At 72.7% G+C, this 226,056-nt stretch carries 207 protein-coding genes, 2 tRNA genes, 2 pseudogenes and 2 riboswitches (2 of these 213 cut by a window edge); of the genes and pseudogenes, 87 read left to right on the forward strand and 124 right to left on the reverse strand.

The window, feature by feature from the left end; genetic code table 11:
• Both NLX94_RS39560 and NLX94_RS01610 read left to right on the forward strand, forming a co-directional pair.
• Positions 1-69, forward strand: partial view of a putative leader peptide gene (locus NLX94_RS39560; protein ID WP_374683882.1) — the 3' portion only. It extends 30 nt beyond the left edge of the window; the window shows 69 of its 99 coding nt (coding positions 31-99); its start codon lies off the left edge, out of view; the stop codon is at positions 67-69.
• 222 nt (positions 70-291) lie between these two features.
• Positions 292-1,407 carry an aliphatic sulfonate ABC transporter substrate-binding protein gene (locus NLX94_RS01610; protein ID WP_254380707.1) on the forward strand — a complete coding sequence of 372 codons (1,116 nt, stop codon included), beginning with the start codon at positions 292-294 and terminating at the stop codon, positions 1,405-1,407.
• Positions 1,408-1,474: 67 nt separating this feature from the next.
• Here NLX94_RS01610 and NLX94_RS01615 read toward each other — a convergent pair whose 3' ends face one another.
• From NLX94_RS01615 to NLX94_RS01635, 5 genes are read right to left on the reverse strand one after another with little or no spacing between them, the layout of a single operon-like run.
• Positions 1,475-2,230 carry a nucleoside phosphorylase gene (locus NLX94_RS01615; RefSeq protein ID WP_254380708.1) on the reverse strand — a complete coding sequence of 252 codons (756 nt, stop codon included), beginning with the start codon at positions 2,228-2,230 and terminating at the stop codon, positions 1,475-1,477.
• Complete coding sequence (locus tag NLX94_RS01620) at positions 2,227-3,096, reverse strand: ABC transporter permease (RefSeq protein ID WP_254380709.1); 870 nt, start codon at positions 3,094-3,096, stop codon at positions 2,227-2,229. Before NLX94_RS01620 ends, NLX94_RS01615 begins: the two co-directional genes overlap by 4 nt.
• A complete protein-coding gene (locus tag NLX94_RS01625; RefSeq protein ID WP_254380710.1) occupies positions 3,096-4,112 on the reverse strand; it encodes an ABC transporter permease in 1,017 nt (338 codons plus the stop codon). Before NLX94_RS01625 ends, NLX94_RS01620 begins: the two co-directional genes overlap by 1 nt.
• Before the next feature lies 1 nt (position 4,113).
• A complete protein-coding gene (locus tag NLX94_RS01630) occupies positions 4,114-5,625 on the reverse strand; it encodes an ABC transporter ATP-binding protein (RefSeq protein WP_254380711.1) in 1,512 nt (503 codons plus the stop codon).
• Positions 5,606-6,655 (reverse strand): BMP family ABC transporter substrate-binding protein, encoded by a 1,050-nt coding sequence (locus NLX94_RS01635; protein WP_254381204.1) that lies wholly within the window; start codon positions 6,653-6,655, stop codon positions 5,606-5,608. The genes NLX94_RS01630 and NLX94_RS01635 overlap by 20 nt, the downstream gene beginning before the upstream one ends.
• A gap of 419 nt (positions 6,656-7,074) precedes the next feature.
• Here NLX94_RS01635 and mtnA point away from each other — a divergent pair, with 419 nt between their 5' ends.
• Entirely contained in the window at positions 7,075-8,106 is a 1,032-nt protein-coding gene (gene mtnA, locus NLX94_RS01640) for an S-methyl-5-thioribose-1-phosphate isomerase (protein ID WP_254380712.1), read from the forward strand.
• A gap of 64 nt (positions 8,107-8,170) precedes the next feature.
• Here mtnA and mtnB read toward each other — a convergent pair whose 3' ends face one another.
• From mtnB to NLX94_RS01655, 3 genes are read right to left on the reverse strand one after another with little or no spacing between them, the layout of a single operon-like run.
• A complete protein-coding gene (gene mtnB, locus NLX94_RS01645; protein ID WP_254380713.1) occupies positions 8,171-8,770 on the reverse strand; it encodes a methylthioribulose 1-phosphate dehydratase in 600 nt (199 codons plus the stop codon).
• Positions 8,767-9,480: an acireductone synthase gene (gene mtnC / locus NLX94_RS01650; protein ID WP_254380714.1), complete on the reverse strand. Its 714-nt coding sequence runs from the start codon at positions 9,478-9,480 to the stop codon at positions 8,767-8,769. Before mtnC ends, mtnB begins: the two co-directional genes overlap by 4 nt.
• A complete protein-coding gene (locus NLX94_RS01655; protein ID WP_254380715.1) occupies positions 9,477-10,064 on the reverse strand; it encodes a cupin in 588 nt (195 codons plus the stop codon). Before NLX94_RS01655 ends, mtnC begins: the two co-directional genes overlap by 4 nt.
• 188 nt (positions 10,065-10,252) lie before the next feature.
• Between NLX94_RS01655 and NLX94_RS01660 the strand changes: the two genes are divergently transcribed.
• From NLX94_RS01660 to NLX94_RS01675, 4 genes are all read left to right on the forward strand, one after another.
• On the forward strand, positions 10,253-12,592 hold the full coding sequence (locus NLX94_RS01660) for an arylsulfatase (RefSeq protein ID WP_254380716.1): 2,340 nt from the start codon (positions 10,253-10,255) through the stop codon (positions 12,590-12,592).
• A gap of 134 nt (positions 12,593-12,726) precedes the next feature.
• Positions 12,727-13,305 (forward strand): TetR/AcrR family transcriptional regulator, encoded by a 579-nt coding sequence (locus NLX94_RS01665; protein ID WP_254380717.1) that lies wholly within the window; start codon positions 12,727-12,729, stop codon positions 13,303-13,305.
• Positions 13,306-13,386: 81 nt separating this feature from the next.
• Positions 13,387-13,830, forward strand: coding sequence for a PaaI family thioesterase (locus NLX94_RS01670; protein ID WP_254380718.1), 444 nt, complete (start codon positions 13,387-13,389; stop codon positions 13,828-13,830).
• Between the two features lie 122 nt (positions 13,831-13,952).
• A complete protein-coding gene (locus NLX94_RS01675) occupies positions 13,953-14,780 on the forward strand; it encodes a class I SAM-dependent methyltransferase (RefSeq protein WP_254380719.1) in 828 nt (275 codons plus the stop codon).
• 58 nt (positions 14,781-14,838) lie between these two features.
• Here NLX94_RS01675 and NLX94_RS01680 read toward each other — a convergent pair whose 3' ends face one another.
• The 8 genes from NLX94_RS01680 to NLX94_RS01715 form a co-directional block, all read right to left on the reverse strand.
• Complete coding sequence (locus NLX94_RS01680; protein ID WP_254380720.1) at positions 14,839-15,348, reverse strand: GNAT family N-acetyltransferase; 510 nt, start codon at positions 15,346-15,348, stop codon at positions 14,839-14,841.
• Between the two features lie 69 nt (positions 15,349-15,417).
• The gene (locus NLX94_RS01685) at positions 15,418-16,881 is read right to left on the reverse strand and encodes an oxygenase MpaB family protein (RefSeq protein WP_254380721.1); all 1,464 of its coding nucleotides are present in this window, start codon (positions 16,879-16,881) and stop codon (positions 15,418-15,420) included.
• On the reverse strand, positions 16,878-17,564 hold the full coding sequence (gene uppS / locus NLX94_RS01690) for a polyprenyl diphosphate synthase (RefSeq protein ID WP_254381205.1): 687 nt from the start codon (positions 17,562-17,564) through the stop codon (positions 16,878-16,880). Before uppS ends, NLX94_RS01685 begins: the two co-directional genes overlap by 4 nt.
• Positions 17,565-17,900: 336 nt before the next feature.
• Positions 17,901-19,331, reverse strand: coding sequence for an NAD(P)/FAD-dependent oxidoreductase (locus tag NLX94_RS01695; protein ID WP_254380722.1), 1,431 nt, complete (start codon positions 19,329-19,331; stop codon positions 17,901-17,903).
• Positions 19,332-19,391: 60 nt separating this feature from the next.
• Entirely contained in the window at positions 19,392-19,811 is a 420-nt protein-coding gene (locus tag NLX94_RS01700; protein WP_374683883.1) for a thioredoxin family protein, read from the reverse strand.
• A gap of 97 nt (positions 19,812-19,908) precedes the next feature.
• Complete coding sequence (locus NLX94_RS01705) at positions 19,909-21,348, reverse strand: aldehyde dehydrogenase family protein (protein ID WP_254380724.1); 1,440 nt, start codon at positions 21,346-21,348, stop codon at positions 19,909-19,911.
• A gap of 167 nt (positions 21,349-21,515) precedes the next feature.
• Positions 21,516-22,715 carry a thiolase family protein gene (locus tag NLX94_RS01710; protein WP_254380725.1) on the reverse strand — a complete coding sequence of 400 codons (1,200 nt, stop codon included), beginning with the start codon at positions 22,713-22,715 and terminating at the stop codon, positions 21,516-21,518.
• A gap of 328 nt (positions 22,716-23,043) precedes the next feature.
• Positions 23,044-24,066: a LacI family DNA-binding transcriptional regulator gene (locus tag NLX94_RS01715; protein ID WP_254380726.1), complete on the reverse strand. Its 1,023-nt coding sequence runs from the start codon at positions 24,064-24,066 to the stop codon at positions 23,044-23,046.
• Between the two features lie 285 nt (positions 24,067-24,351).
• On the opposite strand from NLX94_RS01715, the gene NLX94_RS01720 reads away from it, so the two are divergent.
• The 3 genes from NLX94_RS01720 (at position 24,352) to NLX94_RS01730 (ending at position 27,179) form a co-directional block, all read left to right on the forward strand.
• The gene (locus NLX94_RS01720) at positions 24,352-25,599 is read left to right on the forward strand and encodes an MFS transporter (protein ID WP_254380727.1); all 1,248 of its coding nucleotides are present in this window, start codon (positions 24,352-24,354) and stop codon (positions 25,597-25,599) included.
• A 48-nt stretch (positions 25,600-25,647) separates the two neighbouring features.
• Positions 25,648-26,343, forward strand: coding sequence for an alpha/beta hydrolase (locus NLX94_RS01725; RefSeq protein WP_254380728.1), 696 nt, complete (start codon positions 25,648-25,650; stop codon positions 26,341-26,343).
• A gap of 365 nt (positions 26,344-26,708) precedes the next feature.
• Complete coding sequence (locus tag NLX94_RS01730; protein WP_254380729.1) at positions 26,709-27,179, forward strand: type II toxin-antitoxin system PemK/MazF family toxin; 471 nt, start codon at positions 26,709-26,711, stop codon at positions 27,177-27,179.
• 77 nt (positions 27,180-27,256) lie between these two features.
• On the opposite strand, the gene NLX94_RS01735 is transcribed toward NLX94_RS01730, so the two are convergent.
• A complete protein-coding gene (locus tag NLX94_RS01735; RefSeq protein WP_254380730.1) occupies positions 27,257-29,287 on the reverse strand; it encodes a hypothetical protein in 2,031 nt (676 codons plus the stop codon).
• A gap of 227 nt (positions 29,288-29,514) precedes the next feature.
• On the opposite strand from NLX94_RS01735, the gene NLX94_RS01740 reads away from it, so the two are divergent.
• Together NLX94_RS01740 and NLX94_RS01745 are read left to right on the forward strand one after the other, a co-directional pair.
• Complete coding sequence (locus NLX94_RS01740; RefSeq protein ID WP_254380731.1) at positions 29,515-30,249, forward strand: RICIN domain-containing protein; 735 nt, start codon at positions 29,515-29,517, stop codon at positions 30,247-30,249.
• 158 nt (positions 30,250-30,407) lie between these two features.
• A complete protein-coding gene (locus NLX94_RS01745) occupies positions 30,408-31,235 on the forward strand; it encodes a dienelactone hydrolase family protein (RefSeq protein WP_254380732.1) in 828 nt (275 codons plus the stop codon).
• A 15-nt stretch (positions 31,236-31,250) separates the two neighbouring features.
• On the opposite strand, the gene NLX94_RS01750 is transcribed toward NLX94_RS01745, so the two are convergent.
• Positions 31,251-32,096, reverse strand: a complete 846-nt coding sequence (locus tag NLX94_RS01750; RefSeq protein WP_254380733.1) for a TIGR02452 family protein — start codon at positions 32,094-32,096, stop codon at positions 31,251-31,253.
• Between the two features lie 84 nt (positions 32,097-32,180).
• Between NLX94_RS01750 and egtA the strand changes: the two genes are divergently transcribed.
• Genes egtA through egtD form a run of 4 tightly spaced genes read left to right on the forward strand, consistent with a single transcriptional unit; the run spans position 32,181 to position 36,818 of the window.
• The gene (gene egtA, locus NLX94_RS01755; RefSeq protein WP_374683884.1) at positions 32,181-33,566 is read left to right on the forward strand and encodes an ergothioneine biosynthesis glutamate--cysteine ligase EgtA; all 1,386 of its coding nucleotides are present in this window, start codon (positions 32,181-32,183) and stop codon (positions 33,564-33,566) included.
• Entirely contained in the window at positions 33,563-34,921 is a 1,359-nt protein-coding gene (egtB, locus tag NLX94_RS01760) for an ergothioneine biosynthesis protein EgtB (RefSeq protein WP_254380735.1), read from the forward strand. The genes egtA and egtB overlap by 4 nt, the downstream gene beginning before the upstream one ends.
• A complete protein-coding gene (gene egtC, locus NLX94_RS01765; RefSeq protein WP_254380736.1) occupies positions 34,921-35,769 on the forward strand; it encodes an ergothioneine biosynthesis protein EgtC in 849 nt (282 codons plus the stop codon). Before egtB ends, egtC begins: the two co-directional genes overlap by 1 nt.
• Positions 35,766-36,818 (forward strand): L-histidine N(alpha)-methyltransferase, encoded by a 1,053-nt coding sequence (egtD, locus tag NLX94_RS01770; protein ID WP_254380737.1) that lies wholly within the window; start codon positions 35,766-35,768, stop codon positions 36,816-36,818. The genes egtC and egtD overlap by 4 nt, the downstream gene beginning before the upstream one ends.
• A 233-nt stretch (positions 36,819-37,051) precedes the next feature.
• On the opposite strand, the pseudogene NLX94_RS01775 reads toward egtD, so the two are convergent.
• The 3 genes and pseudogenes from NLX94_RS01775 to NLX94_RS01785 all read right to left on the reverse strand — a co-directional run.
• Positions 37,052-37,603: pseudogene (locus tag NLX94_RS01775) on the reverse strand (lysophospholipid acyltransferase family protein); the annotation flags it as partial.
• Positions 37,600-38,493 (reverse strand): GNAT family N-acetyltransferase, encoded by an 894-nt coding sequence (locus tag NLX94_RS01780; RefSeq protein ID WP_254380738.1) that lies wholly within the window; start codon positions 38,491-38,493, stop codon positions 37,600-37,602. The gene NLX94_RS01780 and the pseudogene NLX94_RS01775, both read right to left, overlap by 4 nt.
• A 187-nt stretch (positions 38,494-38,680) precedes the next feature.
• Positions 38,681-39,940, reverse strand: a complete 1,260-nt coding sequence (locus NLX94_RS01785) for an extracellular solute-binding protein (RefSeq protein WP_254380739.1) — start codon at positions 39,938-39,940, stop codon at positions 38,681-38,683.
• A 166-nt stretch (positions 39,941-40,106) separates the two neighbouring features.
• On the opposite strand from NLX94_RS01785, the gene NLX94_RS01790 reads away from it, so the two are divergent.
• Positions 40,107-40,322 (forward strand): dodecin, encoded by a 216-nt coding sequence (locus NLX94_RS01790; protein ID WP_254380740.1) that lies wholly within the window; start codon positions 40,107-40,109, stop codon positions 40,320-40,322.
• A gap of 79 nt (positions 40,323-40,401) precedes the next feature.
• Here NLX94_RS01790 and NLX94_RS01795 read toward each other — a convergent pair whose 3' ends face one another.
• Positions 40,402-40,896, reverse strand: a complete 495-nt coding sequence (locus NLX94_RS01795; RefSeq protein WP_254380741.1) for a hypothetical protein — start codon at positions 40,894-40,896, stop codon at positions 40,402-40,404.
• Between the two features lie 88 nt (positions 40,897-40,984).
• Between NLX94_RS01795 and NLX94_RS01800 the strand changes: the two genes are divergently transcribed.
• Positions 40,985-42,040 carry an LLM class flavin-dependent oxidoreductase gene (locus tag NLX94_RS01800; protein WP_254380742.1) on the forward strand — a complete coding sequence of 352 codons (1,056 nt, stop codon included), beginning with the start codon at positions 40,985-40,987 and terminating at the stop codon, positions 42,038-42,040.
• A 10-nt stretch (positions 42,041-42,050) separates the two neighbouring features.
• On the forward strand, positions 42,051-44,468 hold the full coding sequence (locus NLX94_RS01805) for an excinuclease ABC subunit UvrA (RefSeq protein ID WP_254380743.1): 2,418 nt from the start codon (positions 42,051-42,053) through the stop codon (positions 44,466-44,468).
• A 65-nt stretch (positions 44,469-44,533) separates the two neighbouring features.
• On the opposite strand, the gene NLX94_RS01810 is transcribed toward NLX94_RS01805, so the two are convergent.
• The 5 genes from NLX94_RS01810 to NLX94_RS01830 all read right to left on the reverse strand — a co-directional run bounded on the left by NLX94_RS01810 (position 44,534) and on the right by NLX94_RS01830 (position 49,174).
• On the reverse strand, positions 44,534-44,905 hold the full coding sequence (locus NLX94_RS01810) for a cupin domain-containing protein (protein ID WP_254380744.1): 372 nt from the start codon (positions 44,903-44,905) through the stop codon (positions 44,534-44,536).
• A gap of 113 nt (positions 44,906-45,018) precedes the next feature.
• A complete protein-coding gene (locus tag NLX94_RS01815) occupies positions 45,019-45,666 on the reverse strand; it encodes a hypothetical protein (protein WP_254380745.1) in 648 nt (215 codons plus the stop codon).
• Between the two features lie 106 nt (positions 45,667-45,772).
• Positions 45,773-46,519, reverse strand: coding sequence for a succinate dehydrogenase/fumarate reductase iron-sulfur subunit (locus tag NLX94_RS01820; protein WP_254380746.1), 747 nt, complete (start codon positions 46,517-46,519; stop codon positions 45,773-45,775).
• Complete coding sequence (locus NLX94_RS01825) at positions 46,516-48,468, reverse strand: fumarate reductase/succinate dehydrogenase flavoprotein subunit (protein ID WP_254380747.1); 1,953 nt, start codon at positions 48,466-48,468, stop codon at positions 46,516-46,518. The genes NLX94_RS01820 and NLX94_RS01825 overlap by 4 nt, the downstream gene beginning before the upstream one ends.
• 1 nt (position 48,469) lies before the next feature.
• Positions 48,470-49,174 carry a succinate dehydrogenase cytochrome b subunit gene (locus tag NLX94_RS01830; RefSeq protein WP_254380748.1) on the reverse strand — a complete coding sequence of 235 codons (705 nt, stop codon included), beginning with the start codon at positions 49,172-49,174 and terminating at the stop codon, positions 48,470-48,472.
• Between the two features lie 95 nt (positions 49,175-49,269).
• On the opposite strand from NLX94_RS01830, the gene NLX94_RS01835 reads away from it, so the two are divergent.
• Entirely contained in the window at positions 49,270-50,148 is an 879-nt protein-coding gene (locus NLX94_RS01835) for a LysR family transcriptional regulator (RefSeq protein ID WP_254380749.1), read from the forward strand.
• 198 nt (positions 50,149-50,346) lie between these two features.
• Here the strand turns inward: NLX94_RS01835 and NLX94_RS01840 are convergent, their stop codons facing one another.
• Positions 50,347-50,991 (reverse strand): TetR/AcrR family transcriptional regulator, encoded by a 645-nt coding sequence (locus tag NLX94_RS01840; protein ID WP_254380750.1) that lies wholly within the window; start codon positions 50,989-50,991, stop codon positions 50,347-50,349.
• A gap of 131 nt (positions 50,992-51,122) precedes the next feature.
• Here NLX94_RS01840 and NLX94_RS01845 point away from each other — a divergent pair, with 131 nt between their 5' ends.
• Positions 51,123-52,247, forward strand: coding sequence for an FAD-dependent monooxygenase (locus tag NLX94_RS01845; RefSeq protein ID WP_254380751.1), 1,125 nt, complete (start codon positions 51,123-51,125; stop codon positions 52,245-52,247).
• Between the two features lie 52 nt (positions 52,248-52,299).
• Here the strand turns inward: NLX94_RS01845 and NLX94_RS01850 are convergent, their stop codons facing one another.
• Both NLX94_RS01850 and NLX94_RS01855 read right to left on the reverse strand, forming a co-directional pair.
• The gene (locus NLX94_RS01850) at positions 52,300-54,489 is read right to left on the reverse strand and encodes an EAL domain-containing protein (RefSeq protein ID WP_254380752.1); all 2,190 of its coding nucleotides are present in this window, start codon (positions 54,487-54,489) and stop codon (positions 52,300-52,302) included.
• Positions 54,486-55,316, reverse strand: coding sequence for an SAM-dependent methyltransferase (locus NLX94_RS01855; RefSeq protein WP_254380753.1), 831 nt, complete (start codon positions 55,314-55,316; stop codon positions 54,486-54,488). The genes NLX94_RS01850 and NLX94_RS01855 overlap by 4 nt, the downstream gene beginning before the upstream one ends.
• A gap of 1,006 nt (positions 55,317-56,322) precedes the next feature.
• On the opposite strand from NLX94_RS01855, the gene NLX94_RS01860 reads away from it, so the two are divergent.
• From NLX94_RS01860 to NLX94_RS01870, 3 genes are all read left to right on the forward strand, one after another.
• Positions 56,323-56,463 (forward strand): hypothetical protein, encoded by a 141-nt coding sequence (locus NLX94_RS01860; RefSeq protein WP_254380754.1) that lies wholly within the window; start codon positions 56,323-56,325, stop codon positions 56,461-56,463.
• A gap of 40 nt (positions 56,464-56,503) precedes the next feature.
• The gene (locus NLX94_RS01865; RefSeq protein WP_254380755.1) at positions 56,504-57,277 is read left to right on the forward strand and encodes a DUF4239 domain-containing protein; all 774 of its coding nucleotides are present in this window, start codon (positions 56,504-56,506) and stop codon (positions 57,275-57,277) included.
• 186 nt (positions 57,278-57,463) lie between these two features.
• Positions 57,464-58,096: a hypothetical protein gene (locus NLX94_RS01870; RefSeq protein WP_254380756.1), complete on the forward strand. Its 633-nt coding sequence runs from the start codon at positions 57,464-57,466 to the stop codon at positions 58,094-58,096.
• 113 nt (positions 58,097-58,209) lie between these two features.
• On the opposite strand, the gene NLX94_RS01875 is transcribed toward NLX94_RS01870, so the two are convergent.
• Positions 58,210-58,725: a hypothetical protein gene (locus NLX94_RS01875; protein WP_254380757.1), complete on the reverse strand. Its 516-nt coding sequence runs from the start codon at positions 58,723-58,725 to the stop codon at positions 58,210-58,212.
• Positions 58,726-59,077: 352 nt separating this feature from the next.
• Between NLX94_RS01875 and NLX94_RS01880 the strand changes: the two genes are divergently transcribed.
• Positions 59,078-59,767, forward strand: a complete 690-nt coding sequence (locus tag NLX94_RS01880) for a class F sortase (protein WP_254380758.1) — start codon at positions 59,078-59,080, stop codon at positions 59,765-59,767.
• Between the two features lie 102 nt (positions 59,768-59,869).
• Here NLX94_RS01880 and NLX94_RS01885 read toward each other — a convergent pair whose 3' ends face one another.
• Together NLX94_RS01885 and lysX are read right to left on the reverse strand one after the other, a co-directional pair.
• Entirely contained in the window at positions 59,870-60,781 is a 912-nt protein-coding gene (locus NLX94_RS01885) for a polysaccharide deacetylase family protein (RefSeq protein WP_254380759.1), read from the reverse strand.
• 88 nt (positions 60,782-60,869) lie between these two features.
• Positions 60,870-64,181 carry a bifunctional lysylphosphatidylglycerol synthetase/lysine--tRNA ligase LysX gene (gene lysX / locus NLX94_RS01890; protein WP_254380760.1) on the reverse strand — a complete coding sequence of 1,104 codons (3,312 nt, stop codon included), beginning with the start codon at positions 64,179-64,181 and terminating at the stop codon, positions 60,870-60,872.
• Positions 64,182-64,242: 61 nt separating this feature from the next.
• On the opposite strand from lysX, the gene NLX94_RS01895 reads away from it, so the two are divergent.
• Together NLX94_RS01895 and NLX94_RS01900 are read left to right on the forward strand one after the other, a co-directional pair.
• Positions 64,243-64,704, forward strand: a complete 462-nt coding sequence (locus NLX94_RS01895) for a universal stress protein (RefSeq protein WP_254380761.1) — start codon at positions 64,243-64,245, stop codon at positions 64,702-64,704.
• A 180-nt stretch (positions 64,705-64,884) separates the two neighbouring features.
• Positions 64,885-65,610: a DUF4328 domain-containing protein gene (locus NLX94_RS01900; protein WP_254380762.1), complete on the forward strand. Its 726-nt coding sequence runs from the start codon at positions 64,885-64,887 to the stop codon at positions 65,608-65,610.
• Between the two features lie 18 nt (positions 65,611-65,628).
• Here the strand turns inward: NLX94_RS01900 and NLX94_RS01905 are convergent, their stop codons facing one another.
• The gene (locus NLX94_RS01905; RefSeq protein ID WP_254380763.1) at positions 65,629-66,834 is read right to left on the reverse strand and encodes a CapA family protein; all 1,206 of its coding nucleotides are present in this window, start codon (positions 66,832-66,834) and stop codon (positions 65,629-65,631) included.
• 293 nt (positions 66,835-67,127) lie between these two features.
• Here NLX94_RS01905 and NLX94_RS01910 point away from each other — a divergent pair, with 293 nt between their 5' ends.
• Both NLX94_RS01910 and NLX94_RS01915 read left to right on the forward strand, forming a co-directional pair.
• A complete protein-coding gene (locus NLX94_RS01910; RefSeq protein ID WP_254380764.1) occupies positions 67,128-67,667 on the forward strand; it encodes a sigma-70 family RNA polymerase sigma factor in 540 nt (179 codons plus the stop codon).
• 244 nt (positions 67,668-67,911) lie between these two features.
• Positions 67,912-68,376, forward strand: coding sequence for a hypothetical protein (locus NLX94_RS01915; protein ID WP_243341408.1), 465 nt, complete (start codon positions 67,912-67,914; stop codon positions 68,374-68,376).
• A 33-nt stretch (positions 68,377-68,409) separates the two neighbouring features.
• Here NLX94_RS01915 and NLX94_RS01920 read toward each other — a convergent pair whose 3' ends face one another.
• The 4 genes from NLX94_RS01920 to NLX94_RS01935 all read right to left on the reverse strand — a co-directional run bounded on the left by NLX94_RS01920 (position 68,410) and on the right by NLX94_RS01935 (position 73,208).
• Positions 68,410-68,826 (reverse strand): hypothetical protein, encoded by a 417-nt coding sequence (locus NLX94_RS01920; protein ID WP_254380765.1) that lies wholly within the window; start codon positions 68,824-68,826, stop codon positions 68,410-68,412.
• A gap of 45 nt (positions 68,827-68,871) precedes the next feature.
• Positions 68,872-69,732: an Fpg/Nei family DNA glycosylase gene (locus NLX94_RS01925; protein ID WP_254380766.1), complete on the reverse strand. Its 861-nt coding sequence runs from the start codon at positions 69,730-69,732 to the stop codon at positions 68,872-68,874.
• A 106-nt stretch (positions 69,733-69,838) separates the two neighbouring features.
• Positions 69,839-71,902 (reverse strand): SpoIIE family protein phosphatase, encoded by a 2,064-nt coding sequence (locus NLX94_RS01930; protein WP_254380767.1) that lies wholly within the window; start codon positions 71,900-71,902, stop codon positions 69,839-69,841.
• Positions 71,903-71,909: 7 nt separating this feature from the next.
• Positions 71,910-73,208, reverse strand: a complete 1,299-nt coding sequence (locus tag NLX94_RS01935) for a DUF6777 domain-containing protein (protein WP_254380768.1) — start codon at positions 73,206-73,208, stop codon at positions 71,910-71,912.
• A 175-nt stretch (positions 73,209-73,383) separates the two neighbouring features.
• Between NLX94_RS01935 and NLX94_RS01940 the strand changes: the two genes are divergently transcribed.
• From NLX94_RS01940 to NLX94_RS01950, 3 genes are read left to right on the forward strand one after another with little or no spacing between them, the layout of a single operon-like run.
• A complete protein-coding gene (locus NLX94_RS01940; protein WP_254380769.1) occupies positions 73,384-74,229 on the forward strand; it encodes a YndJ family protein in 846 nt (281 codons plus the stop codon).
• Entirely contained in the window at positions 74,226-74,822 is a 597-nt protein-coding gene (locus NLX94_RS01945) for a DUF1990 family protein (RefSeq protein WP_254380770.1), read from the forward strand. The genes NLX94_RS01940 and NLX94_RS01945 overlap by 4 nt, the downstream gene beginning before the upstream one ends.
• Entirely contained in the window at positions 74,780-76,222 is a 1,443-nt protein-coding gene (locus tag NLX94_RS01950; RefSeq protein WP_254380771.1) for a lipase maturation factor family protein, read from the forward strand. Before NLX94_RS01945 ends, NLX94_RS01950 begins: the two co-directional genes overlap by 43 nt.
• Here NLX94_RS01950 and NLX94_RS01955 read toward each other — a convergent pair.
• Both NLX94_RS01955 and NLX94_RS01960 read right to left on the reverse strand, forming a co-directional pair.
• Positions 76,208-77,191, reverse strand: coding sequence for an NAD-dependent epimerase/dehydratase family protein (locus tag NLX94_RS01955; protein ID WP_254380772.1), 984 nt, complete (start codon positions 77,189-77,191; stop codon positions 76,208-76,210). The two genes, NLX94_RS01950 and NLX94_RS01955, sit on opposite strands and share 15 nt — an antisense overlap.
• Positions 77,192-77,389: 198 nt before the next feature.
• On the reverse strand, positions 77,390-77,566 hold the full coding sequence (locus NLX94_RS01960; RefSeq protein WP_254380773.1) for a hypothetical protein: 177 nt from the start codon (positions 77,564-77,566) through the stop codon (positions 77,390-77,392).
• A 312-nt stretch (positions 77,567-77,878) separates the two neighbouring features.
• Between NLX94_RS01960 and NLX94_RS01965 the strand changes: the two genes are divergently transcribed.
• Positions 77,879-78,250: a hypothetical protein gene (locus NLX94_RS01965; RefSeq protein ID WP_374683894.1), complete on the forward strand. Its 372-nt coding sequence runs from the start codon at positions 77,879-77,881 to the stop codon at positions 78,248-78,250.
• 107 nt (positions 78,251-78,357) lie between these two features.
• Here the strand turns inward: NLX94_RS01965 and NLX94_RS01970 are convergent, their stop codons facing one another.
• The gene (locus NLX94_RS01970) at positions 78,358-79,845 is read right to left on the reverse strand and encodes an SDR family NAD(P)-dependent oxidoreductase (RefSeq protein ID WP_254380774.1); all 1,488 of its coding nucleotides are present in this window, start codon (positions 79,843-79,845) and stop codon (positions 78,358-78,360) included.
• Between the two features lie 201 nt (positions 79,846-80,046).
• Here NLX94_RS01970 and NLX94_RS01975 point away from each other — a divergent pair.
• Positions 80,047-80,823 (forward strand): annotated as a pseudogene (locus tag NLX94_RS01975) (DMT family transporter); the annotation flags it as partial.
• 147 nt (positions 80,824-80,970) lie between these two features.
• Here the strand turns inward: NLX94_RS01975 and NLX94_RS01980 are convergent.
• The gene (locus NLX94_RS01980; protein ID WP_254380775.1) at positions 80,971-82,224 is read right to left on the reverse strand and encodes a transglycosylase family protein; all 1,254 of its coding nucleotides are present in this window, start codon (positions 82,222-82,224) and stop codon (positions 80,971-80,973) included.
• Positions 82,225-82,431: 207 nt separating this feature from the next.
• On the opposite strand from NLX94_RS01980, the gene gndA reads away from it, so the two are divergent.
• Positions 82,432-83,877 carry an NADP-dependent phosphogluconate dehydrogenase gene (gndA, locus tag NLX94_RS01985; protein ID WP_254380776.1) on the forward strand — a complete coding sequence of 482 codons (1,446 nt, stop codon included), beginning with the start codon at positions 82,432-82,434 and terminating at the stop codon, positions 83,875-83,877.
• A gap of 235 nt (positions 83,878-84,112) precedes the next feature.
• On the opposite strand, the gene NLX94_RS01990 is transcribed toward gndA, so the two are convergent.
• The 3 genes from NLX94_RS01990 to panD are packed head-to-tail and all read right to left on the reverse strand — an operon-like array spanning position 84,113 to position 85,550.
• Positions 84,113-84,739, reverse strand: coding sequence for an aspartate/glutamate racemase family protein (locus NLX94_RS01990; protein WP_374683885.1), 627 nt, complete (start codon positions 84,737-84,739; stop codon positions 84,113-84,115).
• A complete protein-coding gene (locus tag NLX94_RS01995; protein ID WP_254380778.1) occupies positions 84,736-85,098 on the reverse strand; it encodes a GNAT family N-acetyltransferase in 363 nt (120 codons plus the stop codon). Before NLX94_RS01995 ends, NLX94_RS01990 begins: the two co-directional genes overlap by 4 nt.
• A 32-nt stretch (positions 85,099-85,130) precedes the next feature.
• Positions 85,131-85,550 carry an aspartate 1-decarboxylase gene (gene panD / locus NLX94_RS02000; protein WP_254380779.1) on the reverse strand — a complete coding sequence of 140 codons (420 nt, stop codon included), beginning with the start codon at positions 85,548-85,550 and terminating at the stop codon, positions 85,131-85,133.
• 425 nt (positions 85,551-85,975) lie between these two features.
• Here panD and NLX94_RS02005 point away from each other — a divergent pair, with 425 nt between their 5' ends.
• The 10 genes from NLX94_RS02005 (at position 85,976) to NLX94_RS02050 (ending at position 96,637) form a co-directional block, all read left to right on the forward strand.
• Positions 85,976-86,941, forward strand: a complete 966-nt coding sequence (locus NLX94_RS02005) for a UbiA family prenyltransferase (RefSeq protein WP_254380780.1) — start codon at positions 85,976-85,978, stop codon at positions 86,939-86,941.
• A 78-nt stretch (positions 86,942-87,019) separates the two neighbouring features.
• Positions 87,020-87,682 (forward strand): DUF6875 domain-containing protein, encoded by a 663-nt coding sequence (locus NLX94_RS02010; RefSeq protein WP_254380781.1) that lies wholly within the window; start codon positions 87,020-87,022, stop codon positions 87,680-87,682.
• A complete protein-coding gene (gene kynU / locus NLX94_RS02015; RefSeq protein ID WP_254380782.1) occupies positions 87,679-89,007 on the forward strand; it encodes a kynureninase in 1,329 nt (442 codons plus the stop codon). The genes NLX94_RS02010 and kynU overlap by 4 nt, the downstream gene beginning before the upstream one ends.
• A 79-nt stretch (positions 89,008-89,086) precedes the next feature.
• Positions 89,087-90,715: an MFS transporter gene (locus NLX94_RS02020; RefSeq protein WP_254380783.1), complete on the forward strand. Its 1,629-nt coding sequence runs from the start codon at positions 89,087-89,089 to the stop codon at positions 90,713-90,715.
• Positions 90,716-90,721: 6 nt separating this feature from the next.
• Entirely contained in the window at positions 90,722-92,287 is a 1,566-nt protein-coding gene (locus NLX94_RS02025) for a bifunctional 3-(3-hydroxy-phenyl)propionate/3-hydroxycinnamic acid hydroxylase (RefSeq protein ID WP_254380784.1), read from the forward strand.
• Positions 92,288-92,301: 14 nt separating this feature from the next.
• A complete protein-coding gene (locus NLX94_RS02030) occupies positions 92,302-93,129 on the forward strand; it encodes a tryptophan 2,3-dioxygenase (protein WP_254380785.1) in 828 nt (275 codons plus the stop codon).
• Between the two features lie 73 nt (positions 93,130-93,202).
• Complete coding sequence (locus NLX94_RS02035; RefSeq protein WP_254380786.1) at positions 93,203-94,120, forward strand: oxidoreductase; 918 nt, start codon at positions 93,203-93,205, stop codon at positions 94,118-94,120.
• A 78-nt stretch (positions 94,121-94,198) separates the two neighbouring features.
• A complete protein-coding gene (locus NLX94_RS02040) occupies positions 94,199-94,528 on the forward strand; it encodes a hypothetical protein (protein WP_254380787.1) in 330 nt (109 codons plus the stop codon).
• Positions 94,529-94,755: 227 nt separating this feature from the next.
• Complete coding sequence (locus tag NLX94_RS02045) at positions 94,756-95,463, forward strand: tRNA-dependent cyclodipeptide synthase (protein WP_254380788.1); 708 nt, start codon at positions 94,756-94,758, stop codon at positions 95,461-95,463.
• The gene (locus NLX94_RS02050; protein WP_254380789.1) at positions 95,453-96,637 is read left to right on the forward strand and encodes a cytochrome P450; all 1,185 of its coding nucleotides are present in this window, start codon (positions 95,453-95,455) and stop codon (positions 96,635-96,637) included. The genes NLX94_RS02045 and NLX94_RS02050 overlap by 11 nt, the downstream gene beginning before the upstream one ends.
• Positions 96,638-96,709: 72 nt before the next feature.
• Here NLX94_RS02050 and NLX94_RS02055 read toward each other — a convergent pair whose 3' ends face one another.
• The 3 genes from NLX94_RS02055 to galT form a co-directional block, all read right to left on the reverse strand.
• Entirely contained in the window at positions 96,710-97,552 is an 843-nt protein-coding gene (locus NLX94_RS02055) for an alkaline phosphatase family protein (RefSeq protein WP_308402355.1), read from the reverse strand.
• A 63-nt stretch (positions 97,553-97,615) separates the two neighbouring features.
• A complete protein-coding gene (galK, locus tag NLX94_RS02060; protein ID WP_254380790.1) occupies positions 97,616-98,782 on the reverse strand; it encodes a galactokinase in 1,167 nt (388 codons plus the stop codon).
• Entirely contained in the window at positions 98,779-99,825 is a 1,047-nt protein-coding gene (gene galT, locus NLX94_RS02065; protein ID WP_254380791.1) for a galactose-1-phosphate uridylyltransferase, read from the reverse strand. The genes galK and galT overlap by 4 nt, the downstream gene beginning before the upstream one ends.
• A gap of 127 nt (positions 99,826-99,952) precedes the next feature.
• On the opposite strand from galT, the gene NLX94_RS02070 reads away from it, so the two are divergent.
• Positions 99,953-100,765: a DeoR/GlpR family DNA-binding transcription regulator gene (locus tag NLX94_RS02070; RefSeq protein WP_254380792.1), complete on the forward strand. Its 813-nt coding sequence runs from the start codon at positions 99,953-99,955 to the stop codon at positions 100,763-100,765.
• A gap of 47 nt (positions 100,766-100,812) precedes the next feature.
• Here the strand turns inward: NLX94_RS02070 and NLX94_RS02075 are convergent, their stop codons facing one another.
• From NLX94_RS02075 to NLX94_RS02095, 5 genes are read right to left on the reverse strand one after another with little or no spacing between them, the layout of a single operon-like run.
• Positions 100,813-101,820, reverse strand: a complete 1,008-nt coding sequence (locus tag NLX94_RS02075) for a LacI family DNA-binding transcriptional regulator (RefSeq protein WP_254380793.1) — start codon at positions 101,818-101,820, stop codon at positions 100,813-100,815.
• A complete protein-coding gene (locus tag NLX94_RS02080) occupies positions 101,817-103,625 on the reverse strand; it encodes a glycoside hydrolase family 36 protein (protein WP_254380794.1) in 1,809 nt (602 codons plus the stop codon). The genes NLX94_RS02075 and NLX94_RS02080 overlap by 4 nt, the downstream gene beginning before the upstream one ends.
• A 2-nt stretch (positions 103,626-103,627) precedes the next feature.
• Complete coding sequence (locus tag NLX94_RS02085; RefSeq protein ID WP_254380795.1) at positions 103,628-104,458, reverse strand: carbohydrate ABC transporter permease; 831 nt, start codon at positions 104,456-104,458, stop codon at positions 103,628-103,630.
• Positions 104,455-105,378 (reverse strand): carbohydrate ABC transporter permease, encoded by a 924-nt coding sequence (locus NLX94_RS02090; protein ID WP_254380796.1) that lies wholly within the window; start codon positions 105,376-105,378, stop codon positions 104,455-104,457. Before NLX94_RS02090 ends, NLX94_RS02085 begins: the two co-directional genes overlap by 4 nt.
• Positions 105,375-106,730, reverse strand: a complete 1,356-nt coding sequence (locus NLX94_RS02095; protein ID WP_254380797.1) for a sugar ABC transporter substrate-binding protein — start codon at positions 106,728-106,730, stop codon at positions 105,375-105,377. The genes NLX94_RS02090 and NLX94_RS02095 overlap by 4 nt, the downstream gene beginning before the upstream one ends.
• Before the next feature lie 229 nt (positions 106,731-106,959).
• On the opposite strand from NLX94_RS02095, the gene NLX94_RS02100 reads away from it, so the two are divergent.
• On the forward strand, positions 106,960-108,963 hold the full coding sequence (locus NLX94_RS02100; RefSeq protein ID WP_254380798.1) for a hypothetical protein: 2,004 nt from the start codon (positions 106,960-106,962) through the stop codon (positions 108,961-108,963).
• Between the two features lies 1 nt (position 108,964).
• Here the strand turns inward: NLX94_RS02100 and NLX94_RS02105 are convergent, their stop codons facing one another.
• The gene (locus NLX94_RS02105) at positions 108,965-109,657 is read right to left on the reverse strand and encodes a TetR/AcrR family transcriptional regulator (RefSeq protein ID WP_254380799.1); all 693 of its coding nucleotides are present in this window, start codon (positions 109,655-109,657) and stop codon (positions 108,965-108,967) included.
• 155 nt (positions 109,658-109,812) lie between these two features.
• Between NLX94_RS02105 and NLX94_RS02110 the strand changes: the two genes are divergently transcribed.
• Positions 109,813-110,754, forward strand: a complete 942-nt coding sequence (locus NLX94_RS02110) for an SDR family oxidoreductase (protein WP_254380800.1) — start codon at positions 109,813-109,815, stop codon at positions 110,752-110,754.
• Between the two features lie 3 nt (positions 110,755-110,757).
• Here NLX94_RS02110 and NLX94_RS02115 read toward each other — a convergent pair whose 3' ends face one another.
• Both NLX94_RS02115 and NLX94_RS38775 read right to left on the reverse strand, forming a co-directional pair.
• Positions 110,758-111,174 (reverse strand): PaaI family thioesterase, encoded by a 417-nt coding sequence (locus NLX94_RS02115; protein ID WP_243340155.1) that lies wholly within the window; start codon positions 111,172-111,174, stop codon positions 110,758-110,760.
• A 64-nt stretch (positions 111,175-111,238) separates the two neighbouring features.
• A complete protein-coding gene (locus tag NLX94_RS38775) occupies positions 111,239-113,260 on the reverse strand; it encodes an NADPH-dependent 2,4-dienoyl-CoA reductase (RefSeq protein ID WP_302168631.1) in 2,022 nt (673 codons plus the stop codon).
• A 187-nt stretch (positions 113,261-113,447) separates the two neighbouring features.
• Here NLX94_RS38775 and NLX94_RS02130 point away from each other — a divergent pair, with 187 nt between their 5' ends.
• A complete protein-coding gene (locus NLX94_RS02130) occupies positions 113,448-114,533 on the forward strand; it encodes an Ig-like domain-containing protein (protein ID WP_302168632.1) in 1,086 nt (361 codons plus the stop codon).
• 41 nt (positions 114,534-114,574) lie between these two features.
• Here NLX94_RS02130 and NLX94_RS02135 read toward each other — a convergent pair whose 3' ends face one another.
• Entirely contained in the window at positions 114,575-115,243 is a 669-nt protein-coding gene (locus NLX94_RS02135) for a DUF4328 domain-containing protein (RefSeq protein WP_254380802.1), read from the reverse strand.
• A 350-nt stretch (positions 115,244-115,593) separates the two neighbouring features.
• Between NLX94_RS02135 and NLX94_RS02140 the strand changes: the two genes are divergently transcribed.
• Positions 115,594-116,685 carry an ABC transporter ATP-binding protein gene (locus NLX94_RS02140; RefSeq protein WP_254380803.1) on the forward strand — a complete coding sequence of 364 codons (1,092 nt, stop codon included), beginning with the start codon at positions 115,594-115,596 and terminating at the stop codon, positions 116,683-116,685.
• Between the two features lie 92 nt (positions 116,686-116,777).
• Here NLX94_RS02140 and NLX94_RS02145 read toward each other — a convergent pair whose 3' ends face one another.
• Entirely contained in the window at positions 116,778-117,752 is a 975-nt protein-coding gene (locus tag NLX94_RS02145) for a universal stress protein (RefSeq protein WP_254380804.1), read from the reverse strand.
• Positions 117,753-117,801: 49 nt separating this feature from the next.
• The gene (locus tag NLX94_RS02150) at positions 117,802-118,158 is read right to left on the reverse strand and encodes a hypothetical protein (protein ID WP_254380805.1); all 357 of its coding nucleotides are present in this window, start codon (positions 118,156-118,158) and stop codon (positions 117,802-117,804) included.
• 191 nt (positions 118,159-118,349) lie between these two features.
• Here NLX94_RS02150 and NLX94_RS02155 point away from each other — a divergent pair, with 191 nt between their 5' ends.
• Positions 118,350-118,799: a universal stress protein gene (locus NLX94_RS02155; RefSeq protein ID WP_254380806.1), complete on the forward strand. Its 450-nt coding sequence runs from the start codon at positions 118,350-118,352 to the stop codon at positions 118,797-118,799.
• An 8-nt stretch (positions 118,800-118,807) separates the two neighbouring features.
• Here NLX94_RS02155 and NLX94_RS02160 read toward each other — a convergent pair whose 3' ends face one another.
• Both NLX94_RS02160 and NLX94_RS02165 read right to left on the reverse strand, forming a co-directional pair.
• The gene (locus tag NLX94_RS02160) at positions 118,808-119,788 is read right to left on the reverse strand and encodes a serine/threonine dehydratase (RefSeq protein ID WP_254380807.1); all 981 of its coding nucleotides are present in this window, start codon (positions 119,786-119,788) and stop codon (positions 118,808-118,810) included.
• Between the two features lie 31 nt (positions 119,789-119,819).
• Positions 119,820-120,464, reverse strand: coding sequence for a TetR family transcriptional regulator (locus NLX94_RS02165; protein ID WP_254380808.1), 645 nt, complete (start codon positions 120,462-120,464; stop codon positions 119,820-119,822).
• Between the two features lie 192 nt (positions 120,465-120,656).
• Here NLX94_RS02165 and NLX94_RS02170 point away from each other — a divergent pair, with 192 nt between their 5' ends.
• The 4 genes from NLX94_RS02170 (at position 120,657) to NLX94_RS02185 (ending at position 126,926) form a co-directional block, all read left to right on the forward strand.
• Entirely contained in the window at positions 120,657-122,372 is a 1,716-nt protein-coding gene (locus NLX94_RS02170; protein WP_254380809.1) for an alpha-galactosidase, read from the forward strand.
• Between the two features lie 119 nt (positions 122,373-122,491).
• On the forward strand, positions 122,492-124,819 hold the full coding sequence (locus NLX94_RS02175) for an alpha-N-acetylglucosaminidase (protein ID WP_254380810.1): 2,328 nt from the start codon (positions 122,492-122,494) through the stop codon (positions 124,817-124,819).
• A 179-nt stretch (positions 124,820-124,998) separates the two neighbouring features.
• Positions 124,999-125,256 carry a hypothetical protein gene (locus NLX94_RS02180; protein ID WP_254380811.1) on the forward strand — a complete coding sequence of 86 codons (258 nt, stop codon included), beginning with the start codon at positions 124,999-125,001 and terminating at the stop codon, positions 125,254-125,256.
• Positions 125,257-125,336: 80 nt separating this feature from the next.
• The gene (locus tag NLX94_RS02185) at positions 125,337-126,926 is read left to right on the forward strand and encodes a molybdopterin-dependent oxidoreductase (RefSeq protein WP_254380812.1); all 1,590 of its coding nucleotides are present in this window, start codon (positions 125,337-125,339) and stop codon (positions 126,924-126,926) included.
• 27 nt (positions 126,927-126,953) lie between these two features.
• Here the strand turns inward: NLX94_RS02185 and NLX94_RS02190 are convergent, their stop codons facing one another.
• Together NLX94_RS02190 and NLX94_RS02195 are read right to left on the reverse strand one after the other, a co-directional pair.
• Positions 126,954-127,928, reverse strand: coding sequence for a DNA repair exonuclease (locus NLX94_RS02190; protein ID WP_254380813.1), 975 nt, complete (start codon positions 127,926-127,928; stop codon positions 126,954-126,956).
• Positions 127,925-128,827: a hypothetical protein gene (locus tag NLX94_RS02195; protein ID WP_254380814.1), complete on the reverse strand. Its 903-nt coding sequence runs from the start codon at positions 128,825-128,827 to the stop codon at positions 127,925-127,927. Before NLX94_RS02195 ends, NLX94_RS02190 begins: the two co-directional genes overlap by 4 nt.
• A 253-nt stretch (positions 128,828-129,080) precedes the next feature.
• Here NLX94_RS02195 and NLX94_RS02200 point away from each other — a divergent pair, with 253 nt between their 5' ends.
• Complete coding sequence (locus NLX94_RS02200) at positions 129,081-130,151, forward strand: alpha/beta hydrolase-fold protein (RefSeq protein WP_254380815.1); 1,071 nt, start codon at positions 129,081-129,083, stop codon at positions 130,149-130,151.
• Here NLX94_RS02200 and NLX94_RS02205 read toward each other — a convergent pair.
• Complete coding sequence (locus tag NLX94_RS02205; protein WP_254380816.1) at positions 130,128-131,429, reverse strand: cytochrome P450; 1,302 nt, start codon at positions 131,427-131,429, stop codon at positions 130,128-130,130. The genes NLX94_RS02200 and NLX94_RS02205 overlap by 24 nt on opposite strands.
• Positions 131,430-131,573: 144 nt before the next feature.
• On the opposite strand from NLX94_RS02205, the gene NLX94_RS02210 reads away from it, so the two are divergent.
• Positions 131,574-132,497, forward strand: a complete 924-nt coding sequence (locus tag NLX94_RS02210; protein WP_254380817.1) for an SDR family oxidoreductase — start codon at positions 131,574-131,576, stop codon at positions 132,495-132,497.
• Positions 132,498-132,518: 21 nt separating this feature from the next.
• Here NLX94_RS02210 and NLX94_RS02215 read toward each other — a convergent pair whose 3' ends face one another.
• Positions 132,519-133,295: a TetR/AcrR family transcriptional regulator gene (locus NLX94_RS02215; RefSeq protein WP_254380818.1), complete on the reverse strand. Its 777-nt coding sequence runs from the start codon at positions 133,293-133,295 to the stop codon at positions 132,519-132,521.
• A 142-nt stretch (positions 133,296-133,437) separates the two neighbouring features.
• Here NLX94_RS02215 and NLX94_RS02220 point away from each other — a divergent pair, with 142 nt between their 5' ends.
• The gene (locus NLX94_RS02220) at positions 133,438-133,830 is read left to right on the forward strand and encodes a VOC family protein (protein ID WP_254380819.1); all 393 of its coding nucleotides are present in this window, start codon (positions 133,438-133,440) and stop codon (positions 133,828-133,830) included.
• Positions 133,831-133,857: 27 nt separating this feature from the next.
• On the opposite strand, the gene NLX94_RS02225 is transcribed toward NLX94_RS02220, so the two are convergent.
• On the reverse strand, positions 133,858-134,916 hold the full coding sequence (locus NLX94_RS02225) for an enoyl-CoA hydratase/isomerase family protein (RefSeq protein WP_254380820.1): 1,059 nt from the start codon (positions 134,914-134,916) through the stop codon (positions 133,858-133,860).
• Between the two features lie 36 nt (positions 134,917-134,952).
• Between NLX94_RS02225 and NLX94_RS02230 the strand changes: the two genes are divergently transcribed.
• Positions 134,953-135,519 carry a dihydrofolate reductase family protein gene (locus tag NLX94_RS02230; protein WP_254380821.1) on the forward strand — a complete coding sequence of 189 codons (567 nt, stop codon included), beginning with the start codon at positions 134,953-134,955 and terminating at the stop codon, positions 135,517-135,519.
• On the opposite strand, the gene NLX94_RS02235 is transcribed toward NLX94_RS02230, so the two are convergent.
• A complete protein-coding gene (locus tag NLX94_RS02235; protein ID WP_254380822.1) occupies positions 135,516-137,252 on the reverse strand; it encodes an FAD-dependent monooxygenase in 1,737 nt (578 codons plus the stop codon). The two genes, NLX94_RS02230 and NLX94_RS02235, sit on opposite strands and share 4 nt — an antisense overlap.
• 104 nt (positions 137,253-137,356) lie before the next feature.
• Positions 137,357-138,109, reverse strand: a complete 753-nt coding sequence (locus tag NLX94_RS02240) for a helix-turn-helix transcriptional regulator (protein WP_254380823.1) — start codon at positions 138,107-138,109, stop codon at positions 137,357-137,359.
• Positions 138,110-138,172: 63 nt separating this feature from the next.
• On the opposite strand from NLX94_RS02240, the gene NLX94_RS02245 reads away from it, so the two are divergent.
• Positions 138,173-139,402, forward strand: coding sequence for an MFS transporter (locus tag NLX94_RS02245; RefSeq protein ID WP_302168725.1), 1,230 nt, complete (start codon positions 138,173-138,175; stop codon positions 139,400-139,402).
• Here the strand turns inward: NLX94_RS02245 and NLX94_RS02250 are convergent.
• Genes NLX94_RS02250 through NLX94_RS02270 form a run of 5 tightly spaced genes read right to left on the reverse strand, consistent with a single transcriptional unit; the run spans position 139,383 to position 144,353 of the window.
• Positions 139,383-139,967: a DUF6434 domain-containing protein gene (locus tag NLX94_RS02250; protein WP_254380825.1), complete on the reverse strand. Its 585-nt coding sequence runs from the start codon at positions 139,965-139,967 to the stop codon at positions 139,383-139,385. The genes NLX94_RS02245 and NLX94_RS02250 overlap by 20 nt on opposite strands.
• Before the next feature lie 52 nt (positions 139,968-140,019).
• The gene (locus NLX94_RS02255; RefSeq protein WP_254380826.1) at positions 140,020-141,381 is read right to left on the reverse strand and encodes a TfuA domain-containing protein; all 1,362 of its coding nucleotides are present in this window, start codon (positions 141,379-141,381) and stop codon (positions 140,020-140,022) included.
• Positions 141,382-142,578: a YcaO-like family protein gene (locus NLX94_RS02260; RefSeq protein WP_254380827.1), complete on the reverse strand. Its 1,197-nt coding sequence runs from the start codon at positions 142,576-142,578 to the stop codon at positions 141,382-141,384.
• A gap of 19 nt (positions 142,579-142,597) precedes the next feature.
• On the reverse strand, positions 142,598-143,407 hold the full coding sequence (locus NLX94_RS02265) for an ABC transporter permease (RefSeq protein ID WP_254380828.1): 810 nt from the start codon (positions 143,405-143,407) through the stop codon (positions 142,598-142,600).
• Between the two features lie 4 nt (positions 143,408-143,411).
• Complete coding sequence (locus NLX94_RS02270) at positions 143,412-144,353, reverse strand: ABC transporter ATP-binding protein (protein ID WP_254380829.1); 942 nt, start codon at positions 144,351-144,353, stop codon at positions 143,412-143,414.
• Positions 144,354-144,554: 201 nt separating this feature from the next.
• Here NLX94_RS02270 and NLX94_RS02275 point away from each other — a divergent pair, with 201 nt between their 5' ends.
• From NLX94_RS02275 to NLX94_RS02300, 6 genes are all read left to right on the forward strand, one after another.
• Positions 144,555-145,538, forward strand: coding sequence for a hypothetical protein (locus NLX94_RS02275; protein WP_254380830.1), 984 nt, complete (start codon positions 144,555-144,557; stop codon positions 145,536-145,538).
• A gap of 71 nt (positions 145,539-145,609) precedes the next feature.
• Positions 145,610-146,059 carry a helix-turn-helix transcriptional regulator gene (locus NLX94_RS02280; protein ID WP_254380831.1) on the forward strand — a complete coding sequence of 150 codons (450 nt, stop codon included), beginning with the start codon at positions 145,610-145,612 and terminating at the stop codon, positions 146,057-146,059.
• Between the two features lie 6 nt (positions 146,060-146,065).
• Complete coding sequence (locus NLX94_RS02285; RefSeq protein ID WP_254380832.1) at positions 146,066-149,029, forward strand: adenylate/guanylate cyclase domain-containing protein; 2,964 nt, start codon at positions 146,066-146,068, stop codon at positions 149,027-149,029.
• A 44-nt stretch (positions 149,030-149,073) separates the two neighbouring features.
• On the forward strand, positions 149,074-149,940 hold the full coding sequence (locus NLX94_RS02290; RefSeq protein WP_254380833.1) for a S8 family serine peptidase: 867 nt from the start codon (positions 149,074-149,076) through the stop codon (positions 149,938-149,940).
• Positions 149,937-150,575, forward strand: a complete 639-nt coding sequence (locus NLX94_RS02295) for a GAF domain-containing protein (RefSeq protein WP_254380834.1) — start codon at positions 149,937-149,939, stop codon at positions 150,573-150,575. The genes NLX94_RS02290 and NLX94_RS02295 overlap by 4 nt, the downstream gene beginning before the upstream one ends.
• Before the next feature lie 81 nt (positions 150,576-150,656).
• Entirely contained in the window at positions 150,657-152,003 is a 1,347-nt protein-coding gene (locus NLX94_RS02300) for a helix-turn-helix domain-containing protein (protein ID WP_254380835.1), read from the forward strand.
• 5 nt (positions 152,004-152,008) lie between these two features.
• On the opposite strand, the gene NLX94_RS39245 is transcribed toward NLX94_RS02300, so the two are convergent.
• The 5 genes from NLX94_RS39245 to NLX94_RS02325 all read right to left on the reverse strand — a co-directional run bounded on the left by NLX94_RS39245 (position 152,009) and on the right by NLX94_RS02325 (position 157,453).
• Positions 152,009-153,889, reverse strand: a complete 1,881-nt coding sequence (locus NLX94_RS39245; protein ID WP_254380836.1) for a S9 family peptidase — start codon at positions 153,887-153,889, stop codon at positions 152,009-152,011.
• Complete coding sequence (locus NLX94_RS02310; protein WP_254380837.1) at positions 153,886-155,304, reverse strand: NAD(P)/FAD-dependent oxidoreductase; 1,419 nt, start codon at positions 155,302-155,304, stop codon at positions 153,886-153,888. The genes NLX94_RS39245 and NLX94_RS02310 overlap by 4 nt, the downstream gene beginning before the upstream one ends.
• A complete protein-coding gene (locus NLX94_RS02315; RefSeq protein ID WP_254380838.1) occupies positions 155,301-155,633 on the reverse strand; it encodes a PqqD family protein in 333 nt (110 codons plus the stop codon). Before NLX94_RS02315 ends, NLX94_RS02310 begins: the two co-directional genes overlap by 4 nt.
• Positions 155,614-157,113 carry a StsB family radical SAM/SPASM domain sactipeptide maturase gene (gene stsB, locus NLX94_RS02320; protein ID WP_254380839.1) on the reverse strand — a complete coding sequence of 500 codons (1,500 nt, stop codon included), beginning with the start codon at positions 157,111-157,113 and terminating at the stop codon, positions 155,614-155,616. The genes NLX94_RS02315 and stsB overlap by 20 nt, the downstream gene beginning before the upstream one ends.
• A 73-nt stretch (positions 157,114-157,186) precedes the next feature.
• Positions 157,187-157,453: a StsA-related sactipeptide RiPP gene (locus NLX94_RS02325; protein WP_254380840.1), complete on the reverse strand. Its 267-nt coding sequence runs from the start codon at positions 157,451-157,453 to the stop codon at positions 157,187-157,189.
• Positions 157,454-157,789: 336 nt separating this feature from the next.
• Between NLX94_RS02325 and NLX94_RS02330 the strand changes: the two genes are divergently transcribed.
• Complete coding sequence (locus tag NLX94_RS02330) at positions 157,790-158,551, forward strand: BTAD domain-containing putative transcriptional regulator (RefSeq protein WP_254380841.1); 762 nt, start codon at positions 157,790-157,792, stop codon at positions 158,549-158,551.
• Between the two features lie 89 nt (positions 158,552-158,640).
• Here the strand turns inward: NLX94_RS02330 and NLX94_RS02335 are convergent, their stop codons facing one another.
• Positions 158,641-160,506 (reverse strand): ABC transporter ATP-binding protein, encoded by a 1,866-nt coding sequence (locus tag NLX94_RS02335; protein WP_254380842.1) that lies wholly within the window; start codon positions 160,504-160,506, stop codon positions 158,641-158,643.
• Positions 160,507-160,717: 211 nt separating this feature from the next.
• Between NLX94_RS02335 and NLX94_RS02340 the strand changes: the two genes are divergently transcribed.
• A complete protein-coding gene (locus tag NLX94_RS02340; RefSeq protein ID WP_254380843.1) occupies positions 160,718-161,908 on the forward strand; it encodes a PP2C family protein-serine/threonine phosphatase in 1,191 nt (396 codons plus the stop codon).
• 96 nt (positions 161,909-162,004) lie between these two features.
• Positions 162,005-163,576 carry a fused MFS/spermidine synthase gene (locus NLX94_RS02345; RefSeq protein ID WP_254380844.1) on the forward strand — a complete coding sequence of 524 codons (1,572 nt, stop codon included), beginning with the start codon at positions 162,005-162,007 and terminating at the stop codon, positions 163,574-163,576.
• 85 nt (positions 163,577-163,661) lie between these two features.
• Here NLX94_RS02345 and NLX94_RS02350 read toward each other — a convergent pair.
• A tRNA-Pro gene (locus tag NLX94_RS02350) sits at positions 163,662-163,735 on the reverse strand.
• Positions 163,736-163,853: 118 nt separating this feature from the next.
• On the opposite strand from NLX94_RS02350, the gene NLX94_RS02355 reads away from it, so the two are divergent.
• The gene (locus NLX94_RS02355) at positions 163,854-164,369 is read left to right on the forward strand and encodes a DUF309 domain-containing protein (protein ID WP_254380845.1); all 516 of its coding nucleotides are present in this window, start codon (positions 163,854-163,856) and stop codon (positions 164,367-164,369) included.
• Between the two features lie 80 nt (positions 164,370-164,449).
• On the opposite strand, the gene NLX94_RS02360 is transcribed toward NLX94_RS02355, so the two are convergent.
• From NLX94_RS02360 to NLX94_RS02375, 4 genes are read right to left on the reverse strand one after another with little or no spacing between them, the layout of a single operon-like run.
• On the reverse strand, positions 164,450-164,839 hold the full coding sequence (locus NLX94_RS02360) for a VOC family protein (RefSeq protein ID WP_254380846.1): 390 nt from the start codon (positions 164,837-164,839) through the stop codon (positions 164,450-164,452).
• Between the two features lie 4 nt (positions 164,840-164,843).
• Positions 164,844-165,476 carry an LUD domain-containing protein gene (locus NLX94_RS02365; RefSeq protein WP_254380847.1) on the reverse strand — a complete coding sequence of 211 codons (633 nt, stop codon included), beginning with the start codon at positions 165,474-165,476 and terminating at the stop codon, positions 164,844-164,846.
• Positions 165,473-166,945 carry a lactate utilization protein B gene (locus tag NLX94_RS02370; protein WP_254380848.1) on the reverse strand — a complete coding sequence of 491 codons (1,473 nt, stop codon included), beginning with the start codon at positions 166,943-166,945 and terminating at the stop codon, positions 165,473-165,475. Before NLX94_RS02370 ends, NLX94_RS02365 begins: the two co-directional genes overlap by 4 nt.
• Complete coding sequence (locus NLX94_RS02375; RefSeq protein WP_254380849.1) at positions 166,942-167,697, reverse strand: (Fe-S)-binding protein; 756 nt, start codon at positions 167,695-167,697, stop codon at positions 166,942-166,944. The genes NLX94_RS02370 and NLX94_RS02375 overlap by 4 nt, the downstream gene beginning before the upstream one ends.
• Before the next feature lie 18 nt (positions 167,698-167,715).
• Between NLX94_RS02375 and cobF the strand changes: the two genes are divergently transcribed.
• Positions 167,716-168,468: a precorrin-6A synthase (deacetylating) gene (gene cobF / locus NLX94_RS02380; RefSeq protein ID WP_254380850.1), complete on the forward strand. Its 753-nt coding sequence runs from the start codon at positions 167,716-167,718 to the stop codon at positions 168,466-168,468.
• A gap of 19 nt (positions 168,469-168,487) precedes the next feature.
• On the opposite strand, the gene NLX94_RS02385 is transcribed toward cobF, so the two are convergent.
• The 4 genes from NLX94_RS02385 to NLX94_RS02400 all read right to left on the reverse strand — a co-directional run bounded on the left by NLX94_RS02385 (position 168,488) and on the right by NLX94_RS02400 (position 174,215).
• Positions 168,488-169,702 (reverse strand): aminotransferase class V-fold PLP-dependent enzyme, encoded by a 1,215-nt coding sequence (locus NLX94_RS02385; protein WP_254380851.1) that lies wholly within the window; start codon positions 169,700-169,702, stop codon positions 168,488-168,490.
• Between the two features lie 120 nt (positions 169,703-169,822).
• Positions 169,823-170,458: an anaerobic ribonucleoside-triphosphate reductase activating protein gene (locus NLX94_RS02390; protein ID WP_254380852.1), complete on the reverse strand. Its 636-nt coding sequence runs from the start codon at positions 170,456-170,458 to the stop codon at positions 169,823-169,825.
• Positions 170,455-172,233, reverse strand: a complete 1,779-nt coding sequence (locus tag NLX94_RS02395) for a ribonucleoside triphosphate reductase (RefSeq protein ID WP_254380853.1) — start codon at positions 172,231-172,233, stop codon at positions 170,455-170,457. Before NLX94_RS02395 ends, NLX94_RS02390 begins: the two co-directional genes overlap by 4 nt.
• Positions 172,234-172,273: 40 nt before the next feature.
• Positions 172,274-172,413: riboswitch (cobalamin riboswitch) on the reverse strand.
• An 80-nt stretch (positions 172,414-172,493) separates the two neighbouring features.
• Positions 172,494-174,215, reverse strand: coding sequence for an endo-1,3-alpha-glucanase family glycosylhydrolase (locus NLX94_RS02400; protein WP_254380854.1), 1,722 nt, complete (start codon positions 174,213-174,215; stop codon positions 172,494-172,496).
• 372 nt (positions 174,216-174,587) lie between these two features.
• Here NLX94_RS02400 and NLX94_RS02405 point away from each other — a divergent pair, with 372 nt between their 5' ends.
• Positions 174,588-174,971, forward strand: coding sequence for a hypothetical protein (locus NLX94_RS02405; RefSeq protein WP_254380855.1), 384 nt, complete (start codon positions 174,588-174,590; stop codon positions 174,969-174,971).
• Between the two features lie 88 nt (positions 174,972-175,059).
• Here NLX94_RS02405 and NLX94_RS02410 read toward each other — a convergent pair whose 3' ends face one another.
• The 5 genes from NLX94_RS02410 to NLX94_RS02430 form a co-directional block, all read right to left on the reverse strand.
• Positions 175,060-177,279: an NADP-dependent isocitrate dehydrogenase gene (locus NLX94_RS02410; protein WP_254380856.1), complete on the reverse strand. Its 2,220-nt coding sequence runs from the start codon at positions 177,277-177,279 to the stop codon at positions 175,060-175,062.
• 254 nt (positions 177,280-177,533) lie between these two features.
• Positions 177,534-177,887 (reverse strand): DUF805 domain-containing protein, encoded by a 354-nt coding sequence (locus NLX94_RS02415; protein WP_254380857.1) that lies wholly within the window; start codon positions 177,885-177,887, stop codon positions 177,534-177,536.
• Positions 177,888-178,149: 262 nt separating this feature from the next.
• On the reverse strand, positions 178,150-179,265 hold the full coding sequence (locus NLX94_RS02420; protein WP_254380858.1) for a sensor histidine kinase KdpD: 1,116 nt from the start codon (positions 179,263-179,265) through the stop codon (positions 178,150-178,152).
• Positions 179,262-179,987, reverse strand: a complete 726-nt coding sequence (locus NLX94_RS02425; RefSeq protein ID WP_308402368.1) for a response regulator transcription factor — start codon at positions 179,985-179,987, stop codon at positions 179,262-179,264. Before NLX94_RS02425 ends, NLX94_RS02420 begins: the two co-directional genes overlap by 4 nt.
• Positions 179,988-180,116: 129 nt before the next feature.
• Positions 180,117-181,232, reverse strand: a complete 1,116-nt coding sequence (locus tag NLX94_RS02430) for a serine hydrolase domain-containing protein (RefSeq protein ID WP_254380860.1) — start codon at positions 181,230-181,232, stop codon at positions 180,117-180,119.
• Between the two features lie 113 nt (positions 181,233-181,345).
• Between NLX94_RS02430 and NLX94_RS02435 the strand changes: the two genes are divergently transcribed.
• Positions 181,346-182,215 carry an AraC family transcriptional regulator gene (locus NLX94_RS02435; RefSeq protein ID WP_254380861.1) on the forward strand — a complete coding sequence of 290 codons (870 nt, stop codon included), beginning with the start codon at positions 181,346-181,348 and terminating at the stop codon, positions 182,213-182,215.
• Positions 182,216-182,345: 130 nt separating this feature from the next.
• Here NLX94_RS02435 and NLX94_RS02440 read toward each other — a convergent pair whose 3' ends face one another.
• The gene (locus NLX94_RS02440) at positions 182,346-183,128 is read right to left on the reverse strand and encodes a chitosanase (RefSeq protein WP_254381207.1); all 783 of its coding nucleotides are present in this window, start codon (positions 183,126-183,128) and stop codon (positions 182,346-182,348) included.
• A gap of 339 nt (positions 183,129-183,467) precedes the next feature.
• On the opposite strand from NLX94_RS02440, the gene NLX94_RS39250 reads away from it, so the two are divergent.
• The gene (locus NLX94_RS39250; protein WP_308402357.1) at positions 183,468-184,454 is read left to right on the forward strand and encodes a class I SAM-dependent methyltransferase; all 987 of its coding nucleotides are present in this window, start codon (positions 183,468-183,470) and stop codon (positions 184,452-184,454) included.
• A gap of 22 nt (positions 184,455-184,476) precedes the next feature.
• On the opposite strand, the gene NLX94_RS02450 is transcribed toward NLX94_RS39250, so the two are convergent.
• The 4 genes from NLX94_RS02450 to NLX94_RS02465 form a co-directional block, all read right to left on the reverse strand.
• Positions 184,477-185,106, reverse strand: a complete 630-nt coding sequence (locus NLX94_RS02450) for a GNAT family N-acetyltransferase (RefSeq protein WP_254380862.1) — start codon at positions 185,104-185,106, stop codon at positions 184,477-184,479.
• 102 nt (positions 185,107-185,208) lie between these two features.
• Complete coding sequence (locus tag NLX94_RS02455; RefSeq protein ID WP_254380863.1) at positions 185,209-186,297, reverse strand: magnesium and cobalt transport protein CorA; 1,089 nt, start codon at positions 186,295-186,297, stop codon at positions 185,209-185,211.
• Positions 186,298-186,967: 670 nt separating this feature from the next.
• On the reverse strand, positions 186,968-187,360 hold the full coding sequence (locus NLX94_RS02460; RefSeq protein ID WP_254380864.1) for a molybdopterin-binding protein: 393 nt from the start codon (positions 187,358-187,360) through the stop codon (positions 186,968-186,970).
• Between the two features lie 181 nt (positions 187,361-187,541).
• Positions 187,542-188,438 (reverse strand): LysR family transcriptional regulator ArgP, encoded by an 897-nt coding sequence (locus tag NLX94_RS02465; protein WP_254380865.1) that lies wholly within the window; start codon positions 188,436-188,438, stop codon positions 187,542-187,544.
• Between the two features lie 70 nt (positions 188,439-188,508).
• Between NLX94_RS02465 and NLX94_RS02470 the strand changes: the two genes are divergently transcribed.
• The 4 genes from NLX94_RS02470 to NLX94_RS02485 all read left to right on the forward strand — a co-directional run bounded on the left by NLX94_RS02470 (position 188,509) and on the right by NLX94_RS02485 (position 191,506).
• Positions 188,509-189,156, forward strand: a complete 648-nt coding sequence (locus tag NLX94_RS02470) for a LysE/ArgO family amino acid transporter (RefSeq protein WP_254380866.1) — start codon at positions 188,509-188,511, stop codon at positions 189,154-189,156.
• Positions 189,157-189,281: 125 nt separating this feature from the next.
• Positions 189,282-190,343 carry an NUDIX hydrolase gene (locus tag NLX94_RS02475; RefSeq protein ID WP_254380867.1) on the forward strand — a complete coding sequence of 354 codons (1,062 nt, stop codon included), beginning with the start codon at positions 189,282-189,284 and terminating at the stop codon, positions 190,341-190,343.
• A gap of 258 nt (positions 190,344-190,601) precedes the next feature.
• Positions 190,602-191,204 carry an RNA polymerase sigma factor gene (locus NLX94_RS02480; RefSeq protein ID WP_254380868.1) on the forward strand — a complete coding sequence of 201 codons (603 nt, stop codon included), beginning with the start codon at positions 190,602-190,604 and terminating at the stop codon, positions 191,202-191,204.
• Positions 191,201-191,506 (forward strand): hypothetical protein, encoded by a 306-nt coding sequence (locus NLX94_RS02485; protein WP_254380869.1) that lies wholly within the window; start codon positions 191,201-191,203, stop codon positions 191,504-191,506. The genes NLX94_RS02480 and NLX94_RS02485 overlap by 4 nt, the downstream gene beginning before the upstream one ends.
• A 90-nt stretch (positions 191,507-191,596) precedes the next feature.
• On the opposite strand, the gene NLX94_RS02490 is transcribed toward NLX94_RS02485, so the two are convergent.
• Positions 191,597-191,673: transfer RNA gene (locus NLX94_RS02490), tRNA-Pro, on the reverse strand.
• A gap of 175 nt (positions 191,674-191,848) precedes the next feature.
• Between NLX94_RS02490 and NLX94_RS02495 the strand changes: the two genes are divergently transcribed.
• Both NLX94_RS02495 and NLX94_RS02500 read left to right on the forward strand, forming a co-directional pair.
• Positions 191,849-192,553 carry a transketolase gene (locus NLX94_RS02495; RefSeq protein WP_254380870.1) on the forward strand — a complete coding sequence of 235 codons (705 nt, stop codon included), beginning with the start codon at positions 191,849-191,851 and terminating at the stop codon, positions 192,551-192,553.
• Between the two features lie 43 nt (positions 192,554-192,596).
• Positions 192,597-193,496 (forward strand): transketolase family protein, encoded by a 900-nt coding sequence (locus tag NLX94_RS02500; RefSeq protein ID WP_254380871.1) that lies wholly within the window; start codon positions 192,597-192,599, stop codon positions 193,494-193,496.
• Here NLX94_RS02500 and NLX94_RS02505 read toward each other — a convergent pair.
• The 6 genes from NLX94_RS02505 to NLX94_RS02530 all read right to left on the reverse strand — a co-directional run bounded on the left by NLX94_RS02505 (position 193,483) and on the right by NLX94_RS02530 (position 197,689).
• Entirely contained in the window at positions 193,483-193,914 is a 432-nt protein-coding gene (locus NLX94_RS02505) for an MmcQ/YjbR family DNA-binding protein (RefSeq protein WP_254380872.1), read from the reverse strand. The genes NLX94_RS02500 and NLX94_RS02505 overlap by 14 nt on opposite strands.
• A gap of 65 nt (positions 193,915-193,979) precedes the next feature.
• Complete coding sequence (locus NLX94_RS02510; RefSeq protein WP_254380873.1) at positions 193,980-194,531, reverse strand: GAF domain-containing protein; 552 nt, start codon at positions 194,529-194,531, stop codon at positions 193,980-193,982.
• A gap of 15 nt (positions 194,532-194,546) precedes the next feature.
• Complete coding sequence (locus NLX94_RS02515; RefSeq protein WP_254380874.1) at positions 194,547-195,134, reverse strand: ATP/GTP-binding protein; 588 nt, start codon at positions 195,132-195,134, stop codon at positions 194,547-194,549.
• Positions 195,112-195,531, reverse strand: a complete 420-nt coding sequence (locus NLX94_RS02520) for a DUF742 domain-containing protein (protein ID WP_254380875.1) — start codon at positions 195,529-195,531, stop codon at positions 195,112-195,114. Before NLX94_RS02520 ends, NLX94_RS02515 begins: the two co-directional genes overlap by 23 nt.
• Positions 195,528-195,971 carry a roadblock/LC7 domain-containing protein gene (locus NLX94_RS02525; protein ID WP_254380876.1) on the reverse strand — a complete coding sequence of 148 codons (444 nt, stop codon included), beginning with the start codon at positions 195,969-195,971 and terminating at the stop codon, positions 195,528-195,530. Before NLX94_RS02525 ends, NLX94_RS02520 begins: the two co-directional genes overlap by 4 nt.
• Positions 195,972-196,024: 53 nt before the next feature.
• A complete protein-coding gene (locus NLX94_RS02530; protein ID WP_254380877.1) occupies positions 196,025-197,689 on the reverse strand; it encodes an ATP-binding protein in 1,665 nt (554 codons plus the stop codon).
• A gap of 575 nt (positions 197,690-198,264) precedes the next feature.
• Between NLX94_RS02530 and NLX94_RS02535 the strand changes: the two genes are divergently transcribed.
• Together NLX94_RS02535 and NLX94_RS02540 are read left to right on the forward strand one after the other, a co-directional pair.
• Positions 198,265-199,338 carry a hypothetical protein gene (locus NLX94_RS02535; protein WP_254380878.1) on the forward strand — a complete coding sequence of 358 codons (1,074 nt, stop codon included), beginning with the start codon at positions 198,265-198,267 and terminating at the stop codon, positions 199,336-199,338.
• 114 nt (positions 199,339-199,452) lie between these two features.
• Entirely contained in the window at positions 199,453-200,592 is a 1,140-nt protein-coding gene (locus NLX94_RS02540; protein WP_254380879.1) for a hypothetical protein, read from the forward strand.
• 79 nt (positions 200,593-200,671) lie between these two features.
• On the opposite strand, the gene NLX94_RS02545 is transcribed toward NLX94_RS02540, so the two are convergent.
• The 3 genes from NLX94_RS02545 to NLX94_RS02555 form a co-directional block, all read right to left on the reverse strand.
• The gene (locus NLX94_RS02545) at positions 200,672-201,883 is read right to left on the reverse strand and encodes an MBL fold metallo-hydrolase (protein ID WP_254380880.1); all 1,212 of its coding nucleotides are present in this window, start codon (positions 201,881-201,883) and stop codon (positions 200,672-200,674) included.
• A gap of 155 nt (positions 201,884-202,038) precedes the next feature.
• The gene (locus tag NLX94_RS02550) at positions 202,039-202,914 is read right to left on the reverse strand and encodes an SGNH/GDSL hydrolase family protein (RefSeq protein ID WP_374683886.1); all 876 of its coding nucleotides are present in this window, start codon (positions 202,912-202,914) and stop codon (positions 202,039-202,041) included.
• Between the two features lie 93 nt (positions 202,915-203,007).
• The gene (locus NLX94_RS02555; protein WP_254380882.1) at positions 203,008-203,415 is read right to left on the reverse strand and encodes a RidA family protein; all 408 of its coding nucleotides are present in this window, start codon (positions 203,413-203,415) and stop codon (positions 203,008-203,010) included.
• A gap of 102 nt (positions 203,416-203,517) precedes the next feature.
• Here NLX94_RS02555 and NLX94_RS02560 point away from each other — a divergent pair, with 102 nt between their 5' ends.
• Positions 203,518-203,898 carry a helix-turn-helix domain-containing protein gene (locus NLX94_RS02560; RefSeq protein ID WP_254380883.1) on the forward strand — a complete coding sequence of 127 codons (381 nt, stop codon included), beginning with the start codon at positions 203,518-203,520 and terminating at the stop codon, positions 203,896-203,898.
• A gap of 31 nt (positions 203,899-203,929) precedes the next feature.
• Here NLX94_RS02560 and NLX94_RS02565 read toward each other — a convergent pair whose 3' ends face one another.
• Complete coding sequence (locus tag NLX94_RS02565) at positions 203,930-204,643, reverse strand: alpha/beta fold hydrolase (RefSeq protein ID WP_254380884.1); 714 nt, start codon at positions 204,641-204,643, stop codon at positions 203,930-203,932.
• A 255-nt stretch (positions 204,644-204,898) separates the two neighbouring features.
• Here NLX94_RS02565 and NLX94_RS02570 point away from each other — a divergent pair, with 255 nt between their 5' ends.
• The 3 genes from NLX94_RS02570 to NLX94_RS02580 all read left to right on the forward strand — a co-directional run bounded on the left by NLX94_RS02570 (position 204,899) and on the right by NLX94_RS02580 (position 207,258).
• Positions 204,899-206,053, forward strand: a complete 1,155-nt coding sequence (locus NLX94_RS02570) for a S8 family serine peptidase (protein WP_254380885.1) — start codon at positions 204,899-204,901, stop codon at positions 206,051-206,053.
• A gap of 160 nt (positions 206,054-206,213) precedes the next feature.
• The gene (locus NLX94_RS02575) at positions 206,214-206,387 is read left to right on the forward strand and encodes a hypothetical protein (RefSeq protein WP_254380886.1); all 174 of its coding nucleotides are present in this window, start codon (positions 206,214-206,216) and stop codon (positions 206,385-206,387) included.
• Between the two features lie 559 nt (positions 206,388-206,946).
• Positions 206,947-207,258 carry a hypothetical protein gene (locus NLX94_RS02580; protein ID WP_254380887.1) on the forward strand — a complete coding sequence of 104 codons (312 nt, stop codon included), beginning with the start codon at positions 206,947-206,949 and terminating at the stop codon, positions 207,256-207,258.
• 477 nt (positions 207,259-207,735) lie between these two features.
• On the opposite strand, the gene NLX94_RS02585 is transcribed toward NLX94_RS02580, so the two are convergent.
• Together NLX94_RS02585 and NLX94_RS02590 are read right to left on the reverse strand one after the other, a co-directional pair.
• Complete coding sequence (locus NLX94_RS02585) at positions 207,736-208,884, reverse strand: winged helix DNA-binding domain-containing protein (RefSeq protein ID WP_254380888.1); 1,149 nt, start codon at positions 208,882-208,884, stop codon at positions 207,736-207,738.
• A gap of 66 nt (positions 208,885-208,950) precedes the next feature.
• Complete coding sequence (locus NLX94_RS02590; RefSeq protein WP_254380889.1) at positions 208,951-209,949, reverse strand: LysM peptidoglycan-binding domain-containing M23 family metallopeptidase; 999 nt, start codon at positions 209,947-209,949, stop codon at positions 208,951-208,953.
• A 4-nt stretch (positions 209,950-209,953) separates the two neighbouring features.
• Positions 209,954-210,149: riboswitch (cyclic di-AMP (ydaO/yuaA leader) on the reverse strand.
• A 318-nt stretch (positions 210,150-210,467) separates the two neighbouring features.
• Here NLX94_RS02590 and NLX94_RS02595 point away from each other — a divergent pair.
• Positions 210,468-211,292: a tyrosine-protein phosphatase gene (locus NLX94_RS02595; RefSeq protein ID WP_254380890.1), complete on the forward strand. Its 825-nt coding sequence runs from the start codon at positions 210,468-210,470 to the stop codon at positions 211,290-211,292.
• Between the two features lie 19 nt (positions 211,293-211,311).
• Here the strand turns inward: NLX94_RS02595 and NLX94_RS02600 are convergent, their stop codons facing one another.
• From NLX94_RS02600 to NLX94_RS02660, 13 genes are all read right to left on the reverse strand, one after another.
• Positions 211,312-212,715, reverse strand: coding sequence for an aspartate aminotransferase family protein (locus NLX94_RS02600; protein ID WP_254380891.1), 1,404 nt, complete (start codon positions 212,713-212,715; stop codon positions 211,312-211,314).
• Positions 212,712-213,743, reverse strand: coding sequence for an adenosyl-hopene transferase HpnH (gene hpnH / locus NLX94_RS02605; protein WP_254380892.1), 1,032 nt, complete (start codon positions 213,741-213,743; stop codon positions 212,712-212,714). The genes NLX94_RS02600 and hpnH overlap by 4 nt, the downstream gene beginning before the upstream one ends.
• Positions 213,744-213,748: 5 nt before the next feature.
• Positions 213,749-214,405: a 1-hydroxy-2-methyl-2-butenyl 4-diphosphate reductase gene (locus tag NLX94_RS02610; RefSeq protein WP_254380893.1), complete on the reverse strand. Its 657-nt coding sequence runs from the start codon at positions 214,403-214,405 to the stop codon at positions 213,749-213,751.
• On the reverse strand, positions 214,402-216,399 hold the full coding sequence (gene shc / locus NLX94_RS02615; protein WP_254380894.1) for a squalene--hopene cyclase: 1,998 nt from the start codon (positions 216,397-216,399) through the stop codon (positions 214,402-214,404). Before shc ends, NLX94_RS02610 begins: the two co-directional genes overlap by 4 nt.
• Before the next feature lie 125 nt (positions 216,400-216,524).
• A complete protein-coding gene (locus tag NLX94_RS02620) occupies positions 216,525-217,619 on the reverse strand; it encodes a polyprenyl synthetase family protein (RefSeq protein ID WP_374683887.1) in 1,095 nt (364 codons plus the stop codon).
• A gap of 83 nt (positions 217,620-217,702) precedes the next feature.
• Positions 217,703-219,076, reverse strand: coding sequence for a hydroxysqualene dehydroxylase HpnE (gene hpnE, locus NLX94_RS02625; protein ID WP_254380895.1), 1,374 nt, complete (start codon positions 219,074-219,076; stop codon positions 217,703-217,705).
• 145 nt (positions 219,077-219,221) lie between these two features.
• Positions 219,222-220,181 carry a presqualene diphosphate synthase HpnD gene (gene hpnD / locus NLX94_RS02630; RefSeq protein WP_254381210.1) on the reverse strand — a complete coding sequence of 320 codons (960 nt, stop codon included), beginning with the start codon at positions 220,179-220,181 and terminating at the stop codon, positions 219,222-219,224.
• 71 nt (positions 220,182-220,252) lie between these two features.
• Positions 220,253-221,236, reverse strand: coding sequence for a squalene synthase HpnC (hpnC, locus tag NLX94_RS02635; RefSeq protein WP_254380896.1), 984 nt, complete (start codon positions 221,234-221,236; stop codon positions 220,253-220,255).
• Between the two features lie 339 nt (positions 221,237-221,575).
• A complete protein-coding gene (locus tag NLX94_RS02640; protein WP_254380897.1) occupies positions 221,576-222,352 on the reverse strand; it encodes an ABC transporter ATP-binding protein in 777 nt (258 codons plus the stop codon).
• The gene (locus NLX94_RS02645) at positions 222,345-223,274 is read right to left on the reverse strand and encodes an ABC transporter permease (RefSeq protein ID WP_254380898.1); all 930 of its coding nucleotides are present in this window, start codon (positions 223,272-223,274) and stop codon (positions 222,345-222,347) included. Before NLX94_RS02645 ends, NLX94_RS02640 begins: the two co-directional genes overlap by 8 nt.
• A 96-nt stretch (positions 223,275-223,370) precedes the next feature.
• Positions 223,371-224,243, reverse strand: coding sequence for a glycosyltransferase family 2 protein (locus NLX94_RS02650; RefSeq protein WP_374683895.1), 873 nt, complete (start codon positions 224,241-224,243; stop codon positions 223,371-223,373).
• Positions 224,244-224,278: 35 nt separating this feature from the next.
• Entirely contained in the window at positions 224,279-225,058 is a 780-nt protein-coding gene (locus NLX94_RS02655; protein WP_254380900.1) for a CDP-alcohol phosphatidyltransferase family protein, read from the reverse strand.
• Positions 225,036-226,056, reverse strand: partial view of an iron-containing alcohol dehydrogenase family protein gene (locus tag NLX94_RS02660; RefSeq protein ID WP_254380901.1) — the 3' portion only. It continues 41 nt past the right edge of the window; only the last 1,021 of its 1,062 coding nucleotides appear in the window; its start codon lies beyond the right edge, outside the window — the gene reads right to left on this strand; its stop codon occupies positions 225,036-225,038. The genes NLX94_RS02655 and NLX94_RS02660 overlap by 23 nt, the downstream gene beginning before the upstream one ends.

Consider the following 226,056-nt stretch of genomic DNA (forward strand, 5'->3'; position numbering starts at 1 on the left):
CCGCCCCTGACCTCCCGCCGCCACATCGACTTGGTCCGTACGTCCAGCGCCATCTGTCAGCCTTCCTGACACCGGCCGGCCACAGGGCCCCGTACCCCCGCAAGCCGATGCCGGGGCGCCGAGCAGCCCCCGCCACCGGCCGGCCCGGCGACCGGCCGGCACCACCACCCGCACGCTCCAGCGATCCCGCCGCACACGGCCGGGACCAGCTGCCGTGCGCGCCGACGGCTCCACACCGCCGCCCCAGCACTTCCGTACCTTCCTGACCACCACCCGTGAAAGGACACCTCCGTGTCTGCCGCAAGACCGCTCAACACCCTGCGTGCCATCGCCGTGACCGCCACGCTCCCCCTGCTGCTCACCGCTTGCGGCTACGGCTCCGAGGCGAAGAAGGACGACGCCCCGAAGGCGAACGTCGCCGACAGCTCCGCGAAGAAGCTCTCGGCCTCCGAGGTCCGCATCGGCTACTTCCCGAACCTGACCCACGCCACCGCGCTGGTCGGTCTCCAGGAAGGCCTGATCGCCAAGGAACTCGGCGCCACCGCCATCAAGCCGCAGGCCTTCAACGCCGGCCCGTCCGAGATCGAAGCCCTCAACGGCGGCTCTCTCGACATCGGCTTCATCGGCCCCTCGCCGTCGATCAACGCCTACGTCAAGTCCAAGGGCTCCAACCTGCGGATCATCTCCGGCTCCGCCTCCGGCGGCGTGAAGCTGGTCGTGAACCCGGCGAAGATCAAGACCCTGGACGACCTCAAGGGCAAGAACATCGCCACCCCGCAGAAGGGGAACACGCAGGACGTCGCGTTCCTCAACTGGATCGCCGAGAAGGGCTGGAAGGTCGACCCCGAGTCCGGCAAGGGCGACGTCTCCGTCGTCCGCACCGACAACAAGGTCACCCCCGACGCCTTCAAGTCCGGCTCCATCGACGGCGCCTGGGTCCCCGAGCCCACCGCCTCCAAGCTCGTCTCCGACGGCGGCGCCGTCCTCCTCGACGAGACCGCCCTGTGGCCCGACAAGAAGTTCGTCATCACGAACATCATCGTGTCGCAGAAGTTCCTCAAGGAGCACCCCGACGTCGTCGAGGCCGTCCTGACCGGCACCGTCAAGACCAACGCCTGGATCAACGCCAACCCCGAGAAGGCCAAGGCCTCCGCCAACGCCAAGCTCGCCGCCGAAGGCGGCAAGCCCCTCGACGCCAAGGTCATCGACCCGGCCTGGCCCAGCATCCTGATCACCGACGACCCGCTCGCCTCCACCCTCAAGACCCAGGCCGAATGGGCCGTCAAGGCCAAGCTCATCGAGCAGCCCGACCTGAACGGCATCTACGACCTGACGCTCCTGAACAAGGTCCTCAAGGCCGCGGGCAAGCCCGAAGTCTCCGACGCCGGCCTCGGCGCCACCAAGTAGCAGCACGCCCTGCCGGTGCGGCGGCGGTCCTCCCGGACCGCCGCCGCACCGGCGTTCGCGTCCCCTCTCACCCGGCGGCCGAAGCCGCGGCCAGCAGCCGCAGGGCCTCCAGGGCGACGGCGCTGCCCCGGGTGACCCCGTCCGCGACCACCCGGCGGTGCGGGTCGTAGCCGCCGGTCGCCTCCTCGTCCACGAGGTCGTCGGCGTTCGCCCCGTCCACCACCAGCACCCCGCCCGCGGTCAGTCCGCGCAGGGAAGCCGTCACCAGCAGCGCGGAGAGTTCCATCTCGATGGCCGCGACACCGGCCTTCTCGTAGGCCGGGAAGGGGAGCAGGCCCGGCTGGAAGGCGGCGCGCGTCCAGACGATGCCCCGGTGGTGGGGGACTCCCGCCTCGCGGGCCGCCCGCTGCAGCGCCAGGACCGCCTCGGGCGCGGACACCGCGGGATACTCCGGCGGCAGCAGCTGCCGGGTCACCCCGTCATCGCGTACCGCCGCCTCGGCGATCACCAGGTCGCCGTCGGCGATTCCGGGCCGGATCGCCCCCGCCGTACCGAATCTGATCAGGGTGCGCACACCCGCGTCGGCCAGCTCCTGGAAGAGCAGGACGGCGCCCGGCCCGCCGACCCCGTGCGAGGCGACCGTCACCGGGAGGCCGTGCCAACTCCCGCTGAAGACACGGTACTCGCGGTGATGGGACACCTCCTTGGCGCCTTCGAGCAGTCCCGCGACGGCTTCGGCCCGCGCCGGGTCGCCGACGACGACCGCGGAGGCCGGCAGACCCGTGCGGGGGATGCGGGTGAGGGGCAGCAGGTCCTGGGTCATGCGACGGCTCCGGTTCTCGTACGGGCGGCACGGCGGCGGCCCGCCGTGGTCAGGAAGAGGGCGGCGAGGGTGACGGCGTACGGCGCCGCGTCCGTGGCCTGCTGCGGGAGGCCGAGGCCCTGCAGACGGAAGCCGACCGCCTCGGCGACGGCGAACAGCAGGGCGGCGAGCAGGACGCCGACGGGTGCGGCGCGGCCGAGCATGACCGCCACCACCGCGATCCAACCGCGTCCTGCGGTCATGTTCTCGGAGAACAAGGTGACGTTGCTCAGAGCCAGTTGGGCCCCGGCCAGACCGCACAGCGTTCCGGAGGCCAGCACCGCTCCGTACTGGTACTTCGCGGGGTTCACCCCCAGTGCCGCCGCGGCTCCGGGCGCTTCGCCGACCCCGCGCAACCGCAGGCCCCACGTATGGCGGGACAGCGTGAAGGCGATGAGCGCGACGGCCGCCCAGGAGAAGTAGGCGAGCGGTGACTGCCCGCCGATCAGCGGGAGTCCGGACAGCGCGGGATCGTCGAAGGTGCCCCGCACCCCGAAGACCGTCCGCAGCAGGAAGCCCGTGAGTCCGAGGGCGAGGAGGTTCATGGCCACGCCCAGCACCACCGCGTCGCCGCGCAGCGTCACCGCGCCCACGGCCAGGATCAGTGAGTACGCGGCGGCGGCAAGCGCCGCCGCGATCACCCCGAGCCACGGACTGCCGGTGAACCAGCTCGTGGCGACCGCGCTGAAGCAGCCGATCAGCATCATGCCCTCGAGGCCGATGTTGAAGACTCCGGCGCGCTCGCAGATCGCCGCGCCGAGCGCGGCGAGCAGGATCGGGGTGAGCGCGCGCAGCACCGAGAGGAAGAGGTCGGATTCCAGGGACATCAGGCCACCTTCCTGATCCGCGCCGTGGAGGCGAGCAGGACGATGACCAGCGCCTGCAGCACCTGGGTCAGCTCGCGCGGTACCTCGGTGGCCCGCTCCATGCTCAGTCCCCCGACCTGCAGCACCGTGAACCAGAGCGCCGCGAGCACGGTTCCGGCCGGGGCCGCGGCGGCGAGCAGCGCCGCCGTGAGCCCGGTCCAGGTGTAGCCGGGGGCGGTGAGCGCTCCGTCGATGAAGCGGTTCGGGAAGCTCAGCACCCCGATCGCTCCGACCAGCCCCGAGAGGGCGCCGGAGGCCCCCATCAGACGCAGGGTCAGGCGGGTCCGGTCCACTCCGGCGTACGCCGCGAAGCGCGGGCCCAGGCCGGTCATCCGGACCTCGTACCCGACGCTGGTGCGCGCATCGACGAAGAAGTGGACGGCCGCCGCGGCCACGACGAGGAGCAGTCCGGCGGTGACCGTGGTCGACCCGAGCGCGGGCAGTTCCACGCCCTCGGGCAGCCGCCGTGTCTGCGGCAGGCTGGAGCCGGGCTCCTTCAGCGGATGCCGCGCCGCATAGGAGGCGAAGGAGACCGCCGGATAGGACAGGAGCAGGCTGCTCACCAGGAGCGGGACCCCGAGGCGCGTCTCGCACACGGCGGCGAGTGCGGCGTACGCGGCTCCGGCCGCCGTCCCGGCGAGGAGGGAGAGCACGACGGTGAGCGGCGCGGGCAGTGGGGCGTAGAGGCCGGTGACGGCGGCGGCCAGGCCACCGAGCACCAACTGGCCGTCGCCGCCCAGGTTGATCAGTCCGGCACGGAGCGGAACGGCCAGCGCGAGGGCCATGCCCAGGACGCTGGTGCCGGTGGTCAGCGTGGCGCCGATCCCGTCGGGGCCGAGGGAGCCGCTCAGCACGGCCCCGTACGCGGTGAACGGGTCGGCCCCGGTCGCGGCGAGGAGGAGCACGCCGATCAGGAGGGTGGCCGCCACGGAGAGCAGGACGGGCGAGCGCGGTGCGGCCTTGAGGGTGGATCTCATGTCAGGCCTCCGCTCCGGCCAGGGCCAGGCCCAGGGTGTGTTCGTCGGCGTCGTCCCGGTCGTAGGAGGCCGAGATCCGGCCCTCGTACATGACCAGGATCCGGTCCGAGAGGCCCCGGATCTCGCTGAGTTCGGCCGAGACCAGGAGGACGGCGTGGCCGGCGTCCCGGTAGGCGATCAGCTGTTCGTGGATCTGCTGGATGGCGCCGATGTCCACGCCGCGGGTGGGTTGCTCGACCAGCAGCAGGGGTGCGTCATGGGCGAGTTCGCGGCCGACCAGCAGTTTCTGGAGGTTGCCGCCGGACAGGGCGCCCGCCGGGGTCCCGGGGGACGGCGCCTTGATTCCGAAGCGTTCGATCAGGGAGCGGGCGTGCGCGCGCAGGGCCGCGGGATGCAGCAGTCCCCGCCGGGTGGCGAGCGAGCGCCGGTGGTGCCCCATCGCCAGGTTCTCCGCGACGGAGGCGGCGGGCGCGGAGCCCACCGCCGCACGGTCCTCCGGTACGTAGGCGAGGCCTGCCGCCCGGCGTCCGGCCGGCGACTCGTGGGTGATGTCGCGCCCGGCCAGCTCGACGCGGCCGGCGGATACGGGGCGCAGTCCGGCCAGTGCTTCGATCAGCTCGCTCTGCCCGTTGCCCGCGACGCCGGCGATGCCGACGATCTCCCCGGCCCGTACGGTGAGGTCCACTCCGCGCACGCCCGAGACGGACAGCACCACCTCTCCGGGGGTGCCCGGTGGGTGGATCCGGTCCAGCGCCACCCGGCGGCCGGTCATCGCCTCGGCGATCTCGGCCGCCGTGGTGTCGGCGGTCCGCAGCCGGGCGGTGACCCGTCCGTCGCGCAGCACCGTGACGCGGTCGCTCCCTCCCAGCACCTCGTTCAGCTTGTGGGTGACGAGGATCACCGAACACCCTTGTTGGGCAAGGGACTTCAGGACAGTGAACAGCCGGCTCGCCTCGTCGGGCGTGAGCACGGCCGTCGGTTCGTCGAGGATCAGGACGCGGGCCCCGCGGTGCAGCAGCTTGAGGATCTCCACCCGCTGGCGCACCCCGACGGGCAGAGCGCCGACCCGGGCATCGGGGTCGACCGGCAGCCCGTGCTCCTCGGCGAGTTCGCGGACCCTTCGGCGCGCGGCCGCGCCATCGAGGAAGCCGAAGCGGCGCGGCTCGGCCCGGAAGACGACGTTCTCGGCGACGGTGAGCGAGTCGAAGAGCCGGAAGCCCTGGTGGACCATGCCGAGTCCGGCGGCGATCGCGTCCGCCGGGTCGGAGAAGCTCACCTCGCGGCCGTCCACGCGGATCGTGCCGGCGTCCGGTCGCACCATCCCGTACAGGATCGACATCAGGGTCGATTTTCCGGCGCCGTTCTCTCCCATCAGGGCGTGGATCTCGCCGCGCCCCACCCGGAGGTCGACTGCGTCGTTCGCGAGCGTGCCGGTGAACCGCTTGCTGATTCCCGTGAGTTCGACGACCGTCTCCGTCTCCGTCTCGGCAGGGCTACTTCGCTGCGGGGTCATCGACCTTCAGCTCCCCGGAGACGATCTGGTCGCGCAGCCGCTTCACCTGGTCGAGGACCGGGGCGTGCTGGGCGATGACGCACTGGGACTCGGCGACCCCCGGCTCCAGGCCGGTCAGGCTGATGCCGCCCTCCTTGAGTCCGTACGAGACGGTCTGGCCTCCGGCGCCGCCGAGCACCTGCTCGATGCCCTTCTGGACGGCGACGTCGGTCTTCTTGATCACGTTGTCGACGACGGTGCCGGGCGCCGAGACGCACTGGTTGACGTCCACCCCGTACGCGAAGGCACCCTTGGCCTTCGCCGCCTCGAAGACTCCGTAATTGCCCGCGGCGGCCGCCGCCATCAGCTGGTCGGTGCCCGCCGAGATCAGCGAACCGGCCTGCTCCTTGGCGCGGGCCGAGTCGTTGAAGGGCGACTGGCCGCCGACGAAGCGGGTGGTCGACTCGCTCGCGGGCGCCGTCCTCTTCGCCCCGGCGGCGAACGGATCGCTGTAGCGCCGGAACTGGGGCGTGTCGAGCACGTCCACCGCCCCGACCTTGCCGCTCTTGGTGAGCAGCCCGGCCTCGGCTCCGGCCAGGAAGACCCCTTCGTGCTCCCGGAACACTGCGCAACTCACGTTCGGGTACGCCTGCTTGGTGCAGGCGTCGACCACCAGGAACTGCTGCTCCGGGTGGGCCTCGGCCTGCTGGGCGACCAGGTCGGCGAACTCGAAGCCGACCAGGACGATCGCCTTCGGCTCGGCGTCGACCGCGGCCTGGACGTTCTGCTGCCGGGAGGCCACATCAGTGGACTCGTAGACCTTCGAACTGCCCGAGTGCGCCTTCGCCGCCGCCTTCAGGCCGTCCACGGAGAGCTTGAGGAACTCGTTCTGCCCCACCGCGTCCGGGGTGACGAGCGTGAACACCGGGCCGGCGCTCTTGCCGCCCTCCTCCTTCTTCGCGGCGGCGGCGTTGCAGCCGGTGGCGAGCAGCACCCCTCCCGCCACGGTGGCGGTGAGCCGAAGGGCTCGGCTACGGGATCTCCGGTACAGGGACAGGGACATGGAGGTGACCTTCCAGGGCGGTACGGGCGTACGGAGGTACGGGCGCACAGCGGTGCGCGGTACGGGGTACGCGGGGTGGGCGGGCGTTCAGATGTGAACGCCGCGCGAAATCGATGAACTCGATGTGAAATCAGACGAGTCGGAAAAGGGCTCGTCGGGGGTCGGGCGGGGGAGCGCTCAGCCGCGACAGGCGTCGCTGGCGCACCGGCCGTAGTCGAGGTAGCGCCGCAGCGTCAACAGCATCGCGCTCTCCCCTCGGACTGCCGTGCAACAGATCGTTGAAGCCAGGAGAGTAGCACCGGGGTGCGAAGGGGCGGCCCGCCGTCTCGAACTCTGGTTCCCGCAGCTCCTGTACGGTGACGCGCACCCCTCCCCCTTCCTCCCCCGAGCCTTTGGAGTGCACTGTCATGACCAGGGAACTGCGTGCCGTCGAGTGGGCCGGAGACGGTCTCGATCTGATCGACCAGACCGCTCTGCCGCACCGCAAGGAGGTGCTGCGCGTCGCCGACGTGGACGCTTTGGTGGACGCGATCCGACGGCTCGTGGTGCGCGGGGCGCCGGCGATCGGAGCGGCCGGCGCGTACGGCGTGGCCATCGCGCTGCTGCAGGGCGAGCGCGAGGGCTGGGACCGTACGCGGATACGCGAGGAGGTCGCCCGGATCCGGGCGGCCCGGCCGACCGCGGTCAACCTGGCCGTGTCCGTGGACCGGGTCCTGGTGAAGCTGGACGAGGGCGTGCCGGCGGTCCTGGCCGAGGCCGCCGCCGTGCAGCGCGAGGACGTGGAGGCCAACCACGCACTGGGCTCGCACGGCGCGGACTGGCTGCTGAAGCGGCTCGGCACGGACCGTCCCCTGCGGGTCCTGACCCACTGCAACACCGGGGCCCTCGCCACGGCCGGCTGGGGCACCGCGCTCGGCGTGATCCGCGAACTGCACGCCCGCGGACGGCTGGAGACGGTGTACGCCGACGAGACCCGGCCGCTCCTGCAGGGAGCCCGGCTGACCGCCTGGGAGCTGGCCGAGGAGGGCATCGCGCACTACGTCCAGGCCGACGGCGCGGCAGCCGGAACCATCCTGCGGGGAGAGGTGGACGTGGCGGTGGTGGGCGCGGACCGGATCGCGGGGAACGGCGACACCGCGAACAAGGTCGGCACGGTCGGCATCGCCCTGGCGTGCGCTCACGCGGGCATCCCCTTCATCGTGGCAGCGCCCACCACGACGGTGGACCTGGCGACCGCGGGCGGGGAGGACATCACCATCGAACTGCGCGGTGAGGAGGAGGTGTTGGAGTGGGCAGGCATCCGCACCGCGCCGGCCGCCTCCCGCGGCCACAACCCGGCCTTCGACGTGACCCCGGGCAGCCTGGTGACGGCGCTGGTCACCGAGCGCGGCGTACTGGAGGTGTCGGCGGGCGAACTCCCCTCGGAGCACCTGGCCTGAGTCGGCACGGCCTCGAGGGCGCTCCCCCGCGCGGGGAGCGCCCTCGGCGCGGGTCCTCGCCCCATCAGCCCGTCGCCAGCTCCAATTCCAGCAGCCATTCCACGACTTCGGTGTGGTGCCGGGCCTGGCGGGGCGAGTCGCCCCACGCGTACAGCCCGTGGCCCGCCACGACCACCGCCGGCATCCGCGGGTCGCGGGCCGCCTCCAGCCGGTCTCCGAGCACCCGAATGTCCTGGCTGTTGGCGATCACGGGCAGGGTGATCTCCTCGCCCTCCGCCGGGTGGCCGACGCCCTTGAGCATCTCCAGGTCCTTCAGGACGATGCCGCCCGGCTGCCTGCGCCCCATGAGCACGGAGGCGACCGTGTGCACGTGCACGACCGCGTTCGCGCCCGTCAGGCGGGCCACGCGCGCGTGCAGCTCCGCTTCGGCGGACGGCCTGCCGCCGCTCACCGCCGCGCCCCGCTCGTCCACCACCACCACGTCTCCCGGGGCGAGTTCGCCCTTGTCGTGGCCGCTCGCCGTCACGGCGAGCCGGAACGGCTCGCGGGTAAGGAGCACCGAGAGGTTCCCCGAGGTCCCGCGCATCCAGCCGAAGGAGGCGAAGCGCGCCGCCTCCGCCGCCAGTACCGCCCCCGCCTGTTCCAGGTCGGTCACCGTCGTCACGCTCCGCTCCCCGCCACGTCGATCTCCTCGAAGGTCCGGGCCTCCGCGTGCCCCCGCAGACCCTGCTCGTAGTACGGCTCCCCCGGCCGCCGCACGCCGACGGCCCGCCAGCCCGCCGCCAGGGCTGCGTCCAGCTCGCCCGCGCGGTCTGAGAGGAACAGCAGCCGGTCCGGGGGGATCCCGGTGTCCGCGGCGATCGCGCGGAAGGACCCCGCTTCCTGTTTGGGGCCCGCGTTCTCCGTGTCGTACCAGCCGCTGACGAGGTCCCGCAGGTCCCCCTCGGGACTGTGCCCGAACCACGCCCGCTGGGCGGCGACCGATCCGGAGGAGTACACGTACAGCCGCACGCCCGCCGCGTGCCAGCGTCTCAGCGCGGGCACCGCGTCCGCGTAGAAGTGCGAGACGAGCTCTCCGCGCGCGAACCCCTGGGCCCACAGCAGTCCCTGAAGGGTCTTCAGCGGCGTCGCCTTCCGGTCCTCGTCGAGCCAGGCGTTCAGCGCCTGCTCGATCCGGGCCGGGCCGGCCTCCGGCTCGCCCAGCTCGGTCCGCACCCCGGCGAGGGCGCGGGCCACCTCCGGTTCGCCGGAACGTCCGGCGATCAGGGCGCCGAACCGCTCACGCGCGTACGGGTAGAGCACCTCGACGACGAAATCTGTGGCGCTCGTGGTGCCCTCGATGTCCAGGACCACGGCGTCCACGGTGTGGCTCACGCCGCCGCCTGCGCCGTGATCGTGTCGAAGTCGGGGAAGCGCCCCGCGATCCCGCTGCCGGTGAACGTGCCGATCCAGCCGTCCTCCTCGTGGAAGAAGCGGATCGCGGTGAAGGCCGGCCGGGTGCCCATGTCGAACCAGTGCGTGGTCCCCTTCGGCACGCCGAGGAGGTCGCCCCGCTCGCACAGCACCGCGTGGACCTCGCCGCCCACGTGCAGGTAGAAGATCCCGGACCCCGCGACGAAGAAGCGCACCTCGTCGTCATCGTCGTGCGTGTGTTCCTGGAGGAACTTCTCCCGCGCGGCCTTCGCCTTGGCGGCGAATCCGGGGTCCGCGTCGTCGGGGTGCAGGGCGACCACGTCGACGGTCGCGAACCCCTCCTCCTCGGTGAGCCGGTCGATCTCGGCCCGGTAGGCGGTGAGGACGGCATCGCCGCCGGCGTCCGCCGGAACGTCCTCGCGCACCGGCCACCGCTCGTAGCGGACCCCCAGCGGCGCCAGTGCGGCGGCGATCTCCGCGGGCTCGGATGTACGGCGTACGACGGACTCGGGGCCGCTCTCCGGCCAGGTCGTCAGCAGTGTCACGGGATGCTCCAGGGTGGACGGGGCGGGGTGCGGGGGTGCGGATCCCTGGCCCCGGGCCGATTCTCGCCCCCCGTTGTTGCCGCAGCGTGGCGGCAGCATGGCAGGTGCGCCCGGGGAGGTTTTTTCCGCTCAGGTTGCAATTAGCGTGGCTCCTCCCCCCTCCCCTCCCTTCCGAAGGAGCTCCGTCCGTGACCAGCCCGAGCGCTTCCGGCACCCCGAACCACCCCGATCCCTACGAAGGCTTCGCCGGACGGGTCGGCCGCACCTTCGCCGAGTCCGTGCCCTCCTGGCAGCCGCCACGCCGGCCCGGTGACCCTGCCCCGAACATCGTCGTGGTCCTCGTCGACGACATGGGCTACAGCGACATCGGGCCCTTCGGATCGGAGGTCCCCACTCCCGTACTCGACGAACTGGCCGAGGGCGGCCTCCGCCTGGCCAACTACCACACCATGCCCCTGTGCTCCCCCGCCCGCGCGGCGCTGCTCACGGGCCTCAACCCGCACCGCGTCGGGTACTCGACGGTCGCCAACTTCGACCCGGGCTTTCCCGGTTACGGCATGGAGATCGGCGCGGACGTCCCGACCCTGGCCGAGGTCCTGCACGACGCGGGCTACGCCACGTACGCCGTCGGCAAGTGGCACCTGACCCGGGACTCGGCGTCCAACGCCGCCGACGACCGGCGCAACTGGCCGCTGCAGAAGGGATTCGACCGGTACTACGGCGTGCTGGAGGGGCTGACCAGCCTCTTCCACCCGCACCAACTGGTCAGCGACAACAGCCCGCTGGACATCGACGAACTGCCGGACGACTACTACTACACCGACGACATCACCGACCGGGCCATCTCGATGGTGAAGTCGCTGCGCGCGCACGACCCCGACAAGCCGTTCTTCCTCTACGTGGCGCACAACGCCGTCCACGGCCCCCTCCAGGCCAAGCCTGCCGACATCGAACGCCGACGCGGACGGTACGACGGCGGCTGGGACTCCCTCCGCCGGACCCGCTTCGCCCGCCAGATCGCCGACGGCCTCTTCCCCGAGGGGACCGCCCTGCCGGAGCGCAACTCCGAGACGGGTTTCGACGTAGGCCCCTGGGACGAGCTGACGCCCGAGCAACAGCAGCGCTACGCCCGCTACATGGAGGTGTACGCGGCGATGGTCGACAACATCGACCAGAACCTCGGGCGCCTCACGGACACCCTGCGCGCACTCGGTGAACTCGACAACACCATCATCGTCTTCACTTCCGACAACGGCGGAACGGGCGAGGGCGGCGCCGAGGGCACGCGCAGCTACTTCAGCCGCTTCGTGCACCAGCCCGTGCCGGACGACTGGAACGAGGACGTCGAGCGGGACACCGACCTCATCGGCGGCCCGCGGAGCCTGGTGCACTACCCGCGCGGCTGGGGCATGGCCTCCAACACCCCCTTCCGGCTCTACAAGGGGCAGACCTACGCGGGCGGGGTGCGCGTGCCGTTCGTCATCTCCTGGCCCCGGGGGCTGCGGCGCACCGAAGGTGACTCCGGGATCCGGCAGCAGTACCAGTACGTCACGGACATCACCCCCACCCTGCTCGACCTGGCGGGGGTGCACCGTCCGGAGGTGTGGCGCTCACGGCCGGCCCAGGAACTCGACGGAGTCAGCTTCGCCGCCGTCCTCGGCGACGGGCGCGCGCCCAGCGCGCACACCGAGCAGTACTGCGAGATGTCCGGGAACCGGAGCTACTACCGCGACGGCTGGAAGCTGGTCACCCTCCACCGCCCCGGCGCGCCGTACGACGACGGCGAATGGGCGCTGTACGACCTGCGCACCGACCCGACCGAGACCACCGACGTCGCCCGGGACCATCCGGAGGTGGTCAAGGAGCTGGCGGCGGCCTGGGAGAGCGCCGCCTGGCGCAACGGCGTCTTCCCCCTCGCCGACGGCAGCGGCGCACTCGCCCTGCGCAACCCCGCCGAGGAGCGCTTCATCCGCCCCGTCACCCTGCTCGCCGGCACGCCCGAGCTGGAGCGCTACCGCTCCTCCCGGCTCATCTCCTTCCGCTCCTTCGACGTCACCGTCGCCCTCGACGACCATGCCGCCACCGACCAGGGCGTGCTGGTCTCCCACGGGGACCAGGGCGGCGGCTACAGCCTGTACGTGGAGGACCGGCGACTGTGGTTCGCCTACAACGAGTACGGAGAGCTGCACGAGACGGACGCGGGCCCCCTGCCCGCCGGGCGGCGGACGGTGACGCTCTCGGCCGACGCCGTGGAGGGCCTGCGCTGGGAGTTCCGCATCCTGATCGACGGCGTGGAGACCGGCCGCTCGCCCAGCGTGCACCAGCTCATCGGCATGGCTCCGCTGCAAGGCATCAGCGTGGGCGTGGACCGCAGGTCCCCGGTCTCCTGGCCGGTCCACGAACGCCACCGGAGCTTCCGCTACTCCGGCCGGCTGCGCTCGGTGACCTACACCCCCGGTGCGCAGGCGCCCTACGACCCTGCGCTCGTGGCGCGCGCACTGCGGGAGGCGGCCGCCGCTTTCGAGTGAGGGCGCGCGAACCCTTGCATGTTCTATGCCATACACCATAAGTTACTGAGAGGTAGCCCAGCCGGGCGGACCATACTGACGGTGCGAAGGCGGTGGAGCGGGTGAGTCCGCGCAGGAGTGACAGCCGCGACCGGATGATCCTCAGCGCCGCCGCCCTCCTGCCCGAGTACGGGGCGAGCGGTACGAGCATCGACCGGGTCCTCGCCCACAGCGGAGCGCCCCGGGGCTCGGTGTACCACCACTTCCCCGGCGGTCGGACGCAGCTCATCGACGAGGCGGTGGCCCTGGCCGGGGACTTCATCGCGGGCCTGATCGACGCCATGACGCGGGCCGGTGATCCGGTGGCCGCCATCGACGCGTTCTTCGTCCTGTGGCGGGACCGGCTCACAGAGAGCGATTTCCGGGCCGGCTGTCCGATCGTGGCGGTGGCCGTGGAGACCAACGACGACGCACCCCAGCTCGTCCGTTCCGCGGCCGCCGTCTTCGCCCGCTGGCGGGACGCCCTCGCGGCCCTCTTCGTCCGGCACGGCCTGACGGAGGAACGCAGCAGGAGGCTGGGCTCCTTCGTCATCGCCGCGGCCGAGGGCGCCGTCATCATGTCCCGGGCCGAGCGGAGCACCGCTCCGATCGAGGCGGCCGCCGCCGAGATCCACGACCTGCTCCTGCACGCCCTGCGCGACCGCGGCGAAGCCGAACCCCCGCCCCGCCCGTAGCCCGCACGCGCCCGCCCCACGCACCCACCGCCGCCGTCGCCGCGACGGCACCCCGCCCCACCCCACCCGAGGAGACCGCACGTGACCACCACCGACTTCGCCGCCATGACCGGCCTGGAACTGATGCAGTGGGTGCAGACGGAACGCCCCACCGACATTCCCTCCATCGGCCGGCTGCTGGGCATGCGCTTCGACGAGGTCGAGCACGGCCGCATCGTCGTCTCCCTCGACACCCGCCCCGACTTCGCCAACCCCCTCGGCACCGTCCACGGCGGCATCGCCGCCACCCTCCTCGACTCCGCCATGGGCTGCGCGGTCCACACCACGCTCCCCGCCGGGACCGGCTACACCACCCTCGAACTCAAGGTCAACTACATCCGCGCCGCCCGCACCGACGGACAGGTACTGACCGCCGAGGGCAGCGTCATCCACGCCGGCCGCCGCACCGCCACCGCCGAGGGCAAGGTGAGGGACGAGCAGGGCAAGCTGATCGCCCACGCCACCACCACGTGCATGATCTTCTAGCCCTCGCACCCCGTGCAGTCCTCGTACCCCGTGCGGTCCTTGTCCCCCGTGTGGGCGGAGCACGGGACCACCCCCGCGGCGTCGCCATCCCCGGGACCCGCACAGGCGCTAGTCATGGGGGCATGAACAACGAGAGCGCGCCCCCGCCCCCCGATGCCCTCAAGGCGAAGCACCGCGCGATGTGGGCGCTCGGCGACTACCCCTCCGTGGCCTCGAACGTCGTCAACGAGCTGGGTGGCGAGCTGGTACGGGCCTGCGGCATCGGGCCCGGCGACCGCGTCCTCGACGTCGCGGCGGGCTCCGGGAACGCCTCCATCCCCGCGGCCCTGCTCGGCGCCGAGGTCACCGCCTCCGACCTCACGCCCGAGCTCCTCGAGGCCGGCCGCCGGCTCGCGCAGGCGCAGGGCGCCCGGCTGGACTGGCGGGAGGCGGACGCGGAAGCCCTGCCCTTCGCGGACGGCGACTTCGACACGGTGATGTCCTGCGTCGGCGTCATGTTCGCCCCGCACCACCAGGAGACGGCCGACGAACTGGTCCGCGTCTGCCGGCCGGGCGGCACCATCGGACTGCTCAACTGGACCCCGGAGGGGTTCATCGGGCAGATGTTCGCCACGATGCGCCCCTACGCCCCACCGCCGCCGCCCGGAGTCCAGCCGCCGCCCCTGTGGGGCGACCCGGAACACGTGCGCTCCCTGCTCGGGGACCGGGTGACCGGCTTCGACGCCCGGCGACAGTCGCTGCACGTGGACCGCTTCGCCCGGCCGGAGGAGTTCCGGGAGTACTTCAAGGCCTGCTACGGGCCCACCATCGCCACGTACCGCTTCGTCTCCGAGGACCCCGAGCGGGTGGCCGCCCTCGACGCCGCCCTCGACGACCTGGTCGCCCGGCACCTCGTCGACGGAGCCATGGACTGGGAGTACCTCCTGGTCACGGCCCGGCGGGCCGGCTAGGCCGTCGCCGTCCCTTTCACCGTGCGTCTCGTCGTCACACCCTGCACGCCGCGCGTGCCTACGCGGGTGGGGCGACGGGCCAGGTGTATTCGAACTCGGGCAACTCGAAGCCCTGCTCGAACCGGCAGACACGCTCGTCGGTGCGGAGGGCACCATGCCGCTCGTAAAAGGCGATGGCGCGCGTATTGGCGCGCAGCACTTCCAGGTAGACCGAGCTGCCCGGGTGTTCATCGGCTGCCCATGCCAAGGCGTGCGCCAGCAGTCGACCTCCGATCCCGGACCCGGTGCGGCCCGGCCTGGCGTGCAGGTTGTCCAGCAGGAGTCGGCCGTCGGATTGGGGGATCAGATACGCGAACCCTTCTACGTCAGCCGCTCCCGCCATCACGAACAGCGCCGCCCCCGGGTGCGGCTCGTCAAGTCGGCCGAGCCAGAGCTCCAGGCGGTCTTCGAGGAGAGGGCCGGCAAGGAAGCTGCCGGGCATGATTCCCGCATAGGCCGTACGCCAACTCTCGGCATGCAGGGCCGCAACCTCGGCCGCGTCGCTCCTGCGGCCCGTCCTGATCTCCATGGGTTCCAGCCTCGCCCACGAGCAAGGACGATGCCACATCAAGGGAGGTGAAACGGCTAACAGTGTCCGTCAGGCGTCGGCGAGGATCGGGTCGTACGGCGTACCTGTGCGGCGGCCGGCCATGAAGGAGAGGAAGTCACCGACGAAGGCGCTCTTGCCGTACGCGCCGTCGGCGGTGGTGAGGTCCCGGTGGAAGGCGGTACGGAAGAGGGTCCGGTACTCGTCCGCGTCGATCCTCCCGTTGCCGTCCTTGTCGGTGGCGTCGAAGAGGACCTCGGCAACGCGGATGAGTGCGGGTCCGGCGAGGGAGGGGACAGCGGTCGCGTACTCTTCGGCGCTGACTCGGCCGTCGCCGTCCGTGTCCAGGGCGGCCTGGAGTTCGCGCCACCAGGCGGCGAAGGCATCGTAGAGCCGGGTCTCCTCGGGTTCGTCCAGGTCGAGGCGGGTGGAGAGTTCGCGTGCCATGGCAGCGAGGTCGGGCCAGTCGAGGTGGCCGTCGCCTGTCTGGTCCAGCACCCGGCGGAAGAACTCCTCCGCCGGGCGTCGGTTCTCGTCCGTTCCCCTCGACGGTGCCGGTTCGAAGTCGGCGTCGCCGCTGAGCGGTGTGAGGAGGCGGAGCAGGGCCGATGCCCGCTTCATGCGGGCGCGCAGGGCGGTTACGGTGCGGGCGCGGGGGTCGTCGCTGTCGGGCGAGAGCGAGAGGGTTTCGATGATGGTCTCGGCGTTGATCCAGCCCTCGGGCAGGAATCGGGTCAGCCCGGCAGCGAGGTAGGCGCCCTGCATGAGGGTCGCGGCGCCCGGCATCTCGGGCAGGCCGGCCCGGCGGCGGTAGGGCTCGGGGAGCGAGGCGACGGTGATCGCGCCGAGGAGCGGACCGACCACGGCGCGGCCGGCTGCCCATAGCGTCGGCGCGCCGTCGAGCAGCGCGGGAGCGGGCAGGTGGTCGAAGAGCCGGTAGAGGATGACGCGGGCCGCCTCGGTGTTCTCCAGCTCGTTCTCGACGACGCGGTCGAAGTACGGCCAGAAGTCGTGCAGGTCCTCGGGGAGTTCCGCGGCGTCGCCGTCGAGCGCGGCGAGGTACGCACGGTACTCGGCGTACATCCGCTCCATCGTGTCCTGGTCCAGCGGCTGGCCGCTCAGCCGGCACATGGTGACGGCGCTCTCGAAGAGGGTGGCGACCACCCAGGCGCGGGTCGCCCGGTCCATCGCGTCGTAGGCGCGTCCGCGTGAGTCCGATCCGCTCATGCGCGCGTGCAGCCGGTTGAGCCGGGCGGCCTCCCGTTCGCGTTCTGCCTGGTCGGCGCCGAACATGCGCCGCATGCTGAGGAAGGTGTTGCGCAGTCGGCGCCAGGGGTGGGTGACGAAGGTGGAGTTGTCGGCGAGGGCGGCGCCGATCTGAGGGTGAGCGGCCTCCAGGACGGTGGCGCGGATGATGGCTAAGGCCCAGCGCGGGTCGTCGAAGAAGGTGGCGAACTGCGAATGCGGCCCGAACAGGGTTGCCCCGTCTGCCGTTCCCGTGGTTTCGGTGGTCATGATGGGTCTCCGTTCGTCCGGGCGGCCACGCCGCCGAAGCGGCGGTCGCGGTGCCGGTAAGCGTGCAGGCAGGCCAGGAAGTCGGGGGCCCGGAAGTCCGGCCACAGCACCTCGGGGAAAACCCACTCGGCGTAGGCGACCTGCCAGAGCATGAAGTTGGAGATGCGCTGCTCACCCGAGGTACGGACGACCAGGTCCACGTCGGGGGTGTCGGGGAAGGGCAGGTGGTCCGCGAAGAGTCGCTCGGTCACTTCGTCTGCGGGCGTCCCGCTGAGGATCAGCGACCTCGCGGCCTCGACGATGTCCCGGCGCCCCCCGTGGTCGAAGGCCACGGTCAGCGTCATCCCCCGGTTCTCGGCGGTCAGTACCGCCACGTCCTCGAAGTCCTGGGCCAGTGCACGGGGGATCCGCGGGTCGCTGACGCCGAGGAAACGGCAGCGGATACCGCGCGCGAGCAACAGCGGCGCGTGCTTGCGCACGACCCGCCGCACCAGACGCATCAGGAATTCGACCTCGGTACCGGGGCGGTTCCAGTTCTCGGTGGAGAACGCGTACAGGCTGAGCCACTCCACGCCGGCGGTCCGGGCCGCCTCGATGACATCGATGACCGCGGCCTCCGCCGCCCGGTGACCCGCCGTACGGGGAAGCGAACGCCGTTGCGCCCAGCGCCCGTTGCCATCCATCACGCAGGCCACATGCCGCGGCCCCGCACTGGACGGCGGCCCGCCCGGCGGATCGTCCGTCACCACACGTGCGCGCGGGACTCCGCGGTCCGTCACGCCCGGCCCTGCGCCTCCCGGCGCGGCGCGACCAGCCGTCCCCTGCTCTTTCACTTCCACCCCGCCCTGCCCAAGCTCCAACGGCGCATGCCCTCTTCGGAGTCTGACAGTGCGAGAGGACCATGATCGGCCGAACGAGCGGCCATCACCTTTGACTCGTACGTTCGATTCCATCCGAGTGGTGAAGCGAGGAACCCACGCACACCGCAGGTCTCCGGCATCCGTCCTGAGAGGCGGTGGCTATCCTCTGTACGCCTCCAGCAGCCGGAGCCAGATCTCGCTGATCGTCGGGAACGCCGGGACCGCGTGCCACAGTCGCCCGATGGGCACCTCTCCCGCGACCGCGACGGTCGCCGCGTGCAGGAGCTCGGCCGCGCCCGGGCCGACGAAGGTGACGCCGAGCAGCACCTCGCGGTCCAGGTCCACCACCATGCGGGCCCGGCCCCGGTACCCGTCGGCGTACAGGCCCGCTCCGGACACCTTGCCCAGGTCGTAGTCCACGGCCCGGACCCGGTGCCCGGCACGCTCCGCCTCCGCGAGGGTGAGGCCCACCGAGGCGGCCTCCGGGTCGGTGAACACCGCCTGCGGGAGGGCGTGCGTATCGGCGGTGGCCGCGTGCGCGCCCCAACGGCCGCTGTCCAGTGTTCCGTTGCCCGCCGCCCGGGCGGCGATGACGGCGCCGGCGATCCGGGCCTGGTACTTCCCCTGGTGGGTGAGGAGCGCCCGGTGGTTGACGTCGCCGACCGCGTACAGCCAGTCGGTCCCCGGGACCCGGCAGCTGTCGTCCACCGCGATCCACCCGCCCGGGGTGAGGCCGACGGTGTCGAGCCCGATGTCCTCGGTGCGCGGGGAGCGCCCCGTCGCCATCAGCAGCTCGTCGCCCTCCAGCGTCTCGCCTCCTTCGAGCACCACCGTGACGGGCCCGGTCGAGCCGTCCCGTACGACGGACTCGACGGCCACGCCCGTACGGACCACCGCGCCCGCCTCGCGCAGCGCCTCGGCGACCAGTTCCCCCGCGAAGGGCTCCATGCGCGGCAGCAGCCCGGAGCCCCGTACGAGCACGGTCACCTCGGAGCCGAGGGCCTGCCAGGCCGTCGCCATCTCCGCGGCCACCACCGACCCGCCGACGATCAGCAGCCGGCCCGGCGCCGCCTGCGCCGAGGTGGCCTCGCGGCTGGTCCACGGCCGGGCCTCCCCCATGCCCGGAAGGTCCGGGATCACGGCCCGGGTGCCGGTCGCGACGACGACCGCGTGCCGGGCGGCGAGCACGTGGTGCTCCCCCTCCGGGCTGGTGACGGCGACCTTGCGGATCCCGTACAGGCGCCCGTGCCCCCGGTACACGTGGGCGCCGACCGACTCCAGCCAGTCGATCTGGCCGTCGTCCTTCCAGCTCCCGGTCCAGTAGTCCCGGTGTGCGAAGACCGCCTCCGCGTCCAGCGGACCGGTCACCGCCCCCGCGAGACCGGGCACCCGGCGCGCGTCGGCCCGGGCCAGCGCCGGGCGCAGCAGCGCCTTGCTGGGAATGCAGGCCCAGTACGAGCACTCACCGCCCACCAGCTCGCTCTCGACCAGCGCCGTGCTCAGCCCGGCGGCGCGGGTCCGGTCCACGACGTTCTCGCCGGCCGGACCCCCGCCCAGGACCACTACGTCGTACTCCACCGCTTCGCTCATCGGCCCAGTCTCACCGCACGGCGGGGGGCCGTCACGTAATCGGGCGTCCGGCGTGCCGGATCAGGCGTCCGGCGTGCCGGGCTCCCCGGCCGTGGCGCCGCCGGCCTGCTCCGCGGCGATCTGCGTCCGCACCTCGTCCATGTCCAGCGCCCGGGCCTGGGCGATGAGGTCCGTCAGCGCCGCCTCGGGCAGCGCGCCCGGCTGCGAGAAGATCGCGACCTGGTCCCGGACGATCATGAGCGTCGGGATCGAGCTGATCTGGAAGGCCGCGGCGAGCTCCTGCTGCGCCTCGGTGTCCACCTTGGCGAAGAGCAGGTCGGGGTTGGCCTCGGCGGCCTTCTCGTAGACCGGGGCGAACTGCAGGCAGGGACGGCACCAGCCCGCCCAGAAGTCGATCAGGACGAACGAGTTCTCGCTCACCGTCCGGTCGAAGTTCTCCTTGGTGAGTTCGACAGTAGCCACGGTTTTCCAGACCTCCACAGTGCGGTGCCGCTCGTTTCCCTGAGCTGCTTGTTCTCCCTGAACGAACGGCCGGCGCGAAGCATTCCTGACCGCGCCCGCGGACTGGATCCGCGGACTAGAACGGATGCCCGCCCGGGGTGGCGCGGAGCGTGGTCCAGCGCAGCTCGGTGAAGGCGTCGAGGTTCGCCTCGCCGCCGAACCGGGCGCCGGTGCCGGACGCGCCGACGCCGCCGAAGGGGGCCACGGCCTCGTCGTTCACCGTCTGGTCGTTGACGTGCGCGATCCCGACCGGGATCCGCCCCGCCAGGTCCAGCCCGCGCGCCGCGTCCCCGGTCACGATCCCGAGGGAGAGCCCGTAGGGGCCGGCGGAGGCCAGCTCCACGGCCTCGTCCTCCGTCGCGAAGGACCGTACGGGTGCCACGGGGCCGAAGACCTCCTCCGTGTAGGCCGGGCTGTCGTCCCCGGCGCCCGCCAGCACCGTCGGCCGGTAGAAGAGCTCCTCGTGGGCGCCGCCCGTGACGAGTTTGGCGCCCTGAGCGGTGCTGGCCTCGACCAGGCCGTGCACCCGGTCCAGCTGGGACCGGTCGATGAGCGGCCCCAGGTGCACCCGCTCGCGGTACGGGTCCCCGACCGCGAGTTCCTCCGCGCGCGCGGCGAGCCGCTCCACGTACTCGTCGTAGAGCGAGGCGTGCACGAGGTGCCGGCCGGCCGTCATGCAGATCTGGCCCTGGTGGAAGAAGGAGCCCCAGGAGGCCTGTGCGACGGCCGCCGCCACGTCGGCGTCGCGGAGCACGACGAGCGCCGAGTTCCCGCCCAACTCCAGGTGCGCCCGCTTGAGGTGACGGCCCGCCAGCTCACCGACCATGCGGCCGCTCGCGGTGGAGCCGGTGAACGACACGACCCTGACCAGGGGATCGGCGACCACCGCCGCGCCCGTCCCGGCGCCGCCGGGCAGGACGTGCAGCAGTCCGCCCGGCAGGCCGGCCGCGGCGAAGACGGCGGCGAGCGCGAGCCCGCCGCTGACCGCGGTACGGCGGTCCGGCTTGAGGAGCACCGCGTTGCCGAGGGCGAGCGCGGGCGCGACCGAGCGGATCGAGAGGATCAGCGGCGCATTGAAGGGGGCCACCACCCCCACGACACCGACCGGTTCGCGGCGGGTGAAGGACAGCCGCGGCGCCTCGCTCGGCAGCACCTGCCCGGCCGGGCGCGAGGCCAGGGCCGTGGCCTCGTAGCACTCCTGCGCGGCGACGTGCAGCTCGAAGTCGGCCTTGCCGGGGATCGATCCGGACTCCCGGACCAGCCAGTCCCGCAGCTCGCCGGCGTGGGCGGTGAACAGGTCACCGGCCCGGCGCAGCACGGCCGCCCGCTCCAGGTGGGTGGCCCGGGCCCAGTCCCGCTGGGCCGCGTGGGCCCGTACGGCCACCTCCGCCACATCGGCCGGGGCGGCCAGGTCGATGGTCGCGAGGGTCTGGCCCGTGGCCGGTTCGAGGACCGGGGCGGTGCCTCCGGTGAGGGTGGGTCCGTCCTGCCAGAGCGTCGGATCGAGGAGCGGCATGGCGCAGGGCCTCCGGATGCGGGGAGCGTGGCGCGGGGGGTGGCGGCAGCACGCGCCATCGTGCCACCCCACCGCACCGGGGGCATCAATTCTCTTCGCTTGCGGAACAGTTGGCGCCCGACTATGACCGGAAACGATCGCCATCCCGGAGTCGGGTCAGCACAGACTCAGCGCTCCAGAACGAGGGCGATCCCCTGCCCCACACCGATGCACAGGGCGGCGACCCCGGTCCCGGATCCGGCCGCCGCGAGCTGGTGCGCCACCGAACCGGCCAGCCGGGCGCCCGACGCACCGAGCGGGTGCCCGATCGCGATGGCCCCGCCGCGCGGGTTGACCACGGCCGGATCCAGCTCGGGCCAGGCGGCCAGGCATCCCAACGCCTGTGCGGCAAAAGCCTCGTTGAGCTCGAAGGCGGCCAGATCCGCGAAACCGCGGCCCGCCTTGGCGAGCGCGCGCTCGACGGCCTCCACCGGCCCCAGCCCGAAGAGCTGGGGCTCGATCCCGGTGACGGCCGACGCACTGATCCGGGCCAACGGCTCCCGGCCGGTGGCGGCGAGGCCCTCCTCGTCCGTCAACAGCAGTGCGGCGGCACCGTCGTTGAGCGGCGAGGCGTTGCCGGCCGTGACCGTGCCGGTGCCGTCGCTCCGGAAGGCGGGCTTCAGCCGGGCGAGCGCCTCGGGCGTGGAGCCCTCGCGGATGCACTCGTCGCGCACGAGGTCCACACCCGCGTACGGCACGACCTCGGCGTCGTACTGCCCGGCCGCCCAGGCGGCCGCCGCCTTGCGGTGGCTCTCCAGCGCGAAGGCGTCCTGCGCCTCGCGGGTGATGCCGTGCTTGTCGGCGACGAGCTCGGCTCCCTCGCCGAGGGAACCCGTCCACTCCGCCGGCATGCGGGGGTTGGTCATCCGCCAGCCGAGCGTGGTGGACCACATCTGCTGGTGCCCGGCGGGGAAGGCACGCTCCGGCTTCTGCACCACCCAGGGGGCCCGGCTCATGGACTCGACTCCCCCGGCGATGGCGACGGAGGCGTCGCCGAGCGCGATGGCGCGGGCCGCCTGGACGACGGCTTCGAGCCCGGAGCCGCACAGGCGGTTGACGGTCACCCCGGGCACGGTGACGGGGAGCCCGGCGAGCAGCACCGCCATGCGGGCCACGTCGCGGTTGTCCTCGCCCGCGCCGTTGGCGTCCCCGAAGACGACGTCGTCGATGCGGGCCGGATCCAGTGCGGGCGTACGGTCCACGAGCGCGCGCACCACGTGGGCGGCCAGGTCGTCGGGGCGGACCCCGGCGAGGGCGCCGCCGAACTTCCCGATCGGGGTGCGGACGGCGTCGACGACGTAGACGTCGCGGACGGTACGGATGCTCATGGAGTCCCTCCGGGGCGAACGGGAGGCGGCGCGGCACACCGACACCACTGTCCGGCCCGGCGCACGCTCCGCCCGCGCCCGGTGGGGCGCGCCCGAAGTCTCCGCCCCTCTGCCCCCGCTGTCAACGGCCCCCTGACCTCACCGGGCCCCCGACCTGCACCGACCGCGGCACCACTACCGGGGGCCGGCCAAATCCAGCCCCGCCGGCGTTTGAGGCGCGGGGTCTGGGGCGGAGCCCCAGGGGTCCGGCCGCAGCCCCCGGCCCTCGGGCGCTACCGGCCCGCCGCCGGGGTCCGGGCCGCAGCCCCGCGGAAACAGACCGGCCGGCTCACGTCGAGTCGCGCGGCACCGCCACCGCAGCCATCAGGTCACGCCTGCGCACCGCCGCCGCGGGCTCCCGTACCGCCTGGTCCACCAGCGCCGCCAGCTGCTCCCCCGTCGGCATCTCGATCTGCACCGTGCTGAGCCTCGGCCGCAGCAGCCGCCCGATCAGCAGGTCGTCCGCGCCCATGACGGCCACGTCCTGCGGCACCCGCAGCCCGACGTCCTGGAAGGCCCGCATCAGCAGCATCGCGTACTCGTCGTTGTACGCGAAGGCCGCCTCCAGGCCCAGCGACCCCCACCGCTCCGCCAGCTCCGCCGCCGATTCCTCCGAGTAGGCCATCCGCAGGGGGACGACCTCCGCCCCCGCCACGGACCGCGCCCCCGCCAGCCGGGGCGTGGAGAACAGGCCGAGCCCCTCCTCCTCCGGAACGACCACACCGATCCGCCGTCGGCCCCGCTCCACCAGGTGCTCCGCCGCCCGCGCGCCGACCTCCGCCTGGTCCATGACCAGCGCGTGCGCCCCGGGCACGGCCTCCGGCCCCATCGTCAGCACCGCGCGCGCCCCGGCCCGCTTCAGCGTCGCCACGTTGTGCGCCGACAGGGTGATCTCCCCGAGGGAGAGCACCGCGACCGGCCGCAGTTCTGCCCAGGCCCGTGCGGCCTCGTCACCGGTGAGGCCGAGGCTGCCGTACTGGACCACCGTGTAGTCCAGGGCGCGCAGCGCCCACTGCAACTCGTTGAGGAAGGTGCTGTACAGCGGCCCGATCGGCACGTGCGAGGTGGGCAGCAGCACGATGCGCGTGTGCCCGGCGCGCAGGCTGCGTGCGGCCGCGTGGGGGACGTAACCGAGCTCCTCGGCGGCCTCGCGCACCTTGCGGCGGGTCGGCTCGCTGATGCGTACGGCCTCCGCGTTGTTCAGGACGTACGAGACCGTCGCGCGCGACACTCCGGCGAGACGGGCGACGTCGGCGCTGGTCGGAACGGGCGGCTGCGACGGCGGTGTGGGGGGCTTCGATGACTGAGACATTGCCGTGGCATCTTTCCAGACCGTTTGTGCCCGGGGGCTAGCGGATGGCCGGAAACCAATGCTACACAGTGGTTACACGATTCACTGACACGTGTAACCAAGGCGTCACCCGGGCTTCACCAAGGGTGTCTCCCCACGTGCCGGTGACGTGCCCCGCCGTGCCGCCGCCCTGCCGCGTTCCGTCGCACCCCCGCCGTCGCGACAGGGCGGCGCGCACTCCTCCCCGCACCCCTCAGCACCCTCCCCAACCCCTCGTTCCTTCCCTCAACTGCCCAGGAGGGCACCGTGGCCCTTTCCTCCCCCGGCACCGGCACCACCGCCGCCACCGACACCTCCGCCCCCGCCTCCCGGCGCGGCCTGCTCCCCTTGCTGCTCGTCGGCAACGGCGCCATGTACGCCCTCTACATCGGCGTCGCCGGCGTGCTCCTCGCCCTCCAGGTCGAAGACATCGACGCGGCGAACAAGGTCTCCAACTTCGGCCTGATCGCGGGGGTCTCGGCGATCTTCGCGACGGTCTTCAACCCCGTCGCGGGCGCCCTGTCCGACCGCAGCGGACGGCGCAACCCCTGGATCCTGGGCGGCGGACTCGCCGCGATACCGGCGATGTTCCTGCTCGGCGTCGCGGACACGATCCTGCTCATCACCATCGCCTGGTGCCTCGGCCAGGCAGTGATGAACATCTACCAGGCCGCCATCACCTCCGTGGTCCCCGACCGGGTACCGATGAGCGCCCGCGGCAAGGCCTCCGCCGCCGTCGGCCTCGGCCTTCCGCTGGGCTCCACCATCGGCGCCCTGATCGGCGCGGCCTTCTCGGACGACTACCGCACCGGCTACCTGATCTTCGGCGCGCTCGTCGCCGGCGCCGCCGTCCTGTTCACCGCCTGCACCCGCGAGGAGCGCCGCCCGGCCAAGCCCTCCCTGCCGGTCAAGGCCCAACTGGCCGCCTTCGCGAGCGCACTCAACGACCACGACTTCCGCTGGGCATTCATCGGCCGGGCCCTGCTGGTCCTCGGCTACTTCGCGGTGAGCGGCTACCAGCTGTACATCCTCCAGGACCACACCGCGCTGCCCGCCGGTATGAAGCCGGAGGCGGCCGTAGCGATCATGATGCCGCTGACGAGCGTGGCGATGGTCGTCTCCACCGTCCTCGGCGGATGGCTCTCGGACAAGTACGACCGCCGCAAGCTCTTCGTCGGCGCCTCCGCCCTGCTGTCCGCCATCGCTCTGGTGATCCCCGCCCTGTCGACCAGCTGGACGGCCATGCTGGCCTTCGCCGTGATCAACGGCCTCGCGTTCGGCTGCTACATGGCCGTGGACACCGCCCTGGTCACGATGGTCCTCCCCAAGGCCGAGGACGCCGCCCGCGACATGGGCGTACTGAACATCGCCAACGCCGGCCCCCAGATCGTCGCCCCCTTCATCGCCTCGGTGATCGTGTCCCTGAGCGGCGGCTACACGGCCCTGTTCATCACGGCCGCCGCCCTGGCGGTGGCCGGCGCCCTGGCCGTCAAGCCGATCCGCAGCGTCCGCTAGGACCGCCGCGCTCCCCCACCACTCACCCTTGCTTCGAAAGGCACCACAGTGCAGCTCCACACCCACACCTGGGGCGAAGGCGACCGCATCGCCCTCCTGATCCACGGCATCATGGCCGACCACCGCACCTGGCGCCGGGTCGGCCCCGCCCTGGCCGATCGCGGTTACCGCGTCATCGCCGTGGACCTGCGCGGCCACGGCGCCAGCGGCCGGGGCGAGTACAGCCCGGAGGCCTTCGCCGACGACGTGGCCGAAACGCTCCCGACCGGCGCCGAACTCGCCATCGGCCACTCCCTCGGCGGCCTCACCCTCGCCAAGGCGGTCGACCGCCTGAAGCCGCAGCGCGCCGTGTTCTCCGACCCCGCCTGGCACCTGGCGGAGCTCGGCGAGGGCTTCGGCCCCGAGATGTTCGCCCAGTTCAAGTCCGCCCCCAAGGAGCAGATCCAGGCGATGAACCCGCGCTGGGAGGAGGCCGACGTGGACATCGAACTGGCCACCCTGGCCGTCTGGGACGAGGCGACCGCCCTGAGCCTGGCTCCGCTGATGGGCGCGGACCTGCTGCCGGCCGCGCCGGTGGTCCCGTCCCTCGTCCAGCTGGCGGACCCGAGCTTCCTGATCTCCCCGGAGCGCGCGGCGGTCCTCAGGGAACGCGGCTTCGAGGTCCGCTCGGTCACCGGCGCCGGCCACACGATCCACCGCGACGACTTCGACGGCTTCATGGCATCACTGGAGGGCTGGATCTAGAGCCGCACGCCCGTGTACACGGGGTCCCCGGGGATGGCCGCCGCTCCCCGGCGGCTCCGCACCGGGGAGAACCCGCCGAAGCAGGCACGGGCATCCCCGACAAGGCCGCCCCTCCCCCCACTTCCCCCCGGCCATTCCCCGGGGGGATCCCGGAAGTCTTGTGTTGTTCCGTGGTGGGACGGTCCGTCAAGGGTGGCCGAAGGCCATCGCGGAGCGACGCGACGCAGGAGCGCCCTTGACGGACCGTCCCACCACGGAAGGACGCTCGACTGCCGGGACGCCGCCCGGCACCCCTCGCAGCCACCGACCCGCCCGCAGCACGGCCCACCCCCGTCACCACCCGCCCACCCGGTAACCTCGCCCGAATGACGGCACTTTCGCACCAGAGCAACCCCAGCAACGGTCAAGTCGAGCAGCCCGGACGCGACGGCGTCACCGCGACGGCCGAGGCCGATCCGAACGCCATCGGGCCGGTGCAGACCTCGTACGCTCCCGATCGCGACGGGGATCCCGATCCCGGTGAAATCGTGTGGACCTGGGTCCCGTTCGAAGAAAACGACGGGCGGGGCAAGGACCGGCCGGTGCTCGTCGTCGCCCGGGAAGCGAGCGGCACGCTCCTGGCCGTACAGCTGTCCAGCAAGCGGCACGACCACGACCGCGAGTGGGTCCCCATCGGCACCGGGCCGTGGGACAGCGCGGGACGGGAGTCCTGGGTGGACGTGGACCGGGTGCTGCGCGTACACGAGGACGGCATGCGCCGCGAAGCGTGCGCGCTGGACCGGACCCGATTCCAGCTGGTCGTCGACCGACTCCGCGAGCGCTACGGCTGGCGCTAGGGGGTGTCCGCAAAGTCCCGCCTGCCCCGCGGGCGGCCGGCGGGACTTTGCGGACACCCCCTAGCCGTCAACGGCGGCTACGCCACCGGAAGCCGGTCCACCACGGGAAGCCGGTCCACCACGGGAAGCCGCTCCGCCACCGGAAGCCGCTCCGCCAGCACCGCCAGCCCCCGCCTCAGCCGGCGGAAGTAGGTGGCACGGCTGAGGTGCACCTCCCGGGCGGCCTGCGGATGGGTACGGGGCCGCCCGCTCAGGTAGTACGCGCGCAGGATGGCCCCCGCCTCGGCGTCGGCGGGGGCGTCGGCCAGCGCCAGTTCCAGTACGGCGTTGTCCAGCCAGTCGCGCAGGGCCTGCGCGCTGCCCAGCCCCGTGCGGCCCAGCAGCGGGCTGCGGGCCAGGGCCCGCGGGTCGCGGACACGCGCCAACGCCCAGGCAACGGCGTCCGAGGCCCCCACACCGGAGCCATCCGCCCCCGACGCACCCGCACCACCCCCACCCCCACCCGGCGCAAGCGTCCGCATCCAGGCCGAGAGCCCATCCGGGGTGAAGTCGTGGCTGTAGACCTCGGGCCGCCGCCCGCAGCGGTAGAAGTCGTCGCGGATGCCGCCGTGCGGGCGGAAGCTCAGCGCGCGCAGCAGCGTCTGGTAGTCGGGGCTGGCCGTCGACACCACCAGGTGTCCGGCGCGCACCGCCTGCCCCAGGATGTCCCGCAGGATCTGCGCGTGGGCGACCGGGTCCGCCGCGTACGCGGCTCCGAGGAACAGCCCGCCAGAGTCGCCGCGGGCGCCGTCCAGGAGGCCGGTGGCGTGCTGCTGGAGAAGGGGTTCGATACCGGCCTGCGTGCCCCGCGCGACGGGCAGCAGCGCGGCCAGCCCCACGGGCCGGCCGTCGCGGTCGCGGGCCAGCCGGAAGGCGGCGGGGCCGGCCGCGTCCAGCCACTGGCCGGTGATCCGCTCGCAGCGCCGTACGTCGAACCCCCCGCGCACCGCCCATCCGCGCATCAGCCGGCCGATGTCCTCGGTCTCCCCTGTACGGGCGGGTCCGATCGCGGCGGAGTCCTCGGCGGGCGGGAACAGCGAGCCGCGCAGGGTCGGGTCGCCGGACAGGAACAGGCCCTGTTCCACCAGCCGGGCCCGCTCCCGCGGGTCGTGGCGTTCGGTCAGCAGGGCCCGCCGGTAGTCGGCGGCGCGGCCGCGGAGCCCTTCGTGGTGCTGCGGGCGCCGCCACTGGTAGGCGAGTTCGAACAGGGTGCGGAAGGGCTCGCGGACCGCCAGCCCGAGCCGTTCCCGGCGTACGAGGCTCAGCCCGGCCAGCGCCGAGAACAGTTCCGGGCCGCCGCTCAGCAGCCGCTCGTCCCCGGCCCGTACGGTCGCCAGCAGGCGCAGCGCGTGCCGCCAGCGCCCGCCCCCTCCGGCAGGGCCGGCCGCCGGGCGTTCGCGGTCCAGCCGGAGCAGCACCTCCTCGGTCATGGCGTCGGCGACGGCCCCGGGTGCGTCGGCCGGGGTGCCCGCGAGCAGCGTCCGGGCGGCCAGCTGGGCCAGCAGCGGGTTCCCGCCGGCCAGCCGGACCGCCAGAGCCACCGCCTCGGGGTCCTCCAGACCGTTCGCACGCACCTGGGTCTCGACGGCCGCCGCCCGCGCAGGTCCGAGGGTCAGGGTGGTCAGGGGCCGGTCCGTCCAGCCCGCGGCGGCCCGCAGGGGCCGCCGGCCGACCAGCAGCAGCGGCCTGACCGGTCCGGGCGTCCCGGCCAGGTGGTCCTCGAGGGCGGCGGCGACGGCCTCGGGATGCCCCGGACCGTCCACGCTGTCGACGAGCAGCGGCCCCGCACCGGGCCCGGCCGCCAGCGCGGCGCGGACGTGGGAGGCCGCCTGCCCGGCCCGTAGCCCGGCCAGGTCCACGGCATCCGCGACGGGCAGCCGCCGGGCCAGCCGGGACTTGCCGCTGCCGAGCGCCCCGCCGAGGTGAACGGGCGGCCCGGCCTCCAGGGCGGCCCGCAGCGCCGCGAGCTCCTCGCCCCTCTCCCCCGGTCTCTCCCCGGACCTCTCTCCGGGCCCCTCCCCGGGCCCCTCCCCAGGCCCCTCCCCGGACCTCTCCTCGGATCTCTCCACGCTCTTCCGACTCTCCACGTTCTCCCGGCCCTCCACGCTCGCCCGGGACGATACCGACCCGGCGTTCGACCTGGTCAGCAGCTAACCGGCCGTTCGCTGGCCGGAGTTGAGACCACGGTGAGACTGTCCGGCCGCGCCGCGCGGCTACTGTCGAGCCGACCGCGGGCCCGGCGGCACCCTCCTTCCCGGTTCAACCAACCGAACCCCTCTTCCGAAAGGAGCCACGCGTGAAGCTGGCTCGATGGCTCTCCGCCGCTGCCGCCGCCGTGTTCACCGTCACGGCACTCTTCGCCTCCCCGGCGGCCGCCTCCCCGGCCGCCGCCACGTCCACCTCGGCCGCAACCTCGGCCCCGACCGCCCCCAAGTACTTCACCGGCACCGGCTACGGCCCGTACAACATCGCCGTCGACGGCGCCTGGAACAGCGCCTACGGCCAGGCCGTGGGCGAGGGCTACGAGACGTTCCGCTGCTCCAGGACCAACGGTCCACGGGCGATGCCGATCGGCGGCAACGGCTACTACCAGGTGCTCGTGGAGATCTACTGCAACCCGGCGCCGCCGGCCGGATCCGGGCAGATCGTCGGCGTGCATTCCGGCAAGTGCCTGGACGTCAAGGCCGCGGGCACCAAGGACGGCACCCCGATCCAGATCTACGACTGCAACGGCACGGACGCCCAGGCCTGGAAGCTGGAGAGCGACGGTACGGTCCGCGCGCTCGGCCGGTGCATGGACGTCCAGTTCGCCAAGACCGAGAACGGTGCGCTGATCGGGCTCAACTCCTGCCACCAGGGCCTGAACCAGAAGTGGGAGGCGATCCCGGGCGGTCTGCTGCGCAGCGTCCACTCGGGCAAGTGTCTCGACGCACTGGGCTGGGCCACCGGCAACGGCGCCCGTGTCGGCCTGTGGGACTGCAGCCCGACGCACACCAACCAGCAGTGGCGGGGCAGCGCGCTCGGCACCTGATCCGGGCGGGGGCCGGGGGCTCCGGCCCCCGGCCCCGGCATGCGCTCCCGACTGGTTACTCACTGGTAGCCAAGCTCCCACCGGGTGCTGTACGTTCCCTCCCGTCACCGGAACGTCAACGTCAACGTCAACGTCATCGACGAGTGAGGCGGCCGTCCATGGCGGACCACGATCTGTCGGGCTTCGAGCACGGCGCGTTCACCCACGAGGGCAGCACGCGTCCCGTCCTGCGCCGCGGCAGCGGGCCCGCGGTGATCGTGATGGCGGAGATTCCCGGGATCACCCCGAAGGTGCTGGAGTTCGCCGAGCGGGTGGCCGCGCTGGGCTGCACCGCCGTGCTCCCGGTGCTGTTCGGCACGCCCGGCCACGACCCCCACCCCACGGCCCACGGCCTGGCGCGGGGTGCGCTGTACACCGCATCCAGCCTGTGGAACGTATGCGTGAGCCGGGAGTTCAGCATCCTGGCCACCGGCCGGAGCTCGCCCGTCGTGAACTGGCTGCGCGCGCTGTCCGCGTACGAGCACCAGCGCTGCGGCGGCCCGGGGGTGGGCGCCGTCGGCATGTGCCTGACCGGCGGCTTCGCCCTCGCCATGGCCGTCGACGAGCACCTCCTCGTGCCCGTCCTGTCGCAGCCGTCCCTCCCCCTGGGGATCACCGCCCGCCGGCGCGACGGCATCGACATCTCCCCGGAGGACCTCGCCACCGTCCGGGGACGCTGCGAGCGCGAGGGCCTGCAGGTGGTGGGGCTGCGCTTCAGGAGCGACCGGCTCACGCCCGGCGCCCGTTTCGCGTTCCTGCGCCGCGAGCTCGGTGACGCCTTCGTCGCCGTCGAGCTGGAGGACGAGGACGCCAACCCCGAAGCCGTGCTGCCGCCGCACTCCGTCCTCACCGAGCATCTCGTCGACCGGCCCGGTGAGGCCACCCGAGCGGCGCTGGACCAGGTGCTCGACCTCCTGCGGACCCGCCTGCTCCCGGGCCCGGCCTAGACCTGTCCCTGCCCCCTACTCCTCCCCCACCCCGGCCAGCACCCGCTCGAAGGCCTCCCGCGTCTCAGGCTTGCGGTCCAGCACCCCGAACACCACCCGCTCGAACACACCGGCGAACGGTCCCGCCAGCAGGCCGCGGAAGGCCTCCGCCACCTGGGCGGGTTCGTTCTGGAAGACCCCGCACCCCCAGGCCCCCAGCACCAGCCCCCGGTACCCGTGCAGCGCCGCCACCTCCAGGACCAGCCGGGCGCGGCGCTCGAGGGCGCCGGGGATCTCGGGCACCCGGTCCGGCTCCTGGCGGCGGATGGTGCCCGCATTCGGGGCCGGAGAGGTGAGGAATCCCGCCCGGAAGGGGGTGTCCAGCAGCTCGCCCCGGTCGTCGCGGAAGACGGGGACCCCGGGCGAGTGAATCACCCGGTCGGTGTAGAAGGTGCTGACCTCGGCGCGGTGGACCGCGTAGTACTCCGGGGCCTCCAGGAGGGTCTCGTACAGCGCCGATGCGCGGCAGAGGGCCTCCTCCTGGGCCTTGGCCCCGCGTACGTAGCCGCCCCCGGGATTCCGGGCCGAAGCGAAGTTCAGGACGGCCACCGAAACGGTCCCGGAGTCCTCCGGATACTCCCCGGCGAGCCTGCGGGCGGCGACCGTGCTGCTCTCGCCGGTGACCTCGACGACGGTCCGGCGGGCGTCCCGCGCGTCCGGCTCGCCTGGAATCACCCGCTTTGGCCCATATATCCTGGTTCCTGCCTTGGCCTCCGCCACGGCGGCGGCGAGCGACACCCGCCGTCCCGCCCGCGTCCGGTAACCGCCGGCCGCCACGATGTCCGCATTCTCCCGCGCGATCTCGCGCAATCTGCCGCTCATACGGCGATCCTCGGCGCTCCGGCAGGGCGCCCGCAAAGGATTTGTGCCCCAAGGGACGGGTAGGCACGGGTGATGTCACAGCCGATGTCACAGTCGACGACACGAGACGAGGGCCCCGTCGTGCCCATGGACTCACTCACCCCACTGACCGAAGCCACAGCCGAAGAGTTGATACACGGCATCTGCTTCAAGACCGGCCCGCCCCGCCTGCTGGGCGCGGAGCTCGAATGGCTGGTGTTCGACGCCGAACGACCCGGCCGGCCCGTTCCCCAGGACCGCCTGGCCGCCGCGCACGACGCGGCCCGCGCCCTGCCCCTCGGTTCCCGCGTCACCGTCGAGCCCGGCGGTCAGCTGGAGCTCAGCTCGGCCCCCGCCACCTCCCTCACCGGCTGCATCGACGGACTCCAGTCCGATCTGGCCGCCGTCCGGGAGGCCCTGCGCCCCCAGGGGCTGGAGCTGCGCGGACTCGGCCAGGACCCGCGGCGGCCGCTGCGGCGGATGCTGGCCAGCCCGCGGTACGAGGCCATGGAGACCTACTTCGACCGCACCGGCCCGGCCGGGCGGGCCATGATGCGCGCCTCGGCCTCCGTGCAGGTCTGCGTGGACGCCGGTCACGAGGAGCCCGGCCCGCTGGGTCACGGCAGGCGCTGGCGCCTCGCCCACCTCCTCGGTGCGGTGCTGGTCGCCGCCTTCGCCAACTCCCCCGCGCACGAAGGACCGTACGCCGGCTGGCGGTGTGCCCGCCAAGGGGTCTGGAGCGACCTCGACACCCGGCGCTCGCTCGCCCCGCCGCTGGAGGCGGAGCCGCGCGGCGCGTGGACCCGGCAGGCGCTGGACACCGAGGTGATGTGCGTGCGGGCGCCCGAGGAGGGCGCACCGTGGGTGGTGCCGCGCGGGCTGACCTTCCGCGACTGGGTGCGCTCCGGCGGCGGACACCGGCCGCCGACCGCCGCCGACCTCGACTACCACCTGACCACGCTCTTCCCGCCGGTACGGCCCCGGGGCCACCTGGAGCTGCGGATGATCGACGCACAGCCGGGCGAGGACGGCTGGCTGGTCCCGGTGGCCGTCGTGCACGCGCTGTTCGACGACCCGGAGGCCGCGGAGACCGCCTACCGGGTGGCGAAGGGACTGGCCGACTCCTACGGCGCCCGGCCCGCGCCGCGCAATCCGCTCTGGCGGTCCGCCGCCCGTGACGCCCTGTCCGACCCGGAGCTGCGGTCCGCGGCCCGCACCTGCTTCCGGGCCGCGCTCTCGGCGCTGCCCCGGCTGGGAGCCGGCGGCCAGGTCGTCGACACCGTCGGCGAGTTCACCGAGCGCTACGTGTCCCGCGGCCGCTGTCCGGCCGACGACCGGACCGGACCGCAGCACCCGCAGGCACCGGAACACGGGCACCCACAGGCCCGCCCGTCGGTGCGTCCGCACCCGCGAACCCGACCGCAGCCGGCCGGCGAGGAGGCCCGCTCATGACCGCCGAACCGGAGCTCCTGCGCGAGCGGGCCGCCGCCGCCCTGACCGCGGCGCGCGTCCGCACGGCCGGACTCACCGACGCCGTCAGCGAGGCGGAACTGACCGCCCAGCACTCCCCCTTGATGTCCCCGCTGGTCTGGGACCTCGCGCACATCGGGAACATGGAGGAGCTCTGGCTGCTGCGGAACGTCGCGGGCCGCGAGTCCATGCACCCCGAGATGGACCCGCTCTACGATGCGTTCGAGCATCCCCGTGCGGAGCGCCCGAAGTTGCCCCTGCTGAGCCCCGACGAGGCCCGTCGGTACGCCGCCGAGGTGCGCGGCCGGGTCTTCGACCTCCTCGACCGCACCCCCCTGGAGGGAACGGCCCTGCTGGACGGCGGCTACGCCTTCGGGATGATCGCCCAGCACGAACAGCAGCACGACGAGACGATGCTGATCACCCATCAACTGCGGCAGGGCGCTCCGGTGCTCGCGGCGCCCGACCCGGATCCCCCGCAGGGACCGCCGCCGGCGGCGGCCGAAGTGCTCGTACCCGCGGGCCCGTTCACGATGGGCACCTCAGCCGAGCCCTGGTCCCTGGACAACGAGCGGCCCGCGCACGTGCGCGAGGTCGAGGCGTTCTGGATCGACACCGTCCCGGTGACCAACGCCGCGTACCAGGAGTTCATCGCGGACGGCGGCTACCGCGAGGAGCGGTGGTGGGAGGCGCCCGGCTGGGCGGAGATCCGCCGGCACGGGATCGAGGCCCCGCTGTTCTGGCACCGCGAGGGCGGCGGCTGGCTGCGCCGCCGCTTCGGGGTCACGGAGCCGGTGCCGGGGGACGAGCCGGTGCTGCACGTGAGCTGGTACGAGGCCGACGCGTACGCCCGCTGGGCGGGGCGGCGGCTGCCGACCGAGGCGGAGTGGGAGAAGGCGGCCCGCCACGATCCGGCGGCCGGGCGTTCCACCCGCTACCCGTGGGGCGACGCGGACCCCACTCCCGCGCACGCCAACCTCGGCCAGCGCCACCTGCGGCCGGCCGCGGCGGGCTCCTATCCGGCCGGGGCCTCCCCGCTCGGGGTGCGCCAGCTCATCGGCGACGTGTGGGAGTGGACGGCTTCGGACTTCCTCCCCTACCCCGGTTTCCGGGCGTTCCCCTACCGCGAGTACTCGGAGGTGTTCTTCGGCCCGGAGCACAAGGTGCTGCGCGGCGGCTCCTTCGCCGTGGACCCCGTGGCCTGCCGGGGCACCTTCCGCAACTGGGACCTGCCGGTGCGCCGGCAGATCTTCTCCGGGTTCCGGACCGCGCGCGGCGCCGCCCCCGCGGGCTCCACAGGTTCCGCAGGCCCCGCGGGCTCCGCCGGGCAGGCCTGATGTGCCGTCATCTCGCCTACCTCGGGGCCCCCGTGAGCCTCGGCCGGGTCCTGAGCGACCCCGAGCACTCGCTGGTCCGGCAGTCGTGGGAGCCGCGCCGCCAGCGCCACGGCACGGTCAACGCCGACGGCTTCGGCGTCGGCTGGTACGCGGAGGGGGACCCGGTGCCCGCCCGCTACCGCCGGGCCGGGCCGATCTGGGGCGACCTGACCTTCAGCGACCTCGCCCGGGTGGTCCGCAGCGGGGCCGTGCTGGCCGCCGTACGGGACGCCACGCGGCCCGGGGCGGACGGGGAGGCGGCGGCCGCGCCCTTCGCGGAGGGGCGGTGGCTGTTCAGCCACAACGGCATGCTGCGGGACTGGCCGGACTCCGTGGCCCCGGTCGCCGCCGGGCTGCCGCCACAGGAACTGCTGTCGCTGGCCGCCCGTACGGACTCGGCGCTGATCTGGGCGCTGGTCCTGCACCGGCTCCGATCGGACCCGGGCCCGGAGCCGGACCTCGGCGCGGCGCTGGCCGGCGCGGTGGGGGAGCTGGCCGGGGCCTCACCCGGATCCCGGCTGAACCTGCTGCTGACCGACGGCCGGGCCGTCGCGGCGACGGCCTGGGGGGATTCCCTGTGGTACCTGGCCGACGCGGCGGCGCGGCGCACGGTGGTCGCCTCGGAGCCCTACGACGACGACCCGCGCTGGTGCGAGGTACCCGACCGGACCCTGCTGACCGCCACCCGCACCCAGGTCGACCTCACGCCGCTGAAGGCGACCCCGGCCGGGCCACCGCCCGCACCGGAGAACGCACCGCATGCACCGCACGCACGGCCCGCACCGCACCAAGGAGACGAAGGCCAGTGAACGACTTCCAGCTGACCCGCACCCTCGACGAGCACGCCGCCGAGACGGCGCTGAGCGCGGACGTCCGCGACGGGCTGACCCGGTCCCCCAAGTCGCTGCCGCCGAAGTGGTTCTACGACGCACGGGGCAGTGAACTCTTCGAGGAGATCACCCGGTTGCCCGAGTACTACCCGACGCGCGCCGAGCGGGAGATCCTGCTCGAACGGGCCCGGGAGATCGCCTCGGTGAGCGGGGCCCGCACCCTGGTGGAGCTCGGTTCCGGCTCCTCGGAGAAGACCCGGCACCTGATCGAGGCGCTGCCCGCGCTGGACACGTACGTACCGGTGGACGTGAGCGAGAGCGCGCTGGCCGGGGCAGCGAAGACCCTGCTGGAGGAGCATCCGGGGCTGCGCGTGCACGCGTTGCTGGCCGACTTCACCCGCGCGCTGCGGCTGCCGGACTCCCCCGGGCCCCGGCTGGTGGTGTTCCTGGGCGGCACGATCGGGAACCTGCTGCCGGCGGAGCGGGCCGTGTTCCTGGCGGACGTACGGGCGATGCTGTCGCCCGGGGACGCGCTGCTGATGGGGACGGACCTGGTGAAGGACCCGGCCGTGCTGGTGGCGGCGTACGACGACGCCCAGGGGGTGACGGCCGAGTTCAACAGGAACGTGCTGTCCGTGGTGAACCGGGAGTTGGGCGCGGACTTCCACACCGCCGACTTCGCGCACGTAGCGGTGTGGAACCGGGAGCACGAGTGGATCGAGATGCGGCTGCGGGCCCGGAGGCAGGTGGTGGTGAAGGTCCGGTCGCTGGATCTGGAGGTGCCCTTCGAGGAGGGCGAGGAGATCCTGACGGAGATCTCGGCGAAGTTCCGTCAGGAAGGCATCCGCAGAGAACTCGCCTCTGCCGGGCTGGAGTTGACCCATTGGTGGACGGACGCGGCGGGCCGCTTCGCCCTGTCGCTGTCGGTGGCGGACGGCATCGGCGCGGACGGCTGGGAGGGCACGCCGGACAGCAGTGGCGCCACCGCCGGTGACACGGACACCGGTTCGGCGAGCACGGCCGCCTGAGCCGCGGCCGCGAGGTCCCGCCGGTGCGCGTACCGGCCCGGCGGGATCCGCGGCAGCAGCCGCACCTCGGCGCGCACCCCGCGGGCCCGCGCGATCCGCCACAGCGAGGCGGTCAGCGGATCGTCCCCGACGAAGGCGGGCGCCCCGGCCGGCCCCCCGTCGTCGAGCAGGTAGCTGATCCGTACGGGCTGTACGGGCACCCGCGCGTCCAGCGCCGCCTGGAACGCGGCGCGGCGGAAGGGGCCCTGCGCGCGCCCGCACCAGGTGGAGCCCTCGGGGTAGACGGTGACGCGGTCCCCGTCGAGCAGGGCCCGGGTGAGCAGGCCGACGGTGGCGGGCAGGCCGCGGAGCCGGTCGCGTTCGATGAAGAGGGTGCCGGCCTGCCGGGACAGCGGTCCGAGGACCGGCCAGCTGCGGATGTCGCTCTTGGCCAGCATCCGGGAGGGCAGGACGGCGGCGACGAGCGGGATGTCCAGCCAGGAGATGTGGTTGGCGACGATCAGCCGGCCGCCACCGGGGCCGGGGCCCGGTGGCGGGCCTGGGGCCCCGTGCACGGTGATCCGCAGGCCGAAGGCGCCCAGCAGGGCGGCCGCCCAGGCCCGTACCAGCACGTGCCGGGCCCGCTCCGGCAGCAGCCGCAGCGGCGGGGCGCCCAGGATCCCGAGCAGGATCAGGGCGACGGCGACGGCGAGCCGCAGGACCGCGCGCGGCACGCTCGCGGTGCGCCCCTGGTGGCCGGCGCAGTCCGCGGGGGTGCAGGGCGAGGTGGGGAGCCAGGCGCTCATGCGGACGGGGCGAGCGAGAGGAAGTGCTTGAGGTAGCGGGGGTTGGTCCGCCGCAGGGAGAGCAGGACGTACAGGTCGGCGCAGCCGAACTCGGCGTCCAGGGCGGGCTCGCCGCAGACCCAGGCGCCGAGGCGCAGGTAGCCGCGCAGCAGCGGGGGCAGCTCCATCCGGTCGGGGAACTCGATGCCCTCGGGGCTCCAGGGGAGGTGCGGGGTGACCCGGTACTCGACGGGGGCGAGGCTGCGGGTGAGGACGTTCTCCCGGGTGGCGGCGGCCAGCACCCCGCCGTCGGAGAGCGGTATGGAGCAGCAGCCGGCGAGCCAGTTGTGCCCGGAGCGGTCCATGTAGCGGGCGAGGCCGGCCCAGATGAGGGCGATGACGGCGCCGTTGCGGTGGTCGGGGTGGACGCAGGAGCGGCCCACCTCGACCAGGTCGGGGCGGATGGCTGCGAGCGCGGAGAGGTCGAACTCGCCCTCGGAGTAGAGGCGTCCGGCGACGGCGGCGCGCTCGGGGGGCAGCAGCCGGTAGGTGCCGACGACCTGCCCGGTCTCCTCGTCCAGGACGAGGAGGTGGTCGCAGTAGGCGTCGAAGGCGTCGGAGTCCAGGCCCGGCTCGGGGCCGTCGAGGCGGGCGCCGAGCTCCCCGGCGAAGACCTGGTGGCGCAGCCGCTGGGCGGCGCGCACCTCGTCCTCGTTGCGGGCGAGGCGGACGGCGTAGTGGGGTGCGGGGGCGTCCGCCGCCTGCGGGGCGGGCCCCGGGTCGGAGGAGAGGACAGAGGCGGAGGAGAGGACCGGGGCGGGGGCAACGGCGGAGGCGGGGGGAGCGACCGAAGCGGCGGGAGCGACCGAAGCGACGGGAAGGACGGACGGGGACAGGGGGGCGATGGTCATGACGGCTCCTGGTCCGGCACGGGAAGCCAGGCCGGCAGGTGTGTGGCCTGGCTTCTTTACTTCTTCCGTGACCGGCTGGATTCGACATGGCCGCTTCGCGGCCCTCGGATGTGCGGAGGCTGAACTCGGCGGGCGGCCCCTCCGGGGCGCTGTCCCGCCCGCCCCGTCCTCCCCTCGGGCCCCGGGGTCAGCGGTCGGAGCTGAGGACCTTGCTGATGGTGTCGGAGGCCGCCTTCGCGGCCTGCTGGGGGTTCTGGCCGGTGAGGACGGCCGTCATGAAGGGCTTGATGGGGTTCTGGGCCTCGACCTCGGCCCAGCGGGGGGACTGCGGGGTGGCGCGGCCCTGGGCGGCGCCGGGGGCCATCGCCGTGGCACCCTCGTTGCCCTCGACGATGTGCGCGAGGGTGGTCTTGTTGGGTACGTAGCTCATCTCGCGGGCGAGCTCGGTCTGCCACTTCTCGCTGACCAGGGCCGTGATCACGTCGACGGCCTGTCTGCGCTGCTTCGTCTTCTCGGGGATGATCAGGTCCGAGCCTCCGGTGAAGACCGAGCCCACCTTGTCGGCGGTCTTGCCGGGGATCGGGAAGAAGCCGAGCTTGCCCTTGAGCTCCGGGTTCGCGGCCTCGATGGCGGCGGCCTGGCCGGGCGGGGCGATGATCTGGGCGATCCCGCCGCGGGCGAAGACGTCGGACTGCGGGGGCGTCTCCTCGTCGGCGTCCTTGGGGCCGTCGCCGAGGGCCTGGAGCTGCTTGTAGAACTCCATTCCCGCCAGGGCCTTCTCCTCGTCGAGGGCGCCGAGCCACTGGCCGCTGCTCTCGACGGCGAGTTCGCCGCCCTCGTCCCAGACGAACCCCGCGAGGACGTACCAGTTCTGCCCTGCGAGGTAGATGCCCTGCTGGGTGCCCTTGTCGAGCTTCTGCGTGGCCTGGATCCATTCCTGGCGGGTCTTGATCGGCGCCTTGACCCCGGCGTTCGCGAAGAGGTCCTTGTTGTAGATCACCACGCGGTTGGCGGCGTACCACGGGACGCCGAACTGGGCACCGCGGACCTTTCCGGGCTCGGAGAGACCCTTCAGCCAGTCCTTGCCGTCCCACTCGCGCAGGGCCTCCAGGGTGAGTTCGGAGACTCCGCCGCCCTCCACGTACTGGGCGACCTGGGTGTTGCCCACCTCGATGACGTCGGCGCTCTCCTCGCTCTTGCCCGCCAGGACGGCGTTGACCTTGTCCCCGATGCCCTTCCACTCCTGGATCTTCACTTCGAGGTCCACGCCCGGGTGTTCCTTCTCGAAGGTGGTCGTGAACTTGCCTATGAACTCCTCGGAGGCGCTGCCCTTCATCAGCCAGAGCGTCACCTTCTGCGCACCTCCGCCCGACCCGGTGAGACTGCAGCCGGTGAGGGCAGTCGCGGCCGCGAGCGCGGTGGACACGGCGAGGAAGCGCATCTTCACGAGGGGTCACCTTCTGGGGATAGGTCTCAGATGGCTTGAAATTGGCATAGACCAATGGGTGGGTCAAGGGGGTATCGCTATGGATTGTTCACGCAAAGTTCGCGGATCCGGACTTACTGGGGCACCGTAGAACAAGGCAACAGCCGCCCAGTGTCGGGAGACCCCCATGTCCAATCACACGTACCGGGTGACCGAGATCGTGGGCACGTCCCACGAAGGCATCGACCAAGCCATCCGCAACGGCATCGCCCGCGCGGGCGAAACGCTGCACAACCTGGACTGGCTGGAAGTCGTGCAGATCAGGGGCCACATCGAGAACGGCGAGATCGCGCACTACCAGGTGGGGATCAAGGTCGGCTTCCGCCTCGACGCCGAGGCCTGAGCACGTCGCCCCACCGCCCCGCCCTGCCCCTCCCCGGGTCGCTACGGGACTCCCGGGCCCCCTCGGGAGTCCGCGGGGCTCAGGTGCGCCCCTCGCCCTCCTGTGCGTCCTTGAGCTCCGGAGCGTCCGCCGCCCAGTCCGCCAGGACCACCCGGAAGCCCGCCGCGCGCGCCGCCCGGCAGACCAGTTCGTCGTCGTCCACCAGCATCCGCACCTCGCGGCCCCGCGCGATCCGCTGGAGGACCTCCAGCTTGGTCGTCCGGGCGGGCCGCCGGTCCTGGTTGCCGCGCATCCACAGCCGCCCCTCGGGCAGCCCGTGCCGGCCGAGCCACTCCTCCGTGTCCGCGCGGCACCGCTCCGGGCGGCCGGTGAGGTACGTGACCTCGCAGTCGGCCGCGCTCTCCACCGCGAGCGCGATCCCGCGGGCGAGGGGCGGATCGGCCGGGGCCGCGCCGAAGAAGCCGCTCCAGTCGCGCGGCCGGCGCTCCAGGAAGTGCTGGCGGTGTGCGGTGTCGGCCAGGGTGTTGTCGATGTCGAAGACGGCCAGGGGCCTGCGGTTCTGAGTCTCGGTCACCCCGCCAGCCTAAGCAGCGACGGCCCGCGGACGGCCGCCGCCCACGGGGCCCGGGGAATCCTGACGGCCGCCCGGCGTTGATCAGTGTGTGATCCGCACACTTTCGATACTCGACCGGTCCCGCACCCGCGAGGGACACCCCGCCGCCCAGGCCCTGCGCGACACCGTGGAGCTCGCGCGCGCGGCCGAGCGGCTCGGGTACAGCAGGTTCTGGGTCTCCGAGCACCACAGCGTGCCCGGGGTCGCCGGGTCCGCGCCCACCGTGCTCGCCGCCGCCGTGGCCGGGGCGACCGCGCGGATCCGCGTCGGGACCGGCGGCGTGATGCTGCCCAACCACCAGCCGCTGGTCGTCGCGGAGCAGTTCGGGGTCCTGGAGGCGCTGTTCCCCGGCCGGATCGACATGGGGCTCGGCCGCTCGGTCGGCTTCACCGGCGGGATCCGCCGCGCGCTCGGGCGGGACACCGCCGACGCCGACCGGTTCGAGGAGCAGCTCGCGGAACTGCTGGGCTGGCTCGACGGCTCCCAGCGGGCGCACCCCGAGGTGCACGCCCGCCCGGCGGAGGGGATGCGGATCCCGGCGTACGTGCTGGCCACCGGCGAGGGGGCGGGGATCGCGGCCCGCGCCGGACTGCCCCTGGTCGTCGGGGACCTGCGGACCCGGGCCCGGGTCACGGAGGTCATCACGGCGTACCGCGAGCAGTTCCGGCCCTCCCCCTGGGGTGCACGGCCCCACGTCGTGGTCTCCGGGACGGTCGCGGTGGCCGCCACCGCCGAGGCCGCCCGGCGGATCCTGGTGCCGGAGGCGTGGGCGGTCGCGCACTCCCGCACCCGGGGCAGTTTCCCCCCGCTCCTCCCGGCCGAGGAGGTCGAGGCGCTCCCCATGAGCCCCAAGGAGCGGGAGCTGTACGAGGGCGCCCTCGCCGGACACATCCACGGCACGGAGGAGCAGGTCGCGGCCGAGCTGACCGAGGTCGCGGAGCTGACCGGGGCGGACGAGCTGCTGGTCACCACGTCGACGTACGACCGGACGGCGCTGCTGGACTCCTTCGGCCGACTCGCCCGGCTCACGGGCCTCACGGGCCCCACAGGCCTCGCAGAGCCCACGGAACGCACGGGCGGGCAGCCCGCCGACCCCGGCCACTAAACTAGGACGAATGCACCAGCCCGCCACGCCGTCCACCCAGCAGACCCAGCAGACCCACGATCCCTACGTCCGCGTCCGCGGCGCCCGGGAGCACAATCTGCGCGGGGTGGACGTGGACGTTCCGCGGGACGCGCTGACCGTGTTCACCGGGGTCTCCGGCTCCGGCAAGAGCTCGCTGGCGTTCGGCACGCTCTTCGCCGAGGCCCAGCGCCGGTACTTCGAGTCCGTGGCCCCGTACGCCCGGCGCCTGATCCACCAGATCGGCGCGCCGAAGGTCGACTCCGTCACCGGGCTCCCGCCGGCCGTCTCGCTGGAGCAGCGACGCTCCTCCCCCGGGTCCCGGTCCTCGGTCGGGACGGTGACCATGCTGTCCAACTCGCTGCGGATGCTGTACTCGCGGGCCGGCTGCTATCCGCCGGGCGCCGAGCGCCTCGACTCCGACGCCTTCTCCCCCAACACCGCCGCCGGGGCCTGCCCTTCCTGCCACGGACTCGGCCGCGTGCACACCACCAGCGAAGAACTGCTGGTGCCGGACCGCGACCTGTCGATCCGTCAAGGCGCCATCGCCGCCTGGCCGGGCGCCTGGCAGGGCAAGAACCTGCGCGATATCCTGGAGGCCCTCGGCCACGACGTGGACGCGCCCTGGCGGGAGCTGCCGGCGGCCGACCGCGAGTGGATCCTGTTCACCGGGGAGCAGCCGGTGGTGACGGTGCATCCGGTGCGGGAGGCCGACCGGATCCAACGGCCCTACCAGGGCACGTACATGAGCGCCCACCGGTACGTGATGCGGACCTTCTCCGACAGCAAGAGCCTCACCCTGCGGGCCCGCGCCGAGAAGTTCCTCCACCATGCGCCCTGCCCGGCGTGCGAGGGCAGGCGGCTGCGCCCCGAGGCCCTGGCCGTGACCTTCGCGGGCCGCACGATCGCGGAGCTGGCGGGGCTGGCGCTGACGGAGCTGGACGGTGTACTGGCCACCGCGCGCGGCGGCGGCGAGGCGTCCCGGGTGCTCACGGAGGACCTGCGCTCCCGGATCGGCCCGGTCACCGAGCTGGGGCTGGGCTACCTGAGCCTGGACCGCGGCGCCCCGACCCTGTCCGCGGGCGAGCTGCAACGGCTGCGGCTGGCCACGCAGTTGCGTTCGGGTCTGTTCGGGGTGGTGTACGTGCTGGACGAGCCGTCGGCGGGGCTGCACCCGGCCGACACGGAGGCGCTGCTCGGTGTCCTGGACCGGCTCAAGGAGGCCGGGAACACGCTGTTCGTGGTGGAGCACGATCTGGCCGTGGTGCGGCACGCGGACTGGCTGGTGGACGTGGGCCCGCTGGCCGGGGAGCACGGCGGAAGGGTGCTGCACAGCGGCCCCCCGGAGGCACTGGCGACGGTGGCGGAATCGGCGACGGCCCGGTACCTCTTCGGGGACCGCCGGCCGGAGGAGCCGCGCACGGCGGACCCGCGGAAGGCGACCGGGTCCATCCGGCTCAGCGGTGTCGACCGGCACAACCTGCGGGACGTGGCGGCGGAGTTCCCGCTCGGGGTGTTCACGGCGGTGACCGGGGTGTCCGGGTCCGGGAAGTCCACGCTGGTGGGACAGGCGCTCGCCCGTGAGGTCCACGAGCGGCTGGCGGAGCCGGAGTTCCCGGTGCGGCGGCTGGTGGAGGTGGACCAGAAGCCGATCGGCCGGACCCCGCGCTCCAACCTGGCCACGTACACGGGGCTGTTCGACGTGGTCCGCCGGCTCTTCACGGCGGCGCCGGAGGCGAAGTCGCGGGGCTGGAAGGCGGGCCGCTTCTCCTTCAACGTGCCGGGCGGCCGGTGCGAGGCCTGCCAGGGCGAGGGCTTCGTCTCGGTGGAGCTGCTGTTCCTGCCGAGCACGTACGCCCCCTGCCCGGAGTGCGCGGGGGCCCGGTACAACTCCGAGACCCTGGAGGTCCGTCACTCGGGGCTGAACATCGCCGAGGTGCTCGCGCTGACGGTGGAGTCGGCGGCCTCCTTCTTCGCCGGGGTCCCGGCGGCGGCCCGCAGCCTCGGCGCGCTGTCCGACATCGGCCTGGGGTACCTGCGGCTGGGGCAGCCCGCCACGGAGCTGTCGGGGGGCGAGGCGCAGCGCATCAAGCTGGCGACGGAGCTCCAGCGGGTGCGCGGCGATCACACCCTGTACCTGCTGGACGAGCCGACCACCGGGCTCCATCCGGCCGATGTCACGGTGCTGCTGCGGCAGTTGCACGGCCTGGTGGACGCCGGGCATTCGGTGGTGGTCGTGGAGCACGACATGGCGGTGGTGGCGGGCGCCGACTGGGTCATCGACCTGGGGCCGGGCGGCGGTGCGGAGGGCGGCCGGGTGGTGGCCGCGGGCACACCGGCCGAGGTGGCCCGCGCCACGGGCAGCCGTACGGCGCCCTACCTGGCGCGGGCCCTGGCGGCGGGACGGTAGCCGGCGCGCCCGGTCACGCGGCCGGGTTCACGCGTACGGTCACGCGGCCGGGTTCACGCGTACGGTCACGCGGCCGGGGGCTTCGCGAAGTCCCCGTAGCCCTGCCAGTCGAGGACGACGCACGGCTCTTCGCCGAGCACCCAGGCGTCGTGGCCCGGGTCGACCTGGATGAAGTCCCCGGGCTGCGCCTCGATGCTCTCACCGTCGTCCATGACGATCTTGAGCCGGCCGCTGACGATGTAGCCCACGTGGGCGGCTTCGCAGCTGTCGGTCTGCGCGATGGGCTTGATGTGCTGCGACCACTGCCACCCGGGCTCGAACACGGCCCGGCCGACCGGCCCGCCGTCGGTGTTGAGCAGGTCGAGCCTGCCCTTGCCGTCCTCGAACCGGCGTGTCTCGTCAGCGGAATCGAAGCCCCTTCGGACGATTCCCGTCATGATCGTCGACCTCCCGGCACACGACTGCCCCGAGTCCACTTCTCAGCGTACGCCCGTACCGCGCGGTCCTCGCGGCGTCCCGGCGCGAGGACCGCGCCGGTGCTGTGCCGGTGCTACGCGTCGCCCTGGAGGAGGTGCTGCGACAGCTCGCGGAAGCTCCAGACGCCCCGTCTGCGGGTGAACATCCACACCAGGTCGTAGCGGTCGGGCCAGGCGGCCGGCAGCCCCAGCACGTCCTGTGCTCCGAGGCCCCGGATCAGGCGGGGCATCCCCTGGTGCTCCCAGCAGACCAGGACCGGCATCGGCGCGGCCAGCACCGCCCTGGCCAGAGCGGACTCGGCGCCCACCGCGAACTCCGAGCGGACGGGCGTACCCAGCGCGGTGGCGAGCGCCCCGACGGTCTGGCGGCACCGTGCGGGCGCCCCCTCCTTGCCCCCGGCGGCGAAGACGGCCCCGGGCCGGGGCAGGTAGGCGCTCCGGGCCGGCGGGAAGAGGGCGGGCAGCTCCTGGGCGCGGCGCCAACCGCGCACGGCCAGGAAGCCGGGGTCCTCGTTGCCCTCGTCGTCCTCGCCGGTGTCCCCGGCGGACGGCTTCTCCGCGTGCCGGATGACCATGACCAGCGCGTCCTTGGCGGCCTCGGGTCCGGGCTTCGGTGCGGGGGGCCGTTCCTCCCCGGCGCAGCCGGCCGCCGCCAGCGGAGCGAGGGCGGCGGCCAGCACGGTACGGCGGCGCGGGCCGGGTCCGGCGGGGGCGTGAGGCATGCGCCCACTGTCACCCATGCCCGGGAGGGCGGCCGGTCACGGCGCGGCGCAGACCGCTCCGATCATCCGATCGGCGGACCCGGCCGGTCCGCCGGGCCGCCGCGGCTCAGCGGGGGCCCCGGCGGACGGCCCGCAGCCACTCCTTGTTCATGGCGGCGATCGAGGGCAGCGGGATGCCCTTGGGGCAGGCGGTGGCGCACTCGCCGGTCAGGGTGCACCCGCCGAAGCCCTCGGCGTCCATGGTGGCCACCATGTCCAGGACCCGGGTCTCGCGCTCGGGCGAGCCCTGCGGGAGCACGTTCAGGTGGTTGACCTTGGCGGAGGTGAAGAGCATCGCCGAGCCGTTGGGGCAGGCCGCCACGCAGGCCCCGCACCCGATGCACTCGGCGTGCTCGAAGGCGTAGTCGGCGTCCGGCTTGGGCACGGCCGTGGCGTGCGCCTCGGGGGCGGAGCCGGTCGGGGCGGTGATGTAGCCGCCGGCCTGGATGACCCGGTCGAGGGCCCCCCGGTCGACGACGAGGTCCTTGACCACCGGAAAGGCCGAGGCCCGCCAGGGCTCGACGTCGATGGTGTCGCCGTCGTCGAAGGAGCGCATGTGGAGCTGGCAGGTCGTGGTGCGCTCCGGGCCGTGGGCGTCGCCGTTGATGACGAGGCTGCAGGCGCCGCAGATGCCCTCGCGGCAGTCGTGGTCGAAGGCGACCGGGTCCTCTCCGCTCAGGATGAGGTCCTCGTTGAGGGTGTCGAGCATTTCGAGGAAGGACATGCCCTCCGAGATGCCGTCGACCTCGTACGAGGCCATCGCGCCGGGGGCGTCGGCGTTCTTCTGGCGCCAGACGCGCAGGGTGAGCTTCATGCGTAGCTCCGCTGGGTGGGGTGGACGTACTCGAAGACGAGGTCTTCCTTGTGCAGGACGGGCGCGGCGCCGGTTCCGGTGTACTGCCAGGCGGCCGCGTACCCGAACTCCTCGTCGCGGCGGGCGGCTTCGCCGTCCGGGGTCTGGGACTCCTCGCGGAAGTGGCCGCCGCAGGACTCGGCGCGGTGGAGGGCGTCGAGGCACATCAGCTCGGCGAGCTCCAGGTAGTCGACGATGCGGTTGGCCTTCTCCAGCGACTGGTTGAACTCCTCGCCGCTGCCCGGCACCTTGATCCGCCGCCAGAACTCCTCGCGGATCTCGGGGATCCGGGCGAGGGCCTTGCGCAGCCCCTCTTCGGTCCGGGCCATCCCGCAGTACTCCCACATCAGTTCGCCGATCTCCCGGTGGAAGGAGTCCGGGGTGCGGTCCCCGTCGACGGCGAGCAGCTTGGCGAGGCAGTCGCGGGTCTCGCGCACGGCCGCCGCGGCCTCGGGGTGGGTGTCGTCGACGGTGTCCCGGTGCGGATGACGGGCCAGATAGTCGTTGATGGTGGAGGGGAGCACGAAGTAGCCGTCGCCCAGGCCCTGCATGAGGGCGGAGGCGCCGAGGCGGTTGGCGCCGTGGTCGGAGAAGTTGGCCTCGCCGATCGCGAACAGGCCGGGGACGGTGGTCTGGAGGTCGTAGTCGACCCACAGGCCGCCCATCGTGTAGTGCACGGCGGGATAGATCCGCATGGGGACCTCGTACGGGTTCTCCGCGGTGATCCGCTCGTACATCTCGAAGAGGTTGCCGTACTTCTCGGCGACCTTCTCCTTGCCCATGCGGCGGATGGCGTCGGCGAAGTCGAGGTAGACGCCCTGGCCGCCGGGGCCGACTCCGCGGCCCTCGTCGCAGACGTTCTTGGCGGCGCGGGAGGCGATGTCGCGGGGCACGAGGTTGCCGAAGGAGGGGTAGATCCGCTCCAGGTAGTAGTCGCGCTCTGCTTCGGGGATCTCGGCGGCGGGGCGGGTGTCGCCCTGCGCCTTGGGGACCCAGATGCGGCCGTCGTTGCGCAGGGACTCGCTCATCAGGGTGAGCTTGGACTGGTGGTCGCCGGTGCGCGGGATGCAGGTGGGGTGGATCTGGGTGAAGCAGGGGTTGGCGAAGTACGCGCCGCGCCGGTGCGCCCGCCAGACGGCGGTCGCGTTGGAGTTCATGGCGTTGGTGGAGAGGTAGAAGACGTTGCCGTAGCCGCCGCTGGCGAGGACGACGGCGTCCGCGTAGTAGGTGTCGATCTTCCCGGTGACCAGGTCCCGGGCGACGATGCCGCGGGCCACTCCGTCGACGGTGATCAGGTCGAGCATCTCGGTGCGGGCGTGCATCTCGACGTTGCCGGCGGCGATCTGCCGCGAGAGCGCCTGATAGGCGCCGAGCAGCAGCTGCTGGCCGGTCTGGCCGCGGGCGTAGAAGGTGCGGGAGACCTGGACGCCGCCGAAGGAGCGGGTGTCGAGGAGACCGCCGTACTCGCGGGCGAAGGGGACGCCCTGGGCCACGCACTGGTCGATGATCTCGACGGAGATCTGGGCGAGGCGGTGGACGTTGGACTCGCGGGCGCGGAAGTCGCCGCCCTTGACGGTGTCGTAGAAGAGCCGGTGTACGGAGTCGCCGTCGTTGCGGTAGTTCTTGGCCGCGTTGATGCCGCCCTGCGCGGCGATGGAGTGGGCGCGGCGCGGGGAGTCGGAGAAGCAGAACTGGACCACGTGGTAGCCCTGTTCGGCGAGGGTGGCGCCGGCGGCGCCGCCGGCCAGGCCGGTACCGACGACGATGACGGTGTGCCCGCGCCGGTTGGCCGGGTTGACCAGCTTGGCCTCGAAGCGGCGGCGGTCCCAGCGTTCGGCGATGGGGCCTTCGGGGGCCTTGGCGTCGGCGATCGGGGCCCCGGTGGTGTAGTCGGCGTAATCGTTGCTCATGTCAGCTCACCACTCCGGTCATGACGGCGACGGGCACGGACACGAAGCCCGCGAAGAGGACGAGGGCGAGGGTGTTGGCCAGGAACTTCAGCGTCCTGTCCCGTCGGGCGTTGCCCGCGCCCAGGGTCTGGGCGGCGCTCCAGAAGCCGTGGCGCACGTGCAGTCCGAGGGCGGCCATCGCCACGAGGTAGATGGTGTTGCCGTACCAGGTGGAGAAGGTGGCGAGGACGTTCTCGTACGGATGCCCGGCCCAGGCCCGCTCGTTCACGGTGAGCGTGGTGAGGTCGAGCAGGTGCCAGACGATGAAGAGGGCGAGGATGATGCCGCCCCAGCGCATGGTGCGGGTGGCGTAGCTCGCGCGGCGGCGCTTGTGGGCGTACTTCACCGGGCGCGCCCTGATGTCGCGGCGGCTGAGCTGGTAGGCGCAGACCCCGTGGGCTACGACGGCCGCGAGCAGCACCACGCGGACGATCCACAGGGCCCACTCATGGTGCAGGAAGGGCGCGCCGAGGGTGCGGAGCCAGTGGGCGTAGCCGTTGAACTCGTCCGCCCCGAAGAAGATCTTGAGGTTGCCGAGCATGTGCACGACGAGGTAGCCGAGCATGATCAGGCCGGAGACGGCCATCACGGACTTCTTGCCGACGGAGGAGTCCCAGAGCGTGCGCGTGGTGGACGGCCGTCGATCCGTCCGCGTTGCCAGAGCCATGACATTGACCGTAAGGACCAAGGTCCCGAAAGGTCCAAGACATGAAAGAGCTGAAGTCAATAGGATCAACCTATGGACAGCGGTATCCTGGGGCGATGCAGTTCCAGCAGCTGGTCTACTTCGTCGCCGTCGCCGAGACCCGGCACTTCACGCGCGCGGCCGAGCGCGAACACGTGGCCCAGCCCTCCTTGTCGCAGCAGATCAAGACGCTCGAACGGGAGCTCGGCGCCGAGCTCTTCAGCCGGGCCCGCGGGAACATCACGCTCACCGACGCCGGCGAGACCCTGCTGCCGCTGGCCCGGCGGATCCTCGCGGACGCGGACACGGCCCGGCTGGAGGTACAGGAACTGGCGCAGCTCAGGCGCGGCCGGATCCGGCTGGGGGCCACCCCGAGCGTGTGCACGGGGCTCCTCCCCGGCGTGCTCCGGGCCTTCCACACCGCCCATCCGGGGATCGAGCTGCTGATCGAGGAGAGCGGTTCGCTGGACCTCGTACGGGAACTCGCGCGCGGCTCCCTGGACCTCGCACTGATCGCCCTGCCCCTGCCCCCCTCCGCCCCGGCGCTGACCACGGTCGAACTCCTCACGGAGGACCTGGTGGTGGTCTCCTCCGCGACCCTCCCGCCCCCGGCGGGCGGCGGAGCGCTCACGGTGTCCGCGCTGCGCGACGAGCCGATGGTGATGTTCCGGCACGGCTACGACCTGCGGGACCTGACGGTGGCCGCCTGCCGGGCGGAGGGCTTCGAGCCGGTGTTCACGGTGGAGGGCGGCGAGATGGACGCCGTACTGGGCTTCGTCCGCGCGGGCCTGGGCATCGCGGTGGTCCCGGCGATGGTCGTGGCCCACGCCGGCTCCGGCCTCCGCTCCACCCCCCTGGCCGGCTCCCCCCTCCGCCGCACGATCGCCCTGGCCCACCGCACGGACGTGGCACCCCCGCGCGCGGCCCGCGAACTGAAGCGCATCCTGCTGGGCTGAGGCCGGGCGGGGCCCCACCCGATCCACTGGGAATCCACATCCGCGCAGCCGTTCTCGCCTCGGCGGAGGTGACCGGCGAATCGGAGCTGGCGGCCACCCTGGCCGCCTGGCGCCTCGACCCCGGCCGGTTCGCCTACCCCTGGGACACCGAAGACCCCAGGTAGCCGGGGAGCCTTCCCGTTCGCCCTCGCCCCGCCGTCATTCCCCGCGTGCGGGCAGGGCGTGGTCCAGGCCGTCGGACAGGAGGGCGAAGGCGCGGTCGGCGTCGGCGGCGGCGGCCGGGTGGGCTTCGTCGGCGCTCTGGCCGGCCTCGATGCGGCGCCAGTTCTCGCGGCCGAGCTCCTGGCGGGCCGCCACCAGGTATCCGGCCGCCAGGCGGGCGGTGAGCGGGTCGACCGCTTCGGCCGTCAGGACGGCGGCGAGGAGCTCCGCCTCGCGGGCGGTGTAGTGGGCCATCCGTGACTCCAGGCTGGCCGTGCCGTAGAGCAGGCGCTGGAAGGCAAGCACGTTCGGGTGGTCGCAGAGGCCGGTGATCGGGTCCCGCTCGGCGAGCGCGGCCAGGAAGTGGGCGCGCACCGCGGCCACCGGGGTCTGGCCCGCGGCCCGGTCGCGCACGATCCGCGCCGCCTCGTCCTGGTGGTCGGCGAAGCGGTCGAGGACCAGGTCCTCCTTGCTGGGGAAGTAGCGGAACAGCGTGGGCTTGGACACCTCGGCGGCCGCGGCGACATCGGCCACCGAGACCGCATCGAAGCCCCGTTCCAGGAAGAGCTCCAGCGCCGTGGCCGCCAGCTGGCGGCGCGTACGGAGCTTCTTGTTCTCGCGCAGACCCGGCGTGTTCTCCATGGAGCGAAGCATAACACGAATGAGTGACCCGGTTAGTTTTGTAACTGGGTTGCTTTTTCTGTCGCGACGCGCTTCCCTTGAGAGGACGAGGACAACGGACAACAGGGACGACCACGACGAGGGGACATCCGATGACCACCGCAACGCCCAGCACACCCAACCCGCCTAACCCGCCCGTCCCGCCCGACCGGCCGGACGTGCTGGTCGTGGGCTCCGGCCCGACCGGTCTCACGCTCGCCTGCGACCTGGCCCGGCAGGGCATCGCGGTGCGGATCGTCGAGGGGCGCTCGGCGCCGCACCGGGAGTCGCGCGGCAAGGGCCTCCAGGCGGGCAGCCTCGAGGTCTTCGAGCGGCTCGGCGTGGCCGGGGCCATGACCGCCCGGGGACGCGGGGGGATCGTGCTGCGCAAGTACTTCGACGGGGCGCACGTCAGGGACACCGCCGTCGACGGGGGCCTGCTGATCGGCCAGTGGCAGGTGGAGGAGGTGCTGCGCGAGCGGCTGGCCGAGCTGGGCGTGCACGTCGAGTACGGGTCCCGGCTCACCGGAATCACCCAGGACTCGTCCGGCGTCCGCGCGGAGCTGGCGGACGGCACCGCGATCCGGGCCGGCTACCTGGCGGGATGCGACGGCGGGCACAGCGCCACCCGCGAACTCCTCGGGATCCCCTTCGAGGGGACCGGCGAGGAGGAACCGGCAATGGTTCTCGGGGACGTCGGGGCACCTGGGCTCAGCCGGGAGTTCTGGCATCAGTGGTTCACCTCGGAGGGCGGCGGGATACTCCTCTGCCCGATGCCGGGGACGGACAGCTTCCAGCTGCAGGCCGCGCCCGAGACGGACGAAGGGGGCGGGGTGCTGCCTCCCTCCCTGGAGAGCTTCCAGCGGCTCTTCGACCGGTACGCGCGGATGCCGGGGATCCGGCTGACCGAGCCGACCTGGCTCTCCTCCTGGCGGGTCAACGTCCGCATGGCCACCCGGATACGCGAGGGCCGGACCTTCCTCGCGGGGGACGCGGCGCACGTGCACCCCATAGCCGGCGGGCTGGGCATGAACACCGGCATCCAGGACGCCGCCGCCCTCGGCCGGGCACTGGCCGCGGTCCTCTCCGGGACGGTCGGGGAGGAGGCGCTCGACGCGTACCAGGCGGAGCGGCTGCCGGTGGCCGCCGAGCTCCTGGCCGACACGGCACGGCGCTACGAGCGGGTGATGGCGGCCGTCGGCGAGCCGGGCCGGGGCACGGAGGCGGGCCTGGAGTGACCCCCGCCGGCCCCGGCGCCACCGACCTCGACGCCGGCGGCCCCGGCGGTGCTCAGAGGGTGGGTACCGCGTCCGACAGGGACAGGGTGTGGATGCGGTCGGCGGCGCCCGGGCGGGCGTAGTACCAGCCCTGGGCCGTATCGCAGCCGAGGGCTCGGAGCTGGGCGGCCTGGGCGCCGGTCTCCACGCCTTCGACGGTGACGGCGAGTTCGAGGCTGTGGGCCAGGGCGACTATGCCCTCCACGATCTTGACGTCGACCGGGTTGGCCGGGTGCTGCTGCATGCCCTTGGTGAAGGAGCGGTCCAGTTTCAGCACGCTGACGGGGAGGCGGCGCAGGTTGGCCAGGTTCGAGTAGCCGGTGCCGAAGTCGTCGAGGGCGATGTCCACGCCCAGGGCGGCGAGCCGGCGCAGCGGTTCGAGGAGTTCGTCGTCGGCGCCGATCAGGGCCGACTCGGTGACCTCCAGGCACAGCGTGCCCGGAGACAGGCCCGAGGACTCCAGGACGCGGATCGTGTCGGCGACCAGGCCGGGGTGGTGCAGCTGGGTCGGGGACAGGTTGACGTTGATCCGCAGGGTGGCGCCGCCCTGCTGGTGCTGCCAGGCACGGGCCTGGCGGACGGACTCCTCCAGGACCCAGCGGCCGAGCGGCACGATCAGTCCGGTGCGTTCGGCGAGCGGGATGAACCGGTCCGGGCCGAGCACCCCGTGCTGCGGGTGCGACCAGCGCACCAGCGCCTCGGCGCCGTGCACGCTGCCGTCGTGCATGTGGACCAGCGGCTGGTACTCGATGAAGAACTCGCCGCGTTCCAGCGCGGCCGGGAGGGCGTTGGTCAGCCCGTGCCGGGTGATGGCGCGCGCGTCGGCGGCGGCGTCGGCGAACTCGAAGCGGTTGCCTCCCGCCGCCTTGGCCCGGTACATGGTGATGTCGGCGCTGCGCAGCACCTCCGCGGGGGTGCGCTCGCGGGCCGGGCCCTCGACGATGCCGATGCTGCCCCGGACCGTCAGCTCCCGCCCCTCCAGCCGGATCGGGACGGAGAGGGCGGAGAGGATCCGGACGGCGAGTTCGGTGGCCTTCTCCTCGGTGTCGGGGCCGGTGGTCAGCGCCACGAACTCGTCGCCGCCGAGCCGGGCGACCACCTCGCCCGGTCCGGTCGCGCAGCTCTGCAGCCGGTCGGCGACCTCCACCAGCAGCCGGTCACCGGCCGAGTGGCCCAGGCTGTCGTTGACCGCCTTGAAGCCGTCGAGGTCGAGGTAGCACAGGCCGAAGCGGGAACCGCCGGCACCGCTCAGGGCCTTCTCCAGGCGCTCGAAGAAGAGCGTCCGGTTGGGCAGGCCGGTCAGGGCGTCGTGGGTGGCCTCGTAGCGCAGGCGCAGGTTCAGCAGCCGGCGTTCGGTGGTGTCCTCCATCAGGGCCAGCTGGTACTGCGGCATGCCCTCGGCGTCGCGCAGCAGCGAGACCGTCAGGTTGGTCCACAGCACGGTCCCGTCGTGCCGGTAGTACGGCTTCTCGACGCGGTAGCTCTCGCGTTCGCCGCGCACGAGCTCCCCGTACATCCGCCAGACGTGCGGGGTGTCGTCGGGGTGGCCCCATTCGCTGACGTTGCGGCCCCGGACGTGCCCGTCCATGCCGCCGAACATCTGCAGCAGCGCGTCGTTGACCTCGAGGACGTTGCCCTCCAGGTCGGCGATGCCGATCCCGATGGCCGCCCCCTCGAAGACCGCCCGGAAGCGGGCCTCGCTGGCGTGCAGCGCCTGCTGGGCGTCGATGCGGGCGGTCAGGGCGGAACGGGCGATGGCCTCCTGCTCCCTGAGCGTGCGCTCGCGCAGGGCGCGGGCGAATCCGGCCGCGATGCCGTGCTGGAGCCGGGCGCAGCGGGACCGGTACTCCTCGGTCCCCTCGACGCTCTCGGCGCCGGGCCCCTCCGGACCGCAGTACAGCACCAGGTAGGACTCGACGACGCCGAGCGTGCCGGCCAGCGCCTCCGGGTCGGTGCAGTGGACCGCGACGAGCTCCTCCCCGACCCGCTGGCCGGTGGAGGCGTCGAAGGGGCGGGCGCGCAGGGCCTCGACGAGGGTGCGGGTGAGCGGTACGAGGTGGCGTTCGAACTCGCCGCGGGTGAGCGAGGTCGCGGTGACCGGGAAGATCGCCCTCCCCCAGATGGTCGCGAACCGTCCGATCCGGTCCTCCAGACCGCCCTGCGGCGCGGCCGGGTCGTCCGCCGTCTGCGTCGGCAGTCTCACGCCTTGCGTCCCACTCCGGCGAAGCCCGAGAAGGCGTAGGGGTCTTCGTCCACAGCCCCGCCCTCCGGGCCTCCGGTCGTGTCGGGCCGCCAGTCGGGCATGGAGACCAGTCCGGGCTCGACCACGTCGAAGCCGTCGAAGAAGCGCCGGATCTCTTCCGCGTCCCGCATGACGAGGGGGTTGCGGATCTCCCGGTAGACGTCGACGGTGCCGCTCGCCGCCTCCTGCGAGAGCGGGATCCCCTCGTACGAGGCGTGCGTGAGGATCAGCAGGCTGCCGGGGGCCAGCGCGTCGCGCAGCTGGGCGACGGCGGCGTAGGGCTCGTCCGCGTCCTCCAGGAAGTGCAGGACGGCGACCAGCATCAGGGCGACCGGGCGGCTCAGGTCGAGCTCGCGGGCGACCTCGGGGGCGGTCAGGATGTCCTGGGGCTTGCGCAGGTCGGCGGCGACGACCCCGGTCCGCTCGGTGCCGGCCAGGACGGCCTGGCTGTGGGCGACGGCCACCGGGTCGTGGTCGACGTAGACCACGCGCGCCTCGGGGCTGGCGGCCTGGGCGATCTCGTGGACGTTGCCGAAGGTGGGGATGCCGGAGCCGATGTCGAGGAACTGCGTCACACCCTCGTCGACGGCGTGCCGGACGGCACGGCGCATGAAAGCCCGGTTGGCCTGCATGATCTTGGGCAGGCCCGGCATGAATTCCATGGCCCGGCGGGCCGCCTGCCGGTCGACCTCGAAATTGTGGGAGCCGCCCAGGTAGTAATCGTAGATACGGGACACGCTCGGCACCGATATGTCGATGCCTGGCGGGGCCCAGGAGGGGCGCTCCATCGGGGTCTCCAAGCCTTGGTCCTGCAGTGGTCCGGACGCGTCGGACTGCTGTCCGAGCCGAATGTACTGATCATTGCCCAACGGAGCGAGCGAAAGCGGAAATTGGCGATCCGTTCTTCATCACACGCCAAAGGCCCGGCGGGCAGGCGCCAGGGAATGACCGAAACCGACAAATACCTTTTGGGAAAAGGTCGGTGACCGATCGGAGGCGAAGCGAATCTGGCTCAAACCTCCGTAGCCAAAGCCTCACCCGTTCAGGCGAACCAAGCTCAACCCTCCTTCGCGCGGGCGCGCGCGACCCCATGATCCCCGGGTGAAAAGAGCCTCTTCCAGGCGCCTGCTGGCCGTCCCGGTCCTCCTGTGGGCGGCCCTGACCGCGACACCGGCCATGGCCGATAGCAGCGCCTACGCGACGATCGACTCCGGCGACGGAATGGCCGCCGCCAGGCAGGCCGTGTCCGCCCTGGGCGGCGCGACCGGGGGCATCAGAGGTGGCGGACGTCACGACGACCGCGGCCGCCAGGACCGCCGGGACCTCCAGGACCGCCGCGGCGACCACGGCAACCAAGGAGCCCGGGGCGACCGCGGCAACCGAGGCGGATCCGGCGGCCACGGCCAGGGCCCCGGTGGAAAGGGACACGGTCACGGCGGTCACGGCCACGGCGGACACGGTCACGGCCCCGGCGGCCACCACGGCCACCCGCCCTGCCCACCGCCGCCTCCCCCACCCCCGCCGTGCCCGCCCAAGCCCACCCCGAAGCCCCCTCCGCCGAAGCCCCTGCCCATCCCGACACCGACGCCGACACCGCCGCCTCCCCCCACGCCACCGCCACCGCCCCCACCTCCGCCGGCTCCGAAGCCGGTGCCGAAACCCCCCGCACCGGCCCCGCCCCCCGTACGCCCGGCTCCCGCTCCCCTGGCCCCCGAGCCGGCTCCGAAGCCGGTCCCGAAACCCGCCGCGAAGCCACCCGCACCGCCGGCGCCGCCCCGGGCGATCCCCGTCAGCGTGACCAAGAAGCCGGTCGAGCGCCCCGCCTACCGCGCGGCCGCCCGCAAGCCGGTCGAGCGCCACATCTCACCGGTGACCTTCACCTTGATGACCGCTGCCCCCGCGGTGCTCGCGATCGTCGCGCTGCGCCCGCGCTAGGGCCGCCGCATTTCCACCCCGTAATCGATTGGGAGTCATCTTGTCGGAATGGCTCGTCCTGTCCCTCGCGATGGCCGCGGCGTGTGCCGTGGTGCTGTCCATCGCCTTCTTCAACCAGCGCCGGATCGGTGAGGACGACGATCCCAGCGAAACCCCGGACGTCATCGAGTACATGACGATGATGATCGGCGTGATCTACGCGATCGTGCTGGGCCTGGCGATCGCCGGCGTCTGGGAGGGCCGCGGGGCCGCCCAGGAATACGTGCGCCAGGAATCGCAGGCCCTGCACGAGATCAGCGTCCGCTCCGAGGTCTACCCGCCCGACGTGCGCCAGAAGATCAGGTCCGACGTGGACGCCTACGTGAGCTACGTCGTCGACACCGAATGGAAGGAGATGGCCGAGAACGGCGAGCTGACGGCCCGCAGCGGGGAGCTGCTGGACCGCATCCGCCGTGATGTGACGGACTACGAACCGCAGACCGACCACGAGGGCCAGGCGTACCAGCCGCTCGTGGACCAGGTCGCCGCGGTCGACGACGCCCGCAACGCGCGCGGCCAGAGCGCCGGGGCGACCATGCCCGGGGTGGTCTGGTTCGGCCTGATCGCCGGGGCCCTGGTGACGGTGGGGCTGATCTTCACCCTGCAGATCAGGCGCTCCTTCCGGGAACTCCTGCTGGCGGGGCTGTTCAGTGCCCTGATCGCCTTCCTGCTGTTCCTCATCTGGGACTTCGACGCCCCCTTCGGCCGGGGCATCGCCGCCACCGCCGAACCGTTCCTGTCCCAGTTCCCGCATCTGGGCCTGGGCGGCGACTGACACCGCGGCCCGCCAAACCGGGGACGGGCCTCCCGTCCCCGGTTCGGCCTACGGCCGTGCCCCATTCGCCCGTTCCTGATCGCGGGTCACCGCGCCCGGACCTAGCGTGGCGGACATCGAGGCGCACGACCCCCCACGTGCGGAAACCGTTCCGCGGCTGCTCCTCGGGGATCCGGAGAATCAACCATGGGCGCGATACCCACCTCCCCCACAGCCTTGTTGGGCGCCGCCGCGGCGGGTGCCCTCCTCCTATGCGGTGCGGTGGCCGCGCCCGCCGCGCGTGCGGCCGAGGCCGCGCCGATCACCTCCTTCGGTTTCGCCATCACCCCCTCGACGGTCGCCCCCGGCGGCCAGGTGGTGCTGTCCGTCACCGGCTGCAACGCCGCCTTCGCCACCGTCTCCTCCGGCGTCTTCGACACCGTGAGCATCGACCGGGGCAGGACCGCACGGGTCACCGTGGACCGGGACGCGCGGCGCGGAGCCCAGTACTCCGTCTCCTTCACCTGCGCGGGCGAGACCGGCTCGGCCGACCTCACCATCGCCGGCGGCACCGGCCGGCCCACGACCAGCTCCACCGTCGGCGCCCGCAAGAGCCCGAGCGCGGTCGCCGGTACGAGTACGGGGACCAGCGCGGGCACCGGCACCGGCACCGGTACGGGTGCTTCGCGCCGCGCCACCCTCGGCGTCCGCGGCGGCCTCGGCGGCAGCGTGGCCGGGCTCGATCCCCTGAAGCTCGGCGCCGGCGCGGGGCTCGTCCTCGGCGGGCTGGTCGGTCTCGGCTTCGCCCTGCGCCGCCGGGACATCCGCCGCATCCACTGAAATCCGTCCCCGCGACAGAACTCCATACCCCCCGCAACCGCCGGTCGCCCCGTGTCCGGGCCAGGACACGGGGCGACCGGCGGTTGTCCGGGCCGACCGGGGAGGTCGGCCGGTCAGGCCCGGCCGCGGAGCGGGCGCCGGCGGCGCAGCACGTGGGCACCGGCCCCGAGGGCCGCCGCACCGACGAGGCTCGCGCCGATGGCGGTCTCGGTGGTGGACGGGCCGAGGGAGCCGCCGAGGCCTCCCTGGGCGCCGCGTCCGTCGAGGATCGTGAACCGGTGCGTGGCGACCAGGCTGTTGTCGTGGCACTTGACCGACAGCGTGTGGTGCCCGGGCGAGGCGTGGTTGAAGATCCGGACGGTCGCGAAGCCGATGGAGCCGGCCGACAGGTTCGTCTGCGGAAAGTTGCCGTGCGAGAAGACGATGCCGCCGTGGCCGCAGCCGGCCGCGCTGACCTGCATCGTGGAGCCCTGGTGCACGGAGTACGGGTTGACCGTGACATTGCTGGGCCCGCCGTTTCCTCCCGAGGGCGGACCGCCCGCAGGGTTCGCGGAGGCGAAGGGGGCACTGAGGGCGAGGGCGGCGCAAGTGGCCGCCGCGGTCACGGTGAGAGCGCGGAGAACACGCATGGTGGAACCTCCAGCGGAAAGCGCCCCGGAGCGGTGGCCCGGGCAGATCGACGAGAACGCCTCCCATCACGAACCCTCGATCCGGTCCGCAACCAGCGCATGTCCGCCTTTGGGCCGCAAGGTTGAGCGACACGCCGATGCGCGGACGCGCATCCTGACGGATCCGCAGGTCACGACCCGTCAGGCATTTATGTGACGATTACCTGGATGGGCGCATCCCTTCCGGCCCCACCACCCGTTCGCCCTTCCCCGATCGCCGTCCCGCACGCACCGCCTTAGCGTGCGTGAAGTAGGGCGTGCAGGGGTGGGACAGGAACGCGGGTCGGGACCCCCGCGTCGGGAAGGGAGAACCATGCTCGAGGACGAGAGTGAGAGGCCGCCGAGGAGACGCTCCCCCTGGGGCGCGATCGCGCTGGTCATGCTCAGCGGCCTCGCCATGATGCGCAACGGAGCCGAGGAGGGCGGCGGACCCCCGCAGCCGGCCGCGGCCGCGGCGGTCAGCGCACCGGCCGGGACGGCGGTCGGCCAGCAGGCCGACCAGGCACCGGCCGAGCTGCCGGTGCCGGCGCCGGACATGGAGGTGCTGGACCACTCGTCGGTCCAGCGCATCCGGATCCCGTCGATCAGCGTGGACGCACCGGTGATGACGGTCGGGCTGGACGCGCAGGGATGGATCGACGCGCCGCCCCCGCAGGACAAGAACCTGGCCGGCTGGTACCTCAACGGCATCTCGCCGGGCCAGCAGGGCTCGGCGGTGATCGTGGGCCACGTGGACAACGCGCAGGGCCCCGCGGTCTTCTACGGACTGGGTTCGGTCCAGAAGGGCAGCCGCATCGAGGTGGCGCGCTACGACGGCCGCACGGCGGTGTTCGAGGTGTACGGGGTGGAGGTCTTCTCCAAGAGCACCTTCCCCGGATCCCGGGTGTACGGGGACACCGGGCACCCGGAGCTCCGGGTGATCACCTGCGGCGGCGGCTACGCGAAGGGGCGCGGCTACGACGGCAACGTCGTCGTGTTCGCGCGGATGGTGGAGGCCCGCTGAACCGGAGACCCGCTGAACGGAGGCCCGCCGACCGGAAGCCCGCCGACCGGCCCCGCGCGGCGGCGGCCGGCACACCGCCGCCGCGCGCGCGGGGTACGGCCGTCAGCGCGGCGGCAGCTCGGGCAGTGTCGTCCGGAATCCCCGGCCGAGCAGTTGCGGCAGGTAGCTCGCCAGCGCCTGCACGCTCTGCGAGCGGTTGCCGCCCGCGTCGTGGTTCAGCACGATCACTCCGGGCGCGGCCTGCCTGAGGACCCGCGACACGATCGACGCGGTGCCCGGCTCCTTCCAGTCCAGGGAGTCCACGGTCCAGGCGAGCGGTTCCATGCCGAGCTCCGCGCCGATCTCGAAGGCGGCCCGGTTCCACGCCCCGTAGGGCGCCCGGAACCACAGCGGGGCGGTGCCGACGGCCTGTTGGACGACCTCGCTGGTGCGGCCGATCTCGGAGGCCAGGGCCGGCCGGCTCAGCTTGGGGATCAGCGGATGGGTCCAGGTGTGATTGCCGATGACGTGTCCCTCGGCCACCATCCTGCGCAGCAGGTCCTGGTTGTCGACCGCCATCTCCCCGCAGACGAAGAACATGGCCCGGACTCCGTGGCGCGCGAGGGTGTCCAGGATGGCCGGGGTGTAGCGGGGGTCGGGTCCGTCGTCGAAGGTCAGGGTGATGGCGCTCGCCGTGCTCGCGCCGGCGGGCAGTTCCAGGATCGGCCGGGTCCGTACGGCGGGCTTAGCCGCGGGCGGGCGTTCCGGGACCCCTTCCGAGGTCATCGGTTCGAGCCGGTACGGGGATCCGCGCGGGAACTGCGGCAGCCCGGCGGGGGCTCCGGTGAGGGGACCGGGCCCCGCGGCTCCACCCGCCCCGGGTCCGGCCCCGGCTCCCGCCGCAGGAGTCCCCGCGCCGGAGGTCGGCAGATTCGTTTCGCCGCTCGTCAGCAGCCCTGCGGCGGCGGCGACTCCGAGGAAGACGGCGGAGCGCAGGAGCACGCGTCGCCCTACTGTCGGCTCGTCATTTTTCATTACTACTACGTATCAACGACATCGCCGCAGATGTCGAGAGGCACGGACACGGCTCCCGCCGCTCACCCGCTCGGAGCAGTGGCGCCCGTCAGCCCCGCCGCACCAGCGGGAACGGCAGCGTCTCCCGGATCGTCAGACCCGTGAGGAACATGACCAGCCGGTCGACGCCGATGCCCAGTCCGCCGGTCGGCGGCATCGCGTACTCCAGTGCGTCCAGGAAGTCGTTGTCGAGCTCCATCGCCTCCGGGTCCCCGCCCGCCGCCAGCAGCGACTGCGCGGTCAGCCGGCGGCGCTGCTCGACGGGGTCGGTCAGCTCCGAGTAGGCGGTGCCCAGTTCGGTGCCGAAGGCCACGAGGTCCCAGCGCTCCGCGAGCCTGGGGTCCTTGCGGTGCTGCCGGGTGAGCGGGGAGACGTCGGTCGGGAAGTCCTTGTAGAAGGTGGGCAGCTTGGTCCGCTCCTCCACCAGCCGCTCGTACATCTCCAGGACCACGTCGCCCCGGGTGTTGTCGGGCGTGTGCGGTACGGCCGCACGGTCGCAGAGCCTCCGCAGGACGTGCTCCTCGGTGTCGGCGTCGACCTCCTCGCCCAGTGCCTCGCTGATCGCCCCGTACATCGTCTTGACCGGCCAGGGCCCGGAGATGTCGTGGACGACGAGCTTTCCGTCCGGTCCGGCCTTGTGGGCGATCGGCGAGCCGAAGGCGGCCGTGGCGGCGCCCTGGATCAGCTCGCGGGTCAGGTCGAGCATCACGTCGTAGTCGGCGAAGGCCTGGTAGGCCTCCAGCATCGTGAACTCGGGGTTGTGCTTGTAGGAGACGCCCTCGTTGCGGAAGGTGCGGCCCATCTCGAAGACCTTCTCCATGCCGCCCACGCACAGCCGCTTCAGGTACAGCTCGGGCGCGATGCGCAGGTACAGGTCGAGGTCGTAGGCGTTGATGTGGGTGCGGAACGGCCGGGCGTTGGCCCCGCCGTGGATCTGCTGGAGCATCGGGGTCTCGACCTCCAGGTAGCCCCGGTCCAGCAGCCCCTGGCGCAGGGCCTGGACGGCGCTGGAGCGGGCCCGTACGACCTCGCGCGCCTCGGGGCTGGCGACCAGGTCGAGGTAGCGCCGGCGGACCTTGGCCTCGGGGTCGGCGAGGCCCTTGCGCTTGTCGGGCAGCGGGCGCAGGCACTTGCCGGTGAGCTGCCAGGAGTCCACGACCACGGAGAGTTCGCCGCTCTTGCTGGCGCCGACCTCGCCGCTCGCGACCACGTGGTCGCCGAAGTCCACCTGGGAGGTGAAGGAGCCGAGCACGGCGGCGCCCGCCTCGTCCCGGGTGAACATCAGCTGGATGTCTCCCGACCAGTCGCGGAGCACCGCGAACACCACGCCGCCGAGGTCGCGCACGACCATCACACGTCCGGCGACGGTGACCGGAGAGCCGGTGCGGCTGCCGGGCGGGTAGCCGGGGTGCGCGGCCTTCAGCTCGGCGACCGTGTGGGTGCGCTGCGCGATGCCGACGGGGTACGGGTCGGTGCCGGCGGCCCGGATCCGCTCCAGCTTGTCGTGCCGGACCCGGACCTGTTCGGGCAGCCGCTCGGCCCGCGCGCCCCCGCCCTCCTCCCCTACGGATTCCAGCCCGAGGGATTCGATGGGCGGCAGGCCGGCGGTGGTGGCGGGGGCGGTGAGCCCGCGCGGGTGGCCGTTGCCCCACAGGGTGCGCATGCTCGGGACGGAGACGAACCCCTCGGCGATGCCGGAGGCGAGGCTGACCCGGGCGAGCGAGCCGGCGTCCTGGAAGCAGAGGAACCTCGGGTACCACTCGGGGCCGTACTTGACGTTCGAGCGGTACAGCGCCTCCAGCTGCCACCAGCGGGAGAAGAAGAGCAGCAGTTTGCGCCAGACCTTGAGGACGGGACCGGCGCCGATCCGGCCGCCCTCCTCGAAGGCGGAGCGGAAGACGGCGAAGTTGAGGGAGATGCGGCGCACCCCCAGGCCCGGGGCGGCCGCGCAGAGTTCGGCGACCATGAACTCCATGACCCCGTTGGGGGCGGCCCGGTCGCGGCGCATCAGGTCGAGGGAGATGCCGTCTTTGCCCCAGGGCACGAAGGAGAGCAGGGCGATCAGCTCGCCCTTGTCGTCGAAGGCCTCCACGAGCAGGCAGTCTCCGTCGGCGGAGTCGCCGAGCCGGTCGAGGGCCATGGAGAAGCCGCGCTCGGTCTCGGTGTCGCGCCATTTGTCGGCGCGGTCCACGATCATCTGCATCTCGTCCTGCGAGAGGGCGGAGTGGCGGCGGATGACGGTGGTGGCTCCGGTGCGCTTGACCCGGTTGACGGCCTGGCGGGTGACGCGCATGTCGCGGCCGTCGAGGTCGAAGTGGGCGACGTGCAGGATGGCCTCGTCGCCGAGCTGGAGGGCGCTGAGCCCGGAGCGGGCGTACGCGGTCGCACCCTCCTCGGAGGCGCCCATGACGGCCGGCTGCCAGCCGTAGCGCCGGGCGACGGCGAGCCAGGCGTCGATGGCGGGGGTCCAGGCGGCCGGGTCGCCGACGGGGTCGCCGCTGCCGAGGCAGACGCCGGCCTCGACCCGGTAGGTGACGGCGGCCTTGCCGTTCGGGGCGAAGACGACGGCCTTGTCGCGCCGGGTGGCGAAGTAGCCGAGGGAGTCGTTGCGCCCGTAGGCGCCGAGCAGGGCCCTGATGCGGGGCTCCTCGTCCCCGTGCAGGGCGGCGGTCAGCCGCTGCGAGCGGAAGAGGGTGGCGGCGGCGTTCAGCAGGGCGAGGGCGCCGAAGAGGCCGAGCAGGAAGTAGAGGGGCCGGGGCGGGTGGCCGTCGAACTGCCGGGCGGAGAACAGCCCGCCGAAGACCTGCTTGGCGGACCAGTCCAGCCACTGCCCGCGGGGCAGGGTTCCCGGGAACAGCGCGACCAGGCCCCAGCCGAGGAAGACGGCCGCGAGCAGGCCGAGGCCGAGCACGAGCATGGCCCGCCACAGGGCCCCCGGCCGGGAGGCGGCGTTGAACTCCTTGCGCGCGGCGATCAGGATCACGAGGGCGGCGATCGCGATCGCCATGGAGGAGAAGCCGACCCAGTAGTCCTCCTCGGCCACGGTCAGCACGTCGACCAGGACCAGTAGGGCCAAATAGGTGACGACGATCCACCAGGCGACCTTCTTGCGCATGCCGAGCGCGGCGGCGAGGAGGAAGAGGAAGACGGCGTAGGCGAGGTTGGCGCTGACCGGCACGACGACGGCGTCGAGGAAGCGCACGACGGGCCGCAGCAGGCGGCGCAGCGTCGGGGAGAGCGCCAGCAGGGCGCAGAGCAGTCCGAGCGTTCCGAAGAACGCTCCGAAGGCATCGGGCACCCGGTTCAGGAAGCGGCTGCGGCTGGCGCGCGTCCCGCGCGTCTCCTCCACGGTGGCACTCATGGTTCGCACTGTAGGGAGGGCCGCGCCCCTTCGCGCGGTGAGCGGGTTTAGCCTCGGAAGGGTGACTGAGCACGTGGGTACGGAATTCGAGCGCGGCAAGGACGGCCCGAAGGTGATCCTCGCCGGGGTGGACGGGTCGCAGTCCTCGCTCCGCGCGGCCTCCTACGCGGCGGGGCTGGCCCGGCGGCAGAACGCGCTGCTGGCGCTGGTGTACGTCCAGCCGGTGATGCCGGCCGGGGCCTCGCTGGGAGCTCCGGTGTCCGGGGCCACCGAGGAGATCGCGCAGGAGCTGGTGGCCGAGATCCGGGAGTCCGCGGAGCGGCTGAAGGGCGTCTACGACGTCCGCTGGCAGTTCCACACCTTCCGCGGGGACGCCTACGCCGGGCTGGTGAGCGCGGCGGAGGAACTGATGGCGGACGCGGTGGTGGTGGGCGCCTCGGAGCAGGCCGGACACCGGATCGTGGGCTCGGTGGCGGTCCGCCTGGTGAAGGCGGGACGCTGGCCCGTCACCGTGGTTCCGTAGCGGTCGTCGGCCGCCGCTGACCGCTGTCACCCTGCCCCGTGGCGGCGGTTTGCCCACGCAACCTGATCACCGTAGACGGCGGGCTCGGCACTGACGTATCTTCGGGCGACTCGGGCCGCCCGCGGGCCTGCCCGATTCCATGTCACACGTCGCGCATTGTCCCGTGGGGGGTACTCCGTCATGTCCTCGATCGCACCCGATCCGTCGCCGTCTGCGACGCCGGGCCCCTTTCCGCAGGGCGTCCACGTGCTGCGCTCCCCCGAGGGGCTGGCGACGGCCCTGACCGTGCTGCTGTCCGCGATCGGCGGGATCAGCCTCGTCCTGTCCGGGGCCGGCCTGTACCGGTCCGGCCTGCAGGACGACCTCGTGAGCGGGCCCTCGGCCGAAGCGAGCGAGAGCCTCAGCGGGCTCGACTCGCTCACCATCCCCCTCGATTTCCTCCACGACGTCCTCTACCTGGCCACTGCCGTGGTCTTCGTCGTCTGGTTCCACCGGGTCCGCTGCAACGGCCAGGTGTTCCGCCCCGACGGCTTCACCCAGTCCGCCGGCTGGGCCATCGGCGGGTGGTTCATCCCGTTCGCGAACCTCTTCTTCCCGTACCGGACGGCACGGCAGACCTGGGACGCCAGCACCCAGTACGCGCCCGACGGCACCCACCGGCAGGTGTCGGGCTCCCCGGTGGTCGCCTGGTGGCTGGCGTTCGTCGTCAGCGCGGTCCTCGACCGCGTGGCCTCCCGGCAGTACATTGCGGCCTTGTCGCACGAGGCACTCAGCGACGCGGCCGCCTTCATGGCGGCCGCGGAGCTCTCCGTCGCCGCGGCCGCCCTGCTGGCCGTCCTCTTCGTGCGCAAGCTGACCGCGATGCAGCGCGTCAAGGCCGTGCAGGGTCCGAACGCCGCGGTCTGAGGTCCCCTACGCACCGGGCTACTGCGCCATCGTCAGCCCGTCCTTGGCCGCGCCGCGGCCGAGGACGGCCTCGGTGATCTCGTCGCGGGCCTCCTCGTAATCCTCGCGGCCGGGCGACTGGGCGAGGGCGGCGGGGAGGTTGACGACCCGGCCCGCCCGGAGGTCCATCATCTGCGGGACGAACTCGGCCTTGGTGACCTGCCAGCGCTGCCCGGGGGCGGTCGGCGGGGCGAAGGTGAACCGGCCGATGGAACCGTAGTTGCCGCGCATGTCCCGGGCGCCGGTGTAGTTGAACATCTCGCCCGCGACCTGGTCGCCCATGCCGTAGACGATCCAGGTCCCGTTGACCTTCTCGTAGGCCTGCGGGATGTGGGCGTGCGTGCCCAGGATCATGTCCACGTCGGGGCGGCCGCCGGTCTGCGAGGCGGTCAGCGCCTTGCCGAGCGCGAGCTGCTTCTCGTCCGGTTCGGTCTGCCATTCCGTGCCCCAGTGGAGGCTGACGAGGACCACGTCGGCGCCCGCCTTCCGGGCCGCCCGGGAGTCGGCGATGATCTTCTCCTGCTCCATCAGGTTGACCGCCCAGGGCTGGCCCTCGGGCATCGGGTAGCCGTTGGTGTCGTACGTGTACGCGAGGTGCGCGACCTTCGCGGAGCCCGCGGTGTACATCGTCACCGTGCCCGCCTCGGCCTCGGTGCGGGCCGAACCCGCGTGCTTGAGACCCACCTTGTCGAACCGGTCGAGGGTGCGCTTCAGACCGGCGCCGCCGCCGTCGAGGGTGTGGTTCGAGGCCGTGGAGCAGCCGTCGTACCCGGTGGCCTTGAGGCCGTCGGCGACCTCGGGCGGGGACTGGAAGGCGGGGTAGCCGGTGAACGGGCCGCCGTCCGGCCCGTAGATGGTCTCCATGTGGCAGAGGGCCAGGTCGGCGGCCGAAACGATCGGCTTGACCGCGGAGAACATCGGCCGGAAGTCGTAGCCGTCGCCGTCCGCGTCGGAGGCGGCCCGCCGGATGACCGACTCGTGGGGCAGCACGTCCCCGCTCGCGACCAGGGTGAACCCCTTCCCGGCGGGGGCCGTGGTCGATCCGGGGGCTCCCGGGGGCGCCGCGGAGGACGGGGTGCCGGCGAGCCGGGCGGGTGCGGGGTCCCCGCCGGCCGAACAGCCGGCCGTGGCCGACAGCACCACGGCGGTCAGGAGGGCGAGGGCGTGGCGGGTGCGCGCGGTCATCTGTCCCGGCTCTCCTTGATGAGGTCGATTGATACGACTATCTGATCTTCCGTCAATCCATAGAAAGAGAAGCCTGAAGTCAAGGAACGGCTCCGCCGCACGGCCTCGCGCTCACCCCAATGGCCGTTCGGCGCGCCGTTCGACCGTTCACCGCCCCGCGCGGCCGCCCACCGGATGACCCGGGTGCTTGGGCGCACCGCCCGGGCGGGACGGTTCCCGGGCGGCCCGGTGCAGGTCAGGGTGGATCCGTCGACCTCGACGGCCCCCGCACCGACCCCCGGAAGGAGCCTCCCGTGCCCCTTGCCCCCGCCCTCCCACGCACCGACCCCGAGGCACTGGCCGAACTCCAGCGCGAACACGGGCGGGCCCTGTTCGGCTTCCTGCTGGGCCTCACGGCCGGGGACGCCCAGCGCGCGGAGGACCTCGTACAGGAGACCCTCCTGCGGCTCTGGCAGCATCCCGAGGTCCTGGGCGGCGCCTACGAGTCCCTGCGGCCCTGGCTGTTCACCGTGGCCCGGCGGCTCGCCATCGACGCCCGGCGGGCACGCCTGTCCAGGCCCCTGGAGGTGGAGCCGGAGGGACTGGACCAGGCGCCCGCGCCGGGGGACGCGGTGGCGGGCTCGGTGACGGCGATAGACGTGCGGCGGGCCGTGGGGTCACTGGGGCCGGAGCACCGGGACGTCCTGGTGCAGGTCTACTTCCAGGACCGCTCGGTGGCCGAGGCCGCGGCCGAGCTCGGCATCCCGGCGGGAACGGTCAAGTCCCGTACGTACTACGCTCTGCGCGCCCTGCGCAAGGGCCTCCAGGGCTACGGGTACGGACTCGGCGCCTGAGGAACGGCACCGTCCCGAGGTGTGGCGAATGCGTCAAAGAATGGCCTGAACGCCCTCGAAGCGGACACGAACCGCATCGAAACCGGCATCGGACCGTTCAAGTTGAGTAAACATCCCCCGCTCCGCGAGCCGCGCAGGGAAGGCTCGGCGCTGACGGCGGGAACACGCGACGCATGCGGGAGAAGGTGGAACGGTGCGGCCCGAGGGTACGAACGGCACCAGTGACGGTGGGCTGGCGGTGCCCATGGCATGGCTCTACGCGGAGTACATCGCCGACGAACTGCTGCGCACGGGCCGGCTGATCCCGGTCAGCACCCTGGAGTTCCGCGCCGGACGCGACACGCTCGCGCTGACCATCTACCTCTCGGACGCCGCCGGCGAACTCTCCGGGATCCGGGTCGTCTCGCAGCTCGACGAGTGGATGTCGCTGACGGCGTACGGGCACCCCTGGCGCGACTGGGTCCACACCCGGTTCCTCGCGCTGGGCGAGGAGGCCCGCGAGCGCGGCCGGGGCGAGGACCCCGACCTGGAGCTGGCCCGGGCGGCCTGGCGCTGGCTCGACCACACGGAGCTGTTCGCCACCAACCTCGACCCGGGACGCCACGGCCACGCCGACACCCCGCCCGGCCTGGACGAGAACGCCCGCGTCTGGACACCCGCCTGGCAACTCGGGCTGCCCCTCGGGCACTTGGCGATGCACCTCTTCTGAGCCCGGGCGGCCCGAGCAACCCCGGCCCGGCCGCTATTCCGGCCGGCGGAGCCCCCGCGGCCCCGGCGGCTCCGTCGGGTCGGTGACCAGCCCGGTGAAGTCGGCCTCGTTGCGCTCGGCCCGGGCCACGTACGCGCGGGCCACGCACCACAGCACCGGGTACACCAGCACCCCGAGCACGATCCAGACGAGCGGACCCGACGCGATCCGCGGGAGCAGGAACAGCAGCGGCAGCAGACCCACCAGGAGGACCAGCGCGGCCAGGGCCACGAGTCCGGCCCGGAGCTGGCTGCGCATGAGGGCCCGTACGTAGGTGGCGCCCAGGGTGGTCTGCTCGGAGATCTCGGACCGGGCCGGCGTGTGCGCGGGAGGCCTCCTGCGGCTGCCGCGCGGGACCCCGGTGACGACCTCCCGCCGGGGCGGCTGCTGCGGCTGCTGGTCCTCGGCCATGGCCCGGAGTCTAACCGGGCCCTGCTTCACTGCTTCGCTGCTTCACTACTTCAGCAGCTTCGACAGCCTGCGGTCGGCGAGCGGCTTCCCGCCGGTCTGGCAGGTGGCGCAGTACTGGAGCGAGGAGTCGGCGAAGGAGACCGAGCGGACGGTGTCCCCGCACACCGGGCAGGGCTCGCCCGCGCGGCCGTGGACCCGCATCCCGCTCTTCTTCTCGGCCTTGAGCCGTCCGGCGGCCACCCCGTGCGCCCGCTCGACGGCCGTGCGCAGGGTCTCCCCGACGGCCTCGTACAGCCGGTCGGCCTGCGCCCCGTCGAAGGAGGCGGCCAGCTTGAAGGGCGAGACCCCGGCGGCGTGGAGGATCTCGTCGCTGTAGGCATTGCCGATCCCCGCGATGACGCTCTGGTCCCGCAGCACGCCCTTGATCTGCCGCCTTTCCCCGGCGAGCAGCGCGCGGAACTCCTCGCGGCCGAAGCCCTCTCCGAGCGGGTCCGGACCCAGCCGGGCGATGCCGGGGACCTCCTGCGGATCGCGGACCACGTACACGGCGAGCCGCTTCTGGGTCCCGGCCTCGGTGAGGTCGAACCCGCCGCCGCCCTTCAGGACGAGGCGCAGCGCGAGCGGCCCCTTGCCGGGGCCCGGCGGCCGGGCGGGGAAGGCGTCGGTCCAGCGCAGCCAGCCGGCCCGGGCGAGGTGGGTGACGAGGTGCAGCTCGCCGATGCGCAGGGCGAGGAACTTGCCGTACCGGGCCGTCGCACCGGCCCGCTGCCCTTCGAGCGCGGTCAGGGGCGGGTCGTAGGTCTTGAGCACGCTCACGGCGAGCGGGAGGACACGCTCGACCTCCCGCCCGGCGAGGTGCTCATCGAGGAACTCCCGCAGGGCCTCGACCTCGGGCAGCTCGGGCATCCCCCCAGCCTGCCGCCCCCTCGGGCGAAGCGCGAGCCGAGGTCGCAGAGGGCACTTCGGCCGGCGCCCCGACGGCCCCGCAACGGACTTTCGAGCCGGCCCGGGCTCACGGCATGGTGAACTCGCACCACACGCACTTGCCGCTCCCCCGGGACTCCACGCCCCAGACGTCGGCCAGCCGGTCCACCAGCATCAGACCTCGTCCCGAGACCCCGGAGTCGCCCGCCTCCCGTCGGCGCGGCAGGGCGCTGGAGCGGTCCTCGACCTCCACGCGGAGCCGGCGTTCGGGGCCGGCCAGGACCCGCAGCGTCACGATGGCGGGGCCGTCGGTGTGCATGAGGGCGTTGACGATGAGCTCGTCGGCGATCAGCTCGATCTCGTCCGCCCGGTCCCGCGCGCCCCACGCCCGGACCGCCGCGCCGATCATGTGGCGGGCCGATACGAGGGCCTCCGGATCGCCGGGGGCCACGTGCTGCTGGAGCCGGCCGCCGGCCTGCTGGACCTCCTCGGCCTCGCGTCGGAGCAGCAGCAGCGCCATGTCGTCGTCGCCGCCCCGGTCGTCCACGACCTCGCACAGCCGGTCCGCGAGCTGGGACAGGTCGGCCGGCCCGGTGCGCACCAGGGAGGTGAGGAAGCGGACGCCGTCGTCGAGGTCGGCGCCGGGCTCTTCCACCAGGCCGTCCGTGCACAGCAGAAGCGTTTCCCCGGGTCCCAGTTCGACCGTGGTCACCGGATACTCCAGCAGCCCGAACTCCGCGGACAGCCCCAGCGGCATCCCGCCCTCCAGGGCCAGGCGTTCGCATCCGCCGTCACGGGTCCGCAGCAGGGGATCGATGTGGCCGGCCCGGACCAGTTGCAGCACGCCGGTCGAGAGGTCGGCCTCGGCGTACGTGCAGGTGGCGAAGCGGTCGGTGTCCAGTTCGTGCAGGAAGACGGAGGCCCGGGCCATGACGGTGGCCGGCGAGTGCCCTTCGGCGGCGTAGGCCCGCAGCACGATCCGCAGCTGCCCCATGACCGCCGCCGCGTGGGTGTCGTGGCCCTGGACGTCCCCGATGACAGCGCCGACACGGCCGCCGGGCAGCGGGATGACGTCGTACCAGTCGCCGCCGATGTCTTGGCCCATCTTGGCCGAGCGGTACCGCACGGCGATCTCGGCGCCCGGTACCGAGGGGATCCGGCGCGGCAGCATCGCCTGCTGGAGGCCTTCCGCCAGATCGTGCTCCTGCTCCAGCAGCATCGCCCGCTGGAGGCTCTGGGCGATGCTGCTGCCGAGCGCGACGAGCAGGTTCCGCTCCTCCTGGGTGAAGCCGTCCTTGTCCTGGTAGAGCAGGCCGATCGCGCCGATCGGGCGGGCCTGGGCGATCAGCGGCAGGTAGGCGGCCGCCGAGATGTGCATGGAGGAGATCTTCGCCCAGAGCCCGGGGTACCCGGCGGCGAACTCGGCCGCGGAGTCGAGGAAGCGCGGCTGGAGCGAGCGGACCACCTCGCTCATGGGGTACTGCTCGTCGATGCGCGTGTAGCGGGTGCCGGGGACGAAGCTGCCGGCGGGGCCCTCGGCGACGAGGTGGATCCGGCCGGCTTCGACGAGTCCCATCACCATGCCCATGGATCCGAGCCGCTCCAGGCCGTGGGCGTCGCCGAGCGCGTCGATGACGTCCTGGACGGTACGGGCGTGCGCGAGCGCGGCGGTCGTGCTCTCGACCACGGACGTCTGGCGGCGCCGCTCCTCGTCCAGCCCGAGGCGTTCCGCCGAATGACTGAGCTCCTCGGTGGCGTCGCGGACGATGCCGATGATCCGGTACGGGCGGCCGTCCGGGCCGCGCATGACCCGGCCCTGGGTGTGGGTCCAGCGCAGCGAGCCGTCGTGGCAGCGGATGCGGAAGTAGGCGCCGTAGCTGTCGACCCCGCTCTTGAGGGCCGAGGAGACCAGTGCGTCGAGCCTGACGCCCTCGGCGGGCGGGACGCGCGGCGAGAGGGACTCGGGCCGGCCGTCGTACTCCTCGGCCGTGGTGTCGAAGACCTCCAGGGCGGCCGAGTCCATGTGCATGAGACCGGTGACCAGGTCCCAGTCGAAACTGCCCATGCGGTTCAGCGAGAGCGACCGGTCCGGGTGTGCGGGCCAGTCCTCCGGCAGCGATACGGCGGTCGGCACCGGTCCACCATGACACACGGGCCGGTCAGGCGCTCTCCAGGTACTGGCCGTCGTACGGGGCCGAGGGCTGCTGCTCGGGGACGGAGTAGGGGTCCTCGTACGGGTTGGCATGGGGATCCGCATACGGGTCGGCGTAGGGGTCCGCGTACGGATCGCTCGGCTGCGGCGACGCCCCGTCGGGGCCCACCAGGATCCCGGGATCGCCCGGGGTCTGCCCCGGCAGGTCGGAGGGGATGTCGGTGGGCTGGTCGGTGGCGGGCGGCGGGGCCGTGGGCGGGCCCGAGGGAATGCCGGACGAGGGCTGGTCGGGGGCGGTGGGGGTGTTCGGCGTGTCCGGGCTGGTCGGGGACGTCCGCGGCGTGCCCGGCGGGCAGTCGGTCGCCTCCGGGGCGGGGCTTCGGCCGGGGCCCGTCGGGCCGGTGGGGGGCGCGGTGCGGGCGAGGCTGTTGCTCTCCGGGGTCCGGCACGGCACGGCGGGCGGGGTGCCGGGCGGGGTCGCGGGTCCGGCGGGGATCCCGTCGGCCGGGTCGTACGGGGGCGGGGTCCGCGGGGCGCGGTCCTGGGCTCCGTCGTCGCCGACCGTGCGCTCGATCCAGGTGTTGTCGGCGACGTTGACGATGACCAGGTTGTTGATCACCTGCATGGTCGGCTCGATGACCACGACCTGGGCGGGCTGGTAGCCGCTCCAGGGCTCCCCCTTGAGCACCGGCGCACCGGGGGCGGCACGCGGCGCGAGCAGCGGGTTCCCGCAGGCGCAGCGGACGCGGGGCATCCCGTGACCGTCCACGAGGACGGCGGTGCCGGCCTGAAGGACGGACTGGAAGGCGTTGGGGTTGCCGCCGGCGAAGCCGTGGTTGGTCACCCGGGTGTCGGCGCGCAGCACGACCGGGGTGAGGCCGCGCAGGAAGTCGGGGATCTGCTCCTGCTCCACCTGGGAGACCTCGGCGAAGGCGCGCGCCTTGGTGTCGTCCTGCGTCAGGGACTGGACCTGTGCCTCGATGTCGCAGCTGCCGAGCCGCTGGGTTCCGCCGTACAGGCCGGGGGTGGCCGCGTTGACGGTACGGATGCCCTGGCCGGTCGCGTTGGGCAGCGGGGGCTGGACGGGGGCGGATTCGCCGGTGGCGGAGGAGGTCGTGAAGGGGTCCGGGCCGGCCGAGGCCACGGGCTGCAGGTGCACGTCCTGGCTCTCGGCGGCGGGGCCCTTGGTGCGTCCCTCGTCGGCGGAGGTCCCGCAGGCCGCGGCGAGGAGTCCGAGGACGGTGAAGAGGGCCGCACGGGCCGGTGCGTGACGACGCGGCGCCTGACGGGGTGTCGGTGCGTGCACGTTTCATCTCCCTTTTCGCCCCGGTTGCTCCCTCTTGTCTGCCGTATGTACGGGGTGGCCGCAACCGGAGATCACACAGCCGGACCCTGTCTTGAACATGTTCAAGACAGGGTCTAGGCTCACGCTCGTGAGTTGAACGCGTTCAATGCGTTCGATCCGAGGAGGGGGATCCGCGGTGACCGTGCTGGTGAATCTGATCGTCACCCTGGGCATGCTCTACGTCGTCCCGGCCGGTCTGCGCCTGATCGATCCGGTCAGGTTCGGGCGGACGGCCCGGCTCTGGCCGCTGTTCGCGGCCCCCGGAGCGGTCTGCCTGTGGCTGCCCCGGGGAGCCCCGGCCACCGCCCTCGCCGCGGTCTACGCGGCGGCCACGCTCACCCTGGCGGTACGGGCCCTGCTCCCGGCACTACGGGGGCCCGCCCGGGCGGCACGCGGCCCGGCGGAGGTGGCCGTGCTCACCGCACTCGTGGCGCCCTCGGTCGCCGGGACCGCCTTGGTCGCCGAACGCGCCGGACACCGGCTCTTCGGCTTCGACCTCGACATCCTCGCCCTGACCGTGCCCCACTTCCACTTTGCCGGCTTCGCCGCGGCCCTGGTCGCCGGGCTGGTGTGCCGGGCCTCCGGCGCCGGAGCCCTGGCGCGGTGGGCGGCGTACAGCGTCCCGGCCGGGACCGCGCTCGTCCTGCTCGGCTACTTCGTCGACGACTGGGCCGAGCTGGTGGGCGCGGTGGTCCTGACCGGCGGCATGTGGGCGGTGGCCCTGCTGACCTGGCGGGACGTCCGCACCGGGGCCGGCGGCCGGGACCGGGGCACCGGCGCACTGCTCACGAGCTCGGCGGCCGTTCTGGTGGCCACCATGCTGCTCGCCCTGTGGTGGGCGCTCGGCGAAGCCACCGGGATCCCGCACCCCACCCTGACCTGGATGGCGGCCACCCACGGCCTCGGCAACGCCCTCGGCTTCGGCCTGTGCTCCCTGCTGGCCTGGCGCCGCCTGACCGACCGGACGGAGATCCCGGCATGACCCGCCTCCTCAGCGAAGCCCGCAGCACCTTCAACTACCCCGACCGGGGCGCCACGGCCCGGCGTCCGCTGCCCGACGGGTACAACTACACCCACCACCGCACCCGGATCGGCCACGGGCAGGCCGCCCTGGACGCCGCCGGGGCCGCCGTCACCACCTTCCGCGCTCACCGCGCCTCGGGCATGCGCGTCACGGCCGGAGCCTCCCCCGTCCGGCCCGGCGACCGGGTCGTGGTCGGGATCGGGATCGGCCCGGTGCGGATCGACGCCCCGTGCGAGGTGATCTGGACCGCGTACGAGCCCCGGCGGACCGGTTTCGCGTACGGGACGCTGACCGGGCATCCCGAGTGCGGCGAGGAGTCCTTCGTGGTGGACATGGAGCCGGACGGCTCGGTGTGGTTCGAGGTGACCGCCTTCAGTCGCCCGGGGAGCTGGTACACCCGGCTGGCGGGCCCGGCCGTCCCCTTCCTCCAGCAGGCCTACGCCCGGTGGCTCGGGCGGTACGTGCGGCGGCTCGCCACGGGCACCCGCCCGGCCCGATACTGGAGGGGATGGACTGGTTCACGGCGCCCGGATACTGGCTGGGGCGGCTGATCTTCCAGCGGGCCCTGGCCGGTGTGTACCTCGTCGCCTTCGCCGGGGCCGCCCTGCAGTTCCGGGCCCTGATCGGGGCGCACGGCATGCTGCCCGTGCCGCGGTACCTGCGGTACGTGCCCTTCCGGCGCGCCCCGAGCCTGTTCCACCTGCACTACTCCGACCGGTTCTTCGCCGGCTGCGCCTGGACCGGGGCCGCCCTGGCGGCGGCGCTCGCCGCGGGAGCCGGGGACGCGGTGCCGCTGGGTGCGGCGATGGCGATGTGGGCGGTGCTGTGGCTGCTGTACCTGTCGATCGTGAACGTGGGGCAGACCTGGTACTCCTTCGGGTGGGAGTCGCTGCTGCTGGAGATCGGCTTCCTGGCCGTCTTCCTCGGCAACGCGCGGGCCGGACCGCCGGTGCTGGTGCTGTGGCTGCTGCGCTGGGTGGTCTTCCGGGTGGAGTTCGGCGCGGGGCTCATCAAGATGCGCGGCGACCCCTGCTGGCGCAGGCTCACCTGTCTGTACTTCCACCACGAGACGCAGCCGATGCCCGGCCCGCTGAGCTGGTTCTTCCACCATCTGCCGAAGCCGCTGCACCGGGTGGAGTGCGCCGCCAACCATGTGACCCAACTGGTCGTGCCCGTCCTGCTGTTCACCCCGCAGCCGGTGGCCTCGTACGCCGCCGGGATCATCGTGGCGACCCAGCTGTGGCTGGTGGTGTCGGGGAACTTCGCCTGGCTGAACTGGATCACGATCACGGCGGCGCTCCCGGCCATCGACTTCCACGCCCTCACGGGCGGCGGCCCGCCACCGGCCGCCTCCCGGCAGGGGCCGCTCTGGTACGTGGTGCTGGTGTGCGCGGTGACCGTGCTGGTGCTCATGCTGAGCCGGCATCCGGTGACCAACATGATCTCGCGCGGCCAGGTCATGAACCGGTCCTTCGACCCCCTCCACCTGGTCAACACCTACGGGGCGTTCGGCACGGTGGGCCGGATCCGCGAGGAGGTGGTGGTGGAGGGCAGCACGGACCGGCTCCCCCGGGAGGACGGCACGTGGCGGGAGTACGGCTTCAGGGGCAAGCCGGGCAACGTGCGGCGGATCCCGCGCCAGTTCGCCCCGTACCACCTGCGCCTCGACTGGCTCATGTGGTTCGCGGCGCTCTCCCCCGGCTACGCCCGCGACTGGTTCGGCCCGTTCGTGGAACGGCTGCTGGCGGGCGACCGCGACACCCTGAAGCTGCTCCGGCACAACCCCTTCCCGGACGCACCGCCGCACTGGGTCCGGGCCCGGCTGTACCGCTACCGCTTCACCACGTGGCGGGAGCTGCGCGACACCGGGGCGTGGTGGCACCGCACGCTGGTGCGCGAGTACCTGCCGCCGACCCGGCTCGCGGAGGCGTCCTGGTCAGAGCCCGAGTAGCGCCGCCTCCCGCTCCGCCGATATGCCCTTCTGCGGCCGGTCGGGCCGGTGGGGGGCGACTCCGCCGAGCGACCGGAGCCAGGTCCAGGTGTCGGCGACGGTCTCCTCCACGGGGCGGCAGACGAGACCCGTCTCCAGCGCCTTGGTGATGTCCCCGCCGAACATGTAGTCGTGCAGCTCCCCCTCGGGGAGGTAGACGGGCAGCTCGACCCAGGGCTCGATGCCGGCCTTCTCGATCACCGCCGAGTCGGTCCAGCGCGGTTCGGCCTCGGCGCCGGTGGCGGAGACGCAGGCCTCCAGGAAAGTACCCATGGTGGCGTGGCCGACCGGGGAGACCAGGTTGTAGGCGCCGCCGTGCCCGGCCGCTCCCGCGTCGAGGGTCCAGCGCGCCAGGTCGCGCACGTCGATGTACTGCAGTTGCAGTCCGGGGTGCCCGGGTGCGAGGAAGGGGCCGCCTCGGGCGACGCGGTTCAGCCACCAGGGCAGCCGGCCCACGTTCTCGTACGGGCCGAGGATGAGCCCGGCGCGCACCAGCAGGGCGCGGTCGCCGAAGGCGTCCACGGCGGCGATCTCGGCGCCCCGCTTGTCCTCGGCGTAGGCGACGGAGTCCGCGTCGGGCGAGCCGTCGACGAGCGGGCCGTCCTCGCCCATGCCCGCCGGGGCGGGGTAGGAGTACACCGAGCGGCTGGATATGTACGCGTACCGCCCGACCCGGCCGGCGAGCAGCCGGGCACTGTCGCGCACGGCGGTGGGGGCGCCGCCCCAGGTGTCGACGACGAGGTCCCACTCCCCCTCGGCGAGGGCGTCCAGGCCTCCGGGGACGGTGCGGTCCCCGTGCACGGCCGTGGTCCCCGGCGGGGGCGCGTGGTGCCCGCGGTGGAAGACGGTGACGTCCCACCCGCGGCTCAGGGCGTCTTCGGTGATCGCGCGCCCGACGAATTCGGTTCCACCCAGCATCAGCAGCTTCATGCAGGTCAGCCTGCCCGGGACCCGGGGTCCTCGGAACCCTTGATCGCCGACAGCGATGACGCCCACGGCGTACCGCTCGCGGGAACTTCCGGGCCCCGTCGGGAGTGGTGGAGGCGCCGCAAGCACTGTTCCCATACGTCGGTCCGCCCGCCGTCCCGGTTCGTCACCGGGACGGCGGGCGGACCGCACCGCGGGTGTCTAGTCGATGCCGGGCAGGATGTGCGGCTCCGCGAGGTCGTCCTCGTAGCCGGCGAGGCGGATCGGAGCGGACCGGGCCCAGACCTCCAGGTTGCCGAGGGTCTCGGGGCGCTTGCCGCTCCGCGACCCCGTCCGTTCCCTGGGCGTCTGCTCCGTCGTCGTCAGTTCTGGTGTCACCGCGCACTCCTTTGTGTCGCGTAACCCGGCGGGCGAACCGCGCGCCGGTGCGGGAAGAGAAGGGTTCCGGACGCGGTGGCGCCTTGGTGGAGCGAGGGCCCGTGTGGGGCTCTCATGGCGATCAGAGTACACATATGAGCGCACCCCCGCTCGATGGAATAGTAAAATCCACTCCGGACAGCTTGTTTTCGCCACGAGTTCATCACCTCGCACGTCGGCGCGTCGCGTACGGCTGATCTGCTCGACGGCGCCATACGGGTGATACGCGGTCGGGCGACGGAAGGAACGACAGTGGCGAAGGCCGAGGTGCCGGTGGTCGTCGGAAGCGTCGGAGAACTGATGGACCTGCTGCGCGGCGGGGACGGCGACGGCGGCCACGGGCTGCGGGTCGCCGCGCTGCTGCGCCGTTCGCACCCCTTCGACAAGGAACTGCAGGTCGCGGGGCTGCTGATCGATCACCCGGCGGAAGCGATCCGCCCGCTGCTGGGCGAGCGGGTGGCCCGGCTCGTACGGCTCCACGGCCCCGGGGCGTCGGCTCCCGGGCGCGGGAGCGACCCCGACGCGGAGTCCCTCGGTCACGCCGCGGAGGCGGGCCGGTCCGCGGGCCTGGACGCGGGCGTGCTGGAGGACTGGCGCCCGGTGCTGGAACTGGTCGCGGCGGGGGCCTACGGCCGCACCGCCTGAAACGCCCGAAACGCCCGAAAACACCTGAACAAAACAAGAAACGCAGAGCGCCCCCGGCCCCTCTCGGAAGAGGGACCGGGGGCGCTCAGATGAGCGGCTCGCGCGGCCTACCAGTTGGCGGGCGCGTAGTCCTTGAGGAAGACCCCGTAGAGGTCCTCGCCGAGCTCGCCGCGGACGATCGGGTCGTAGACCCGGGCCGCGCCGTCGACCAGGTCGAGGGGGGCGTGGAAGCCCTCCTCGGCGAGGCGCAGCTTGTCGAAGTGCGGGCGCTCGTCCGTGATCCAGCCGGTGTCGACCGAGGTCATCAGGATCCGGTCGGTCTGGAACATCTCCTGGCCGCTGGTCCGCGTCACCATGTTCATCGCGGCCTTGGCGGCGTTGGTGTTCGGGTGCCCGGCGCCCTTGTAGCCCCGACTGAAGACGCCCTCCATCGCCGACACGTTGACCACGTACGCCCGCCCGCCGGCCGCCTTGCGCGCGGCCTCGGCCATGGCCGGCCGGAGCGCGCTGATCAGGATGAACGGCGAGGTGTAGTTGCACAGCTGGGTCTCGAGCAGCTCCACCGGGGAGATCTGGTCGATGGTCTGCACCCAGGTGTTGCTCTCGACGACGTCGGGCAGCAGGCCGCCCGCGTCGATGGCGGTGCCGGCGAGGTGGCGCTCCAGGCTGGCGTTGCCCGCGACCAGTGCGAGGTCGGCGACCTTCTGCGCCTCGAGCCCGCTCACGCCGATGGGCAGCGCCGCCAGGCCGTCGACGGCGCCGGAGTTGAAGGCGCCGATGACGTGGTGGGCGGGGAGCTCGCCGGCCGGCAGCGGGGCGCTCTCGCCCTCGACCAGCGCCGCGTAGGCGCTGGGCAGGCGGCGCACGGTCTGGGTCGCGTTGTTGATCAGGATGTCGAGCGGGCCGGCCTCGGCCACCTGCTCGGCGAGGGCCACGGACTGGGCCGGGTCGCGCAGGTCGATGCCCACGACCTCCAGCCGGTGCATCCAGTCCGCCGAGTCGTCCATCGCCTTGAAGCGGCGGATCGCGTCCTTGGGGAAGCGGGTGGTGATCGTGGTGTGGGCGCCGTCGCGCAGCAGCCGCAGCGCGATGTACATGCCGATCTTGGCCCGGCCTCCGGTGAGCAGCGCGCGCTTGCCGCTGAGGTCGGCGCGGGCCTCCCGCTTCGCCCGGTTCTCGGCGGCGCAGCCCGGGCAGAGCTGGTGGTAGAAGTAGTCGACCTCGACGTACCGCGCCTTGCAGACGTAGCAGGAGCGCGGGCGCTCGAGGATCCCGGCGATCCGGCCGGCCTCCGTGACCGAGGAGGGCAGCAGGCCCTCGGTCTCGTCGTCGATGCGCTCGGCGGAGCCGGTCGCGGTCGCCTCGGTGACGGCCCTGTCGTTGGCGGTCTTGGCGGCGCGGCGGTCCTGGCGGCGGCGCTGCTTGACCGTCCGGTAGATCCCGGCGGTGGCGCGGCGCACGGTGATCGCGTCCGGGTGGTCGACGTCGATCTTGTCCAGCTCGTCGAGCACGCTGAGGCAGAGGGCAAGGCGCTCGGGGTCGATGCCCGGCCCGAAGGCGTGGCCCTGCTCCTGGCTGTCTTCGGTCACCGTCATACCCGCTGTCGTTCCTTGATCAGTCGTCCGCGTCCGCCGGCTGCGGAAGTCCCCAAAAGGGCTAGTGTACGGATCCCCCGCGCGGGAAGACAAACGCGCTCCCCCTCACCCTGCTACTGCGTTCGGAGTACGCCCAAGGACGTACTCGTCCCCACCTTCAGGGGGAGGAATAGCTCTTCGGACTCGGGCATTGTGAGTTTTATGAGTGCCCTAGCCTTTTCGGTCCTGCTGTGCCTGGTGTCCGCCGTGGCGTATGCGGCCGGAGCGATCGTCCAGGAGCGGGTCGCGTCCGCCACGGCGGACCGGCCGTACGCGCCGGTGCGCCGGCCCGCCTGGTACGCGGCGATCGCGCTGAACGGCCTCGGAGCCCTGCTGCACGTGGTGGCACTCGCGTACGGGCCGCTGAGCCTGGTGCAGCCGCTCGGCGCTCTCACCATCGTCTTCGCGCTCCCGATGGCGGCCGTCTTCGTACGGCGCCGGGCGAGCGCCGCCGCGTGGCGCGGGGCCCTCCTGGCCACGGCCGGGCTGGCCGGGCTGCTGGCCCTGACGGGCGGCGGCGGGCGGGCCGAGCAGTCCCTGTCGGGCGGGGAGCAGAGCCTGCTCCTGACGGCGACCGGGGCCCTGGTGTCCGTACTGTTCCTGGCCGCGCGCCGGGTGCGGCGGGTCACCGCGCGCAGCATGCTGCTGGCCACGGCGGCCGGGGCCGCCTTCGGGATGGGCTCGGTGTTCACGAAGTCGGTGGCCGAGAGCTTCGCCCCGGACGCGCTGGTCACGCTGTGGCCGGAGCTGACCGCGATCGCCGCGCTGGCGGCGGCCGGACTGCTGCTGTCGCAGGCGGCCTACCGGGGCGCCGGGCTGACCGTCCCGCTGGCCACCGTGACGGTGGCCAACCCGGTGGTCGCGGCGGCGGTGGGCATCGCGCTGTTCGACGAGGGCTTCCGCTACGGGGCGGCCGGCGTGGCCGCGGCGCTGGTGAGCGGGGTGGTCGCGGCGACCGGCCTGGTCCTGCTCACGATCGCGCCCCGGGACGCCCGGGTGCCCGTACCGCCGGGACCGGCGTCTGCTCCCGCCCCCGCTCCGGCCGCGGTCCCGGCCGGGACCGCTGCTGCCGCCGCGAGCCCGGTCTCAGATGGCGACTCCGTGCGCCCGCAGGTACTTCAGCGGGTCGATGTCGGTGCCGTAGCCGGGCCCCGTGCGGATCTCGAAGTGCAGGTGCGGCCCGGTCGAGTTGCCGGTCGAGCCGGAGCGGCCGATCCGCTGCCCGCCGGTGACCGCCGCGCCGGCTTTGACCGAGAGCGCCGACAGGTGCGCGTACTGGGAGTACCGGCCGTCGGTGTGCCGGATGACGACCTCGTATCCGTACGCTCCGGCCCAGCCCGCTGAGACGACCTGCCCGCTGCTGACGGCCTTGACCGTGGTGCCGGTGGCCACCGGGAAGTCGATGCCGGTGTGGTAACCGCTGGACCAGGAGGAACCGGAGACGCGGTAGCCGGTGCCGAGGCCCGCGGCGACCGGGGCGCTGAAGGCTCCGGAGGGGGACGGCGGGTTCACGGTGGCGGGCTTCGCCGGCGGCTTCGTGGGGGGCTTCGCGGGCTGCTTCGCCTCGGGTGTGCGCCCCGCCGGTTCCACCGGCTTCACGGGTTCGGCGGTGCGCGGCGGCTTCTCGGGGCTCGGGGCCGGCGGCGCGGCGGTGACGCGCAGGGTGAGCCGCTGTCCGGGGAAGATCAGGTCCGGATCGCCGCCCACGACGGCCCGGTTGGTCTCGTACAGGGACTGCCAGCCGCCCTCGACGTGCTGCTCGGTGGCGATCGCCGACAGCGAGTCCCCGGGGGCGACGACGTAGGGGCTGGGCAGGACCGGAGTCCCGGTCGGACGGGGCGTCGTGCCCTGGGGAGCGGTCTGCGGCGCTGTCTTCGGAGCGGCCGGCGCCACCACCTTGGGAGCCGTCGCCTTCCCGGGCCCGACCCCCTTGCCCTGTGTGCCGAGGGCCGGCGCGGGGCCGCTGCGGCTCAGTCCGGCCTGCTTGCCGCAGACCGGCCACGCCTGCGGTCCCTGGCCCTTCAGCACCTTCTCCGCCACGGCGATCTGCTGCGCCTTGGTGGCCAGGTCGGCGCGGGCCGCGTACGCGGTTCCGCCGAAGGCGCGCCAGGTGCTCTGGCTGAACTGGAGTCCGCCGTAGTAGCCGTTGCCGGTGTTGATGTGCCAGTTGCTCGTGGATTCGCAGGCGGCGACCTTGTTCCAGGTCTCCACCGAGGCGGCGTGTGCCGTGCCCGCTCCGATCAGGGGCAGCGCTATCCCGGCTCCGCCCGCGGTGACGACGAGCGAGGCACGGTTGATGCTGCTCGGCTGATACCGGCGGTGCCGGCCCCGTACACCCATGGGAGCCCCCATCGAAGACATCAGGAATCCCGCAACTTAACGCCACGACCGGGGCATGACAAGGCGCACAACACAACGCGTTCGGGGGGAAGTTGATTTTTCGCCGAATGTAGGACACCGGTAAAGATCTCCGTGGGGGTAGCGTCGGTGTTCCTGCATTCCTCCGCACATCGAATGCACTGTCGACGCACTCAGGAGCGCACGCACATGACCAGCAGCACGGCCCAGATCGGCGTCACCGGACTCGCGGTGATGGGCAGCAACCTCGCCCGCAACTTCGCCCGCAACGGATTCACCGTCGCCGTCCACAACCGCACCACCGCCAAGACCACGGCGCTCGTGGAGGAGTTCGGCCACGAGGGCTCCTTCGTGGCCGCCGGGAGCGCGAAGGAGTTCGTGGACGCGCTGGAGCGCCCGCGCCGTCTGATCATCATGGTGAAGGCCGGCGAGCCCACCGACGCGGTGATCCGCGAGTTCGCTCCGCTGCTGGAGCCGGGCGACGTGATCATCGACGGCGGGAACGCCCACTTCGAGGACACCCGCCGCCGCGAGAAGGAGCTGCGCGAGCAGGGCCTGCACTTCGTGGGCGTCGGCATCTCGGGCGGCGAGGAGGGCGCGCTGCTCGGCCCGAGCATCATGCCGGGCGGCTCCGAGGAGTCGTACGCCTCGCTCGGGCCGCTGCTGGAGAAGATCTCCGCCAAGGCCGCCGACGGCACGCCCTGCACCTCCCACGTGGGCCCCGACGGTGCCGGGCACTTCGTGAAGATGGTGCACAACGGCATCGAGTACGCCGACATGCAGCTGATCGCGGAGGCCTACCACCTGCTGCGCGAGGTGGCCGGCTACTCCCCCGCGAAGATCGCCGAAACCTTCCGCGCCTGGAACCGGGGCCGGCTGGACTCGTACCTGATCGAGATCACCGCCGAGGTGCTCGCGCACACGGACGCCGCGACCGGTCAGCCGTTCGTGGACGTGGTCGCCGACGCCGCCGAGCAGAAGGGCACCGGCCGCTGGACCGTGCAGATCGCCCTCGACCTGGGCGTGCCGGTGTCCGGAATCGCCGAGGCGGTCTTCGCCCGCGCGGTTTCGGGCCACGGCGAACTGCGTACGGCCGCTCGGGGGCTGGCCGGCCCGAAGGCCGAGCCGCTCTCCGCCGGGGCCGCGGACGCCTTCGCCGCCCAGGTGGAGCAGGCCCTGTACGCCTCGAAGATCGTCTCGTACACGCAGGGCTTCCACCAGATCCAGGCCGGCAGCGAGGAGTACGGCTGGGGCGTGGACCCGGGCGCCGTGGCCTCGCTGTGGCGCGGCGGCTGCATCATCCGGGCCGCGTTCCTGGACCGGATCCGGGCCGCCTACGACGCCAGGCCGGAGCTGCCGAGCCTGCTGGCGGACGCCGGCTTCGCCGACGAGATCGGCGCCGCGCAGGACGACTGGCGCGAGGTGCTCGTGGCGGCGGTCCGCCAGGGCATCCCGGTACCGGCCTTCGCGGCCTCACTGGCGTACTACGACGCCCTGCGCTCGGAGCGGCTCCCGGCGGCCCTGACCCAGGGCCAGCGCGACTTCTTCGGGGCGCACACCTACCGGCGCACCGACCGCGAGGGCTCGTACCACACGCTGTGGAGCGGCGACCGCTCCGAAGTCCGTACGGACTGAGCCGCGGCTCAGCTCCAGGGCCCGGGCTGCGGCAGCGGCGCGGGCCCCGGAGGCGCCGGCACCGGGTCCGGCTCCGGGAAGGGGACGGGCTCGGGCGGCACCGGGCGCGGGATGGGGTCGGGGTCCGGGAACGGGCTGGGGGCCGGGGTCGGATCGGGGCCGGGCACCGGTGGCTGCGTGTCTTCTACGTTTCGCACCATACGGCCCATTTTCCCGCGCTTGCGGCGCGAACGCCCTACCCGGCCCCCGGCAGCCCCAGCCCTGCGGCCAGGCCCGAGGCCTGGCTGGTCAGGACCGGTGTCCGGGTGGTGACGAGTTCCGTGGCGCCGGCCATCGAGCCCTGGGCCAGCACGATGACGTCCGCGTCCGTGACGGCGTCTGCGGCCTCCGCGACGAGGCGGTGGTTGCCGGCGACGTCCCCCGCCTCGAAGCGCTCCCAGGCCCCGGCCACGAGGTGCGTACGGATCTCCACCGGACGGCCGGCGGCCTCCTCGGCCAGCAGTTCCCGCGTCGGGGCGATGGTCGACTCCACCGTGGCCAGGACGACGATCCGCGGGCCGGTGCGCACCGCGGCCGCCGCCATCGGCCGGTCCGCCCGCAGCACGGGAACGCCGATCTCCGGGGCCAGGCCCTCCGCGGTCCCCCCGATCGACGAGCAGGTGACGAGCACCGGCCCGTCGGATCCGGCGAGGAGTTCCCGCAGGGCCGGAGCCACCGCCCCGGGCCCTTCGGCGCGGGCCCGGTCGAGGAGTTCCGGAACCACCAGGTGCCGCAGGACGGCGCCCGGGTGGTTCCGGTCGCGCAGGGCGTCGAAGACGGGGACGTGCACCTGCGAGGTGTGCAGCAGCGTCAGCGCGGTCACCACAGGTCGGAGTCCGCGGCCAGCTGCGCCTTGGCGGCGGCCACGACCCCGGCCGGGGCCTCGGGCGCCTGCTCGGGGTGTTTGGCGGCCCAGCTCGCGGCGTACGGGCAGAGCGGCACCACGGGGACGCCCTCCTCGGCCGCGATCCCGTAGAAGGTCTTCACCAGGTTCCCGGCGATCCCACGGCCCTCGTGCCCCGGCTCGACGACGGTGTGGACCGCCACGAGGGCGTGAGGGGCCTCGGAGAGCACGAAGTAGGCGATGAACCCGGCCACCGCCCCGTCCTCGACGGCCAGCAGCCGCCCGGCCGCCCGGTCGTCCACGATCTTGACCGATTCGCTCGGCCCGGTCTGCGACATCGTCCCGACTCCCCTCAGATCCCTCAGATCCCTCAAACAGCCACGGCGTGGGGGCTGCGCTCCTGGTCCGTTCCCGGAACCGGGGCGGACGGGTCCGCACCCAGCTCGATGATCCGATTGTCGCCGTCGACGTGGACGACGCGCGGCTCGAACACGCGCGCCTCGGCGTCTTCCATCTGCCCGTAGCTGATGAGGATGACCAGGTCACCGGGGTGCACGAGGTGCGCGGCGGCCCCGTTGATCCCGATGACCCCCGACCCCCGCTCGCCCTTGATGACGTACGTCTCCAGCCGGGCCCCGTTGGTGATGTCCACGATGTGCACGAGCTCGCCGGGCAGCAGGTCCGCCGCGTCGAGGAGATCGGCGTCGACGGTCACGGAACCGACGTAGTGCAGGTCGGCCTGGGTGACGGTGGCCCGGTGGATCTTGGACTTGAACATGGTGCGAAGCATGGTGATACTCCCGAAATATGCGCTCCCTGCCCGCTTTTCTCGGGTCAAGGGCTACCTCGGGCACCTTACAACCCTTCGCATGTTCGAGAAGGTTTCCGCGGGTCTTTCAGGATGCGTGAGCAGCGCACGCACCCCGGGCGGGACGGGATTGTCGATCATGGCCACAGCCGGTCCCTCGAAAGGGTGGAGATCGCCCGTTTAGGGCTGTCACCAGCGGTTTCGGCGATACGGTGAGCGCGGCGACGGCCGTTCGGAGAAGGCCCCCCGTGCTGCGCGACGCGAGGACCGTCACAGTCATGGCGGTTCGTGGTGCGCTTGCTGACGACCGCTGGAGCCTTCCCCTCGCCTTCGTATGGAAATACCCCTGCAGACGCAACCGGCAACGGTAAATCGTTTTATGGCCTAGATCTTGGAGGGGAGGGCTGGTGAACAGTGCCGAGGTCTTCGATCCTGCGCGGTTCATGCCAGGGAGCGGGCTCGCGTACAGAACCGCCACGTATCTGCGGCTGGGCAAGGCGCGGATCTACCACCACGTCCACGGCTGGATTCTGGCGTGTCTGCTGTTGTGGCGGGACGACGCGGTCGACGGCCGTGCGGCGGCGGTGCTGGCCCTCAGCCTGGTGATGCTGCTGGCGATGCAGTGGGGGGCCGCCGCCTTCGACGACATCGGCGGTTTCCGGGACGGCGTCGACCAGCGGAACTACAGCGGTCGCCCCTATCTGACGGTCGTGAAGAAGCCGCTCGTCACGGGGGCGCTCACCGAGCGGGAGGCGGTTCGCTTCGCCTACGGAGCGTCCCTGGCCGGCCTCGCCGCGTGCCTGCTGGCGGCGCTCGTCGCGGGCGGCACCGCGGCCGCGCTCGCTGCGGGTCTCATGGTGTTCGCCCAAGTCTGTTCGGTGCAGTACTCGTTGGGTGCCAAACTGAGTTACCGGCCCCTGGGCCAGGAGTTCGTGGTGTTCACCGCGCTGCTCTGCACGGCGCTGGTGCCCTACGGGCTGGCGGCCGGCTCGGCAGGCCGGGAGATCCTGCTCGTGAGCGCCCTGATGGGCCTGTGGTTCCTGCTGGTCATCGCGTACGGCAGCTGGTCGGACCGGGAGGGTGACGCGGCCGGCGGGCGCCGGACTCTGGCCGTGGTCCTGCCGCTGCGCTGGTTCCGTTGCTACTTGCATCTCCTGGCGGCCCTGAGCGTCCTGCTGCTCGCCCTCCTGTTCACCGCGACCCGCCTCGACGGCCGGCTGGCGGTGTGCGCCGTGCCCGTCGTCGTCCTGCAAGGCGTCCAGCTGTACTACGGCGCCCATCGGCAGCAGTTGCGGCGAGCCCGTTTCCTGGGGCTCCTCTCCCTCGATGCGGGGCTCGCCGGTCTGGCGGCCGCGATCCTGCTGTCCCGCTGACCTTCCCGATATGACCGCCTGGTGGGACCGACAACCCGCCAGAGCTGAGACCCGTATGCCTCCGGATGAGGAATCTCGTTGACCGATCAGCTCTCCACCGGCTCCCTGCTGCCTTCGCCCGCCACCGCTCCGCGCGGCCGGCAAAGAGTGCTCGACGATGTGCACACATGGCTCACCGAGTACATCAGCCAGCCCGATGCCCGCATCGGGCGGCCGGGTGCCGTGTGTCCCTTCGTGGCCCCTTCACAGAAGGCCGGCGCCCTGCACCAGCGGATCTGCCCGACAGGGTCGGATCCCAGTCCCCTCCTCGTGGCCGAGCAGGTTCGCCGCGCCTTCGACGAGTTCCACGCGATCACCTGGCCGACCACCAACTCCCAGCTGTGGTGCCTGCTGTTGGTCTTCTCCGACCTGCCGGCACACCGGCTTCGGACGCTCGACGAAGCGCACGCCCTGATGAAGCCCGAGAGCGTGGACCGCGGCTTCATGATCGGCCAGTTTCACGACAGCTGCACCGTTCCAGCGGTCCGCAACGCCGAGTTCCAGGTGAGCCGTGCCCCGGTCCCCGTGATTGCCGTCCGTCTCATGGCGGTTCACGACGTGCTCTTCCTGCACGAGCGCAAGCAGTGGTTCCAGGCCTACCTCTCGCGCTTCGCCGATCACTACCGGGTCCCCGAGCGACTCGACCCCTTCCTCTACGACACATACGCCACGGCGTGTGCCAACCACGGGATCACCCCATGATCACACCGGCCGACACCCCGCGTTCCCTCGTGGCCGATGCCGCTCGACCCCAGCTTCCGCCCGCCTCCCTCGCACCCTCGCGCCGACAGGCAGCACAGCTGGACGCCGCCGACCCCCTGGGCCCCCTGCGCGCGCAGTTCCAGATCTCCGACCCCGACACCATCTACCTGGACGGCAACTCCCTCGGCAGGCTGCCCGCCGCCACCCCCCTCTTCCTCGCCGACATCGTCAACGACGGCTGGGGAAAGGGCCTGGTGCGCTCCTGGGACCACTGGATCGACTGGGCGAGCCGCATCGGTGACCGGCTCGCCACGCAAGTGCTCGGGGCGCGGCCGGGCGAAGTGGCGCTGTCGGACTCCACGTCCGTGAACCTCTACAAGCTGGCCGTCGCCGCACTGGACGCGCGCCCCGGACGCGGGACCGTGGTGTTCGACGCGCAGGACTTCCCCACCGACCGGTACATCCTGCAAGGTCTCGCCGAACAGCGAGGACTGACGGCTCGGCAGGTCCACTCCCCGATGGATGCCCCGCTCGGCCTCGACCGGCTCGGCGCCGCCCTCGACGACGACGTGGCCCTCGTCGTCCTGTCCCTGGTCCACTACCGCTCCGGCGCGCTGCTCGACATGGCGGCCGTCAACGAGCTGGCCCGCGCACACGGGGCCCTCGTGCTGTGGGACCTGTCGCACGGCGTGGGCAGCGTCCCGATCGACCTGAGCGGCACGGGCAGCGACCTCGCCGTCGGCTGCACCTACAAGTACCTGAACGGCGGCCCCGGGTCACCGGCCTTCCTGTACGTCCGCCGGGAGCTCCAGACCACGCTGCGACAGCCCGTCTGGGGCTGGTACGGGCAGCGGGACCAGTTCCACTTCGGCGACGCGTACCAGCCGGTGGACGGCGTCGAACGGTTCCTGGCCGGTACACCGCCCGTACTGTCCATGGCCGCCGTAGAGCCGGCCCTCGACGTGATCGAACAGGCCGGTGTCCACCGCATCCGTGACAAGGCCCTGGCCCTGGGGGACTTCGCCGTGCAGCTGGCCGATGCCTGGCTGGCCGAACACGGCGTCCGTCTGGCGTCCCCTCGCGGCCCCGAGCAGCGCGGCTCCCACATCTCCCTGGCGCACCCCGAGGCCTGGCGGGTGTGCCGGGCGCTCGCCGCGGAGGCCGGTGTGGTGTGCGACTACCGCGGCCCCGACCGGCTGAGGATCGGCATGCCGCCGCTGTACACCCGCTTCACGGAGGTGTGGGACGCGATGGACCGGCTGCGGGACGTACTGGCGGACCGCAGCTACGAGCGCTACTCGCACGCTCTGACCAGGGTCACCTGAGCAGACCCGCTTGTCCGTGGAGCGCTGCCGCGGGAACGCACCGTCATGTCATCGACCGAGTAAGGACCCCTCCTTCGCCATGTCCGCGCCTCCCCCTCCCGTAGCTCCCCCCGCACCGAGCGATACGGCCTCGCCGACCCATGCCGCGCGGTGGCCGGCACCCACCTGGGCGGCGGCGACCGTGGTGCTCACGGGGCTGTACCTGCTCAGCATGGACGCCACCGTCCTGAACGTCGCCGTTCCCGACCTGCAGCGCGATCTGGGGCCCAGCATGGCCCAGGTCCAGTGGATCATCGACGGCTTCCCGCTGGTCGTCGCAGGTGCCGTCATGGCCGGAGGTGTCCTGTCCGACCGGTGGGGGCACCGCCGGTCGTTCATCACCGGGGTGCTGGTGTGCTGTGTCGCGTCCGTCTTCGGTGCGACGGCATCCGACCCGGGCGTGGTGATCGCCGCACGCGCCGCGATGGGAGCCGGTGCCGCCCTCGTCATGCCGGCCGGCATGTCAGTGCTCATCACCAGCCTGTACGTCACCCCCGAGCGGCGGCGGCGGGCGTTCACCGCCTGGACCATGGCGGTGGCGGTGGGCGGTCTGTCCGGGCCCGTCGTGGGCGGAGCGCTGGTCGAGCTGTTCTCCTGGCGGGCCGGGTTCTGGGCGAACGTTCCGGTGGCCGCAGGCCTGGCGGTCGCGGCCTGGTTCCTCGTACCCGAGTCCGGCCGCACCCGTAAGGGGCGCGTCGACGCGGTGGGCTGCCTGCTGTCGTCCGGGGCGCTGCTCTGCGTTCTGTGGGGGCTGATCGAAGCCCCGGTGCACGGCTGGACGAGCGGCCCCGTGCTCACGGCCTACGCCGTCGCCGTACTGCTGGCGGTCGCCTTCCGTGCCCAGCAGCGTCGTGCGGCGGCGCCGCTCCTGGACCGCGACCTGCGCGGCGACCGGCACGTGCGCTGCGCCCTCGTCTCGGGCGTCGTCATGTGCATGGCCGCGTTCGGGATGCTGTTCCTGATCAGCCTGTACCTGCAGAGCATGCTGGGCTACACCCCTTGGCAGGCCGGCCTGCGGACGCTGCCGATGACCGTCAGCATGCTCCCCGGCGCCCTGTGCGCCCTGTACCTGCTCCAGCGTTCGCTGGTGCGGGCCGCGATGACCGGAGGGCTGGCCGTCCTCACCTCGGGTCTGCTCCTGCTGACCACCGTCAGTGCCTCTTCCGGATACGGGCTGATCGCCGCGGTGCAGTCGCTGTGCGGGCTGGGCGCCGGCCTGCTGGCCACCGTGGTGAACGAGGTCGTCATGGCCGCGGCGGGCGAGCGGCGCGCCGGGGTGGGTTCGGCCCTGCACGACGCCTCCCGCGAGGTCGGCTCCGCGCTCGGCATCGCGGTGCTCGGCTCGGTGCTGATGACGGCGTTCCGCGACCGGCTGCCCGCAGCACCGGCCGGCGGCGGAGTCCTTCCCGCCCAGGACGATCCGGTGACGGCTCTGGACGTCCTGACACGCATGGGCGACCTGCCGGGACCCGCCCAGGAAGCGGTCCGCGAGGCCTTCGCCCACGCACTGTCCCTCGCCGCCGCCGTCGCCGCGGGCGTCACCCTCACCACCGCGGCGGCCATGTGGTGGGGCCTGCGAGCCGTTGTCCGGACACAGCCGGAGCCTTCCGCCACCGCGCAGGAGCCTGCCGGTTCCGCGCAGTTGACCGGCCGACCGGAAGCGGGGTGAAGCCGGATGGATGACATCACGAACAGCATGGCGGCCCCGGACGACGTCTACGACGTGCTGGTGGCCGGGTACGGCCCGACCGGTGTGACGGCGGCGAACCTGCTGGGGGCCACGGGTCTGCGCGTCGCCGTGGTCGAACGCGATCCGGCCGTCTACCCGCGCTCCCGGGCTCTGGTCACCGACGAAGAGGTGCTGCGCGTGTGGCAGCGCACCGGACTGGTCGGACGCATCCTGGGGCAGACCCTGCCCGACAAGCCCATCGACTTCGTCGACGACCGCGGGCAGCTGATCGCCAGCGGTGAACTGATCCCGCGGGGCAGCGGCTATCCGCCGCAGGTGTTCTTCCACCAGCCGGCGGTGGAACAGATCCTCCGCGAAGGCGTGGCACGCTTCCCGAACGTCGAGGTCCTGCTCGACCACGAGTGCCTGCGGGTGCGCCAGGATTCCGACGGGGTGGACGTCGCCGTCACCCACGTCCGGCAGGGCGGCGTACGTCACCTGTGGGCGTCCTACGTGATCGCGGCCGACGGCGGGAGCAGCACCGTCCGCCAGAGTCTGGGGATCGGCTACGCGGGACGGACCTACGCCACGCCCTGGGTCATCATCGACGCCGAGGTGGTGCGGCCCTGGCCCGGGCAGGAGCAGTTCCGGTTCCGGTGCGACCCGTACCGGCCGGCGGTCGACTGCCCGTTCCCGCCGCACCACCACCGGTGGGAGTTCCCCGTCCTGCCGGACGACGACATCCGCCATCTCACCAGCGATGACGGCGTGTTCGCCCTGCTCGCCCGCTACGGCGTCACCCGGCGCCATGTCCGCATCCAGCGGGTCATCGCCTACCGGCACCACGTCCGCTCCGCCGAACGCTGGCGCGAGGGCCGCGTCTTCCTGGCCGGCGACGCGGCGCACGCCATGCCGCCCTGGCTAGGCCAGGGACTGGCCGCCGGTGTGCGGGACGCGGCCAACCTCTGCTGGAAACTCGCCGACGTCCTTCGCGGCGAACTGCCCGAGGAGGTCCTCGACAGCTACGAGACCGAACGACGGCCGCACGTGCACCGCACGGCGCAGCGGGCCGCGTTCATCGGGAGGATGGTCACCGAGCGCCGCCCGGCCCTGGCCCGTCTGCGCAACCCGCTCCTGAAGGCGGTCACCGGCCGGCCCGCGCTGTACCGCATGCTGCACGAGGCCACCGCGATCCCGGCCCCGCGCTACCCCTCCGGACTCCAAGCCCTGCCGAGAACCCTGGCATCGGGCTCGCTGATCCCGCAGCCGTGGGTGATCGACCCGTCGGGCGAGCGGGTTCGGCTGGACGACGCGCTGGGCCGGGGCTGGGCACTGCTGCACGCCCGCACCCCGGCCCAGGAGCAGCCGGCCTGGGAGCGGCTCAAGGCGCCGTGCTGGACCGTGACACCCGCCCAGTCCGCCCCCGCCGCGCACACCGTCGTCGACTGCGACGGTGTCCTGCTGCCCTGGATGGCCGCGCACCGCGCCGCCTCCGTCGCCCTGCGCCCGGACGCCTTCGTCTACGCGACCCTCCCCGCCCCCGGCCGGCTCCCCGGTCCGCCGGGCACCTGACCTCAGGAGCACCCATGGTCCAGCCCGACACCGACGGACCCCTCCTCGACTTCGCCGGTCCCAGCACCCCGTACATCGACTACCAGAGCATCAACGTCCTGCACTCGCTCCAGCAGCCGCTGTCCGATGCGCCCGCCGAGCCGACCTTCTACGTTCTCGGGCAGGTCAAGGAGCTGCTGTTCAAACTGCTGTACGGCGAACTGGGCGCGGTACGCGCACTCCTGGACGCCGACGATGTCCCCGGCGCGGTCTGGACACTGCGCCGCACCCGCCGGACGATCGAACTGCTGACCGGAACCTGGGACGTGCTGAGCACACTGGCGCCCTCCGAGTTCAACGCCTTCCGGGAGCACCTCGGATCCGCCTCGGGCTTCCAGTCCTACATGTACCGGATGCTGGAGTACGCCCTCGGCAACAAGGACGCCCGCCTGGCCCGTCCGCACCGCCATGTACCGAAGGTGCGCGACCAGGTCGAGGAAGCCCTGCGCGCACCCAGCGTGTACGACGCCGCGCTCGCACTTCTGGCGCGCCGGGGAGCGTTCCTCCCGCAGGAGGTTCTCGGCCGGGACCTCTCACAGCCGTACGCGGCCCACGAGGCGGTGGAACGCGCCTGGGCCGACGTGTACGCCGCCGGGCCCGACGACGAGATGTTCCTGCTGGCCGAAGCACTGATGGACATCGCGGAGGGCTTCGGCCGCTGGCGCGCGCTGCATCTGCTGACGGTCGAGCGGATCATCGGCACCAAGAGCGGAACCGGGGGCACCACCGGCGTGAACTGGCTGCGCAAGGCCGCCGAGCACCGCCACTTCCCCGAGCTGTGGACCGTCCGCTGCCGGCTCTGAGCCGCACCGCCGACGCGGCCGTCGGCCGACCTGTCGTGACGGCAGTCCCCGCACAACCAACGGAGCCGAACCCATGCAGCACACGTGGACCATCCAGCACATCCCCGACCAGCACGGCCGAGTGGCCGTCGTCACCGGCGCCAGCAGCGGTCTCGGCTTCGAGACCGCCAAGGCCCTGGCCCGACGCGGCGCCACGGTCGTGCTGGCCGTACGCGATCTCGACCGGGGCCGGGCCGCCGCCGGCAGAATCGCCCGTTCCACCGTCAACGCCGACGTGACCGTCCAGGAGTGCGACCTCGCCTCGCTCGACTCCGTCCGCACCGCCGCCGAGGGGATCCGGGCACGGCACCCGCGCATCGATCTCCTCGTCAACAACGGCGGAGTGATGTGCACGCCCCACGGCATCACCCGCGACGGTTTCGAAACCCAGTTCGGCATCAACCACCTGGGCCACTTCGCCCTGACGGGACTCCTCCTCGAGCCCCTCCTGGCCGTCCCCGGCTCACGCGTGGTCACCGTCACCAGCCTCGCCCACCGGTTCACCCGGATCAACCTCAACGACCTGCAGTGGAAGCACCGCCGCTACAACCGGTTCGCCGCATACGGGCAGTCCAAACTGGCCAACCTCATGTTCACCTACGAACTCCAGCGAAGGCTGGCCGAAAGGAACACGGACACCCTCGCGATCGCCGCCCACCCCGGCAGCGCCCAGACAGCGATCATGCGCCATCTCCCCGGTCCACTGCCCAGAGTTGCCAAGGCGTTCGGCCCGCTGCTCGCCCAGCCGCCCGCACGGGGGGCCCTCCCCATGCTGCGAGCCGCAACCGACCCCACCGCGCACGGCGGCCAGTTCTACGGACCCGACGGCTTCCAGCAGACCATGGGCACGCCCGTGGTCGTGACCTCCGCGGGGCAGTCCCACGACACCGCCGTCCAACACCGGCTCTGGACGATGTCCGAATCACTGACGCGAGTCGCCTACGGCATCTGAGCCGGCGGACTGTACGGCTGACCTGTCGCCCGCCCGACCCGCGCCCGGCCGCGCACACCAGCCGATAGCATGCCGCGCATGAAGAACTGCACCAGATGTGGCGAGGCGTTCGACGAGGCACAGGCACGGGAGATCTTCGACCCCGAGTACGGGAAGAACATCTATGACGGCAAGTACCGAGCCGAGGTCTGCCACGACTGCGTGATGCTCGACTTGGAGTCTGACGAGTACGAAGAGATCTGGTTCGAGTGCGACGACTGCGGAGGGACGAAGGAAGTGTTCATCCCGGACGGCGAGGACGCGAACATCGGATCCCTACAGGAGTGCCCTGGCTGCGACGGTCTTGGGATGTACGAGGGCACACAGGATGACCTGCCGTCGACGTCCAAGCGGGTCTTCAACTTCTGACTGCCAGGTCTGCTTACCCAGGGGCGGCGCAGCCCCAGCACTCCAGATCCTGGAGGTGACGCCCGCCTCCTGCTCGTAGCCCGGGGCAACTGTGGTGTCCAGCTGGTGAGTTACCGGCCGGAAGGCATAGGCCGGTGCACACGGTTCCGGTACCTTTCCGTCACGTCGCCGCCACACCCGGGGCACAGGGCCCCATGGGACTTGCGGCGCGAAGGACCCGACACCTGTTGACGACACTGACCGAAGTCTTCACAGTCCGGCCGTACACCCCGCACTGCCAGGTGATCCACGCCGAAGGCGATCACGCCGTGATCGGCATCTCTCCCGGTAACAGCTACTTCTCCGCGCAGCGCGTCATCGACCTCGCCCACTGGGGCATGCGCAACTTCGCGCAGGTCGACCTGATCTACACCGACCTGCACGTGGCCGACATGTACGAGGCCCTCGGCTACGACGCCGACGAAGCCCGGCGCAAGGCGGTCAAGAACCTGCGGGGCGTCCGCGCCAAGGTCAACAATGCAGCGGCCGAAGCCGACCCCACCGGCACCCGCTTACGCTCCCGGCCCATGTCGGCCCTGACCGACATCCCCGCGTACCGCGCGCTCCACACCCACCTGTACAGCCTGCTCGACACCGACCCGGAATTCCGCAGCACCTGCAATTCCCTGGTCGACGCGTTCCTCTCCTCCAAGGTGCTGGGCGGCAAGGCCGCCACCACCCGGCAGCGCGACGTCTGCCTGGAGTACGTCTGCGCCGAAGCGCCGCTCTTCCTGGACACCCCCGCCATCCTCGGGGTGCCGTCCTCCCTCAACTGCTACCACCAGCTCCTGCCGATGGCGGAACTGCTCTACTCGCGCGGCTCCGGCCTGCGCGCCTCGCGCAACCAGGGACACGCCGTCATCACCCCCGCCGAAGGAGCACCCGATGTCCACTGACACCCTCCTCGACTTCCCGTTCTCCGCACGCGGCGACCAGCTCCCCCACGAGGTGGAGGCGCTGCGCGACGAGCCGGTCAAGCGGGTCCGCACGATCGCCGGCGACGAGGCCTGGCTCGTCTCCTCCTACGAGCTGTGCAAGCAGGTCCTCGAAGATCCCAGATTCAGCCTGAAGGACACCTCCGCCCCCGGAGTCCCCCGCCAGTACGCGCTGACGATCCCGCCCGAGGTCGTCAACAACATGGGCAACATCACCGGCGCCGGGCTGCGCAAGGCCGTCCTCAAGGCGATCAACCCCAAGACCGACGGCCTCACCGACTGGATGCGCCGGGAAGCCTCCACCCTGGTCGACGACCTCCTCGTCCACGGGGCGCCCGTGGACCTGCGCGGCCAGTTCACCAACCCGTACGCCGAGAACCTGCACTGCCGCATCCTCGGTATTCCGCAGGCCGACGCCCCGCGCCTGGCGTCCAGCCTCGACATCGCGTTCATGAACTCGGCCTGCCCCGTCACCGGTGCCAAGCTCAACTGGGACCGGGACATCGCCTACATGGTCGAGCGCCTCGACGACCCCGCCACCACCGGGCTCGTCGCCGAGCTGGCGGCCCTGCGCCCGGACCCCCAGTACGCCCACCTCACCGACGAGATGCTCGCGACGGTCGGGGTCACGCTCTTCGGCGCCGGGGTCATCTCCACCATGGGCTTCCTGACGATGGCCGTCTTCTCCCTCCTCCAGAACCCGGACGTGTGGGAGCAGCTGCGGAAGTCGCCGGAGAAGATCCCCGGCGCCGTGGACGAGCTCCTGCGGGTCAACCTCTCGATCGGTGACGGCCTGCCCCGGCTCGCCCTCGAGGACCTCACCCTCGGGGACGTCGAGGTGAAGAAGGGGGAGCTGCTGCTCGTCCTGGTCGAGGCCGCCAACACCGACCCTGCCGTGTTCAGCGACCCCCACGTCGTCGACATCGACCGGGAGAACGCGGCCACCCACCTCTCCTTCGGCGGCGGGCCGCACTACTGCCCCGCCACCGCCCTCGGCAAGCGGCACACCGAGATCGCCATCGAGGTGCTCCTGGAGAAGATGCCCCGCCTCCAGCTCGCCGTGCCGGTCGAGCAGCTCGTCTGGCGCACCCGCTTCATGAAGCGCCTGCCGGAGCGGCTCCCCGTCCTCTGGTAGCAGGGCGGTGTGACGTGTGGCCCCGGCCGGAGCTTCCGGGCGGGGCCGCTCGCCTTGACGGACCGAGCCGCGTCATGCCGTGAAGGGGGCGCCGTCCAGGGTCCAGTGGGCATCCAGGCCAATGCCCAGCGCGGCGTACACATGGGCGGCGACATCGGTGTGCCTCACCACCGGCGGGGCCCCGCCCGGGGTCAGGCCGGGGCCGCTCGCCGCCACCCACGCGGTGCGCTCCAGCTCACTGCGCCCCCCGTGGCCCCCTTCGTCGCGGTGGCCGTGGTCGGTCACCACGATGACCGTCCACTCCTCCCCCGGGTGGCCCGGACGGTCGCGGACCCCCTTGAGCAACCGGCCCAGGCGCTGGTCCGCCGTCTCGATCGCCCGGCGGTACTCCGGGCCGCAGCCGAGGAAGTGGGCGGTCTCGTCCACGGCGCCGAGGTAGACGAAGGAGGCGTCGAGGTCTTCTCCGGAGCTCAGGACGCGCGCCGCCTCGGCCGTCACGGCCTCGTCGGCCTCCTCCCAGCCCTCCGGCGTGTCCGCGCGGGGAGCGATGAAGCTGAGCCTGCTGGGAGCGGTGAAGAGCGGGCCGCCCTGCTGGGCGAGGAAGAGGGGGGCCCAGCCGCCGGCTGCGAAGGTCCGCCGGCCGCATTCGAGTGCCAGGCGAGTGGTGAAGTCCGGGAAGACATCGAGCCGGTTGCCGTCGAGGCGGTTGCCCCAGACCCCGTGCTTGGCCACGGTGACCCCGGTGGCGATGGTGGCCCAGCAGGGCCCGGACATCGTCGGGGTGGCTTCGTCGATCTCGGCGGGGGCCAGGAAGCCCGCGTCGGCGATCTCGTCGAGGTACGGGGTGTCCAGCTCGGCCAGCAGGTCGAGCCGTACGCCGTCTATGCCGACGACCAGAACGTGTGCAGTGGGCATGAAGGGGTCCAGGGTGTCCGCGGGTGGATGGGTGGGCGGGCAGGCGAGTGGGCGGGTGCGGGGCTACCGGTTCTCCGTCGGCAGGCGGTGCGCGCCCTCGGCGGGGGTGACGGTGAGGAGTCGCGGGAGCCGGTAACCGGCCGCGCCGAAGGCCGCCGTGACCCGGGCACCGACCGCGTCCTCCCGCCCCGCCTCCACCAGCGCGATGACGGATCCGCCGAAGCCGCCTCCCGTCATCCGGGCGCCGAGGGCCCCGGCGTCCAGCGCGGCGGTCACGGCGAGGTCGGTCTCCGGGCAGGAGACCCGGTAGTCGTCGCGGAGCGACGCGTGACCGGCGGTGAGGATCGGGCCGAGGGCGGCCGCGTCCCCGGCCCGGAGCCGGGCGACGGCCTCGGCGACCCGGCCGTTCTCGGTCACCACGTGCCGGACCAGCGGTACGAGTTCCCCCGGGAGGCCTTCCAGGGCCGGCGCGAGGTCCTCGGCGGGCAGGTCCCGCAGGGCGCGCAGGCCGAGCAGGCCGGCCGCCCGTTCACAGCCCGCGCGCAGGGCCGCGTACGCCCCGTCGCCCAGGTCGTGGGAGACCCGGGTGTCGATGACGAGCAGTCCGAGTCCCTGCCCCGGGAGGTCGAAGGGGACCTGCCGGTGCTGCTCCGGGCTGCGGGCGTCGAGGTGGAGGGCGGCCCCGGTGGTGCAGCACACGGAGGCCATCTGGTCCATGATCCCGCAGGGGACTCCGGCGAAGGCGTTCTCCGCCCGCTGCGCGGTCCGGGCCAGTTCGGGCCCGGGCAGCCCCAGTCCGTACAGCTCGTCGTAGGCGACGGCCACCGCGCACTCCAGCGCGGCGGAGGAGGAGAGGCCCGCGCCGGTGGGCACCGTGCTGTCGAAGTGGAGGTCCGCGCCGCCGACCGGGTGGCCGGCCTCGGCGAGGGCCCAGACCACTCCGGCCGGGTACGCGGCCCAGCCCGGCACGGCCCCGGGGGCCAGGGCGGACACGGCCAGTTCGGTGATGCGGCCGTCGCCCTGCGCGCTGTGCAGGCGCAGCCGGCCGTCCGTACGGGCGCGGGCGGCGAGCAGGGTGGTCTGCGGGAGGGCGATGGGGAGGGCGAACCCGTCGTTGTAGTCGGTGTGTTCACCGATCAGGTTGACCCGGCCGGGCGCCGCCCAGATCCCGTCGGGGGGTCCGTCGTAGAGCTTCGCGAAGGTGGCCGCGGCCTGCTCGGTCCGGTTCACGCCAGGGCCTCCCGCAGTCGTCGCGCGGCCGTCTCGGGGGCCACGTCGTTCATGAAGGCTTCCGTCCCGGACTCGGTCCCGGCAAGGAACTTGAGCTTGTCGGGGGTCCTTCGGATGGTGAACAGCTCCAGGTGCAGGGCCAGTTCCCCGCCGTCGGTGCGGGGGGCCTGGTGCCATGCGGCGATGTACGGGGTGGGGGCGGCCGCCTCCGCCCCCGGTACGGGGAACAGCCGGTCGAAGCGGCGGAGCAGGTCGAGGTAGATGCCGGGGAACTCGGCGCGCTCGGCTTCGGTGAGGCGGGTCAGGTCTCGGACCCGGCGGTGCGGGTAGAGGTGGACCTCGTACGGCCAGCGGGCCGCGTAGGGCACGAAGGCCGTCCAGTGCTCCCCGGCCGTCACCACCCGCTCGGTGGCGGCGCGGGCCCCGGCCAGGAGGTCCTCGAAGAGGTTGCGGCCGGTGGCGGCGCGGTGCGCGGCCGCGGCGGCCGTCATCTTGGCGGTGCGCGGAGTGACGAAGGGGAAGGCGTAGATCTGGCCGTGCGGGTGGGCGAGGGTCACCCCGATCTCGGCTCCCCGGTTCTCGAAGCAGTACACCTGCTCCACGCCGGGGAGGGCGGAGAGCTCCGCGGTGCGGTCGGTCCACGCGTCCAGGACCAGCCGGGCGGCGGCCGGGGTGAGGTCGGCGAACCCGGCGTCGTGGTCGGGGGTGAAGCAGACGACTTCGCAGCGTCCGGCCTCGCCCGCGAGGGAGGGGAAGCGGTTCTCGAAGACGGCCACCTCGTAGTCGGCGGCGGGGATCTCGCTGAGCCGGCCGTCCCGGGAGGGGCAGAGGGGGCATTCGCCGGGGGGCGGGTGGTAGGTCCGGTTCTGGCGGTGGGAGGCGATGGTGATCCAGTCGCCGGTGGCCTGGTCCCGCCGCAGTTCCGGCCGGCTGTCCACCGGGTCCAGGGGGCGCCGGTCGGGCGCGTCGCGCACGGCACCTTCGTCGGTGTCGAAGTAGATCAGTTCGCGGCCGTCCGCGAGTTTCGCGAGGGTCTTCTTCACGTAGCGAGAATAAACACTCTCCAACATTTTCCACCAGCCCATGCCGAGGTTTCCCCCAGACTCCAACAACATTGCCGTGTTATCTTGCTGGCTTCTGACCGGATCCGCCGATTCCCGGGAGCGACCCGTGGCCGAGCAGGCTGCCCAACTGGCCCACCAGAGACGCGCGCTCATCCTCGACGCGGTCCGGCGCGAAGGCGCGGTACGGGTGGCGGACCTGGTCGGGCAGCTCGGGGTCTCGGACATGACCGTCCGCCGGGACCTGGACGCACTCGCCCGGCGCGGCCTCGTGGAGAAGGTCCACGGCGGGGCCGTCGCCCCGGCCGGGGCCAGCGGGCACGAGCCCGGGTTCGAGGCCAAGTCCGATCTGGAGGGCGCCGCCAAGGCCGCCATCGCGGACACCGCCGCGACCCTGGTGGAACCGGGCAGCGTGGTCGCGGTCTCGGGCGGCACCACCGCGCACGCCGTCGCCGCCCGGCTCCTCGGGATCCCGCGGCTCACCATCGTCACCAACTCCCTCCCCGTGGCGGAGCTGGTGTGGGCCGAAGGCCGGGCCCGCGAAGCCGGCGCCCCCACCCTGCTGCTGACCGGCGGCTCCCCCACCCCCTCGGCCGCACTGGTCGGACCGCTCGCCGACCTGGCGATCGGCTCCCTCCACGTGGACCTGCTCTTCCTCGGCGCGCACGGGGTGGCGCAGGGGGCCGGCCTGACCACGCCCAACCTCATGGAGGCGCAGACCAACCGCGCCCTGGTCGCCTCGGCGCGCCGGGTCGCCGTCGTGGCGGACCACAGCAAGTGGGGGGTGGTGGGCCTCAGCGGCTTCGCCGCCCTCGACCAGGCCGACTGGTTCGTCACCGACTCCGGCCTGCCCGCCGCCGCCCGCACCGCCCTCGCGGAGGAGGTGGGCGAACTGCTCGTCGCGGGCGAGGAGCGGCCCTGACTCCGGGCGCACGCACGTACGGGCACTCCGACCGGGCAAGCCCCCGGTCAGGCCCCCGGCTCCGCGGGCGCCGGCCCGGTGGTCGCCCGGATGACCAGCTCCGGGTCGAACAGCAGCTCACCGTTGGGCACGTCCCGGTTGCTGACCAGCGCCAGGACGCTGCGCCCGACCTCCAGGGCCAGCCGGTCGGCGGGCTGCCGCACCGTGGTCAGGGGCGGGTCGGTGAACTCGGTGATGGAGGAGCCGTCGTAGCCCACGACCGAGACGTCCCCCGGCACCGCGCGCCCCTGGCGGCGGATGCCCCGGATCGCCCCGAGGGCCATGTAGTCGCTGGCGGCCACGATCGCGGTGGCGCCGAGGGCGAGGAGCGGGCCGACGGCGGCCTGGCCGCCCTCCACCGTGTAGGACTGCCGGATCACCCAGCGCTCCGGCTCCTCGATGCCCCGCTTGGCCATGGCGTCCAGGAAGCCCCGCACCCGGCGGTCGGCGGGCTGGTTGCCGGCCGGGCCGGAGGCCATCCCGATCCTGCGGTGGCCCAGCCGGTGGAGGTGGTCGACGGCCAGCTCCGCGGCGAGCGCGTCATCGGTGGAGAAGACCGGGGTGGGCACCCCGTCGGCGAACTCGCCGTTGATCCCGACGTAGGGGACCCGGCGCTGGCGCAGGAGTTCGTAGGTCTCGGTGTCTGCGCCCTCGACGGTGTTGGAGGCGGAGAGGAAGACCACGGCCGCGACGCCCTTGTCGACGAGCGCGGAGATGAAGTCCCGCTCCTGGACCCCGCCGGGGAAGGCCGGGCACAGGATGGTCTTGAGCCCGTGCGGGGCGAGCGCCGACTCGATGCGCTCGGCGACATCGGCGAAGAACGGGTTGGACACGAACTCGGTGATGACCGCGACCAGTTGTCCCTGGGTCTGCCGTTCGTAGCCGACGTCCGCCATGGCCTGTTCGACCGCGTCCCGGGTCTTCTTCGACACGCCCTGGCGTCGGTTGATCACCCGGCTGACGGTCGCCTCGCTGACCTGGGCGCGAGCGGCGACCTCGGTGATCCCGACCTTCATCGCGGTCCTTCCGTGATCGTGAGCGATACCAGACCGCCGCGCGGCACCGCCAGCGAGCGTGCTCCCTCCGGCAGGTACGGCGGCGGACCGTCCATGATACGGCCGTCCGGACCGTGGACCACTCCCCGGACCCGGCCGCCGCCGCCCAGCACCTCGACCATCACCCGGTCCCGGTCCGAGCCGTTGACCAGGTCGAAGCGGCCGTACGCGGTGAAGTCCAGCGGGACGACCCGGTCCCCGTGCACGCTCACCAGGCAGTGGTCCCCGGCGCTCGCCCGCACCAGGGGGTACAGCTCGTCGGGCCGCCCCGGTTCCACCTCCCCGTCCAGCAGCAGCTCCCGGTTCAGCCGCCACCACCCCAGCCAGAACCCGACCGCCTCCCGGTGCGCCGCCGGCAGCACGTCCAGTCGTACGGAGATCTGCGGCACCGCGTGCACGGCCCCGATCAGCTGCCGGGCCACCGCCTCCACCGGCGCGTCCGGCGACCACAGGAGCATGTCGGAGTGGACGGCCCCGCCGACGGCGAGCAGTGAGGTGTCGAGGGTGCGGACCCGGTTCGCGGTGGCGTCCGCCGGGCAGTCGAAGGAGCGCAGCATGTTGCCGAAGGGGGCCATGCCGGGGCCGGTGTAGGGCTGGCGCAATTCCAGCAGCACGCCGGGGCGTACGGCTTCCAGGGCCGCGCGCAGCTCCGTCAGCAGGGCCACCATGGCCACTCCGACGTCTCCCGCACCGTCGCCCGCGTACACCATGGCCTGCTCGAGGAAGTCGAGCTTGAGTCCGTCGAGCCCGTACGCGCGGACCAGCCGGACGCAGAGCCCGACGACGTGCGCGCGCACCTCGGGGCGCCGGGGGTCGAGCACGTGCGCGCCGGGCACGGTGGCGGGGGCGGGCGCGCAGCCGGCCCAGCGGTCGTGGCAGGTGGCGTCGGCGCCGAGCAGCAGCGGGGCGACCCAGGCGAGGTAGCCGAGCCCGTGGGCCCGGACCCGGGCCACGTGCCCGGCGAAGTCGGGGAACTTGGCCCGGTCCGGCTCCCAGTCCCCGCAGCCGGCGTAGCCGCGTCCGTGGCCCTGCTCCTGCCAGCCGTCGTCGAGGATCAGGGCTCCGCAGCCGAGTCCGGCGGCCAGTTCGGCCTGGGTTTCGACGGCGGCGGCGCTGACGTCCTGGTTGAAGGCGTACCAGGTGGAGTAGACGGGGGTGCGGGCCCCGTCGGGCACCGGCGCGGGGGCGAGCTCGGTGTGGAACCAGGAGCGCAGGGTGCGCAGGGCGCGTGCCACCGAGGGTGAGCGGGGGACGAGGAGGATCCGGTGGACCTGCCGGGCGGCGGGCAGCCGGAGGTGGACGACGTGGGTGTCGTTCTCCTCGGACACCCCGAAGCGCAGGACGGCCTCGGGTACCGGGTCGGTGGCGGCGAAGGTGAGCAGGGTGGCGCCGCCGTGGTCGTAGAGGCAGCCGGCGGCGTGTCCGTCGACCAGCGAGACCCGGGAGCGGCCTTCCCAGTCGGCGAGCAGGGTGCGCCGCCAGCCGCCCTGCGGGTGCCAGTATCCGGCGGTGTCGCCCAGGGACACGGAGAAGCGGATCTCGATGGGGGCTCCGTCGGCCCGCACCTCCAGCATCCGCAGTCCGCCGGGGAGTTCGGTCAGGGTCCAGGCCGGTCGGACGCCGGGCTCGTGGGCGAGGACGGCGAGCGACACCCCGTCGAGGAGCGGCTCGGCGGGGGCGTGCGCCAGTCCCGCGGTGGTGACGGGCTCGATGGCCGTCGGGGACTCGGCGGTGTGCGCGGGGGCGGTGGTGGTGTGCGCGGTCACGGTCACTCCTTCACGGCGCCGGCGAGCAGGCCGGACACGAACTGGCGCTGGAGCGCGAGGAATACGAGGGCCATCGGGAGCGCGGCGGCCGCGGTTCCGGCGAGGATCGCTCCGTAGTCCGTCTCGTCGAGGCCCTGGAGGGAGGCGAGGGCCACGGGGACGGTGAAGGTGGCGCTGTCGCGCAGGACGATCAGCGGCCAGATGAAGTCGTTCCACTGGTACAGGAAGAGGAAGATGGCCAGGGCGGCCAGGGCCGGTTTCATGGGCGGGAGCACCACCCGCCAGAACAGCCGCAGTTCGCCGCAGCCGTCCATGCGGCCCGAGTCGAGGAGTTCGTCGGGGAGCGCGGCCATCGACTGGCGCATCAGGAAGATGCCGAAGGGCAGGGCCAGGTTGGGCATGATCACGGCCTGGTACGTGCCCAGCCAGCGCAGTTCGGCCATCAGCTGGAACAGCGGAACGAGGGTGACCTGGGCCGGCACCACGAGCCCGAGCATGAGCAGTCCGAACAGCGCTTCGCGGCCACGGAAGCGGTACTTGGCGAAACCGTAGCCGGCCAGCGTGCAGACGGCGCCCGCGCACAGGGTGTAGATCACCGCGATGAGCAGGGAGTTGAGGACCACCCGGCCGAACCGCGCGGTGTCCTGGAGGGTGTGGAGGTTCTGCGCCAGGTGGCCGCCGGGCAGCAGCGGCGGCGGGCTGGCGAAGATCTCCGCGGAGCTGTGCGTGGCGGCGACCACGAGCCAGTAGAAGGGGAGCAGGACGGCGGCCAGTGCGATGGCGAGTCCGGAGGTGAGCAGGATGCTCCTGCCGCGGTGGCGGGCGGCGGTCATGACTTCTCCCCCAGGAAGCGGAACTGGATCACGCCGAGGAGGCCGATGAGGACGGCCAGGGCGTAGGCAATGGCGGAGGCGTAGCCGAAGTCGAAGTACTTGAAGGCGTTCTGGTAGACGTACACGCCGATGGTCAGGGTGGCGTTGTCCGGGCCGCCGCCGGTGAGCACGTACGGCTCGTCGAAGAGCTGCAGGGTGCCGATGGTGGACAGCACCGTGGTGAGCAGGAGCGCGGGGCGCAGGCCCGGCAGGGTGACGTGGCGGAAGGAGTGCCAGGTGCCGGCCCCGTCCACGGCCGCGGCGTCGTAGAGCTCGGCGGGTACGGTCTGCAGGCGGGCGAGCAGGATCACGGCGTTGTAGCCGGTGTAGTGCCAGGTCAGCGCCAGGCCGAGGGAGATCTTCGCCCACAGGGGGTCGGTCAGCCACGGCACCGGGTCCAGGCCGACGAGCCCGGTCAGCCAGTTGACCAGGCCGTAGTCCTTGTTCAGCAGGACGGAGAAGACGATCCCGTAGGCGACCAGGCCGGTGATCATCGGCAGGAAGAAGCCGAGCCGGAAGACGGCGCGGCCGCGCAGCGCGGTGGAGTCGAGGGCCACGGCGAGTCCGGTGGCGAGGGCCAGCATGACCGGCACCTGGACGGCGAGGATCACCGCGGTGTTCTTCAGGGCGGTCCAGAACAGCGGATCGTCGAGCAGCCGCGTGTAGTTGTCGGCGCCGACGAAGCGCTCGGTCCCGCCGACCGACTTGTGGAGGCTGATCACGAAGGACCGGCCGATGGGGTAGAGCTTGAAGGCGGCGAAGAGCAGCAGCGCGGGCAGGACGAAGAGGTACGGGGCCGCGCGCCGGCGCGCCCGGGGCCGCCGGACCGCCCCGGGCGCGGGGACGGCCCGGGCCCCAGGGCGGGTGAGCGTGGCGGTCACCGGGAGACCTTGCGTCCGGTCTGCCTGCCGAGCTGGTCGGCTGCTTCCTTGAGGACCTTCGCCGGGTCGGCGCCGCTCAGCAGCACCTTGGACTGGGCGTCGGTGACCAGCTTGAGGGCGCGGGCGTAGTCGGCGGTGTAATTGAAGGCGGAGGAGGGGGCCTTGAGCGCCTCCAGGAAGACCTCGCCCTTCTTCTGGCCGCTGAAGAAGGCGGACGGCTCGTGGAAGACCGCGTCCTCGTAGGCCTTCATCAGGGCGGGGGCGATGCCCTTGCCCCGGTAGATCTTCACCTGGGAGGCGGGGCGGGTGAGGACGAACTCGATGAAGGACCAGGCGGCGGCCTGCTGCTTGCTGCTGCCCGCCACCGCGAGGTGGGTGGAGTTGACCGTGGCGGCGGTGGAGCCGCCCCGGCGCACGGCCGGGGGGAGCCTGACCTTCCACCGGCCCGCTTCCTGGGGGACCTGCTCCTCGATGATGCCGCCGAACCAGGTGGGCAGGGGCAGGACGGCGTTGGTCCCCTGCTTCAGCGAGCTCATCAGGGCGTTCCAGCCGCCGGCGAGGTCGCTGACCAGGCCGGCGTCGTTCATCGTCTTGATGAGGGTCATGGCCTTCACGGCCTCCGGGGAGTCGAGCGTGATGTTCCCGGCGAGGTCGAAGTAGAAGGCGCCCTGGAGCTGGAGCAGCATCTGGAAGAAGTTGGCGGCGTCCGCCTGGGAGGCGGGCTTGTCGAGGCCCAGCAGGTGGGCGCCGGTCTTCGCCTTGATCTCCTTGCCGGCCTCGATGGTCTCCTCCCAGGTCTGGAGGGCACCTGCATCGACCCCGGCCTTCTCGAAGAGGTCGGACCGGTAGTAGAAGCCCGCCGAATTCGCCTCCCAGGGAAGGGCGTTGACGCGCTTGCCGTCGGGGGACACGGTCTGCCACATGCCCTGGGCGAACGCGTCCCGGTGGGCGTTCGCGCCGAGCGGGCCGAGGTCGGCGAGACCGCCGGGGAACTTCTCCACGTAGCCGGGGAGGTAGTCGACGCCGATGTGCAGGACGTCGGCGAGTCCCTGGCCGCCGGCCGCGAGTCCGGTGGTGATCTTGTCCCAGATCGCCGGATTGCCGATGTCCTCGACCGTCACCTCGATCCCGGGGAACTTCTGGTTGAACTCCGGTACGAGGGCCTTCATTTCGGCGGCGGGACCCTGCCAGGACCAGACCGTGATCCGGCCCTTGCCCTTCTCCCCCGCGGACCCGCCCTGCCCGCCGGCGCCTTCGGCGCCCGTTCCGGAACAGGCGGTCAGACCGGCGAACCCGGCCCCCGCGGCGATCGCGCCACCCGCCCGCAGCACTCTCCGACGTCCCAGTTCCATACCTGACCCACCCCTGCTCGCACCGTTGCGGAAGCCGACTGGCCAGGACTGTAGCCAGGCCGTCGTCAGACTTGCAAGAGTCAATGGAAAACTTTCAGCTCGATCCGGCAGACAATTTTGACAAGTTCATTGCAGAACTTCCAACGGGATTGCTAGCGTGCCGCCCGCCCCGCTCCGCGCAGACCGCCGCCCACCACGCGGCCACCCCATTCCAATCAGGGAGAACCCCATGACGCGTTCCCGCGTGTCACTCCTGTCCGCCCTCGCCCTGCTCCTCCCGCTGACCCCGCTCGCCCTCGGCGGCCAGGCCTCGGCAGTCGCGCAGGACCCGGCGGGCACTCAGGCCCCGGCGGTCATGCCGACCGCACCGGCGCCACTGACCGTCACCAACCCCGGCTTCGAACAGGGGCGCACCGGCTGGCAGTTCACCTCCGGCACCGGGGTCGCCGCGAACTACCCGCACGGCGCGGCCCGGCTCGCGTACCTCGACGGCGGGGCGGGCAAGAAGGTCTCCCAGACCGTGCGGGCCACGGGCCGGGGGACGTACGACATCTCCGCCTGGATCGCGACGGGCGGTCCGAACGGCCGCTGGACCGCCCGCGTGAACGGCGCGGTCGCCGCCGCGCTCACCCTGCCGAGCGCCTCGAACTACCGGCGGTACACCCTCAGCCGGATCGCCCTCGCCCCCGGCGACACCCTCGAGATCGCCTTCGAATCCGGGGACGCCTGGGTCAACGCCGACGACGTGATGCTCTCCCCCGCCTCCCCCGCGGACCCCCGGGTCAGCTCCTCCGACCCGAAGATCGTCGAGATGTTCGACTGGTCCAAGCGCAAGGCCAACAGCTGGGTCCACCTGCCGGGCACGAAGGGCCCGCTCAACGTGGACGAGAACCGCACCGGCGGCAGCGGCAAAGGCACGTACGCCGCCTCCTACTGGGCCGGCTACGCCAACCGCAGCGGCTACTACTCGCGCGACATGGCCCACCAGCTGGCCGGCGCGGGGGTCCTCGCCCTGCACGCCGAGAACCGGTCGATGCTCCGCTCCTTCGCCGCGTCCGCCACCAGCAGGCACAAGTACTACCCGGCGTGGGCCTTCAACTTCGACACCTCCACCTACCTCTCGATCGACTACAAGGGCCCCACGAACTTCGTCCGCGAGGTGCCCGCCACCTTCGAGCTGGTGGAGAAGTCCGAGGAGGCGTACCGCTGGAGCGGGGACCGCGCCTACCTCGACGATCCGACCCTGTGGGACTTCTACAGCCGCGCCACGGACGAGTTCGTCACCCTGCACGACGCACTCAAGGACAACGGCGCCGTCGAGGTGGCCGAGGGCACGGGCCAGGGCATCTTCCAGGGCACCGCCAGCTACAACGAGCAGAGCGGCGAGCCCCTCGCCGAGGCCGGCGACGCGATCGGGTCCCAGTACCGGGCCTACCTGGCGGTGGCCTCGCTCGCCCGCGCCAAGGGGGAGGCAGCCCTCGCCGACCGGTACGGGGCCAAGGCGCGGGAGCTGAAGGAGTACTTCAACTCCACCTGGAGCGGCACCGGTTCGGGCGCGGACATGGTGCGCGGCTACACCACGGACGGACGCGCCCTCACCGGCTGGGGCAAGGAGAACAGCTGGTTCATGCCGATGAAGCAGATCATCGAACCCGGCCCCCGCCGGGAGGCCTACCTCGACTACGTCGACCAGCAGGCCTCGGGCCCGGGCCGGCCCACCAACATCGAGGCCCTCACCTACCTGCCGGACACCTTCTTCCGGAACAACCGCAACGACACCGGCTGGAAGTGGATGAAGGACGTCTACGACCACAAGGACGTCCAGCACGTGAACACCAAGCAGGGCACCAACGGGGACTACCCCGAGGTCTCCTTCACCCTGCTCGGCCAGACCGTCGAAGGCCTGCTGGGCGTCACCCCCGACGCCCCCGCACGCACCCTGAGCACCGGGTCCCGGCTGCCCTCGGGCATGGACTGGCTGCGGATCGACGACCTCCGGATCGGCGACTCGGCCTTCGCCCTGCGCCACGACGGGGCGTCGAAGTCCACCCTCACGCACACCTCGGGCAGCGCCCCCTACACCTGGGAGGCCCGCTTCCCCGGCACCCACGCCACCCTCACGGTCGACGGAGTGCCCCAGCCGGGACGCACCAAGGTGGTGGACGGAGTGACGTACACCTACGCGACCCCGACCGTGGACCCGGGCCGGACGGTCACGGTCCGGACGGGCTGACCTACCGGGCCGCCCGGGCCCCGCGCGCCAGCAGCCCGGACAGCAGGACCGCCAGCGTGTCGCGCAGGGTGTCGTCGAAGTCCAGGCGGAGGACCGCGAGCGAGGGGTCCGCCTCGTAGGCGGCGAGCATCGCGGCCGACGGGTGGGCGTGCGTCCACACGGCCCCGGTGACCATGATCGCGGCGGCGACGAAGCGGAAGGCGTCCGCCTCGCCCAGCTCCGGCAGGTGCGCGGCGATCCGCCCGGCCACGGCGGTGGCGGCCGCGACGGCGGCCCGCTTGTACCGGGCGGCGACCTGCGGGGAGACGTTGCGTTCCAGGACCGCGGCCTGGGCGCTGATGAGGTCGCACAGGACGGGGCGCTCGACGAGGGCCCGCGCGAGGGATGCCGCGATCCGGTCGGCCCGTTCGGCGGGCGGGGCGCCGTCGGCGGCTTCGGCGAGCACGCCGTCGAGCTCGGCGGTGAACTCGCGGAAGGCGTCGGCGAGCAGTTCCAGCAGGACGTCCTCGCGGGACTCGAAGTAGCGCAGCACGTTCGACTTGGCCAGCCCCGACCGCCGGCTGAGCTCGTTCAGGGTGACCTGGGCGACCGGCATTTCCGTGAGCATCTCGGCGGTCGCGTCGAGGATCGCGCGGCGGCGGGCGGCGCGCTGCTCCTCGCTGCGGGCGCGCTGGAAGTTCGTAGACGTGGACACGGTGACAGCTTACAGACCGGAGGAGATTTAGAGACCAGCGGTCTGTTGTTAAGAGACCGGCAGTCTGCTAGCTTCGGAGGAGGCGGTCAGACCGCCGGTCTCTTATATTCCCACCCCCCCTTCTCTCTTCCTCCCGCCGCCCCGAGGAGCACGCCATGTACACCGTCCCCGACCAGTCCGGAACGTTCGCCGTCGTTACCGGCTCCAACAGCGGTACGGGCAAGGAGGCGGCCCGCCGCCTCGCCGAGGCCGGAGCCCGCGTGGTGCTGGCCGTCCGCACCCCCGCCAAGGGGGAGCTGGCCCGCGCCGAGATCCTGGCCCGGCACCCCGGGGCACGGGTGGAGGTGCGCCGGATCGACCTGGCCGACCTCGCCTCGGTCGAGGCCTTCGCCGGGGAGGTGCTCGCCGACGGAACCCCGCTCGACCTGCTCGTCAACAACGCCGGGGTGATGGCCCCGCCGACCCGGATGACCACGGCAGACGGCTTCGAGCTCCAGTTCGGCAGCAACTTCCTCGGCCCGCTGGCCCTGACCGTCCGGCTGCTGCCCGCGCTGCTGGCGGCCCGCGCCCCGCGCGTGGCCACGATGAGCAGCGGCACCGCCAACTTCGGCCGGATCGACTTCACCGACCTGCAGTGGGAGCGGCGGCGCTACAACCCGATGCTCTCCTACGCGCAGTCGAAGCTGGCCGACCTGATGCTGGCCCGGCACCTGGCGGTCCTCGCCGCCGAGAACGACTGGCCGCTGCGCAGCACCGCCGCGCACCCCGGCTACACGAAAACCAATCTGCAGACCGCCGGAGCGAGCCTCGGCACCGGCCGGCCCTCGCTCGGGAACCGGATGATGTACGCGGTGGACTTCCTCCCGAAGCAGGAGGTCGGGCCCGGTACGGAACCCCTCCTCCAGGCCGCCACCAGCCCGGACGCGACGGCCGGCGGCTACTACGGTCCCGGGGGCAGGTTCGGCCTGGTCGGCCCGGGCAAGCAGGTCCGCATCACCCGCCGGGCCCTGGACCCCGCGGCCAACGCCCGCCTCTGGGCGCGGGCGGAGGAACTCACCGGCGTCGGCCGGGCCTCGGCCGTCACCGCGGCACGCTGACGGTCAGCCCAGGAGGGCGTAGACCGTCGAGGCCTTCGCGGCCGGTTCGCCGGCGCCCTCAGGGGTCATCGTGATGTCGGCGAAGGCCATCCGCTTGCCGAGTTTGGTGATCCGTACGTCGATCAGCACATCGGCGCCGACCACCGGCCGCTGGAAGCTGGTGGACTGCTGGACGGTGGTCATCGGGCCGTAGGCCCCGCGCGCGGCGGAGATCGCGATGACGGTGGCGGTGTCCGCGGCGGCCATCAGGGCCTGCCCGCTGAGGCCCCCGCCGTCGCGGGCGAGGGTGTCGGACCAGGGCAGCCGCAGGACGGCGTGCCGTTCGCCCGTCTCCTGGACGGTGAGTCCGAGGGCGAGCACCCAGGGGGCGAAGTTGTCGTGGAGGATCTTGTCCGCGTCTGCCGGTGTCAGCGTCGTCACCAGGTGATTGTGGCGGCCCGGGCCGGGCCGCCACAACACCCCCGCCACGCGCGAGTGGTGGGGTTCAGAGGGTGGCGGCCAGCTCCGTGCCCTGGCGGATGGCCCGCTTGGCGTCCAGCTCGGCGGCCACGTCGGCGCCGCCGATCAGGTGCGCCTCGATGCCGGCCGCGCGCAGGGCCTCGTACAGGTCGCGCCGCGGTTCCTGGCCGGTGCACAGGACCACCGTGTCGGCGGGTACGAGGCGCTGCTCGCCCTCCACCGTGATGTGCAGGCCCTCGGAGTCGATGCGGTCGTACGCGGCCCCCGCGACGGAGACGACACCGCGGTGCTTGAGCTCCGCCCGGTGGATCCACCCGGTGGTGGTGCCGAGCCCGGCGCCGACCTTGGTGGCCTTGCGCTGGAGCAGGTGCACCTGGCGCGGCGGGGCGGGCCGCTCGGGGGCGGTGAGGCCGCCGGGTCCGGTGTACGAGGTGTCCACGCCCCAGTGCCGGAAGTAGACCTCGGGGTCCTGGGAGGCGCCTTCGCCGCTGTCGGTGAGGAACTCGGCGACGTCGAAGCCGATACCGCCGGCGCCGAGGACGGCGACGCGCTGCCCGACGGGGGCGCCGTCGCGCAGGACGTCGAGGTAGCTGACGACGTTGGGGCCGTCGACGCCCTCGATGTCGGGGGTGCGGGGGGTGACTCCGGTGGCGACGACGACCTCGTCGTAGCCGCGCAGGGTCTCGACGTCGGCGCGGGTGTTCAGCCTGACCTCGACCGCGTGCTCGGCGAGCTGGGTGCCGTAGTAGCGGATGGTCTCCTCGAACTCCTCCTTGCCGGGGATGCGGCGGGCGATGTCGAGCTGGCCGCCGATGTGGCCGGAGGCCTCGTAGAGCGTGACGGCGTGGCCGCGTCCGGCCGCGGAGACGGCGCAGGCCAGGCCGGCCGGGCCGGCCCCGACGACGGCGACGCGCTTCTTCAACTGCGTCGGAGACAGGACGAGTTCCGTCTCGTTGCAGGCGCGCGGGTTGACCAGGCAGGTGGTGAGCCTGCCGCTGAAGGTGTGGTCCAGGCAGGCCTGGTTGCAGCCGATGCAGGTGTTGATGGTCTCGGAGCGGCCGGCGGCGGCCTTGGCGACGAAATCGGCGTCGGCGAGGAAGGGGCGGGCCAGGGAGACCAGGTCGGCGCGGCCGTCCGCGAGCAACTCCTCGGCGATTTCCGGGGTGTTGATGCGGTTGCTGGTGACGAGGGGGACGGAGACGGCGCCCATCAGCCGCTTGGTGACCCAGGTGTAGGCGCCGCGCGGGACGGAGGTGGCGATGGTGGGGATGCGGGCCTCGTGCCAGCCGATGCCGGTGTTGATGATGGTGGCTCCGGCCGCCTCCACCTCCTTGGCGAGGTGGACGACCTCGTCGAGGGTGGAGCCGCCGGGGATCAGGTCGAGCATCGAGAGGCGGTAGACGAGGATGAACTCCTCGCCGACGGCCGCGCGGGTGCGCCGGACGATCTCCAGCGGGAAGCGCACGCGGTTCTCGTAGGCCCCGCCCCAGCGGTCGGTGCGCTTGTTGGTGGCGGCGGCGATGAACTCGTTGACCAGGTAGCCCTCGGAGCCCATGATCTCGACGCCGTCGTAGCCGGCCAGCTTGGCGAGGCGGGCGGCGCGGACGAAGTCCTCGATGGTGCGCTCGACTTCGGCGTCCGTGAGGGCGTTCGGCACGAAGGGGCTGATCGGGGCCTGGAGGGCGCTGGGGGCGACCAGGTCCTTGTGGTAGGCGTAGCGGCCGAAGTGGAGGATCTGCATCGCGATCTTCCCGCCCTCGGCGTGCACCGCGTCGGTGATCACCCGGTGCTCGGCGGCCTCCTCCTCGGTGGTGAGGCGGGCGCCGCCCTCCATGGGCCGGCCGGCGTCGTTCGGGGCTATGCCGCCGGTGACGATCAGGCCGGCGCCGCCGCGGGCGCGCTCGGCGTAGAAGGCGGCGAGGCGCTCGAAGCCCCGCTCGTGCTCTTCGAGGCCGGTGTGCATGGACCCCATGATCACGCGGTTCGGCAGGGTGGTGAAGCCGAGGTCCAGGGGGCTCAGCAGGTGCGGGTACCGGCTCTGGCTCATGGGGGCGCCTCCTCGCGCGGGGGTGATGAACCTGTTCTAGCTGAGCGGGCGCTTATTATGCAACTAGGTGCACAACCGAGTGCGGAACCCCGCGGCCCGGAGATCCGGGGATTCCCGGGACCAAGGGCCCTCCCGGCCGGGACCTGTGGCGCAGTTCACGGCCCGGGCCGTCGCCAACGATGGGGGGATGCCCGCATTCCCCACCACCGCCCTCCGGGCCGCCCTGGCCGCAGCCGCGACGACGGTGCTGCTCGCCGGCTGCGGCGTCACCGAGTCCGACACCGACCGCATCGGCCGCAAGGCCGCGCAGGGAGCCGCGGACCCCGTCGACGCCGTGGACGCCGCGGACACGGCCGGCTCCGCGCCGAAGGCCGCGCCCGCACCCACCTCCACGGTCGCGGCCGCGACCGACCCCACCCGCTCCCCCGCGCCCGAGGCCCAGCTCCTGCGGAACCCGGCCCGCCAGGTGCGCCCGGCGATCGCTCCCGCCCACGGCGCGACGGTCGGCATCGGCCAGCCCGTCTCGCTGGTCTTCAAGGGCCAGAAGGTGGACCCGGCGCTCCGGGCCGGCATCGAGGGCCGGGTGGCGCTGAAGACCTCCACCGGGGTCGTCGGCGCCTGGCACTGGGCGGAGGCCAAGGGGGACACGTACCTCCACTTCCGGCCCCGGGAGTACTGGCCGGCGGGTACCGAGGTGACCCTGGACGCCAAGCTCGCGGGAGTGAAGCTGGACGCCCGCACCGCCGCCACCGGGGACCGGAAGCTGACCTTCAAGGTGGGCCCCGCGATGGTCAGCAAGGTGGACCTCGCCGCGCACACCCTCACCCTGCTCCAGGACGGCACGCCCCTGCGGACCATCCCGGTCAGCGGCGGCGAGGAGCGGTTCAAGACCCGCGAGGGGATCAAGACGATCCTCAGCAAGGACGGCACGGTGCTGATGGACTCCCTGACCATCGGCATTCCGCGCACCAGCCCGGACGGGTTCTACGGCCGGTACGAGTGGAGCATGCGCGAGACGGTCAGCGGCGAGTACGTCCACGCGGCCCCCGACAACGCGGAGTCCTTCGGCAGGGCCAACGTCAGCCACGGCTGCATCGGCATGTCGGCGGCCGACGCGAAGTGGCTGTACGAACGGTCCAGCGTCGGCGACGTCATCGAGGTGACGGGCACGACCGGCAAGCCCATGGACCGCTTCGGCAACGGCTACGGCGACTGGAACCTGAGCTGGGACGAATGGCTGCGGGGCAGCACCCTGGGCGCCTTCAAGGCCTGAGCCCTCAAGCGCCGCGCCCCGCCGCGCCACGGAATGGACCCTCAGGCGGCCGACTGCAGGGCCGACAGGCGGCGCACGAAGAGGACGGCCAGCACCGCCGCCCCGGCGTAGAGCAGGTCCGAAGCCGCGCCGAGCAGGACGGCGTTGCCCACCTCCTCGTCGCTGGTGGCCCTGCGGGCGAACCAGCCCGCGCCACCGGAAGCCAGCATCGCCGCACCGAACGCCCCGATCCAGGCGAACACGGGGGCGGGCGAGGCCGTCGCGGCTCGGCCCGGCAGTCGCGACGCGCTGGCCGCCCACACCTTCGCGGCGATCAGGCCGGGCAGGACGGTCCAGCCCACGACCGGGATGAACCAGACCCCGATCGCCCAGCCGGCCCCGCTCCGGAACGCCCCCGGCGCGTACACCGCGGCGTTCACCCGGACCCGGTGGAACCAGACGATGAACACCACCGCCGTGGGGATCATGACCAGCAGGTCCAGGCTCACCGCCATGGAGAGCAGCGTCCCCGAGTGGCCCGGCCCCACCGGCTCCGTGTACACGTCCAGCCACGCGTACCGGTTGACCCCGGCGGCAGCGGCGAGCAGTCGGGTCACGGCGCACAAGCCGAGCAGCACGGTCAGCGCGGTGCCCAGCCCCTTCGGCGAGCGGAGCGACGAGCGTGCCGGGGGCATCCCGAGCGGAGGCAGTTTTGCCGTACCAGCGGACATGACGAGGGAACCCCCAGGAATACGCGATTGCGCGTCGGCCTGCGAAGTCCCGCCGACCGGGGCGGGAAAGCGAAACCTACGCCACGGAATGCAGGGTGACCAAAGTCCCGGGCGACGGGCGCCGTACGTCCCGAATTGCGGCGGGGAAGTGGGAGGCGGAGGGAATTCCACTCCACCTCGACCGGAGAAAGTTGACTTCCCGCAGCGCATGAATGAAAAATTCCACTAATGCGGTTTATCAACGCACTTCCCACTGATACGCCGCATACCGCACAGCTCCGCCACTCCTGCCGACCCCGCCCACACGGATCGCCCGGCACGTACCGCCGGTGAAAGAGGGATTGACAGCCATGGCTGAGATCACGTTCCACCAGACGAGCCTCACCTACCCCGGCGCCGACCGCCCCACGGTCGAATCGCTGGACCTCGACATCGCCGACGGCGAGTTCCTCGTCCTCGTCGGCCCCTCGGGCTGCGGCAAGTCCACCACCCTGCGGATGCTGGCCGGCCTCGAGGAGGTCACGTCCGGCTCGATCTCCATCGGCGGCCGCGACGTCACGCACCTGCCGCCCAAGGACCGGGACATCTCGATGGTGTTCCAGAACTACGCGCTCTACCCCCACATGACGGTCGCCCAGAACATGGGCTTCGCCCTGAAGATCGCCAAGGTGGAGAAGGAGACCATCCGCAAGAAGGTCGAGGAGGCGGCGAAGATCCTCGACCTCACCGCGTACCTCGACCGCAAGCCGAAGGCCCTCTCCGGAGGCCAGCGCCAGCGCGTGGCCATGGGCCGGGCGATCGTCCGCGAACCGCAGGCCTTCCTGATGGACGAGCCGCTGTCCAACCTGGACGCCAAGCTCCGCGTCCAGACCCGCGCGGAGATCGCGAACCTCCAGCGCCGCCTGGGCACCACCACCGTCTACGTCACCCACGACCAGGTCGAGGCCATGACGATGGGCGACCGCGTCGCGGTCCTCGCGGACGGCATCCTCCAGCAGTGCGACTCCCCGCGCACCATGTACGACCGGCCGGCGAACAAGTTCGTGGCCGGCTTCATCGGCTCCCCCGCCATGAACCTGCTGAGCCTGCCCCTGCACGAGGACGGCATCCGCTTCGGCGGCTCCACGCTCCGGATCAGCCGCGCGGCCCGCGAGGCGGCCGGCGGCAACGCCGTCACCCTGGGCATCCGTCCGGAGCACCTGGACTTCCATGCCGCCCACAGCGACAAGGGCCTGCCCGTCACCTTCTACTCGGTGGAGGAGCTCGGCGCGGACGGCTTCGCGTACGGCAACCTCGACCTGGGCGGCGGTGACACCCAGCCCCTGACCGTACGGACGTACGGCCGCGAGGAGGGCCTGCGCGGCAAGACGGTCCGCGTCATCCCGCGCCAGGAGGACATCCACCTCTTCCACGCGGCCACGGGCGAACGCCTCCCCGACTGAGCCGGCGCCCCGCGCACGGCACCGGAAGGCCCCGGACCGGATGATCACCGGTCCGGGGCCTTCCCCGCGCCTACGGGTTTCCCACCCGCGCCCTACGCGCGTACGGGAACCACCGCCACCGGGCACAGGCCGTGCAGCAGTACCGCGTTGGAGACCGAGCCCATCAGCAGGGAGTCGGCCCGCAGGCGGCGGCGGTGGCGGCCGACCACGATGAGGTCGGCCCGCTGGGAGGCGGTGACCAGGCGGCCCGCCGGGTCGCCCGGGGCGACGACCGCTTCGACGGTGACGTCGGGGTAGTGCCGGGTCAGGTACGGCTGGAGGCGGGTGCGCTGGTTCTCGGCGAGTTCCCGGGCCGCTTCGGTGGCCTCGCCGCCGACGGTGCCCGGCGGGTAGCCGCCGCCGCGTTCGGCGACGAGGGCGCCGACCAGGGTGAGCGAGGTCAGCGGCACCAGGTGCGTGGAGACGACCTGGAGCACCGCGCTCCGGCGGCGGGCCTCCGCGAAGGCGAAGTCGACGACGTCCTCGGAGGTCTCGTCGGGGGCCAGGCCGAGCACGATCCTGCGTTCGCCGTCCGGGGCCCCGGCGCCGGTCCCCTCCGTGACGAGCCGCGCGCTGTGCGGGACGACCACGACCGGGCAGGGCGACTGGGCCGCGCACACCCGGCTGTTGGAGCCGAGGAGCAGGCTGGCGAAGCCGCCGAGTCCGCGCGAGCCCATGACCAGGAGCTGTGCTCCCGCCGCGAGTTCGACCAGGGTCGCGGAGGGGGTTCCGTCGCGGGAGACGTAGGTGACGGGCGGCAGGTCCTCCCGCCCGGCGAGCCGCTCCCGTACGAGGTCCAGGACCGGATCGGTGTCCCCGCCGGGGGGCGGTACGAGCGCCTCCCCCAGGGCGTGGACCCGCGAGGCCTCCGGCCGTACGTGGGCCACGTAGAGCGCCGCTCCGCGTGCGCGGGCGGCGCCGAGGGCCCAGTCCAGGGTCCTCAGGCTGTGTTCCGAGCCGTCCACCGCGGCGAGGACCGGGCCGGTGGGGGCGGCGCTGGCGGGGGTGGGGGACGAGTTGGTCTGCATGCCTCCACCTTCCGGCGGGGCAGGTCCCTGCGGGCAGGGACCGAAGGCCCTACTTCATGCGGTAGTCGGCCTTCTCGGCGAGCTTGCCGTCCTTGTAGCAGAAACGCAGCACGGTGTCGCCGTTCCCGGAGTCGGACAGGTACCAGGAGCACTGGCTGCCGTCCGGTACCGCGGGGCCGCCGTCCTTGAGGGCCGAGGTGACGAAGCTTTCGCCGGACGGGAGTTTGGCGCGCACGTCGGCCTCGGAGTCCCCGACGCTGACGGCCTCGTAGACCTTGTGGTCGACGAGGGTCTTGTCGGCCACGTCCATGACCTTGCCCACGCCGAACAGCAGCGCCACGAGCAGTCCGATCCCCAGCACCCCGGCCACCGCACAGCCGATCAGACATCCATTGCGTCGCGCCACGTCGCACTCCTCGTTCCTCTGTCGTCCGCCGGACGGCTCCCGTCCGTCCTCCCGACTCTCGCAAGCGGGGACGGCTGGTGCTGTTCTCCAAAGTCGCGGGTCCGCGCAACGATCGTCGTTCGAGGTCGGACCGGGTGCGGCGTGTATACAGGGATGAGAACGATCATTCGGACTAAACGTGAGGAACCACCGTGAGCCAGAACACCGAGCCCCTGATCGTCGTCGGCGTGGACGGTTCGAACCACTCGAAGCAGGCCCTGCGGTGGGCCGTGGCCCAGGCGAAGGCCATCGGCGGGCGCGTGCACGCCGTGATGAGCTGGGAGTGGAACACGAACCCCTTCGCCGTCAGCGCGGCCGAGCAGTCCGAGCTGGTCCACGCCGAGGACGCGGCCCGGCAGAAGCTCGCCGACACCGTGGCGGAGGCGGTCGGCACCTCGCCGGGCGTCCCGGTCTTCCGCCGGGTGGAGCAGGGCTCGCCCGCGCAGGTGCTGGTGGAGGCTTCGAAGGAGGCGGAGCTGACGGTCGTCGGCACCCGCGGCTACGGGGGCGTCAAGGGCGCGCTGCTGGGCTCGGTGAGCCAGCAGGTGGTGCAGTACGCCGCCAGCTCGGTCGTCGTGGTGCGCGAGAACGCCTCCGCCTGAGCGGCCCCTCAGGACGGCCCGGCGGCCAGGTCCGACGGGTCGGTGTTGGCCCCGCACAGCACCACGGCGACCCGTTCCCCGAGCGGCCCCGGCGCGGTGCGTACGGCCGCCAGGGCGGTGGCCGCGCCGGCTTCGACCACGATGCGGTGCTCGTCCCAGAGCGCGCGCCGGGCGGCGGTGATCGCCGCGTCCGGGACCAGGACGGACACGGCGTTGGGTGCCCGTACGGCGGCCAGCGCGTCGGCGGAGACCCGGGTGGCTCCGAGGGAGTCGGAGGCCACCGAGTCCACCGGGACGTCCACCGGCCGGCCGGCTTGGAGGGCCGCGTTCAGGGCCCGGCAGTTCTCCGGCTCGGCCGCGACGACCCGTACGCCGTGTTCCCGCGCGGCGGTCGCGATGCCCGCGAACAGCCCGCCCCCGCCGACCGCGACGACCACCGTGTCCAGGCCCGGCAGGGCGGCGCGGATCTCGTCGAGGAGGGTTCCGGCGCCCGCGGCGATGAGCGGGTGGTCGTACGCGTGGCTGCTCAGCGCCCCGCTGCCGGCCGCGAACTCCCGGCAGGCGGCGAGCGCTTGTGCGTACCGGTCGCCGACGAGCCGTACGTCGGCCCCGTACCCGCGCAGCCGTTCCACCTTCACGCGCGGGGCCGTGGCCGGCAGGAACACGGTGGCGGGCACCCCCTCGGCGCGGGCCGCCCAGGCGCAGGCGAGCCCGGCGTTGCCGCCGGAGGCGATGGTGACCCCGGCGTCGGGGAGGGTGCCGGCGGCCCGGTGGGCGGCGAGGAAGTTGCGGGCGCCGCGCGCCTTGAAGGACCCGGTGTGCTGGAGGTACTCCAGGGCGTACGAGATCCCCGCGCCGGCCGGTATCACCGTGACGGGCCGCACGGCCCCGGCGATCCGGCCGGCGGCGGCGCGCACGGCGCCGTAGTCGAGGGGCACCGCGTCGAGCTGCACCGCGTCGAACTGCACTGCGTCGAGCTGCTGTTCCATGGACCCGTACTCCTGTCGTTCGGACGTCTCGTCAGGCTCCGGCGGGCCGGTTCGCCTCGATCAGCTGGCGCAGGGCGCCGTAGTACACCTCGTGGTCGGTCAGCGCGGGCAGTACGTCGGCCAGCCCGGCCGAGAGCACCGGGAACTCGGCGGGGTCGAGCGCGGCCAGCGCCCCGCGCGAGGCGGCGGTGGCGGCGGCCGGGTCCCGGTGGTCGACGAAGGCCGCGCTACCCAGGGTCAGCAGGTACATCCGCCGGTACGCGGTCATCGCCCCGGCGGGGGTCATCCCGGCGGCCACGCTGTCGGCGAGCGCCGGTTCCACGAGCCGGGCGAGCAGCTGCCGGCCGAGCCAGGGGCGGCCGCCGCGCAGGATCATCAGCCCGGGGTGGGCCGCGAGGAGCCGGTAGAGGGCGGTGAACCGCTGCTCGGCGGCTTCGGCCCAGCCCACCGCGGCCGGGATCTCGGGCAGCTGGGCGGCGAGGTGCTCGGTGCAGAGGTCGAGCAGTCCGGCGAGGTCGGTGCACCGGCGCTGGACGGTGGCGTGCGAGACGTCGAGCCGCTCGGCGAGGGCGCGGAAGCTGAGCGCGGCGGGGCCCTCCTCGTCGAGGAGCCGCAGGGCGGCGGCGGCGATCGTCGCGGGCGTGGCGCGGTCGAGGGCGGCTGATCTTCTCGGCATGGGATACAGCGTATCAGCCGCTGTAACAGCCAGTGTAAGGAACTCCGTACCGTACGGCGTATCAACCCTTTCGTGCGTGCTCGACTACACCCATATTGCTGGTCATTGCTCCATAACCCGCGACTTATGTTGACAGCGGGTAGTCACACCGCTGCACTGAGCCCTCGACAGCCCCCACGTCAAGGAGACTCCGTGCCGCCTCGCCTGCGTGCGTCGCTCCCCTGTCTGACAGCGGCCGCCCTGCTCACCCTCGCGCTCTGTCCCGCCCCGGCGGCGGCCGAGCCCACCGCGACCTCGGACACCCCGCTCGCGCTCACCCCGCCCATGGGCTGGAACAACTGGGCGCACTACATGTGCGACATCGACGAGGCCAAGGTCGTGGCGAACGCGGACGCGCTCGTGGCCACCGGGCTGGCCGCCAAGGGCTACGACACCGTCACCATCGACGACTGCTGGATGACCAAGAGCCGCGACGCGGACGGGAACCTGGTCGTCGACACCGAGAAGTTCCCGCACGGCATGGCCTGGCTCGGCGAGTACCTGCACACCAGGAAGCTGAAGTTCGGCATCTACCAGGACGCCGGTTCCCTGACCTGCGAGCGCTACCCCGGCAGCGGCTCCCCCGTCGGCGGCGGCCCCGACCACTACGCCCGCGACGCCCGGCAGTTCGCCTCCTGGAAGGTGGACTACGTCAAGATGGACGGCTGCAACCTCTGGGTGCCCGAGGGAAAGACCAAGGAACAGGCCTACCGCGACGCCTACAACGCCGTCGCGAAGGCGCTGCGCGACAGTGGCCGTGACATGGTGCTCTCCGCCTCGGCGCCCGCCTACTTCCAGCAGGGCGAGTGGGGCGGATCCGACTGGCACAAGGTGATCGACTGGGTCGGCGAGACCGGCCAGCTGTGGCGCGAGGGCAAGGACATCAAGGTCTACAACCCCGCCTCCCCGGCCACCTCCCGCTGGAGCTCGGTCATGGGCAACTACGGCTACAACCGCTGGCTGCACCGGTACGCCGGTCCCGGCAACTGGAACGACCCCGACTTCCTGATCGCGGGCGCCCCCGGGCTCACCGCGGCGGAGAGCCGCAGCCAGGTCGGCCTGTGGGCCATGATGGCCGCGCCGTTCATCCTGTCCTCCCAGGTCTCCGAGCTCACCCCGGAGGGGCTCGCCGCCCTGGGCAACGCCGACCTGATCGCGCTCGACCAGGACCCGATGGGCCGCCAGGGCGCGGTGGTCTCCTCGAACGCCACCTTCGACATCCTGGTGCGGCCGCTGGCCAACGGGGACCGCGCGGTCGCGGTGCTCAACCGCTCCGGCGCCGCCCGCGACATCCGCGTACCGCTCGACGAGCTCGGGCTGGACTCCTGCACCGTCGAGGCGAAGGACCTGTGGAGCGGTGAAACCCGGGAGCTGTCCGACGCGTTGACCGGAACGCTCGCCGCGCACGACACGGGCGTCTGGCGGCTCACCCCGCACACCGGCTGCGCCGAGGCCGTGCCCGTCGGGCAGATCGCCGGCCGGGGCTCCGGCACGAGCGCCGCCTGCGCCGACGGGGCGAACACCACCGGTGTCGGCGCCGTCGTGATGGCCGCCTGTACCGGCGCACCCGACCAGCGCTGGACCGTGGGCCGGGACGGAAGCCTGCGCCAGGCCGGCGCCTGCCTGTCGGCGGGCGAGGAGGGCCTCGTGGAGCTGGCCGACTGCTCGGACGGCCGGCGGCGCCACGAGGCGGGCCAGAACTGGACGCCGCGCCGCGACGGGTCCCTGGTCGAGGACGCGAGCGGACTGTGCCTGACGGCGCCCGCCCCCGCGGCGGCCCCCGTGGAACCGGGCACCCCCGCCGAGCGGCTGCGGCTGACGCCCTGCGGCGACCACCAGGTCGACCAGGCGTGGGCCCTGCCGGTCTGACGGCCCGCCCCATGGGGAAGCAGACGAGGCATCAGACGAGGAAGCAACCACCCACCGAGCCGAGCGGGCCGGCCGCAGCGCCGGGGCCATCCGAGCCGACGAAAACGAGGACGACGCGCATGCCGGTCCCCCTCCCACCCCGCGGCCGGGCCGCCCGGCGGGCGCGCCGCTGGGTCGCCCTGGCCGCGCTGCCCGCGGCCCTGCTCACCCTGACCGCCGCCGGGGCGGCCCCCGGCGCGGCGGCGCCCGCTCCCGGGGCGACGGCACCCGCCGCCGTGTCCCCCGCCCCGGCCCCCGCGCGGGCCGGGGCGGGATCCGCCGCGACTCCGTCGGCGCCCCGGCCGCGGGTCTTCGACCCCGCCCCCGCGCGGGCCTCCCTGCGGCGGCTGCTGCCGCGCCACGCGGGGCAGTTCACGCTGGTGCCCGACGCCGGGACCGGGCCCGACACCTTCACCGTGTCCGGCACGGCCGGCGCGATCACCGTCCGGGGTTCCACGGGCGCCACCCTGCTCACCGGGGTCGGCTGGTACCTCCAGCACATCGCCGGCGCCGACATCGGATGGCCCGGAGACAGCATCGGCCTGCTGCCCGCACAGCTGCCCGCGGTGCCCTCCCCGGTCACCCGCAGCGCGCACGTGGCGCACCGGTACGCGCTGAACGACACCGACGACGGGTACTCCGGCCCGTACCGCACCTTCGAGGAGCACCAGCGGCAGATCGACCTGCTCGCGCTGCACGGCATCAACGAGGTGTTCGTCCAGGTCGGCGCCGAGTACCCGTACTACCGGGCGCTCCAGCGGTTCGGCTACACCGCCGAGGAGCTGCGGGAGTGGATCCCCGGTCCCGGCCACCAGAGCTGGTGGCTGCTGCAGAACCTGAGCGGCTTCGGCGGTCCGGTGTCCGAAGAACTGATGCGCGGGCGGGCCGAGTTGGGCGGAAAGATCGCCGAACAGCTGCGCGGCCTCGGCATGACCCCGGTCCTGCCGGGCTACTTCGGGACGGTGCCGCCGGCCTTCGCCGGGCGCAACCCCGGCGCGATCACGGTCCCGCAGGGCGACTGGGCGGGCTTCGACCGGCCCGACTGGCTGGACCCGGTCTCGCCGCCCTTCGCCGAACTGGCCGCGGCGTACTACGCCGAGCAGCGGGCGGTGTTCGGGGACAGCACGATGTACCGGATGAGCCCGCTGCACGAGGGCGGCCAGACCGGTTCGGTGGACGTGAAGGCGGCCGCCGGGGCCGTGCAGAAGGCCCTGTGGGCGGCGCATCCGGGTGCGCTGTGGGCGGTGCTGGGCTGGCAGGACGATCCGACCAAGGAGCTGCTGGCCGGGGTGGACGCCTCGAAGCTGCTGATCCTGGACGGGCTCTCCGACCGGTACAACCGGCTGGACCGCGAGACCCGCTGGGGCGGGACCTCGTATGCCATCGGCTCGATCTACAACTTCGGCGGGCACACCACGATCGGCGCCAACACCTCGGTGTGGATCGACCGGTTCCAGGCCTGGCGCGCCAAGCCCGACAGCGCGCTGTCCGGCATCGCCTACCTGCCCGAGGCCACCGGGACCAACCCGGCGGCCTTCGACCTCTTCACCGACCTGGCGTGGGAGCCCGGCCCGGTCGACCAGCGGAAGTGGTTCGCCGACTTCGCGGCCCGCCGGTACGGTGCACCGGACGCCGGGGCCGCCGCGGCCTGGGAGGAGCTGCGCACGGGCCCGTACAGCACCTCCTCGGGGCTGTGGTCGGAGTCCCAGGACAGCCTGTTCACCGCCCGGCCGAGCCTGACGGCGGTGGGGTCGGCCTACTGGAGCCCCAAGGCGATGCGCTACCAGGCGGGTTCGGTGCGCCGGGCCCTGGACCACCTGCTCAAGGTGGACCCCCGGCTCCGCGGCTCCAGCGCCTACCGCTTCGACCTGGTGGACACCGCCCGGCAGGCCCTCGCCAACCACTCGCGGGTCCTGCTGCCCCGGATCAAGGCGGCCTACGAGGCCCAGGACCTGGCCCTGTTCCGCGAGCTGACCGCCGACTGGGCGGAACGGGAACGGCAGTTGGACGCACTCGTCGGCTCCGATCCGAACTTCCTGCTCGGCTCGTGGCTGTCGGCGGCCCGCTCGCACGGCGCGGACGAGGCCGAGCAGGACCGGTACGAGTACGACGCCCGCTCCATCCTCAGCGTGTGGGGGCGGCAGAGCACCAGCGAGGGCGGCTTCCTGCACGACTACGCGAACCGCGAATGGAGCGGCCTGATCAGCGAGTTGTACGCCCGCCGCTGGTCCTCCTACTTCGCCTCGCTGGAGGAGGCGCTGGTACGGCGCGCCGCCCCGAGGGCCATCGACTGGCACGCCTTCGAGGACGACTGGGCCCGGCTCACCACCCGCCACCCGGTGCGGCCGAGCGGGGACCCGTATGTCCTTGCGACCGCCGTCGCCGCCACCCTTCCCCAGGCCAACTGACCGGCGCTGCGGGGAGGATCACCACCCGCCCGGGGGACATCCGGGCCGACCGTCCGGCGCTCTAGCGCGGCACCGGGTTCACTGAAGGACACTGCCGGAAACGGATCAGGGGCGGTCGCCGGAGCCATCCTCCGGTGACCGCCCTTTCCGACGCCGCCATCGCCGGAAGGACGCCCGTCATGTCCGAGACCCACCCGCACCGCACCTCGGCGACCCTGGAGCTGCTGACGCTCCTCACCGGCGGGGCCGCCGCGCCGGGCGACCGGTTACCGCCTCCGGCGGACCGGGAGCAGCAGCTGCGGTACCGCTCCGATCTGCGGGCGCGGCTCACCGACGGGATCGTGGAACTGCGCAAGCGCCGCCAGATCTCCGTCCACCGGCCGGCGGGCCCGCCGGCCCCGGCGGAGCCGGATCGGTCCGGGCACCCGCTCGCCTGAGGCGCGGACCCCCGGGGCGGAGGCACCCTGGTACCTGGGGGGATCCATCCCATCGAGCGGGGCGGGCGGTGATCCTCCACATGACCCGCGAGAACCGCACGAAGCGCGGGCCGGGCCGGTCCGCGCTCGGCGCCGTCGGCGGACTGCTCGCCGCCTTCGCCGGGCTCGCCCTGGCCCAGCTGGCCGCGGCGGCCGTCCGGCCCGAGGCGGCCCCGCTCACCGCCGTCGGCGGGGCCGTGGTCGACCGCACCCCGGCCGCCGTCAAGGAGTGGGCGATCCGCCGGTTCGGTACGGACGACAAGCTGGTCCTGACCCTGGGCATCTGCGTCGTGCTGGCCGTCGTGGCGATCGGCGTCGGGCTGCTCGCCGTCCGCCGCCCGGCCGCGGGCACGGCCCTCGCGGCCGCCTTCGGGGTGTTCGGCGCGGCGGCCGCGGTCAGCCGGCCGGAAGCCGGCGGGCAGGACGCGCTGCCCTCGCTGCTGGCCGGGTGCACGGCGGCCGGGGTGCTGTACCTGCTGGTCAGAGCCATCCCGCGGCCCCGTCCGCGGCCCTCCGGAGCCGGCCCGCCGCCCGGGGCCCTGGACCGGCGCGGTTTCGGCCGGCTCGCCGTCGCCGCCCTGGCCCTCTCGGCCGCGGCCGGGTACGCGGGGCGGCGGCTCGGCGCCTTCGGGGACGCGGGCGCCACGGCCTCGCGGGCCGGGCTCGTCCTGCCGCCGCCCGCCGTTCCGGCGCCGCCGGTACCGGCCGGGGCGGAGCTGCGGATCCCCGGGATCACCCGCTTCATCACCCCCAACCGGGACTTCTACCGGGTGGACACCGCGCTGGTGGTCCCGCGCGTGGACGCGGACGGCTGGCGGCTGCTCATCCACGGGGACGGGGTCTCCAGACCCCTCGACCTCGGCCTGCGCGACCTGCTCGCCCGCCCCCTGGTCGAGCACGACGCCACCCTCACCTGCGTGTCGAACGAGGTCGGCGGCCCCTACGCGGGCAATGCCCGCTGGCTCGGCGTACGCCTCGCCGACCTGCTCCGTGAGGCGGGGGTGCGCCCGCCCTCGCAGGGCGGCCCCGCCGACCAGCTCGTGGCGCGCTCGGTGGACGGGATGACCCTCGGCACCCCCGTCGAGGCCGTGATGGACGGCCGGGAGGCGCTGCTCGCCGTGGGGATGAACGGCGAGCCGCTCCCCTTCCGGCACGGCTTCCCCGTCCGGATGATCGTGCCGGGCCTGTACGGGTACGTCTCCGCCTGCAAGTGGCTGCGCGAACTGCGGCTGACGACCTTCGCGGCGTACGACGCGTACTGGGTCCGCCGCTCCTGGGCGCAGCAGGCCCCGGTCAAGACCCAGTCGCGGATCGACACCCCGCGGCCCTTCGCCGAGCCGGCGGCGGGCCGGGTGGCCGTCGCCGGGGTGGCGTGGGCGCAGCACCGGGGCATCGCACGGGTGGAGGTACGGGTGGACGCGGGCCCGTGGCACGAGGCCCGGCTCGGCGCCTGCGACGGGGACGACACCTGGCGCCAGTGGGTGTGGCTGTGGGAGGCGGCTCCGGGCGGGCACACCCTGGAGGTCCGCGCCACGGACCGCACCGGCGCGGTGCAGACGGGGGAACTCACCGGAACCCTCCCCGACGGGGCCACCGGCCGGCACAGGGTGACGGTCCGGGTCCGGGGCTAGGCCGGGTCCGGACGCCGGGTCCGGGCGTCAGCAAGCGATGGCGGACTGCCCCTCCGCCGGGCACACCATGGCGGCCGGGCCGGCCAGGGCGCGGGCCTCGTGGAGGAGGCCCGGCGGGGTGGCGGCGCTGAGGGTCCAGACGACGGCGCCGCCCCCGGGCGGATCCGGGACGCTCGCGAGCCGGGCCTTCAGGTCGGCCTCGGCGGTCTCCCGGTCCGGGAGGTGGAGCGGCTCGTAGCGCACCGGGGCGGTGTCCACCGGGCGGATCCGGACCGCTCCGGGCCCGTCGACCAGCAGCTCGGTGAAACCGCGGCCGCCAGCCTCTGCGGGGCCGCGGGCGTGCGTGTTGCCCGGGTAGGCGGCCGAGGTGCCGGGGACCGGGTCCAGCCGGTGGTGGACGTGGCCCAGCGCCCAGTGGTCGTATCCGGCGCGGGCCAGCGTCCGCGGGTCGGCCGGCGCGCAGATCCGGCGGCTCCAGGCACCGTGCAGGCTGGTGTGCAGCAGCCCTATGTTGACGGCCCCGGGTATCGGGCGCGGGAAGCCGGCCGCGAGGTCGCGCCGCTCGTCCGGGTCCCCCACCGACTGGCCGTGGACGGTGATGCCCAGGTCGGGCCAGATCACCGACTCGGGGGCGTCGGCGCCGAGCCAGCGCGCCGAGGGCGGGAGGTTCACCTTGTGCGGCAGGGGCGTCTCGGCGTCGTGGTTGCCCGAGACCACCACGGTGGGCAGGCCCGCCTCGTGGAAGGCGGAGAGCGCGTCCTGGCAGGCGGCCAGCGCCCGGGCGTCGCAGTGGCGGCGGTCGAAGACGTCCCCGGCGATGAGCACCGCGTCGTAGCCGCCCCCGACGATCCGGTCCACGGCCGCGCGCAGGGCCTCGTACGGGGCTTCGCGCGGGTCTATCGCGGGGGCCCCGGGGTAGTCCGCCAGTCCGCGCAGGGTGGAGCCCATGTGCAGGTCGGCCAGGTGGGCCACGCGTATCGGCGCGGCCTGGGAGGTGTTCACCGGCCGAGGATGAGGTCGGTCTTGAAGGCGTCCCGCTCCAGCAGCCAGCCCTCGGCGCGGAGCTTGCCCATCAGGTCGGAACGCAGCTCGACCGCGTCCCGCAGGGTGCGGCCCTTCGCCGTGATCTCGGCGAACCAGGCCAGCTCGCCGGAGGCGGTCCGCAGCCGGCTGACTTGCGTCTCCATCGCGTGATCGAGCATCCGGCCAGGGTAGTTGGCCTGTCTTACGGGACCGTGGAGTCGGGATGAAGCTGCGACCGACTCCGCCCAACCAGCAGGTTTCGCACCCCACTTGGCGAGCTTTCCGGGGAGGCGGTCCAGGACGAGGGCGCGGGAGGCGTCGAGGCCGGGCAGTTCGCCGGGCGCCAGGTCCGGGACCGGGCGGCACTTCTTGTTGGTGAAGTCGAGGGTGGCGCGGGTGTGGCTGAGGTTGACCTGGACGGAGTAATTGCCGTCACCCGCACAGAAGTTGTGGCCGGAGGCCCGGTCCATCACGCGCCGCACCTCGACCGGGTCCGTACCGTCGCCCTCGATGTCGAAGCGGGCCTTGTAGGCGAGGCGGATCCGGTTCTCGTCGTCGTGGCGCCGGATGCGGACGATCCAGCCCTGACCGTTCAGGCTGCACCCGGCGTCGTCCATGTACTGGGCGACCTCGACGCGGCCGGGCGCGCCGAGCGACAGCGCGGCGGCCGCCGCGGCCGTGGGCAGGCCGTCGGCGTCGAGCACCCGGTCCGGATCGACCAGCAGCTTGACCTGGTAGCCCGCGCGCGCCGGAGCCACCGGCGACCTCCGGGTGCGCATCCCGGAGCGGATCCGCCGGCCGGCCGGTTTCGGCGCGTTCTGCGCCTTCTGCGCGTTCTGCAGGTTCTGCGCGTTCTGTGTTTTCTGCGTGTTCCGCATATCCCCGTCGATCATGCCTCATACGGCACCAGCCCGCCCGAAAGCCCCGGAACCGCGCAGGTGAACAGGCGGTGAATGTACCGCAGGACCGAAGTCCTGACCTGTAAGGTCTCGCGGCCCCCCGCTTCGGGGGCTTCGCCGCACGTTCACGAGACACCATGCGCGCCGCCCCTCCCCCGGGCGGTGCGCATCGTAGATTTGGCGTAATGTCCGGAATTCTCCATCATTCCGTCGTACGTCAGGAGCCGGCGCAGTGGAGCTGACCAGTACGTCGTTCCTCGTCACGCTGATCGTCGTCACCGGACTCGCGATGCTCGCCGCGCTGCTCCTGTGGAACCGGATCCCCGGCCCCGGCTGGGTGCGCTGGCCGGCCCGGCTGCTGATGATCGGCCTGTGCCAGCTCACCGCCATCTGCGTGGTGGCCACCTGGATCAACGGGAGCTACGGCCTCTACTCCTCCTGGGACGACCTGCTGGGCACCGATGCCGGGCAGAACGACTCCGCCATGACCGGGCCGCCACTGGGGCGGGCCAAGTTCACCCCGGGGGGCGACGGCACCCGCAGCACGTACTTCCGCGGCTCCCACTCGAAGCTGGCCGGCCAGGTGATCGTGTGGACTCCCCCGGAGTACGACGCACCGGGCGCGGAGAAGACCCGGTTCCCGGTGCTGATGCTGCTGCACGGCTATCCGGGCTCGCCCCGCTCCTGGATCGACATCGGCGACATGCCCGGCGCGCTGGAGCAGCTGGTCCAGCTGGGTGCGGCGCACCCCTTCATCCTGGTGATCCCCGAGGTGGCCCCGGGAGGGGTGGACACCGACTGCACCAACACCCCGCAGCGCAAGGTGGCCGACTGGCTCGCAGAGGACGTGCCCGACCTGGTCTCCAGGAACTTCCGCACCCTCCCCGAGCCCAAGGGCTGGGGGCTGATGGGCATCTCCACCGGGGCCTTCTGCGCGGCGAAGCTGCCGCTCCAGTACCCGAAGGCGTTCCGGGCGGGCGCGGCCCTGGACCCCGATCCGCTGACGGGAGACCCGGACGTGCTCCCGGATCCGGTGCTGCGCGAGCGCAACAGCCCGATGTGGCTGGTCACGCACACGAAGGACACCGACATCGGGCTGTTCCTGGCCACCTCCGCGCAGGACAAGGACAGCCCGCCGCAGCAGCTGACCGAGTTCGCGGAGGCGGCCAAGAACTCCGGGGTCCGGGTCAAGACGCTGGTGCGCCCTCAGGGCGGGCACAACTTCCAGACCTGGATCGCGATGTACCCCGACGCCCTGGGGTGGCTGAGCACGGAGATCTCACCGCCGGCCGAAGCCCCGTAGGCGGACCGGCAGCGCCTCCACGCTGTTGCCTATGAAGCTGCGCTGGTGCGGGAGTTCGGCCTCGGGGACGGCCAGGTCCAGGTCCGGGAAGCGGGTGAAGAGGGCTTCCAGGGCGATGGTGGCCTCCAGCCGGGCGAGCGGGGCCCCGACGCAGTAGTGGGCTCCGTGTCCGAAGGAGAGGCTGCGGGCCGCGGTGGGGCGGGTCAGGTCGAAGCGGTCGGCGTCAGGGCCGTGGAAGGCCTCGTCGCGGCCGGCCGCCGTGTACCCCGCGAGGACCGGGGTGCCCTGCGGGATCACGGTCCCGCCGATCGCCAGATCGCGGGTCGGGTAGCGGAAGGGGAACCAGCTGACCGGGCCGTCGAAGCGCAGGGTCTCGTCGACCACGTCCGACCAGGTGGCTTTCCCGTCCAGCACCAGCGCGAGCTGGTCGCGGTGGGTGCACAGGGCGCGTACAGCGTTGCTGATCAGGTTGAGCGTGGTCTCGTGGCCCGCGACCAGCATCAGCCGCATGGTGCCGGTGAGTTCGGCCTCGCTCAGCCGGTCGCCGTCGCCGTCCCGGGCGGCGATCAGCGCACTCGTCAGGTCCTCACCGGGGTCGGCCCTTCGGGTGGCGGCGATGGTGCCGATCAGTTCGACGAGTTCGCGCGCGGCCGCCATGACCTCGGCCGGGGTGGTGTCGGTGGCGATGATGACGGTGTTCGACAACTCGTGCAGCCGCCCCCGGTGTTCGGGGTCCACGCCGAGGAGCTCGCAGATCACGCTCATCGGGAGCGGGAGCGCGAGGTGCGTGCGCAGGTCCGCCACCCCGTCCGGGGATTGCTCCGCCGCCCGCTCCAGGTCGCCCAGCAGCCCGGCCGTCAGCTCCTCGATGCGGGGGCGCAGCCGCTCCACCTGGCGGACGGTGAAGGCGTTGCCCACCAGGGAGCGCAGCCGGCGGTGGTCGGCGTCGTCGGCGGTGTGCATGCCCTGGGCGTTGGCGAAGACGCGCAGCGGCCAGTCCGGGGCGATGGTGCCGTCGTGCAGGCCGGGGAAGTGCCGGGCGTCCTTGGCCACATCGGGGTGGGCGAGGAACTCCTTCAGCTCCTCGTGGCCGAGGACGACCGCCCCAAGAACACCACCGGGGAGCACCACCTCGGCCACGGGTCCCCGGGCACGCAGCCGGGCGTTGAGGGCGTGCGGGCAGCCGCCCGCGGGGTCGATGACGTGCGGGGGCACTGCCGCGGACGGGAGCGTGGACGGGGGTGTCGGCTCGGATGCCTGCGCGGGGTCGGTGGACAAGCCTGTCTCCTGACAATACGAACGGATCTCGGCCAACAGTGCGGCCTCGGGGGCCGGTTGTTCAAGGCCGCACCCGCCCCGGCTCACGAATCCGCAGGCGCGCCGCACGGCCCCGCCGCGCCCGGGCGTCGTAGGGTCGCGGTCATGGCGGAGGCGGAGCGGAATCTCGAAGGCAAGGTGGCCCTGGTCGCCGGAGCGACCCGTGGCGCGGGCAGGGGCATCGCGGTCGAGCTGGGGGCACGGGGCGCGACGGTGTACGTGAGCGGGCGCAGTACGCGGGGCCGGCGCTCCGAGTACGACCGGCCCGAGACCATCGAGGAGACCGCCGAGCTGGTCACGGCGGCGGGCGGCCGGGGAATCGCGGTGGTGGCCGACCACTTGGTGCCCGAACAGGTCGAGGCCCTCGTCGGGCGGATCGACGCGGAGCAGGGCCGGCTCGACGTGCTGGTGAACGACATCTGGGGCGGCGAGCGGCTCTTCGAGTGGGACAGCACGGTCTGGGAACACGACCTGGACAAGGGGCTGCGGCTGCTCCGGCTGGCCGTGGAGACCCATGCGGTGACCAGCCATTACGCGCTGCCCCTGCTGCTGCGCGAGCCGGGCGGGCTGGTGGTGGAGATGACGGACGGCACGGCGGAGTACAACGCGGGCCGCTACCGGGTCTCCTTCTTCTACGACATCGCCAAGTCGGCGGTGCTGCGCATGGCGTTCGCACTCGGACACGAGGTGGGCCCGCGCGGAGCGACGGCGGTGGCGCTGACCCCGGGCTGGCTCCGGTCGGAGATGATGCTCGACGCCTTCGGCGTCACCGAGGCGAACTGGCGGGACGCGCTGGCGAAGGTCCCGCACTTCGGCATCTCGGAGACCCCGCTCTACGTCGGCCGCGCGGTCGCGGCCCTGGCCGCCGACCCGGAACTGTCCCGCTGGAACGGGCAGTCGCTCTCCAGCGGGCAGCTCGCGCAGGTCTACGGCTTCACGGACGTGGACGGCAGCCGGCCGGACGCCTGGCGGTACATGGTCGAGGTGCAGGACCCGGACCTCCCGGCGAACCCCACCGGCTACCGGTAGGGCAGCGCAGGGCAGGGCCCGTCAGTCCCGCTCCCGCTCCAGCAGCCGGGCGATCCCGTCGAGGACGCAGCGGAGCCCGAAGTCCCACACGGTCTCGGGGCTGTACCCGCCGACCGCGCTGCCGACCCGCCCGGCCAGGGGGTAGCGCTCCGGGTCCATGGCCCGTTCCAGGAGCGGGGCGCTCAGCTCCCACCACTCCTGGTCGCTCTGGCGGGCGTTGTGCGCGGCGGTGTCGGCGGCGGCCAGGGCCTGCGCGTGGACGAAGCCGAGGAGGTGGTTCAGGGCCGCGTCCATCTCCACGTCGCTCAGGCCGATGCCCTCGAAGGCCGCGAGCTCGTGCTCGTACTTGCCGATCACACCCGGCCCCAGCGGGGGGCGGGTGACGGACAGCTCGGCGGTCCACGGGTGCCGCAGGAACAGCGCGCGGTTGTCCTCCGCGACCCGGGTGACCTTCCCCCGCCAGGACCCGTCCGGTCCCGGCTCGCCGCGCTCCATGGCCAGGTACGCGGAGTCCAGCATCAGGTCGAGCAGCTCGGCCTTGCCGGGGACGTAGGTGTAGAGGGTCATGGGGGTGACCCCCAGCCGCTGGGCCAGCGCCCGCATCGTCAGCGCGGCCAGCCCCGGCCGGCCCTCGCGCCCGGCCTCGTCCGCGAGCGCGATCGCGCCGTCGACGACGGCGTCGACCGTCAGCCCCTGCCGGGGTCCGCGCCGCCCGCTGGGCGCTCCCTGCCCCGGCTCCCGCCACAGCAGTTCCAACGTACGGACGGGGTCGCCCGCACCGCTCCGGTCCGTGGTCACTTCCGACCCCTTTCCGCCGCCTTCCGGCAGCCGCTCATATAACTTTCTACACCGTACAGAATACTATGTATAATAAAACTCGAGCCCAGGACATCCAGAGCTTCCCGAGCATTCGGGACACCCAGGACCCCAGGAGGAACCCATGCGGATCACCGACACCGCCATCTGCCTCACCGTCGAGGACGTCACCACCTCGTCCGCGTTCCTGGTCGAGCACTTCGGCTTCAAGGAATCGATGGCCGTCGACGGCTTCGCCTCCCTCTCCCACCCCGACGGCCCGAACGTGGTCTTCGTACGGCGCGGCCTGGAGGTGCTCCCCGAGGAGCTCCGCGAGCGGCACGCCTCCGGAGTGCTGCTCGCGTTCACGGTGGCCGACCTGCCCGCCGAGTACGAGCGGCTGCGCGCCGAGGGCGTTCCGATCGTCATGGAGCCCCGCGTGGAGCCCTGGGGCGAGCGGGTCTTCCTGGTGGCCGACCCCAACGGTGTGATCATCGAACTGGTCGACTGGGTGGAGACCCCGGACACCGCCTCCTGAGGCACCGCCCCGGGCCCGCGGGCGGGTTCACCCCGCGGCGGGCCCGGGGCCCCAGTCCCCGGCGAGCGGGGCGAAGAAGCGGGCCACGTCCTCCTCGGCGACCTCACCGAGGGTGGCCGGGGACCAGCGCGGCATCCGGTCCTTGTCGACCACCTGCGCCCGGATGCCCTCCACCAGGTCGGGCGAGGTCAGCGCGTTGCAGGAGACCGTGAACTCCTGTTCCAGCACCGGCTCCAGCGAGCCGAGCGCGGCGGCCCGGCGCACCGCCTCCAGGGTCACCTTCAGGGCGGTCGGGGACTTGGCGAGGATCGTCTCGGCGGCCTCCTTCGCCGCCGGCTCCCCGTAGCCGAGCAGCCGGTCCACGATCTCCTCGACGGTGGCGGCCGCGTAGCAGTGGTCGATCCAGTCCCGCCCCCCGGCCAGCGGCCCCGGCCCGGAGCCGGGCTCCTCGGCGTACCGCCCGAGCACCTCCCGGGCCGGGGCCGCGGCCAGCTCGGCGGTCAGCGCCGGCAGCCGTTCGGCGGGTACGAAGTGATCGGCGAGCCCGCACAGCAGCGCGTCGGCGGCGCCCACCGCGGAGCCGGTGAGGGCCAGATGGGTGCCGAGCCGGCCGGGGGCGCGGGCCAGCAGGTGGGTGCCGCCGACGTCGGGGACGAAGCCGATGCCGGTTTCGGGCATGGCCACGCGGGAGCGCTCGGTGACCACGCGGACGCCGCCGTGGGCCGAGACGCCGACCCCGCCGCCCATCACGATGCCGTCCATGAGGGCGACGTAGGTCTTGGGATACCGCGCGATGTACGCGTTGAGCCGGTACTCGTCCCGCCAGAAGGCGGCCGAGGCCCGCGTCCCGGCCTTGGCGTCGTCGTGGATGGCCCGGATGTCCCCGCCGGCGCACAGCCCCCGCTCGCCCGCGCCGCGGATGAGCACCTGCTCCACGCCGGGATCCCGCTCCCAGCGGGTCAGGGCCTCGGTGATGCGGAGCACCATGGAGTGGGTGAGGGCGTTGAGGGCCCTGGGGCGGTTGAGGGTGATCACCCCGGTACGGCCGTCGACGGCGCACAGGACGGTGTCGGCTTCGGTCTTCACGCCGTCCAGTATGGAGGGCGCGTAGCCTGGTCCGTTATGCGAAAGATCATCCTGATGTCGCAGGTCTCCCTCGACGGCTACTACGAGGGTCCGGAGCGACAGCTCGACTGGCACCGCGTCGACGAAGAGCTGCACCAGCACATGAACGACGAACTGCGCTCCGTCGGCGGCATGCTGATGGGCCGGGTCACCTACGAGCTGATGGACGCCTACTGGCCCACCGCCGATACCGATCCGGACGCGTCCCCGCCCGAGGTGGAGTTCGCGGGCATCTGGCGCTCCGCGAAGAAGTACGTGTACTCGCGCACCCTGGACGCCGAGCAGCGCGACCCGAACGCCACCGTGCTCCGTGAGGTCGTATCGGCGGAGGTCGCCGCCCTCAAGGCCGCCCCGGGCGGCGACCTGACCCTGAGCGGGGCGGACCTCGCCGCCTCGTTCCTGCGCCACGGCCTGGTGGACGAGTACCGGATCTACGTGCAGCCCGTGCGCATCGGCCGCGGCCACCCCCTCTTCCCGCCCTCCGACGGCCTGGTCCCGCTCCGGCTGGAGGAGACCCGCACCTTCGGCAACGGGGTGGTGCTGCTGCGGTACGCGCGCGCCTAGGCCGGCTGCCCGGACAGCGCGGCCAGGTAGCCGGAGAGGGCCGTCGCCGTTCCGGACAGCGGGAAGCGGGCGGCGAGGTACCCGTCCGGGCGTACGAGGAATCCGGTCGGGCCTTCGGCGCCGTACAGCCGGGCGAACTCCCCGGCGGCGTCCCGGTATCCGGGGACGGAGGCGGGGAGGGCGGCGGAGGCGTCGGGTGCGCAGTCGCGGGCGAGGACGGCCACGGTGCGCGGGCCGGTGGCGTCGCCGTCGGTGCTGCCGGGGCTGCCGGTGCCGCTTTCCGCCAGCGCCGGGCCCGCGGTCCGGGCCTGCTCGGCGGCCTCGGCCAGGGCCGCGCCCTCGGCCCCGTAGAGGAGCAGCACGTGGCCGGTCCGGCCGCGCAGGACGTCGAGCAGCCGCAAGGGATAGGCGGCGAGGGGCAGGGTCAACCCGGCGCAGTCCGGGGCCCGTTCGCCGGGCTGCGGTGCGCCGGCGGGGCCGGAGGGAGGGCCGGCGAGCGGTCCGTCGCGGTAGCCGACGAGCAGTTGGGCCTCGCGGAGCAGCACGGTCCGCGGATCGTCCGGCTCGTTCTCCATGCCCTGGGTCGCGTGCCGCACGGTCCGGCCGACGACCTCCTCGCCGACCGGGCGGCGCTCGGCGTCGTAGCTCGCGAGCAGGGCGGGTCCGGCCGACTCCCGGAGGACGAGGGCGAGTTTCCAGGCCAGGTTGCAGGCGTCCTGGATCCCGGTGTTCATGCCCTGGGCCCCGGTGGGCGGGTGGATGTGGGCGGCGTCGCCCGCGACGAAGACGCGGCCGTCGCCGTAGCGGTCGACGATGCGGTGGCTGATGCGGAACACGGAGGACCAGCGCATGTCCGACACCGTGGCCGGGGCCGGGGCGAGGCGGTCCACGACGGCCTGGATGTGGGAGAGCTCGGGGATCCGGCCCCCCTCCAGCCCGTGCGTCACTCCGTCGGCCGCGCCGGGGCCGGCGCCCGGCTGCGCGGAGAGTTCGGGCGGGACCAGCATCGACATGCGGTAGCGGCCCCGGCCGGGCAGCGGGATGCACACCAGCAGGTCGTCGGTGGCCCCGTCGGCGCCCAGGTGCATGGACCGCAGGCCGTACCCGTCGGGCAGGTCCCAGTCGCTCACGACGTCGGCCAGCATGTACTCCTCGGCGAACGCCCCGCCCTCGTAGGAGAGTCCGAGCCCCTTGCGCACGGTGCTGTGCGCCCCGTCGCAGCCGATGAGGTAGCGGGTGCGCAGCTCCTCCTCGCCGCCGGAGGCGGTGCGCAGGAGGCTCGTCACGCCGCCTCCGGTCCCGGATCCGTCCCCGTCCCCGCCCCCGTCCTGGGTGAACGACAGGAGTTCGGTGCCGCGTTCGATGACGGTGCCCAGCTCCGCGAGGTGTTCCTCGAGGATGCGCTCGGTCTCGTACTGCGGCAGCGCGGCGAACCGGTACGGCACTTCGGGCGGCAGCTCGAGCTCGATCCGGGCGCGTTCGGTGCCGTTGACGTAGATCAGCTGGCCGCGCATGGCGACCGCGGTCTCCATCACGGTGCGGGCCAGGCCCATCCGGTCCCAGATCTCCAGCGTGCGCGGCTGGACGCCGACCGCCTTCGCGTAAGGGAGGCGGGCGGGCAGCCGGTCGACGAGGCGGCAGCTCACGCCGTGGCGGCGCAGTTCCGCGGCCGCACTGAGGCCGACCGGACCGGCGCCCGCGATCAGGACGTCCGTCGTCGGGGTGTGCGCCATGGGTCCTCCCGAACGCCTGGCCCCGAACCGGCTTCCTCCCCCCATGCTGACCCGGCGGGGCGCGTACGGCCAGACGGGGGCCGGGCGGCGGGCGGGCAGAAGGCTCAGGCCGCCTTGCCGTGCACCCCCGGGGTGTGGCCGAAGGCCCGGCGGAACACGTCGATGAACGCGCTCGCCGAGGACCAGCCGCAGCGGTGCGCGACTGCCGTCACGGGGGTGTCGACCGCCAGCAGCCGCAGCGCCTGGTGCAGGCGCAGCTGGGTCCGCCACTGGGGGAAGGTCATGCCCAGCTCGGCGCGGAACAGCCGGCTCAGGGTCCGCTCCCCCGCCCCGGCCCCGGCCTGCGCGGAGAGTTCCGCCAGCCCGCGCGGATCCGCCGGATCGGCGTACAGCAGCGCGCACACCGCGGCCAGCCGGGGATCGGAGGGAGCGGGCAGGTGCAGCGGCTGGAGCGGGGAGGCCTTCAGCTGGTCGAGCAGGACCGCCAGCATCCGCCGCCGCTCGGCGCTGCCGTCCTGCGGGGCGCGGGTGTAGGCGAGGATCAGCTCGCGCAGCAGGGGGCCGACGGCGAGCACGGCCGGGGCGGAGAGGGAGAGCGGGTTGAGGTGGGTGGGTAGGCCCACGCAGTGCAGGTCGACGCGGCCGAAGGCGCGGTGCTCGTGCACGGTTCCCGCGGGGATCCACAGGGCGCGGGTGGTGGGCGCCACCCAGGTACCGGCGTCGGTGGTCACGGACAGCACCCCGGAGCCCGCGTAGCAGATCTGGTGGTCGTCGTGGCGGTGCGGATCGATGCCGTGGTGGGTGTCGAGCGCGCGGATGCTCGTCGCCGCGCGCGGCGTGTGGCGGATTTTCTGCATCACCCGGCAATTTATCGGAAGCGGGCCACCTCCGTCGCGGGCGATTCTCGACCGGTGACCTCCATGAGACCGTCCCTGCCCCCTGCTCCGATACCCGTGCTCGCCGCCGCGCCGCGCCCGGCCCGGCTCCGTACGGCCGCCTTCTCCGCGGGCCACTCCTGCGTGGACGTCTACCAGGGCGCCGTCGCCGCGCTCGTGCCCTTCCTCGTCTCCGAGCGCGCGTACGGCTACGCCGCCGCGTCCGGCATCGTGCTGGCGGCCTCGCTGCTCTCCTCCGTGGTCCAGCCGCTCTTCGGAGCGCTCACCGACCGGTGGCCGATGCCCTGGCTGATCCCACTCGCCACCGCCGCCGCGGGGCTGGGCGTGGCCCTGGTCGGCCTCGACGCCGGGTACGCGGCCACCCTCGCCGCCGTCGCCCTGTCCGGGCTGGGCGTCGCCGCCTACCACCCGGCGGCCGCCAGGATGGTCCGCACGGCGGGCGGACCCGGGCACGGGGCGATGAGCTGGTTCGCGCTCGGCGGCAACATCGGCTTCGCGTGCGCCCCGCTGCTGGTCGTCGGCGCGCTGGCGCTGCCGGGCCCGGCGGGGTGGTGGCTGCTGGCCGCCCCGGCGGCGCTGGGCGTGTTCCTCAACCGGCCGCCGTCCGGCGGGCGTTCGGCGGCGGAACAGGCGGCCGACCGGATCGGAGCCGCCCCGGCTCCGGCCCCGCCGCGGCCCCCCTCCGACGACCGGCGGGCCTTCCTGCGGCTCTCCCTGGTGGTCGTCGTGCGCTCGGTGGTCTTCACCGGCCTGAGCACCTTCATCGCGCTGTACGTCCGGGAGCGCGGCGGCGGCGAAACCGGCGGCGCCGCGGCCCTGTTCGTGCTCTTCGCCGGGAGCGCCGGCGGCACCCTCCTCGGCGGTCGGCTGGCCGCCCGCTGGGGTCGCGTCACCACCGTCCGCCGCGCCTACGCGGCGGTGGGGCCGGCCGTCGCGGGCATCCTGTTCCTGCCTCTTCCGCTGGTGTACGTCTGCGCGGCGCTGGCCGCGACCGCGCTGTACGTGCCGTTCTCCCTCCAGGTCACCCTGGGCCAGGACTACTTGCCGACGCGCATGGGCACCGCGAGCGGGGTCACCCTGGGCCTGACCGTCAGCGTGGGCGGCCTCGCGAGCCCGCTGATCGGCGCGGCGGCCGACGCGGCCTCACTGCGGACGGCCCTGCTCCCGCTCGCCGCGCTCCCCCTGCTGGCCTGGGCCCTGGCCCGGCGCCTGCCGGAGCCCGCGGAGCCGGAGGTCACCGCGGCCCGGGGGTGACGGGCGCCGTCCGGGGGCCGGCGCGGTGGGTCCGCCAGGCGGCCAGGGCCTGCGGGCGGGTCCCCTCGGGGTGGCGGGCGTGCCAGTCCCGGAGGAATCTGTTCAGCTCGAACTGGGCCCCGATCTCCTGGGGTTGGGCCGCCTGCTCCCGGGTGGCGTGCCAGTGGGCGACCGCCTCGGCGAGGGTGCGTCCCGCGCCCTGGGCCACGTAGTCCCGCATGAAGGCGTCGAAGTGGAAGCCGGGCCCGATCTCCCGGAGGAAGTACGCCCGCAGCACCTGGCTGCACCGCTGCCCCGGCGGGATCACGCTGGCACCGTCCACGGGCGCGGCCAGCTGCCGGCCCGCGCCGCGGGCGGCCCGGGCGGGGGCCGGATCCGGGGCCGGAAGCCCGTCCAGCGCGGCGGCGATCCGCTGCGTGACCGCCGCCTTCCCCCCGCCGGCCGGAAGGCCCATCCGGCGTGCCAGCGCGGTGAGTTCGGCCAGCGTCCAGTACCACCGGGCCAGCTCCGCCCCGCTCAGCTCCGGACTCGGGTCGGGCCGCACTTCACCTTCATTCGCACTCACGTTCCCATATTAAGGCCCCCGCACTCGCACTCACGCCCACACCCGCCCGCGGTCAACGGGCCGCCGCCCTGCGGCGTTCGCGTCCCCGCAGGACGTCCAGGGCGAAGAACCTCGGGACCGCCGCGCCCAGCCCGTCCGGCCCGGTGAACCCGCGCCGGGCCATCTCGACCTCCGGTGAGGTGCCGCGCCCCTGCCAGTGGCGCAGGAAGAGCTTCGCGCACATCGCCGGCGGCGGGACGACGAGCCGGGGCCGGGCCTCCTCCGCGGCCTCGTCGGCCCGGACGACGAGCCCGCACCACTCCTCCCAGCGCTCGGAGTCCCGCAGCCGGGCCAGGACCGCCGGCCGCCAGTCCACCGACTGCCAGACGGGCCACACCCGCACCATGAGGAGCCGGACCAGGTCGGCGGCGGGGAGCCCGTCGCGCTCCTCCTCCGTGAACCAGCGGGCGAGGGGGTCCGGCAGCGGCGACCGGCCGTCGAGCCCCAGCCTGGCCCGTGCGTACGCTTCGAGCGTCATGCCCCGGGCGCCGGCGAGCTCCTCCAGGAGGCCGGTCAGGACCTCCTCGTGCAGCGCCGGGTAGCCCTCGTCGAACAGCCGGACGGCGTCCAGTACGTCGAGGTCCGACATCCACCGGCCGGGGGCGTGCTCCCGGCGGCTGCGGCGGGCCAGGGACTGGGTCCGGCTGATGCCGGTGATGGGCACCTCGGGCGCGACCGGACCGGGGGCCCGGCCGCCCCGGCTCGCGATCGCGCGCAGCGCCGCCATGGCGTCGAGCCGCTTCAGGTCCCAGACGCCCGAGGCGATCATCTCCTCCAGCGTCCGCAGGGAGTCGTGGTCCTCTTCGTCCAGGGCCCGTTCGATGTCCTTCCAGCCGCGGTGGGTGAAGGGCAGGGCCGCGGCCGCCGCCACGATCCGCCGCCCGGCGTCGGCCGGGACCAGGTCGGTCTCGGCGCCCTCCGCGCAGCCGTAGCGGAGGTTCACCAGGGCCACGGTCTGCGCCGGGTAGCCCATCTCGGCCGGGCCGTGCAGGACCCCCACCTCGTCGTCCCCGTCGATCTCCCCGGAGGCGTACATCGTGAAGACGGTGCCGAGGCCCCGCATGCCGCAGGGGGCGAGTTCCGCGGCCCGCAGCGCGCCCATGCTCGCGGCGCCGATCACCTCCGCGCCCTCCGTGAGCACCTGGAGGATCTCCTTGTGGCCCACCGAACGCCGTTCCCGGAAGTAGCCGTCGACGACCACGACCACGTCTCCCGGGTGCCACTCGTCCGCGAGGAGGTCGCCCCGGCCGGCGGGCGGCCTTACGTCCGCCTCCGGGAGCACCGCGCGGACGTCGGCGGCCGAGATGGTCGGCCCCGCGTAGACGATCACCCTGGACGCGTTCACGCCGGACCCGTTCACGCTGTGCTCACTCACCTACAACACCTCCGGGCATACACGGCTCCCCGGAGCCACGACCTTGACGACCGGGACCCCGATCTCCTCGCGCGTCAGGTCGACGAGGAGGGGCGGATGGGAAAAGGCGGCCGCCGCCCGGCTCACGACGTGGGCGAGGGCGCCGGCCAGGCTGCCGTGCGGGACGGGTTCCTCCACGAGGCCCCCGATGCCGGCGGCAGCCGGGGCCGAGCGCGCGCTGCGCAGCCGGTCGGCGTCGATGTGCCCGAAGTCCTCCCGGAGGTCGTCCCGGGCCCCCGAGATGTACGCGAGCCGGGCCTGGGCCGCTTCGGAGACGGCTCGGGTGAGGGCGATCTCCGGGCTGAGGTGGCAGCCGAAGCCGAACATCGGCGCCGGGTACTCCTCGTCGGCGACCCAGGACAGGAAGCAGGGCAGCCCGGTGGGCGACGGGACGAGGCGGACCTCCAGGGTGACGCCGGCCCGTTCGATCAGCGTGCACAGCTCGTCGGCCACCGGCGACCCGAGGGAGCGCGGGTCGACGCGTACGCCCATCTCCCCGCCCGCGGCGACCGCGGCCGTCATCGCGTCGCGCTCGATGACCTCGCAGAGCGCGTGCAGGGCGGCCTCGACGCGGGTGTTCCCGCTCGCCAGGCCGTTCGTCGACTCGAAGAACACCGGCGGGTTCCAGTCGGTGTGCTCCTCCAGCGTCAGCCGGACCACGTTCACGGGAACGAGGGTGCGCGCTCCGTCGACCAGGGATCTGGCCGCCACCCAGTCCAGCGGCAGCCCCTCGTGCAGCAGGTTGGGCGTGGCGGGAGCCAACGCGGTGATCTCGTAGCCCAGTTGCGTACGGAGCTTGCCGGGCGAGGCGGTCAGTGCGGGCAGGGCGGGCTGTTCCACGTGCCAGGTCTCGACCGACTCCATCACCGCGGAGAGCCTGGCCAGTTCGGGCGTCATCCCTTTGCCCTGGGAGACGGCGAGCGTTCTGGAGAGCGGCCGGATCGCCTGGAAGGTGGGGATGCCGATGGAGTCGAGCCGGGTGATGTCGGCGACCCGGGTGACGCCCACCTTGGCCGCCGCGCGGGCGGCCATCTCCCAGGTGTCCTTGGGCGGTCGGGCGCGGTGCGTGCCCGGCAGGCGGTGCACGGAGCGGTCCTCCGGGGTGGCGAGCCAGGCCAGGGGCTCATCCTCGATCTGCACGGTGTCGTCCTTCTGCACGGTGGGGAGCTCCTGCGGGTCAGAGGTTCCGGGTGCGCCGCAACAGCGCCCGGCCGGCGACGAAGTTGGCGACGATCGCGACGACGGCGAGCACCACCAGGGAGGGCCAGGCCGTGCCCAGGCCGAAGATCGCGGCGTCGCGCATGCCGGTGACGGCGTAGGACACCGGGTTCACCGTGGAGATCCACCGCAGCACGGTGGGAAGTTGCTGCGAGGTGGACAGCGAGGGCGCGGCGAAGACGAGGACGGGCACGGACACGCTGGTGAGGACCATGAAGGTGCGGTAGTCGCTGATGAGGACGGCCGCGGCGAGGTACAGCCCGTTGAAGGCCACCGACGAGAGCACCAGCGCCAGCAGCAGCCAGATCCAGTGCGACGCGTGGAAGGGGTAGTCGAAGATGATCGCGGCGACGGCCAGTGCCAGCAGGCTCTGGGCCAGCACGAGCGAGACCCCGGCGAGCAGTTTCCCGGCCAGGAAGCGCGACCGGCGCAGCGGCCAGCTCCAGAGCTGGGTGGACACCCCGCTCATCTCCTCCTGGAACATCGCCATGCCCGTCGTCCCGGAGGCGCTGACCACCGACATGGACAGGACCATGGGGAGGAGGAAGACGGCGAAGGGGAGGGTTTCGCCGCGGTAGGTGATGTTCCCGACGACGTTGCCCAGCGAGGTGTTCACCAGGAGCAGGTACACGAGCATGGGGGTCAGGCCGAGGATCAGGTTGACCCTGTTGCGGGCGAGGAGGGCGTACTCGCGGTAGAAGACGGCGGTGAAGTCGGCCGGCTTGCCCGACGCGACCGGTGCGGTGGTCTTGAATCCCAGGTCGGCCACGGTGTCAGCCCTCGTTCCCGGTCATGCGCAGGAAGACCTGCTCCAGCGAGTCGGTGACGGTGGAGATTCCGGAGATCGCGACTCCGGAGTCGTGGCAGTGCCGGGAGAGTTGCGGCAGCACGTCCCGGACCTGCGCGTTCTCGATGCGCACCTCGGAGTCCTGGGCCGTCGCGGTCAGCCCGGCCGTGGCCGCCCACTCCTTGACGACCTTGGCGCCGACCGCGTCGTCGACGCTGACCAGCAGGTGGGCTCCGCCGAACTCGCTGACGAGCTCGCTCGGCTGGGCGAAGCGGACCACCTGGCCCTTGTTGATGACCAGGACCCGCTGGGCGTTGCGTTCCAGCTCCTGGATGATGTGGCTGGTCCAGATCACGGTCATGCCGTACTCCTCGCGGAGCCACCGGACGAACCGCTCGATCTGGTGCCGGCCGGCGACGTCCAGTCCGGCCGACGGCTCGTCGAGGATCAGGAGTTCGGGGATGGTCAGCAGGGCGCGTACGAGCTGCAGCCGCTGACGCTGTCCGCCGGACAGCTGGAAGACGAGCCGGGACAGGTGCTCCGCCAGGCCGAGGTACTCGGCCACCTCCAGCGCCCAGGGTCGGGTGGTGCGCCAGGACAGCCCCTTGAAGCGGGTGGCGATCAGCAGGTTGTCCAGGGCCGAGAGCATCTCGTCGTAGGGGGCGGACTGGTGCATCGCGCCGATGCCGGTCTTGGCGGCGACCGGGTCGCGGGCCGGGTCCACGCCGAACACCCGGATCCGCCCGGTGGTGGGTGGGGTGACACCGCAGATCATCTTCATCAGGGTGGTCTTTCCGGCACCGTTGGGTCCCAGCAGCCCGATGGTCTCGCCCTTGGCTATGTCGAACGAAATCCGGTCGACTGCCGGCGTCTCTTTACCGCGGTAACGCTTGGTCAGTTCCTCGGCGTTCACCACACCATTCGCCACGGTCCGCCCTCCACAATGTGATTGGTGTTTCCCTTGGTGTTTCTCTTGGTGTTTCTCTTGGCGCTTCTCCGGCCGATCAATTCGCTGCGGCTGGACGTTACGCCCGCGGGAGGGCACGGAAGCGACCCCTGCGCCCAAGCTGCCCTGGAACTGCCTCTGTTCTGCCGCCTGGCACAGCACGCCGTTGGCTAGCATGCGCAGATGAGCCGTTCAGGGCAGGAGGAACACCGCGACGGGGAATCCGTCGTGGTTCTGGTGAATTGCGCGGGCGGCCGTGAATTGGAGGTCGTACGCGATGCTTTGACGGGTCCTCTGGAAACTCCGGCGGTATTGATCCGGCAGGAGGAACTCCTGTCCACGTCCATGGCCCTGGACGTGGACACCGGCCTGCTGGACCTTTCGGGGCGCCGGGTCAGACCGGCCGTGGTCTGGGTCCGGCACGGCTCCGCCTGCGCGCTCATGGCGCAGGCTCGGCCCGCGGGGTCGATGAGTCCGCTGCGGGCGGAGTCCTGGTCCGGCTTCCTCCGGCAGGTGGCGGCCGCGGCGAGCACCGCGCTGCCCGGCGGCACGGTCGTCGGACCGGGCCAGCTGGCGCAGGCGCGCCGGCTGGGGGTGCGGACGCCCCGTACGGTCGTCACCAATGACGTGCCGGCGGGGGCGCGCGAGGTGGGGGCGCCCACCCTCGTGGTGAAGACCCCGGACTTCAGGCTGTTCGAACCGGACCGGCTGGGCTGGAAGGCCTGCCTGCCCCAGGTCGTGGGCCGGGAGGCGGCCCGGCAGGGCTCCGGACCGGCCCCGGGCGTCGCGGGAGAGCGCCCGGTCGTGGTCCAGGAGTACGTGGAGCACGCGCGCGAACTGCGCGTCTACCAACTCGACGGCGGGATCTGCGCCTTCGAGGTCGGCAAGCCCGGTCCGTCGAGCCCGATGACGGATCCCGGCAGCGTCACCGTGACCCGCGTCGACTGCCCGCGCCCCGCGGCCGAGGCGGTACGTACCCTGTGCGCCGCCTGGAACCTGCGCTACGGGGCGTTCGACCTGCTCGTGTCCGACACCGGGGAGGTGGTGTTCCTGGAGGCCAACCCGGACGGGGACTGGCTGTGGTTCGAACGCAAGGCGCGCTGGCACGGCGTCTCGTTCATGGCCGCCGTCATGGTCCGGGAGTTGTTCGTACGCAGTACGTCGTGAGGAGTGCGTGGTGGGGAGTCCGTGGTGGGGAGTGCGTCGTTGAGAAGTGCGTCGTGAGGAGCCCCGCGCCGGTGACGGCGATACGGGGTGCCGAGATCTCCAGCCGGGGCCTGGTGCTCGTGGCCCTGGTGGCGCGGGGGCACACGACCGACCGCGTGGCCCGTGCGCTGCGGCTGAGCAGGCACACGGTGGGCGAGGAGATCAGTGTCCTGCTCGACCGGTTCAACTGCAGGAACAGGGCGGAGCTGGTGGCCTACTGCTACGTGCACCGGCTGCTGCCGATCGATGTCTGGCCGCCGCCGTGCGGCCCCGTGAAAGGGGTGGGTGACATGTTCGACCCTCTGAGCGCTCTGCGCGAAGCCGGGCTTCCGGTCGACCAGTTGAGCACCGCGCAGCGCGAGGTGCTGGCGGGTCTGACCGAGGAGGAGACCTCGGTCGTCGTCTCGGTGCAACTGCGGCTGGTCGAGGCCGATTCCGGTGCGGATGCCGAGGTGTGGGCGCACGACCTGAAGCTGCTCTGAGCCCGCATGAGCCGGAGACTGGTGGTCGTCCTCTTCCTCGATCTGGTCGGGTGGACCCGGCTCGCCGAGCGCGTGGACCCGGAGCCGCTGCAACGGCTGCTCGACGAGTACTACGAGATCTGCTCGGCCGCGGTGGAGGAACACGGCGGGGTGGTCGAGAAGTTCATCGGCGACGCCGTCATGGCGGTCTTCGGGGCCGACACCTCCCAGGAGGACGACGCCCCGCGGGCGCTGCGCACGGCCACGCGGATCCGCGCCGAGGTCCGTGACCTGCGCACGCCCTCCGGCGACGCGGCTCCCGTCGAGGTCCATTGCGGGATCGCGGCCGGCGAGGCACTGGTGACGCGTTCGGCCCGGGCCGGCATCCGGGTCGTCGGCGACGTGGTCAACCTCGCCGCGCGTCTCCAGTCGCTGGCGGTCGCCGGCGAGATCATCGTGAACGAGACCGTGGCGCACCTGGCCCGCCCGCACTACACGATGGTCCCCGTGCCGCCGGTGGCGCTGAAGGGGAAGGCGGAGCCGGTGCCGGTGCTGGTGGTCACCGGCGAGGCGGCCGCCGGCGGGGACGGCGAGGGGGCCGGCGAGAACTCCCTCATGGTGGACCGCTCCGCCGAACGCCACCGGCTGCGCCGGCTCTACCACCGGGTGGCCCGGGAGCGGCGCGCGGAGCTGGTGACGGTGCTCGGACCGCCGGGCATCGGAAAGACCCGGCTGGTCCGGGAGGCCGTGGAGGACCTCGTCGCGGCCGGGGCGCGGCCCGTCGCCGTGTTCGGCAGCTGCCAGTCCTACGGCACCGCCGGGAACTACGGGGCGCTGGTCGAGATGCTGGACGCGCTGGCCCGGCGGGCGCCCTCCTGCGCGGAGCTGCTGCGGGCGGACGAGCGGATCGCCGCAGTGCTCGCGGCCCTGCGCGAAGCCTCGCTCCCCCGGCGCGCCGGTGCGGTCCCGGGTCCGGGGCCGGGCGTGGAGGAGGTGTCCTGGGCGGCCCGCGAGCTGCTCACCGCCGCGGCCCACGACCCGGTCGTCGTGGTGTGGGACAACCTCGCGTGCGCCGGGCAGTCGCTCCTGCGGCTGATCGGCGAGCTGATGGACGGCCTGCGGGAGCTCCCGCTCCTGATGGTCTGCGTGTCTCGGGAGGCCGGCGCGGCGCGGGAGACGGACGCCTCCCGGGAGGCGGACGTGATCGAGGTCGGGGCGCTGGTCCCGGCCGACAGCTCGCGGCTGGCGCTCTCGCTGGCCGGGACCGGGAGCGGTGACGAGGTGGAACTGCACGGGCTCGCCCTCGCCGGGCAGGCCGACCGGGTCGCCCTCTACAGCGCGGGCAATCCGCTGTACATCCGGCTGATGATGGACTGGCTCAGGAACGGCCGGACCGTCGACGAGGTGCCTCCGAGCATCACGGCCATGGTGGGGGCCATGATCGACCGGCTGCCCGCGCCGGGCCGGCGGCTGCTGGGCGCGGCTTCGGTGATCGGCCCCTCGTTCACCCTGGAGCAGCTCGCGCTGCTGGGCGAGCCGGCGCCCGCGGCGGGGGTCGCGGAACTCGCGGGGCAGCGGCTGTTCCAGGCCACGGCGGAGGAGGGCGGCTACCGCTTCGTCCAGCAGCCGGTGCACGAAGTGGCGTACGGCAGGCTGGAGAAGGAGCAGCGCGTCGTCTGGCACCGGCGGCTGGCCGAGCACGGTTTCAGTCCCGGTTTCCACTTCGAAGCCGCGGCCCGGCTCCTCGGGGGGCTGCGCCCGGACGATGCGGAGCTGCCGGAACTGGCGCGGCAGGCGGCCGGAGCCCTGCTCGCCGAGGGCACGGTGGCGCTGCGCCGGCGTGATGTGCCGACGGCGATCGGGCTGCTCGGACGGGCGCTCGTACTGGCGCGGGGCGGACCGGACCGGTGCCGGTCGGTCGCGGCCGTCCGGCTCAGCGACGCCCTCATGCTGTCCGGGGACACCCGGGGGGCGCTGGAGGTGGTGGAGCGGGGCGCGTGGCCCGGCACCGGCCCCGGCACCGCCCTGGTACGGGTGCAGCGGCACCTGCTGGCCGCCCGCCTCGGCAAGGTCGCGGCGGCCGATGTGGAGGGGCTGCGGGCCGCGCTCGACGGCGAGGGGGCCGACCTGTCCGCCCGGTGCCGGTTCGAGCAGCTGCGGATGCTGATCCACCTGGACCACGGCCGGTTCGGGGCGGCCGAGGAGGCGGCCTGCGCCGCGCTCGACCATGCCCGGGAGGCCGGTGACGCGTACGAGGAGGACCGCCTGCTGGTGGCCCTGTGCGAGATCCGGCAGTGGTCGCCGAGTCCGATGGCGCAGAAGCTCGCGGGCTGCGCCGAGCTCCTGGAGCGGTTCGCCGCCGACCGGTTCCTGGCGCTGCCCGCGCTGGCGGCCCGCGCGCGCTGTCTGGCGCTGACCGGGGACCGCAGCGGTGCGCGGTCGGCGCTCGCGGAGGCCGAGTCGGTGGTCGTGCAGCTCCGGCTGACCCTGGGGCGGGTCCTGGTGGACCAGGTGGCCGCGCTGGCCGCCTCGCTGGACGGGGAGCACGCGGAGGCCGAGCGGCGCTTCCGCGGCGCGGCGGACGCCCTCGAACGGGCCGGCTACGTACCGGTCGCGCTGACCATGAGGGTGCAGGCGGCCCGCGAGTGCGCCCGCCGGGACCGGGCGGACGAGGCGGCCCGCAGGATCGCCGAACTGCTCGCGCGGCAGGACGAGATGGATGTCCGGGGGCGGATCCTGTGCCTGTCGGCCGCCGTACTGGGCGCCGCGGCGCGAGGCCGCGCCGATCCGGCGGCGCGGGCCGAGGTGCTGCGGCTGCTGCGGGACCTCGACGATCCGTGTCTGCGGGGCGAGGTCTGCTTCGATCTGGCCCGGGCCCACCGGCTGCTGGGCGAGGAGGCCGGAGCCGAGGCCATGGCCGGGCTGGCCGTGGACAGCTATGCGGCCGTCGGAGCGGTCAAACCCCTGGGGGCGGTACGGGCATGGATCTGAACGGCGCGCCCTGGCGGCGCGAGCGGCGGCCGCACGCTTCGGGCATGCCCGCCTGGAGCATGCCGGCCGGCGGGGACCCCGGCGAGCCCCTGCCGACGGCCCTGTTCGAGGGGATCGGCCCGCGCTGGGCGTGGGAGGGCGCGACCGGGGAGGGCGTACGGGTCTGCGTGCTCGACAGCGGTGTCCAGGCGGAGCATCCGCTGGTCGGCGCGGTCGAGCGGGCCTGGCAGGTGGTGAGCGCCGAGGGCCGGGCTCCGCGCGTGGAGGAGTGCGAACCGGTCGACACCGCCGGGCACGGGACCGCCTGCGCGGGGATCATCCGCTCCATCGCGCCCCGGGTGTCGCTCAGTTCGCTCAAGGTGCTCGGCGACGGGAGGGCCGGCAGCGCCTCGGCGCTGATCGCCGGGCTGGCCTTCGCGATCGAGGAGGGGTTCGACGTCGTCAGCATGAGCCTGTCCACGTCCAGGGTCGAATTCCGGGACAGGCTGGGCGAGTTGTGCGACCGCGCCTACTTCCGCCGGACCGCGGTGGTGGCGGCGGCGCACAACCTGCCGATCGAGAGCTTCCCCTGGAACTTCGCCTCGGTGATCTCGGTCGCCAGCCACGCCGAGCCGGACGGCATGCGCTTCTACTACAACCCCGCTCCCCCGGTCGAGTTCCGCGCCCGGGGGGTGCGCGTACCGGTGGCGAGCCTGGGCGGCGGCACGGTCCGCAACACCGGCAACAGCTTCGCAGCGCCGCACATCGCCGGGATCGCGGCCCTCGTCCTCGGCAAGCATCCGTGGCTCACGCCGTTCCAGCTCAAGAGCGTCCTGTACCACTGCGCCGCGAACACTGCGGACCACACCAACGCGGCGGACGGCGGGACGGCACACAACGCATCGGCCCAAGGAGAAGGAGGCGGGGAATGAAACCCTGGCCGCACGATCTGATGGCCACCGAACGTCAGCTCCTGCAGTCTGTCGTCGCGGTGGCCCGGTACATCTACGGGGCCGCCGCGTCCTCGGTCTTCATGGTGAGCCCCGACACCGGTGAGCTGATCTTCGCGGCGGTCGCCGGCGAGGGCGAACAGGGCCTGGTCGGCAGGCGCTTCGAGCCCGGCACCGGCATCGCCGGCTGGGTGGCCGCCAGCGGGCAGCCGCTGATCACGGACGACGTGGGCGCGACGGACCGGTTCGCCCGGGACGCCGCGGCCTCCACCGGGTACGTCCCCGCGAGCATCATGGCCGCCCCGCTCATCGCGGACGGGGAGTGCATCGGGGTGATCGAGGTGCTGGACCGCCACGCCCACGACGCGCACGCCCCCGGCCGGGAGCTCGACGACATCGAGCTGCTGGGGCTGCTCGCCACGCAGGCCGCACTGAGCCTCGCGCTGCTGCGGCGCAGCGAACAGGCAGCGGGTGCGGGGCCGCGCATGGGAGAGCTGGTGGCCCGGCTGTCGGAGCACGTGGTCAAGGACGCCTCCGACCCCGTGGCCGTCTCGCTGCTGAGCATCTCGCTGGCCCTGCTCGACCGGGGTGCGCACACCGGTTCGAAGGTGGTCTGACGGCCTGAGGAGACGGAGCGCAGACGGACCGGCGACGCACCGGAGACGCGGACGGAACGGGCCCCTCCTACCCTCCTGGCCATGGTCCCCAGTGCCGAGGCCGAGGCTCCGTCGTTCCCCGAACTGCTCCGCTTCAAGCGCGTGCGGGCCGGGCTCACCCAGCGGACGCTGGCCGATCTGTCGACGGTCAGCCCGCGGACGATCCGCGCCCTGGAGTCGGGCCGGGTGAACGCGCGGATGCAGACCGTCCGGCTGCTCGCGGACGCCCTGGGGCTGGAGGGCCTGGCGCGCGAGCTCTTCGTCACCGCGGGCCTGGGCGGCGGCGGGGGGCCTGCTCCGGCCGGCACTTCCGATCCCTGCCCGGGGGTGCCCCGGTCCGTCAACGCCCTCCTCGGGCGGGACGTCGAGGTCCGGGCGATGGTGGGGGCCCTGGAGTCGGACCACCGCCGGATGATCTCCCTCTCGGGGCTCGCCGGCGTGGGGAAGTCGCGGGTGGCCGCGGAGACGGCGGCGCGGCTGAGCTCCCGGCGCGGCTGGCCGGTGCTGTGGATCGGTCCCGGCACGGTGGCGTCCGCCGGCCACGGCGCGGCCTTCGGTCCCCTGCTGCGGTCCGTGCGCCTCCTCGTCGAATCGGGTGCGCAGGACGTGTCCGCGGTCTGCCGGATGATCGGCCGGCACGAGGTGCTGCTCGTGCTCGACGGGGTCGCCGACGCCCGGGTTCCGATCGGTGTGGAGGAACTGCTCGCGTACTGTCCGGGCGTCCGGTTGGTCAGTACGTCGCGGGCTCCGTGGAGCGTGGCCGGCGTCCAGGGAACGGTGCTCGCGCCCCTCGCGGTCCCGGGGCCGGACTGGGAGGCCGCGAGCTCCCTGGAGGTCCTGGCCGCCGTTCCCTCGGTACGGCTCCTCGCGGACCGGCTCTCGGAGGTCCGGCCGGGCTTCCTGCTCGGGCGCGCGGACGCGGGGGCGGCGGTCCGGCTGTGCCGGACCCTGGACGGTCTGCCGGCCGCGCTGGAGGCGGCCGCCGCGGGGGGCGGGGTACTGAGCCTGCGCCGGCTCGCGGACATGCCCGCGGCCGAGCTGCTCGGACTTCCGGCCACCACCCGGCCCGCGGGGGCTCCCGGGACGATCGGCTGCCCGATCCGGTCCGGGGTCGAGCGACTGGCCCCCGGACCTCGTGGACTCCTCACGGAACTGGCCCGATTCGACCGGGCGTTGACCGCCTGCGAGGCCGCCGAAGCACTGCGCCGGCCGGTGAACCAGGTGGTGGAGGGCCTGAGCGCGCTGACGGGCGGGGGGTTCGTCCGGGCCGCGCACGAGGAGGCGGAGACCCGGCTGCACCTCCCGAACCTGGTCCGGGCGGCCCTGGCGGACCCGACCGCACCACCGCCCGCGCCGCCCGGACCGGCCCGACCGGCCCGACCGGCCTGACCGCGTCAGCCCAGGTGCGCCGCGAGGAACCGCTCGACGGCGGCGTAGTAGGCCTGCCGGTTGGCCGGCCGGGCCAGCCCGTGGCCCTCGTCGGGGAACAGCAGGTACTCGTACGGGAGTCCCTTGGCCTCCAGCGCCGCGACGATCTGCTCGGCCTCCGCCCGGGGTACGCGGACGTCGTTGGCGCCCTGGACGATCAGCAGGGGGATGCGGATCTCCTCGACCCGTGACAGCGGGGAGCGCTCCCAGAGCATGGCGCGCTCCGTCTCCGGGTCCCCCACCTGGGCGTGCATGAAGGAGCGCAGCGCGGTGCGGTAGGGCGCCCCGGCCGCCAGCAGCGTCAGCAGGTTCGACGGACCGCAGAGGTCTATCGCGCAGGTGAACACCTCCGGGGTGAAGGCCGCTCCGACCAGCGCCGCGTAACCCCCGTACGAGCAGCCCATGATCGCGATGCGCGCGGGGTCGATCCCGCCTCCGGCGACGAGGTGGGCGACCGCATCGAGCAGGTCGGTCTGCATCGCGGCGCCCCACTGTTTGGCGCCCAGGTTGCGGAAGTGCTTGCCGTAGCCCGTCGAGCCGCGGAAGTTGACCTGGATGCAGGCGTAGCCGCGGTTGGCGAGGAGCTGTGCCTCCTCGTCGAACGCGAAGGTGTGGCGGGCCCAGGGTCCGCCGTGCACGTTCACCACCGCGGGCAGGGAAGCGCGTTCGGCCCCGGGCGGCCAGGTGACGTAGCCGTGGACCGTGACCCCGTCGCGCGCGGAGAAGACGAAGGGCTCCATCCTCGCCAGCGTGTACTCCTCCAGCTCCCGCTGGTGGCTGAAGAGGTGGCGCAGGGCGCCGGCCGGCCGGTCGTACACGTAGTAGAGGACGGGGCCGACTCCGGTCACCACCGAGACCGTCCACAGCCGCCCGCTCCGGTCGGTGCGGTCCACGTAGACCTCGCCGTCGACCGACAGGAGGGCCAGCTCGGCGCGGATCCGGCCGATGTCCTTGCCGAACTCCTCGTCGAGGAAGGCCCATTCGTCGCGGTCCTTCGCGAACAGCACCGCTTGCGGCAGCCGGCTCACCGGGTCGAACTCCACCTGCTTGACGTCGTACACCGGGTCCTGCGCGAGCAGGGTGCGCCGCCCGGTCGCGAGGTCCACGGCGAACAGGCGGCCGGCGTTGGCCCCGATGGAGGACAGGAGGTGGCAGGTGGCTCCGTCGCGCGAGAAGCCGAGGACGCGGGTCCCCATGGCGTCCTCGTAGGGCACGTCGAGCCAGGGCGGGGCGGCGTCCGGCCCGCCGAAACCGCCGGGACCGTCCGGCTCCGGTCCCTCCGGCGGGTCGAGGAACACGGACAGGCCGCCGTCGGCCTTCATCACCGTGCCGCCGCGCACCCGCAGGTCGGTGTCGACGATCCAGCTCATGTACCCGGGGTTCTCCGCGACCTTGGTGAGCCGGTCCGTCAACAGGTCGAGGGCGTAGACGTCGTGCAGCCCGGGCCGGTCCTTGTTCAGCCCGATCAGCAGGGTCGTCGGGTGCCACCGGTTGTGCGCCAGCACCCGCGCCTGCACCCCGTCGAAGGGCGTGGCGCAGCGCTCCCGGCCGGTGACCAGGTCGACGAGGTGGATCCGCCAGCTCTCGTCGCCGTCCCGGTCGCGCAGGTAGAAGAGGGTCCGGTCGTCGTGGCACAGGCCGTACGTCCGGATGCCGCGGCCCCGGTCGTGCGTGACGGGCCGCGCCTCCCCGGGCCGGTCCACCGGAGCCGTCCACACGTTGAGCACGCCTTCGTCCGGTGCCAGGTAGACGAGACGGGTCCCGTCCGGGGAGATCTCGGGCACGAGGTACGAGGGGTTACCGAAGAGGACGGAGTGCGGGATCAGCGGTACGGCCTGCGGGGTCACGGTTCCCTTCCCGGAACGGATGGCTGGAGGCCGCGCTCCGAGAACCACCAGTCGCGGAGCCCGGGGAACTGCGCGACCGCCTCGTCGGTGTCGAGCGGCGGGGCCGCGGAGCGGCCCGCGGAGGACGCGGGGAGGGCCGCCGGCGGGGCCGCCCCGGAGGGGACCAGCGTCTGCGCGCGGAACAGCCGGCTCATCAGCGCCGGGCTGCTGAGCACCTCGCGGGACATCCGGGCCCGCATCTGCTCCCCGGCGGGGGACCGGGGCCTCCCGGAACCCTCCGCGACTGCGGCGGCCCGTGCCCGGTCCTGCTCGGTCGCCATCCGCCAGGACTCGGAGGCCACTTCCGCCACGGCGGCCTGGACGAAGGGCAGCACGGAGGGCCGGGCACCGCGCCGCGCCAGCTCCCGGTCCAGCCGGACGACACTGAGCAGGGCCACGGACATCCCGTGCGAGTAGACGGGGTTCACCGCCGTCAGTGCGTCCCCGATGACCAGGAATCCGTCGGGCGGGGGCAGTCGCTCAAAGTACCTCCGCCGGTTCGCGGTGGCACGGAACGGCCTGACCCTGCCCAGGGGTTCGGCCGCGGCCAGCAGCTCGGCCGCGATCGGGGAGCGCAGCGAGCGGGCGCAGTCCGTGAATCCCGGCTCGTCCGCGGGCGGCCGGGCATCGCGTGTGCCGGTCAGGGTGAAGATCCACCGGCCGTCCTCGATGGGGAACAGCGTGGCCCCGTACTCCGGACGGCCGCTCGAAGGCCGCGGGTGCAGCATGATCGCCGGGAGGTCGGCGGCGAGGCCGGGGGGCGCCCGGTAGATCCGGGTGGAGTACGCCATGCCCGGGTCGAGCACCTTCTCCTCGACGGCGGCTCCGCCGATCTCGGACAGCCATCGTCCGGCCCGCGAGCGCCGGCCCGTCGCGTCCACCACGAGGTCGGCGCGCAGGGTCGTACGGGAGCCGTCCTCGTCCGCGACCAGGACACCGGTCACCCGCGACGTGTCTCCTACGAGTCCCAGGACCCGGGTGCGCTCCCGCACGGTGACCGCCCCGTCGGCCAGGGCCCGCTGCCGGATGACGTGGTCCATCAGCCAGCGGCTGCACGAGACCATGAAGGCTCCGGTCTCGTGGCGGCGGAACCAGCCGTCCGCGCTCAGGATCAGCGCGCCGTCCGGCAGGCCGCGGCGGTGCGCGCCCCGGGCGAGGAGCGCCTCCAGCGTGCCGGGGAGCAGCGCGTCCAGCGCCTCGGCGCCGGCGGTCACCAGCACGTGGCTGTGGAAGGCCTGCGGCAGCCCCGGCCGGACCCCGGGGCCGGCCGGGTAGCGGCCGCCCTCGACGACGGTGACCTCGTCGACGTGCCGGGAGAGCACCCGGGCCACCAGCACCCCCGCGAAGCCTCCGCCGAGGACGACGGCCCTGGTCATGACCGCGCGGCCGGCTCGCTCCGCGTCGCGGCTTCCGGCCCGGCCTGCGCTCCGGCTCCGGTCTCCTCGATGAGGCCGGCTTCGATCATGGAGCCGATGAAGGCGTCGACCTCCGCGCGGATCCGGGCCGTCATCACCGGGTTGTGCCCGGCGAACAGCAGCGACAGGTTCCTGATGACCGTCTCCCGGTCCCCGTCGCTCTCCACGAGGGCCCAGATCTGGGCGGCCGTCGCGTTCAGGGTGCGGAAGTCCCCGGACTCGCTGTGATAGAGCGAGATGCCGTCGCCGGTCTCCTGCCAGATCACCGCGTCACTGATGTGCAGGGACATCTCCCAGCCTCCTGTTCACCGGCATGATCGGAATCAGTTCGCCCACCTTGATCCCGGGCACGGGGGCCGGCGGGCGGACGTAGGTCTTCCACTGCTCGTGGGCCTCGTGCACCTCTCCGCTGGCGACCAGCCGCGGGACCGTCATCTCCAGCCCGTTCAGGGCCAGTTCGGCGCGGGTCACGCCGGTCTCCTGCCACAGCTGCGTGGTGACGCCGTGCCGCAGGATCCGGCACAGGTGGCGGCTGTTGCGCCGCAGGTCCCCGGACTCCGACATGTGCGCGGCCCGGCATCCGCCGCCGCAGCTCGCCTTGATGTAGCACTTCTCGCAGTCGGCGTGGAACTCCCCGCCGTACACGGTGCTTCGGCGCATCGAGGTCAGGACGGGGCTCGCGAAGATCTCCGACAGCCGCTGCTTCCGGATGTTTCCGGCGAACTCCCCCTTGCCCGTGATGAGTTTGCACGGGTAGACGTCGCCGAGGGAGTTCACGTAGATCTCGTTGCCGCCCATGCCGCAGTTGCCCTTGACCGAGCACGCGGTGACCGGCCTCGGGCCGTCCGGCTTGAGCTTCCCGGCGACCGGCGAGGTCCAGACGAGCTGCTGCACCTTCAGGTGGTCCTGCCAGCCGAAGTCGTAGTCGTCTCCGGCACCGCGGCCGAGGTCGTTGTGGTTCATCAGGCGGACGCTGTGGATCTCGATCCCGTCGAGGAAGGAGGCGAAGTCCTCCAGCTCGTGGACGTTGTCCGAGGTGACGATGTGGTTGATGGCCGGTTTCACCCCGGCCGCGTTGAGGAGCTGGATCGCCCGGTGGGTCTTGGCGAACGCGCCCTTGCCGCGGGTGCGGTCGTGGGTCTCGGCCGTTCCTCCGTCGAGGCTCACGGTGACGGCGTCGAAGAGCTCGGCGAACCGGTCGGCCTTCTCCTGGGTCCGGATCATCGTGGCGTTGGTGATGATGTTGACCTTCAGGCCGCTGCTCTTCGCGTGCTCGACGATCTGGAACAGGTCCTTGCGGAGCATCGGTTCGCCGCCGGTGAAGATGACGGTCCCGGCGCCGAAATCGGCGATCTGCGAGACCAGGTCCAGGGACTCGGCGGTGTCGAGCTCGCCCGGAAGGCATTTCTCGGAGGAGGCGTAGCAGTAGGGGCAGCGCAGGTTGCAGCCGTCGGTGATGGCGTAGTACGCGACGCCCAGGGGCGGTTCGCTCAGCTTGACCTTGGGCTTGTTGCCGTTGAAGTACACGATCCAGTTCAGGATGAGCTTGGCGAGAACGCGTTCCGTCTCGTCGTTCTGCTCCAGCCCCGGCTGCTCCCCGCGGGCCCGGGCGGACGCCAGGGCTTCGAGGATCCGGAACTCACGTCCGGTGAGGACGCACCGGGCGGCCACCTCCGGGTTGACCACGAGGTGGTCCTCGCCGTGCACGAAGTACGTCAGGTCCTCGGGGACCTCGAACAACGACAGGTTCCGGATCAGGTTTCCGCGCATCCCGCCTCCTCTCTCTGGGCTGGCACAGGCGCGGCCCGACGCGAGTGGCCGCCGGACCCCGCCTGTGAAACGGTCAGTTCTCGGCCTGGCCCGATCCCGACCAGAGGCCGCAGGCACACAGCATCGCGGCCTCGAAGCCCTCCTTCGTGGCCTCGGGGGAGGTCCAGTCCTGGGAGTGCGCCACCACGTCGGGCAGGATCGCCGCGAGGCGGGTCTTCGTCGAGATGAGGACCTTGGTCTCCTCGGGGGTCAGGCTGGCGTAGAACTCTTCGAGAGCGGGCGCCATCGTGCCGCCGATGACGCCGGCCGCACGCAGGGACTCCAGGGCGTTGAAGGACATGCTTCCACCTTTCGCTGTCGCATTCGATCGGGGACGCAACCGAGACTGCGCGCGGCGGACCCGTGAAACAACCCCACGAATGTGGGTTGTGCGGGAGCGGCGAAGGGGACATACGCAGCGCGGGCGGAACGCCTTCCGGAAGGGGACCGGAGCGCCTTCCGGAGGGGGACGGGCACGGCTGGAAACCGCCGCGCAGGGGTGTTGACGATCTCCAGATCTGTGCCGCACGCTCATATCACAGCCGTTGTGAAGCTCATGTGAAGCGAACGTGGAAATCGGGATCAATGGAGCGCCCACCCGGCGGCCGGCGGCCCTTCGGACGACCCGAGAGGTGCGATGAATCCCACCGGCTTAGGCATCGTGCACATATCGCTGTTGCCAGGCTTCGTCTGCCGCACCGACCAGCGGGTCACCGATCTCAGCGACATCCAGCAACGGCTCGTCGCGGCCCTGGTGCTCGCCGACCGCCCGCTCAGGCGCGTCGAACTGGCCGCCCGGTTGTGGCCCGACGCCCCGCCCGACCGGGCCGGGGCCCGGTTGCGCCAGACCCTGTGGCGGCTGAATCAGGCCACGGCCGGCGGCCTGCTCCACGCCTCGCACACCACCATCAGCCTCACCGACCACGTAGAGGTCGACTACCGGGCGGCGGCCAGGCTGATCGCGACGGTGTCCGGGGCGGTGTCCGGGACCGTCGGGGCGGCCGGCGAGGACCGGCTGCCGCCGGCGTGGAGCGTCCTGCGCCACCCGCTGCTGAACGACTGGGACGACGACTGGCTCGTCCCCTTCCAGGAGAAGTGGAAGGTGCAGCGCGTGCAGACGCTGGAGCGCCTCGCCGAGAAGTTCCTCCAGCGCCGGCAGCACGCCGCGGTGCTCGAACTGGCCGACGCCGCGACCCAGGCCGACCCGCTGCGCGAGGGGCCCCGGCGGATCGCCGTGCAGTCCTGCCTGTTCGTCGGCGAGGTGGCCGACGCGCACCGCCGCTACCGCGGCTATCAGGAGCTGCTCTCCGCGGAACTGGGCGTGGCGCCGAGCGGAGCCATCCCGCAGCTGCTGAGACAGGACCGCGAGCGGCAGCTCGCCCTGGCGGCGGAGTACTGACCGGGTGCCGCCGTACCGCCACTGGTACGACGGCACCCACAGGTACGACGGCCCCGCCTCTACGACGGCACCCGCCCTCCCCGCCCCGATCAGCGCAGCTCGGCCCGCGGGGCGGGGGTGTCCTCGATGAACCCGCCCGACTGGTGCTGCCACAGCTTCGCGTAGGCCCCGTCCGCGGCGAGCAGTTGGTGGTGCGTGCCCTGTTCGACGATCCGCCCGTGATCGAGGACGACGAGCTGGTCCATGGTGGCGACCGTGCTCAGCCGGTGCGCGACCACCAGCGCCGTCCGCCCGTCCATCAGCCGCCACAGCGCGTCCTGGACCAGGATCTCGCTCTCGGAGTCCAGCGCGCTGGTGGCCTCGTCGAGGAGCAGGATCGGCGCGTCGCGCAGGATCGCCCGGGCGAGGGCGACCCGCTGGCGCTGCCCGCCGGACAGCTTCACCCCGCGCTCGCCCACCATGGTGTCGAAGCCGTCCGGCAGCCCGTCGGCGAACTCCGTGACGTGCGCCGCCTCGGCCGCGCGGCGGATCTCCGCGTCGGTGGCGTCCGGGCGGGCGAAGGCGATGTTGTCGCGCAGCGTGCGGTGGAACATCGCGGGGTCCTGGGGGACGTAGGCGATCAGGCTGCGCAGGTCGGCCTGGCTCAGCCGGCTGATGTCCTGCCCGCCGATCAGGATCCGGCCCGCGTCGATGTCCGTCATCCGCAGCAGCAGCCGGGTGAGCGTGGTCTTGCCCCCGCCGGACCGGCCGACGAGGCCGAGCTTCGATCCTCCGGGCACGGCCAGGTCCAGGCCGTCGAAGAGGGGCTTCCCCCCGGGCTTCCCGCCCTCGTGGCCGAAGATCACCCGGTCGAACCGCACATCGGCGGCCGGCGGACTCCGCAGCGGTTCCGGGTCCACCGGGTCGAGCACGGTCGGCGGTGTCATGAGCAGTTCGGTGAACTGTGCGGCCTCCGTCATCGAGCTCTCCAGACGGCGGTAGATCTGGTTGAACTCGAACATGATCCGCGTCGCACTGGCGTAGTAGGTGAAGGCGACGATGACCGCCTCCACGCCGTGCGCTCCCCCGCCGAGCACGATGGCGAGCATCAGCCCCAGCACGTTGGTCACCACGGACATCGGTGCGACCAGCGTGTCGATGCGCAGGTTGCCGTAGTCCCAGGAACGCAGGGTGAGCTTCCTCGACTCCGCGACCCTGGTGCGGTGTTCGGCGGCCTCGCGGGATTCGGCGGCGAACGCCCGGACCGTGTCCATGTTCATCAGGCTGTCCGCCACGTGGCCGGAGACCCGGGCGATCGCCTCCTCCCGCCGGGCGACGAGCACCTGGCGGCGGCGGATCAGGGGCGCCACGCACAGTCCGGTGATCGTGATCATCGTCAGGAGCCCGACGACGAGCAGCGGGTCGTACTGCCACAGCACCACCGAGGCGAACAGCAGGGGCACGAAGCTGCCCATGACCGAGAAGGTCAGCGTGTCGACGAACTCCTCGAAACGGGAGGCGAAGCTCAGGACCCGCTTCGTGAGCGATCCGGCGAAGTTGTCGTGGAAGAACGCGGCGTCCTTGGCGAAGAGTTCGTCCATTCCGGTGACGTACAGCTGCTCGATCCCGCGGGCGTCGAGCCGGTTCAGGCAGTGCAGTCCGACGCGCCAGCAGGCTTCCGAGAGCAGCAACACCCCGGCGAAGGCGAGGACATAGGGCGCAGCCCACCCGAGGGCGCCGCCGATGCCTTCGGCGATTCCCTCTCCTCCGGCGATCCGGCCGACGAGCTTCGCCACGACCAGCGGTGCGATGTAGTGGATGCCGATGTTGCCCAGCGCCGGGAGCAGCATCGCGGGCGCCGTCAGCCATCGCAGGCGGATCAACTCCCGCCCGTAGTAACGAAGCGCGAGGAGCACCGGACTCCTGCGCGGTGAATTCATGTTCGGTGAACTTGCGTACGATTCGGGCGATCCCATCCCAACCCTGCCTTCTCAGCCCGTCTGGCCAGAAAGCGGAGTGTCCCGCACCACCGCCCGCACGGTCCAAGCCTTTTCTCCCCGACCGCCCGGTTCCGGCCGCCCCGCACACCGCCGAGCATCGGCACCCGCCCGGCCAGGTTGGCCCGCGCGGGCCGGGCGGGCTGATGAAATGCCTCCACAGGAGTGGAGCGGCGGGCGAGGGAGGCACGTGTCGGAACAGGGCGGGCTGGAGGCGCGGCTGCGCTCCATGGAGGAGGCCCTGGAGGAGATCGGAACCTCCCCCGACGAACGGCAGACCTGCCGGGAGCTGGCCGGATTCCTGTTCCGCACGCTGTGCGACGCCGCCGCGGTGGACCTGGCCCGCCGCGGCACCCGTACCGAACGCGTCGCGGTGGCCGGCGCGGCGGACCTCCTGGGCGGGTCCGCCGCCGAAAGCGCGCCGCTGGTCCGGGCGGTGGACCGCGACCATCCCCTGGAGACCTGGACCGCGGGCGCCGACGCCGGCACCGGTGCCGACCGGACGTACCGCGCCTCGGTCCCGCTGACCGGCCGGGGCGAGCTGTACGGCAGGGTCCTCACCGCCCGCACGCGGGGGGAGTACGGGGACCACGAGCTGGCGGCCCTGCACTTCGCGGCGCGCCTGACCGCCGTCCACCTCGGCCATGCCCGGCGCCTCGCGGCGACCGAGCGGACCGCGCTCGATCTGCAGCGCGCCCTCGTCGCGGAGCCCGGCCGGCCCCACCCGAACCTGGAGATCGCCAGCCGCTACCTGCCCGCCGGGGCCCGCGCCCTGGTCGGCGGCGACTGGTTCGAGACGATCCGGCTGCACTTCGGCCGCACCCTCCTCGCCGTCGGGGACGTGATGGGGCACGGCCTGGAGGCCGCGGTCGACATGAACGCCTACCGCTCCGTACTGCGCGAGGTCGCCTCCACCGACCTCGCCCCGCACCGGGTCCTGCGGCAGCTGGACTCCCTGTCCGCCTCGGACGCCACCCGCAGGCCCGCGACCTGCCTCCTCGTCCGCATCGACCCCGCCCGGGGCATGGCCCTCTACTCCAGCGCGGGCCACCTGCCCCCGGCCCTCTTCACCGCCGAGGGCACCGGCACCCTCCTGGACGTACCCGTCGGCCCACCGCTGGGCACCGGCATCGGCGGCTACGAGTCCCTCGCCCGGCCCCTCACCGCCGACCAGACCCTGCTGCTGTACACGGACGGGCTGGTGGAACGGCGCAGCGAGGACATCGACGTCTCGCTGGCCAGACTCGCCGCCCTCCGCCTGGGCTCCCGTACGAGCCTCCCGGAGGTGGTGGACGCGGTCTGCGCCGGCCTCGACGCCCGGCACGCCGAGGACGACGTCGCGGTCCTGGCGGCCCGCCTGCGCCCGCGGCCGCATCCGTAGGGATCGACACCCCAACACCCTTGCCGTCAACCGCGCTTGCCCCTGCTCACTCCTTCGATCAGGACTTCCGCACGGGCCGGCGGGTCGCGTGCAAGGATGTCGGCCGTGACCAGTCCGTCCTCCTCGCCCGTGACCACGGGCACGCCTCACGAACACGGCCTGGGCCCCCGTGCCGCCGCCGTCCTCGTGTTCGGCTCCTCGGCCGCGGTCCTGGTGGTGGAGATCGTCGCTCTGCGGCTGCTCGCCCCCTACCTCGGCCTCACCCTCGAGACCAGCACCCTGGTGATCGGCATCGCCCTCGCCGCGATCGCCGTCGGCTCCTGGCTCGGCGGGCGCATCGCCGACCAGGTCAACGCACGCCGGCTCATCGGCCCCGCACTGGGGCTGTCCGGAGCCGTCGTGGCCCTCACCCCCGCCGTGCTCCGCACCACGGCGGAGTGGGTACCGGACATGCTCGTGCTGATCGCGGCGCTGACCATCCTCGTGCCCGGCGCCCTGCTCTCCGCCGTGACGCCCATCGTGACCAAGCTGCGCCTCACCAGCCTCGCCGAAACCGGGACGGTCGTCGGCCGACTGTCCGGCGTCGGGACCGTCGGCGCCATCGTCGGCACCCTCCTCACCGGCTTCGTCCTCATTTCGCGGCTGCCCGTCAGCGGCATCCTGATCGGCCTCGGAACCCTGCTGGTGATCGGTGCGGCCCTGGTCGAATGGCGCATGCGGCGCTGGAGCGGTACGGCCGCCCTGGCACTCGTGGTCGTCGCCGGCGGCCTCGCCACCGCGATCGCGCCCGGCGGCTGCGACTCGGAGACCAGGTACCACTGCGCCCGGGTCGTCGCGGACCCGGACCGGGACGGCGGCCGCACGCTCGTCCTGGACGGCGTACGGCACTCCTACGTGGACCTCGACGACCCGACCACGCTCAAGTTCGAGCACGTGCGCGCCATCGCGTCGGTCGTCGATGCCGCCTTCCCCAAGAACACCCCGCTGGAGGCCCACCACTTGGGCGGCGGCGGCCTGACCTTCCCCCGCTACCTCGCGGCCACGCGACCCGGGACGCGCAGCGGTGTGTCCGAGATCGACAACGGGGTCGTGCGCATCGACCGCGACCAGCTGGGTCTGCGGGCGCAAGGCGGCACCAACGGCAGCAGCGCCATCACCGGTATCGACGTACGCGTGGAGGACGGCAGGCTCGGCCTGCGGCGACTGGCCGCCGGCAGCCGTGACCTCGTCGTCGGGGACGCCTTCGGCGGCGTCAGCGTGCCGTGGCACCTCACCACGGTCGAAGCGATGACCGACGTCCGGCGGGTGCTGAACCAGGGCGGCCTGTACGTGGCCAACCTCATCGACTACGACGGCCTGGCCTTCGCACGCGCCGAAGTGGCCACCCTCAGCAAGAGCTTCGAACACGTCGCCCTCGTCGGCAGGCCCGCCGACATCGGCCTCCAGCCGTCGGCCGGCCCCCGGGGCGGCAATCTCGTGGCGCTCGCCTCCAACCGGCCGGTCGACGCCCTCGCGACCCAGGCGGCGCTCGACGCACGGCAGCCCGGCTGGAAGATCACCACCGGCGAAGCCCTCACGAGGTGGATCGGCGACGCCCGCCCGCTCACGGACGACCACGCCCCCGTGGACCAGCTCCTCACGCCCTACGGGTCACGAAACACCCGGTGAGCCGCCGTGGGCCGGGGCCCCGGACGCACGAAAGGTCGTCTTCTCATTTCTGAGAAGACGACCTCCGACTTGCGTTGAAGCAAAGTCGGGACGACAGGATTTGAACCTGCGACCCCTTGACCCCCAGTCAAGTGCGCTACCAAGCTGCGCCACGTCCCGATGTGCGTCTGATCTGGGGTTTCCCCCGTCCCTGCGGCACATGCAGAACATTACCCCACACCGAGGGGTGTCCATGCACCGGTTATCGCCGGGAAGGGCAGGAAGCGAGGATGGAAGGGTGAACGCACGGGATCGGGACGGTGAGGGGCGGGCGCGGAACGCGCGGCCCAGGGACGGGCTGGGACGGCCGCTGCCCTACGGGGCCCAAGGGGTGGAGCGGCAGCCGGAGGGAGTGGTGCGGTCGCCCGGGGAGTCGGTGGCGCAGGCGCAGCTGCTGCTGGACGCCGGGATGCCCTTCCACGCGCACGAGGTGTTCGAGGACGCCTGGAAGTCCGGGCCCGATGCCGAGGCACCGCTGTGGCGGGCGCTGGCGCAGCTGGCCGTCGGGCTGACGCACGCCGCGCGCGGGAACGCGGTCGGCGGGGCCCGGCTGCTGCGCCGCGGAGCGGATGCCCTGGCCCTGGCCGGGCTGGACGGAGCCGGAGACGCAGCCGCCCCCGGGTCCGCGTACGGGATGGACGTCCCCGGGCTGATCCGCTGGGCGCAGGAGCTGGCGGCCCGGGTGGAGGCCGGCGCGGCCGTCGATGCGGCCGCCGAGGCGCCGAGGCTGACGGGCGGGGCCGACCCGGGCTGAGCTCGGCACCGCCGGTGGCCGCCGGACCTGGCGGCCCCACCGTCACCGCACGAGTGATCCCGTCCAACGCCCGGCCAGGGCTACGCCGGCTGGAGGAGGTCCCAGCGGTTGCCGTAGAGGTCCTGGAAGACGGCGACCGAGCCGTACGTCTCGTGGCGCGGCTCTTCCAGGAAGCGGACGCCCTCCGCGGTCATCCGGGCGTGGTCGGCGGCGAAGTCGTCGGTGTAGAGGAAGAAGCCGACGCGGCCGCCGGTCTGGTCGCCGACGCGGGAGCGCTGGGCGTCGTCCTTGGCGCGGGCCAGCAGGAGGGCGGATTCCCTGGCGCCCGGCGGGCGCACCACGACCCAGCGGGAGCCGTCCGGGCGCGGGGTGTCCTCGGCGAGGTCGAAGCCGAGGGCACGGGTGTAGAAGTCGATGGCCTCGTCGTAGTCGTGGACCACGAGGGCGGTGAGGGCGAGGTGGGAGGGCATGTCCTCATTGTGCGCCGAGCAGGACCACTTCCAGGGTGCGGGGGCCGTGCACGCCCTCCACCCGGTCCAGCTCGATGTCACTGGTGGCGGAGGGCCCCGAGATCCAGGTCAGGGGCCGGGTGGGGTCCAGGAGCGGCAGCGCCCGCGGGACGGAGTCCACCACCTGGCCGGGGACCCGGACCACGCAGATGTGGTGGTCCGGGACGAGCGTGATGCGGCGCCGTCCCTGCTCCGGGCCGCCGTCGAGGACGATCGTGCCGGTCTCTGCGATGGCCAGGGCGCAGCCCGTCACCACGCTGTCCACCGTGTCCAGTTGGTACGGGGTGGAGTCCGCGCGGTCGGGGATCCGGGTCGCGTCGACCGCCGCGAGCCAGTGCGGCGGCAGCCCGGGCGGTACGAGCACCGAGGCGGCGCCCCGTGCGGCGAGCAGGCGGGCCAGCAGTGCGGCGATGCCGTCCTCGTCGACCCGGTGGACCTTGGCCCGGTACTCCGTGAGGTTCGCGGCGAGCAGGTCGGCGCTCCCGGCCGGGGTGCGGGCGCCGTGGACCGGGAGGTAGTCCCGGGGGACGGCGGTGTCCGGGCGCGGCTCGGGCAGGGCCCGGCGGATGCGGGCCAGGATGAGGTCCTTGGCGCTCACGGGCGTGCCTCCTTCTCCCGCGCCGCCCACCAGTCGCGGAACGACCGCTCCGGGAGCTCCGGCAGCTCCCTGCTGTCCGTCCAGGCCCGCCCCGGCCCCGGGAGCCGCCGCGGTCGCAGCCGCCGGGCTCGGGCCAGCAGCCGCTCCCCCGCGCGCAGGGCCCCCGGGCGGTCGAGGAGGAGCCGGGCGGCCCGCATCGCGGCCCGTTCGGCGGTGTGGCCGTCGGCGGGGCGGATGCGGACGCGGATGCCCCCGCGGGTCACCTGGCCGCCCTGGGCCACGCGTTCGCGCAGGTGGACCAGGACCTCCGGGATGTCGATGGCGACCGGGCAGACCTCGTAGCAGGCCCCGCACAGGGTGGAGGCGTAGGGCAGGGTGGCGTCGATCGCGCTCCCGGTGCCCCGGAGCTGGGGGCTGAGGATGGCGCCGATCGGGCCGGGGTAGACGGAGCCGTAGGCGTGGCCGCCGGCGCGCTCGTAGACCGGGCAGACGTTGAGGCAGGCCGAGCAGCGGATGCAGCGCAGGGCCTGGCGCCCCACCTCGTCGGCGAGGGTGTCGGTGCGGCCGTTGTCGAGGAGGACGAGGTGGAAGACCGAGGGACCGTCCCCCTCAGTGGTCCCGGTCCACATGGTCGTGTACGGGTTCATCCGCTCGGCGGTCGAGGAGCGGGGCAGGGTCTGGAGGAAGATCTCCAGGTCCCGGAAGGTGGGGACCACCTTCTCGATGCCGACCACCGAGATCAGGGTCTCGGGCAGGGTCAGGCACATCCGGCCGTTGCCCTCGGACTCGAGGACGACCATCGTGCCGGTCTCGGCGACCATGAAGTTGGCGCCGGAGACGGCGACTCGGGCGCGCAGGAACTTCTCGCGCAGGTGCAGCCGGGCGGCCTCGGCGAGTTCGCGCGGGTCGTCGCCCAGCCCCTCCGGGGCCGGGCGGCCCCAGCTGCCCATCTCCGCGGCGAAGACCTCGCGGATCTCGCCGCGGTTGCGGTGGATGGCGGGGACCAGGATGTGGGAGGGCCGGTCGTGGCCGAGCTGGACGATGAGCTCGGCGAGGTCGGTTTCGTACGCGGCGATCCCGGCCGCCTCCAGGGCCTCGTTCAGGCCGATCTCCTGGGTGGCCATGGATTTGACCTTGACGACTTCCTTCTCGCCCGTGCCCCGGACCAGGTCCGTCACGATGCGGTTGGCCTCGTCGGCGTCGGCCGCCCAGTGGACGGTGCCGCCCGCGGCGGTGACGGAGGCCTCCAGCTGGAGCAGGTACCGGTCGAGGTGCGCCAGCGTGTGGTCCTTGACCGCCTTTCCGGCGGCGCGCAGCCGGTCCCAGTCCTCCAGTTCGGCGACGGCCCGGGCCCGTTTGTCGCGGATCGTGTGGGTGGCGTGGCGGAGGTTGGCCCGCAGCACCTCGTCCCGTACCGCCTCGCGGGCCGCGTCGGGGAAGGCCGGCATGCCGAGATACGTGCCCGTCATACGAGTGGTTCCTCTTCCGTCGCGGCCAGGATCTCGGCGAGGTGCAGGGCCCGCAGCGGGGCGCCGCGGCGGCGCAGGATGCCGTCCAGGTGGGCGAGGCAGGAGTTGTCGGCCCCGCAGAGCACCTCGGCTCCCGTGGACACCGCGTGGTCGGTCTTGTCGGCGCCCATCGCGGCCGATACATCCGGGTTCTTGACGGCGAAGGTCCCGCCGAAGCCGCAGCACTCCTCGGCCCCGGGCAGTTCGCGCAGTTCCAGACCGCGGACGGCGGCCAGCAGCCTGTGGGGCCGGTCTCCGAGGCCGAGGCCCCGCAGGCCGTGGCAGGAGGGGTGGTAGGTGACGGTGTGCGGGAAGTACGCGCCGACGTCCGTCACCCCGAGGACATCGACGAGGAACTCGGTGAGCTCGTACACGCGCGGTACGAGGTCCTCGGCCAGCGCGGTCAGGGCCGGGCCCCGGCCCTCCGCCTCGGCCGCCCGCCCGATCCGCGGGTAGTGGGAGCGGACCATGGCCGCGCAGGAGCCGGACGGAGTGACCACGTACGCGTACCCGGCGAAGGCCTCGGCGGTACGCCGGACCAGTGGTTCGGTCTCGCGCCGGTAGCCGGTGTTGTACTGCGGCTGACCGCAGCAGCTCTGCGCGGCGGGGAAGTCCACGGTGACCCCGAGCCGCTCCAGGAGGCGGACCACGGCGATGCCCGTGCGCGGGTAGAGCGCGTCGTTGACGCAGGTGACGAACAGGGCGACGCGCATGATGGGCACAATAGCCCCGTGAAGAAGTTCTCAGTGATCGGCATAGGCGCGGGCGACCCGGACCACCTGACCCTCCAGGCGGTCAGGGCGATCGGCGCGGCGGACGCATTCCTCATCCTGGAGAAGGGCGAGGAGAAGGCGGACCTGACCGGGCTGCGGCGCGCGATGCTCGACGCGCACGCCCGCCCCGGACACCGGCTGGTGGAGGGCCGCGATCCCGACCGGGACCGGACGCCCTCCGACTACGCCCCGACGGTGGACGGCTGGCGCAGCGCGCGGGCCGAGCTCTTCGAGCGGTTCATCGCCGAGGACCTGGCGGAGGGCGAGACGGGCGCGTTCCTGGTGTGGGGCGATCCCTCGCTCTACGACTCCACGCTCGCGATCCTCGACGAGGTGCTGGAGAAGGGCCGGGTCGCCTTCGAGCACGAGGTGGTGCCGGGCATCAGCAGCATCTCCTCGCTCCTGGCCCGCCACCGCACCACCCTCAACCGGGTGGGCCGCCCGGTCCAGATCACCACCGGGCGCCGGCTCGCGGAGGGCTGGCCGGAGGATGTGGACGACGTGGTGGTGATGCTGGACGCCCGGCACGCCTTCACCGCCCACCTCGACCAGGACCTGTACATCTACTGGGGTGCCTACGTCGGCACCCCCGACGAGATCCTGGTCTCGGGGAAGCTGGCGGAGGTCGCCGGCCGGATCGAGGAGCTGCGCACCGAGGCCCGGGCCCGCAAGGGCTGGATCATGGACACGTACCTGCTCCGGCGCGACTGAGCCCGACGGCCCGGACGGCCTAGGGGAGGTAGGCGGGCAGGACCTCGGCGAGGCGTTCGTACTCCTCGGCCCGGTTGTAGATCTGCCCGCTCACCCGGATCCCGCCGCCGCCCGGCCAGGGCCAGATCAGCACCCGGATCCGCTGCTCGGCGGCGATCCGCTCGCGCAGGTCGCGGGCGGCGTCCGGGGTCTCGGCCACCCCGGGCGGCAGCCGCAGCGTGCGCAGGGCGAGGCCCTCGGTGTACGGGAGCGGGGTGATCCCGGGGATCTCGCCGAGCAGGGCCGCGCCGTAACCGGCCAGCGCGCTGTTGTGGGCCCGTACCTTGGCGGCGTCGAGCTCCTCCAGCAGGTCCAGCCCCTCCGGGGCGGCGAGCCAGCCGGTGTAGTCGTAGGTGGCGCGGTTCTCCACGGAGCGCGGGAAGCCGTGGTGGTCCTCCCAGGAGGGCACCGGCGGCCGGACCCGGGCGCGGTGGTCGGGGGCGACGGCCAGGATCGCGGTGCCGGAGGGGGCGTAGGCCCATTTGTGGAGGTTGCCGAACCAGAAGTCGGCGCCCCCGCCCACGGGGTCGGGGACCATGCCGGGCGCGTGGGCGCCGTCCACGATGGTGGTGATGCCCCGCTCGGCGAGTTCGGCGAGCAGCCGGGGCGAGGCGATGAGCCGGGCGGTGGGCGAGCTGATGTGGTCGAGCAGGGCGACCCGGGTCCGCGAGGTGACCCCGGCCAGCACGGCTTCCCGTACGGCGTCCTCGTCGGGGAGGTCGGTGGCCAGGGCCACGGTGGTGAGCGGGGCGCGCCGGGCGGCGGCCGCGACGACCGTGCCGTAGCCGTGGTCGGTGACCAGGATCTCGTCTCCGGGGGCGAACTCCACGGCGTCGAGGGCCAGGTTGGCGGCCTCGGTGGCGTTGGACACGAAGGCGAGCCCGTCCGGATCGGCGCCGATCCGGGCGGCGATCCGGGACCGGGCCCCGACGAGCCGGTCGGGGGCGCCGATGAAGAAGGCGTCGGGATCGGCGTGCGCCTCTGTGCGCAGGGCCGCCTGTGCCTCCTGCACACGGACCGGCACCGCTCCGAAGGAGCCGTGGTTGAGGTGGCTGACCGCCGGGTCGAGCCGGAACAGGCTCCGCCCGACGGGGAATTCGGCGGGTCGGGCCGGTTCGGCGGACGGGAAGGGTTCCGCGGACGGGAAGGGTTCTGCCGACCGGAGGGGTTCTGCGGACGGGACCGGATCGTTCATGGATGTGACCTCCGTGGGTGCGGCGCGGCTGTCGTCGGCTGCCGTCGGGCCGATCATGCCCGCAGACGGCGCGCGACGGCACCCCCACCCCCCTCCGCTCCGCCGCTCCGGCCCGCGGGCTCAGGCAGCCGGGGGACGTACCTGCTGGCGGTGCGTGGACCCGGCGCCCAGCTCCGCCAGCCAGTCGTCCAGGGCGGCCATGTCCGGCGGGTCCAGGAGGGCCGGGTCCACCGTGGTGCGGAGCTGGTGGGGAACCCCGGAGCCGAGCAGGAGCCGCAGGCTGCGTTCCGCCGAGGCGGCCGCGTGGCCGGTGCCGGTGACCCGTTCGTAGCGGCCGGGCGGGGCCTTGACGTCGAAGCCGACCCAGTCCAGCAGGCCCGCGTCCAGCAGCCGGGCCAGGCGCCGGGGGAAGGCTCCCCCGGTGTGGAGGCCGACCTCCAGGCCCAGGGCGCGGGCCTCCCGTACGGCCTGCGGCAGGCCGCGCTGGAGGAGCGGTTCCCCGCCCGAGAAGACGATCCCGTCGAGCAGTCCCGTCCGGCGGGCGAGGTGGCCGAGCACCTCGTCCCAGGAGACGGCGGCAGGGGCCCGGGCGGGCAGCAGGCCGGGGTTGTGGCAGTAGCCGCACCGCCAGGGGCAGCCCTGGCAGAAGACGGTGGTGACCAGCCGGCCGGGCCAGTCGCAGGTCGACAGCCGGGACCAGCCTCCGATGCGGATGACCTCGCCGGGGGCCGTCGCGCCCGGCCCTTCGCCGGTCACACCGCCGCCTTGAAGTGGACGCGCTCGGCGTGTTCGCCCTTCTTGCCGATGTTGAAGGAGGACACCGGGCGGTGGTAGCCCATGACCCGGGTCCAGACCTCGCACGCCGAGCCGCAGGCGGGGCACTCGGGCTGCTCCCCCGCCAGGTAGCCGTGGTCCGCACAGATGGAGAAGGTCGGGGTCACCGTCAGGTAGGGCAGCCGGAAGGTCTCCAGCGAGCGCCGGACCAGCTTGCGGCACGCCTCGGCCGTCGGGATCCGTTCGGGGGTGTACAGGTGCAGGACCGTGCCGCCGGTGTACTTGCCCTGCAGTTCGTCCTGGCGCTCCAGCGCCTCGAAGGGGTCGTCGGTCCATCCGACGGGCAGCTGCGAGGAGTTGGTGTAGTACGGGTTGGTCTCGGTGCCGGCCTGGAGGATGCCGGGGAAGCGGGCCCGGTCCTCCTTCGCGAAGCGGTAGGTGGTGCCCTCGGCGGGGGTGGCCTCCAGGTTGTAGAGGTGGCCGGTGCTCTCCTGGAAGTCGACCATCCGGGCCCGGACCCGGTCCAGGAGGCGGACCGCGAGGGCGTGCCCCCGGGGGTCGGTGATGTCGTACGCGTCCGCGCTGAAGTTGCGGACCATCTCGTTGACCCCGTTGACGCCGATGGTGGAGAAGTGGTTGCGCAGGGTGCCCAAGTACCGCTTGGTGTAGGGGAAGAGGCCGCCGTCGATCAGCTCCTGGACGGTGATCCGCTTCAGTTCGAGGCTGTCCCTGGCGAGTTCGCACAGCCGGTCCACCTCGGCGAGCAGCCGCTCCTCGTCCCCCGCATAGAGGTGCCCGAGCCGGGCGCAGTTGAGGGTGACCACGCCGAGGGAGCCGGTCTGCTCGGCGCTGCCGAAGAGGCCGTTGCCGCGCTTGAGGAGCTCGGTCAGGTCGAGCTGGAGCCGGCAGCACATGGAGCGGATCATGTTCGGTTCGAGCTCGGAGTTGATGAAGTTCTGGAAGTACGGCAGCCCGTACTTGGCGGTCATCGCGAAGAGCCGCTCGGCGTTCTCGCTCTCCCAGGGGAAGTCTTCGGTGATGTTGTAGGTCGGGATGGGGAAGGTGAACACCCGCCCGGTGGCATCGCCCTCCGTCATCACCTCGATGTACGCCCGGTTGATCATGTCCATCTCGGCCTGGAGCTCGCCGTACGTGAAACCGGTCTCCTCCCCCGCCACCACCGGGATCTGCTCGCGCAGGTCCTCGGGGCAGGTCCAGTCGAAGGTGAGGTTGGTGAAGGGGGTCTGGGTGCCCCAGCGCGAGGGCACGTTCAGATTGTGCACGAGCTCCTGGATGCACTGCCTGACCTGCTCGTACGTCAGCGCGTCGAGGCGGACGTACGGGGCCAGGTAGGTGTCAAAGGAGGAGAAGGCCTGGGCTCCGGCCCATTCGTTCTGCAGGGTGCCGAGGAAGTTCACGATCTGCCCGACGGCCGAGGACAGGTGCCGGGGCGGGGCGGAGTCGATCTGTCCGGGGACTCCGTTGAAGCCCTCGGTCAGCAGGGTGCGCAGGGACCAGCCGGCGCAGTACCCGGAGAGCATGTCCAGGTCGTGGATGTGGAAGTCGCCCTCGCGGTGGGCGCGGGCGACGGCGGCGGGGTAGACCTGTTCCAGCCAGTAGTTCGCGGTGACCTTTCCGGCGGCGTTGAGGATGAGGCCGCCGAGCGAGTAGCCCTGGTTGGCGTTGGCGTTCACCCGCCAGTCCCGGCGGTCAAGGTATTCGGAAACGGTCTCTACGGCGTCGACGACAGCAGTCACGGCGGCCCTCCCACGAGGCTCGGCACGGAAGAATGGCGGGCTCTTCACAGCCCGTGCCGGCAGGTGTCGGACTCGTCCGCCGTGGCGGACTCACCGTTGCGGGGCAGTCCCGGTTTCCCACCGGGTTCCCTGTTGCCTCGGTCGGGGAGACCCCGCCGAACCGGCAAGGCCAACACTACATATGGATATGGCGGCTCGACACCACCACTACATATGGGGTGACCAAGGTCCCGAACCAAGGGACTTCGGCCCCTCGGGAATCAGCTCCGGCCGCTGGTGGCGGCGTAGTACTGGAGGTCCTGGACCTCGACCGTACGGTCCACCGGGTGGCGCAGCTCCACCCCGGCCCCGGTCCTGCCGTCCCGCACCACGGCCGCCGATGCGGCGCCCGGCGCGAGGGGCAGCAGCTCGGAGTGGACCCCGGCCGGGGCCGAGTGCTCGCCCCCGGCCGCCCCCACGGCCGTACGGACGCGTGCGGGCGCGGTGAGGAAGCTGAGCACCTCCACCGTGTCCCGGGCCGCGGCGCTGCCGCCCCGCAGCGACATCACGAGGGACTGGCCACCGCTGGGGACGGCGGCGGCGAACTGGGTGCGCGAGCTCAGGTACAGCGTGTCGCGGACGATCTCGGGCCAGCTGCCCGTCTTGAACCGGGTGAGGTAGTAGGAGGAAAGGTCCAGGTAGGCATGGCCGTTGTGCAGGGAGGGCGCGAACTGGCCGCCCTCGCTGTAGTCGTTCCAGGTGGTGAGCTGGACCCAGTCGGCGCCGTCCTCAATGGCGCGGCTCCAAGTGGCGCGCAGGGTAGCGGTGTTGCCCGCCTCGTCGTAGATGCCCTGGTTGGGGCGGGCGTCCTGGACCGAGACGGGCTGCATCCAGATCTTGCCCGCGGCGTGGGCGCGCCGTACGTCGCGGGTGGAGCCCTCCTGGCCGACGTAGCTGCGGCTGCCCCACTCGGAGAATCCGTAGCTGATGGGCTCGAACCCGGCGCTGTGCGCGCCGAAGTCGAGGAAGAGCGGGACGAAGGCGGTGCGGATGCCGTGCCGGGTCTTCAGGACGTCCAGGACCTGAGTCCACCAGGCGACGCTCTTCTCCTCGGCCTTGAACGGCGAGACGACCAGCCGTCCGTCGGGGAGCCGGTGGGCGGCCGGGGACTTGCCGAGGTCCGCGAGGAGGTCGGCGAGGACGGCCGGGTCGTCGGTGCCCAGGGAGGTCATGTCCGGCATCAGCATGATCTTGAAGCCCGGGTCCACCGACCGGGCCGCCTCCATGAGGAGCTCGCAGCGTTCGCGGTTCTTTCCGGTCAGGGAGAGCAGGTCGAGGGTGAATCCGTCGAGGCCGGCGGCGCGGGCCGTGCGGACCTCCTGCTGGAGGTTGGCGAGCTCCCAGTTCCCGCTCCTGGGCGGGACCGGCGGGGGCCGGTCGCGCAGCAGGCCGCCGTAGCGCGCGTGCTTGCCGTTCTCGCCGTCCGGCTTCAGGTAGTGGCGGGTGTAGTAGTCGGCGTCGGCGCTCGCGTTGTCCAGGGAGAGCGGGTACGGGGTGAAGTAGTGGGCGAAGACCAGCTTCTTGCCGGCGGCTCCGGAGCGCAGGGCGGCCGGCTGCGGCAGGTCGAAGGGCAGGGCTCCGGTGGGGCGCACCGTGCCGTCCGTACCGGGCCCCGGGGTCTTCGGGGCCGGGGCAGGACCGTCCGGGCTCTGCGGGGCGGTGGCACCCGGGCCCGGGCCGGTGGCGGTGGCCACGGGCGCGGGGGTGTCGCCCGGGGCCCCGGGCAGGGTGGCGACCGGGTCCGCTCCCGGGCGGGCCTGCGCGCCGGAGACGGTGCGCGGGTCCCAGGCGATGCCCGTCGCGGCGCAGACGCCCACGAGGAGGAAGGCCGTCAGGAAGAGGCTCAGCAGGGGCCTTCGCCCCCGGAAACCCGCACGGCGCCGGTGCGACGCGGGTCTCGCGCCGCGCCCCGTCCGCCGCCTACGCGGCTGCTGCGCACTCATCCTGGCCCCTCCCCCGAACGTGCCCGTGCCGTGCCCGGACACCGGGGCGCACCGCAGCAGTACAGCGGATTCCGGGCTCCCGGACAACAGTTCACCGGTCGGAGCGGGCTTTCGGAATGGACAAAACCGCGTTGGGTGTACATCTGCTGTGATCACCGGGCGCCACGGGCGTTTCACCGGAATAGGGAATTCCCCTGGCCATCCGATAGAACTGGCGCATAATCATCTGTATGCGGCTTGAAACTACCCTCTTGCCGCAGCTGGTCACGCATGCAGGGGGGCATCGTGCCGATGAGGGATACAAGGGATTCACGAGGTGCCGGTAGTACGTTCCCGGCGACCTCCGCGGAGCTGTCCCGTCTTTTCACCGCCGTGCGGCGGGGCAAGGTACTGACCGTCACGGGACGTTTCCGCGAGCCCCGGAGCCGACTGGTCCGGGAAATCGGGCAACGGCTCTCGTCCAATTTCTACGACGGCGTGGCCGTCGTGTCCATGGAACAGCGCTTCGGAGTACGCGACCTGACCGCGGCGCTGGGCTGCGTACCGGGCATGCCGTTCCTGCCGTGCGGGACGTCGAACGCGGCGTCGTGGCTGGCGGAGCGCGACATGCTGCTCGTACTCGACGGCTGCGAGCACCTCGCGTCCGAGGCCCTGGACTGGCTGCGCGAACTGCTCGCCGTGGCGCCCGGGCTGCGGATCCTGGCGGCCGGGCCCGATCCGCTGGCCTTCGCGCCGGACCAGGTGCACCGGCTCTGACCGGACGCGGAAACGGGTCCGCCCCGGTCGGCGACTGCCGACCGGGGCGGACCCGTGAAAAGGGCGGAACTCAGCGAAAGGGCGGAACTCAGCCGAGGAGCGCGAGCGCCTCGTTCAGCGTCGCGGACGGCCGCATGATCGCCGAGGCCTTGGCGGCGTCGGGCTGGTAGTAGCCGCCGATCTCCGCCGGGGAGCCCTGCACGGCGATGAGCTCGCCGACGATCTTCTCCTCGGACTCGGCCAGCGACTTGGCCAGCGGGTCGAAGGCCGCGGCCAGCTTCGGGTCCGCGGTCTGGCGCGCCAGCTCCTGCGCCCAGTACAGGGCGAGGTAGAAGTGGCTGCCGCGGTTGTCGATGCCGCCCAGCTTGCGGCTCGGCGACTTGTCCTCGTTGAGGAAGGTGCCGGTCGCCCGGTCCAGGGTGTCGGCCAGCACCTGGGCGCGGGCGTTGCCGGTGGTGGTGGCGAGGTGCTCGAAGGAGACGGCCAGCGCGAGGAACTCACCGAGGGAGTCCCAGCGCAGGTAGTTCTCCTTGACGAGCTGCTGGACGTGCTTCGGGGCGGAGCCGCCGGCGCCGGTCTCGAAGAGGCCGCCGCCGTTCATCAGCGGGACGACCGACAGCATCTTGGCGCTGGTGCCCAGCTCCAGGATCGGGAACAGGTCGGTCAGGTAGTCGCGCAGCACGTTGCCGGTCACCGAGATGGTGTCCTCGCCGCGGCGGATCCGCTCCAGGGAGTAGGCGGTGGCCTCGACCGGGGAGAGGATCTTGAGGGTCAGACCCTCGGTGTCGTGGTCCGCGAGGTACGTCTTGACCTTGGCGATGAGCTGCGCGTCGTGCGCGCGGCCCTCGTCGAGCCAGAAGACGGCCGGGACGCCGGTGGCGCGGGCGCGGGTGACGGCGAGCTTGACCCAGTCCTGGATCGGCGCGTCCTTGGTCTGGCAGGCGCGGAAGATGTCGCCGGCGGCGACCTCCTGCTCGATGAGCGCGGCACCCGAGGCGTCGACGACGCGGACGGTGCCGGCGGCGGCCAGCTCGAAGGTCTTGTCGTGGCTGCCGTACTCCTCGGCCTTCTGGGCCATGAGGCCGACGTTCGGCACCGAGCCCATCGTGGACGGGTTGTACGCGCCGTGCGCGCGGCAGTCGTCGATGACGGCCTGGTAGACACCGGCGTAGCTGCTGTCCGGGAGGACGGCGAGCGTGTCGGCCTCGGCGCCGTCCGGGCCCCACATGTGGCCGGAGGTGCGGATCATGGCGGGCATGGAGGCGTCGACGATGACGTCGGACGGGACGTGCAGGTTGGTGATGCCCTTGTCGGAGTCCACCATCGCCAGGGCCGGGCCCTCGGCGATCTCGGCGTCGAAGGAGGCCTTGATCGCGTCGGCGTCGGGCAGCGCGCCCAGGCCGTTCAGGATGGTGCCGAGGCCGTCGTTCGGGGACAGGCCCGCGGCCGCCAGGGTCTCGCCGTAGCGGGCGAAGGTCTTCGGGAAGAAGGCGCGGACCACGTGGCCGAAGATGATCGGGTCGGAGACCTTCATCATCGTGGCCTTGAGGTGCACGGAGAACAGGACGTCCTCGGCCTTGGCGCGCTCGATCTGGTCGTTGAGGAAGGTGCGCAGCGCGTCGACGTGCAGGACGGACGCGTCCACGACCTCGCCCGCGAGGACCGGTACGGACTCGCGCAGCACCGTGACGGCGCCGTCGGCGTCCACGTGCTCGATGCGCAGCGTGCCGGCCTCGGAGATCACGACGGACTTCTCGGTGGAGCGGAAGTCGTTCTCGCCCATGGTGGCGACGTTCGTCTTCGACTCGGTGGTCCAGGCGCCCATGCGGTGCGGGTGCGCCTTGGCGTAGTTCTTGACCGAGGCGGGGGCGCGGCGGTCGGAGTTGCCCTCGCGCAGGACCGGGTTGACGGCGCTGCCCTTGATCTTGTCGTAGCGGGCGCGGTTCTCGCGCTCCTCGTCGGTCTTCGGGTCGTCCGGGTAGTCCGGAAGCGCGTAGCCCTGGCCCTGGAGCTCGGCGACCGCGGCCTTGAGCTGCGGGATCGACGCCGAGACGTTGGGCAGCTTGATGATGTTGGCCTCGGGCGTCTTCGCCAGCTCGCCGAGCTCGGCGAGGGCGTCCGCGATCCGCTGGCCCTCTTCCAGGTACTCGGGGAAGCTGGCGATGATGCGGCCTGCCAGGGAGATGTCACGGGTCTCGACATTCACACCGGCCGTCGACGCGTACGCCTGGATCACAGGCAGGAAGGAATACGTCGCGAGGGCCGGGGCCTCGTCAGTGTGCGTGTAGATGATGGTCGAGTCAGTCACCGGATGCTCCGCTCCACAGTCTGCGTCTCTCGTCTGCAACATTGCTCGACATCAAGATATCTCGTGATCGGGCCGGTCTGGACAGCCCCCCGGCGCAAGCCCGTACGAGACGCACGTCACGCTCGGCGGCCGGGGCGGCGCCGAACGGCCCCGCCGGCCCTGAAACGCCGAAAGCGCCGCCACCGGCTGCTTTCAGCCGGCGGCGACGCTCGGGTACTGCCGCTACTACGCCGTACTACCGGTTGCGGACCGGCTCAGGCGTGGACGGCCTTGGGGCTCGGGCCGTACTCGTTCGGGCCCGGGGTGCCCTCGGTGGCCATCAGGACGATCGCCCAGATCCAGCCGACGAGGGGGATGAAGCCGACCAGGATCCACCAGCCGGACTTGCCCTGGTCGTGCAGGCGGCGGACGCCGACCGCGAGCGAGGGGAGGAAGAGGCCGAGCCCCAGGAGCGTGTACAGCAGCGGGTACGTGCTGAGCGAGAAGTCGACGATCAGGACCACGATCAGCAGCGCTATGTAGATGAGCGTGTACATCCAGTATTCCTGACGCCGGGCGCGGCCGCTGAAGTCGGCGTACTTCTTGACGACGTCGGTGAAGTAGTGCATGGGTCCCCCCAGAGGACGACGTTCCGGCCCGCCCGGACGGAGCAGGCCGGGGCAGAACTTATGCCCCGCTTACGGCGCGGTCAAGCCACTTCGCAAGGGACCAGAACGGTCACTTTTCGCCGCCCGTCACCTAAACCCGCTGGTACCGGGCGGGGCCAAATCCAGCCTCGCCGGCGTTTGAGGCGCGGGGGTCCGGGGGCAGCGCCCCCGGCAACGGCGCCGCACCCGCCCACGACGCGGAGCACAGCGGCCCCGGCCGGGCTCAGGCCTGCACCGGCAGGGTCACCTCGAACCGGCACCCTCCGGGAACGTTCCGCACGGCCGCCCGCCCCGCGTGCGCCTCCACGATGCCCCGTACGATCGCCAGCCCCAGCCCCGCCCCCGCCGGAGGCGTCCGCGCCGGGCTGCCCCGCCAGCCCGTGTCGAAGACCCTCGGCAGGTCCTCCGCCGGGATGCCGCCGCAGCCGTCCGTCACGGAGACGACCACCGCGTCCCCGCCCGCTCGTACGGCGGCCGCGATCGCCACGGTGCCGTCCGCCGGGGTGTGCCGGATCGCGTTGACCAGCAGGTTGGCCAGGACCCGGGTCATCTCCTTGCCGTCCACCTCCACCGGCACCGGGTCCACAGCCCCGCCGTCGAGCCGCACCCCGCGCTCCCGCGCCAGCGGGTCCACCCCGGCCAGCGCGTCGCCGACCAGGTCGTACACGGACATCCGGCTCGGGCTCAGCGCCAGCGCACCCGCGTGGATGCGGGAGAGTTCGAAGAGGTCGCCGACCATGGAGTTCAGCCGGTCCACCTCGGTGCGGATCTGCCGGTGGTACCGCGCCGGATCCTCCGCCATGCCGTCCTCCAGCGCCTCGGACATCGCCCGCAGCCCCGCCAGCGGGGTCCGCAGATCGTGCGAGATCCAGGCCACCAGCTCCCGCCGCGAGGTCTCCAGCGCCCGCTCCCGCTCCCGGGACACCGCCAGCCTCTCGCTCGTGGCCGCCAACTCCCGCGACAGCGCCGCCAGTTCCGCGGTGGCCCGCCCCGGCGGCGCCGCGAAGCTGCCGCCGTCGCCGAAGTCCCGTGCGGCCTGCGACAGTTCCCGACTGCGGGCCACCACCCACCGCCCCAGCAGCAGCGCCACGGCCAGGGAGACCACCGCTGCCATCGCCACGACCAGGGTGACCACCCCGAGGTCGTGCGGGGAGAGGAACATCGCCCGGGCCACGGCGAGCGTCCCGGCCAGCATCGCGGTGACCGCCACGGCGGCGATCACCGCGAGGGACACCGCCACCGACCGGTGGCGCACCAGCCTCAGCACGAGCGCGCCGAGCGCCCCCGCGCACACGGCCCCGCCGAGCGCGAACAGCGCGATGAGCAGGATGTCCTTCATTCCGCGGCCACCTCGCCCGGCCCGTCCGGCCCGTCCGCCTCGAAGCGGTAGCCGACTCCCCAGACCGTCCGGATCAGCTTCGGCCGCCCCGGGTCCTCCTCCACCTTGGCGCGCAGGCGGCGTACGTGCACGGTCACCGTCGACAGGTCACCGAAGTCCCAGCCCCACACCTCGCGCATCAGCTCCTCCCGCCCGTGCGCCCGGCCCGGATACCGCAGGAAGTGCGCGAGCAGGTCGAACTCCCTGACCGTGAGCGCCAGTTCGCGCCCGTCCTTCGCGGCCCGGTGGGTGGCCGGATCGAGCGTGATCCCGGCGCCCGCGAGCCGGGCCCCCACCTCGCCGGCCGCCGCACCGGCCGCGGCCCCGGCGGCCGTCGCGCGCCGCAGCACGGAGCCGACCCGCAGGACCAGTTCGCGCGGGCTGAACGGTTTCGTGACGTAGTCGTCGGCGCCTAGTTCCAGTCCCGCGATCCGGTCGTCCTCGTCGCCCCGCGCGGTCAGCATGATCACGGGTACCGGGCCGGCCGCACGGAGCCTGCGGCACACCTCCAGCCCGTCCAGCCCCGGCAGCATGAGGTCCAGTACGACCAGGTCCGGCCGGATCAGGGCGGCCCGGGCGAGCGCCGCCGGGCCGTCGGCGACGCTCTCCACCGCGTAGCCGGCGCGCCTCAGGTAACCGGTGACGACCTCCGCCACCGTCGGGTCGTCATCGACGACCAGGATCCGCGCGGCCGCCGGTCCGGTGCCGCCACCCCTGCCACCGCTGCTGCTGCCCAAGCCCTCGACGCTCATGCCGCCCAGCCTCCCACCTCCGCGGGGCCGCGCCAGAACCGGTCAGTGCGGTCAGCGCCGTCAGCCCAGTCCGCTGTACGCGGCCATGACGATCTCCGTGCCGCGATCGTCCTCCTGCCCGTCCCGGTCGATCATCTGGTTCATGACGTAGGCCACCGTCATCCGCGCGTCGGGATCGCTCACGACCAGGGAGCCGCCCCAGCCGCCCCAGCCGAAGGCGTTGCCGAACTTCCCGAAGCCCGCCGTCCAGGACATCGGGGTCCCCAGAACGCGGTCGGGACCGCTGAACACCTCCTGCCACGCGGGCTCGCATCCCCGGGCGGACAGCAGTCGCACACCGCCGGCCGTTCCCCGGTTCGCCAGGACCGACTGGACCAGGGCGACGGAGCGGGCGTTGCCGAAGCCGTTCACCGCGGGGAGCAGCGCACGGCGCCAGGCCGGGGAGTTGACGTCCTTGACGCGGACGGTGACGTCTGCGCTCTCCCGCCGTGCGCCGTCCGGTCCGGGCGGAGCACTGGCGGCGTACTCGTCGGTCATGGACGGCGGCGGGACGAGGGGGGCGACGCGGTGGTCGTCCCCCTCGGGGAGCCCGATGTGGAAGTCGGCGCCCAGCGGCCCGGCCACCTCCTCCGCGAAGAACTCGGCGATGCCCCGGCCGGTGACGCGGCGGACGATCTCGCCGACGAGGAACCCGAAGGTGAGCGCGTGATAGCCGGCGGCCGTTCCCGGTTCCCATGCGGGCGCCCGGGCGGCCAGCTCCGCCGTCACGCCCTCCCAGTCGTAGAGCTCCTCGACGGCGCGCGGCCCGGGCAGGTCCGGCAGCCCCGCCGTGTGCGAGAGCACGTGCCGGACCAGCACGCCCGCCTTGCCCGCCGCGGCGAACTCGGGCCAGTAGGCGGCGACCGGCGCGTCCAGATCGAGCAGGCCCCGGTCGGCCAGGATCAGCGCGCACAGGGCCGTCATGTTCTTGGTCGTCGAGTTCACGCAGGCGAGGGTGGACCGCTCCCAGCGGACGGACCGCTCCGCGTCGGCGAACCCGCCCCAGAGGTCCACCACCGGCTCCCCGTCTACGCGGACGGCCACCGAGGCGCCCACGTCCTCCTTGTCGAGCAACCGCGCGAGCGCCTCGTGGACCGCGCCGAACCGCGGCTCGCAATATCCCTTAATGTCGTTCATGGGCCCCAGCCTCGGGCCATCCCACGGCTTGGCGCCCGACAGTTCCCGCACGGGATGTGTCGGGCGGACCGGTACAGAAGGCGGAACGACGGAACGGCGGAAGGGCTGACGGCGTGCTGGAGCGGCTGAACCAGGCGTTGGAGCACCTGGAGTCCTGCCTCGACCAGGAGATCGACATGGCCGAGGTGGCGCGGATCGCGGCGGTGTCGGAGTACCACTTCCGACGGCTGTTCTCCGCGCTCGCCGGGATGCCGCTCCCGGTCTACGTACGGCGCCGCCGCATGACGCTCGCCGGGGCCGATGTGCTGGCCGGGGAGCTGACCCTGCTCGATGTCGCGGTGCGGTACGGGTACGGCTCGGGCGAGGCGTTCGCCCGGGCGTTCCGGTCGGTGCACGGGGTCGGGCCCGGCGAGGCCCGGCGCACGGGCGCGGTGCTCACGGCGCAGCCCCGTATGTCCTTCCGTGTCGTCGTCGAGGGAAGCACGGCCATGCGGTACCGGATCGTGGAGAAGGGGCCGTTCCGGTTCCTCGGCAGGAAGGCCCGGGTCCCGCTCGTGCACGAGGGGGCCAACGAGGCCGCCACGGCGCATGTGGAGAGCCTGGACGAGCCGACCGTCCTGCGGATGAAGGAGCTGGCCGGGCCGGAGCCGGAGGGGGTGCTGTCGGCGGTGGTGCACCTGACCGACAGCCGGGAGGAGGGCGCCGAAGTGGACTACTGGGTCGGCGTGGTGACCGGTCCCGGGACGCCCCCCGGCGCACTCGACGCCCTGGACGTCCCGGCCGGGACCTGGGCGGTCTTCGACAACCACGGGCCCTACCCGAGCGCCCTCCAGGAACTGTGGCGGGACGTGTTCACCCAGTGGTTCCCCTCGAACCCGTACACGAGCCGGCCCGGTCCGGAGCTGCTGCGGACCCGCCCGGTGGCGATCGGTGCGGAGACCGGCTCCCAGCTGTGGATCCCGGTCGAGCGGGGCGGCGGCTGACGGAGCCGGCGGGGCGGCGGCACGGGGAGGAAGGGGAGTTCGCCCCGGGCCGCCGCCTCACGCTCCTCGGAGGAGCGGCCGGCCGACACGGTCGGCCGATGTGGCCGGTCGATCCGGTCAGCCGATCCGGTCAGCCGATGTGGAACGGGTCCCCGTAGACCTTCCAGTCCAGGGGGGTGTTGAGGTTGAGGTTGCCCTTCTTGAGCCACACCCGCTGGGCCGTGTCGACGCGGCTGGTGTCGCTGTGCGCCTCCTCCTGCTTCATCGCCCAGACCCGGGCGTCGAGGAAGGCGTTCAGCCAGGTGGTCTCGTTGCCGCCCTGGGCCGGGGGCTTGGCCTTGGAGAGGGCGCGCTTGCGGATGTTGCGGAAGCTGGTGGAGTCGGTGCCGTCCCCGTGCATGACGATGGCGTCGTAGTAGATGAACTGGCCGAGCACGCCGACCCCGTCGGACTTGCCCTGCTGCACGGACGGGTTGAAGTAGACCCGGTCGCGCTCGTGGTCCTGGGCCTTCTTGAAGGCCGAGTCGGAGGCCGCCTTCACCCAGTCCTTGGTGAAGTTGGGGTCGAGGCCGGCGTGCGAGTCGCTGCCGTCGACCTTCCGCAGGGCGGGGAGGTACTTGGCCAGGACGTTGCCCGGCTTGATCTGCGTGTAGTACTCGACGAGTTCGAGCATGTCGTGGGTGCCGGAACAGAAGCCGATGATGCCGGCCGTGTAGCCGCGGCCGTCGTCTATGTCCTCGATGTACTTGTACTGCGCCTTCCAGTTCAGCGAGGAGTTCTCGGCGCTGGAGACGATCTGCATCGCGATCTCCTTCTTCGCCGGGTCGTCGAGTCCGACGGCGGCGGCCGGCACCTGCGCGGCGGCCGGTGCCGCGGTGGGGGCGGTGGCGGTCGCGTGGGCGGTGACGGGCATGGCGAGAAGGCTGGCGCCGAGCAGCGTACTGACGGCCAGTCGCTTGCGGTGGGGGGTGAACACGGTGCCTCCATGAGGGAGTTGATGCTCGGGCGACTTCGTTAGGAAACTTTACTACCAGAAGTCTCGCCACCTCAAGCCCCCCGCACGGCCCGCTCCGGCCGAACCGATTCGACAGATCCACCCCTGGCATATGAGAGGCTGCTCGGGGCATGCTTACGCAGATGCGGCTGATTTCGGCCACTGGAATCTCATCTGCACGATCAAGAACGAACGCGGGACGCGGCACTGCGCGCGGGACGCGGGAACACGCGCGGAACGCGGGAAAGGGAGGGGCCGATGGCCGTCCTCGTCATCGGAGACGCACCGATCGCCGCCATCCGGGAAGCCGGGCTGCGGATCCACCCGTGCCGGCCCGGCGCCGACCCGCTGCCGGCCGGCCTCACGGGGATCGACGCGCTGATCCTCTCCCCCGGCGCCACGCCCGCCGCCGCCCTCCCCCTCCTCGGACCGGCGCTGGCCGCCGAAGTGCCCGTCCTCGCCCTGGGCGAGGGCGCCCGGCTGCTCACGGAGGCGGCGGGCACCGGCGGCACCGGAGGCGGCGCCACCGACCCGCTGCTCGGCAGCGGCCGCGCGCCGCACGGGTTCCGGGTGGGCGCCAGCGCCTGGGGGCTGCCCGTCCCCGGCGAGGCCGACCGCGCGCTGCTGCGCCGCTTCGCCGAGCTGGTCGCCGGGCGGGCCGAAACCACCGCCACCCGGGCCTTCTTCACGCCCCGGGCCGCCGCCTGGGAGGAGCGGTTCGCCTACCAGACCCCGGCGTACGAAGCTGCGGTCGCGCGGATGCGGCTGCGCCCCGGGCAGTGCGCGCTCGACCTGGGCTGCGGCAGCGGCCGGGCCCTGCCCGCACTGCGCGGCCTGGTCGGAGCCGCCGGCACGGTGATCGGCGTCGACGTCACGCACGCCATGCTCGCGGCGGCGGCCCGTGCGGGCCACGGCGGCCCCGCGCGGCTGCTGCTGGCCGACTGCGGGCGGCTCCCGCTGCCGGCCGGCGCCGTCCACGGCATCTTCGCCGCCGGGCTCCTGGACCACCTGCCGCATCCGGACGCGGCCCTGCGCGAGTGGGCCCGCGTCACCGCCCCCGGCGGCGAACTGCTGCTCTTCCACCCCTCCGGCCGGGCGGAGCGCGCGGCTCGCCACGGGCGGGCCGTCAGCCCCGACGACCCCCTGGCCGAACCGAACCTCCGCCCTGCCCTCGAAGCGGCGGGCTGGCACGTGGCCACGTACGAGGACGCCCCCGCCCACTTCCTGACCCGCGCCACCCGCTGACCCCGCCGAAGCGGGGCTCCGCTCAGCCTTCGGAGCGATCGGCGGCGCGGGCTTCCAGGCGGGCCCGCAGGCCCTGCTTCACGTCCGGCCACTCCGGGCGCGTGATGCTGTACACCGCCGTATCGCGGATCCAGCCGTCGCGCATGATCATGTGGTGGCGCAGCACGCCCTCGTACTGCGCGCCGATCCGGGTGATCGCCGCCCGCGACTTCGCGTTCCGCACGTCCGTGAGGAGCTCGACGCGGTTCATCCCCATCGCTTCGAAGGCGTGCGTCAGCATCAGCAGTTTCGCCTCGGCGTTCGCACCGCTCCGCTGCCAGGACGCGGCGAGGAAGGTCCAGCCGATCTCCAGGCGCCGGTTCACGGTGTTGATGACCATCAGCCGGGTGGACCCGATGACCCGCCCCGTCGCCGCGTCCACCGTCGCGTACGGGATCTGCGTGCCCGCCGCCCGCGCCGCGACCGCGTCCTCGATGAAGCCGCGGACATCGTCCGGATGCGGGACGATCGTCACCGCGAGCTCCCACAGGCTGCCGTCGCGGACCGCCTCGCACAGGCCGTCGTGGTGGCGGAGATCCAGGGGCTCCAGCCGTACCCGCTCCCCGGCCAGCTCCTCCGTCGCCACCGCGCCGCCCACCGCCGTCTGCTGCATGCCCGACCTTCCCGTTCCTCGTGGTTGCGCGCCCGCACGAGACTTTACCGGGCGTAACGGGTCACCCCCACAGGGGTTTTGGGTCGACGCGGGCGAACGCCGTCAGAGCCAGCCGTTGCGCCGGAAGCCCCGGTGGATGACGACGCAGGCGACGGCCATCACGCCGAGCACGAAGGGGTACCCGTAGGTCCACTTCAGTTCGGGCATGTGCTCGAAGTTCATGCCGTAGACCCCGCAGACCATCGTCGGGACGGCGATGATGGCCGCCCACGCGGTGATCTTGCGCATGTCCTCGTTCTGGGCGACGGTCACCTGCGCGAGATGGGCCTGCAGTATCGAGTCGAGGAGGGCGTCGTAGGCGCTGATCTGGTCGGTCGCGCGGGTCAGGTGGTCGGCGACGTCCCGGAAGTAGGTGCGCATCTCCGGCGGGATGACCGGCACCGGCAGGGTGCTCAGCTGCTGGAGCGGGCGGGCCAGCGGGGCCACCGCCCGGCGCAGTTCCAGCAGTTCGCGCTTGAGCTGGTAGATCCGGCCGGCGTCCCCGCGGCCGCCGTGCTCGCTGAAGACCATGGTCTCGACGGCGTCTATGTCGTTCTGCACGGCGTCCGTGACGGCCACGTACTCGTCGACCACGTGGTCGGCCAGCGCGTGCAGGACGGCGACCGGCCCCTTCGCCAGCTGCTCGGGGAGCGCCTCCAGCTCCTCGCGGACCGGCCCGAGGGTGCCCCGGCCGCCGTGCCGGACGGTGATGACGAAGTCGCTGCCGGCGAAGGCCATGAGCTCGCCGGTCTCCACCACCTCGCTGGTCGCGGTCAGCTCCTCGTGCTCCACGTAGCGCACCGTCTTGAACACGGCGAAGAGCGTCTCGTCGTAGCGCTCGATCTTGGGCCGCTGGTGGGCCTGGACCGCGTCCCCGACGGCGAGCGGGTGCAGGCCGAGCAGCTCGGCGAGCCCGGCGAACTCCTCCTGCGAGGGTTCGTGCAGGCCGATCCAGACGAAGCCCTCGCCCGTCTTGCGGACCCGGCGCAGCGCCTCGCCCACGTCGGCGTGGCCGTGACCGTCCTGGCGCACGCCGTCGCGGTACACGATGCAGTTGACGACGGCGCTGCCGAGCGGGGAGCGGGCCGGGTGACTGAGGTCGACGGCGCGCCGATAGCTACGGCGCACGGCCCGGCGCAGGTTGCTGAACATGGACAACGGACGTACTCCCCTTCGGCGGATCACGGGCCAGTGTGCCACCGGCCCGCACCCCACATGAGCACCCCGCCCCCGGACCGAGCCACGGACCAACCGCAGACCGACCGCCGGCCCCGCCCTCAGGCCCGGCCTGCGGCCCGACCTCGGACCCCGGCCTCGGGTCTGCCCTCGGGCCCGGCTTCGGGCCCGCACTCGGGTCTGCCCTCAGGCCCGGCGTCAGGCCCACACTCAGGTCTGCCCTCAGGCCCGGATTCAGACCCGCACGGGGCCCTGGATTCGGGCCCAGCCTCAGACCAGCCCTTGGACCCCGGACTCGGGCCCGGCGTCAGGCCCGGACTCGGGTCGCCCCTCAGGCCCGGACACAGGCCGACCCTCGGCCCCGCCCTCGGACACGGCCTCAGGCCCGGACTCAGACCCAGCCTCAGACCGACCCTCGGGCCCCGCCTTCGGACGCGGCCTCAGGCCCGGACTCGGGCCCAGCCTCAGACCCGGACTCAGACCAGCCCTCGGACCCCGGAATCGGGCCCGAACTCGGCCCCGGACTCGGGCCCGGAATCGGGTCTGCCCTCGGACCCCGGACTCGGGCCCGGCGTCAGGCCCGGACTCGGGTCGCCCCTCAGGCCCGGACGCAGGCCGATCCTCGGCCCCGCCCTCGGACGCGGCCTCAGGCCCGGTCGATGAAGACGCTCGTCGACTTCACCCGCGCCGTCGCCCTCGCGCCCACCTCGATGCCGAGTTCCTCCACGGCCTCCCGGGTCAGCAGCGACACGACGCGGTGCGGTCCGGCCTGGATCTCCACCTGCGCGTCGACCGTGCCCAGCTTCACGCCCGTCACGATGCCGGCGAAGGAGTTCCGCGCCGAGGTGTACGGGGCCCCCTCGCCGTCGCCGCCCTCCTGCGCGACCTCCACGCAGAACGCGGCGAGGTCCGGCCCGTCGACCATCCGCCGGGTACCGTCCCGATGCGTCGGGAACCTCTCGGCGTCGGCCCACCGCCGGGCCGTGTCTACGCTGACGCCGAGCAGCCGCGCCGCCTGGCCGATCGTGTACGACTCCATGCCCGCAGCCTAAGCCCTCCCCCGGCCCGTCCCCGCAGGCCAAGGCCCCGGACCCCGCCCTGCGCAAGATCCCCGCACACCCTCCCCGCCCCCTCCGCAGAACCCCGGCGGCCCCCTTTTTTGCCCCCGCCGCAGCCCGGCACCCCTGACGCCCCCCGCCAGAGGGAAACCCCCCGCCCCCCTACTCCAGCGCCCCCGCCGCCGCCCGCGCCACCGCCTCCGCGACCATCGACAGCGCGGGCGAATCCAGCTTCCACTGCTGCCAGTACAGCGGAATCTCCAGGCTCCGCCCGGGTGCGATCACCACCAGCTCTCCCGCCGCCACCAACGGGTCCGCCTGCACCATCGGCAGCATCGCCCAGCCCAGCCCGGCGGCAGCCGCATCGCAGAACCCCTCCGACGTCGGCACGTAGTGGCGCACCGCCGAGGCCCGGGCCGCCGCGTCCCCGGTCACCACCCGGACGAACTCGTCCTGGAGCAGGTCCAGCCGGTCGAACACGACGACCGGCGCCTCCCGCAGGTCCCGCGCCACCGGCCCCCGCAGATGCCGCGCCGCGAACGCCGGGCTCGCCACCGGCAGGTACCGCACGAGCCCCAGCCTGCGCACCGTGCACCCCGCCACGGGCACCGGCTGCGAGGTGACCGCCGCCATCACGCGCCCGTCCCGCAGCAGTTCGGTCGCGTGGGCCTCGTCCTCCCGGTGCAGTTCGAAGCAGACCGGCGGGTCCTGCGGCACCCCCGTCAGCGCGGGCAGGAACCACGTGGCCAGCGAGTCCGCGTTGACCGCGATCGGCAACCGCACCGGGCCCAGGCCCTCGGCCATGCCGAGCTCGGCCCGCGCGTCGCGCTCCAGCCGGACGAGCTGCCTCGCGAACCGCACGAGGACCTCCCCCGACTCGGTCGCCCGCACGGGCTTGGTCCGCATCAGCAGCACCCGCCCGGTCCGCTGCTCCAGCGCCTTGACTCGCTGACTGACGGCCGACGGGGTCACGTGGAGGGCGGCGGCGGCCGCGTCGAAGGTGCCCTCGTCGATCACCGCGAGCAGGGTCCGTACCTGGTCCACAGGCAGCTCATCCATCACAGCAGCTAATGGTAGGTAAGAATCTTTAGCTGTACTCCTCGCCGCGCCGCTGCCTACGGTCGAAGACATGACACACGGCATCATCCCGGCGGCCCTCGCGGGCTTCGGCACCGGTCTTTCCCTCATCGTCGCCATCGGCGCCCAGAACGCCTTCGTCCTGCGCCAGGGCGTACGCCGCCAGTCGGTCCTCGCCGTGGTCGCCATCTGCGCCCTCTCGGACGCGGCCCTGATCGCCCTCGGCGTGGCCGGCGTCGGCGCGTTCGTCACCGCCTGGCCTCCCGCCCTCACCCTCGTCGGTCTCGTCGGCGGCGCCTTCCTGATCGGCTACGGAGTCCTCGCCGCCCGCCGGGTGCTGCGCCCCGACCCGGACGCCGCCCTCGCCGCGGACGCCCCCGGCGGGGCCCCGGGCTCGGCTTCCGCTTCCGCCTCCGCCCGGCGCGCCGTGCTGACCTGCCTGGCCATGACCTGGCTCAACCCGCACGTCTACCTCGACACCGTGCTGCTCCTCGGCTCCCTGGCCGCCGGCCGCGGCGACCTGCGCTGGGCCTTCGGCGCCGGCGCGGTCCTGGCGAGCCTCACGTGGTTCGGCGCGCTCGGCTACGGGGCCCGGCTGCTCAGCGGCCCGCTCGGCAGGCCCGCGGCCTGGCGGGCGCTGGACGGGCTCGTCGCAGCGACCATGGTCACGATGGGCGGCCTCCTCCTGGCCCGGGCCTGACCCCGGGCCCGAGCCGCCCCGAGGTCCACCCCATGGACGCTCCCCGAGTGGGTACGGATCACCGTGCCCACCCGCCCGTACGCCACCCCGCCCGTACGCCATCTCCCGCACCTCCAGGAGCCCCCGTGCCGGATCAGCCCCCGCCCGCTTCCCCGTACACCGACTCGGTCCGCGCCTACTACGCCGCCCAGCCCTCCCCCCTCGTGGCCGCCACCGGGATCGTGCTGGACGCCCGCGGGCGGGTCCTCGTACTCACCACCTCGTACAAGACGGAGCTGGAGCTCCCGGGCGGGACCGTGACGGACACCGAGACCCCGGAGGAGGGGCTGGCCCGCGAGCTGAAGGAGGAGCTGGACCTGAGCGTGCCGGTCGGGCGGCTGCTCGCCGTGGACTCCCGCCCGCCGGGGCCCCTCGGCCGCTCCCTCGTCGCCCACATCCACCTCGTCGGCCCGCTCACCCCCGAGCAGACCTCCGCGATCTCCTTCCCGGACGGGGAGGTCACCGAGACGCACTGGCTCACCCCGGAGGAGGCCTACGGGGCCCTGCCGGCCCGGATCGCACCCCGCCTGCGCGCCGCCCTGGCGGCCCTGAACTCCGGCTCCTTCGCGCACCTGATCGACGGGGTGCCGCAGCCCGGCTCCCCGGCCGGCTTCGACCCCGCGCGCCGCGCGGAGCTGGAGCACGCGAACGCCTACGACCCGGCCGACCACCGGGCCGCCCGCCCCAGGACCCTCACGGCGGCGAGCGTGCTGTTCACCGACTCCGCGGGCGGGGTCCTGCTGGTACGGCCCGCGTACGGCGACCCGGACCGCTGGAACCTGCCCGGCGGCGGCATCGACAGCGACCTCGGTGAGATCCCGCGCACCGCGGCCCGCCGCGAGGTCCTGGAGGAGCTCGGCCTCGACCTCGCCCCGGGCCGGCTGCTCGCCGTCAACTGGTCCCACCAGCCCGGCTTTCCGGCCCGTGTCCGCTTCCTCTACGACGGCGGCACCCTCGACGCCGCCACCCTGGACCGGATCCGCCTCCCCCGTACGGAACTCCTCGAATGGCGCACGGTCCCCCCGGCCGACCTGCGCCGATTCACCAAACCGGCCCTCCGCCGCCAGATCAAGGCCTCCCTCAAGGCCCGCGCCACGGCCACCGGCCCCCTCGAACTCCACGCGGGCCGACGGGCGGACCGGGACTGACTGCGCATCCTCACTGCGAATCCTTCCCTTACCGCGAATCCTTTTCGGGCCTCCCCGTCTCTTGTCCGTGTACCGGCCGAACGGGCCGGTGGGACCTGGAGGAGACACCCATGATGATCACCGGACTCGTCGTGATCGGAGCCCTGCTCGTGGGCGCGTGCAGCTGGCACCTGATGCGGCGGTACAAGAGCCGGACCTGACCGGAGCCGGACCAACAGGAGCGACAGGGCCCACAGGAACGACAGGAACGAGCAGCGCATGAACCAACGCTTCCGCTGGCCGGACGAGCGGCTGATCAGGGCGGCCCAGGACGGCGACGTCACGTCGCTCACCACCGTCGTCATGGAATCGCAGCCCCACGTCCGCAAGTTCGCCCTGTCGCTCTGCGCCTCGCCCCAGGACGCGGAGGACGCGGCACAGGAGGCGCTGATCATCCTCTACCGGAAGATCGGCACCCTGCGGGCCACGGGCGCCCTCGCCTCCTGGATGTTCCGGATCGTGCGCAACGAGTGCCTGCGGCAGCTGCGGCAGTTGCCGCAGCTGCGGCCGGCCGGCCCGCGGAGCGACGGTGCCCCGGAGCATCCGGCGGACGCGGAACCGTCCGCCGAGGACTCCGTACTGCACAGGCTGGAGGCGGAGCGGGTCGCGGCCGCGATCGGCGCCCTTCCCCGCGAGCAGCGGCAGGTCCTGATCCTGCGGGACGTCCAGGGCCTGCCCGGCAGGACCGTCGCCGACGCGCTCGGCCTGAGCACCACCGCGATGAAGTCACGCCTGCACCGAGCACGCACGGCCCTGCGGCACTCGCTGGCAGCGGTCGACCGACCGAGCGACCACCCGATCGAAGGAGACCCACGACGATGAACACCCTGAAGTCCGCACCTTCGCCGCCGCCCCCGATGAACTTCGCCAGCAGCTCCGTCCCGCGCCACCTGGCGCGCGGCGCCATCGGCTTCGGGCTGATCATCGGGGCGATCGCCCTGGTGCCTGCCGTCGGCCCGTTCTCCCTGCTGGCGGCCCCCCTGGCCCTCATCGCCTTCCGGGGCTGCCCCACGTGCTGGATGGTGGGCCTGGCCCAGACCCTCTCCCGCGGCCGCCTGGAGCGCCGGTGCACGGACGACACCTGCACCCTCGCCAAGGCACCCGCGGCCCACAAGCCGGCCTGAGGCGGGCGACACAGGGCAACGCGGGAATCCGGGTACGGAAAAGGCCGTCCTCCCATGGATGAGAGAACGGCCTCCGACCTGCGTGAAGCATGGTCGGGACGACAGGATTTGAACCTGCGACCCCTTGACCCCCAGTCAAGTGCGCTACCAAGCTGCGCCACGTCCCGATACGCGTTGACCTGGGGTTTCCCCTGGTTGAACGCGCAGGAGAACGATACCGCACTTCGGGCGGTGGTCGCGCGCACCTTTCTTCGGGGCGGTGGGCCGGGGCCGCGGGCCGGGGCGAGGACCGGGCGAGCCGGTGGTTGACCTCAAGCGCACTTGAGGTTGCAGGATCGGGCCATGACACGGACAGCAGCCGCGGACGCCCGGTTCCGCTACGAAGACCTGGGCCCGCTCATGGCCCTCATGACCGGGGCCGAGAAGCACGGCCCCGCCGCCACCTCCACGCTCGACGCGCTGTGGGTGCTCTACGACCGGATCCTGCGCGTGGGGCCCGGCACCGCCGGGGATCCGGGGCGGGACCGGTTCCTCCTGTCCAAGGGGCACGGGCCGATGGCGTACTACGCCGTCCTCGCCGCCAAGGGCTTCTTCCCGGTCGGCTGGCTCAGCGGGTTCGGCGCGTACGACTCGCCCCTCGGGCACCACCCGGACCGGACCCTGATCCCCGGGGTGGAGATCGGCAGCGGCTCCCTCGGGCACGGGCTGCCGCTCGCCGTGGGGAGCGCGCTCGGGCTGCGGGCCCAGGGGCTCACCGACCCGGCCGTGTGGGTGCTGATCGGGGACGCCGAGCTGGACGAGGGAAGCAACCACGAGGCGATCGCGTACGCCGGCTCCGCCGGTCTGGAGCGGTTGCACACGATCGTGATCGACAACGACTCCGCGACCCACGGCTGGCGGGGCGGCATCGCCTCCCGCTTCGAGGCCGCCGGCTGGGACGCGGTCGCGGTGGACGGCCGGGACCACGCGGCGCTGCACACGGCGTACACCACGCCCCACCCGGGCCGGCCGCTCGCCGTGGTCGCCCGGGTCGAGAAGAAGAACTGACCGAGCAGTAGAGAACAGCAGTAGAGATCTCCGAGGGGGAGACATGGACACCATGCGCGAACGATTCGTCTCGGTCACATCGCGGGCACTCGACGAGGACCCCCGGCTGGCCGTCGTGCTGGCCGAGATCACCATGGACGGCTTCCGGCCCGCACAGGACCGCCATCCGGACCGGGTGGTCAACGTGGGCATCCGCGAGCAGCTGCTGATCGGCGTCGGCGGCGGCCTGGCCCTCACGGGGCTGCGCCCGGTGGTGCACACCTTCGCCAGCTTCCTCGTGGAGCGGCCCTTCGAGCAGGTCAAGCTGGACTTCGGGCACCAGGGCACGGGCGGGGTCCTGGTCAGCGCGAGCGCGAGCTACGACTGGCCGGCCGGCGGGTTCACCCACATGGCGCCGGGCGACGTGGCCCTGCTGGACACCCTGGACGGCTGGACCGTGCACGTCCCGGGCCACCCGGACGAGGCCGAGGCACTGCTGCGGCACGCCTACGCCGCCGGGGACGACAAGGTCTACGTCCGGCTCTCCGAGCAGTCGAACACGGCGGCCCGCCCCGTCGCCGGACTGGGTTTCCAGACCGTACGGGAGGGCCGTGGCGGCGTCGTCGTCGCCGTCGGGCCCCTGCTCGACAACGTCCTCGCGGCGACCGAGGGCATGGATGTGAGCGTGCTCTACGCGCCGACCGTACGGCCCTTCGACGACGCGGCGCTGCGCGCTGCCGTCGGGCACGGCCCGGCCGACGTGGTGCTGGTCGAGCCGTACCTCGCCGGGACCTCCACGGCCGCCGCGAACCGGGCACTGGAAGCGGTCCCGCACCGGGTGCTCGGCCTCGGCGTCGGCCGCGCCGAGCTGCGCCGCTACGGCACCATCGACGAGCACACGGCGGCGCACGGACTGGACCCGGCCGCGCTGCGCGCGCGGATCGCCGCCTTCACTCCGCGGTGACCGGCCCCCCGGGCCCGCGGCGGTCCAGCTCCGGATGGGCCGCCGCCAGGCGCTTGGGGGCCGCCTGGCACCAGGAGTCGGTCAGGATCGAGCGCAGCTCCGCCGCGTCCTCCACCGCCGCCAGCCGGACCCGGAGCCACGCGTAGTTGTCGTCGTGGCCGGGCCGTATGAAGAACTTCTCCGGCTCCGCCGCGATCAGCTCCTCGCGGTCCTCCCGGGGACACTTCACCCCGATCGAGGTGTCGTCGTCGGCGAGCGCGGCGAAGATCTTCCCGCTGTTCCCACTGCTCCCGCCGGTCCCGCTCTTGCCGTTCGCCGCGCCGCCCACCCTGAAGGTGGGCATGCCCCAGGCCAGTTTCTCGCTGCTGCCCGGGAGCGACAGCGCGATCCTCCGGACGTCCTCCGCCGTCGTGCCCATCCCCCGACTCCTCTCCGGTACGCGCAAGGTGCCTCGTCTCCGACGGTAGACCCGGGCACTGACATTCACCCCCGGGCCGCGCGGTCCTCCCGGTCGTGCAGCAGCTCCACCAGCTCCGCCGCCAGCGCCTTCACCTGCGCGAGCCCCGCCAGCCCCCAGCGCCTGGGCACCACGTCCACCGCGCACACCGTCCCCAGGACGATCCCGCGCCGGTCGGTCAGCGGCGCGCCCGCGTAGGACCGCACCCCGCTCTCGTCCACGACGGCGTTGCCCGCGAAGCGCGCGAAGTCCCGTACGTCCTCCAGCACCAGCGCGCGCCGCCGTACCACCACGTGCGGGCAGTACCCGTGGTCCCTGGGGAGCGCCCGCGCCGGATAGCCGCTCGCCGGGGCGTCGGGCGCGTGGTGCAGCCCGGCGAAGAACTGCCGTTCCTCGCTGATGAAGTTGACACCGCTGTACGGCGCCGCGAGCTCGTCCGCGACCCGGCGCGCGAACGCGTCCAGCTCACCGTCCGTCCGCTCCCCCAGCCCCAGTTCACGCAGCCGCAGCACGCGGGCGGGCGCCTCCCGGTCCACCGGTGTGAGCAGCAGGTGTCCGGTCGATTCGTAGTAGGTCATGGTGTCTCCCCCACATCACGTCTGGTACTTGGTGTCGAGCAAGTGGTGGACCAGGGCTGCCAGCACCCCCGTTCCGGAGCTCGGCAGGCGGGCGTCGCAGCGCACCACGGGCACCTGCGGGCCGAGCCCCATGGCGTCCCGCACCTCGCCGGGCGTGTAGCGGTGCCCACCGTCGAACTCGTTGACGGCGACGATGAAGCCGACCCCCCGCCGCTCGAAGAAGTCCACGGCGGGGAAGCAGTCGGCGAGGCGGCGCGTGTCGGCGAGCACCACCGCCCCCAGTGCGCCCGCGCACAGCTCCTCCCAGAGGAACCAGAACCGCTGCTGGCCGGGGGTGCCGAAGAGGTAGAGCACGTGCCGCTCGGCCAGGGTGATGCGGCCGAAGTCCAGCGCCACGGTCGTGGTCGTCTTCGCCTCGACCCCGTCGAGCGCGTCGGCGGCCTCGCTCAGCCCGCTCAGCAGCTCCTCCGTGCTCAGCGGCTCGATCTCGCTCACCGCGCCCACGAAGGTGGTCTTGCCCGCCCCGAACCCGCCCGCGACCAGGATCTTCAAGGTCGCGGAGGATTCGCCGGCGGCCGGGTCAGAGCCGTTTGCGCAGGCCATCGAGCACCGCCCGGAGCAGGGACTGGTCGTCGTCGGCGAAGGAACCGCCGGTGGGGAAGCACGGTGCCCGCACCGTCACGGCCCCGTGTTCCATCAGATCGCCGAGGACGACCTTGACCACCACCGCAGGCAGCCCGAGGTGGCCCGCCACCTCGGCGACGGTGACCGCCGCCGAGCCGGCGCACAGCCGCAGCGCGAGGGCGTGCTCGGCACCGAGGGGCGCGCGCGGGCGCACTCCGGTGGCCGTCACCAGCGACAGCAGGTCGAGGGAGACGGACGGTCGCGTCCGCCCGCCGCTCGCGGTGTACGGCCGGATGACCCGGCCCGCGGAATCGTCCAGCCACGGCGCATCGCGCGGTCCCCCCGGTGCCGTTGCCCCCCTCGCGCGGCCCCTCATCGCTCCACGTCGGCAGCGGGCCGCCGCGGCGGGGCCGCCAGGTACGGGCGGACGCTCTTGACCAGCATGGCCATCTCGTAGCCGAGCACGCCCGCGTCGGCCTCCCGGTCGGCCAGTACGGCCAGGCAGGTGCCGGAGCCGGCCGCCGAGACGAAGACGAGGGCGGTGTCGAGCTCGACCACCACCTGCCGGACCTCGGCTCCTTCCGCGAACCGGGACCCGGCGCTGCGGCCGAGGGCGTACAGCCCGGAGGCCAGGGCCGCCAAGTGGTCGGCGCTGTCCGCATCGAGTCCGTGCACGCAGGTGACGAGCCCGTCGGCGGTCAGCAGGACCGCGCTGCGCGTGTACGGGACCCGCTGGACCAGGCCGCTGAGCAGCCAGTCGAGGTCCGAGAGCCGCGTGGTCGTCGTACTGGTCGTGGTCGCCGCTTCGCCGCCCATGGGGGTGCGCTCCTTAGCTGTCGGGTGATGGGGTGAGGGGCCGGAGGCCGGGGTCACGTCCGGTGCTCCGACTGGGCGAGGCCGAAGCCCCGCTGGAAGGCGGCCATCAGGCCGGGGTCGTGGACGGGCCCCTCCGCGGCCCCGGCCCCGCCGGCGCCTCCCGGCCGGGGTGCGGGGGCCTCGCGCAGCTGGGGCGCGAGGTGCTCCTGGGCCCGCCGCCGGGGCAGCGGCGGCCGCTCTCCGCCGTCCCGGGCGGCCGGCACGGACGGGGCGGGCGCGGCGACGGCGGGGGTGGCAACCACAGGTGCCACAGGCGCTACGAGTACCACCGGTACCGCCGGCGCCACAGGCGCCACGACCGTGGACGCCATCACCACCGTTTCCGTACCCGCGGGTTCCGTACGGGGCCCCGTGCCCGGCAGGGGCACCCGTACGGGCTCCAGCAGCGGCGCGCCGGCCCCCTCGCCGGTCCCCCAGGAGGTGGCCCGGGAGCCGCCCAGGGCGTCGGCCGCGCTCGGCGCCCCGGCTCCCAGCAGCTCCTGGGGCAGGACCAGTACGGCGAGCACGCCACCGTAGATGTTCGACTTGAGCTCGACGGCGATCCCGTGCCTGCGCGCCAGCGCCGAGACGACGAACAGGCCGATCCGCCCGTCGGCCAGCAGGTGCCGCACGCTGATCTGGTCGGGGTCCGCGAGGAGGGCGTTCATCCGGTGCGCCTCCTCGGGCGGCATGCCGAGCCCCCGGTCCTCCACTTCGACCGCGATCCCGGCCGTGACCCGCTCCGCCCGCACCACGACGTCGGTGTCGGGGGCGGAGAACACGGTGGCGTTCTCCACGAGTTCGGCGAGCAGGTGCACCACGTCGGCGACGGCGTGGCCGCGTACGGAACCCCCCGCGGGGGGCACCACCTTGACCCGGGTGTACTGCTCGACCTCCGCGACCGAGGAGCGCAGTACCTCGCTCAGGTCGACGGGCCGGGTCCACTGGCGGCGCGAGGCCGCCCCGCCGAGCACCGCGAGGTTCTCCGCGTGGCGCCGGATCCGGGTGGCGAGGTGGTCGACCTGGAAGAGCTCCTTGAGCAGGTCCGGGTCCTCGACCGTGTCCTCCAGGTCGTCCAGCAGCGAGATCTCGCGGTGCACGAGGGACTGGAGGCGGCGCGCGAGGTTGACGAAGACCTCGACCTTGCGGTCGCTGTCGGAGGGCGTGACGGGCCCGCCGAGGCGGACCAGGGTCGCGTGGGCCTGTTCGCGGGCGCCGCGCAGCTCCTGGGCGAGCAGCCAGAACTCGTCGATCCCCGCCGTCTCGGGGCCGAAGGACGGCGCGGCCGACCCGCCGCGCACCGGGCGGGCGGGCAGCTCGCCGCGCTCCAGCCGGTCGGCTGTGGTGTGCAGCTCCTGGCGGCCGCGGACGCTGGAGCGGCGCAGCGCCTCGCAGCGGTCGCGGACGGTCTTGGCCGCGCGCTGGGCCCCGAGCAGGGCGGCCGCGAGCGCGCCCGCGAAGAGCAGGGCGCAGCCGCCGAGCACCGGCCACAGCCGGGGGTCGCGGGCGCCCGCGCCGCCGCCGAGCTGGAGCGCGAAGATCACCGCGGCGGCGCCGCTGAGCCCGGCTGCGAGCGTGGGCAGCAGGGCGGCGCGGATCAGCTGGGGCCGTATCTGCCGGCCGGGACCGGTGACGGCATGTCTCGACGGGGCGTGGCGGGCGGCGCGGAGTCCGGACATCGACGTCCTCGGTATGTGGGGCCCGGCCCCCGGGCTTCCCGGGATCCGGTGTTGATCACCGGATACCCACGCTAGACCGCACGCTCCGCCCCAGGACGGCCAGTTGGGGAACTTCGCCCGGGTGCTTCCCGCTCCCGATGGAGCGCTCGTACGACAGCCCGAATGCGCCGGGAGCGCGCACCACCCGGCGCCCCGCGGGCACGCGCCGTCCCCCGGAGCTCCCGCCCGCACCTCACCCCCCCTCCTGCCCCGCCCACGGCGCCCGAAGACCGCGGAGCCGCTTGTTCGACTTCGGCATATGCAACTCAAATCAAAGAATTATCTAGGTAGATGCGGCATTAAAGTACTGCTAGAGTCCGCATGCGCTGCTCATGACCGAGCGGCGAACCGGCCGAGCCCGTACCCCTGGTCTGCCCTGAGCGGCGTACATCCGCGAGGCAAGCGCCCGTTGTGATGCCGTGACAGCTCCGCACCGACGACTCCCGTGCCGCGCCGCCCAGCCGATCGTCCACGGCCACGGCCTCCGCCCTTGCTCATCACCAGTCACCAACCACCCATCCCATGGGGAGAGCCACATGACCGCAGGACTTCTGCGCCGCTTCGCCGCGGGCAGGACGCTGATCCTGGGCGCCGTACTGGCCCTGGCCGTACCGGGAACCGCCTACGCCAACACCGTGGGCGTGACCGTGAAGACCCCCGGGGCCACCAGCGGCCCCTCCACCTCCAGCTCCGAGATATCCACCCACGCGGACTGTTCGAGCGGCCTGATCTCCGGCGGCGGGATCACCCAGGCCCTCGGCACGGGGGCGGTGAACGGCAACCACGTCAACGGCACCTCGCCCAGCTCCGACGGCAGCACCGAGTACCTCGGCTCCACCGGCGTCGTCGGAACCGACGTGACGCACTGGCTCGGCATCGGCGGAAGCGGGGGCCAGGTGAACGCCGGCTTCTCCAGCACCCCCTACGCGATGTGCTTCACCAGCAACCTGATCAACCACACCCAGGTGGTCATGAACAAGGCCAACACCCCCACCACCGGCTCGACGGTGGGCCTCGTCACGGCGACCTGCCCGGCCAACACCCGCCTGCTCGGCGGCGGGGCGCGCACCACCCCCGGCAACACCGGCTCCTTCAAGCCGATCGCCGCCTTCCCCACCTTCAACAACTCCGCCCACAGCTACGGCGCTAAGGCCGCGGCCGACGGGGAGACCAACCCCGACTCCTGGTCCGCCGTCGGGTGGGACAACAACAGCAACGCCGCCAACCAGACCTTCGCCTACGCGATCTGCAGCGGGAGCGGCATCAACGTCAGCGGCGTCAACGTGAAGGTCCGCTTCAGCGAGGTGAGCGGCCCGACCACGGGCAGTACGGGCCTGAAGGCCACGGTCACCTGCGGTGGCGGGGACGGGAAGCTGGTCAGCGGGGGCGCCGCCATCAGCGGGGGCAACGTCACCACCACCAACTTCACGGGACCGGCCTCGGGCGGCGACCACCTCAACGGCAGCTACCCCAGCGACTCCAGCGCCAATCCCGTGAGTGACGGGGCCACCACGGCGGCGTCCTGGACGGCCTTCACCCACACCGGTGGGGCGAACTCACCGAACACCAAGACCGACGTCTGGGCGCTCTGTGCCGACGACGGCGTCTGAGTCACCGGCGCCACCACGCGTTCCACCCGTTCCACCCGCACAACGCCGCATCCGAACGACGACCGCTCTCACGCCACGTCCGCCGCGCGTTGACACCAGAAAGACGGACAACCGATGAACAAGAAGTCCCTGCGCCATTCCGTCCTGGCGAAGGCGCTGGTCCCCGGCGCTCTGATCGCCCTGACGGTCCCGGAAATCGCCTACGCCGACGTCGCGGGCGTCACCGTGACGGTCCCCGAAGCCACGATGGGCCCCGCGACCACCTTCACCGGTGTCTCCTCCCGCGCCGACTGCGCCGACGGACTCGTCTCCGGCGGCGGGGTCAACCAGACGATCGGCACCGACAGCACGCGCAACGGCAACCACGTGCTGGGCATGGCTCCCAGCCCCGACGGCCTCACCGAGTACACCGAGTCGCCCGGGGTGGTCGCCGCCGACGTCAGGCACTGGCTCGCGTTCGGCGGCAGCGGGGGCAACGCCGGCCCCGCCTTCTCCACCACTGCGTACGCGGTCTGCCTCTCCACCCCGCGGATCAGGCACACCCAGGTCGTCATGAACCAGAAGGCCGGGCCCACCGCCCCGCAATCGTCCGAGGTGGTCGTGGCGACCTGCCCTGCCGGCACGATGCTGCTCGGCGGCGGTGTGCGGAACACTCCCGCCAGCGTCGGCAGCCTCAAGCCGGTCGGCAGCTTCCCCACCTTCAACGACGCCGCGCACGACTTCGGCCGGAAGCCTGCTGCCGAGGGTGAGGTCAACCCCGACTCCTGGACCGCGGTCGGGGGGATCGGCGGCGGACACGGCAACAACGGGAACACGACGTTCGCCTACGCGATCTGTACCGGTGACCGCGTCAACGTCAGGGGCATGTCCACCAAGGTCCACTTCCGCGAGGTGACCGGCCCGACGGGACCCGGTACCGGCCGGACGGCGACCGTCGGCTGCGCCGACGACAACGGACAGGACCGGAGTGGGCGCGGCCGTCACGGAGAACAGGGCGACAAGAGCCTCCTGATCAGCGGCGGTGCCGCCGCCAGCGGGGGCGACGTGACGACGAAGGGCTTCACCAAGGCCGGCTCGGGCGGAACCCACTTGAACGGAAGCTTCCCCAGCGACTCCGACGGCAACCCGGTCGGCAACGGATCCACCACGGCCGCATCCTGGACGGCCAACATCCACGCCGGGGGATCGCCCTCTCCGAACACCTACACCGACGTCTGGGCGCTCTGCCTGGACCTGCGCGGCCACAGGCAGTAGCCCCCGGCACCAGCACTGAGCGGGACCGCCACACCCGGGCGGTCCCGCTCCCTCACGTTCCGGGCCTACGGGCTACGGGCTAGGAGCCCACCGCCTCCGACTCCTCGCGGGTGACGGCCGCCGGCTGCTGCGCGGCCGCAGCAGGACGGGCCGCCGTCGCCGTGACCGGCGGGGGCGGCGAGCCCGCGGCCACGAAGGGGCGCCACCAGGGCGCGCTCGGCGCGTCGGCCGCACCCGGCTCGAAGGGCTGCCCCGGCACGGGCAGCGCGATGGCCGCCCCGGCGACCTCGGCGGCCGTCACCGTGCCCTCGCCCGGCTCGTCCCACGGGTGCGGGGCCAGGTTGAAGGTGCCCCAGTGGATCGGCAGCATCGTGCCGCGGGCCACGCCGCCCTGGAGGTCCAGGTGGGCGCGTACGCCCTCCTCGGGGGTCATGTGGATGTCGGTCCAGAACTCCGAGTAGGCCCCGATCTGGATCATCGTGGCGTCGAAGGGCCCGTGCGCCGCGCCGATCTCCTTGAAGCCGGGGAAGTAGCCGGTGTCCCCGCTGTGGTAGATCCGGTGCTGGTCGCCCGCGACGACCCAGGAGGCCCACAGGGTGAACTGCTGGTTGCGCAGGCCGCGGCCGCAGAAGTGCTGGGCCGGGGTGGCGGTGAACGTGAGCCCCGCGACCTCGGCGCTCTCGTTCCAGTCGAGCTCGCGCAGCCGGCTCGCCGGGACTCCCCAGCGCTCCAGGTGCGCGCCGACGCCCAGCGGCACCGCGAAGACCGTGTCCGTACCGGCCAGGGCCTTGATGGTCGGCAGGTCGAGGTGGTCGTAGTGGTCGTGGGAGATCACCACCACGTCCACGTCGCCCAGCGAGGCCAGCGGTACGGGCACCGGGTGCAGCCGCTTGGGCCCCGCGAAGGGGAAGGGGGAACACCGGTCGCCCCAGACGGGGTCGAAGAGCACCCGGCGTCCGTCGATCTCGGCGAGCACGCTCGAATGCCCCATCCAGGTCAGCCGCAGGCCGCTGACCGGGGGCTTCGACAGCTCCGCCAGGGTCGTCGGGTAGACCGGGATGGGGGCTCCGGGGCTACGCCGGATCCGCTGTTCCTTGTGGAAGTAGATCTTGGCGAACTCGGCCATGGACCCGGAGGGTCTGGTCTTGGTCCCGGCCGGGTTCTGGAAGACCCCGTCGGCGAAGTGCGGCGACCGCAGGATCCGCTCCAGCCGGGCACCGGAGGGGTCCGCGCCGAAGGCTTCGGGCCGCAGTGCGCGCAGCCGTGGACGCAGGGGACGGGAGCCGGTCAAGGCGCCTCCAGTGTGGGGGGTGCGAACAGGGCGTTCTCATGATTACCACCATCCCAACGCGTGACACTCCCCAAGGATTCCGTCGCGCCCCTCCGAACGTGCCCGGCCCCCTCCGCGTCCTCCCCCTGACCGCCCTCCTACGCCCTCCTACGCCCTTACAGCGGCAGCAGGTCCGGCCGCTTCGGCTCCACGTGGTCCCCCGAGGACTCCCCGCGCAGCCGCCGGCCGATCCACGGCACGAGGTGCTCGCGCGCCCAGTGGATGTTGTCGCGGGTGGTGTCCACCGACCCGCGCGGCCGCATCGGCGGCCAGGGCTGGTCCGGATCGGCCGGCGTGTCGAGGCCGAGCACCTGGGCGGCGCGCAGGGCGACCCTGGTGTGCCCCTCGGGCGAGAGGTGCAGCCGGTCGTCGTCCCAGGCCCGCCGGTCCTGTACGGACTTCAGCGACCAGAGGTCGAGCACGGGGCACTCGTACCGGTCCGCGATCGACCGGACGTGCGCGCTGAACGTCGCGATCTTGCCCCGCATGTGCCTGAGGACCGGCACGTCGCGCGTGTCGAACCCGGTGGTGATCACGACCAGGCCGACGGATCCGGTGAGGTCGCGCACGGCCGCCTCGTACCGTTCGGCCACGTCGTCCGGATCGCTGCCGGGCCGGATGATGTCGTTGCCGCCCGCGCAGAAGGTCACCAGGTCGGGCGCGAGCTCCTTGGCCCGGGGCACCTGCTCGGACACGATCTGGTCCAGCAGCCGGCCCCGTACGGCCAGGTTCGCGTAGCGGAACCCCCCGGATGCCGCGTGCTCGCCGGGCCCGCCCGGTCCGCCGGAATCGCCCGAGTGCTCGTGCCGCTCCTCGCACCGATCGGCCAGCAGGACGGCCAGCCGGTCCGCCCACCCGAGGAAGGCGTCCCCCGGTCCCGGGTCACCCACGCCCTCGGTGAAACTGTCCCCGAGCGCCGCGTACGAGCCAATGGTCTTGATGTTGGATGTCGTCGTCGCTGCCACGGGACCCCATACTTCACCTCGGATCATGACCTACGCGACCGTAGCCAGGGCCTCACGTACCGTGATCTTCACCACCCCGCACCCCGGGAATAGGCCGCCCTCGTCCGTCGAGTCGGTTGTTCAGTCGATGACGGCGGTCGCTTCGATCTCGACCAGGTGCTCGGGTACGTCCAGTGCCGCGACGCCCAGCAGCGAGGCGGGCGGGACCGGTGTGACACCCAGCTTCGCGGCCGCCCGGCCGATCCCCTCCATCAGCAGGGGCATCTTGTCGGGGGTCCAGTCGACGACGTAGACGGTCAACTTCGCCACGTCGCCGAAAGAGGCCCCGACCCCGGCAAGGGCGATACCGACATTGAGGTAGCACTGCTCGACCTGAGCGGCGAGGTCGCCCGAACCGACCGTGACGCCGTCGGCGCGCCAGGCGACCTGGCCGGCGATGAACACCAGCTTCGATCCGGTCGCGATCGACACCTGCCGGTAGGCGTCGATCTCCGGCAGGCCCTTGGGGTTCACGAGGGTGATGGCCATGCTGTCCGCCTCCAGGTTCACGCTCTCTTGTGGTTACTCGGGAACCGTAGGAGAGTGGCCCCTGACATGGAAGAACGCACTTTTCGGTGACTGGGGAACCAGATGGTGACCAAGCAGGTCACGGGCTCGCCCGACGATGCGGACCTGAGGCGGGCGGACACGCTGGGGCGTGAGATCTTCTCGGACGTCGCCAACAAGTGGGCGCTCCTGATCATCGAGGCCCTCGGGGAGCGGACCCTGCGCTTCAGCACGTTGCGCGACGAGGTCGAGGGCATCAGCCAAAAGATGCTGACGCAGAACCTGCGGATGCTGGAGCGGTACGGACTGCTCGAGCGGACCGTCCACCCCGTCGTGCCGCCCCGCGTCGAGTACACCCTCACCGAGCCGGGCCAGGCCCTGCGGGCGACGATCGACGGACTCTGCGACTGGACGCACCGCTACTTCGGTCACATCGAGGCCTCCCGCCGCCGCTTCGACGCCTGACGGAACCGGCCCTGGCGGCGGCCGGCCGCGATCACTCCACGGCAGCATCGAGGAGAATCTGTGCCAGCTCGCGCGGCTGGGAGAACATCGGCCAATGACCGGTGTCCATCGTGGCCAGCCGCCAGCGCTTGCTGTTCAGCAGCTCCGCCACATCAGCGTCGGGCTCGGCGTCCTCGGGCTCGGTCCCCGGCATCACGCACAGGACGTACGTCGCCGGAAGTTCACCGAGCGGCCTCGCCAGCGCAGCGGGCTCGGTCAGCGTGGCACCGGGGTGAGGCGTCGAGCCGCGCACGAGGCGTGCGATCTGCTCATCGGTGAGACCTTCGCCGTCGTAGTGGGAAGCCGGCGCGAGCGGCCAGAACCCCCCGTTCTCGGCGATCGACGCCTCCACTGCCACCCCGCCGTCCGGCCAGGCCGAGACGAACGACTTGCCGTCGGTCGGAACACTCGAGTCGACGAACACCACGCGGGCCAGCCGGTCACCGATCCGCTCCGCGGCCTGACCGACCGGGATGCCCGAGTAGCTGTGACCCACCAGGACAACGTCGCGCAGATCCTGGCGTTCCACCTCGGCAACGATGTCCTCGACATGAGTCGCCTGCCCCGCTGGTACACCCCGCTTGTCAGCGAGACCGGACAGCGTCAACGGATGGACACCGTGACCGCCCGCCCGCAGATACGGCACCACGTCGCCCCACGCCCACGCCCCGAGCCGCGCACCTGCAACCAGCACGAAATTCACCATGCCCGCACCGTAACCGGGCGGCCTGACGATCTTCCAGAAAATACTTTCGACGCAAGCAGCAGGGGTTCTCCGTGAGGGCGTCAGCGGCCCAACACCCTCGCGAGTGGTGGACATCGAGGCGGCGGATAGTGTGACGCGGTGGATCCGCACGATTTTCAGCGGATAGGTGTGGATAGGTGCAGAGGGGCGAAAATGCTGGACACCGTACGTCGGAACGGGTCGTGGGGGCGGGCGGCGGGCGTCATCGTCGCGGCGTTGACGATCAGCGCAGGCACGGTGATGCCGGCAGCCGCCGATACCGATCCGCAGGGCTACCTCACGAAAATGAAAGCCCAGGAGATGTGGAAGGTCGCGGACGGCAGCGGCATCACGGTCGCCGTCATCGACAGCGGCGTCAAGGACGTCTCGAACTGGAAGAGCGAATCCGTCCTTCCAGGAGTGTCCTACATCGAACCACCCTTCGAACGCCCGGACATCACGTACCCGCCGCACGAGGACTTCGTCGGGCACGGGACCACCATGACCGCGGCGATCGTCGGTGACGGCTCGTCCGGCGGCCCCAAGGGCCTGGCTCCCGGCGCCAAGGTGCTGCCCATCCGCACCAGCGTCGGTACGCCCATGGCCTTCGCCGTGGCGTCCGAAGCAGCCAAGGGACTCCGGTACGCGGCCGACAACGGAGCCCAGGTCATCAACCTCTCCATCGGCGTGACTCCGGACTGGCCGATGGACAAGATCAAGCCGGCCGTCGAGTACGCCCAGAGCAAGGGCGCGCTCATCTTCGCCGCCATGGGCAACGCGGGTGAGGGCAAGAACTGGAGCAACGCGATCGCCGCCCTTCCCGGAGTCATCGGCGTAGGAGCCGTCGACGAGAGCGGTAAGGCCATGCCGTTCAGCTCCCACGGGCCCGACACGGACCTGGTCTCCGTCGGAAGCAAGGTCCAGATCCGCTGTACCGACAACAAGGGCTGGTGCATGGGGAACGGCGGCACCTCGTACGCGACAAGTCTGGCCTCCGCCTCCGCCGCGCTGGTCTGGTCGGCTCACCCCGACTGGACCGCGAACCAGGTGGCCCGGGTCCTTATCCAGACCGCCGGCGCCCCCGTCGACGGCTCCAAGCGCAGTGACTGGATCGGCTACGGAGTCGCCCGTCCCCGCAAGGTGCTGCTCGACCGCGAGGGAGACCCGGGGGCTGCTGACGTCGACCCCCTGGCCGCCCCGACCTCCGCGAAGACCCCCGTCCCCAGCACCGACCCGACAGCCGCGGTGCCGCCCCGGACGGAAGCGGCAGGCGCCGGGTCCGGCCCCACCTGGCAGTGGCCGGCGATCGGAACCGCCGTGGCCGTGGGCCTCGGCCTCGCCGTCACAGTGATCGTCAAGCGCCGCCGAGGCCGGCCTTCCGGGCTCGCCTGACCGCCGGCACACCGCGTCCAAGCGCGATCGCCGCCCGGCCGGAGCCGAGCACTTCAGCGCCTGGCGGTGCCGCTGGTCCTGCCGGGCGCCGCCGTAGTTCCCCACGAGGTGCGGGTGCCTGCCCAGCTCGGGGTAGGCGTGGGCCGGGCAGCATCTCGCCTTGCATGCAGACCTGGATGCCGATGCCCTCGGTCTGCCGGAGGACCTCCTGGAGTACGTCGAAGCCGTGCCCGCTGACCAGGAGGAAAAGGCCGCGGACGGTGCGAAAAAGCCTACGAACGCGGCGGCAAGGACTCTCGACGGCTGCGGAGAGGTGGCAGTCCATGGCCGCTGATCTGTCGAAGGTGGAAGAGCGTTACCGGGAGACGGTTCAGAAGATCACCCTCGGGCAGAACTGGCTCGGGTTCAGCGTTGAGGCTGCCCACACGAAGTTTGCGACGACCCGGCGTAGTACAGGTCCGCTCGGACGGAGGCGCAGGCGGTGGCCAAGATCCTGACGGATGCTCACGCCGGCTTCACCGAGCTGAAGAAGAAGGTCGAATCAGCGCGGGACGACGCGGTGGCCGCGGGCATGGCGGTATCGGGGGCGGGACGTGCGACCTTCGACTTCACGCGGGTCGAGGACCCGGCACAGGCACGGGTCCTGCGGCGCGACCCGGACCTCAAGAGCGTGGAGGAGTCCTGGACCGCGCACGTTGCTGCGGCGGTGCGGGCCGTGGACGAGTTCGACAAGGCCGTCAAGCAGGCGCTCGAAGCCGTTGTCGTGGACGGGAACATCCTCGACGGCACCATCGGCGGGTTCAACGGCTCCGCCAGGGGATCAACGAGGCGATGGACAAGATGGAGCAAGCACAGCGCAACGGGGAGAACGTTCCGCAGATCCGGAACCGGAGGTGACCCGGGGACAGTGGGGCTGTCTGGTCGCCCCCCTGGCTGGTCTGGCGACCGGTGCACTCGGGTCGGTACTGCTGGCGGCCGCCTGGCGGGCCTGCGAAGTGGGAGTCAACGGCGCGGCCAACGGGCTCGCGCTGATCGTCTACGGAGCCCTGCTCTCAGCCATCGCGGCTGCGTGGTGGGGGGTGCTCATCGGGTACGTGGGGCGCTGGAACCTCGCGGTCGCCGCCCTGGGCGGTGTGATGGGCACCGCGGTCATGGTGTGGATCTTCGTGGCTCTCCTGCAGGTCCCCAACGGATACCGCTGCTGACGAGGGACCTGGACCGCGTGGGCATACGGCCGGGGCCGTGCCGCCGAGCAGGGCCTCGCGGACGTGTTCCTGGATGGGCCGGGTCTCCCGCTGGGAGTACTTGGCGTACGGCTTGGCCTCCTTGTCCGTGCGGTAGCCGAGGCATCACGGTCGTTCCCTGCTGAGGGTGTCTCGAACGGCTCGATCCACCACCGCTTCACCGACCGGCGGGGCCTCCTCGTCGCAGCCCAGGACCGCTTCCCGGCCCAGATCGAGGACGCATTCTTGTCCCGCACGGCAGAGGTGTGGGACGTCACCGACCGCGACATCCTCCTGCGGACCGAGAGTTCGGCGCCCTGCTCATGAAGCGCTTCGCCGACGACGAGGTCACCGAACTCCCCGTCAGCCGCCAGGCCCCGCGGGATCGGCCGCCATCGCGCCCACACCGATACGCACCACCGAGAGACCGGGACCCCCCTCCGGTCCCGGCTCCGTGGTTCAGGTGAGCAGCCGGGTTTCGGCGCTCGGGAGTTTGGTCCACCAGTGGGCGTAGCGGCGGTAGACCTGCGGTTCGCGGTCGGAGAGGAAGGCGGTCAGGGAGCGGGCCTCCGTAGCGAGGGCCTCCCAGGCCTCTTCCGGCAGCGGGTGGAAGGCGGTTGCCTCGATCCCGGTGCCGGCCGGGCGCCACACCCCGGCGACCTGGCCGTCGATGAGCAGGGTCGCCAGGGTGTCGCCGTTCATCCGGGCGACGAGCTTGCGGTATTGCGGCGGGACGACGCGGCTGCGGTCGGCGTAGGCCAGCAGCACGCTGTCCCACATGGCCATCAGCCGGGGCGGCGCGGGCGTGTCCTCCTCCGGGCGCGGTGCGTCCTGGACGTCGTACAGTTCCTCGCCCTCCGGGCCCGTCAGCCGGTCGAGCCCTCCGGCGAGCTCCAGTGCGCGCAGCGCCTGGCGGATCCTGGTCCGCGGGACCATGGAGAACTGCGCCACGTCCGCCACCGTCGCCGGTCCGAACCCCGTCAGGTAGCGCAGGACCAGCGTCCGCAGGGACTCCTCCGATGCCTCCGGGTCCGCCGGTACCGTGCGCGGCCGGGTCGGGGGCGCGACGTACGACGGACGCTCCCCGAACGACCACGGCGCGGCGGTGGGCGCGTGCAGCAGCGGCGCGTACTGCCGCAGCCCCCACCACGCTCCGGGCCGGGGCGCCGCTCCCAGCCGGTCTCCGAGCCAGGCCTCGCACTCCGCCGTCGTACGGGGCCGGTCGGCGAAGTCCAGCAGCTGCGGTACGAGGACGTCGGCGTCCTGGGGCGTGAGCCCCGAGTCCGTGAAGCGGGTCCCGAGCCGGGCCGCCCGTACGGAGGGCTGTACGGCCTCCCGGAAGGGCGGGTAGTCCTCCGCGTGAACGGCGTGCAGGGTCAGCCGCATCAAGGTCGACTTGACGACCTCGCGCCCCGTGAAGGCGGCGTCGAGGTCGGCCGGGTCGAAGCCGGCGAGCCTGTTCCACAGCGCGAGGTACGGCGAGGCGGCGTGCTGCGCCTGCAGGGCGACCACCCGGCGGACCGCTTCACCGACGTCCATCGCCTCGCGCCGCAGCAGCAACTGCCGTGCGAGGGTGGAGCGGTTGAGCTCCCTTGCGCTGACCTTCATGCCACGACCGTCCCGTCCCCTGCCGGAACGTGCAGCCTAACCCGCACCTGCGACAGCACCCCGGATTCAGATGGTGACGCCCTTCGACCGGAGGTAGGCCAGCGGGTCGATGTCCGAGCCGTACGAGGGACCGGTGCGGATCTCGAAGTGCAGGTGCGGGCCGGTCGAGTTGCCCGTGGAACCGGAGAGGCCGATGGTCTGTCCGCCCGTGACGCTCTGGCCGGAGGAGACGGACAGCTGGGAGAGGTGCGCGTACTGGCTGTACCGGCCGTCGGCGTGCCGGATGACGACCTCGTTGCCGTACGAACCGCTCCAGCCGGCGGAGACCACGGTGCCGGCGCCGACCGCCCGGACGGTGGTGCCGGTGCTCGCGGTGAAGTCGACACCGGTGTGGTAGCCGCTGGACCACATGGAGCCGGCGGTCTTGTACGCGGTGGACGGGCCGCCGGCGACGGGGGCGACGAAGCCGGTCGCGGCGGCGCCGCCCTGCTGCTTGGCGGGTGCCTTGGCCGCGGGCGCCTTGGCGACGGGTGCCTTGCGGGCGGGCGCGGCGGGCGCGGCGGCCTCACCGGAGGAATCCGAGGAAGCCGAGGAATCCGACGAAGCGGACTTCTTGGCGGGCTTCGGCGCTTCCGCCGGGGCCGCCGCGGCCGGAGCCGCACCCTTCGCACCGAGGGTCAGCTTGAGGCCCGGGTGGATCAGGGAGGGGTCGGTGCCGACGGCCTCGCGGTTGTCCGCGTAGAGCTGCTCCCAGCCACCGGTGAGGTGCTGGCGCTCGGCGATCTTGGAGAGGTAGTCACCCGGCACCACGGTGTAGACGGTGGGGGCTGCGGCGGCGGTGGGGGCGCTCTGCACGGCGGCGGACCCGGCTGCCTGCAGGGCCGCGGCAGCCTGCGGAGCCTGGGCCGGGGCGGCGACCGGGGCGGCCGCCGGGACGCCCGCGGCCTGGGCGCCGGTGGCGCCGAGCAGCGGAAGCGCGAGGGCCGCGCCACCGGTGCCCGCGACGGCGAATCCGCGGGATATCGAGCGGGACTTGGGACGGCGGTGCTTACCCGTTCCGGACATGTCGAATTCCTCTCCGACGCCTGCGAGGTGAGCTGTCGGGTTCGGACTGGAGATGTCCGGCCGCCCTTGTGCCGGTGAACAGCACATGTACGGCTTCACCCCGAGCTGTCCCGTTGTAAAGATCTCGACCGGAGATCCGGAACAGCGGCTTACCTGGTTCCCCCGCTCCTGCCACGCGCGTGAATAGTCGGGTGCGGTCTCCGGGCGGTGGCAGGATTAGGCGGTCCGTCCGGGTCGATCGCGAACGTAATCGAGTCCGCCCGCGCGGAACAAGTCATGAATTCCCCAACGGAATCTTGAAGATGACGGGGCACCGGAATTCCGGTCACCCTCCGTCCATTCCACACCTTCAACAACCGTCCCAGTAAGGCAATTCGCCATTCGCGATCAGCCACTCACCGTCACCGTATGATCTGGCTCACGGGGGTGTTTCCGATCTCGCCCCTCACTATGGCAAGTTGGCCATAATGAGCGTAATTCGGACACCATCGACGATGACGACGACACGGAGGAGCCCGGTGACCCAGCCGATACCCCAGAGCCCCCAGAGCGCCCAAAAGCCCCAGAACCCCGCCGAACTGACCGGCGTACGCAACTTCCGCGACGTGGGCGGACTTCCCACCACGGACGGCCGACGGGTCAAGTCGGGACGACTGTTCCGAAGCGGACATCTCGCGCATGCCACCGAAACCGACGCGGAGTTCCTCGGTTCGCTGGGACTGCACACCGTCTTCGACTTCCGCAACGGCGCGGACCACGCGCTCGAGGGTCCGGACGTGGACCTGCCCGGCGTCCGCAACGTCAACATTCCGCTGTCGGATCCGGCCGACGGCGGCGAGTTCTGGAAGATGGTCCGCGAGGGGGGCCTGGCACAGCTCGAGGGGATCCTGGGCGGGGGCAAGGCCGCCGAGCGGATGTCCCGTTCGTACCGGACGATGATCCGGAACCGGACCGCCGAGCACAGCCGCGTGGTGCACGCGCTCGCCGAGGACAGCGTCCCGGCCCTCATGCACTGCGCCGCCGGCAAGGACCGGGCCGGCCTGTCCATCGCCGTCACCCTGCTCGCGCTGGGCGTGGAGCGGGAGGCGATCGTCGCGGACTACCTGGAGTCGAACGCCCCGCAGAACCGCTACCGGGTCCGCCGGGGCAGCGACGCGCCCGAGGCCCGCGCCCCCGAGGTGATGGAGCTGCTCGCCCCGCTCTTCGACGCCCGCGCCCCGTATCTGACCGCGGCCTTCGACACCATCGACGAGGAGTGGGGCGGGGTGGAGCGCTACCTCGCCGAGGGCCTCGGGCTCACGCCCGGGACCCTCGACAGGCTCCGCGGACGACTGCTGGACTGACGCCCCACGAGGTGGGCCGTCAGCGGTTCGCGACGGCCTGCCTCACCAGCGTCCGGCCGAAGTCCCACATGAGCGCGCCACCCCCGTGGGCCTCGTCCATGACCGCGCAGAAGGCGCCGACGAACCGGTCCACGTCCGCCTCGTCCACGATCAGCGGCGGGATCAGTTTGATCACTTCCAGGTGGTCCCCGGAGACCTGCGTGAGGATCCGGTGCTTCTGGAGCAGGGGCACCACGACCATCTGCGCGAACAGCCCCTTGCGCGCCGCCTGCAGCATGCTCCAGCGGCTCCGTAGGCCCAGCGAGGACGGCCGGCCGAACTCGATGCCGATCATCAGTCCGCGGCCCCGTACCTCGTGGAGCAGTTCGTACGTGTCCACGAGCGCGGCGAGCCGCCCGCGCAGCAGGTCGCCCATCGCGCGGGCGCGGGCCACCAGCTGCTCGTCCTCCATGACGGAGAGGACGGCGAGCCCGGCCGCCATGGCCTGCGCGTTGGACCCGAAGCTGGCGGAATGGACGAGGACCCGGTCCATCGAGGAGTAGACCTTCTTGAAGATCCAGTCCTTGCCCAAGGTCGCGCCGACGGGCACGTAGCCGCCGGAGAGGGCCTTGGCCACGCAGACCAGATCCGGTTCCACCCCGGCCTCGTGCTGGTAGGCGTAGAAGTCGCCGGTCCGCCCGAGGCCGGTCTGCACCTCGTCCGCGATCAGCAGGGCCCCGTGCCGGTGGAGCAGCTCCTGCGCGGCGGGCAGGAAGCCGGGCGGGGTGGCGAGCACCCCCTTGCCCTGGACGGGCTCCACCACGAGGGCCGCGACGTCCCCCTTCCGCAGCTCCCGCTCGAGCGCGTCCAGGTCCCCGAGGGTGATCCCCGTGTCGGGCAGCAGCGGGGCGAAGCCTTCGCGGAAGCCGGCCTCGCCGTTGACCGAGAGCGAGCCCGTGGTGAGCCCGTGGAAGGCGTGGTCGCAGTAGAGGACCCTGGGCCGCCCGGTGGCGTACCGGGCGAACTTCAGGGCGGTCTCCACGGCCTCGGTGCCGCTGTTGCCGAAGAAGACCCGGTCCAGGTGCGGACTGTGCGCGAGCAGCTTCTCGGCCAGCAGCCCGGGCAGCGGCTGGCAGTCGAAGCGGGTGAGGTCGGCGAGCTGGGCGTCCAGTACGTCGTGCAGCGCGCGGCGCACCACCGGGTGGTGGCGGCCCAGGCCCATCACCCCGAAGCCGGCCAGCATGTCGAGGTAGTCGTTGCCCTCGGCATCCCAGAAGTGGGCTCCCTCGGCCCGCACGTAGACCTTGTCGAACCCAATGGTGCGGAGCATCCGCGGCAGCTGGTGGTTGAGGTGGCGGGCGTGCAGTTCGTACCGCTCGCCACCCCGCTCGGCCAGCAGGGCGCCGAGGTCGAAGCCCTCGCGATCCGCCTGGCCGGCACTCATGCCGACTTGCCCCGGTTTCCGCCCACGGTCTCGCGGGCCGCCCGCAGCGACTCCTTCAGCGAACCCATGGTGGCCAGGACGGCCGTGGGCTCGTACCCGCAGTGCGCCATGCAGTTCGCGCAGCGCGGGTCCTTGCCGCGGCCGTACTTGCTCCAGTCGGTGTCCTCGATCAGTTCCCGGTACGAGGGCACGTACCCGTCGCTCATCAGATAGCAGGGGCGCTGCCAGCCGAAGAGCGAGTAATTGGGAATGGCCCAGGCGGTGCAGGGGAAATCGGCTTTGCCTTCCAGGAAGTCCAGGAAGAGCGGGGAGTGGTTGAGCCGCCAGCGTCGCCGGTTGCCTCCGGCGAAAGCCTTCCTGAAGAGTTCGCGGGTCTGTTCGACGCCGAGGAAGTGCTCCTGGTCGGGGGCCTTTTCGTAGGCGTAGGCCGGCGAGATCATCATCTCGTCCACCTGGAGGTCGTCATTGAGGTAGTTGAGGACCTCGATGATGGTCTGCGGGGTGTCGGTGTTGAAGAACGTGGAGTTGGTCGTCACCCGGAATCCGCGCCGCTTCGCCTCCTTGATGGCCGCGACCGCCTCGTCGAAGACGCCTTCCTTCGCCACCGACTCGTCGTGGCGCTCGCGCAGTCCGTCGATGTGCACGGCGAAGGCGAAGTACGGGGAGGGCGTGAACTTCTCGATCTTCTTGCGGAGCAGCATCGCGTTGGTGCAGAGGAAGACGTACTTCCGCCTGGCCACCAACTGGCGCACGATCTCGTCGATCTGCGGGTGCATCAAGGGCTCCCCGCCCGCAATGGACACCATCGGCGCGCCCGATTCCAGCACGGCGCCCACCGCCTGGGCCACGGGCATGCGCTGCTTGAGCACTCCTGCCGGGTGCTGGATCTTCCCGCACCCCTCGCAGGCCAGGTTGCAGGCGTAGAGCGGTTCCAGCTCGACGATCAGCGGGAACTTCTCACGCTTGCGGAGCTTCTGTTCGAGCAGGTACGTCCCGACCCTGATGGTCTGTCGCAGTGGCATGGCCATCTGGCTCACCTCCTGGGGAGCAGCAAAGAACGGTGCCATTCGTAAAACGCCGGCAGTACGGCACGCAGTACGCGAAAGGCCGATATTCCCCCGCGAACGGTGCCGATACGGACGAGCTCATGCTCCGGAGCGTCCACGATCACCCGGACGGCCGCAACCGGACGCTCCGGGCCCCCCGGGGCACTCCCGGCCCGGGTCGCGGTCCACAGGGTGGCGGCCGACTCCATGTCGACCCCGATGGCGCCGCCCGCGCGCAGCTGGGCGCGCTCCTGGCCCCGGACGACGTGGTCGGATCCGGTCAGCGGGCCGAGGTGCACGGTCCGCCCGGGCACGGCCCGGGCCAGCGCCTCGGCGAGCTGCGCGGTCCCCACGCAGCCGACCGTGCCGCGCGGGTCCCGGGTCTCCTCGGCGACGATCAGGTCGCCGGGGCTCATGCCGGGCATCAGCCCGGCGCAGAATCCGGTGGCGAGCACGGCGGCGCCGCGCAGCCGGGGCTCGGCCAGCCTGGAGCCGACGGCGCGCTCGGCCGCGCGCGGCCCCATGCCGGTGCGCAGGACCTCGTACGGCCCTGGCGCGCCGCCGCGCAGGGCCATCCGCTCGATGCGCAGGGCGCAGGCGATCAGCAGCGGCGGCGGGGCGGCCGCGGCCGGGCCGCCGGTCATCGTGCCTCCCCGGGGGAGGTGGACGAGGACGGGAGGGCGGCCGGATCGGCGTACCGCCCGCCCGGGCCGAACGGTTCTCCGTACAGGTAGCGGCCCAGCGCGGTGAGCGGGAACACCTGGCGGTACAGGTGGTAGTTGATGGAGAAGTCCCAGGGGAATCCGGTGCCGGTGAAGTACGGCTCGTCCCAGGTGCCGTCGGCGCGCTGGGTGGAGACGAGGTAGCCGATCCCGCGGCGCACGGATCGCGCCTCGCGCTCCCCCGCCGACAGCAGGGCCATCAGCGCCCACGCCGTCTGCGAGGCGGTCGAGGCGCCCTTGCCCGCCCAGGACGGGTCCTGGTAGGAGCGCTGGTCCTCGCCCCATCCCCCGTCCTCGTTCTGTACGGATTCCAGCCAGGCCACGGCGCGCCGGATCGCGGGGTGCGAGGGGGCGAAGCCGGCGGCGGTCAGCGCCGGGATCACCGAGCCGGTGCCGTAGACGTAGTTGGTGCCCCAGCGGCCGAACCAGCCGCCGTTCGGGTCCTGTTCGGCGAGGAGCCAGGCGATGCCGCGCCGGGTGCGCGCGTCGCCGGCCCGGCCCTCGACGGCGAGCATCTCCACGACGTGGGCGGTGACGTCGGCCGAGGGCGGGTCGATGACCTCGCCGAAGTCGCAGAAGGGCAGCTTGTTGGGGAGGGGGCTGGTGTTGTCGGCGTCGAAGGCGCCCCAGGCTCCGTTCTTCGACTGCATGCCGAGGTTCCAGGACACGCCGCGGGCGATGGCCCCCTCCACCCGTGCCGGGTCGGGGTGCTTGACGCGGCGCAGCGCGAGGACGACCTCGGCGGTGTCGTCGATGTCGGGGTAGTTGTCGTTGTGGAACTCGAACGCCCAGCCGCCCGGGGCCAGTCCGGGCCGGCGCACGGCCCAGTCCCCGCTGCGGACGATCTCCTCGTCGAGCATCCAGTCGGCGGCCTTGACCAGGGCGGGGTGGTCGGGGCGCAGGCCCGCGTCGGCCAGTGCGATGGCGGCGAGGCAGGTGTCCCACACCGGGGACTGGCAGGCCTCGATCATGCGGGCGCCGTCGGCGCGCCAGACGGCGAAGCGGTCCAGGGACTCCAGTCCGGCGCGCATCACCGGGTGCTGCAGGTCGTAGCCGAGCAGGTGCAGGGCGATGACGGAGTACACGGCGGGCGGCTGGATGCCGCCCCAGCAGCCGTCGTTCTCCTGGCGTTCCACGATCCAGCGGCCGGCGCTGGCCATGGCCGCCGCGCGCAGCCGGCGCGGGGCGAACCTGCGGTAGACGTGCAGGGCCTTGTCCATCCGCTGGAAGGCGCCGTCCCAACTGGCCAGCGGTGCGGGCTTCCTGGCGGGGAACGGCGTCCGCGCGTCGGTGTGCAGCTCGTCCAGGGCGAAGGGGGCCGGGCGGACCGGGCGCAGGGCGGAGACCACGGTGAGGGGCACGATGGTCTGGCGGGCCCAGCAGCCGAAGTCGTAGATGTTCAGCGGCACCCAGGGCGGCAGGAAGAGCAGTTCGGGCGGGAGTTCGGGCAGGTGGTCCCAGCTCCACCAGCCGAACAGGGCCAGCCAGATGCGGGTGAAGACGCGGGCGCCCGCCACTCCCCCGTGGGCCCGGATCCACGCCGAGGCGCGGGCCATGTGCGGGGCATCGGGCTCGTCTCCGGCGAGGCGCAGGGCCACGTAGGCCTCGACGGTGGCGGACAGGTCGGAGGGGCCGCCGTGGAAGGTGGCCCAAGTGCCGTCGTCCTGCTGCTCCCCGCGGATGAACAGGGCCGCGGCCCGGGTGGTGGGCTCGTCCCGGATCCCGAGGAACTGGCGCAGCAGCAGGTCCTCGGCGTCCATGGTGACGTTGGTCTCCAGGTCGCCCTTCCACCAGCCGGCCTCGTCCTGCCGGTCGAGCAGGTCCCGGACGGCCCGCTCGATGGCCTCGCGGACGCGCCGGGTTTCCTTCGGTCCGGCGCCGCAGGCCTGGGCGCCGCCGTCGGTCGTCGCAGTCATGGCTTCCCCTATGCGTGCAGTGTCCTCTGCTGTCCTCCGCTGTACTGGGGGTCGCCGTCGGCCGGTACTACAGCCAGTCAGTACCGGCCGGCGACTGGCGATTCATATGCGCGTACGGGTGGCGATCACCTCTTGCGCACGACGACGAAGTCGGCGAGCGCCACGAGCTGCTCGCGCACGCGCTGGTCCATGTCCACGTCGTCGAGGGCCCTGATGGCGATCTCGTACTGGCGGCGCGCCTCGTCGGCGGTCCACTGGCGGCCGCCGGCCGCCTCGATGAGCGCGGCGCGGGCCGCGAACTCCTCCTCGGAGAAGTTCTCGAAGTCGTTGCTCTTGGCGTCGGCGGCGAGCAGTTCGGTCAGCTCCTCGCAGGCCGGTCCGCCGGCCGCGAGGGCGGCGACCACGGGCAGCGACTTCTTGCGCTGGCGCAGGTCGCTCCAGGTCTGCTTGCCGGTGGACTCCGGGTCGCCCCAGATGCCGAGCAGGTCGTCGACGGCCTGGAAGGCGAGGCCGAGGTGGTAGCCGTACTCCTCCAGCTTGTCGGCCGTACGGTCGTCCGCGCCGCCGAGCACGGCGCCGATGGAGACCGCGCAGGCGAGCAGGGCGCCGGTCTTGTTGCCCTCCATCTCCAGGCATTCCTCGACGGTGACGCTCTCGCGGTGCTCGTAGGAGATGTCCTGGGCCTGGCCGTCGATGAGCTTGCGGCTCGCGGTGGTCAGGCGGCGGGCCGCGCGGCCGGCCTCGACGGTGCCGAGTTCCAGCAGCACCTCGTTGGCCAGGGCGAACAGTGCGTCGCCGACCAGGATGGCGAGGGCGGGTCCGTGGACCTTCCACACCGTGTCGCGGTGGCGGCGCTGTTCGTCGCCGTCCATCAGGTCGTCGTGCAGCAGCGAGAAGTTGTGGACGAGTTCGACGGCGACGGCGCCGGGGATGCCGACTTCGGCGGCGGCGCCGGCGGCCTCCGCCGAGAGCAGGGCGAGGGCGGGGCGGACGGCTTTGCCGCCGTCGCCGTCCGCCGGGTTGCCGTGGGCGTCGATCCAGCCGAAGTGGTAGGCGGCGACGGTGTCCATGGGCGCGGCGAGCCGGTCCACGGCGGCGCGGAGCACGGGCGTCGAGAGCGTACGGCCTCGTTCGAGGAGGGCGAGCGTGTCCGCCTTCTCCCCGCCGGCCGGGCCCGCACTGGCGTCCGTGTTCTCGACGGCCGGATTCCCCGGGTTCACTGGCTCTCCTCTGGTTCCTGTACGTACTGCGATGCGTGAAGCTGCGGTGCGTGAAGCTGTCGTGCGTGCTGCTGTGGTGCCGGTCATACCGCCTCCTGCAAGGGGTGTTCGCGGTGGCGGCCCAGCGGGGCGAGCGCGGCGTGGGCCGCGTTCAGTCCGCTGCGGACGGCGCTCTCCATGGTCGCGGGCCAACCGGTCGCGGTCCACGCACCGGCGAGGTAGAGGCCCGGCGTGTCGGTCCGGGTTCCGGGTCGCAGCCGGCCGACGCCGGGGGTGGGGGCGAAGGTCGCGGTGCGCTCGCGGGTGACGAAGAAGTCCCGCACCTTGGCTCCGCGCGCGGCGGGCAGCAGCCGTTCCAGCTCGGGCAGGTACTTCGCGCGCAGCACCGAGACGGGTTCGTCGATGTCCTCGTGGGCGACGGACTGGGACAGCGCCAGGTACTGGCCGCCGTCGGGGAGTCCGGAGGAGTCGGTGCGGTCGAAGACCCACTGGACCGGGGAGCCGAGGGCCGCGAAGAAGGGCTGCCTGAGGACCTTTCGGTCGTAGACGACGTGCACGTTGAGGATCGGCGCGGTGCCGATGTCGAGCAGGGCGTCGGGGTCGGCGAGGGCTCCGGCGGGCAGCAGTCCGTGCGCCTCGCGCTGCGGCACTGCGAGCACGACGGTGCCGGCGTCGAAGGAGCCCTCCTCGGTGGCCACCCGCCAACCGCCCTCCGCGGTACGGGAGATGTCGGTGACCCGGGTGCGCAGCGAGGTGGTCACCCCGGCGGCGTCCAGGGCCTTGCGGGCGAGGGTGTCGTGCAGGTCGCCGAGCGGTACGCGGGCCCAGCCGATGTCGGCCGCGCCGTTCTCGGAGAGCAGGCCGGTCTTGAAGACCATGGCGGCCAGGCCCAGCGAGGACTGCCCGGCGGTGGCGTTGAGCGTGGCGATGCCGACGAGGTCCCACAGCGCCTCGATGGTGCGCGGGGACTGGCCGTACCGGCCGAGCCAGGTCGCGAAGTCCACGCCGTCGAGCGCCGGGTCTGCGGGGTCGAGGCGGCGCAGCGCGAGGGCGGCGCGCCCGACGGAGGCCCGCTCCGCGAGCGAGAGGTGCGGGTAGCGGGCGAGGGAGCCCGCCAGGTGCAGGGGTACGGGCAGGGCGCTGCGGCGCAGCCGGCCGAGCCGGGGGCCGCCGGGGTGGGCGACGTCGAGGACGGGCACGTCGAGCCGGTCCTGCAGGGGTGCCAGCTCCGCGCCCTCGATGCGGTCGAGGAACCACCGGTAGGCGGTGCAGCAGCGCAGGTAGACGTGCTGCCCGTTGTCCACGGTCAGCTCCCCGCGCTTGAAGGAGAACGCCAGGCCGCCGAGGCGGGGCCGGCCCTCCAGCAGGGTCACCCGCAGGCCGGCGTCGGCGAGTTCCAGCGCGGTGGTGACGCCGGCGAGCCCGCCGCCGACGACCACGGCGTGATCCGCGCTCATGCGTCCTCCTCTGTCGCTCCCAGGGACGCCGCGGGGCGCCGCGGGGTTGCTCCCGCCGGCCCCGGACGTCCCGTCGACCCCGGACGTCCCGGACGTCCCGGACGTCCCGGACGTCCCGTCGGCACGGTTCGCCGGCCCGCCGGCATCAGAGCCGCCTCCTGGTGCTCTGGCGCGCGATGGTCCGCGCGTCGAGGCCGGAGAGGCCGCGGACGGCCACGTACGCCTTCTCGTGCGGCGGCAGCGAGACCCGGCCGCGGAGCACGGCCTCCGGCTCGCGCTCGATGCGGTCGAGCAGGCGCCGGTAGATGCCGGCCATGGCCGCGACGCAGGCGCCGCTGCGCCGGTCGAGCAGGGGCAGCAGCCGGTAGCCCTCCACGAACAGGGCGCGGGCGCGCCGGACTTCGTGGTGGACCAGCCCGGCGAAGTCGGCGCCGGCGGGCATCCGGGCGCTCTGGAAGCCGTCGGAGCAGCCGAACTTGGCGAGGTCCTCGGCGGGCAGGTAGGTCCGGCCGTTGCCGGCGTCCTCGCGAACGTCCCGCAGGATGTTGGTGAGTTGCAGGGCGAGACCGAGGGTGTCGGCGTACTCGCCGGCCCGTGCCGCGTCGTGCGCGCCGGAGCCGGCGGCCGCGCCGGGCCCGTTGGAGTGCGCGGTGCCGAAGACGCCGAGCGAGAGCCGGCCGATGGCTCCGGCCACGCAGCGGCAGTAGACCTTGAGGTCGTCCCAGGTCTCGTAGGTCTCCCCGCGGACGTCCATGAGGACGCCGTCGATGAGTTCGTCGAGCCCTTCGAGCGGGATCGGGAAGCGCCGCGAGGCGTGCGCGAGGGCGACCGCGACCGGGTCGGTGTCGTCCTCGTCGACCTCCTCGGCGCGGATCCGGCCCAGCAGGGTGCGGGTCTCCTCCAGCCGGGTCAGCTTGACCTCGTGCGGCAGCGTGCCGTCGCCGATGTCGTCGACCCGCCGGGAGAAGGCGTACAGCGCGGACATCGCCTGCCGCTTGTCCGCGGGCAGCAGCCGGATGCCGTAGGCGAAGTTGCGCGCCTGCGAGCCGGTCACGGCCTCGCAGTAGCTGTAGGCGGCCGAAATCGGTGCGGACATGGCGGACATGGGTGTCGGCACGGACGGCACGTACGGCGCGCCCGGTGCGGAAGCGTGTGTGGGGCCCTCCACGGTCGGGCTCACCCCTTTCTCGGCGCTGTGCGCAGGACGGCGGCCACCTCGCGGAGCAAGCCGCTCCTGGTGGCCTTGGGCGGGCCGGGCAGAACGTCGAAGCCGGCGGCGGTGACGGCTCGCAGGGCGGCGCGTCCTCCTCCCACGAAGCCGGCGAGCAGCAGCCGGAGCCTTCCGTGGACGCTGCCCACGAGCGGCGTGCCTTCGTCGAGGAGTTCTCGCGCCCGTTCGGTTTCGAAGGCGACGAGGGCGCGTACGGACGCCCCCGCGGACGGGGCCTTCAGGTCGGTCTCGGTCACGTGGAAGCGGCGCATGTCCTCGCCCGGGAGGTAGATCCGGTCCCGGGCCAGGTCCTCTGCGACGTCCTGGAGGTGTTCGGCGATCTGCAGGGCGGTGCAGACGGCGTCGGAGCGGCGGATCCGCTCGGGGGTGCTGGTGCCGGTGAGGTCCAGCACGAGCCGGCCCACCGGGTTGGCGGAGAGCTCGCAGTAGCCGACGAGCTCGCCGTACGTCGCGTAGCGCGCGACCCGCTGGTCCTGGCGGTTGGCCTCGATCAGCGCAAGAAACGATTCGGGGGTGAGCCCGTGGGCGCGCACGACGGGCTGCAGGGCCAGCGTCAGGGGGTGGCGCGGAGGCCCGTCGGTACCGCCGAAGACGCGCGCCAGGTCGGCTTCGAGGGCGTCGAGCATGGCGAGCCGGTCGTCCGCGGCGGCGGGGTCGAGGCCGAGCAGCACGGCGTCGCGGCCGCCCGGGGCGAGGTCCCCGTCGCCGATGTCGTCGACCAGGCGGGCGTACCCGTAGACCGCCATCAGGCCCTCGCGCCAGGCGCGGGGCAGGAAGGCGGGGGCCACGGGGAAGTTCTCGGAGCCCGCCTTGCCGAGGGTGGCGGCGCCGGGCCGCTCCTCGAAGAGGGCGCCGGGGTGCGCGGCGTGGGAGCCGGGGGCGTCGGACGGCTCGTGCGGCCGGGGGCTGGTGCCGTGCCCGGGGGTCACCGCCCGCCGCCCGGGGCGGGGACGGCCGTCGTGCCTGGGGGCCGGAGAATTCCCGTAGCCATTGCCGTCACATCTCCCGTTCTACACTGCCAACCCAATACATCCCATTTCGGACACGCCGCCGCACTTTCCCCGGCGGGTATCGGGTTATTCACCTATGGGGGGAATCGCACCCCTTGCCCACGATTGAGGCCTGGTCCAGCTTACGCTGTACAACGCCGCCGGACCTCGACGGGTATTCGCTCCGCCGCACCATGTCGCTCCGCCGCACCAAGTCGCCCGCACGGCATGCCGCGGCCCCCGCCGCCGGACGCGGTGGGGGCCGTCGGTGGAATTCCGTCAGCTGGTCGCCTTCTCGTACGCCGACACGACTTCCTCGGTGGGGCCGTCCATCAGGAGTTCGCCCCGCTCCAGCCACAGCACCCGGTCGCAGGTGTCGCGGATGGACTTGTTGTTGTGGCTCACCAGGAAAACGGTTCCGGCGGACTTGCGCAGTTCTCGGATGCGGTCCTCGGAACGCACCTGGAACTTCCGGTCGCCCGTGGCCAGCGCCTCGTCGATCATCAGGACGTCGTGGTCCTTCGCCGCGGCAATGGAGAAGCGCAGGCGCGCCGCCATGCCGGAGGAGTAGGTCCGCATCGGCAGGGAGATGAAGTCCCCCTTCTCGTTGATGCCCGAGAAGTCGACGATGTCCTGGTAGCGCTCGCGGATCTGCGCGCGGGTCATCCCCATCGCGAGACCGCCGAGGACCACGTTGCGCTCGCCGGTGAGGTCGTTCATCAGCGCCGCGTTGACACCCAGCAGCGAGGGCTGGCCGTCGGTGTAGACCTTGCCCGACTCGCAGGGCAGCAGGCCCGCGATGGCACGCAGCAGCGTGGACTTGCCGGAGCCGTTGGAGCCGATGAGGCCGATGGCCTCGCCCCGGTACGCCGTGAAGGAGACCCCGCGCACGGCGTGGACCCGGCGGACGCCCGGTGCGTCGCCGCGCCGGCGGACTATCTTGCTGAGCGCCGCCGTGGCGCTGCCCCTGCCGGAGCTGCCGGTGTTGACCCGGTAGACGATGTGGACGTCGTCGGCGATGACGGTGGGGATGTGTCCATGCTTGTTCTCAGCCACGGCCGTAACGCTCCTCAGCCTTCCAGAAGTACACGAATCCGCCGAGTCCGATCACGACCGCCCAGCCGATGGCGAAGGCCCAGACGTGGGGCGGCAGGTTCTCCCGGCCGTACCCGTCGATGAGCGCGAAGCGGATCAGGTCCATGTAGATGGCGGCCGGATTCCACAGCAGGAGGTCCGCGATCCACGCGGGCTTGTCCTCGAGCATCACCTTGATCGAGAACATGACGCCCGAGGTGTACATCCACGTGCGCGTGACGAACGGCATGAGCTGCGCGAGGTCGGGGGTCTTGGAACCCATCCGCGCGAAGATCAGGGCGAGGCCGGTGTTGAAGGCGAACTGGAGGACCAGCGCCGGGATCACGAGCAGCCACGACAGGCTCGGGTAGTTGCCGAATCCGATCGTGACCACGAACACGACGATCATCGAGAACATCAGCTGCTGGAGCTGCTGGAGCGAGAAGGAGATCGGCAGCGAGGCGCGCGGGAAGTGCAGGGCGCGGACCAGGCCGATATTGCCCGGGATCGCTCTGACACCCGCCATCAGCGAGCTCTGCGTGAAGGTGAAGACGAAGACGCCGATCACCAGGAAGGGGATGTAGTCGTGCTTGGCGATGCCTTTGCTGGCGCCGAGGATCAGCCCGAAGATCAGGTAGTAGACCAGCGCGTTCAGCAGGGGGGTCGCCACCTGCCAGATCTGGCCGAGCTTCGCCTGGCTGTACTGCGCCATCAGCTTGGCCCGAGAGAACGCGATGATGAAGTGGCGGCGCTCCCAGAGCTGGCGCACGTACGGGACGAGGCCCGGCCGGGCGCCGCTGACGGAGAGGCCGTACTTCCTGGCGAGCTCCGCGGGGCTCAGCCCGGCGTCTTCGGACGGCCGCCTGCTCGTGGCAAGGGTTCCGTCCTGGGTTGTGTCACTCACAAGATGAAACTTTCCGTCTTCATGATGCGGCAGAAGGTGGCATCGGGCCTGAGTCGATCGGTTCGTGATCGCGCCATGGTCTCAGACCCGGACGAGTCAGATGACAGGCGGTCGGCCCAGCCGGGTCAGCCGCCAGACCGTACGCCATTTCATGGGGCGCCGGGGACCGCAGGAAGTGGTCCAGCCCTCCTTGAAGCCGCCGAACCAGGCCTTGAGCGCCGGCCCGGAGGGCTTGCGCAGCAGCGTCAGCAGGAGCCAGACGCCCACGTAGACCGGGACCAGCGGGGCGGGCAGGTTGCGGCGGGCGAGCCACACCCGGTTGCGAGCCACCATACGGTGGTAGACCGCGTGCCGGGAGGGGGCGGTGGCCGGGTGCAGGAGCACCATGTCCGCCCGGTAGTCGATCAGCCACCCGGCGTCGAGCGCCCGCCAGGCCAGATCGGTTTCCTCGTGCGCGTAGAAGAACTGCCCCGGGAGGTCTCCGACCTGCTCGAACACCTTCGTGCGGACGGCGTTGGCGCCGCCCAGGAAGGTGGTGACGCGCGAGGAGCGCATCGGGTCGGAGGCCCGCAGCCGGGGGACGTGCCGCCGCTGGGTCTCGCCGGTCTGCGGATCGGCGATCCGGAAGCTGACGATGCCCAGCTCGGGGTCCTCGGTGAAGGCCTGCCGGCACAGCTCGGCGGTGTCAGTGCGCTCCAGCAGTCCGTCGTCGTCCAGGAAGAGCAGGACGTCCGCGTCGAAGCTGTCCAAGCCGCGAGCTCCGGCGGTGCGGAAGGCCTCGATGCCCACGTTGCGGCCGCCCGGGATGCCCAGGTTCTCGGGCAGCTCGACGGTGCGCACGCCGGCCGCCGGGTCCGCCAGGCCGGTGAGCCGCACGCCCTGGCCCACGACGACCACCTCGACCGGGGCCCCGTCCTGCCGGGCCACCGAGTCGAGGAGCGCCTTGAGCTCGTCCGGGCGGTTGCCCATGGTGATGATCACGGCGCCCAGCCGCAGCGGCGCCGTCACTTGAGCCTGCTGGAGGCCAGGACCGACACCAGGTGCAGGACCGTCTGCAGCATCGCGATGCCCGCGAGCACCGCGACGCCGAGGCGCGAGAAGTACAGGTCGCCGCGCATCTGGTCGAGGACGGCCAGCACCAGGATGAGCAGCGAGGCCTCGATGCCGAGGACCAGGCGGTGGAACTTGAGCGCGGCCGCGGCCCGGCGGGCGAGCGCCATGCCGGAGGAGCGCGGCGTGGCCGCCGCGTCCTGGACCACGGGCTTGCCCGCCTGGTGGCGGGCGACGCCGACCAGGTCGGTCTCGGCCTTGATCAGGATCGCGCCGAGCGCCGCGAGGGTGCCGAGGAAGGCCCACAGCCAGTCGATGCGCCCGGTGCCCCACAGGTCGGAGGCGCGCAGGCCGAAGCCGACCAGCACCGCCGCGTCGCACAGGTAGGCGCCGACCCGGTCCAGGTAGACCCCGGACAGCGAGTACTGCTTCTTCCAGCGGGCGACCTCGCCGTCGACGCAGTCGAGCAGCAGGTACATCTGCACCGCGACCACGCCGAGGACGGCGCCCCAGACGCCCGGCACCAGCAGGGCCGGGGCCGCGAGCACGCCGGCGAGCGTCATCACGTAGGTCAGCTGGTTCGGCGTGACCCTGGTGGTGACGAGGAGGCGGGTGATGCGCAGGGAGATCTCGCGCATGTAGAGGCGCCCGCCCCAGTGCTCGCCGCTGACCCGGTCCTTGACGCCCGCCGGGTGAACGACGGGCCGGAGTTCAGCTACGGATGGTCTTGGCATAGTCGGCGTAAGCGTCCCTGATCTCGGCGGCGGACAGGTTGAGGTGCTCCAGGACGGTGAAGCGTCCCGGGCGGGTCTGGGGGGCGTAATCGACGGCCGCGACGAACTCGTCCACGCTGAACCCGATCTCCTCGGGCAGCACGGGCAGGCCGTGTCCGCGCAGCACCTCGACGAAGAGCCCGGACTTGTCCGGGTCCCCCCGCAGGTGCATGGCGAAGGCCGCGCCGATGCCGACCTGCTCCCCGTGGAGCGCGGAGCGTCCGGGGTAGAGCAGGTCGAAGGCGTGGCTGATCTCGTGGCAGGCGCCGGACGAGGGGCGGGTGTCCCCGCTGATCGCCATGGCGATGCCGGAGAGGACGAGCGCCTCGGCCAGCACGGTGAGGAACTCGTCGTCGCCCACGCCGCCGGGGTGGCGCAGTACGGCCTCGCCGGCGGTACGGGCCATGGCGGCGGCCAGGCCGTCGACGGGCTCGCCGTTGAGGCGGTGCGAGAGCTCCCAGTCGGCGATGGCGGAGATGTTGGAGATCGCGTCGCCGATGCCCGCGCGGACGAACCGCGCCGGGGCCTCGCGGATCACGTCGAGGTCGACGACCATCGCGATCGGCATGGGCACGCCGTAGGAGCCGCGGCCGTTGTCGTTGTCCAGGATGGACACCGGCGAGCAGATGCCGTCGTGCGAGAGGTTGGTGGCGACGGCCACCATGGGGAGCCCGACCCGCGCCGCGGCGTACTTCGCCACGTCGATGATCTTGCCGCCGCCCAGGCCCACGACGGCGTCGTAGCGGCGTCCCTTTATGTCGTCGGCGAGCTTGACCGCGGAGTCGATGGTCCCGTCGACGACGGAGTACCAGTCGGCGTGCGGCAGCACCGGCTCCAGCTTGGCGCGCAGCACCGCACCGGAGCCGCCGCTGATGGCGATCGCGAGCTTGCCGGACGCGGAGACGCGCTGGTCGGCCAGGAGGCCGGCCAGGTCGTCCATCGCGCCGCGGCTGATGTCG

The organism is Streptomyces sp. TBY4 (assembly GCF_024213195.1).
GTDB lineage: Bacteria > Actinomycetota > Actinomycetes > Streptomycetales > Streptomycetaceae > Streptomyces.

Excerpts from the sequence above, each read along its gene's own strand:
- NLX94_RS01615 (WP_254380708.1), bottom strand. The coding sequence starts at position 2,230 with ATGACCCAGGACCTGCTGCCCCTCACCCGCATCCCCCGCACGGGTCTG.
- NLX94_RS01620 (WP_254380709.1), bottom strand. The coding sequence starts at position 3,096 with ATGTCCCTGGAATCCGACCTCTTCCTCTCGGTGCTGCGCGCGCTCACC.
- NLX94_RS01625 (WP_254380710.1), bottom strand. The coding sequence starts at position 4,112 with ATGAGATCCACCCTCAAGGCCGCACCGCGCTCGCCCGTCCTGCTCTCC.
- NLX94_RS01630 (WP_254380711.1), bottom strand. The coding sequence starts at position 5,625 with ATGACCCCGCAGCGAAGTAGCCCTGCCGAGACGGAGACGGAGACGGTC.
- mtnA (WP_254380712.1), top strand. The coding sequence starts at position 7,075 with ATGACCAGGGAACTGCGTGCCGTCGAGTGGGCCGGAGACGGTCTCGAT.
- NLX94_RS01665 (WP_254380717.1), top strand. The coding sequence starts at position 12,727 with ATGATCCTCAGCGCCGCCGCCCTCCTGCCCGAGTACGGGGCGAGCGGT.
- NLX94_RS01675 (WP_254380719.1), top strand. The coding sequence starts at position 13,953 with ATGAACAACGAGAGCGCGCCCCCGCCCCCCGATGCCCTCAAGGCGAAG.
- NLX94_RS01680 (WP_254380720.1), bottom strand. The coding sequence starts at position 15,348 with ATGGAGATCAGGACGGGCCGCAGGAGCGACGCGGCCGAGGTTGCGGCC.
- NLX94_RS01685 (WP_254380721.1), bottom strand. The coding sequence starts at position 16,881 with ATGACCACCGAAACCACGGGAACGGCAGACGGGGCAACCCTGTTCGGG.
- uppS (WP_254381205.1), bottom strand. The coding sequence starts at position 17,564 with ATGGATGGCAACGGGCGCTGGGCGCAACGGCGTTCGCTTCCCCGTACG.
- NLX94_RS01695 (WP_254380722.1), bottom strand. The coding sequence starts at position 19,331 with ATGAGCGAAGCGGTGGAGTACGACGTAGTGGTCCTGGGCGGGGGTCCG.
- NLX94_RS01705 (WP_254380724.1), bottom strand. The coding sequence starts at position 21,348 with ATGCCGCTCCTCGATCCGACGCTCTGGCAGGACGGACCCACCCTCACC.
- NLX94_RS01710 (WP_254380725.1), bottom strand. The coding sequence starts at position 22,715 with ATGAGCATCCGTACCGTCCGCGACGTCTACGTCGTCGACGCCGTCCGC.
- NLX94_RS01715 (WP_254380726.1), bottom strand. The coding sequence starts at position 24,066 with ATGTCTCAGTCATCGAAGCCCCCCACACCGCCGTCGCAGCCGCCCGTT.
- NLX94_RS01730 (WP_254380729.1), top strand. The coding sequence starts at position 26,709 with ATGACGGCACTTTCGCACCAGAGCAACCCCAGCAACGGTCAAGTCGAG.
- NLX94_RS01745 (WP_254380732.1), top strand. The coding sequence starts at position 30,408 with ATGGCGGACCACGATCTGTCGGGCTTCGAGCACGGCGCGTTCACCCAC.
- NLX94_RS01750 (WP_254380733.1), bottom strand. The coding sequence starts at position 32,096 with ATGAGCGGCAGATTGCGCGAGATCGCGCGGGAGAATGCGGACATCGTG.
- egtA (WP_374683884.1), top strand. The coding sequence starts at position 32,181 with ATGTCACAGTCGACGACACGAGACGAGGGCCCCGTCGTGCCCATGGAC.
- egtB (WP_254380735.1), top strand. The coding sequence starts at position 33,563 with ATGACCGCCGAACCGGAGCTCCTGCGCGAGCGGGCCGCCGCCGCCCTG.
- egtC (WP_254380736.1), top strand. The coding sequence starts at position 34,921 with ATGTGCCGTCATCTCGCCTACCTCGGGGCCCCCGTGAGCCTCGGCCGG.
- NLX94_RS01780 (WP_254380738.1), bottom strand. The coding sequence starts at position 38,493 with ATGACCATCGCCCCCCTGTCCCCGTCCGTCCTTCCCGTCGCTTCGGTC.
- NLX94_RS01790 (WP_254380740.1), top strand. The coding sequence starts at position 40,107 with ATGTCCAATCACACGTACCGGGTGACCGAGATCGTGGGCACGTCCCAC.
- NLX94_RS01805 (WP_254380743.1), top strand. The coding sequence starts at position 42,051 with ATGCACCAGCCCGCCACGCCGTCCACCCAGCAGACCCAGCAGACCCAC.
- NLX94_RS01810 (WP_254380744.1), bottom strand. The coding sequence starts at position 44,905 with ATGACGGGAATCGTCCGAAGGGGCTTCGATTCCGCTGACGAGACACGC.
- NLX94_RS01815 (WP_254380745.1), bottom strand. The coding sequence starts at position 45,666 with ATGCCTCACGCCCCCGCCGGACCCGGCCCGCGCCGCCGTACCGTGCTG.
- NLX94_RS01820 (WP_254380746.1), bottom strand. The coding sequence starts at position 46,519 with ATGAAGCTCACCCTGCGCGTCTGGCGCCAGAAGAACGCCGACGCCCCC.
- NLX94_RS01825 (WP_254380747.1), bottom strand. The coding sequence starts at position 48,468 with ATGAGCAACGATTACGCCGACTACACCACCGGGGCCCCGATCGCCGAC.
- NLX94_RS01830 (WP_254380748.1), bottom strand. The coding sequence starts at position 49,174 with ATGGCTCTGGCAACGCGGACGGATCGACGGCCGTCCACCACGCGCACG.
- NLX94_RS01835 (WP_254380749.1), top strand. The coding sequence starts at position 49,270 with ATGCAGTTCCAGCAGCTGGTCTACTTCGTCGCCGTCGCCGAGACCCGG.
- NLX94_RS01840 (WP_254380750.1), bottom strand. The coding sequence starts at position 50,991 with ATGGAGAACACGCCGGGTCTGCGCGAGAACAAGAAGCTCCGTACGCGC.
- NLX94_RS01845 (WP_254380751.1), top strand. The coding sequence starts at position 51,123 with ATGACCACCGCAACGCCCAGCACACCCAACCCGCCTAACCCGCCCGTC.
- NLX94_RS01855 (WP_254380753.1), bottom strand. The coding sequence starts at position 55,316 with ATGGAGCGCCCCTCCTGGGCCCCGCCAGGCATCGACATATCGGTGCCG.
- NLX94_RS01870 (WP_254380756.1), top strand. The coding sequence starts at position 57,464 with ATGGGCGCGATACCCACCTCCCCCACAGCCTTGTTGGGCGCCGCCGCG.
- NLX94_RS01875 (WP_254380757.1), bottom strand. The coding sequence starts at position 58,725 with ATGCGTGTTCTCCGCGCTCTCACCGTGACCGCGGCGGCCACTTGCGCC.
- NLX94_RS01880 (WP_254380758.1), top strand. The coding sequence starts at position 59,078 with ATGCTCGAGGACGAGAGTGAGAGGCCGCCGAGGAGACGCTCCCCCTGG.
- NLX94_RS01885 (WP_254380759.1), bottom strand. The coding sequence starts at position 60,781 with ATGAAAAATGACGAGCCGACAGTAGGGCGACGCGTGCTCCTGCGCTCC.
- lysX (WP_254380760.1), bottom strand. The coding sequence starts at position 64,181 with ATGAGTGCCACCGTGGAGGAGACGCGCGGGACGCGCGCCAGCCGCAGC.
- NLX94_RS01900 (WP_254380762.1), top strand. The coding sequence starts at position 64,885 with ATGTCCTCGATCGCACCCGATCCGTCGCCGTCTGCGACGCCGGGCCCC.
- NLX94_RS01905 (WP_254380763.1), bottom strand. The coding sequence starts at position 66,834 with ATGACCGCGCGCACCCGCCACGCCCTCGCCCTCCTGACCGCCGTGGTG.
- NLX94_RS01915 (WP_243341408.1), top strand. The coding sequence starts at position 67,912 with ATGGCATGGCTCTACGCGGAGTACATCGCCGACGAACTGCTGCGCACG.
- NLX94_RS01920 (WP_254380765.1), bottom strand. The coding sequence starts at position 68,826 with ATGGCCGAGGACCAGCAGCCGCAGCAGCCGCCCCGGCGGGAGGTCGTC.
- NLX94_RS01925 (WP_254380766.1), bottom strand. The coding sequence starts at position 69,732 with ATGCCCGAGCTGCCCGAGGTCGAGGCCCTGCGGGAGTTCCTCGATGAG.
- NLX94_RS01945 (WP_254380770.1), top strand. The coding sequence starts at position 74,226 with ATGACCCGCCTCCTCAGCGAAGCCCGCAGCACCTTCAACTACCCCGAC.
- NLX94_RS01950 (WP_254380771.1), top strand. The coding sequence starts at position 74,780 with ATGGACTGGTTCACGGCGCCCGGATACTGGCTGGGGCGGCTGATCTTC.
- NLX94_RS01955 (WP_254380772.1), bottom strand. The coding sequence starts at position 77,191 with ATGAAGCTGCTGATGCTGGGTGGAACCGAATTCGTCGGGCGCGCGATC.
- NLX94_RS01970 (WP_254380774.1), bottom strand. The coding sequence starts at position 79,845 with ATGACGGTGACCGAAGACAGCCAGGAGCAGGGCCACGCCTTCGGGCCG.
- NLX94_RS01980 (WP_254380775.1), bottom strand. The coding sequence starts at position 82,224 with ATGGGTGTACGGGGCCGGCACCGCCGGTATCAGCCGAGCAGCATCAAC.
- gndA (WP_254380776.1), top strand. The coding sequence starts at position 82,432 with ATGACCAGCAGCACGGCCCAGATCGGCGTCACCGGACTCGCGGTGATG.
- NLX94_RS01995 (WP_254380778.1), bottom strand. The coding sequence starts at position 85,098 with ATGTCGCAGACCGGGCCGAGCGAATCGGTCAAGATCGTGGACGACCGG.
- panD (WP_254380779.1), bottom strand. The coding sequence starts at position 85,550 with ATGCTTCGCACCATGTTCAAGTCCAAGATCCACCGGGCCACCGTCACC.
- kynU (WP_254380782.1), top strand. The coding sequence starts at position 87,679 with ATGATCACACCGGCCGACACCCCGCGTTCCCTCGTGGCCGATGCCGCT.
- NLX94_RS02020 (WP_254380783.1), top strand. The coding sequence starts at position 89,087 with ATGTCCGCGCCTCCCCCTCCCGTAGCTCCCCCCGCACCGAGCGATACG.
- NLX94_RS02025 (WP_254380784.1), top strand. The coding sequence starts at position 90,722 with ATGGATGACATCACGAACAGCATGGCGGCCCCGGACGACGTCTACGAC.
- NLX94_RS02030 (WP_254380785.1), top strand. The coding sequence starts at position 92,302 with ATGGTCCAGCCCGACACCGACGGACCCCTCCTCGACTTCGCCGGTCCC.
- NLX94_RS02035 (WP_254380786.1), top strand. The coding sequence starts at position 93,203 with ATGCAGCACACGTGGACCATCCAGCACATCCCCGACCAGCACGGCCGA.
- NLX94_RS02040 (WP_254380787.1), top strand. The coding sequence starts at position 94,199 with ATGAAGAACTGCACCAGATGTGGCGAGGCGTTCGACGAGGCACAGGCA.
- NLX94_RS02050 (WP_254380789.1), top strand. The coding sequence starts at position 95,453 with ATGTCCACTGACACCCTCCTCGACTTCCCGTTCTCCGCACGCGGCGAC.
- NLX94_RS02055 (WP_308402355.1), bottom strand. The coding sequence starts at position 97,552 with ATGCCCACTGCACACGTTCTGGTCGTCGGCATAGACGGCGTACGGCTC.
- NLX94_RS02075 (WP_254380793.1), bottom strand. The coding sequence starts at position 101,820 with ATGAAGGTCGGGATCACCGAGGTCGCCGCTCGCGCCCAGGTCAGCGAG.
- NLX94_RS02085 (WP_254380795.1), bottom strand. The coding sequence starts at position 104,458 with ATGACCGCCGCCCGCCACCGCGGCAGGAGCATCCTGCTCACCTCCGGA.
- NLX94_RS02095 (WP_254380797.1), bottom strand. The coding sequence starts at position 106,730 with ATGGAACTGGGACGTCGGAGAGTGCTGCGGGCGGGTGGCGCGATCGCC.
- NLX94_RS02100 (WP_254380798.1), top strand. The coding sequence starts at position 106,960 with ATGACGCGTTCCCGCGTGTCACTCCTGTCCGCCCTCGCCCTGCTCCTC.
- NLX94_RS02110 (WP_254380800.1), top strand. The coding sequence starts at position 109,813 with ATGTACACCGTCCCCGACCAGTCCGGAACGTTCGCCGTCGTTACCGGC.
- NLX94_RS38775 (WP_302168631.1), bottom strand. The coding sequence starts at position 113,260 with ATGAGCCAGAGCCGGTACCCGCACCTGCTGAGCCCCCTGGACCTCGGC.
- NLX94_RS02130 (WP_302168632.1), top strand. The coding sequence starts at position 113,448 with ATGCCCGCATTCCCCACCACCGCCCTCCGGGCCGCCCTGGCCGCAGCC.
- NLX94_RS02135 (WP_254380802.1), bottom strand. The coding sequence starts at position 115,243 with ATGTCCGCTGGTACGGCAAAACTGCCTCCGCTCGGGATGCCCCCGGCA.
- NLX94_RS02140 (WP_254380803.1), top strand. The coding sequence starts at position 115,594 with ATGGCTGAGATCACGTTCCACCAGACGAGCCTCACCTACCCCGGCGCC.
- NLX94_RS02145 (WP_254380804.1), bottom strand. The coding sequence starts at position 117,752 with ATGCAGACCAACTCGTCCCCCACCCCCGCCAGCGCCGCCCCCACCGGC.
- NLX94_RS02160 (WP_254380807.1), bottom strand. The coding sequence starts at position 119,788 with ATGGAACAGCAGCTCGACGCAGTGCAGTTCGACGCGGTGCAGCTCGAC.
- NLX94_RS02165 (WP_254380808.1), bottom strand. The coding sequence starts at position 120,464 with ATGCCGAGAAGATCAGCCGCCCTCGACCGCGCCACGCCCGCGACGATC.
- NLX94_RS02175 (WP_254380810.1), top strand. The coding sequence starts at position 122,492 with ATGCCGGTCCCCCTCCCACCCCGCGGCCGGGCCGCCCGGCGGGCGCGC.
- NLX94_RS02180 (WP_254380811.1), top strand. The coding sequence starts at position 124,999 with ATGTCCGAGACCCACCCGCACCGCACCTCGGCGACCCTGGAGCTGCTG.
- NLX94_RS02185 (WP_254380812.1), top strand. The coding sequence starts at position 125,337 with ATGACCCGCGAGAACCGCACGAAGCGCGGGCCGGGCCGGTCCGCGCTC.
- NLX94_RS02195 (WP_254380814.1), bottom strand. The coding sequence starts at position 128,827 with ATGCGGAACACGCAGAAAACACAGAACGCGCAGAACCTGCAGAACGCG.
- NLX94_RS02210 (WP_254380817.1), top strand. The coding sequence starts at position 131,574 with ATGGCGGAGGCGGAGCGGAATCTCGAAGGCAAGGTGGCCCTGGTCGCC.
- NLX94_RS02220 (WP_254380819.1), top strand. The coding sequence starts at position 133,438 with ATGCGGATCACCGACACCGCCATCTGCCTCACCGTCGAGGACGTCACC.
- NLX94_RS02230 (WP_254380821.1), top strand. The coding sequence starts at position 134,953 with ATGCGAAAGATCATCCTGATGTCGCAGGTCTCCCTCGACGGCTACTAC.
- NLX94_RS02235 (WP_254380822.1), bottom strand. The coding sequence starts at position 137,252 with ATGGCGCACACCCCGACGACGGACGTCCTGATCGCGGGCGCCGGTCCG.
- NLX94_RS02240 (WP_254380823.1), bottom strand. The coding sequence starts at position 138,109 with ATGCAGAAAATCCGCCACACGCCGCGCGCGGCGACGAGCATCCGCGCG.
- NLX94_RS02245 (WP_302168725.1), top strand. The coding sequence starts at position 138,173 with ATGAGACCGTCCCTGCCCCCTGCTCCGATACCCGTGCTCGCCGCCGCG.
- NLX94_RS02275 (WP_254380830.1), top strand. The coding sequence starts at position 144,555 with ATGAGCCGTTCAGGGCAGGAGGAACACCGCGACGGGGAATCCGTCGTG.
- NLX94_RS02285 (WP_254380832.1), top strand. The coding sequence starts at position 146,066 with ATGAGCCGGAGACTGGTGGTCGTCCTCTTCCTCGATCTGGTCGGGTGG.
- NLX94_RS02290 (WP_254380833.1), top strand. The coding sequence starts at position 149,074 with ATGCCCGCCTGGAGCATGCCGGCCGGCGGGGACCCCGGCGAGCCCCTG.
- NLX94_RS02295 (WP_254380834.1), top strand. The coding sequence starts at position 149,937 with ATGAAACCCTGGCCGCACGATCTGATGGCCACCGAACGTCAGCTCCTG.
- NLX94_RS02300 (WP_254380835.1), top strand. The coding sequence starts at position 150,657 with ATGGTCCCCAGTGCCGAGGCCGAGGCTCCGTCGTTCCCCGAACTGCTC.
- NLX94_RS02310 (WP_254380837.1), bottom strand. The coding sequence starts at position 155,304 with ATGACCAGGGCCGTCGTCCTCGGCGGAGGCTTCGCGGGGGTGCTGGTG.
- NLX94_RS02315 (WP_254380838.1), bottom strand. The coding sequence starts at position 155,633 with ATGTCCCTGCACATCAGTGACGCGGTGATCTGGCAGGAGACCGGCGAC.
- stsB (WP_254380839.1), bottom strand. The coding sequence starts at position 157,113 with ATGCGCGGAAACCTGATCCGGAACCTGTCGTTGTTCGAGGTCCCCGAG.
- NLX94_RS02325 (WP_254380840.1), bottom strand. The coding sequence starts at position 157,453 with ATGTCCTTCAACGCCCTGGAGTCCCTGCGTGCGGCCGGCGTCATCGGC.
- NLX94_RS02330 (WP_254380841.1), top strand. The coding sequence starts at position 157,790 with ATGAATCCCACCGGCTTAGGCATCGTGCACATATCGCTGTTGCCAGGC.
- NLX94_RS02335 (WP_254380842.1), bottom strand. The coding sequence starts at position 160,506 with ATGGGATCGCCCGAATCGTACGCAAGTTCACCGAACATGAATTCACCG.
- NLX94_RS02345 (WP_254380844.1), top strand. The coding sequence starts at position 162,005 with ATGTCGGCCGTGACCAGTCCGTCCTCCTCGCCCGTGACCACGGGCACG.
- NLX94_RS02360 (WP_254380846.1), bottom strand. The coding sequence starts at position 164,839 with ATGCCCTCCCACCTCGCCCTCACCGCCCTCGTGGTCCACGACTACGAC.
- NLX94_RS02370 (WP_254380848.1), bottom strand. The coding sequence starts at position 166,945 with ATGACGGGCACGTATCTCGGCATGCCGGCCTTCCCCGACGCGGCCCGC.
- NLX94_RS02375 (WP_254380849.1), bottom strand. The coding sequence starts at position 167,697 with ATGCGCGTCGCCCTGTTCGTCACCTGCGTCAACGACGCGCTCTACCCG.
- NLX94_RS02385 (WP_254380851.1), bottom strand. The coding sequence starts at position 169,702 with ATGAACGATCCGGTCCCGTCCGCAGAACCCCTCCGGTCGGCAGAACCC.
- NLX94_RS02400 (WP_254380854.1), bottom strand. The coding sequence starts at position 174,215 with ATGAGTGCGCAGCAGCCGCGTAGGCGGCGGACGGGGCGCGGCGCGAGA.
- NLX94_RS02415 (WP_254380857.1), bottom strand. The coding sequence starts at position 177,887 with ATGCACTACTTCACCGACGTCGTCAAGAAGTACGCCGACTTCAGCGGC.
- NLX94_RS02420 (WP_254380858.1), bottom strand. The coding sequence starts at position 179,265 with ATGAAGGACATCCTGCTCATCGCGCTGTTCGCGCTCGGCGGGGCCGTG.
- NLX94_RS02430 (WP_254380860.1), bottom strand. The coding sequence starts at position 181,232 with ATGAACGACATTAAGGGATATTGCGAGCCGCGGTTCGGCGCGGTCCAC.
- NLX94_RS02440 (WP_254381207.1), bottom strand. The coding sequence starts at position 183,128 with ATGCCCGTCACCGCCCACGCGACCGCCACCGCCCCCACCGCGGCACCG.
- NLX94_RS39250 (WP_308402357.1), top strand. The coding sequence starts at position 183,468 with ATGGCCGTCCTCGTCATCGGAGACGCACCGATCGCCGCCATCCGGGAA.
- NLX94_RS02450 (WP_254380862.1), bottom strand. The coding sequence starts at position 185,106 with ATGCAGCAGACGGCGGTGGGCGGCGCGGTGGCGACGGAGGAGCTGGCC.
- NLX94_RS02455 (WP_254380863.1), bottom strand. The coding sequence starts at position 186,297 with ATGTTCAGCAACCTGCGCCGGGCCGTGCGCCGTAGCTATCGGCGCGCC.
- NLX94_RS02460 (WP_254380864.1), bottom strand. The coding sequence starts at position 187,360 with ATGGAGTCGTACACGATCGGCCAGGCGGCGCGGCTGCTCGGCGTCAGC.
- NLX94_RS02465 (WP_254380865.1), bottom strand. The coding sequence starts at position 188,438 with ATGGATGAGCTGCCTGTGGACCAGGTACGGACCCTGCTCGCGGTGATC.
- NLX94_RS02470 (WP_254380866.1), top strand. The coding sequence starts at position 188,509 with ATGACACACGGCATCATCCCGGCGGCCCTCGCGGGCTTCGGCACCGGT.
- NLX94_RS02480 (WP_254380868.1), top strand. The coding sequence starts at position 190,602 with ATGAACCAACGCTTCCGCTGGCCGGACGAGCGGCTGATCAGGGCGGCC.
- NLX94_RS02485 (WP_254380869.1), top strand. The coding sequence starts at position 191,201 with ATGAACACCCTGAAGTCCGCACCTTCGCCGCCGCCCCCGATGAACTTC.
- NLX94_RS02495 (WP_254380870.1), top strand. The coding sequence starts at position 191,849 with ATGACACGGACAGCAGCCGCGGACGCCCGGTTCCGCTACGAAGACCTG.
- NLX94_RS02500 (WP_254380871.1), top strand. The coding sequence starts at position 192,597 with ATGGACACCATGCGCGAACGATTCGTCTCGGTCACATCGCGGGCACTC.
- NLX94_RS02505 (WP_254380872.1), bottom strand. The coding sequence starts at position 193,914 with ATGGGCACGACGGCGGAGGACGTCCGGAGGATCGCGCTGTCGCTCCCG.
- NLX94_RS02510 (WP_254380873.1), bottom strand. The coding sequence starts at position 194,531 with ATGACCTACTACGAATCGACCGGACACCTGCTGCTCACACCGGTGGAC.
- NLX94_RS02515 (WP_254380874.1), bottom strand. The coding sequence starts at position 195,134 with ATGGCCTGCGCAAACGGCTCTGACCCGGCCGCCGGCGAATCCTCCGCG.
- NLX94_RS02520 (WP_254380875.1), bottom strand. The coding sequence starts at position 195,531 with ATGAGGGGCCGCGCGAGGGGGGCAACGGCACCGGGGGGACCGCGCGAT.
- NLX94_RS02525 (WP_254380876.1), bottom strand. The coding sequence starts at position 195,971 with ATGGGCGGCGAAGCGGCGACCACGACCAGTACGACGACCACGCGGCTC.
- NLX94_RS02530 (WP_254380877.1), bottom strand. The coding sequence starts at position 197,689 with ATGTCCGGACTCCGCGCCGCCCGCCACGCCCCGTCGAGACATGCCGTC.
- NLX94_RS02535 (WP_254380878.1), top strand. The coding sequence starts at position 198,265 with ATGACCGCAGGACTTCTGCGCCGCTTCGCCGCGGGCAGGACGCTGATC.
- NLX94_RS02540 (WP_254380879.1), top strand. The coding sequence starts at position 199,453 with ATGAACAAGAAGTCCCTGCGCCATTCCGTCCTGGCGAAGGCGCTGGTC.
- NLX94_RS02550 (WP_374683886.1), bottom strand. The coding sequence starts at position 202,914 with ATGATCCGAGGTGAAGTATGGGGTCCCGTGGCAGCGACGACGACATCC.
- NLX94_RS02555 (WP_254380882.1), bottom strand. The coding sequence starts at position 203,415 with ATGGCCATCACCCTCGTGAACCCCAAGGGCCTGCCGGAGATCGACGCC.
- NLX94_RS02560 (WP_254380883.1), top strand. The coding sequence starts at position 203,518 with ATGGTGACCAAGCAGGTCACGGGCTCGCCCGACGATGCGGACCTGAGG.
- NLX94_RS02565 (WP_254380884.1), bottom strand. The coding sequence starts at position 204,643 with ATGGTGAATTTCGTGCTGGTTGCAGGTGCGCGGCTCGGGGCGTGGGCG.
- NLX94_RS02585 (WP_254380888.1), bottom strand. The coding sequence starts at position 208,884 with ATGAAGGTCAGCGCAAGGGAGCTCAACCGCTCCACCCTCGCACGGCAG.
- NLX94_RS02590 (WP_254380889.1), bottom strand. The coding sequence starts at position 209,949 with ATGTCCGGAACGGGTAAGCACCGCCGTCCCAAGTCCCGCTCGATATCC.
- NLX94_RS02600 (WP_254380891.1), bottom strand. The coding sequence starts at position 212,715 with ATGAGTGCCGGCCAGGCGGATCGCGAGGGCTTCGACCTCGGCGCCCTG.
- hpnH (WP_254380892.1), bottom strand. The coding sequence starts at position 213,743 with ATGGCCATGCCACTGCGACAGACCATCAGGGTCGGGACGTACCTGCTC.
- NLX94_RS02610 (WP_254380893.1), bottom strand. The coding sequence starts at position 214,405 with ATGACCGGCGGCCCGGCCGCGGCCGCCCCGCCGCCGCTGCTGATCGCC.
- shc (WP_254380894.1), bottom strand. The coding sequence starts at position 216,399 with ATGACTGCGACGACCGACGGCGGCGCCCAGGCCTGCGGCGCCGGACCG.
- hpnE (WP_254380895.1), bottom strand. The coding sequence starts at position 219,076 with ATGAGCGCGGATCACGCCGTGGTCGTCGGCGGCGGGCTCGCCGGCGTC.
- hpnD (WP_254381210.1), bottom strand. The coding sequence starts at position 220,181 with ATGTCCGCCATGTCCGCACCGATTTCGGCCGCCTACAGCTACTGCGAG.
- NLX94_RS02650 (WP_374683895.1), bottom strand. The coding sequence starts at position 224,243 with ATGGGCAACCGCCCGGACGAGCTCAAGGCGCTCCTCGACTCGGTGGCC.
- NLX94_RS02655 (WP_254380900.1), bottom strand. The coding sequence starts at position 225,058 with ATGCCAAGACCATCCGTAGCTGAACTCCGGCCCGTCGTTCACCCGGCG.